Origin of the sequence: Pseudomonas sp. PDM18, assembly GCF_014852585.1 — a bacterium.
GTDB lineage: Bacteria > Pseudomonadota > Gammaproteobacteria > Pseudomonadales > Pseudomonadaceae > Pseudomonas.
In genome coordinates, this window is record NZ_JACVBX010000013.1 from 1 (window position 1) to 229,326 (window position 229,326).

A 229,326-nucleotide genomic window follows, 5' to 3' on the forward strand; every position below is an offset into this window, starting at 1 on the left:
ACGCAGGCCGCGCTCGGTAACTTGTCTGACCGCTTCGATTTTGAATTCTTCGGGGTAACGCTGGTTGCTCATGGCACCTCCTGATGGGCCTCATTATGAGGCTTGGAGGTGTCTACGAAACTAGGGGTGATTCACCCTCAGCATCCAAATATCGCCGATACAAAGCTAAGTCTTTCGCCAAACCTACGCAGGTTTTGACCTTACAATTGTTTTGAAATTTATATATCAGGAAAAGACAGGCTTCCTGCCAAATTGCGCCGTCGGCTGTTCTGACCAACGGGAAGCTGACCGCCGGCGTGGCTGAGTCGGTGGGTGAGACGCGATAGGTGGCTAGGGGAGTGCTGACGACTGTCCCCTCCATACCGCACAAGGGCTGGGTCTCTGTCAGGCGGAAGCTTTTAACGAGAACGGATTGCGCGCGAGGGAGAGGCATGACCAGGATCCCTACCAAGGAGGCTCCTGTCCATATCTAGACGACTTTAGAAGGGTGTCAAATCAGTGAATACTTTGGGGTACGTCCGGGTCCTCGACGAAGGCCAGGATGCTGGTGCCGTGCTTCATCGGGCCCGGCTCGCGGGTGATCTTGCCGCCGCGCGAGCGGATGTCTTCGCAGGCCCTGTAGACGTCGGCCACTTCCAGGGCGATGTGGCCGTAGCCGGTGCCCAGTTCGTACTTATCCACACCCCAGTTGTAGGTCAGCTCGATGACGCTGTTGTCGTCTTCGTTGCCGTAGCCGACGAATGCCAGAGTGAACTGGCCGTCCGGATAATCCTTGCGGCGCAGCAGGGTCATGCCCAGGACTTCGGTGTAGAAGGCGATGGATTTGTCCATGTCGCCGACGCGCAGCATGGTGTGCAGCAGTCTCATCGGTTCTTTCCTCATCAGGCGCCCGGATAGCGGGCTTATAAACACAAACCCCGGCTCGTGGCCGGGGTTTGCTTGTCACGGGAGACGCAAGCTTATCAGAACAGCTTGCGGCCCTTGTTCGCGGCGATACGCATGCGCAGCGCGTTGAGCTTGATGAAGCCAGCGGCATCGGCCTGGTTGTATGCGCCGCCGTCTTCCTCGAAGGTCGCGATGTTGGCATCGAACAGCGAGTCGTCGGATTTGCGGCCGGTGACGATGACATTGCCCTTGTACAGTTTCAGGCGCACGACGCCATTCACGTGTTCCTGGGAGGCATCGATCATCTGCTGGAGCATCTCGCGCTCCGGGCTCCACCAGTAACCGGTGTAGATCAGCTTGGCGTAGCGCGGCATCAGCTCGTCCTTCAGGTGAGCGACTTCGCGGTCCAGGGTGATCGACTCGATGGCACGGTGCGCCTTGAGCATGATGGTGCCGCCGGGAGTTTCGTAGCAGCCACGGGACTTCATGCCGACGTAGCGGTTCTCGACGATGTCCAGACGGCCGATGCCGTTGGCGCCGCCGATACGGTTCAGCTCGGTCAGTACCTGGGCCGGAGTCATCTCCTTGCCGTCGATGGCGACGATGTCGCCCTTGCGGTAGGTCAGCTCGATGTAGGTGGCGGTGTCAGGGGCCTTCTCCGGGGAGACGGTCCACTTCCACATGTCCTCTTCGTGCTCGGTCCAGGTGTCTTCCAGCACGCCGCCTTCATAGGAAATGTGCAGCAGGTTGGCGTCCATGGAGTACGGCGACTTCTTTTTGCCGTGGCGCTCGATCGGGATGTTATGGGCTTCGGCGTAGTCCATCAGTTTCTCGCGGGACAGCAGGTCCCACTCACGCCAGGGAGCGATCACCTTCACGCCCGGCTTGAGCGCGTAGGCACCCAGCTCGAAACGCACCTGGTCGTTGCCCTTGCCGGTGGCGCCATGGGAGATGGCGTCAGCGCCGGTGGCGTTGGCGATCTCGATCAGGCGCTTGGCGATCAGCGGACGGGCGATGGAAGTACCCAGCAGGTACTCGCCTTCGTAGACGGTGTTGGCACGGAACATCGGGAAGACGAAGTCGCGGACGAACTCTTCTCGCAGGTCCTCGATGAAGACCTCTTTCACACCCATCTGCTTGGCCTTGGCGCGGGCCGGTTCGACCTCTTCGCCCTGACCCAGGTCGGCGGTGAAGGTCACCACTTCGCAGTTATAGGTATCCTGCAGCCACTTCAGAATTACCGAGGTGTCCAGGCCACCGGAATACGCCAGGACTACCTTCTTCACGTCCGCCATGCCACTCAACTCCACGGGGGTTGTCACGAAAGGGGCCGATTCTACTGTCCGCTCGGAATAATTTACAGAGGGGCGACAGCTTTTGACGACAAAGCGACAAATACTATCGTCGGTGCGACCCGACGCCGCGGGTCAGCCCTTGGGTGTTCCGGGCGAGCTGGCGGGGGGATTGGCTGCGTTGGCGGCAGGCGCTGACGGCGCACCCTGAGCCGGCGCGCTGGCGGTGCTGGAAGCCGGTGCGGCAGGGGCTAGCGGGGCTTCGGCGGGTGCCTGCTCGACGACCGCCTCGCGGGACAGGTTCACCGTCACCCGACGGTTCTTCGCGCGGTTGGCGGCGGAATTGTTCTTCACCAACGGATAGCGCTCGCCATAGAAACGCATGGTGATCTGCGATTCCGCCACGCCATTGGCCTTCAGGTACTCCATCACCGCGATCGCACGGCGGCGTGAGGCCTCGCGGTTGGCCAGGCGGTTGCCGCTGTTGTCGGAGTGGCCGTCCAGTTCGATGCGATTCACTGTCGGGTCGGCCTTCATGTACTGCAGGATGATGTCCAGCTTGGCGCGACCCAGCGGATCGACCTCGGTGCCGCCGTCCGGGAAGCCGACCTGGCTCTGGCGCACCTGGTCGAAGTTGACCGGGAGCATCTTCGTCGAACAGTCCTGGAACTTCACGTATCCGTCGGCGAAACGCGTTGGCATCAGCCTTACCAGCAGGTTTTCGCCCGTGCGCGTGCGGTGGCGAACCTCCGGAGTGCGCCCCTCCAGCAGGCCGCCGAGCAGGCGCCCGGCCTGCTGCTGGGTACTGTTGAAAGGCACATCGCCCGACCCCACCTGCACCGCCCCCAGGTTCAGGTCGCCCTGCCCAGGGCGCCACGGTGGCGCGGCCGCCAGCAGGGTCGCCGAGCCGCTGCCCAGCCAGCCCGTCTGCGGCTTGAGGCGGAAAGTCGGCAGTTCGCCGGCTCGCCAGACGAACTCGCCCAGGCCAAAACCGGCCACGCTCTGCGACAGCCGGCACTCGAACTGGTCGCCCTCCACCGTCCATTGCGCACTTTCCATGCGCGTCTGGAAGGTCAGCCCCCAGGCCGGAAGGCTGGCGCAGAGAGCAAGCAGGAGAAGAGAGGGCTGGCGCACGATGGCTTCCACACAGGTAAAGAGGCGTCTCAGATTCTATCGGTCGGCCTCGGCAAAACTTGATAGCGAGTGCCGGCGACGGCCTTTTCCGGTAGCATTTCACCCTCTTCCCGCTGCAACCGCCTCCCTGGAATCCGCATGTCCGACCGCCTGACACTTCTGCGCCCCGACGACTGGCACATCCACCTGCGCGACGGCGCCGCTCTCGCGCAAACCGTCGGCGACGCCGCCCGCACCTTCGGCCGCGCCATCATCATGCCGAACCTGGTCCCGCCGGTACGCAACGCCGCCGAAGCCGATGCCTATCGCCAGCGCATCCTCGCCGCCCGTCCGGCCGGCAGCCGCTTCGAACCGCTGATGGTGCTCTACCTCACCGACCGCACCAGCGCCGAGGAAGTCCGCGCGGCCAAGGCCTCCGGCTTCGTGCACGCCGCCAAGCTGTACCCGGCCGGCGCCACCACCAACTCCGATTCCGGCGTGACCAGCGTCGACAACATCTTCCACGTGCTCGAAGCCATGGCCGAGGTCGGCCTGCCGCTGCTGGTGCATGGCGAGGTGACCCGCGCCGAGGTCGACGTGTTCGACCGCGAGAAGCGCTTCATCGACGAGCACCTGACGCGCGTGGTCGAGCGCTTCCCGACCCTCAAGGTGGTCTTCGAGCACATCACCACCGGAGATGCCGCCGCCTTCGTCAAGGCCGCCCCGGCCAACGTCGGCGCTACCATCACCGCGCATCACCTGCTCTACAACCGTAACCACATGTTGGTTGGCGGCATTCGCCCGCACTTCTATTGCCTGCCCATCTTGAAGCGCAACACCCACCAGGAAGCCCTGCTGGATGCCGCCACCAGCGGCAGCCCGAAGTTCTTCCTGGGCACCGACTCGGCGCCCCACGCGCGCCACGCCAAGGAAGCCGCCTGTGGTTGCGCCGGCTGCTACACCGCCTACGCCGCCATCGAGCTCTACGCCGAAGCCTTCGAGCAGCGCAATGCACTGGACAAGCTGGAAGGCTTCGCCAGCTTCCACGGCCCGGATTTCTACGGCCTGCCGCGCAATAGCGACCGCATCACCCTGGTCCGCGAAGAATGGGAAGCCCCGGCGGCCCTGCCATTCGGCGACTTCGACGTGGTCCCGCTGCGCGCCGGTGAAAAACTGCGCTGGCGCCTGCTGGAGACCGAGGCATGAGTGACGAGAACGAAATCTTCGAAGAAGAACTCGACGGTTCCTTCCCGCCCGGCCCGCGCCACCCGATGGCGCGCCGCTTCCGTGGCTACCTGCCGGTCGTGGTGGACGTCGAAACCGGCGGCTTCAACGCCGGCACCGACGCCCTGCTGGAGATCGCCGCCGTCACCATCGGCATGGACGAGAGCGGCTACCTGTTCCCCGAGCACACCTACTTCTTCCGTGTGGAACCCTTCGAGGGCGCCAACATCGAGCAGGCTGCGCTGGAGTTCACCGGCATCAAGCTGGACCACCCGCTGCGCATGGCCGTGCCGGAAGAGCAGGCGCTGACCGAAATCTTCCGTGGCATCCGCAAGTCGCTGAAGTCCAACGGCTGCAAGCGGGCGATCCTGGTCGGCCACAACAGCAGCTTCGACCTGGGCTTCCTCAACGCCGCGGTCAACCGCAGCGGCGTGAAGCGCAACCCGTTCCACCCGTTCTCCAGCTTCGACACCGCGACGCTGGCCGGCCTCGCCTACGGCCAGACCGTCCTGGCCAAAGCCTGCCAGACTGCCGGCATCGAGTTCGACAACCGCGAGGCCCACTCCGCGCGCTACGACACCGAGAAGACTGCCGAGCTGTTCTGCGGCATCGTCAACCGCTGGAAGGAATTCGGCGGCTGGATGGAAGACGATCACTGATCGTGCCTTCCTGAATAAAAAAGCCCCGCGATTGCGGGGCTTTTTTCGTTAACCAGCAGCCTTACAGCTTGCCGGCGTTCTCGGCCAGGTAGGCGGCGACGCCCTCAGGCGAGGCGGTCATGCCCTTGTCGCCCTTCTTCCAGTTGGCCGGGCAGACTTCGCCGTGCTCCTCGGTGAACTGCAGGGCATCGACCAGACGCAGCAGCTCGTCCATGTTACGGCCCAGCGGCAGGTCGTTGACGATCTGCGAACGCACCACGCCGTTCAGGTCGATCAGGAAGGCGCCACGGAAAGCCACGCCGCCTTCGGACTCGACGTCGTAGGCCTTGGCGATCTCATGGGTGATGTCCGCGGCAAGGGTGTACTTGACCGGGCCGATGCCGCCCTTGTCTACCGGAGTGTTGCGCCAGGCGTTGTGGGTGAAGTGGGAGTCGATGGAAACGCCGATCACTTCGACGTTGCGCGCCTGGAAGTCAGGGATGCGGTGGTCCAGGGCGATCAGTTCGGACGGGCAGACGAAGGTGAAGTCCAGCGGGTAGAAGAACACCAGGCCGTACTTGCCCTTGATCGCTTCGGACAGCACGAAACTGTCGACGATCTCGCCGGTGCCCAGCACGGCAGCCACGTTGAAATCGGGAGCTTTCTTTCCTACGAGTACGCTCATTCCTTGTCTCCAGAAATGGTGAGGCGCTTGAGAGCGAAAAACCTGTTGTCCGGGCAAAACCGCCGGGCTTGAGGGGTTGCCGCTCCAGTGGGGCAGCCATCATACACCTGGCACGCAGCGCCTTCATCCGTGCGGTATTGGCGGCCGATTCACTGTCTTGTGACCATTTATCGGAGGCCGCAAAAAGGGCTTCCGGCAAACTTTGACAATCATTCTCATTATTATTAGTATCGCTTCCAACAACCCCACAGCGACTGTAGTGCAACCATGTACGTCTGCCTCTGCAACGGTGTTACCGATACCCAGATCCGCGATGCGATCTACGACGGCGCCTGCAACTACCGCGAAGTGCGCGAATGCACCGGCGTCGGCACCCAGTGCGGCAAGTGTGCCTGCCTGGCCAAACAGGTGGTTCGCGAGACCCTCGGCGAGCTGCAAAGCGCCCAGGCAATGAACTACAACCTGGCCTACGCGGCGGGTTGAGCAAAAGACCGCTGATCGATTCAGCCAAAAATTTCAAAGAAACCGGGCCCTGGCCCGGTTTTTTTATGCCCGCGATTCAGTGCCTTAGCGCCAAGTTGCGGAATGAAAACATTCGCATTCATATTCCTTTTTATAGCTAATTCAAGGACTTATGTTTGACAGATGGTTATAAGGGCGCGAGAATTTCAATCTCTCCCACTCCACACGGCAGGACCCCGGCATGAAAGGCGACAAGAAAGTCATCCAGCATCTGAACAAGATCCTCGGCAACGAGCTGATCGCCATCAACCAGTACTTCCTGCACTCGCGCATGTGGAACGACTGGGGCCTGAAGCGCCTCGGCGCGCACGAGTACCACGAGTCCATCGATGAGATGAAGCACGCCGACAAGCTCATCGAACGCATCCTGTTCCTCGAAGGCCTGCCCAACCTGCAGGACTTGGGCAAGCTGCTGATCGGCGAGAACACCCAGGAAATGCTGCAGTGCGACCTGAACCTCGAGCTCAAGGCCTGCAAGGACCTGCGCGACGCCATCGTGCATTGCGAAAGCGTGCATGACTACGTCAGCCGCGACCTGCTCAAGGACATCCTCGAGTCCGAGGAAGAGCACATCGACTACCTGGAAACCCAGCTGGGCCTGATCCAGAAAGTCGGTCTGGAAAACTACCTGCAGTCGCACATGCACGAAGACGACTGATAGAAAAAAGGCACCGGCGCTGTTGTGGACGCCGGTGCCCTTCCCTTCTAGACGTTCGCCTTCGGCGGACGGCGCACCAGTGACGCCTTCAGCACCAGCCCGGCGCACAGCCCCACCACCACCAGCAACGACAGGCGCAAGCCCACGTGCTCGGCGAGGAAGCCGATCAGCGGCGGGCCCAGCAGCAAGCCGCCGTAGCCGAAGGAAGCCACTGCCGCCACACCGCGCGAAGGCTCGACACCCGGCCGGTTGCCCGCCGCGCCGATCAGGATCGGCACCACCACCGACAGTCCCGCACCCACCAGGGCGAAACCGCCAATCGCACCGGCAACCCAGGGGCTGAACAGCGCCAGCAGCATGCCCGCGATGGCCAGCAGCGCCAGGTTGCGCACCAGCGCCTCGTCGGCGAAACGCACGCGCAGACGATCACCGAACAGCCGGCCCAGCACCATGGTCGCGGAGAATGCCGCGAAGCCCAGTGCTGCCAGGCGTTCGGACGCACCCAGCACCTGGTGCAGCAGCAAGGCGCCCCAGTCGGCGACCGCCCCTTCGGAAACAAACGCGCAAAGCGTCAGCAGGCCCAGGCCGATCAGCGCCGGTGGCGGCAGGCGCCAGCCACGTTGGGCTGGCGCCTCCTCCTCCAGGGGCTGCGGACGGCCCTCGAACAGGTTCCGGGCGAACAATGGCAGGATCGCCACGGCGATCAGCGCCAGCAGGCTGAAGTGCCAGATCGGCGCCAGATCGGCGAAGGCCGCCGCGCCGACAGCTCCCACCAAACCGCCCAGGCTATACATGCCATGCAGGCTGGAAATGCACGGGCGACCGAGCCGCCGTTCAACTTCCACCGCCTGGGTGTTCATCGCCACGTCCATGGTCGCGAAGGTCAGGCCGACGGCGAGGAAGCCCGCCGCCAGCACCCAGACGTCCTGCGCCAGCCCCAGCAGCGGGAAGGTCGCCATCAGCGCCAGCCCCGAAATCACGGTGATCGCACGGCTGCCGTAGCGGCGCACCAGCGCGCCGGCGAAGGCGAACGCCAGCAGCGCGCCGAAGCCTGCGCCCAGCAACGCCTGGCCCAGCTGCTGCTCGTCCACCCCGGTCATGCTCTTGAGGGCCGGCACGCGCCCCATCACGCTGCCATGGACCATCCCGCCCATGGCGAAGCAGTATCCGCACGCCCAGCGCGCGGCGTTGGCCCGCGTCTGTTCAGTCATCATTTATTTCTTCCCAAAAACAAAGCCCCGCCAAGGCGGGGCTTTGTGCGACAGCACGAAAGACTCAGGCGTTGGCCTTGCTCACGGCGTCCTTGATCAGCGGTTGCAGCTCACCCTTCTCGAACATCTCGGCCAGGATGTCGCTGCCGCCGACCAGCTCGCCACCGACCCACAGTTGCGGGAAGGTCGGCCAGTTGGCGTACTTGGGCAGGTTGGCGCGGATTTCCGGGTTCTGCAGGATGTCGACATAGGCGAATTTTTCGCCGCAAGCCATCAGCACCTGCGCGGCGCGGGACGAGAAACCGCACTGGGGAGCGTTCGGCGAACCCTTCATGTACAGCAGGACAGGGTTGCTGGAGATCTGCTCTTTGATGGTATCGATGATATCCATGAACTTCCTCGGCTTAACTATCAGATACTGACCCGGCAGTTCCCACGGTGGGTTTTGGCCGGCACGGTACTGCGCATTGTACTGCAAAGCCGAGCGCCACGCTCGGCTTTGCAGGTGACGTGCGTCAGCTCGTCAGGCCGCTTCGACCTCCACCGGCACGCCGTTGAGCGCGGTGTTGCCGGAGAGCGCATCGAGGTGGCGCTCGTCGGTCAGGTCGTTGGCGCTGGCTCCGCCCTGCTCGCGGGCGATGGCCAGCTGCACGCCCGGCCGCCCGTGGCCCCAGCCGTGGGGCAGGCTGACTACACCGGCCATGACTTCGTCGCTGGAAGCCACCTCGATCTCGATACTGCCGACCCGCGAGCGCACCCGCACCTTTTGCCCGTCCACCAGCCCGCGCGTGGCGAGGTCCTGCGGGTGCATCAGCAACTGGTGGCGCGGCTTGCCCTTCACCAGACGGTGATAGTTGTGCATCCACGAGTTGTTGCTGCGCACGTGGCGGCGGCCGATCAGCAGCAGTTGGTCGATGGCCAGCGGCTGGGTATCGGCAAAACGGCGCAAGTCGCTCAGGAATATGTCCGGCGCGGCTTCGATGCTGCGGCTGGCGGTCTTCAGGCGTGGCGCCAGGTTGGGCTGCAGCGGCCCCAGGTCCAGCCCGTGGGGATGTTCGCGCAGTCGCGCCAGGTTGAGCTTGTGCTCGCTGGCGTCGCCGTAGGGACCGAAACGCAGGCCCATCTCGATCATCTGCTCCGGCGCCATGGTCGGCTTCAGCTCAGCCCCCTGGCGCGCGGCGTAGGCCTTGGCCAGGCCGACGAAGATTTCCCAGTCGTGCAGCATGCCTTCGGGCTTGGGCAGGATCGCCTCGTTGAAGCGGGTGACGTTGCGCACCGCGAAGACGTTGAAGGTGGTGTCGTAGTGATCGTGCTCCAGCGGCGCAGTGGGCGGCAGGATCAGATCGGCGTAGCGGGTGGTCTCATTGATGTACAGATCGACGCTGAGCATGAACTCCAGGCCATCCAGCGCCTGCTCCAGGCGGCGGCCATTGGGCGTGGACAGCACCGGGTTGCCGGCCACCGTCACCAGCGCGCGCACCTGCCCTTGCCCGTCGGTAAGCATTTCCTCGGCCAGCGCCGCCACCGGCAGCTCGCCGCCGTATTCCGGCAGGCCGGACACGCGGCTCTGCCAGCGATTGAACGCGCCGCCCGCGGTAGTCGCCACCAGATCTACTGCCGGCGTGGTGCACAGGGTACCGCCGACGCGGTCGAGATTGCCGGTGACCAGGTTGATCAACTGCACCAGCCACTGGCACAGGCTGCCGAAAACTTGCGTCGAAACGCCCATGCGCCCATAGCAGACCGCCTTGTCGGCGGCGGCGAAATCCCGCGCCAGCTGGCGGATATCGTCGGCCGGCACGCCGCAGCGTGCGGCCATGGCTTCAACCTTGAACGGCGCCAGCGCTTCGCGCACCGCGTCCAGGCCGTTCACTGGCAGGGAGGTTTCGCGAGTCAGCCCTTCGCCGAGCAGCGTATCGAGGATGCCCAGCAGTAGCGCCGCATCTTCGCCGGGACGAACGAACAGGTGCTGGTCCGCGATCGCCGCCGTCTCGGTGCGACGCGGGTCGACCACCACCAGCTTGCCGCCGCGCGCCTTCACGGCCTTCAGGCGTTTTTCAACGTCCGGCACGGTCATGATGCTGCCGTTGGAGGCCAGCGGGTTGCCGCCCAGGATCAGCATGAAGTCGGTGTGGTCGATGTCGGGAATTGGAATCAGCAGGCCATGCCCGAACATCTGCTGGCTCACCAGATGATGCGGCAGTTGGTCCACCGAGGTCGCCGAATAACGGTTGCGCGTCTTCAACTGGCCGAGGAAGTAGTTGCTGTGGGTCATCAATCCGTAGTTGTGCACGCTGGGGTTGCCCTGGTACACCGCTACCGCGTTGCTGCCATGGCGTTCGCGAATTTCCGCCAGGCGCGTGGCGACCAGCTCGAAGGCCTCGTCCCAGCCAATCGGCTGCCATTCGTTGCCGACGCGGCGCACCGGTTGGCGCAGGCGATCCGGATCATTCTGAATGTCCTGCAGCGCCACCGCCTTGGGGCAGATGTGGCCACGGCTGAAACTGTCCTGGGCGTCGCCCTTGATCGATAGGATGCGCTCATCCTCCGTCTCGATGGTCAGGCCGCAGATGGCCTCGCACAGGTGGCACGCACGGTGGTGGAGGGTCTTGCTCATGGCTCGCCTCGTTATTGTTGTCACCAGCGCCCCATGGGGCCGGTCGCGGGGTCGAAAGCACTATGAATCCAGTCCTGGCGAAGCACCACCAGCTTCCGTCGGGTGAATCGCAAGGCATCAGGAACGACCATGTTGAAGCCCCACCTGACGGGCCCTCCGGGCGAAACTTGCGTATATCCGTCATTTCCTTATAGGATCGCGCCTCCCCCCATTTTCCGCTCCATGCGGTCCCGCCGCAGGTTCAGCCCGTTTTTTCTCACGAAAGCCGGTCGGTGCCTCGGCCTGATTCTGAGAATAAGTAGTAGGTACGAACCATGAGCGCACGTCACTTCCTCTCGATGCTGGATTACACGACCGATGAACTGCTCGGTCTGATCCGCCGCGCCACCGAGCTGAAGGACCTGCGAGACCGAGGCGTGCTCTACGAACCACTGAAGAACCGCGTGCTGGGCATGATCTTCGAGAAGGCCTCGACGCGAACGCGGATTTCCTTCGAAGCTGGCATGATCCAGCTCGGCGGCCAGGCCATCTTCCTCTCCCCGCGCGACACCCAGCTGGGCCGTGGCGAACCGATCGCCGATGCTGCACGGGTGATGTCGCGAATGGTCGACGCGGTGATGATCCGCACCTTCGCCCACAGCAACCTGGTCGAATTCGCCCAGAATTCCCGCGTGCCGGTGATCAATGGCCTGTCGGACGACCTGCATCCCTGCCAGTTGCTGGCCGACATGCAAACCTTCCATGAGCACCGCGGCAGCATCGCCGGCAAGACCGTCGCCTGGATCGGCGACGGCAACAACATGTGCAACAGCTACATCGAGGCGGCGATCCGCTTCGACTTCCAGCTGAACGTGGCCTGCCCGGAAGGCTACGAACCAAGCGCCGCGCTGATGGCGCAGGCCGGCGAGCGCGTGAAAGTCTTCCGCGACCCGCGCGAAGCGGTGGCCGGCGCGCACCTGGTAAGCACCGACGTCTGGGCCTCCATGGGGCAGGAAGACGAAGCGGCCGCGCGCCTGCGCCTGTTCCAGCCATATCAGGTAACAGGTGCGCTGCTCGACGGCGCGGCGGCGGATGTACTATTCATGCACTGCCTGCCGGCCCACCGCGGCGAAGAGATCAGCGAAGACCTGCTGGACGACGCGCGCTCCGTGGCCTGGGACCAGGCGGAAAACCGTCTCCACGCCCAGAAGGCGTTGCTCGAACTATTGGTCGAGCACGCCCACTACGCCTGAGAACCTGCCCATAATCTGCCTGCGCTGTCCCGGGCGGCGTTGGAATCAGGTAAAAAATGCTCATTTAGCAGGCGTAAACTGCGCTTTTTTACCTGATTCCGCCTAGCTCGGACTGCGCTCGGCGAGATTCTGAACAGGTTCTACGTTCAATGACCCAAACGCTGCTGCTCAAACTCGAAGATCTTTCCTGTGGCTATGAACAGCAGCGTGTGGTGCAAGACGTCAGCCTTCACCTGAACGCCGGCGACATTGGCTGCCTGCTCGGCCCCTCGGGCTGCGGCAAGACCACCACCCTGCGCGCCATCGCCGGTTTCGAGCCGGTGCAGGGCGGTCGCATCGAACTGGCCGGCGAAGTGATTTCCCGCCCCGGTTTCACCCTGTCGCCGGAGAGGCGCCGGATCGGCATGGTGTTTCAGGACTACGCGCTGTTCCCGCACCTGTCCGTGGCGGACAATGTCGCCTTCGGCATCCGCAAGCATCCCGAGCGCGAGCGCATCATCGGCGAGTTGCTGGAACTGGTGAAGCTCGACGGCCTCGACCAGCGCTTCCCGCACGAACTTTCCGGCGGCCAGCAGCAACGCGTGGCCCTGGCCCGCGCGCTCGCGCCGCAGCCGCAGCTGCTGCTGCTCGACGAACCCTTCTCCAACCTCGATGTGGAACTGCGCCGCCAGCTCAGCCACGAGGTGCGCGACATCCTCAAGGCGCGCGGCACCAGCGCCATCCTGGTCACCCATGACCAGGAAGAAGCCTTCGCCGTCAGCGATCACGTCGGCGTATTCCGCCACGGCGTGCTGGAGCAATGGGACACCCCGTTCAACCTCTACCACGAACCGCAGACGCCCTTCGTCGCCAGCTTCGTCGGCCAGGGCTACTTCATTCGCGGACAGATGCGCGGGACCGACGCGGTGCAGACCGAGTTGGGTCTGCTGCGCGGCAACCGTGCCTACAGCCTGCCGGACGGCAGCGCGGTGGATGTGCTGCTGCGCCCGGATGACCTGGTTCCGGCCACCGATGGCGCGCTGAAGGCGCGGATCGTCGGCAAGTCGTTCCTCGGCGCGGCGACGCTCTATCGCCTGCAACTGCCCACCGGCACCCAGCTGGAATCACTCTTCCCGAGCCACTCCGACCATCAACCCGGCGACGAAGTCAGCATCGGCGTGGCCGCCGAGCACCTGGTGCTGTTCCCGGCCCAGGGCAGCGTGGCGCTCTAGGCAAGCGCTTTCTCCAATTCCGGCAGCAGCTCGAACAGGTCGCCCCGCAACCCGTAGTCGGCGATATCGAAGATCGGCGCATCCGGGTCGAGGTTGATCGCGGCGATGACCTTGGCGTCCTTCATTCCCGCCACGTGTTGCACCGCACCGGAAATCCCCACCGCCAGGTAAAGCTCCGGCGCGACGATGCGCCCGGACTGGCCGATCTGCAGCTCTGCCGGTGCAAAGCCCGCATCCACCGCCGCCAGCGAAGCACCCACAGCGCCGTGCAGGCGATCCGCCAGGGGATAGAGCGCGGCGAAACCTTCCTCGGTCTGCAGGCCACGACCGCCGGCGACAATCACCTTCGCCGACTCCAGCGCGGGACGTTCGAAGTCCGGACGCTCTTCGCCCTGCCAGGACGAAAGCGCGAGATCGCCGGCCCCGTTAAGTCTTTCCAGTTGGGCGTTGCCGCCTTCAGCGGCAACCGGGTCGAAGGCCGTTGGCCGAATGCCCAGCACCTTCACCGGCGCCTCGCAGCGCACCGTGGCGATGGCGTTGCCTGCGTAGATCGGGCGCTGGAAGGTCTGCTCGTCGATCACTGCGATCACATCGGACACCGCGTCCACGTCCAACAGCGCCGCGATACGCGGCAGGCAATCGCGCCCTGTCGCGGTGGCCGGCGCAAGAATGTGGCTATAGCCGGGAGCCAGTTGCACGGCCAGCGCGGAGAGGTTTTCCGCCAGCAGGTGGTCGTAGGCCGGATCTTCCACCAGCACGACGCGCGCGACGCACTCGATGCCGCATGCCTGCTCCGTCAGGTGGGCCAGACAGCTGCCGGCCAGCAACAGATGCACGTCACCGCCGATCTGCTGGGCGGCCGCCAGCGCATTCAGGGTCGCCGGGGCGAGAACGGCGGAGCCGGTGTGGGTGTGGTAGTCAGCGATGACCAGGGTTGCCATAGGAGTACCTGCGAAGCTGCGAACCGCGCCGGACGGGCGCGGTTTTCAGTGAAGGCCAGACTACCCCGAGGAGGCGAAATCCCCCCGGTCACAGATCAACCAACCAGCAGATGACCGCTGGCCACCAACCGTGCGTACCCAGCGATGCTCACGCGGTCGTCCTCCAGGCGGCACCACAGCTCGCCGCCGCGCTCGGAGCACTGGAAGGCGCGCATCTGCAGCTTGTTCAGGCGGCCCGACCAGTAGGGAATCAGGCTGCAGTGGGCGGCACCGGTCACCGGGTCTTCGTTGAGGCCGATGGCTGGAGCGAAGAAGCGCGAGACGAAATCGTAGTCATCGCTGCGCGCGGTGACGATCACGCCCAGGTAAGGCAGGCGCGCCAGGGCGGCGAAGTCCGGCTTGCAGTCACGCACGGCCTGCTCGGACTCCAGCAGCGCCATCAGGTGCGAGGCGTTGCTCAGGGCATCCACCACGTCCACACCCAGCGCGGTCGCCAGTTCCACGGTGGCACCGGTTTCGCTCGGCGGCTGCGCCGGGAAGTTCAGCGCCAACCGGCCGTCCTCGCGGGTCACCCGCAGCGGGCCGGACAGCGAGTTGAGTTCCAGCACCTCGCTCGGGTCATCGAACACGTTCAACAGCACGTGGGCGCTGGCCAGGGTGGCATGGCCGCACAGCGGCACCTCGGCGGTCGGGGTAAACCAGCGGATGCGCCAGCCCTCGGGCTCCTTCACCAGGAAGGCGGTTTCCGAGAGGTTGTGCTCGGCGGCAATCTTCTGCATCAGCTCGTCGCTCAGCCAGGCGTCGAGGCGGTAGACCATGGCCGGGTTGCCGGCGAAGGGACGGTCGGTGAAGGCGTCCACCTGATGGAAGTCGAGCAGCATGACAATCTCCTTGTGAGTGACGGCCGAGCATGACAGAAGCCGACGGGCGGCGAACCGTACAGCAGGGAGCACACAGTCCCTGGGGTTGAGCGATCAGGGACGGCCGATGGGTGCGAACTTCGCCGAGGTCAGGCCGGCCAGCGTCTCGGCGCTCAATTCCACTTCCAGACCGCGCCGGCCAGCGCTGACATGGATGGTCGGGAAGCCCTGGGCGGATTCGTCGATGAAGGTGCGCAGGCGCTTCTTCTGCCCTAGCGGGCTGATGCCGCCAACCAGGTAGCCCGTAGCGCGCTGCGCAGCGTTGGGGTCGGCCATGTCGGCCTTCTTCACGCCCGCCGCGTGGGCCAGCGCCTTGAGGTCCAGGCTGCCCACCACCGGCACCACCGCCACCAGCAGTTCGCCCTTCTCGCTTGCCGCCAGCAACGTCTTGAACACCCGCGCCGGCTCGAGGTTGAGCTTCTCCGCGGCCTCCAGGCCATAGGACGGCGCCTTGGGGTCGTGCTCGTAGCTCAGCACGTGGTGTTCGGCGCGGTTCTTCTTCAGCAGGTCGATGGCGGGGGTCATGATCAGCGGGCTTCTCGCAGGCAGCTTTCCAGCGCATAACAGTAAGCCAAGGTGTGGCGCACTGCACGGTGTTCGCTTCACCGACGCGGATGAATCCCGTATGTTCACCGCCAATCCCCACCCGGCCCTGCCGCCGGGGTTGCCGAACGGAATCCGCACAAGGCCGCTGCCATGACCGACCTTACGAACAAGAAATACGTCGTCGCCCTCGACCAGGGCACGACCAGCTCGCGCGCCATCATCTTCGACCACGACGCCAACGTGGTCAGCACGGCCCAGCGCGAGTTCGCGCAGATCTACCCGCAACCGGGCTGGGTCGAACACGACCCGATGGAAATCTGGGCGACCCAGAGCTCGACCCTGGTGGAAGCCCTGGCCCAGGCCAACATCAGCGTCGCCGAAGTGGCCGCCATCGGCATCACCAACCAGCGCGAAACCACCCTGGTGTGGGACAAGGCCACCGGCCGGCCGATCCACAACGCCATCGTCTGGCAGTGCCGGCGCAGCGCGGCAATCTGCGAGCAGCTCAAGCGCGACGGCCTGGAACAGCACATCCGCGACACCACCGGACTGGTCATCGACCCCTACTTCTCCGGCACCAAACTCAAGTGGATCCTCGACAACGTCGAAGGCGCCCGCGAACGCGCGCAACGCGGTGAGTTGCTGTTCGGCACGGTCGACAGCTGGCTGATCTGGAAGCTCACCGAAGGCGAGGTGCACGTCACCGACTACACCAACGCCTCGCGCACCCTGATGTTCGATATCCACAAGCGCGACTGGGACGAACGCCTGCTCACCGCGCTGGGCGTACCGCGCGCGATGCTGCCGCAGGTGCGCCCGTCTTCCGAGGTGTATGGCCACGCCAAGGTCGGCGGCCTGGGTGTGCACCGCACGCCGATTGCCGGGATCGCCGGCGACCAGCAGGCCGCACTATTCGGGCAGATGTGCGTGGAGCCGGGCCAGGCGAAGAACACTTACGGCACCGGCTGCTTCCTGCTGATGAATACCGGCGCCAACGCGGTGAAATCCACCCACGGCCTGCTCACCACCATCGCCTGCGGACCGCGCGGCGAAGTGGCCTATGCGTTGGAAGGCGCGGTGTTCAACGGCGGCTCCACCGTGCAGTGGCTGCGCGACGAACTGAAGGTGATCAACGACGCCCACGATTCCGAGTACTTCGCCACCAAGGTGAAGGACAGCAATGGCGTCTACCTGGTCCCCGCCTTCACCGGCCTCGGCGCGCCCTACTGGGACCCGTATGCCCGCGGCGCGCTGTTCGGCCTGACCCGCGGAGTGAAGGCCGACCACCTGATCCGCGCCACGCTGGAGTCCATCGCCTACCAGACCCGCGACGTGCTCGACGCCATGCAGCAGGACGCCGGCGAGCCGCTGCGCGCCCTGCGCGTGGACGGCGGCGCGGTGGCCAACAACTTCCTCATGCAGTTCCAGGCCGACATCCTCGGCACCCCGGTGGAGCGCCCGCAGATGCGCGAGACCACCGCCCTCGGCGCCGCCGTGCTGGCGGGCCTGGCCTGCGGTTTCTGGGGCAGCCTGGCCGAGTTGAAGAACAAGGCAGTGATCGAGCGGGTGTTCCAGCCGGCCTGTGACGAGGCGGAGCGTACGCGGTTGTATGCCGGATGGAAGAAAGCCGTGGAGCGCACGCGCGGCTGGGCGGCCGAAGACTGAACGCATTACCGGTAACGTAGGATGGTGTGGAGCGAAGCGATACCCATTGATGTTCATGCGAGCAATGGCGATGGGTATCGCAAGCTCCACCCATCCTACAGAGCTAAATTGCAGGTTGGAGGGTGTGCTCCCATGCCTGAATGGATTGTGCTGGTTTCTTTGAGTGGGTCCCCCGACCGGGAGTGGTATTTGAGAAAGGCTGGGAGAGGGTTGAGCCTTTCTCCCAGACTTGAAGAAGCGAAACGGCACTCAACCCTGGACGGCGCTCAACAGACACTTGAAGTAGTGAATGGATTCCCGAATACGCAGGGGCGCATTGAGCAGCATCCTTCTACGCAATAGCATCCCTGGCCTCACGCCCCTTCCACGCGAGCGAACCGAATGAATCTGCCACCCCGACAGCAAAGCATCCTCGATCTGGTCCGCGAACGCGGCTACCTGAGCATCGAGGAACTCGCCCAGCAGTTCGCCGTGACCCCGCAGACCATCCGCCGCGACATCAACCAGCTCGCCGAGCAGAACCTGCTGCGCCGCTACCACGGCGGCGCGGCCTGGGACTCGAGCATCGAGAACACCGCCTACAACACCCGCGCCGACCAGATGCGCGACGAGAAGCAGCGCATCGCCGAGGCCATCGCCGCGCACATCCCGGACAACGCCTCGCTGTTCATCAACATCGGCACCACCACTGAGGCCATCGCCCGCGCCCTGCTCGGCCACAAGAACCTCAAGGTCATTACCAACAACCTGCACGTCGCCAGCATCCTCGCCGGCAAGGACGACTTCGAAGTGCTGATCGCCGGCGGCACCGTGCGCGGCGACGGCGGTGTGGTCGGGCAGGCCGCGGTGGACTTCATCGAGCAGTTCCGCGTCGACTTCGCCGTGGTCGGCATCAGCGGCATCGACGAGGACGGCAGCCTGCTGGACTTCGACTACCAGGAAGTGCGCGTCTCCCGCGCCATCATCGACAACGCCCGGCAGGTGTTCCTCGCCGCCGACTCCAGCAAGTTCGGGCGCAACGCCGTGGTGCGCCTGGGGCCGATCTCCCTGGTCAGCCGGGTGTTCACCGACAGCCCGCCCCCCGCCACCGTGGCGCGCCTGATGCAGCAGCACAAGGTCCAGCTCGAACTGGTCTGAGTCGCGCCCGACTCCTTCACTTTCGAACATTCAGACGAATGCCTGCGCGAATTCGCGCTCAATGCTGGTCATATTTCATTCATTGAACTAGGATATTTTCGAAAACGAACATCAAAAGATTCACTTTCAATCCCCAAGGCGGCCCCCATGAACCCAACCAGCAAGCGCCACGCGCCCCTGGCCGAAGTCTATGACCTGGCCGTCGTCGGTGGCGGCATCAATGGCGCGGGGATTGCGGCGGACGCTGCCGGGCGCGGGCTGTCGGTGTTCCTTTGCGAACAGCACGACCTCGCCGCCCACACCTCCTCCGCCAGCAGCAAGCTGGTCCACGGCGGCCTGCGCTACCTGGAACACTACGAATTCCGCCTGGTCCGCGAAGCCCTCGCCGAGCGCGAAGTGCTGCTGGCCAAGGCGCCGCACATCGTCCACCCGCTGCGCTTCGTGCTGCCGCACCGCCCCCACCTGCGCCCGGCCTGGATGATCCGCGCCGGCCTGTTCCTCTACGATCACCTGGGCAAGCGCGAGAAGCTGCCGGCTTCCCGTGGTGTGCGCTTCGGCCTCGACAGCCCGCTGAAGGCCGAGATCATCCGCGGCTTCGAATACTCCGACTGCTCGGTGGACGACGCCCGCCTGGTGGTGCTCAACGCCATGGCCGCCCGTGAGAACGGCGCCCATGTGCACCCGCGCACCCGCTGCGTCAGCGCCCGGCGCAGCAAGGGGCTGTGGCACCTGCATCTGGAGCGCGCCGACGGCAGCCTGTACTCGGTGCGCGCCCGCGCGCTGGTCAACGCCGCTGGCCCCTGGGTCGACCGTTTCCTGCGCGAGGAACTACGGCAGAAACCGCCCTACGGCATCCGTCTGATCCAGGGCAGCCACCTGATCGTGCCGCGTCTGTACGAAGGCGAGCACGCGTACATCCTGCAGAACGAGGACCGGCGCATCGTCTTCGCCATCCCCTACCTACGCCAGTTCACCCTGATCGGCACCACCGACCGCGAATACCAGGGCGACCCGGCGAAGATCAGCATCAGCGAAGAAGAGACCGACTACCTGCTCAACGTGGTCAATGCGCACTTCAAGCACCAGTTGGGCCGCCAGGACATCCTGCGCAGCTTCTCCGGCGTGCGCCCGCTGTGCGACGACGAGTCCGACGATCCATCGGCCGTGACCCGCGACTACACCCTGGCACTGGACAACACTCCCGGCGAAGCGCCGCTGCTGTCAGTGTTCGGCGGCAAGCTGACGACCTATCGCAAGCTCGCCGAAGCTGCGCTGGAACAATTGGCGCCGCACTTCGCCGGCGTGATGAAAGCCAGTTGGACCGCCAGCGCCCCACTGCCCGGCGGCGAAGCCATGACCACGGTGGAAGAACTGGCCGTCCAGCTCATGGACCGCCTGCGCCAACTCGACCCGGCCCTCGCCCGGCGCTGGGCCAGCACCTACGGCAGCCGCATCTGGAAACTGCTGGACGGCGCGCACAACCTCAGCGAACTGGGAGAACACCTGGGTGCCGGGCTCTATGCGCGGGAAGTGGAGTACCTGGTTCACGAGGAATGGGCGCGCGATGCCGACGACATCCTCTGGCGCCGCACCAAGCTCGGCCTGTTCCTCAATGCCCGCCAGCGTGAGCGCCTGGAGCAGTTCCTCAGCCGCGAAAGCCCGCTGGAGCCGAGTACGCAGGTGGCCTGAAATGCGGCGCCTCAGAGCGACGCATTCAGCTCGCTGATCAGTTCTTCGCGCTGGCGCAGTGATTCCAGCGCGCTTTCGCCCAATCGCCCCGCCACCTCGCTCAACAACCCCTGCGCCAGCAGCATGAAGGCGCACATGCTGTTGCTGTAGAACAGGCTGTGGTTGGGCACATAGAAGCTGTGCCGCGCCACCTTCGCCAGCGGCGAGCTGGACGAATCGGTCAGCGCCACGACCTCGATGCCATGTCGGGCGGCGACTTCCGCGGTAGCGAGCACGCTGGGTGTATAGGGGAAGCAACTGGCGACCACCAGCACATCGCCGGCATCCAGTTGCGCCAACGCATCGGCCACGCCCTGGCGGCTGGCATCCAGCGCTGCCACGTCCTGGCGCAGCATGCCCAGGCCGTAGGACATGAACAGCGCCAGCGAGGTGAACTGCCGCATGCCATGGATACGTACACGGGGAACAGTGGCCAGCAACTCCGCGACGCGGGCGAAGACTTCTGGCTCGACCTGCTCGATCAGGCTGGCGATGTTGGTGCTTTCCTGCCGGCCCAGGCGGGTCAGGCGCGACAGCGTGGTGTCGGCTGGAGTGAGCAACAGGCGCGAGGCCTGGTCGCTGTAGAAATTCTTGCCTTCGGTCAGCTCGCGGCGAAATACATCCTGGAACTTGCTGAAGCCGCCATACCCCAGACGCTGGGCCAGGCGCGACAACGTCGAGGCATTCACCCCGAGCTGCTCCGACAATTCGCTGATCGAAGACACCGCGGTGCGCTGCGGCGCCTCGATCAGCGCAGCCAGTACCCGCCGCGAACTGCCGCCCAGAGAAATACCCGATTCGCCACGCTCGATAGCCTCCAGCAGTTGCTTGAGGGCTCCCAGGTTATCGGGCAATGCGGCGGGCGCTTGGGTCATCGTGCAGGTCCGTTGGCGGAATGAGGGCGGATACTGCCGGCGGCTTCCACGTGCTGGACGTCGGGCTGGCAGTAGACGCGCCATTCTACCGAGTTCGCCCCGATGCGAAACACGGCGGTGGCCAGGGTGTTCTCCTCGTCCGGATCATCCTCCGCGCGCCGGTAGATCGGCAGCTCGGGGCCGGCGACATCCCGCAGGATCGCCAGCGCGCGGGACTCATCCAGCAGACCCGCGCCATCCCCCAGCAGGCCATCGACACGGTGCTGGCGGCTGCCGGAACTGCCAGTGATGCGCTGCCCGGCGGCGGCCAGCCCGGCATCCAGCAGATGATTGGCGTGCCCGCCGAGACGCCGCACCTTGCGCACAACGACGTCGGACGAGCACGCTTCGACGCTCAGCAGATGACCCGAGCCGACCTGTCCGAGGGTATAGTGGAAGGCACCGGCACGGCCCGCGCGGGAGAGCACGTCGACCGCCTCATCCAGGCTGGCACAATCCAGCACCGCACGGGCCAGTACCTGACGCGGCAGGCCGGTCGGGATGTTGGCAGGGCGGATGTTGTTCACCGTACTGACCAGCCCGGCGGCATTCACTGCGAAGGTGTGGCCGGGAATGGAGCCGGGGTAGACGAAGCTGGTGAAAGCCATGCCTTGCTCCGGCGCCGCCTGCAGCAGGCCGCAGGCACCCTCGAGGGAGGGCAGACCATCCTCGTTGTGGGCGATCAGCCAGCCCTCGGCGGCCGGCCCGAACACCGTGGTGCAGCCATCCACGCTCTGCGGGCTGACGAAGTCGCCGCGGCAATTCCACAGGAAGACTTCCTCGACCGGCAGTTCCAGTCCATCGGCCAGGCCGCGGATTTCCTCCCAGATACGCGGGAACCCGGCCTCGACCTGCGTCTGCATGGTTTTCGCCACGTCCGAGCCGGCCCGGGCCGCGAGGCTCTGCCACAGCGGCAGCGGGCGCAGGCGCTGGTGCACCGCGTCGCGGCCGAAACGGCCCAGGCCCAAGCCGATGTCGTAAGGGCTGCCGCCCAATTTCAGGGGTTGCAGGATCATTGATGCACCTCAGGCGACATGTTGCAGGAACTCGCGCAGGCGCGGGCTGGTGGGGTTGCCGATCAGGCTCGCGGGGTCGCCGTCCTCGGTGATGCGGCCCTTGTCGATGAAGATCAGCCGCGAGGCGACCTTGCGGGCGAAGTCGATCTCGTGGGTGACGATGACCATGGTCATGCCCTCCTCCGCCAGGTCCTTCATCACCTGCAGCACTTCATGGCGCAGCTCGGGGTCGAGCGCCGAGGTGGGCTCGTCGAACAGCATCAGCTTGGGCTTCACCGCCAGCGCGCGGGCGATGGCCACGCGCTGCTGCTGGCCGCCGGACAACTCCGAAGGATAATGCCCAGCGCGCTCGGAAAGCCCCACCTTCGCCAGCAACTGACGCGCCTGCGCCTCGGCGTCTGCCTTCTTCGCCCCGCGCACGCGGATCGGCCCGAAGGCGACGTTCTCCAGCGCAGTCATCTGCGGGAACAGGTGGAACTGCTGGAACACCATCCCCGCCTCCTGGCGGATCAGGCGCTCGTCCACCTTCGGGTCGTTGACCTCCATGCCATCGACGAACAGCTGGCCGTCGGTGATCACTTCGAGCTTGTTGATGCAGCGCAGCAGCGTCGATTTGCCGGAGCCGGAAGGGCCGATGATGACCACCACTTCGCCGTTGCCGATCTTCAGGTTGATGTCGTGGAGCACCTGGGTCTCGCCAAAATGCTTGGAGACCTGCTTGAACTCGATCATAGGATCTTCAGCCTCGATTCCATGCGCCGCAGCACGTAGCTCAGTACCAGCGTGATGATCAGGTAGATCACCGCCACCGCCGACCAGATTTCCATCGCGCGGAAGTTGCCGGCGATCACTTCCTGACCCTGGCGGGTCAGTTCGGCGACGCCGATGACGATGAACAGCGAGGTGTCCTTGATGCTCACGATCCACTGGTTGCCCAGCGCCGGGATCATTCGCCGAAAGGCCAACGGAGCGATCACGTAGCGCAGCGTGTCGCGCCCGGAAAGCCCCAGCGCCAGCCCCGCCTCACGGAAGCCCTTGTTCACCGAGAGCAGCGCACCGCGGGTGATCTCGGCGATGTAGGCGCCGGAGTTGATCATGATGGTGACCACCGCCGCGCTGAACGGATCGATGCGCACCGGGATCATCAGCGGCAGGGCGAAGTAGATGAACATCACCTGGACCATGATCGGCGTGCCACGGATCAGCTCGACGAACACCAGCGCCGCGCGGCTGCCGAAGAAGCCGCCGTAGGCGCGGCCGACACCGGCCACCAGGCCGATCACCGCGCCGCCGATCAGGCCGAGAATGGATATCCACAGGGTCAGCCGGGCGCCCTCGAGCAGCACCGGCAACGCGTCCCAGATGGCGGACCATTGGAAATGCATGGATGCCTACCTCGTCTTATTTCGGATCAGTGCCGAACCACTTGCGGTAGATCTGCGCGTAGGTGCCGTCCTCACGCAGCTTCTTCAGCGCCGCGTTCACCGGCTCGCGCAGCTCGCTGCCCTTGGGGAAGCCGATGCCGTACTGCTGCGCCATCATCTGCTCGCCCACGGCCTTCACCTGCCCGTCCCCGGCGGTCTTGATGTAGTAGAGGACGTTGGGGGTGTCGTGCATCGCGGCATCGACGCGGCCGGTGCGCAGCTCCAGGTAGGCGTTGTCGACATTGGGGAACTGGCGCAGGTCGCCAGCCTTCAGATTGGCCTTGGCGTAGTCCGCCGCCGAGGTGCCGCTCTTCACCGCAAGGCTCTTGCCGGCAATGTCCGCGGAGCTCTTGATGCTGTCGTTGTCGGCCTTGACCATCAGCAGGAAGCCACTGTCGTAGTAGCCGTCGGAGAAGTCGATGACCTGCTTGCGGTCTTCCTTGATGGTGATGCCGGCCAGGGCGGCGTCGACATTGCGGGTTTGCAGCGCGGGGATGATGCCGTTGAAATCCATCGGCTTGAGCTGGTAGCTCACGCCCATCTCCTTGGCGATGGCAGCCCAGAGGTCGATGTCGAAGCCGACGTACTTGTCGCCCTGCTTGAACTCGAAGGGAACGAAGGCGGTATCGGTGGCGATCAGCAGCTCCTTGTCGGCAGCCATCGACTGACTGGCGGCGAACAGGGAGAGAGCGGCGAACGAGGCTTGCAGCAGCTTTTTCATGCAGGACTTCCTCTTGCGGGACGGCGGGATGCGCCACCCTGGGGGCGGCGCGCATTAGCGGCAGTTCGATGCAACGGGCCGGGGCCCGGACTTTATTGTTTTAAGCGGCTAACCCACATTCTGGGCTGCATGCACTTGCGTGCTTTTGTGCAAAATAAACATGCAAATAAAATCATTGCAAGCATTTTTCGCCGATCTGCAAATCCAACGAAATGACTTCGACCGCCCATTCCACGCGGCCGAAGGCTGAAACAACGGGAAAACCCGAGCCAATCCCGCCATTCCAGGTGCACAAGAAAAATTTGCCAAGCGCAAAAATGCATTTAATATTTGCGCAAACCCCTGGAGGTCACCATGAGCCACGTCCTGCACCGCAGTCTCATCCAGTCCTACCCTATGGCCGTTCGCGGCGACGGGGCCTACCTGATCGACAGCGAGGGACGCCGCTACCTCGATGCCAGCGGCGGTGCCGCGGTGTCCTGCCTGGGGCACAGCGACGCCGAGGTGATCGACGCGGTGCGCCGGCAGGTCGGCACCCTGGCCTATGCCCATACCTCCTTCTTCACCAGCGAGCCAATGGAAGAGCTGGCCGACTTCCTGATCGCCCGCGCACCGGCCGGGATGCGCTCGGTTTACTTCGTCTCCGGCGGTTCGGAAGCGGTAGAGGCGGCGCTCAAGCTGGCCCGCCAGTACTTCGTGGAGATCGGCCAGCCGCAGCGCACGCACTTGATCGCACGGCGCCAGAGTTACCACGGCAACACCCTCGGCGCCCTGGCCACCGGCGGCAACGCCTGGCGGCGCCAGCAGTTCCAGCCGCTGCTGATCGATGTCAGCCACGTCAGCCCCTGCTACGCCTATCGCGACCAGGCCGCAGGCGAAACGCCGGAAGCCTACGGCAAACGCCTGGCGCGGGAACTGGAAACTGAAATCCTCAACCTCGGCCCGGACAACGTCATGGCCTTCGTCGCCGAGCCTGTGGTAGGCGCCACGCTGGGCGCGGTGACCGCCGTGCCGGGCTACTTCAGGCGCGTGCGGGAAATCTGCGACCGCTATGGCGTGCTGCTGATCCTCGATGAAGTGATGTGCGGCATGGGCCGTACCGGCAGCCTGTTCGCCGCCGAACAGGAAGGCATCAGCGCCGACCTGATCACCATCGCCAAGGGACTGGGCGCCGGTTACCAGCCCATTGGCGCCACCCTGGTCAGCCAGCGTATCCATGACGCCATCGCCAACGGCTCGGGCTTCTTCCAGCACGGTCACACCTATATCGGCCATGCCACCGCCTGCGCCGCTGCCCTGGCCGTACAGAAGACCATCGAACAGCGCAACCTGTTGCCACGTGTGCGCGAGCTGGGCGAACAGTTGCAGCACCGCCTGCGCAGCGCCCTTGGCGAGCATCCCAACGTCGGTGACATTCGCGGACGCGGGCTGTTCCAGGGAGTGGAGCTGGTGGCCGACCGCGCCAGCAAGGCGCCCTTCCCCGCCGAAGCGAAACTGCACGCACGGATCAAGAAGGCCGCCATGCAGGAAGGCCTGATGTGCTACCCCATGGGCGGCACGCTGGATGGCCGCCGCGGTGACCATATCCTGCTGGCCCCGCCCTTTATCCTCGAAGAAGCGCAGCTGGATGAACTGACTGAAAAGCTGCAGCGCGCCATCGTCAACGCCATCAGCAGCCTCTGAAGGACCTCGTATGAAAATCGATTCACGCCTGACCCCGCTGTCCGATGCCAACATGGACGACGACCAGCGCCGCGTATTGCAGGAGATCCTCAGCGGCCCGCGCGGCAATCTGGACGGCCCGTTCCTGGCCTGGGTACACAGCCCCAGGTTGGCGGACAATGCGCAGAAGCTCGGCGCGTTCTGCCGCTACGGCACGCGCCTGGAACTGAGGCTGAGTGAACTGGCGATCCTGGTCACCGCCGCGTGGTGGCAATCCCAGGCGGAATGGCAAATCCACGAACCCATCGCGCGCCAGGCCGGCCTCAGCGACGAGGTGATCGAGGCCTTGCGGCAGAATCGGACGCCGGACTTCCAGCGTGAAGACGAACGCCTGATCCATCGCCTGGGCCGCTCGCTGTATGAAACCCGACGCATCGAACAGGCGCTGTACGAAGAAGCCACGGCCTGCTTCGGTGAAGCCGGGCTAGTGGAGCTAGTGGGGATATTCGGCTACTACGCGTTGGTCGCCATGACGCTCAATGCATTCTCGGTGCGGCGCGAAACCGAGGCGCCACTGCCGTTCAAAGAGCCTTGAAACCTGCCCAGGCTTCCACCGGGGGCCGGGAAACCAACCATTGCGCCAGATGCTCTCCCCACACCTGATACCCCAGCGCCGAAGGGTGATACCCATCGATGGCGAGGAACTGCGGCTGCATCTCCAGGCTCACCCCGCAATAGCCCGCGCCCTGCACCAGCGCCAAGGCACTGAGCTGGCGATCCAGCAGCATCGCCCGCCAACCCAGCAGCTGCCGCAATAACCAGGGCAACGCCGTGAAGTGCTGCAACGGTGGCACCGCCGTGCACACCACCCGCGCGCCACGGCCGCGGAAGTGCTCGATCAACTGCCCGAGGGAGGTCAACCAACGCTGGCTGGAGCTGAAGTGCGTGGTGTCGTTGACGCCGAAGACCAGCGCCACGAGGTCATAATCCTGTTCGGCGACTAGCGGCAGCAGACGTTCGCAGGCTTCGCCGGCAGTGATGCCGTTCTCCCCCACTGCACGCCAGGCGACGGGGCGCTGGAGACGATCTGAAAGTGCCAAAGCCAGCCGGCCGGCCAAGGCGAAATCCAGGCAGGAAGCGCCGACACCGGCGACGGTGGACTCCCCCAGCAACATCAGGCGAAAGGGTTCCCCAGCAAGCCCCACCCCTGCGACGCCTTCGCGAACGCCGGCGGCTGGGGCCAGGCGCAGGGCCGTGCGCCGGGTGCGCGCAGCCAAGGGCAGGGCCAGCGGCAGCAACGGTAACACCGCTGCCCACCACATCAGCCCCGCCCAGCGGCTCACAGCTCGACTTTGACCGATTGGGCCGAACGGGTGGCCTTGGCGCGAGCGGCGTCGATCGACTCATCGCGCGCCAACGCCACGCCCATGCGGCGCTGGCCGTCCACTTCCGGTTTGCCGAACAGGCGTAGCGCGGTGTCCGGCTCGCTCAGTGCAGCGCCGAGGTTGCCGAAGGAAACCTGCTGCGACTTGCCTTCCACCAGGATCACCGCCGAGGCGGAGTCGCCCAACTGGCGAATCACCGGGATCGGCAGGCCGAGGATGGCGCGCGCGTGCAGAGCAAACTCGGAGAGGTCCTGGGAGATCAAGGTGACCAAGCCGGTGTCGTGCGGGCGCGGCGAGACTTCGCTGAACCACACTTCATCGCCCTTCACGAACAGTTCCACACCGAACAGGCCGCGGCCGCCCAGCGCTTCGGTGACCGCTCTGGCCACGCGCTCGGACTCGGCCAGCGCCTTCGGGCTCATCGCCTGGGGTTGCCACGACTCGTGGTAATCGCCCTTCACCTGGCGGTGGCCGATGGGTGCGCAGAAGGTAGTGCCGCCAATATGACGCACAGTCAGCAGGGTAATCTCGTAGTCAAAGTCGATGAAGCCTTCAACGATGACGCGGCCCTTGCCGGCGCGACCGCCTTCCTGGGCGTAATCCCAGGCGGTCTTCAGGTCGGCGTCGGACTTGAGCACGCTCTGGCCCTTGCCCGAGGAGCTCATGATCGGCTTCACCACGCACGGATAGCCCACGGCGACGACACCTGCGGCGTAGTCCTCGTAGGTGTCGGCAAAATGATAAGGCGAAGTCGGCAGGCCCAGCTCTTCGGCGGCCAGGCGCCGGATGCCTTCGCGGTTCATGGTCAGCTGCGCGGCACGGGCGGTGGGGATCACGGTGTAGCCTTCGTTCTCCAGCTCGACCAGGGTCGCGGTGGCAATGGCTTCGATCTCCGGCACGATGTAATGCGGCTTCTCCTGCTCGATCACTGCGCGCAGGGCGACACCGTCGAGCATGCTGATCACGTGGCTGCGGTGCGCGACCTGCATGGCCGGCGCGTTCTCGTAGCGGTCGACGGCGATGACTTCGCAGCCCAGGCGCTGCAGCTCGATCGCCACTTCCTTGCCCAGCTCGCCGGAGCCACAGAGCAGTACGCGGGTCGCGCTCGGCGACAGGGGAGTTCCAATACGGGGCATTGCGGGAAACCTCGGGAAGGGAAAGTTCGAAACGGGTTAGCTCTCAGGCGGGAAGGCTCTAGACCAGCACGCCCTGCTCACGGGCGCGCTGATCGCAACGCTTCAGCACCTCACGGCGCTCGGCGTTGTCCATCAAGCCCCAGCGGGTGATTTCGGCGGCGCTGCGCTGGCAGCCCAGACAGATGTCGGCGTCGTCCAGCGCGCAGACGTGCACGCAGGGCGAGGCGACCGGACGTTCTTCAGTCATCTTCCTGCTCGGCCAGGTCGCGGGCGTAGCGCTGGGCGTTGTGAACGTAATGGGCGGCGCTGGCTTCGAGCATTTTCTTCTGCGGCTCGGTCAGCTCGCGTACCACCTTGCCGGGGGAGCCCATGACCAGGGAGCCGTCGGGAATTTCCTTGCCCTCGGGAATCAGCGCGTTGGCGCCAATGATGCAGTACTTGCCGATCTTCGCGCCGTTGAGGATCACCGCGTTAATGCCGATGAGGCTGTAGTCGCCCACCGTGCAGCCGTGCAGCATGGCGTTGTGGCCGATGGTCACGCCCTTGCCCAGGGTCAGCGGGAAGCCCATGTCGGTGTGCATGACAGTGCCGTCCTGCACGTTGCTGTGCTCGCCGATGTGGATCAGCTCGTTGTCGCCGCGCAGCACGGCGTTGAACCACACGTTGGCGCCGGCATCCAGGCGCACCTTGCCAACCACCGTGGCGTTGGGGGCGATCCAGCTTTCCGGATGGGTTTCGACTCGGGACGAGCCCAGGCGGTACTTCATGGGTTTCTCCTCAGGAGCGGGCCGCTCTTGATTATCGGGTCTCAGCTCAGCTTGATGAACGTCGACGGCGGCTGGTGCAGGTCGATGCGAGCGTCGTACAGCAGGTTCAGCAACTCGACCAGCATGATCGCGGACAGGCCCCAGATCTTGTAGCCCTCGAACAGGTAGCTCGGGACGTACCAGCTGCGGCCGAAATAGTCGATGCGGTGGGTGGTTTCCCGCGGGTCGCCACGGAAGAATTCCAGCGGCACCTTGAACACGGCGTCGATCTCGCCGTCGTTGGGGCGATACTCCACGAAATCGGGGACGAAGCCGACGAATGGCTTGACCAGGATACCGTGCCGCGACACCAGGGTGCTTAACGGCCCGACGACCTCCACCAGCCCCGGTGGCAGGGCGATCTCCTCCTGCGCCTCGCGCAGGGCGGTGTGGATCAGGTCAACGTCCTCCGGATCGCGCCGTCCACCAGGGAAGGCGACTTCGCCGCTATGGGTCGAAAGCCCGGTCGCGCGCAGGGTGAGCACGAGCTCTTCCTGGGGAGTGATGGGGAGCAGGACCGCCGCTTCCGGGAAGCTGTGGTCCGTTTCAAGGTCGCTTGGCGTGTGCGTCTGTATGCGTTGGCGCAGCTGGTCCAGCATGCCGAACATCCTGCGGGGGCCGATTCTTCTAATTGAAGGATCATGGCACGAAAGACGCCCCTGCCCAACCCCCGCCCCTTGCTGGGCGCACCACGCAGCGCGCAAGATTGCTGCAATCTATAACAAGGAAACGGCATGAAATTCTGCAGCCAGTGCGGCGCCGGCGTGAACCTGCGCATCCCCAGCGGCGACAACCGCCCGCGCTTCGTCTGCGACCAGTGCCAGACCGTGCATTACCAGAACCCGCGCATCGTCGCCGGCTGCCTGCCAGTCTGGGAGGGGAAAATCCTCCTCTGCCGCCGCGCCATCCAGCCGCGCCAGGGCTTCTGGACACTGCCGGCGGGCTTCATGGAGAACGGCGAGACCCTGGAACAGGCTGCCGCCCGCGAGACCCTCGAAGAAGCCAACGCCCGCGTCCACGGCCTGCAGCTTTATACGGTCTTTGATCTACCGCATATCAGCCAGGTTTATATCTTCTTCCGCGCGGAACTGGCCGACCTGGACTTCTCCGCCGGCGAGGAAAGCCTGGAAGTGCAACTCTTCGAAGAATCCGACATTCCGTGGGACGAGCTGGCTTTCCCCACCGTGGGCCGTACCTTAGAATATTTCCTGTCGGATCGGATCGTTCAGAACTTCCCGATACGCAATGAAGGGATTCTCCCAATGTTTGCACAGAAAAAGAACTAATAAGCTCATTTACCGCCTCTAAGGCTTTAGGAACTACCGGGGAACACCACTCGATGCGCTGGTTGATTGCCGTACTTTGTCTGACCTTCGCAGCGTTCTCGCATGCCAACGCGATGCCCACGCTCGACGGTCGTATCGACAAGATTCTCGTGCTCAAGTCCGAGCGCAAACTGAACCTCATCAGCAACGGCAAGGTTCTCAAGAGCTATCGCGTGTCTCTGGGCAAGCGCCCGCAGGGCCCGAAGCTGGCCGAGGGCGACAACCGCACGCCGGAAGGCTTCTACTGGGTCGACTGGCGCAAGACCAGCGACAAGTACAACCTCTCCATGCATATCTCCTACCCCAACGCCCGCGACGTAGCCAAGGCGCGTGAAAAGAGCCTGTCGCCCGGCGGCATGATCATGATCCATGGCACGCCGATGGATGACGACTACCCGGAGTGGTACTTCTCGACTCTGGACTGGACCAATGGCTGCATCGCCATGACCAACGCCGATATGCGCGAGGTCTGGAGCCTGGTAAAGGACGGCACGCTGATCGAGATCCGCCCGTAAGCGGCAGCGGAAAGAAAAAAGGTGCCCGAGGGCGCCTTTTTAGAACACCATGTCCGACAGCCGCCAGACCTCGAAGGCCGGCGTCTCGTACGGGTGGGCCTGTTTGAGGGCCTTCACCGAGTCGTGGATCAACTCGTCGGCCACCACCATCTCCACCTTCCACTCGGCGACCTGCTCGACGCTGCCGGCCTGCCCGATGAAGGGGTTGCTGCCCTGCAGAGGGCGGAACTGTCCCTGTCCGAGCGCCTGCCAGCAACAGCTGTCATAGGCACCGATGCGTCCTGCACCGGCGGCGAACACCGCCTTCTTGACGGGTTCCAGATGGCTTTCCGGAACGTAGAAACACAGTTTGTACATCGGAGGCTCCGATCGAAACAGGGACACAGCCGTGACAAAGGACGCCACGGGTGACAAATCCTGCCACAAATAGTGGCACTTTGCCTCTTATGACTTGCAGGTCATCGTGGAAGTTCGACCGTCCGGTTCCGGGCTTGTTCGTTTGCGAACGACTTTGTACAAAAACTGTGACGGACTTCGATCTCACCGACCAGTGAAGCGCCGCCAGCGCTCTTTCAGACCTGGCGCCGTCGAGGAGTGGGAACCGTCGCAGAACGGTAACGTCGCCGACAGTCCGCAACTGCACAGCAGCAGATAGCGCTCTCGCCCGACCGTCAGTTCCAGCGAGTCGGTACAACTCGCGGCGGCATCCGGCGCGCTGGCGCAGTGCCCGCAGCGGCACAGGCGCAGGACCTGTCCCGGCGTGACGGCGCGAACTTCAGGAAGCCTCTCGTCGTCAGTCAACGCGCCCCTCCTCGGTGGCCGGACAAAGAAAAAGGGGAAAGCCGAAGCTTTCCCCTTTCTCGTGTTGCATCAGACCGGACTCAGCCGACCCAGACGCGGGCGTTGCGGAACATGCGCATCCAGCCGCCGTCCTCTTCCCACTCGTCCGGACGCCAGGAATTCTGCACCGCGCGGAACACACGCTCCGGGTGCGGCATCATGATGGTGACGCGGCCGTCGCGACTGGTTAGGCCGGTGATGCCACGCGGCGAGCCGTTCGGGTTGGCCGGGTAGCTCTCGGTGACCTTGCCCAGGTTGTCGACGAAACGCAGGGCCACGGTGCCGGACAGATCGGACTCCAGCAGCGCCTCCTCGCTCTCGAACTCCGCATGGCCTTCGCCGTGGGCGATGGCGATCGGCATGCGCGAACCGGCCATGCCCTGCAGGAAGATCGACTGCGATTCCTGTACCTGGACCATCGCCACGCGCGCTTCGAACTGCTCGGAACGGTTGCGTACGAAGTGCGGCCAGAACTCGGTGCCGGGGATCAGTTCGTGCAGGTTGGACATCATCTGGCAACCGTTGCACACGCCGAGGGCGAAGCTGTCCTTGCGCTCGAAGAAGGCCTGGAAGCCATCGCGGGCACGGGCGTTGAACAGGATCGACTTGGCCCAGCCTTCGCCGGCGCCCAGTACGTCACCGTAGGAGAAGCCGCCGCAGGCCACCAGGCCCTTGAACTGCTCCAGGCTGACGCGACCGGAGAGGATGTCGCTCATGTGCACGTCGACGGCGGCGAAGCCGGCGCGGTCGAAGGCCGCGGCCATTTCCACCTGACCGTTGACACCCTGCTCGCGCAGGATGGCGATCTGCGGGCGCACGCCTTTCTTGATATAGGGTGCGGCGATGTTGTCGTTGACGTCGAAGCTCAGTTTCACCGACAGGCCGGGATTGTCTTCTTCCAGCAGGCCGTCGAATTCCTGGTCGGCGCAGTCGGCGTTGTCACGCATGCGCTGGATGCGGTAGCTGGTCTCGCTCCAGATGCGCTGCAGGTTGCGGCGCTGGGCGTTGAAGACGCGCTCGCCATTGAAGGACAGCTCGATGTCGGCGCCACTGGCCGGCTGACCGATGACCGCGACACAGTCTTCAAGGCCGGCGGCACTGAACTGGGCCAGCACTTCCGGGGTGGCAGCAGAGCGCACCTGAATAACGGCGCCCAGTTCTTCGTTGAACAGGGCGGCGGTCAGCTCGTCACGGCTGTCGGCCAGTGCGTCGAGGTTCAGGTCCAGACCGCAATGACCGGCGAAGGCCATTTCGACTACGGTGGCCATCAGGCCGCCGTCGGAACGGTCGTGGTAGGCCAGCAGGTGGCCGTCGGCGTTCAGGCCCTGGATCACGGCGAAGAAGGCTTTCAGGTCTTCGGCGTCGTCGACGTCCGGAGCGGCGCGGCCGATCTGGCCGTTGACCTGGGCGAGGATCGAGCCGCCCATGCGGTTCTTGCCACGACTGAGGTCGATGACGATCAGGTCGCTCTCGCCCTTGTCCAGGCGCAGCTGCGGGGTCAGGGTCTTGCGCACGTCGTTGACCGGGGCGAAGCCGGAAATGATCAGCGACATCGGCGAAGTGACGCTCTTCTCGGCGTCTCCATCCTGCCAGCGGGTCTTCATGGACATGGAGTCCTTGCCCACCGGAATGGTGATGCCCAGCGCCGGGCACAGCTCCATGCCGACCGCCTTGACGGTGTCGTACAGGCGCGCGTCCTCGCCCGGGTGGCCGGCAGCGGCCATCCAGTTGGCGGAGAGCTTGATCTCGGAAATCTTGTCGATGCTCGCGGCGGCCAGGTTGGTGATGGTCTCGCCGATCGCCATGCGGCCGGAGGCCGGGGCGTCGATCACGGCCAGCGGAGTACGCTCGCCCATGGCCATCGCTTCACCGGTGTAGACGTCGAAGCTGGTGGCGGTGACGGCGCAGTCGGCCACCGGGACCTGCCACGGGCCGACCAACTGATCGCGGGCAACCAGGCCGGTGATGGTGCGGTCGCCGATGGTGATCAGGAAGTTCTTGCTAGCCACGGCCGGGTGACGCAATACGCGCTCGGTAGACTCGACGAGGTCCAGGCCGGCGGCGGCGAAGTCATCGCCCAGCTCGGCTTCGCGGGTGACCGAACGGTGCATGCGCGGCGGCTTGCCGAGCAGCACTTCAAGCGGCATGTCCACCGGCTTGTTGCCGAAGTGGCTGTCGGCGACGGTCAGCTGCAGCTCTTCGGTAGCTTCGCCGACCACCGCGAACGGGCAGCGCTCGCGCTCGCAGATGGCCTTGAAAGTCTCGAAGTCGGCGGCGTCCACCGACATCACGTAGCGTTCCTGCGACTCGTTGCACCAGATTTCCAGCGGGCTCATGCCCGGCTCGTCATTGGGTACGTTGCGCAGTTCGAAGCGGCCGCCACGGCCGCCATCGTTGATCAGTTCCGGCAGGGCGTTGGAGATGCCGCCCGCGCCCACGTCGTGGATGAACTTGATCGGGTTGTTCTCGCCCATCTGCCAGCAGCGGTCGATGACCTCCTGGCAGCGGCGTTCCATTTCCGGGTTTTCGCGCTGCACCGAAGCGAAGTCCAGGTCAGCGGCGGAAGCGCCGGTGGCCATGGAGGAAGCGGCGCCGCCGCCCAGGCCGATCAGCATGGCCGGGCCGCCGAGCACGATGAGCTTGGCGCCGACCGAGATCTCGCCCTTCTGCACGTGGTCTTCGCGGATGTTGCCCAGGCCGCCGGCGATCATGATCGGCTTGTGGTAACCGCGGACTTCCTCACCACGCGGGGTGGCGATGGCCTGCTCGAAGGTACGGAAGTAGCCGGCCAGGTTCGGGCGGCCGAATTCGTTGTTGAACGCGGCGCCGCCCAGCGGGCCTTCGATCATGATGTCCAGCGGGGTGACGATGCGCTCGGGCTTGCCGTAGGGCACTTCCCAGGGCTGCTCGAAACCGGGGATGTTGAGGTTGGAAACGGTGAAGCCGACCAGACCGGCCTTCGGCTTGGCGCCACGCCCGGTCGCGCCTTCGTCGCGGATCTCGCCGCCGGAGCCGGTGGAGGCGCCGGGGAAGGGAGCGATGGCGGTCGGGTGGTTGTGGGTCTCCACCTTCATCAGGATATGCACCGGTTCTTCACTGGCGCCGTACTGGCGGGTCTCGGCGTTCGGGTAGAAGCGGCCGGCGACGTAGCCCTTCATCACCGCGGCGTTGTCCTTGTAGGCGGACAGCACGCCTTCGCGGTGCATTTCATAGGTGTTCTTGATCATGCCGAACAGGCTCTTGTCCTGAGCCTGGCCGTCGATATCCCAACTGGCGTTGAAGATCTTGTGGCGGCAGTGTTCAGAGTTGGCCTGGGCGAACATCATCAGCTCGACGTCGTGTGGGTTGCGACCCATCTCGACGAAGCTCTTTACCAGGTAGTCGATCTCGTCTTCGGCCAGGGCCAGGCCCAGCTCGAGGTTGGCCTTCTCCAACGCGGCGCGACCGCCAGCGAGGATGTCGACCACGGTCAGCGGCTTGGGCTGGGCGTGGCTGAACAGGGCCGAAGCTTCTTCGAGCTCATTCAGTACAAGCTGGGTCATGCGGTCGTGCAGGCGGGCGGCGACGGCTTGCGCGTCGGCCTCGCTCAGGTCGCCGGTGACGTAGTAGGCGATGCCGCGCTCGAGGCGCTCGATCTTCGCCAGGCCGCAGTTGCGGGCGATGTCAGAGGCCTTGCTCGACCAGGGCGAGATGGTGCCGAAGCGCGGGAGAACCAGGAACAGACGGCCGGCGGGCTCCTGCACGGGAACGCTCGGACCGTATTTCAGCAGGCGCGCCAGGACTTGTTCTTCCTCGGCGTTGAGGGCTCCGGTGACCTCGGCGAAGTGCGCAAACTCGGCATACAGCCCGGTGACGGCGGGCACATGCTGGGTCAGCAGGTCGAGCAGTTTGCCGTGGCGGAAAGCGGAAAGGGCGGGAGCACCGCGCAGGATCAGCATTGTCGGAACAGCCTCTGGAGACGGGGAAGTGTGTGGGGCCGGCCGGGCCGGCCCACAGAGGCCGTGCATTCTACCGTAAAGCGTTGCTCGGCGGCAGCTTTCAAGTACCTTCCTTGCCGTTGCTCCGGCGGAAATCGCCATTCATCTTCGAAGGCCTTCGAGCGGCCTAGGAAAAATCCCAGCCCTGCGGCCTTCAGCACGGAAAATGCCGACGAACGGCTCCCCAGCTAGCAGAGAAGCTTCGAGCTGTCGAGATATGGCGCACAACGGCCTTTGCGTATACTGCCCTGATGCTTGCCCTGACTGTGTCCCGTGTGCGCTGCACCGCCTGGATCTTGGCGACCTGTATCTTTCTGCTGCTTTCCGGCTGTAGCGAGGCGAAAGCCCCGACGGCCCTCGAGCGCGTGCAGAAGGACGGCGTGCTGCGCGTGATCACCCGCAACAGTCCGGCCACCTACTTCCAGGACCGCAACGGCGATACCGGATTCGAGTACGAACTGGCCAAGCGCTTCGCCGATAGCCTGGGCGTGCAGTTGCAGATCGAAACCGCCGATAACATCGACGACCTCTACGACCGTATCGGCCGCGATGGCGGCCCGAACCTGGCGGCCGCCGGCCTGACCCCGGGCGGTGAACGCGATTCCCAGGTGCGCTACTCGCACTCCTACCTCGACGTCACCCCGCAGGTCGTCTATCGCAACGGCGCGCAGCGCCCCACCCGCCCCGAAGACCTGGTGGGCAAACGTATCGTCGTATTAAAGGGCAGCAGCCACGCCTCGCAACTGGCCGAACTGAAGAAGCAGTACCCCAAGCTGGAGTACCGCGAGTCCGACGCCGACGAGATGGTCGACCTGCTGCGCATGGTGGACGTGGGCGAGATCGACCTGACGCTGGTGGATTCCAACGAACTGGCAATGAACCAGGTGTACTTCCCCAACGTGCGCGTCGCCTTCGACCTCGGCGATGCCAAGGGCCTGGCCTGGGCACTGCCGGCCGGCGATGACAACAGCCTGATCGAGAAGGTCAACGCCTTCCTCGACAAGGCCAAGCAGGATGGCCTGCTGCAACGTCTGAAGGATCGCTACTACGGTCATGTGGACGTACTGGGCTACGTCGGTGCCTACACCTTCGCCCAGCACCTGCAGCAGCGCCTGCCCAAGTACGAGCCGCACTTCCGCCAGAGCGGCACCAAGCTCGAGGCCGACTGGCGGCTGCTGGCCGCCATCGGTTACCAGGAATCCATGTGGCAGCCCGACGCGACCTCCAAGACCGGCGTGCGCGGCCTGATGATGCTGACCAACCGCACCGCCCAGGCCATGGGCGTGGCCAACCGCCTGGACCCGAAACAGAGCATCCAGGGTGGCAGCAAGTATTACGTGCAGATCAAGGACGAATTGCCCGACAGCATCAAGGACCCGGACCGCATGTGGTTCGCCCTGGCCGCCTACAACATCGGCGGCGCCCACCTGGACGACGCGCGCAAGATGGCCGAGCAGGAAGGCCTGAACCCGAACAAGTGGCTCGACGTGAAGAAGATGCTGCCGCGCCTGGCGCAGAAGCAGTACTACCGCAAGACGCGCTACGGCTATGCGCGCGGCGGCGAGACCGTGCACTTCGTGCAGAACGTGCGCCGTTACTACGACATCCTCACCTGGGTAACCCAGCCGCAGATGGAAGGCGGCCAGCTCGCCGAAAGCGGCCTGCACCTGCCGGGCGTGAACAAGACCAAGCCCGATGATGAGGATGGGCGGGATCAGAAGCTCTGAGGCAGTCGTTCAGAGCATCTCCTGCGTAGCCTTTCCCAGACACGCACCCTCCATTACGAATCCCCACCGGCCGCGTAGCCGCGTCTGCGCAAAGCACGTGCCTCACTGCGACGTGGGTTTGTTGGTGATGGATTTCGCGGACAAGGTCCGCTCCTATGACAACCGAATCCCAGGCGCTGGGCTGGTTCGCGAGCAAGCTCGCTCCTACGAAGAGCCTCTACCCCATCCGCCCCTGGCTTTGGCTTTTAAAGACTTCCAGGAAAATATCCGCGCACGCCGAATGCCCCGTTCAGGAGGCCTCGTTGAAGCGGAGTTTCAGGGGTTGAGCGACATGGATGTCGCGAGAGCCGCGATGGGCCAGGGATGGCCCTTCGCGGCGGGCCCCTGAAACTTCGCTTCGACGAGGGAATTTTTCGCCTAGGCGAAAAACCGGATGTCCGGGGCAAGACTTTTGCCTACTTTGGGGCGTTTGCCAAAGTAGGTCGCCCGAGGGGGCGAAACCACAGAGTCCGAGCGCACGCCGAAGCGACGCAGCACACCCAACAAGAGGCCCAGTATCACAAAGGGAAAATGATCAGCCCTTGCTACGCCGCGCCTTGAAGAACGCCGACAACATCGCGCTGCACTCATCCCCCAGCACCCCGCCCTCCACCAGCACCCGGTGATTGAGAAAGTCCTGCTCGAAGAAGTTACCCCGACTGACCACCACTCCGGACTTCGGCTCGGCAGCACCAAACACCACGCGCTGGATGCGCGAATGCACCAGCAGGCCAGCGCACATGCTGCAAGGTTCGAGAGTCACATAGAGCGTACTGCCAGGCAGCCGATAATTCTGCGTAGCCGCAGAAGCCTCGCGGATCGCGACCATCTCGGCATGGGCACTGGGATCATGGGAAGTGATCGGCCGGTTGAAGCCACGCCCGATGACCAGCCCATCCAACACCAGCACTGCGCCCACCGGCACTTCGCCCAGGGCCGCACCCTGTTCGGCCAGCGCCATGGCCTCGCGCATGAAGGGGATGTCCTGGCTGCGGTCGATGACCGGCACCAGCCCCTTCACCGTCGGGTGTCCCTTGCTATTGGTCAGCCGCACCATGCCTCGCCCACCGCGATGGTTCCCATCAGGCCCGTCTCCATGTGATCGATCACGTGGCAGTGGAACATCCACAGGCCGGGGTTATCCGCCACCAGCGCCACGCGTGCCGTCTCATTCTTGCCCAGCAGGTAGGTGTCGGTGAAGTACGGGATGATGTCCCGACGATCCGAATCGAGCACCTTGAAGGCCATGCCGTGCAGGTGGATCGGGTGCTGATACTGGGTCATGTTGCGCAGCACGAAGATGTAGCTATTACCTTCCTTGAGCTTGGCCAGCGGCGGCGCGTTGTGCTTGTGCTCCTCACCGCCCTGCCAGGCCACGCCGTTGATCTGCCACAGCGAAGGCGTCGACTGGCCCTTGGAGTAGTCGGACATGGCGCCCACCCACTCGAACTTGAAGTTGATGGTCTCGGCATTCTTCAGGTCCGGCTCGGCAACCGGGTTGCGCGGCAGCGGGGCCGGCCACTTGGCAGTCGGTGCGTTGGGATTGGCGACGCCACGGATGGTCGCCAGGCGCACCGGACCGTTGCGCAGCGACAGCTCGACGCCTTCGGCCGGCCCACAGATGCCCAGCTCCAGGCGCATACCCGGACCGATCCAGTACTGGTCGTTCGGGCCCTTGCCGAAATCGCGCGGCTCCACCGGATGACCGTCGATGGCGTAGATCTTGGCCTCGGCATCCGGCAGATTTAGACGGTAGGTCACGGTGTTGTCGACGTTGAGGATGCGCACCCGGACGATCTCGCCGGCGGGCAGTTCGATCACCGGCGTACGCGCGCCGTTGATGGTCGACAGGCGCCCACGAGTGCCTTCACGTGCAGCCTCGCGGGGAACGCTGAAGGCGGTGAAATTGCCTTCCTCGTCGACGTGCCAGGTCTTCAGGTTGAGGATCTTCTCGCTGGTGAACTCGGTCGGCTCGCGCTCGTCGATGATCAGCGGCCCGACCAGGCCGCGGCCCAACTGCTCGCTGCTCATCAGGTGCGGGTGATACCAGTAGCTGCCGGCGTCCGGCGTCTTGAACTGGTAGACGAAGCTCTCGCCCGGCTGTACCGGCGGCTGCGAGATGTAGGGCACGCCGTCCATCTCGATGGGCAGGCGGATACCGTGCCAGTGGATGGTAGTTGGCTCGTCCAGCTTGTTGGTGAAGCGCACCCGCAGCCAGTCGCCCTGACGCGCGCGGATCTCCACGCCGGGAGCCTGGCCGCCATAGCCCAGGCCGGGGGTCTTGTGGCCGGGCACCAACTCCAGGTCAAGCGGGGCGGCGATCAGTTCGTAATCGTGCTCGGCGGCGACTTCCGGGCGCGCCAGCCAAATGCGCGCGCCACCGGCGCCCAGGCCGAGCACGGCCAGGCCGGCGATGCCGCCGAGTACTTGTCTACGGGTAAACGACATGGGTCCAGACTCCTAGAACAAGGGACTTGCGACCCCATCGGCTATCACGGAGGTTGGCGCGTTTCGCGCCTGGCGCCAGGCTCTTGCGGCCGGCTGCACGGTCCTGCCGGCTGAAACGCAAGCAGGAAGCAACTCTGCATGAAGAGGCAAACGCCTCTCATGCGCCAGGTCAAGGACGGGTATTCCCGCCCTCGCCTGTTGCAGAAGGCGGCGAGATTGCCGTCTTCTGCGTTAAGGAAACGTTAAACGTCTCCGATCATTCCCACTCGATGGTGGCCGGCGGCTTGCTCGATACGTCGTAGGTGACGCGGGAGATGCCTTCGATCTCGTTGATGATGCGGTTCGAGACCTTCTCCAGCAGCTCGTAAGGCAGGTGCGCCCAGCGAGCGGTCATGAAGTCGATGGTTTCCACCGCGCGCAGGGCCACGACCCAGGCGTAGCGACGGCCATCACCGACCACGCCGACGGATTTCACCGGCTGGAACACCACGAAGGCCTGGCTGGTCTTGTGGTACCAGTCGAAGTTGCGCAGCTCTTCGATGAAGATGTGGTCCGCGCGACGCAGCAGGTCGGCGTACTCCTTCTTCACCTCGCCGAGGATCCGCACACCCAGGCCCGGGCCCGGGAACGGGTGGCGGTAGACCATGTCGTACGGCAGGCCCAGTTCCAGGCCGATCTTGCGGACTTCGTCCTTGAACAACTCGCGCAGCGGCTCGACCAATTCGAACTGCATGTCTTCAGGCAGGCCGCCGACGTTGTGGTGCGACTTGATCACGTGGGCCTTGCCGGTCTTGGCGCCGGCCGACTCGATCACGTCCGGGTAGATGGTGCCCTGGGCGAGGAACTTCACGTCCTTCAGCTTGGTGGCTTCCTCGTCGAAGACCTCGATGAAGCTGCCGCCGATGATCTTGCGCTTCTGCTCCGGGTCGCTGACACCGGCCAGGCGGCTAAGGAACTTCTCCTCGGCGTTGGCGCGGATGACCTTGACGCCCATGTTCTCAGCGAACATGGCCATCACCTGGTCACCTTCGTGCAGGCGCAGCAGGCCGTTGTCGACGAATACGCAGGTCAGCTGGTCGCCGATGGCCTTGTGCAGCAGGGCCGCGACCACCGAGGAGTCGACGCCGCCGGACAGGCCGAGCAGCACCTTGGAGTTGCCGACCTGGGCGCGAACGGTGGCGATGGCGTCGTTGACGATGTTCGACGGAGTCCACAGGGCTTCGCAGCCGCAGATGTCCAGCACGAAGCGGGAGAGGATGCGACCGCCCTGCTTGGTGTGGGTCACTTCCGGGTGGAACTGCACGCCGTAGTAGCCGCGGGCATCGTCGGCCATGGCGGCGATCGGGCAGCTCGGGGTGCTGGCGAGGATGTGGAAGCCGGCCGGGATTTCGGTGACCTTGTCGCCGTGGCTCATCCACACATCGAGGCCGAACACGCCATCTTCGCTGACGCAATCTTCGATGCCGTCCAGCAGGCGGGCCTTGCCGACCACGTCGACGCGGGCGTAGCCGAACTCGCGCAGGTCAGAGCCCAGGACCTTGCCGCCCATCTGCTCGGCCATGGTCTGCATGCCGTAGCAGATGCCGAACAGCGGCACCTTCAGGTCGAACACGGCCTGCGGCGCGCGCGGGCTGTTGGCTTCGTGCACCGACTCCGGGCCACCGGCCAGGATGATGCCGCGCGGGGCGAAGGCACGAACGTCATCGTCGCTCATGTCGAACGGATGGATTTCGCAGTACACGCCGATCTCGCGGACGCGGCGGGCGATCAGCTGGGTGTACTGGGAGCCGAAGTCGAGGATCAGGATCCGGTGAGCGTGAATGTCTTGGGCCATGGCCATCTCTCGTAGCGAAATTCTTAAACGACACGGGGCTGTATCAACCAGCCCCGTGTCCGACTCATTTACCTTGAAGCCCTCAACCTACGCGGTAGTTCGGGGCTTCCTTGGTGATCTGCACATCGTGGACGTGGGACTCGGCCATGCCGGCGCCGGTGATGCGCACGAACTGCGGCTTGGTGCGCATGTCCTGGATATCGGCGCTGCCGGTGTAGCCCATGGCGGCACGCAGGCCACCCATCAGCTGGTGGACGATGGCGGTCAGTTGGCCTTTATAGGGCACGCGGCCTTCGATGCCTTCGGGCACCAGCTTCTCGGCGCCAGCGGAGGCGTCCTGGAAGTAGCGGTCGGAGGAGCCGGTGGAGCCGGCCATGGCGCCCAGCGAGCCCATGCCACGGTAGGACTTGTAGGAGCGCCCCTGGAACAGCTCGATCTCGCCCGGAGCCTCTTCGGTACCGGCGAACATCGAACCCATCATCACGCAGTAGGCGCCAGCCACCATGGCCTTGGCCAGGTCGCCGGAGAAGCGGATGCCGCCGTCGGCGATCAGCGGAACGCCGGTGCCTTCAAGGGCTGCGGCGACGTTGGCGATGGCGGAGATTTGCGGCACGCCGACGCCAGCGACGATACGGGTGGTGCAGATGGAGCCCGGGCCGATACCGACTTTCACGGCGTCGGCGCCGGCGTCAGCCAGTGCCTTGGCGGCTTCGCCGGTGGCGATGTTGCCGCCGATGACCTGTACCTGCGGGAAGGTTTCCTTCACCCAGCGCACGCGGTCGATCACGCCTTTGGAGTGGCCGTGCGCGGTGTCGACGACAACGACGTCAACGCCGGCGGCGACCAGGGCGGAAACACGCTCGCCGGTGTCGGCGCCGGTGCCGACGGCCGCGCCGACGCGCAGGCGGCCTTCGTCATCCTTGGAAGCCAGCGGGTAGGTCTTGGCCTTCTCGATGTCACGGAAGGTCACCAGGCCGGTCAGGCGGAACTTCTCGTCGACCACCAGCATCTTCTCGATGCGGTTCTCGTAGAGAGCGGCCTTGATCTCTTCCAGGGCAGTGCCTTCGCGGGCGGTGACCAGCTTTTCCTTCGGGGTCATGATCGCGGACACGCTGTCGCCGACGTTCGGCTTCACGCGCAGGTCGCGACCGGTGACGATACCGACCAGCTCACCCTCTTCTACCACCGGGAAGCCGGAGAAGCCGTATTCGCGGGCGATCTGCAGCAGCTCGATGATCTTGGTCGACGGGGTCACGGTGACCGGGTCGCGAACGATGGCGGTCTCGTGCTTCTTGACCTTGCGGACCTCGGCAGCCTGCTGCTCAATGCTCATGTTCTTGTGGATGATGCCGATGCCGCCTTCCTGCGCCATGGCGATGGCGAGGCGGGCTTCGGTCACGGTATCCATCGCGGCGGACACCAGCGGGATGTTCAGTTCGATGCCACGGGTCAGGCGGGTCTTCAGGCTCACGTCCTTGGGTAGAACTTCCGAATAACCCGGAATCAGGAGGACGTCGTCGAAAGTGAGGGCTTCTTGGCTGATGCGCAGCATGGCGGGGGCTCCCGATCGGGAAAAATGGAAGCGCGGCATTATATCTCAGCTAGGGGGCGCGGCTCAACGCAACCTGACGATCTGAATAAGGCCTTTCTGCGCCTTGCGCGCTGGCCCCTGTTCACGGGGCCGCTTATCATCCTTCGCCATGCAGAAAGATCCCTTCCAACGGCTGGGCCTCGACCGCGAGGTTCTGACCGTCAGCCAACTCAACCAGCGCGCCCGCCACCTGCTGGAGGACGTGTTCCCGCAGGTTTGGGTCGAGGGCGAAATCTCCAACCTCGCCCGCCCGGCGTCCGGCCATATGTATTTCACCCTGAAGGACAGCAACGCCCAGGTGCGCTGCGCGCTGTTCCGGCAGAACGCCCTGCGCGTGCGCCAGGCCCTGCGCGACGGCCTCGCGGTGCGGGTGCGCGGCAAGGTTTCGCTGTTCGAGGGGCGTGGCGACTACCAGCTGATCGCCGATACCGTCGAACCAGCCGGTGATGGCGCACTGCGCCTGGCCTTTGAGGCACTGAAGGAAAAGCTTGCCGCCGAAGGCCTGTTCGCCGCCGAGCGCAAGCAGGAACTGCCTGCCCACCCAAGACGCATCGGTATCATCAGCTCGCCCACCGGCGCGGTGATCCGCGACATCATCAGCGTGTTCCGCCGCCGCGCGCCGCAAGTCGAGCTGACCTTGATCCCCACCGCCGTGCAAGGCCGCGAGGCCATCGGGCAGATAGTCCGCGCACTCAAGCTAGCTGACGCGCAGGGCTTCGACGCGCTGATCCTGGCCCGTGGCGGCGGTTCACTGGAAGACCTCTGGTGCTTCAACGAGGAACCGGTGGCCCGCGCCATCGCCGCCTGCGTGACGCCCATCGTCAGCGCCGTGGGCCATGAGACCGACGTCTCCATCAGCGATTTCGTCGCCGACGTGCGCGCGCCCACGCCCTCGGCCGCCGCCGAGCTGCTGGCGCCCCACAGCGGCGATCTGCAGCAGCGCCTGGACAGCCTGCGTCGCCGGCTGATCCTGCGCATCCAGGACCGACTGACCCGCGAGCGCCTGCGCCTGGAAGGCACCGCCCGGCGCCTGCGCCACCCCGGTGAGCGCCTGCGCCAGCAATCCCAGCGCCTGGATGACCTGGACATGCGCCTGCGCCGCGCCTTCGAGCGCCAGCTGCAAATCCGCCACGAGCGGGTCGCACGGCTGGACACCCGTCTCGCCGCGCAACACCCCGGCCGTAACCTGGCCCTGCTGCGCCAGCGCCTGGACAACCTCAGCGCCCGCCTGCCGCGCGCGACTAACGCGATCCTGCGCGAACAGCGCCAGCGCCTCGACAGCCTGATGCAGACGCTGCACATCGTCAGCCCGCTGGCGACGCTCGGCCGTGGCTACAGCATCCTGCTCGATGACAAGGGCCAGGCCATCCGCAGCGCCGCGCAAACGAAAAACGGCCAGCGCCTCAAGGCCAAGCTGGGCGACGGTGAGTTGGAGGTGCGGGTGGAGGACAACCACCAGGCGCCCGTCACCCTTTCCCTCCTGGACTGACTGCCGATGACCGACCTGCTCGCGCCGATCCTGCCGCAACCCGATCCGGACTGGGCCGAAGCCTTCCGCGTGCCCATCGTCGAATGCGACCAGCCACTGCAGGCGCTGAGTATCGCCACCGGCTTCGGGGTGTGGCCGGCGTATCACCGGCTCGGAGTGCCGAACGCGCAGTCTGAATGCTATGCGCGCACGGAAGTCTTCGAGCGCCTGCTGCATGCCGCGAGCCTGCTGCCTGACGGCATCCGCCTGGTGATCCTCGATGCCTGGCGACCCTTCACGGTGCAGCAGCACCTGTACGACACGCTCTACGACATCCTCCGCCAGCACGAGCCGGACGCCGATCCGCGCGAGCTGACCCGGCGCACCCGCGAGTTCGTCGCGCCGCCCAGCACCCGCGCCGAGTCGCCCAGCCCGCACCTGACCGGCGGCGCCATCGACCTGACCCTGTGCGACAGCGAAGGCCGCTGGCTGGACATGGGCAGCCTGTTCGACGAGGCGACACCGCGCTCCTACACCCGCCATTACGAAGAGATCGCCAAGCCCGACGGGCCCCAGCGGCGCGTGCGCGACAATCGCCGGATGCTGTTCAACGCCATGCTGGCGGCGGGCTTCAGCAACCTTTCCAGCGAGTGGTGGCACTACGACTACGGCGACCAGCTGTGGGCCGCGCACCTGGGCAAGCCCCACGCCATCTATGGTCCGGCGCAGGTGCTGTCGCTGGAGCAGCTGTGGCGCCAGCAGCTGGAAGGGCTGCGCCACTAGGGCCACGCCGGCAATCCCCTGCGGGAGCGGGCCATGCTCGCGATCGCGCACATGGCGCGCTCCTACAAAAACAAGCCTCGCGGTAGAGACTGGTTCGCGAGCAAGCTCGCTCCTACCAAGAGCAAGAGCAGCCCGCCAAGACGTTCGCTTTCGACGAAATCGCCGCGCCCGCCGGAGCGGCCCGTGTAGACTGCCCGCTTCATCCGCCGACACGTCCACGGATAGCGCCATGTTTCGAATTTTCTGCCTGCTCATCGCCTCCCTCTTCACCCTGACCGCCCACGCCGAAGGTTTCATCAGCCGCACGCTGAACAAGCCGGTGCCCGGTGGCGTTGCCGTGGTGCAACTGGGCCAGGACGCCGCCGTGCCCACTGCCACCTACCAGGGCAAACCGGTGCTGGTAGTGCGCGAGGAAGGCCGCGACTGGATCGCCATCGTCGGCATCCCGCTGACCACCAAGGCCGGCAGCCAGCAGATCGTCGTGAAGCAGGCAGGCGCCAGCCGCAATCTCGGCTTCAGCGTGGGCAACAAGCACTATAAAGAGCAGCGCATCACCTTGAAGAACACCCGCCAGGTCAACCCGCTGCCCGAAGACCTCAAGCGCATCAACCGCGAGCTGGCCGAGCAGACCGCCGCCTACCGCAGCTTCAGCCCCGGTACGCCGAGCAACCTGGTGCTGGACAAACCGGTCAACGGCCCGCTCTCCAGCCCCTTCGGCCTGCGCCGTTTCTTCAACGGAGAAGAGCGCAACCCGCACTCCGGGCTGGACTTCGCCGTGCCCGCCGGCACCCCGATCAAGTCACCGGCCGCCGGCAAGGTGATCCTGATCGGCAACTACTTCTTCAACGGCAACACCGTGTTCGTCGACCACGGCCAGGGCTTCATCAGCATGTTCTGCCATATGTCGAAGATCGACGTGAAAGTCGGCGATGCGGTCCCGCGCGGCGGCGTGGTCGGCCGGGTTGGCGCCACCGGCCGCGCCACCGGGCCGCACATGCACTGGAACGTCAGCCTGAACGACGCCCGCGTCGACCCGGCGATCTTCATCGGCGCGTTCAAGCCCTGATGCGGCTTCGCTTAGATGGACGCAGCGCCCTCTTCGCGCTGCTCTGGTTCGCCGTACTGGTCTGGCTGGCCACAGCCGGGGCGCACCTCGGCTGGCTGCGCGGCTTCGGCGGCGACGTGCTGGCGGTCATCTGGCTGTACTGCCTGCTGCGCGCCGCGCTGGATGCGCCCGCGCACTGGCTGGCCACTGCGGCGCTGGGCTGCGGACTACTGATCGAGTTCGGCCAGTACCTCGCCGCGACCTTCCACTGGCAGATCGGCAACCGCGCCTTGCGCATCGTGCTCGGCGCCACGCCGGACTGGCTGGATGTGCTGGCCTACTGCATCGGCTTCGTGCTGATCGTCGCGGCGCGGCAGACGCGCCTGGCCCTCAGGCCAACGGGTAGCTGAAGAACAGCGCCATCTCCCCGGGCAGCACCTGCGCCGGATCGTAGAGATCGGTTGACAGCCCGCTGAGGGCGAAGCCGCGGGAGCGGTAGAAGCCCACCGCCGGCAGGTTGAGGTTCTGAGTTTCCAGCCACAGGTGGCGCGTCTCGGTGCTGCGCGCCCAGTCAAGGCAGCCTTCCAGCAATTGCCGGCCGACGCCTTGGCCGCGCGCGTCGGCGAGGACGAACAGGTCGTCCAGCACCGCGCGGCGATTCCAGATTTCGTAGCGGGCAATGGCAAAGCCCAGCCGCTCGCCTTCCGCGTCGACGACCACGGCGGTCCAGTCGGCCGCCGTGACGTCGTCCTTCAGGTCGGCGAAGGGATAGCGCTTGGTCTGCGTCTCGGCCAGACACTCCTCGCGCAGGATGAAACCATCGGCGGCGCTCTCGATCCGCAGGATCGAGTCGCTCGAGTAGCTGCCGTCGAAACCCAGCAGCCACTCGCCGTCTTGCGCCCACACCAGCGGGCGCAGGAGCCGGTCGCTCATCAGTTCATCTGCATGCCGTGCATGTCGTGGCCCATGTCGGTGCCCTTCGGAGCTTCCTTCTGCACCGCGACCTCGACCTTCACATCGCCGGCCTTCTGGAAATGCAGGGTCAGCGGGAAGCGCTCGCCGTCGGCCAGCGGCTTCTTCAGGCCGAACAGCATCAGGTGGTACTGGCCGGGCGCGAAGACGATCTTGCCGCCGGCGGGGATATCCACGCCCTCGACCTTCACCATCTTCATCATGCCGTCCTTCTCCACGTGCTGGTGCACTTCGGCGCTGGCAGCACGGTCGGTGTCGGCACCGAGCAGGCGATCCGCCTCCTTGCCGTGGTTCTGCACGATGAAGTAGGCGGCGCCGTTCACCGAGTTGGCCGGCAGCAGCAGCGACCACGGGTGGTCGATGTGCAGGTTGCCGGCCTCGTATTCATGGGCCATGGCGGCGCCGGAGAAGCCCAGCAGGACAGCGAAAGCAAGCAGGGTTTTACGCATGTTCGAGACTCCAGTTGGCTTGTGATCAGGTCCGCCGCAGCGGCGGGAATCCATCGGGCCGCGGGCGCAATGATCGCGCCGCAGCATAGCCTGCCTCGCGGCAGGCGTCAGGGTGGAAGCACGTTCCACCCGCAACTCTCAACTCAAGGCCGGGCTGCGCGGCTTGATCCGCGACAGCACCGCCCAGTCCAGCGCCCAAACCAGCAACAGCGACGCCCCCACCAGCGGGAAGGCGACGCCGAGGATGACCATGATCGCCACCCCGCCCTTCCAAACCGGTAACGCATGGGGCATCGGCGGCACACCAAGGCGACCCTGCGGGCGGCGCTTCCACCAGATCCACAGGCCGCTGACCGCGCTGAGCAGGATCATCAGGCAGACAGCGAGCATGAGCAGCTGGTTGAACAGACCGAACATCTTGCCTTCGTGCAGCATCACGCCGGATTCGACACCCTTGGCCACCAGCCCGTAGTCCTTCCAGCGCACGTCGGCGAGTACCTTGCCGGTGTACTGGTCGATGTGCAGGGTGGCGTCGTTGCGCGAGTCGTCAGCGAACACCGAGACGGTGAACACGCCCTGTTCGCCCTTGGGCAGGGCGATGGCGTAGCCCGGCGTCACACCAGCCTGGTCGGCGGTATCGACCACCTGCTGCAGACTGATCTGCGGCATCGCCATACCGCCGGAGCCGTGAGCCATGTGCTCGGCGTGGGCGCCGCCGGACATCGGCATCAGGGTGTTTTCCATGGCCCAGGGGATGGTCTGGCGATGCGCATCATTGAGCGTGCGCGCCTCCAGGTCCGACTTGGGCACCTCGTTCCACATGGGTGCCGGGAAGCGGTTCCACACGTCGGCGAAGGTCTTGCCCCAGAAGCCGGTCCAGGTCATCCCGGTGAGCAGCATGAACAGCATCAGCAGCGAACCCCAGAAGCCGACCACCACGTGCACCTCGCGCCACAGCGCGCGGCCGCGACGCGACAGGTCCGGCCACAGCAGCACCCGCAGCGAACGCTGGCGCGGCCACCACAGGTACAGGCCGGACACCACCAGCACGATGCCCCAGCCGGCAGCCAGCTCGATCAACCGGTCACCGACGGTGCCGATCATCAGCTCGCCGTGCAGCGCGCGGGCCATCGCCTGCAGGTTGGACTTGCCGTCCTGCACGCCGAGCAGCTTGCCGCTATAGGGATCGACGAAGGCGTTCACCTCGCGTCCATCCAGCTGCGCGACGAACTGCGCGCTGCGGTCGGCGGCCGGCGCCGGCAGGTACTGGCTGACCTGCAACTGCGGGTTCTGGTGATGCAGGTGCATCAGTTGCTCGTCGGCGGACAGCCGCACCTCACCCGGCTTCACCTGCAGCAGGTCGCTGTACATCAGCGGGTCGAGCTGCGGCTTGAACAGGTAGATGATCCCGGTGATCGACAGCAGGATCATGAACGGCGCGACGAACAGCCCGGCATAGAAGTGCCAGCGCCAGGCCAGGTTGTAGAAATCGAATGTCTTCTTCTGCATTCGTTGATCTCCTCACGCAAGGAGGCCCCCGACTGGCGGGGGCCGGTCGGGCTTCAGAACGAGAAGTCCACTTTGGTCCAGAACGTACGTCCCGGTTCGTGGATCGATTCGGGATCGTTGGCCGGGTAACCGAAGCCGGCGTTGCCCGCCAGGTTCAGGTGCTCGGCGTAGTCCTTGTCGAACAGGTTGTCGACGCCGGTGCTGACCTTGAGGTTCTTGCTCAGCTTGTACGCGCCGTTGAGCGAGAACACCGCGAAGCCGGGGCTTTCGTCGAAGTCGTAACCGACCACGTTGCCCTGGTTCTCGGCAATCCGGCCCTGGTGCGCCACCACGCGCCAGAGTCCGCCGGCGCTCCAGTCGCCTTCCTCGTAGGTCAGGCCGAAACGCGCTTCCAGCGGCGGCATCTGCGGCAGCGCAGTGTCGTCGGTGGTGTTCTTGCCCCAGGCGTAGGCCAGGGTACCGTCAGCGGTCCAGTTGCTGGTCAGCGCGTAGGCTGCGCCCAGTTCGCCACCCATGATGCGGGCATCGACGTTCCGCGCCTGGGAGGTACGGCCCATCATGCCGCCGGGCATGTAGTCGAACAGGATGTAGTCGCGGATCACACCGACGTAGCCCGAGGCCCAGGCCTTGAACTTCTCGTCCTCGTACTGCGCGCCAAAGTCCAGCTGGGTGGTCTTCTCCGGCTTGATGCTGTCGAAGGCGTTGACCGAGCCGGTCGGGCCCTTGTCCGGGGAGAACAGCTCCCAGTAGTCAGGGAAGCGCTGCACATGGCCCAGACCGACGTAAAGGGTGGTCGGCGTGTCGGCCAGGTCGTGCTCGTAGCGGGCGAAGCCGCTGGGCAGGGTATCGGCGCGGGTGTCGTCGGCGGTGGGATTGGGCATCGCCATCATCCCAGAGCCGGTGCTCTGCCGGTAATCCTTGACCGAGGCGCGGTCCAGGCGTGCGCCGGTGATCACCCGGTCGCGGTCGGCGGCGTACCAGGTCAGCTCGCCGAAGGCGCCGTAGTTGTGGAACACGGCGTCCTTGTCCCACGGCTGCTCGTCATAGGTGTTGATGCCCATGCCACTGCGTTCGCGGTGTTCGTTGGTCTGTGCATCGACGCCGGTGATCAGCTTGAAATCGTCCCAGCGCCAGGTGGCGGCCAGGCGCCCGCCGAGGGTGCGGCGGTCGACGTTGGAGGCCATGGGGCCGGCCATCATGCCGGTGCCCGAGGGCGTGCGCAGGCTGTAGTTGTCCATCACGTGATCGGCGTAGTTGTAGTAGACCTGCGCCTCCAGCTTGTCGAGCACGCCACCGATGTTGGACTTCTCGAAGCGCAGGCCAAGGCTTTCGCGCTTGAACTGCGAGCCGTCCATGCCACGCCCGGCGTAGCGCGCCTCGCCATCGCCCTTGCCGGCGGTGAGTTCGACCAGGGTGTCGGCGTCCGGCGTCCAGCCCACGGCCACGTCGCCGTTCCACTTGTTCCAGCGCGAGGGCACGGTGTTGCCGCTGCCGTCTTCGTAGTCATCGGACTGCGACTTGTTGCCGGTGAAACGCAGGTAGCCCTCGGGGCCACCGGCGGCGGCGTCCAGCACGCGGTCGAAGCGGCCGTTGGAGCCGGCGGTGAGGCTACCGTTGACGCGCATGCCCAGCTCGCCGAAGCGCTCCGGCTCACGGTCGAAACGGATGGTCCCGGCCGAGGCACCGGGGCCCCAGATCACGGTCTCCGGGCCCTTGACCACGGTGAGCTTGTCGTAGGTTTCCGGGGAGATATAGGAGGTGGGCGCGTCCATCCGTGCCGGGCAGGCACCGAGCATGGTGCTGCCGTTGGTGAGGATGTTCAGGCGCGAGCCGAACATGCCGCGCAGCACCGGGTCGCCGTTGGTGCCGCCGTTACGGATGGCGGAGAAGCCAGGGATGGTCTTGAGGTAATCGGCGCCGTCGCTGGCGGGGATCGGCTGGCGTGGCTGCTTGGGGTCGGTGACCACGGTCAGCGGCGAACTCTGCGCCACGGCGGTGATGACGCTGGGGGCCAGTTCGGTAACCGACGCATTGGTGGCGTGCGCCGAGTGATCTTCTTCCTCGGCCAGCACAGGGACGGCAGTGAAACCGCCAAGGGCGGTCAGCGCGCACAGGGCGCGCAGGCCGACGGCAGTTTGCCGACGGCGCAGGGGCATGCGGGTCATTCCATGAATTCCATGATCGGTGATGACGCCCGCTCCACGCGTACTCGCACGGCGCGCAAGCGAATGCAGGCATCCGCGCCGGGGTCGGGGAATCGGGATTGCGGGTCAGCCGATCAGGAACGGGGGTGCGCGGGAGCGGGCGCCGGGGAAGACCGGCGAGGCGGGAATGCGGGACGAGACGAACTGGGCGGCGGGCGCGCCGATGGCGGGCAGGCCGTGGTCGATCACGACCGGCGGCGGCGTCAGCGGCGGGCTGTGGATCAGCAGGCTGCAGTAGCCGCACTTCTCCATGAAGGCGTCGGCGGTGAGCGGCTGCTCGCCGTGGGAAACCGGGGCGGCATGATGGTCCGCAGCACGCTGGCTGTCGGAGCAGTGCATGTCCTCCATGCCGGACATGTCGTGGGACATGGCCTTCCCATGCTCCATCGGCATAGCACTCATGGACACGGCGTGATCCATGGGCATGGCGTGATCCATCGGCATCGACTGGGAGACCAGCGGGCCGACATAGATCATCAGCATGGCGAACAACGCCAGCCAGGTGCCTACGCCTTGTCGTGTACGACGGGTCACGAAATGTCCTTGCGGATGGAGAGTTCCCACCTGGGGCGGGTGCGCAATGATCGCACGGAGTGATAAAGCTTCGCTGCGGCACGAAGACGCAGAATCAGTTAAGCACAGCGATAAGCTTCAGGATAAATTGCTGAAAATGCCAATTCTCGACAATTAATTATCGATAAAAAGACCTTAAAGACTATTCCTACCAAATTTTTCCAAATGCTTGCCATTGGTCTCCCAGGCCTTTAGCTTGGCACTCATGAAAACCGCACACACCCTCATTCTGCTTCGCCAACACGCCTGCCTGCGCCTGGTCAGCCCGCGACTGCGTGGCTGAGCCCCCCCTCCCCGGTTCCGCCTCATTCAGATTTTTATGCGCAGGCCCCGCAGGCCGCAGAGAACAAGGATTCCGCTCATGAGCATGTTGAAAGACCCGTCGAAGAAATACCGCGCCTTCACCCAGATCACCCTGCCCGACCGCACCTGGCCGGACAAGATCATCGACAAGGCGCCGATCTGGCTGTCCACCGACCTGCGCGACGGCAACCAGTCCCTGATCGAGCCGATGGACGCCGAGAAGAAGATGCGCTTCTTCAAGTGCCTGGTTCAGGTCGGCCTGAAGGAAATCGAAGTGGGCTTCCCGTCCGCCTCGCAGACCGACTTCGACTTCGTTCGTGAGCTGATCGAGAACGACCACATTCCCGATGACGTCACCATCCAGGTACTGACCCAGGCCCGCGACGACCTCATCGAGCGCACCTTCGAGTCCCTCAAGGGCGCGAAGAAAGCCATCGTCCACTACTACAACGCCTGCGCACCGAGCTTCCGCAAGATCGTCTTCAACCAGGACAAGGCTGGCGTGAAAGCCATCGCCGTGGCCGCCGGCCAGACCATCAAGCGCCTGGCCGAAGCCGCGCCGGAAACCCAGTGGGGCTTCGAGTACTCACCGGAAGTGTTCAGCTCCACCGAGACCGATTTCGCCGTCGAGGTGTGCAATGCGGTGATCGACGTGTTCCAGCCGACCCCGGCCAACCGCCTGATCCTCAACCTGCCCGCCACCGTCGAGTGCGCCACCCCGAACAACTACGCCGACCAGATCGAGTGGTTCGGCCGCCAGATCAACAAGCGCGACAGCGTATTGCTCAGCCTGCACACCCACAACGACCGTGGTACTGGCGTGGCTGCTTCGGAACTGGCCCTGATGGCCGGCGCCGACCGCGTCGAAGGCTGCCTGTTCGGCAACGGCGAGCGCACCGGCAACCTCTGCCTGGTGACCATGGCGCTGAACATGTACACCCAGGGCATCGACCCCGAGCTGGACTTCTCCGACATCGACGCCGTGCGCAAGGTGGTGGAAGAGTGCAACCAGATTCCGGTGCACCCGCGTCACCCCTACGTCGGCGACCTGGTCCACACCGCCTTCTCCGGCTCCCACCAGGACGCCATCCGCAAGGGCTTCGCCCAGCAGAAGGACGATGCCGTGTGGGAAGTGCCGTACCTGCCGATCGACCCGGCGGACATCGGCCGCAGCTACGAAGCGGTGATCCGTGTGAACAGCCAGTCCGGCAAGGGCGGCATCACCTTCCTGCTCGAACAGGAATACGGCATCAGCCTGCCGCGTCGCATGCAGATCGAGTTCAGCCAGGTGGTGCAGAACGAGACCGACCGTCTCGGCCTGGAAATGACCGCCGAGCAGATCTACACCCTGCTGCAGACCGAGTACTTGCAGGCCGTTTCCCCGTTCGGCCTGAAGAACTACCGCCTGCAGGAAGAGAACGGCGTCTGCGCCATCGACATCGACGTGACCCACAAGGGCGAGCAGCATCGCTGGCACGGCAAGGGCAAGGGTACCCTGGAAGCCCTGGTCGCCTCGCTGCCGGTGGACGTCGAGATCATGGACTACAACGAGCATGCCATCGGCGCCGGCACCAATGCCCGCGCAGCCGCCTATATCGAACTGCGTGTCGAGGGTGGTCGTTCGCTGCACGGCATCGGCATTGATGAAAACATCACCACCGCGAGCTTCCGTGCGCTGTTCAGCGCCCTGAACCGCGCCGTGACGCTGGGCCACGCGAAAGCCGCGTGAGCCTCAGTTAACCTGTAAGTCCCTTTGCCCCGGACGCCTCGTGCGTCCGGGGCTGTTTTCGATGGAGTGAAAACATGACGACCGCACCGCAGGACAATCCTTTCCAGCCCCCCGCCGCCGCACTCCAGGACGACCTCGGCGTTGCCACTGGCGAGCCACTCTACCGCCTGGCCGCCGCCGGCATCGCCACCTTCTTCGGCACGCCCGTGGCCGGCAGCTGGGTGATCGCGCAGAACCTCAAGCGCCTGAACCGCCCGCAGGAAGTGCAGAAAGCCTGGCTGGTCGGCATCGGCATCACCGTGCTGATCTTCGTCCTATCCTGGTTCCTGCCGGACAACTTTCCCGCCGCACCGATCAACATCGCCGCCGTATTCGCCATGCACCAGTACGCCAAGCAGAATACCGGCGAAGCGCTTGATCGCCACGCCGCGGCCGGTGGTGGCTACCTGTCCAACTGGCGCGCCTTCGGCATCAGCCTGCTGTTCCTGATCGTCATCATGGCCGTAGTCTTTGGCGCCGCCTTCGCGCTGGCCCTGACCGGCAACGCCTGACCCCTTGCGTCCTCCCGTCTAAAGATTCCCCCTAGTTTCCTAGGGGGCAGTCTCCGCAATGCTGGTACTCGCCCCGATTACCCCTGCCTCGTCCCTTCCCTAGTCTTGCGTGCACTGCCGTGAAAGCGGCAGGCAAACAAAAAACCGTGTCACGCAATCAGACACTTTCGGCTGCCCCTGCCTTGCGTCCAGTGGCGCCTGGTTACCTACAACAACAACGAGCTCGACGTGCTTGGCCATCTGCCTTCACCCGCTTCAGGAGCCAGTAACCGTGAACCCGCAATCCCACTCGAAATCCGTCTTCACTCCGCGCTATTCCTGGTATGTCGTCGTGCTGTGCATGGTGGCGTACATCTTCTCCTTCGTTGACCGGCAGATCCTCTCGCTGATGATCGAGCCGATCAAAGCCGACCTGCAGATCACCGATACCCAGTTCAGCCTGCTCAGCGGACTGGCCTTCTCGCTGTTCTACGCCTTCATGGGCTTGCCCATCGCCTACCTCGCCGACCGCTCCTCACGGGTGAAGATCATCGCCATCGGCGTGGCCTTCTGGAGCATCGCCACCGCCGCGTGCGGCCTGTCGAAGAACTTCCTGCAGATGTTCCTCGCGCGCATGAGCGTCGGCGTCGGCGAGGCCGCGCTGACACCGGCGACCTACTCGATGCTCGCCGACCTATTCCCCAAGGAGAAACTCGGCCGCGCGCTGGGGCTCTACTCCATGGGCGCGTTTCTCGGCGGCGGCCTGGCCTTCCTGGTCGGCGGCTACGTGATCGAGGCCCTGCGCGACGTGCCGGCCATCGACCTGGGCTGGCTGGGCCAGGTGCGCTCCTGGCAGATCGCCTTCTTCATCGTCGGCCTGCCCGGCGTGCTGGTGGCGCTGCTGATCGCGCTGACCATCCGTGACCCGGCGCGCAAGGAAACGAACCCGCAGCACAAGGCAACCATCGGCGACGGCCTGCGCTTCCTGCGGCGCCACCGCGCGACCTTCACCTGCCACTACCTGGGTTTCTCCTTCTTCGCCATGTGCCAGTACGCGCTGATGGGCTGGGCGCCGGCCATGTACATCCGCCAGTACGGCCTGACGCCACTGGAGGTGGGCTACATCCTCGGCGGCATCCTGCTGGTGCTCAACACCGCCGGGGTGTTTTGCGCCGGCTGGCTGGTGGACGTGCTGCAGAAGCGCGGGCGCAGCGACGCCGCGATGATCAGCGGCATGCTCGGCGCCGCCTGCACCATTCCTTTCGTCATCGGCTCGGTCACTGCCAGCAGCCTGCAGGTGTCGGTAATGCTGATGGGGCCGGCAATGTTCTTCTGCGCGTTCTGCATCTCCACCTCGGCGGCCGCCATGCAGGTGCTCACGCCCAACCGCCTGCGCGCGCAGGTGTCGGCACTGTTCCTGCTGGTCTCCAACCTGATTGGCCTGGGCGTCGGCACCACCCTGGTGGCACTGCTCACCGACCAATACTTCAAGGACCCGAAGGCCGTCGGCTCGTCCATCGGCATCATCGTCACCCTCGCCGGGCTGCTCTGCCTGTGGCTGCTGGGCAACGGGCGCAAGCACTTCCGCCGCAGCCTGGGCCAGGAGCAGACGGTCCAGTCCGAAGCCGCACCGCTGGATAACGCCGCCGCCGCGAACTGATCGCGCCCGCCTCGACAAGACGTACGCCCGTTCGCCGGCGTGGCGCCCTGCACCCCGGCGAACGGCACCCAGGAGATGACGATGTTCCGTATTCGCTTTGCCGGTGCGCTGCTGTCCAGCGCGCTGATGCCCCTCTGCGCCCAGGCTGACCTGATCGACGACAGCCGCCTGGACGCCACCCTGCGCAACTTCTACATGCTGCGCGACTACCGCCAGGACAACGCCCCCCAATCCCAGGCCGGCAGCTGGTCCCAGGCCGTGCTGGCGCGTTTCAGCTCCGGCTTCACCGAAGGCACCATCGGCGTCGGCGTAGACTTCACCGGTTTCTACGCCCTGAAGCTCGACGGCGGCGCCGGCACCAGCAACGACAGCAACCTGCCCTACGACCGCACGAGCGGTGAGCCGGTGGATAACTTCAGCCGTGGCGGCGCCACGCTCAAGCTGCGCTATTCGAAGACCACGCTGAAGGTCGGTCTGCTGGAGCCGCGCCTGCCGGTGATTTTCCAGGATGATGTGCGCGTGCTGCCGCAGACCTTCCAAGGCGTGATGCTGGAGTCGAAGGAGTCGGATCGCTTCAAGTTCACTGCCGCGCAACTCTGGAATACCAGCACCCGTGCCTCAAGCGACCGCGAGTCGTTCTACCTGGCTACCCGTCCCGCCAGCCAGGACAGCAACAAGCTGAACCTGGGCGGCGTCGATGCCCAGTGGACGCCCGGGCTGTCCACCAGCTACTACTTCGCCCAGCTCGAGGACATCTATGACCAGCACTACGTCGGCGCCAACTTCAAGCAGCCGGTGGGCGAGAAGACTGCGCTGCTCGGCACCCTGAGCTACTTCCACAACGAGGAATCCGGGCAGGCTCTGGCCGGGCGCATCGACAACCGCGCCTATGGCGCGAGACTCGGCGTGAAGCACGGCGGCCACATGCTGTCGGCCACCTACCAGCGCATGCTCGGCGAAGACATGTTCCCCATGCTGCTGGGCAACACGCCGCAACCGTACCTGGTCAACTGGGTCACCAATGGCGGCTTCTTCTGGGCGCAGGAACGCTCCTACCAGCTGCGCTACGATTACGACTTCGCCAGCCTCGGCGTGCCGGGCCTGACCCTGATGACGCGCTACACCAAGGGCACCGACATCTCGCGGCAGGGCAAGAGCGATGGCCACGAGTACGAGCGCGATACCGATGTCGGCTATACGATCCAGAGCGGGCCGCTGAAGACCCTGTCGTTCCTCATGCGCACCTCCACAGTTCGCAGCAGCTACGCCAGCGATTACGACGAGGTGCGCTTCATCACCAGTTACCCGCTGGCTTTCTGAAGCCATGAAAAAGGCCCCTCGCGGGGCCTTCTTCGTCCAGGGGAGGCTTACTCGTCGTCGCCACTGGCAGCGACCGCTCCAAGACAGCAGAGTCGGTGCTGCTGGTCGCCGGCCTGGAGCAGCCAGGTCTCGTCTTCGGCCTGGTAGCTGGCCTCCATCACCTGGTTGTAGCTGAAGCGCCACTCGCGGCGGTCTCGGCCGTCGATGGACTCGATCTGCAGCACCACGTCTTCGCTGGCGAAGGGCTGGTCTGCGTGGGCAGCGGCGTCGGCCTGGTCCAGCAATGCCTCGTTGAGCTCGAACTGCCAGGCGTGCAGACCGTCGATCAACAGCATGTCGGCGGTTTCCAGCTGGTCCAGCAGGTAGGGAGTCGTGGTCATGACGGGCACTCGGCAATTGGGCTGGCCGCCATGATAGACCAGCTGGCGTACCGCTGCCGGCCAATCCGCCCCGCGGCGAACGGCTGCGCGTCTACACTGAGGGTTCCCGCACACCCGCTGAGGAGTCAAAGCAGATGCGTACACGCGAACTCGGACAATCGGGCCTGAAGATTCCTGCGCTGGTCTTCGGCGGTAACGTGTTCGGCTGGTCCTCCGACGAGGCGACCTCGTTTCGCTTGCTGGACGCGCTGCTCGACGCCGGGCTGAACTGCATCGACACCGCTGACGTTTACTCGCGTTGGGTGCCGGGCCACGAGGGCGGCGAGTCGGAAACCCTGATCGGCAAGTGGCTGAAGAAGACCGGCAAGCGCAACCAGGTAATCATCGCGACCAAGGTCGGCATGGACATGGGCAACGGCCACAAGGGACTGTCGGCGGTGTACATCGAGCAGGCACTGGAGCGCTCGCTCAAGCGTCTGCAGACCGACTACATCGACCTCTACCAGTCCCACTGCGACGATCCGCACACCTCGCTGGAGGAAACCATGGGCGCCTTCGCCGAGGCCGTGGAGCGCGGCAAGGTGCGGGTGATCGGCGCCTCCAACTTCGACGCCAAGCGCCTGCGTGAAGCTCATGAGCTCTGCACGCGCTTGAAGCTGCCGCAGTACCAGAGCCTGCAGCCCAACTACAACCTCTACGACCGCGCCAACTACGAGACTCAGCTGGAGCCCACGGTGCAGCAGCTGGGCCTGGGCGTGATCAATTTCTACTCCCTGGCCGCCGGCTTCCTTACCGGCAAGTACCGCCGCGAGGATGACCTGGGCAAGAGCAGCGTGCGCGGCTACAAGGTGAAGAACTTCATGAACGAGCGCGGCTTCGCGATCCTCGATGCGCTGGAGGAAGTGGCCGGCGACCTGAACGCCACGCCGACCCAGGTCGCACTCGCCTGGCTGATGGCCCGCCCGAGCATCACAGCGCCGATTGCCAGTGCGTCGAAGCTGGAGCAGTTGCCCGACCTGATTGCGGCGGTGGAGCTGAGGCTCAGTGACGAGGCGATCCAGCGGTTGAATACCGCCAGCGCGTATTGAACCTGTAGGAGCGGGTCAACTCGCGAACATCCCCGCTGCGGGACGGTTCGCGAGCAAGCTCGCTCCTACGAAAAGCACATCGACTTCAGCGGTGGATGCTGAACTCGTCCGCATCGAGATTCGCCGGGAAGCGCTCGCGGTACGCCGCCAGCTCCGCTGCGCTCAGGGCAATCTGGAAGACCCCGTCAGCGCTGCCGGCGGCCAGCAGGTTGTCACCCTGGAAGTCCAGCACCTGGCTGTCGCCGGAGTAGGCGTGCCCCTTGCCGTCTTCACCGACGCGATTGACCGCAGCGACATAGCAGAGGTTTTCGATGGCCCGCGCTGGCAGAAGGCGGTTCCAGTGCTGGCGGCGCGCGGCCGGCCAGTTGGCGGTGTAGAGCAGCAGGTCAGTGTCCTGGGCGTCGCGGCTCCACACCGGGAAGCGCAGGTCATAGCAGACCAGCGGGCGAATCCGCCATCCCTTCCACTCCAGCAACACCTGTTGCTCGCCCGGCGTGTAGTGCTTGTGCTCACCGGCCATGCGGAACAGGTGGCGCTTGTCGTAATGCTGAATCTCGCCGTCCGGGCGCGCCCAGAGCAAACGGTTGCGGTGGCTGCCATCGGCGGCGCGGATGATCACGCTGCCGCAGACCACGGCATCGAGACGGGCCGCCTGCTCGCGAAGCCAGGCGTAGGTCACGCCCTCCTCCGCCTCGGCCAGCGTCTCGGAATCCATGGAAAAGCCGGTGGTGAACATCTCCGGGAGGATCACCACGTCTGCGCCACGGGCGCTTTCCAGCAGCGCCTCGAAACGCTCTCGGTTGGCCTTCGCGTCGTGCCAGACCAGGGTGGTCTGCACGAGGGCGAGTTTCAGGTCCGCCAATTGGCTTGGGTCGCGGCTCAGATCGCGCATAGTCGTTCCGCTGCCTGGCGCAGCGTCTCCTCTTTCTTGGCGAAGCAGAAGCGCACCAGACGCGTGTCCGCCGGAGCCTGCTGGTAGAACACCGAGACCGGAATGGCGGCCACGCCGTGTTCGGTGGTCAGCCATTCGGACATGGCGACATCATCGAGGTCGGGGCGAATCGCCGAGTAATCGACCACCTGGAAGTAGGTTCCGGCGGCACGCTGGAAGGTGAAACGCGAGCCTTCCAGCAAATTGCAGAACAGGTCGCGCTTGGCCTGGTAGAAGCCCGGCAGCTCGCGCAGGTGCTCGGGGTGCGCGGCCATGAAGTCGGCCAGCGCGTACTGCAGCGGCGTCACGCCGCAGAAATTCACGTACTGGTGGATCTTGCGCATCTCCGCCGACAGCGCCGGCGGCGCCACCACGTAGCCGGTCTTCCAGCCGGTGACGTGGTAGGTCTTGCCGAAGGAGCTGATGACGAAGGCGCGCGGATACAGCTCGTCATGGGCCAGCACGCTGGCGTGCTGTACGCCGTCGTAGATCAGGTGCTCGTAGACCTCGTCGCTGATCACGTAGATCTCGCGGTCGCGGATCAGCTCGGCCAGGCGATCCAGGTCGGCACGGTCGATCAGCGCACCGCTGGGGTTGTGCGGACTGTTGAGGAAGATCAGGCGCGTGCGCGGGGTGATGGCATCGGCCAGGCGCTGCCAGTCGATGCGGAAGTCCGGCTGAGTCAGCGCAACATGCACGCAACGGCCGCCGGCCAGCTCGACCGACGGCTCGTAGCTGTCGTAGCAGGGGTCGAGGACGATGGCTTCGTCGCCGGCGCGAATCAGCGCCTGTACCGCACAGAAGATCCCTTCTGTCGCACCGGGGACGATGGTCACCTCGGTGTCGGCGCTGACGTGGCGGCCATAGAGGCTCGCAACCTTGATCGCTACCTGCTCGCGCAGTGCTGGCAAGCCGGTCATCGGACTGTACTGGTTGTGCCCGGCCAGGACGTGGCGGGCGACTGCTTCGAGCAGCGGTGCGGGGCCGGGGAAATCCGGGAAACCCTGGGAGAGATTCAGCGCCCCGCTTTCTGCGGCGAGCTGGGACATGCGGGTGAAGATGGTGGTGCCGACATTCGGCAGTTTGCTGATGAGCATGGCGTGACTACAGGCTGCAGGCGATGAGAGGGAAGTCCCTACTCTATCGCCTGCGGCTCGTGGTCTAAAGCCTGACCGACGTTATTTACGTTTGTCCTTCTTCTTCTTCTCCGCCTTCTTGTGGTGCGACATCAGGCGACGCTTCTTGTTGACCTGGCGATCGGTGAGCTGGGTCTTCTTGCCCTCGAACGGGTTGTCACCGCCCTTGTACTCGATGCGGATCGGCGTACCGACCAGCTTCAGCACGCGGCGGAAGGTCTTCTCCAGGTAGCGGGTATAGGCCTTGGGCACCGCATCCACCTGGTTGCCGTGGATCACGATCAGCGGCGGGTTGGCGCCCCCCAAGTGCGCGTAGCGCAGCTTGATGCGGCGGCCGTTGACCATCGGCGGCTGGTGAACCTGGATGGCGTCCTCGAGGATCTGCGTGAGCTTGCTGGTGGGCCAGCGGGTCACGGCGGAACGGAAGGAGTCCTGCACCGACTTGTACAGGTGGCCAACGCCGGTGCCGTGCAGCGCCGAGATGAAGTGGATGTCGGCGAAGTCGGCGAACATCAGCCGGCGCTCGAGCTCGGTTTTCACGTAGTCGCGCTCGGCCGATTCCATGCCGTCCCACTTGTTCAGCGCGATGACCAGCGCACGGCCGGTCTCCAGCACGAAGCCGAGCAGGTTGAGGTCGTGTTCAACCACGCCTTCGCGGGCGTCCATGACGAAGATGACCACGTTGGCGTCCTGGATCGCCTGCAGGGTCTTCACCACGGAGAACTTTTCCACCGCCTCGAAGATCTTGCCGCGGCGGCGCACGCCGGCGGTGTCGATGAGGGTGTACTTCTCTTCGTTGCGCTCGAAGGGGATGTAGATGCTGTCGCGGGTGGTGCCGGCCTGGTCGTAGACGATCACCCGCTCTTCACCGAGCATGCGGTTCACCAGCGTGGACTTGCCGACGTTGGGGCGACCGATGATGGCGATCTTGATGCCATCCTTCTCGCTCGGGCCGGGAATGCGCTTGGCTTCCTCGCCTTCGGCGACTTCTTCCATCTCGCCGGGCAGGTCGTTGTCTTCCGGCGCTTCCGGCTCGGGAGCGAACATCTCGCCCAGGGCTTCCTGGAGCATCTGGGTGATGCCACGGCCGTGGGCGGCGGCGATCGGGATCGCATGCCCCAGGGCCAGCGGGCTGAACTCGGCGCGGGCGATGTCCGGATCGACGGTGTCGACCTTGTTGGCCACCAGGTAGGTGCGCTTGTTCTTCTTGCGCAGGTGCTCGCCGATCATCTCGTCGGCGGCGGTGAGGCCGGCGCGGGAGTCGACCATGAACAGGACGGCATCGGCCTCTTCGATGGCCTGCAGCGACTGCTCGGCCATCTTGGCGTCGATACCCTCTTCGTCACCGGAAATACCACCGGTATCGATGACGATGAATTTCTTGCCCTGCCACTTGGCCTCGCCGTATTGGCGGTCTCGGGTCAGACCTGCGTACTCGGCGACGATGGCGTCACGGGTGCGGGTCAGGCGGTTGAACAGGGTGGACTTGCCGACGTTGGGGCGGCCCACCAGGGCTATTACGGGAACCATGCGGCTCTCCAGGAATTTGAATTTCAGAAAACACGACGGCCGCTGCCGTTTTTCACGGCAGCGGCCGGCAGTAACACTCAGCTTAGCGAATCGTGTAGGCGGCCAGCTTACCGCTGTTGCCGAACACGTACATCCAGCTGCCGACTACCAGCGGGCGAACCCGCACGCCGTCACCGTCGACCTTCTCGCGGCCCACGAAACGACCATCCACCTGGCTCAGCAGATGCACGTAACCTTCCAGGTCACCGACGACCACGTTGCTCGACAGCACGGCCGGAGCGGACAGCTGGCGGCGAGCCAGGGCGTCGTTGCTCCAAAGCGAGGACGAACCACGGGAGTCGAGGCTTTCCACGGTGCCGCTGGACTGGCTGATGAACACGCTGCCGGTACCTTCGGCTACGCCGACGTAGCTGGAAGCTTCACGCTGCCAGAGCACGCGGCCGGTGCCTACGTCCAGCGCCGCGGCGCGGCCCTGGTAGCTGGCGACATAGAGAACGTTGTCGACCAGCAGCAGGCCGCCGTCGATATCGACGACGCGGTCCAGCTCGGAACGGCCCTGAGGAATCGCAACGCGCGCTTCCCAGACCGGCAGGCCACGCTCCACGTCCACCGCGACGACCTTGCCGCTGGCCAGACCCGCCAGGGCCAGACGGCCCGCGATCAGCGGAGCGCCAGTGCCACGCAGGGTCAGCACCGGTACGGTGCCTTCGTAGATCCAGCGCTGGTTGCCGGTGGAAGCGTCGAAGCCGATCAGCTTGTCGTCCTGGGTCTGCACCACCACCACGTCACCGTTGGTGGCCGGGGCAGCCAGCACTTCGCTGGTGACCTTGGCGCGCCACTTCTGCTCGCCCGAACCGGAATCCAGCGCGATCACGTCGCCACGCAGGGTGCCCAGCAGGACCATGCCGCTGCCCACGCCGACGGCGCCGGAGATCGGCAGATCGAGGTCTTTCTTCCACAGCACTTCGCCAGTTTCGCGCTGCATGGCCATGACGCGGCCTTCGGCAGACGCGGCGAAGATGGTCTGGCCATCCACGGCGGGCTCGAGCAGGTTGTACAGGTCGCCCTGGCCATCACCGACCGAACGGCTCCACTGTTTCTCCAGGCGGACCTCTTCCTTGAAATCGGTCAGCTCGGCCGGCGGCAGTTCTTTCTTGCTATTGCTGCTGCAACCCACAGCCATCAGGGTCAGTGCCAGCAGTGCAACGTGTTTCCAACGCAACATCTCAGGCGTCTCCCTTGGCCAGGTCGTCGAGTTTCATCTGCAGGGCGCCGACGGCGGCGTCTTCCGGCAGAGCAGCCTTGGCCTTTTCGTAGGCGACACGGGCGTCATCATTGCGCTTGAGCTGCAGCAGCAGGTCGCCGCGCAGTTCTTCGCGAGTGGCGACGTAGGCCTTGTCGACGTTGCCGTCGAGCAGCTTCAGACCGTCTTCGGCCTTGCCCTGGGCCGCCAGGACACGCGCCAGGCGCTGGCGAGCCAGCTCGCCGAGGGTGGCGTCAACCGGCTTGTCGACCACTGCCTTCAGCTCGAGGACGGCGTCATCCAGCTTGCCGCTGTCCACCGCAACCTTGGCGACGAACAGGCGGCCGTACTGGGCGTACGGAGTGCCGGCGAAGTCGGTATTCAGCTTGCCAGCGAGCTCGGCGACCTTGGCGGTGTCGGGCTTGCCGGCCGGGTTCAGTGCGGTTTCCAACAGGGCCTGGTAAATGATCGAGGCGCCCTGGGACTGGTTGTTCTGGTACTTTTTCCAGGCCTGCCAGCCAAACACCACGATCAGCGCCAGAGCAGCGCCGGTCAGCAGGGGCATGCCGTTACGCTGCCACCAGTCCTTGATGTCAGCGATCTGTTCTTCTTCGGTACGGTTACTCACCCCAATACTCCTATCCGCTCGATTCAGGCCCGCTTGAGGCAGGCAGCCAGGTGCTCGGGCAGAGCATCCCAGGCGATATTCTGTTGTTCGCCCTCGCCACGCAGGGGCTTGAAACCTACCACGCGGTTGGCCAGTTCGTCGTCACCCAGAATCATTGCGAACTGTGCACCGCTCTTGTCGGCCTTCTTGAACTGGCTCTTGAAGCTGCCGGCGCCGGCGTTGACCAGCAGGCGCAGGCCCGGAATGGCCTCGCGCAGCTGTTCGGCCAGGGTCAGCGCGGCCAACTCCGCCGGCTCGCCGAAGGCGCAGACGTAGAGGTCGGCCGGGCGATTCAGCTCGGCAGGCACCACGCCCAGGGTTTCCAGCAGCAGCACCAGGCGTTCCACGCCCATGGCAAAGCCCACGCCCGGCGTCGGCTTGCCGCCGAACTGGCTGACCAGGCCATCGTAGCGGCCGCCGCCGCACACGGTGCCCTGGGCGCCGAGTTTGTCGGTGACCCACTCGAAAGCAGTGCGGCAGTAGTAGTCCAGGCCGCGTACCAGCTTCTGGTTGATCTCATAGCGCAGGCCGACCGCATCCAGACGGGCCTTCAGCCCCTCGAAGTGGGCGATCGACTCTTCGTCCAGGTAGTCGTGCAGGCTCGGCGCGCCGACCAGTAGCGCCTGGGTGCTCTCGACCTTGCTGTCGAGGATGCGCAGCGGGTTGGTGGTCATGCGGCGCTGGCTATCTTCGTCCAGCTGCTCGAAGCGCTCCTGCAGGTAGGCCACCAGGTCGTCGCGATAGCGCGCGCGGGCCTCACTGGAGCCCAGGGTATTCAGCTGCAGGGTCACGGCATCGGCCATGCCCAGCTTCTGCCACAGGCGCCAAGTGAGGATGATCAGCTCGGCGTCGATGTCCGGACCGGGCAGGTTGAAGACTTCCACGCCGATCTGGTGGAACTGACGATAACGGCCTTTCTGCGGCTTCTCGTAGCGGAACATCGGACCGGTGTACCACAGCTTCTGCACCTGGCCACCGCCCGACAGGCCATGCTCCAGCACGGCTCGCACGCAGCCCGCGGTGCCTTCCGGACGCATGGTCAGGGATTCGCCGTTGCGGTCGAGGAAGGTGTACATCTCCTTGTCGACCACGTCGGTGCCTTCACCGATACCACGAGCGAAGAGCTCGGTGAACTCGAGGATCGGCAGGCGGATCTCGCTGTAGCCGTAGCGGTCAAGCAGGCCGGCGAAGGTGCGCTCCAGATAGCGCCAGGCCGGGGTCTGGTCCGGCAGGATGTCGTTCATGCCACGGATGGCTTGCAGGGACTTGCTCACTTAGGATCCTTGTTGCGGTCAGCCGCGCACGATGAGTGCGGCGTCGGCCTCGGCCTTCTCGGCCGCTTTTTCGCGGATCAGCCGTTCCAGCTCATCCACCAGGTTATCGTTCTGCAGCTTCTGCGCCGGCTTGCCGTCGATGTAGATCAGGTTGCTCGGCGTGCCGCCGGTGAGACCGATGTGAGCCTCCTTGGCTTCGCCCGGACCGTTGACCACGCAGCCGATCACGGCGACATCCAGCGGTACCAGCAGGTCCTCGAGGCGGCCTTCCAGCTCGTTCATGGTCTTCACCACATCGAAGTTCTGCCGCGAGCAGCTCGGGCAGGCGATGAAGTTGATGCCACGGGAGCGCAGGCGCAGCGACTTGAGGATGTCGAAGCCGACCTTGATCTCTTCCACCGGGTCGGCGGCCAGCGAGATGCGGATGGTGTCGCCGATGCCCTCGGCAAGCAGCATGCCCAGGCCGACGGCCGACTTCACGGTGCCCGAACGCAGGCCACCGGCTTCGGTGATGCCCAAATGCAGGGGTTGTTCGATCTGCTTGGCCAGCAGGCGGTAGGCGGCGACGGCCATGAACACGTCGGAGGCCTTCACGCTGACCTTGAAGTTCTGGAAGTCCAGACGGTCGAGGTGATCGACATGGCGCATGGCCGACTCCAGCAGCGCCTCGGGGGTCGGCTCGCCGTACTTCTTCTGCAGGTCCTTCTCCAGCGAACCGGCGTTGACGCCGATGCGGATCGGGATATTGCGCTCGCGGGCGGCATCCACCACGGCCTTCACGCGGTCTTCGCGTCCGATGTTGCCCGGGTTGATGCGCAGGCAATCGACGCCCAGTTCAGCCACGCGCAGGGCGATCTTGTAGTCGAAGTGGATGTCGGCAACCAGCGGCACCTTGACCTGCTGCTTGATCTTGCCGAACGCCTCGGCGGCGTCCATGTCGGGCACGGAGACGCGGACAATGTCGGCGCCTGCGTCTTCCAGACGACGGATTTGCGCCACGGTGGCGGCCACATCCAGAGTATCGGTGTTGGTCATGCTCTGCACGGCGATGGGAGCATCCCCACCCACCGGCACGTTACCGACCCAGATCTTGCGGGACAGGCGACGTTTGATCGGAGACTCGCAATGCATCTTACTGTCCACCCAACTTCAGGCGAGCGGTGCCACCGCGCGCCGGCGTGACTTCGACCGGCTGGCCGTTGTAGCTGACCTGGGCACCTTGGGCGAAGCCCAGGCGCAACTGGACGGGCGCCTTGGCGGCGACCTCCAGCGAATCACCCTTGCGCTTGAGGCCCTCGACGAGGACCTTGCCGTCGGCATCGGTGAGCTGGGTCCAGCAATCGGCGCTGAATTGAACCTTGACCACGCCCTGGCCCGCGGAAGCCACCACCGGAGCAGCAGGCGCCTCGATCGGAGCCACAGGGGCGGCCGGAGCGACAGGCTGCTGTGCAGCCGGTTGCTGGGCAGGGACTACCGGAACCTGGGCCGGAGCGGTTTCGGCGGCGGCCGGGGCGCCCGGTACTGCCGGGTTGGCAGAGACCGGCGGGGTGCCTTCGGCCGGAGCCTCGGCGTTGCCGTTGTCGCCGGCAGGCTCGCCGGGAACCGCCGGAGTATTGGCCTGGTCCTCGGCGACAGCCTGGTCTTCCGGCTCGTCGAGGGTGTGGATTTCGGTGGTGCCGTCGGCGCTTTCGACCTCGACGTGCTCCATGTTAAGGCTGCCGGTCTCAGCCGGACGCGCAGAACGTTCCTGCCACCAGAAGTAGCCGAAGCCGATGAGCACGGCCAGCAGCGCCAGGCTGAACAGGCGCAGCAGGTTGCGCGACAGGCGTACCGGCTCGACCACGCGGCCGAGGGCCTGGACGTTGCTGCCGGTGGCGTCGGTGCCGGTGTACTGGTCGAAGGCGGTAACCATCTGGGCCTGGTCCATGCCCAGCAGCTTGGCGTAGGCGCGGATATAGCCACGGGCGAAGGTGTGGCCCGGCAACTGCTCGAACGAGCCCTGCTCCAGCGAACGCAGGGCGTTCTCGGTCAGGTTCAGCTGGCCGGCGACCTGAGCGGTGCTCCAGCCCTTGTTCTCACGTGCCTGGCGCAGGGTTTCGCCAGGGTTGGCGCGGGTCGTGCCGATGACATCGGACTGCGACGTATTCATCATTTATCCGCCTGGTATGCCTGGTATTCGGGAGAAGCGGGATACAGGCGCTTGAGTTGCAGCCCGTAGCTGGCAGCGGTATCCCGGTCGTCGTAGATCTTGGCCAGTCGAATCCCCAGCAGCAGGCTGCGCGCGGTCTGCGGGCCCCGCTTGAGGTATTCCTCGTAATAGGCGCGAGCCGGCACGTACTCGCGATCCTGGTAATTCAGGTCAGCCAGTTCGAGCAGCGCCCCCGTCGAATTGCGGTTCAGGCGAATGGCCTTCTCGAAGTATTCCTTGGCCTGAGCGCGGTTGTTGAGCTTCATGCTCACCAGACCGAGGTTCTCGAAGATGCGCGAACGTTCGGAATAGAGGCCGTCTTCCGTGGCCTTCATGTAGGTGTCGTAGGCTTCCTGGTAGCGTTTCTGCTCGAACAGGAAACCTGCGTAGTTGTTGAGGATGCGCGCATCGCCCGAGCGCGAGGACAATGCCTTGCGGAACTCGCTCTCGGCGAGCTTGGGCTCTTTCTCGACCTGATAAACCACGGCCAGGGCAGCATGGGCATCGGCGCTGGATGAGTCGAGATCCAGGGCCTGGCGCAGCGGCACCTTGGCCTGCTCGGTGTTGCCCATCTGCAGGTAACCGATGCCGAGCTGGATATAGGCGTCGCGCGCCTCGTCCCGGCCCTTCTCGGTTTTCAGAGGATCCTGTTTACCAGTCGTCACGCAACCCGTCAGCACGGTTGCCAACAGTAAGCACAGCGCGGCGCGCAGGGTCATCGGAATCCTCCCTAGTTCAGTTTCGGTTGCCAGTGGGCGCGGCCTGGTCGGCATCGGCGGCCAGCTGACGTACGGCAATATAGCGTTCGCTGCGGCGGGTGCGGTCCATCACCTGGCCTACCAGCTGACCACAGGCGGCATCGATATCGTCGCCGCGAGTGGTACGAACGGTCACGTTGAAGCCGCTCTTGTGCAGCATGTCCTGGAAACGGCGAATGGCATTGTTGCTCGGACGCTCGTAACCGGAATGCGGGAACGGATTAAACGGAATCAGGTTGATCTTGCAAGGGAAATCCTTGAGCAGTGCGATCAGCTGCTCAGCATGCTCGGGCTGGTCGTTGACGCCAGCCAGCAGGGTGTACTCGATCGTCAGCACGCGCTCCTTGCCCAGGCGCGTGATGTAGCGGTAGCAGGAGTCGAGCAGCATCTCCAGCGGGTACTTCTTGTTGATCGGTACCAGCTTGTTGCGCAGTTCGTCGTTGGGTGCGTGCAGCGACAGGGCCAGGGACACGTCGGTCACCTCGGCGAGCTTGTCGATCATCGGCACCACGCCGGAGGTGGACAGGGTCACCTTTCGCTTGGAAATGCCGTAGCCGAGGTCTTCCATCATGATGCTCATGGCGCTCACGACGTTGTCGAAGTTCAGCAGCGGCTCGCCCATGCCCATCATCACCACATTGGTGACGGCACGGTCGATCTTGCCCGGGATGGTCCCGAACGACTGGTTGGCGATCCACACCTGGCCGATGATCTCGGCGGAAGTCAGGTCGCTGTTGAAGCCTTGCTTGCCGGTGGAGCAGAAGCTGCAGTCCAGCGCGCAACCGGCCTGGGATGACACACACAGGGTGCCGCGGCCGCCTTGCGGGATGTACACGGTCTCGACGCAACTGCCCGAGGCCACGCGCACCACCCACTTGCGGGTACCGTCAGCGGAAATGTCCTGGCTGACGATCTCCGGGGGACGAATTTCGGCAACGGCCTCGAGCTTTTCGCGCAAGGCCTTGCCGACGTTCGTCATGGCGCTGAATTCCAGGGCGCCAAAGTGGTGAATCCATTGCATCACCTGGCCGGCGCGGAAGCGCTTTTCACCGATGGACTCGAAGAATTCCTCGAGCTGGGGCTTGGTCATGCCCAGCAGGTTGGCCTTTACAGCGGTATCAGTCATGGATTCACCCTCGCTCATTCGCCTGGATTAGCGAATGCGCTCGCACACCTCGGTGCTGGAGAAGAAGTAAGCGATTTCGCGGGCAGCCGAAGCTTCCGAGTCGGAACCGTGTACGGCGTTCTCGTCGATGGAAACGGCGAAGTCGGCGCGGATGGTGCCGGCGTCGGCTTTCTTCGGATCGGTGGCGCCCATCAGTTCACGGTTGCGCAGGATGGCGTCTTCGCCTTCCAGAACCTGAACAACGACCGGGCCGGAGGTCATGAAGGAAACCAGGTCCTTGAAGAAAGGACGCTCTTTGTGCTCGGCGTAGAAACCGCCAGCTTCGCGCTCGGACAGCTGAACCATCTTGGAAGCGACAACGCGCAGGCCGGCTTTCTCGAAGCGGGTCAGGATTTCGCCGATGACGTTCTTGGAAACGGCGTCGGGCTTGATGATGGAGAAGGTACGTTGCAGGGCCATGGAAATAACTCCGAAAAGCAAGGTTGGTAATGCCAAGAAGCCCCTGGCGTGGCCAGGAGCTCCTGCGATTCTAGGGTTTGCCGCGCGCTGCGCCCGTGGGGCGGCAGCCGCGAAACCGGCCCGACTGCGACAGGGCCGGCGGCCGGAAAATCCCCCTGGGGAAATTTTCGACAGCTCACCTAAAGATAAAACCCGCGAATTATACGCGGGTTCATGACAAATGGGTACGCGGCTCTAGTGAGCCGCACCCTCAGTCGGCTTCTTCGATCCAGGCGGCCTGGATGGCCTCCAGGACCTTTTCCCCGCCGCGGGAAGGATCATCGCTGAACTCCGGCAATGCCAGCACCCAGCGGTGCAGATCGACGAAGTTTACGTAGCGCGGATCGACGTCCGGCTTGGACTCGGCCAGTTGGATGGCGATTTCGAGCACATCAACCCATTTCAGACTCATATGGACGCTCCGCCTCAGTGACCTTCGGACACCTGGTTGATGGTGTATTTCGGGATCTCCACCACCAGATCGGTCTCGCCGACCACTGCCTGGCAGGACAGGCGCGAATCCGGCTCCAGGCCCCAGGCCTTGTCCAGCATGTCGTCTTCCAGCTCGTCAGAGGCTTCCATGGAGTTGAAGCCCTCGCGCACGACCACGTGGCAGGTGGTGCAGGCACAGGACATCTCGCAGGCGTGCTCGATCTCGATGCCGTTGCGCAGCGCCGCCTTCATGATGGTTTCGCCCGGCTGGGCTTCGATCACCGCGCCTTCCGGGCAGTGTTCGGCGTGGGGCAGAAAGACAATCTGCGGCATCTTCGCTTATTCCTCGATTTCGTTGAGCCGGCGACCGGCCAGTGCGGCTTTGACGGTGGCGTCCATACGGCGCGCGGCAAAGGCGTCGGTCAGCTGGGACAGACGCTTGATCTGTAGTTCGATGGCAGTGGCATCGCTGCCGGTAGCCAGCTCACGCAGCGAGTCCATGCCGGCATCGATGACCAGACGCTCGTCAGCATCGAGCAGACGCTCGCCATCGGCGTCCAGCGCGGACTGCACGGCTTCGAGCAGACGCTGGGCCTCGACCTGCTGTTCGCGCAGGGTGCGGGCGGCCATGTCATCACCGGCGTACTGGAAGGAATCCTGCAGCATGCGGGCGATCTCGCCGTCGGTCAGGCCGTAGGACGGCTTGACCTGGATGCTCGCCTCGGCGCCGGACGACAGCTCGCGGGCGGACACGCCCAGCAGACCATCGGCGTCGACCTGGAAGCTGACGCGGATCTTCGCCGCGCCCGCCACCATCGGCGGAATGCCGCGCAGCTCGAAACGCGCCAAGGACCGGCAGTCCTTGACCAGCTCACGCTCGCCTTGCAGCACGTGAATCATCATGGCTGTCTGGCCATCCTTGTAGGTGGTGAATTCCTGGGCGCGAGCCACCGGGATGGTGGTGTTACGCGGAATCACCTTCTCCATCAGCCCGCCCATGGTTTCCAGGCCGAGCGACAGGGGAATCACATCCAGCAGCAGCAGCTCTTCGCCGCGCTTGTTGCCAGCCAGGGCATCGGCCTGGATGGCAGCACCAATGGCAACCACCTGGTCCGGGTCGATATCAGTCAGCGGTTCACGACCGAACAGCTCCCCCACCAGTTCACGAACGCGCGGCACTCGGGTGGAGCCACCGACCATGACCACGGCACTGACCTCTTCCAGCTCGATGCCGGAATCACGCACGGCACGGCGGCAGGATTTGAGGCTGCGCTGGATCATCGGATCGATCAGAGAATCCATCTGGGCGCGAGTCAGCTCACCGGTCCAGCTGTCGTAGGCGACGGCAACGCTGGCGCTATCAGTCAGGGCTTCCTTCGCGGCACAGGCGGTCTGCAGCAGACGGCGCTGGGCGCCCGGATCGAGGTCAGCCGAGATACCGGCCTGCTCAATGATCCAGCCAGCAATAGCATGGTCGAAATCGTCGCCGCCCAGGGCGGTGTCGCCACCGGTGGCCAGGACCTCGAAGACGCCACGGGTCAGACGCAGGATGGAGATATCGAAGGTGCCGCCGCCCAAGTCATAAATGGCGACCAGGCCTTCGGCGCTCTTGTCCAGACCGTATGCCACAGCGGCAGCGGTCGGCTCATTGAGCAGGCGCAGTACGTGCAGGCCAGCCAGGCGTGCGGCGTCCTTGGTGGCCTGACGCTGGGCATCGTCGAAATAGGCGGGAACTGTGATCACCGCGCCCACCAGCTCGCCACCCAGGGTGGATTCGGCGCGCTGACGCAGGACGCGGAGGATTTCTGCCGAGACCTCCACCGGACTCTTGGCGCCCTGGACGGTCTCGATGAAGGGCATGTGCGATTCGCCCTGGGTGAAGCGGTACGGCAATTGGCCGCCCAACTGCTTCACGTCCTCCAGGCCACGGCCCATGAAGCGCTTGACCGAGATGATTGAGTTCAGCGGGTCTTGCGAGGCGGTGGCGCGAACGCTCTCACCCACCTCGATGCGATCGGCGAGGTAACGCACCGCCGAAGGCAGGATCACTTCGCCGCGGACGTCCGGCAACGGAGCCGCGACGCCGCTGCGCACGGCAGCGACCAGGGAATTCGTAGTGCCCAGGTCGATCCCCACGGCCAGGCGACGCTGGTGCGGCTGGGGGGTCTGTCCGGGCTCGGCGATCTGCAGTAGGGCCATGCGGTTTCTAATCAGGCTATCGGGCGCGGCGCGAGCCGCGCGGATTAATCGTCGAGTCGCTCTTCCAGCTGTCGCACTTCCTGCGCCAGCTTGTCGAGGAACTGCATGCGACGCACCAGGCGTTCGGCCAGGTCGCGGCGGGCGGCATCATCCCAACAATCAGCGAAATCATCTTCCAGCCGTTGCTGGGCAGACTTCAGCTGACGCTTGAACTGCGCCACGCCGTCGAGATCGGCGCTGTCCTGCAGGTCTTCCAGATCCTCGCGCAACTGCATCTGCTGCAGGAGGAACTCCGGGTCCTGCACCGTGGCTTCCAGCGGCAGCGAATCGCCGCGCAGGGCCAGCAGGTACAGGGCACGACGCGGAACGCTCTTCAGCGTCTGGTAGGCATCGTTGAGCTCAGCGGCCTTGGCCTGCGCCAGTCGCTGCTCGCGCTCGGAAGCATCGGCGAAACGGTCCGGATGAACGGTTCGCACCAGCTCCCGGTAGCGATTGCCGAGGGTTTCCAGATCGATCCGGAAACCCGGCTGCAGGTCGAACAGCGCGAAGTGACAGGGACTACCCACACCCAGCCTCAGACGTTGAAGCTTTCGCCGCAGCCACACTCACCGCGCACGTTCGGGTTGTTGAACTTGAAGCCCTCGTTGAGGCCTTCCTTGGTGAAGTCCAACTCGGTGCCGTCGAGGTAGACCAGGCTTTTCGGGTCGATGATGACCTTCACGCCGTGGCTCTCGAAGACCTGATCCTCGGCTGCCAGTTCGTCGACGAACTCCAGCACGTAGGCCAGCCCGGAACACCCGGTGGTACGCACGCCAAGACGAATGCCCTCGCCCTTGCCCCGCCCGTCGAGGGAGCGGCGAACGTGGTTGGCGGCGGCTTCGGTCATGCTGATGGCCATGGGAACTCCTTACTCAACGAATCGCTTCAGAGCAGACCTTTCTTCTGCTTGTAGTCGCGCACGGCCGCCTTGATGGCGTCCTCCGCGAGTACCGAGCAGTGGATCTTAACCGGCGGCAGGGCCAGTTCTTCGGCGATGGTGGTGTTCTTGATCGACTCGGCTTCGTCCAGGGTCTTGCCCTTCATCCACTCGGTGGCGAGGGAGCTGGAGGCGATGGCCGAACCGCAGCCGTAGGTCTTGAACTTGGCGTCTTCGATGACGCCCTGCTCGTTGACCTTGATCTGCAGGCGCATTACGTCGCCGCAGGCCGGCGCGCCGACCATGCCGGTGCCGACGTCCGGGTCTTCGGCGTTGAGCTTGCCGACGTTGCGCGGATTTTCGTAGTGGTCGATGACCTTTTCACTGTAAGCCATGGCTAATCCTCACTTCTATGGGGCGGGTCAGTGGGCCTGCCATTCGACCTTGGACAGGTCGACACCCTCTTTGAACATATCCCACAGCGGCGAGAGTTCACGCAGCTTGGAAACGGCTTCCACCACCTTCTTGGCGGCGTAATCGACCTCTTCTTCAGTGGTGAAGCGGCCGAAGCTGAAACGGATGGAGCTGTGCGCCAGCTCGTCGTTGCGACCCAGGGCGCGGAGCACGTAGGACGGCTCCAGCGAGGCCGAGGTGCAGGCGGAACCGGACGAGACGGCCAGGTCCTTGAGCGACATCATCAGCGACTCGCCTTCGACGTAGTTGAAGCTGACGTTGAGGATGTTCGGCGCGTAGGAAGTCGGGCTGCCGTTGAGGTACAGCTCTTCCAGGTCCTGCACCTGATCGAAGAAGCGCTTGCGCAGGCCTTCGATACGGGCCATTTCCTGGTGCATTTCTTCCTTGGCGATGCGGAAGGCCTCGCCCATGCCGACGATCTGGTGGGTCGCCAAGGTGCCCGAACGCATGCCGCGCTCATGGCCGCCACCGTGCATCTGGGCTTCCAGGCGCACGCGCGGCTTGCGGCGCACGTACAGCGCGCCCATGCCTTTGGGGCCGTAGACCTTGTGGGCGGAGAAGGACATCAGGTCGACCTTGAGCTTCTCCAGGTCGATGTCCACCTTGCCGGCCGACTGTGCAGCGTCGACGTGCAGCAGGATGCCGCGCGAGCGGGTCAGCTCGCCGATGGCGGCGATGTCGTTGATGCTGCCGACTTCGTTGTTCACGTGCATTACCGAGACCAGGATGGTGTCGTCACGCAGAGCGGCCTCGACCATCGCCGGGGTGATGATGCCCTCGGGGGTCGGTTCCAAGTAGGTCACTTCGAAGCCTTCGCGCTCCAGCTGGCGGCAGGTATCCAGGACCGCCTTGTGCTCGATCTTCGAGGTGACGATGTGCTTGCCCTTGGTCGCGTAGAAGTGCGCGACGCCCTTGACGGCAAGGTTGTCGGACTCGGTGGCACCGGACGTCCAGACGATCTCACGGGGGTCGGCATTAACCAGTTCGGCGACCTGGCGACGGGCGTTCTCAGCCGCTTCCTCGGCCTTCCAGCCGAAGAGGTGGGAGCGCGAAGCCGGGTTGCCGAAGTTGCCGTCAACCAGCAGGCAGTCGGCCATTTTCTGAGCGACACGCGGATCCACCGGGGTGGTGGCGGAGTAGTCGAGGTAAATCGGCAATCTCATCAGGTAACTCCTACAGGCGGGCGTTCGCTCAATCGATGGCGGACGCTTCAATCTTGTCGAGGCGCAGCGGCTTGGTGCCCGAGCAGCGACGCTCGTCCTGGCGCTGAGCGACCTCTTGAACTTCGCGGCGCTCGACCAGGTCGGCCAGGCTGATGCCGCTGAGGAACTCGTGAATCTGCTGACTGAGGTCGCACCACAGGTGGTGGGTCAGGCAGGTATCGCCGGAGTGGCAGTCGCCCTGACCCTGGCAACGGGTGGCGTCGACCGACTCGTTGACCGCATCGATCACCTGGGCGACGTGGATGCCGGTCATGTCGCGGGACAGCTGGTAGCCGCCGCCCGGACCACGCACGCTGACCACCAGGTTGCCACGGCGCAACTTGGCGAACAGCTGTTCCAGGTAGGACAGGGAGATACCCTGGCGCTCGGAGATATCGGCGAGAGAAACCGGGCCACGCTGGGCGTGCAACGCCAGATCAAGCATGGCGGTGACGGCATAGCGGCCTTTGGTGGTCAATCGCATGGGAAAATCCGGAAGAATCGCTGGTATGGCGGGAGTATGCTCTTTTCCGACTATTTAAGTCAACTATAAGACCTATTACTTTAGTCGGATTTAGCCAGCGAACGGCGACATATTGTAGCAGCAATGCAAGGGCCGGCGCATCACTGCGCCGACTTGCTGCTCTCCTCGTCCTTGACTCCGGCGAAGTCCTCTTCCCGCAGAACCGGAAGATCTTTCGCACAGTAGTCGCTACCCAGAGCTGTCAGAGCCTTGCACATGCCTTCCAGCCGGCCGTCAACCGCCTGCAGGTGGTCGAGCAGCTGGCCGATGGCGCGGGCCACCGGGTCGGGCATGTCCTGGCTGACGCCGTAGGCATCGAAGCCGAGCTTTTCTGCCATGGCCTGGCGCTTGGCGGCCTGATCCGCGTCATCCTTGACGATGATGCGGCCGGGAATACCCACAACGGTAGCGCCCGGCGGCACCTCTTTGGTCACCACGGCATTGGAACCGACCTTGGCGCCGGCACCGACGGTGAACGGACCAAGCACCTTGGCGCCCGCCCCCACCACCACGCCATCGGCCAGGGTCGGGTGGCGCTTGCCCTTGTTCCAGCTGGTGCCACCCAGGGTCACGCCCTGGTAGATGGTCACATCGTCGCCGATCTCGGCGGTTTCGCCGATGACGATGCCCAAGCCGTGATCGATGAAGAAGCGACGACCAATCTTCGCGCCCGGATGAATCTCGATACCGGTCATCCAGCGACCGAAGTTGGACACCATGCGCGCCAGCCACTTCCAGCCGGACGTCCACAGACCATGAGCCAGGCGATGCAGCCAGACGGCGTGCAGTCCCGGGTAGCAGGTGAGCACCTCGAAAGCGTTGCGCGCCGCCGGGTCACGATGGAATACGCTCTGGATATCTTCGCGTACACGCTCAAACATCTTCATCACTCCGCTTGGAAAGCTCCCCACGGGCAGCCTTCCGTGTCTCGGTGAGAATACCCCGCAGGATATTCATCTCCAGCTTGCTGACACCGGCACGGCCATATAGGCGGCGCAGGCGCGACATCAGGTGGCGCGGCTTCTGCGGATCGAGGAACTGGATATCCACCAGGGTCGACTCCAGATGCGCATAGAAACGCTCCAGCTCATCGGAAGTCACCGGGACGCTGTTGAGCATCGCAGTGGACTCGACCTTCTCCTGCTTGGTCGGCTGCCCCTGAACGGCCAGCCAGGCCATGCGCACCTCGTAGACCAGCACCTGCACCGCCGTCGCCAGGTTCAGCGAGCTGAACTCGGGATTGGCCGGGATGTGCACGTGGAACTGACATCGCTGCAGCTCCTCATTGGTCAGGCCGGCGTATTCGCGGCCGAACACCAGTGCGACCTCACCACCTTGCTGGACGTGCTCCAGGCTAGTGGTGGCGCACTCGCGCGGATCGAGCAGCGGCCAGGGGATGCGACGATCCCGCGCGCTGGTGCCAAGCACCAGGCTGCAGCCCGCCAGGGCATCTTCCAAGGTGGGAACGACCACGGCCGCATCGAGGATGTCATCGGCGCCGGAGGCGCGGGCACGGGCCTCGCCACTGGGGAAATCCATCGGATCGACCAGGACCAGGCGCGACAGCCCCATGTTCTTCATCGCACGGGCCGTACCGCCGATATTGCCGGGATGGCTGGTATTGACCAGCACCACGCGAATTTTGTCGAGCAACGCGCGACTCCACACAAAAGCGAAAAAGGGAGGGAATCCTACCGCAGCAGTGGGGCTTGCGCCACGCAGGCGACAGGTCGCTCTATTAACTCCATGGCTTTCTGCTAGAATATTCGGCTTTCTTTAACGACCCAGGTGACCTCTCCATGCAGCCTATGCTGAATATCGCCCTGCGCGCCGCTCGCAGCGCCGGTGAACTGATCTTCCGCTCCATCGAACGCCTGGATACCCTGTCGGTCAACGAGAAAGAAGCCAACGACTACGTCACCGAAGTCGATCGCGCGGCCGAGCTCTCCATCGTCACAGCCCTGCGCAAGGCCTACCCGAACCACGGGATCATGGGCGAAGAAGGCGGCATGCTCGAAGGCAGCGGCGAAGGTGCCGACTACCTGTGGATCATCGACCCGCTGGATGGCACCACCAACTTCATCCACGGCGTTCCGCACTACGCCGTCAGCATCGCCTGCAAATACCGCGGTCGCCTCGAGCACGCCGTGGTCCTCGACCCGATCCGCCAGGAAGAATTCACCGCCAGCCGCGGCCGTGGCGCCGCACTGAACGGCCGCCGCCTGCGCGTCAGCAACCGCAAGAGCCTGGAAGGCGCCCTGCTCGGCACCGGCTTCCCGTTCCGCGACAGCCAGATGGACAACCTGGACGCCTATCTGGGCATGTTCCGCAGCCTGGTCGGCCAGACCGCCGGCATCCGCCGCGCCGGCGCCGCCAGCCTGGACCTGGCCTACGTCGCCGCCGGTCGCTACGACGCCTTCTGGGAATTCGGCCTGTCCGAGTGGGACATGGCCGCTGGCGCCCTGCTGATCCAGGAAGCGGGCGGCCTGGTGAGCGATTTCACCGGCGGTCACGAGTTCCTCGAGAAGGGCCAGATCGTCGCCGGCAACACCAAGTGCTTCAAGGCGCTGCTGACCAGCATCCAGCCGCACCTGCCGCCGTCGCTCAAGCGCTGAGCCTGAGCCACGACGCAAAAAGCCCGGCAATGCCGGGCTTTTTTGTGCCTGCAAGAACGCGTCGCCTGTAGGAGCGAGCTTGCTCGCGAAGCTCTTTATCCTGAAACCACGCACCCAGGCGGTTCGCGAGCAAGCTCGCTCCTACAACAAAAGACCAAAGAAAAAGGCGCCCATTGGGCGCCTTCTTCGTTCCACGCCTGGCGACTGCTTATTGCTGACCCAGGATCAGTCGGCCGCTCTTGTCGACCGGAATCTGCGAGCCCGGATCGCGATCCATGCGGACCTGACCGGCCTTGCCATCGAGCAGGTACTTCACGTCGTAGCCGACAACCTTCTCGCTGGTGTCGTCGACGGTGTTGCAGCGGGTTTCGGTGGTGGTGTAGGTGTCACGCTCCTGCATGCCTTCCTGCACCTTGTTGCCCGCGTAGCCGCCGCCGATGGCGCCCGCCACGGTGGCGATCTTCTTGCCGTTGCCGCCGCCGATCTGGTTGCCCAGCAGGCCGCCAGCGATGGCACCGATCGCCGTACCGGCGATCTGGTGGGTGTCCTTGACCGGACGCTGGTGGGTCACTGCCACGTCCTTGCAGACCTGGCGCGGATTCTTGATGGTTTCCTTGACCGGTTGAACGGCGAGCACCTCGGCGTATTGCGGCGCACGGTCCACCAGACTGTAGGTAGCCACGGCGCCACCGGCAGTCACGCCTACAGCGCCCAGCACGGTACCGATTAGCAACGACTTGTTCATAGGGTTCTCCTGGTCTTTCTTCTCATTCGGGCCTAGCCCTTTACCTTGCCTTGGAGCGATCTAATTGTAAGAAAGTTCCGGCCACCTGATGGCACATCACCTACAAATAAAAACTCCCGCCGAAGCGGGAGTTTTCTCTGGAAGGCTGGAAACGCTCTATTACGGGCGCTCGTCGACTTCCTTGCTCGGCGGAGGAATCAGGTCCTCACTGGACAGGTTCAGCCAGATCAGCACCACGTTGGCGATATAGATTGACGAGTAGGTACCCGCCATCACGCCGACGAACAGGGCGATAGAGAAGCCGAACAGGTTGTCGCCACCGAAGAACAACAGAGCAGCGATGGCCAGCAGGGTCGACACCGAGGTGGCGATGGTCCGCAGCAGGGTCTGACTGGTCGAGATGTTGATGTTCTCGATCAGGCTTGCCTTGCGCAGCACGCGGAAGTTCTCGCGCACCCGGTCGAAGATCACGATGGTGTCGTTCAGCGAGTAGCCCACCACCGCCAGCACCGCGGCGAGTACGGTCAGGTCGAAGGTGATCTGGAAGAACGACAGCACGCCCATCACGATGATGGCATCGTGGATCAGCGAGAGGATCGCACCCAGGGCGAATTTCCACTGGAAGCGGAAGCCCACGTACAGCAGGATGCCGCCAAGCGCCAGGAGCATGCCGAGGCCACCCTGGTCGCGCAGCTCCTCACCCACCTGCGGGCCGACGTACTCGACGCCGTTCACCTTGGCCGGATTGGAAGCATCGGCCTTCTGCAGCGCAGTGGCGACCTTCTTGCCCAGTTCCGGGTCTTCGCTGGGCATACGCACCAGCACGTCCCTGGTATCACCGAAGCTCTGCACCACGGCTTCGCTGTAACCGGCGGCGACCAGTTGCTCGCGCACCTTGGAGAGATCGGCAGGCTGCTCGTAGGTCAGCTTGATCGACGTACCGCCGGTGAAGTCCAGGCCGAAGTTGATACCTTTGAAGACCCAGCTGCCAAGGGCGATCAGGGTCAGGATCAGGGTCGCGGCGAACGCAACGTTGCGCACGCCCATGAAGTTGATAGTACCGATCTTGATATTCATCTCTGGCCCCTTAGATCCACAGCTTCTTAACGTCGCGGCCGCCGTAGATCAGGTTCACCATTGCGCGGGTGACCAGAATGGCAGTGAACATCGAGGTGAGAATACCCAGGGACATGGTCACGGCGAAGCCCTTCACCGGGCCGGTGCCCATGGCGTAGAGGATGCCGCCGACCAGCAGCGAGGTTAGGTTGGCGTCGATGATCGCAGTGAAGGCACGGTTGAAGCCTTCATGGATCGCCCGCTGCGTCGACATACCCGCCGCCAGTTCTTCCCTTATTCGAGAGAAGATCAGCACGTTGGCATCCACCGCCATCCCCATGGTCAGCACGATACCCGCGATACCCGGCAGGGTCAGGGTCGCGCCGAGGATCGACATCAGCGCCACCAGCATGACCATGTTGAAGGCCAGGGCGACGGTAGCGATCACGCCGAAGAAGCGGTAGATGACAATGATGAACAGGGAAACGAAGACCATGCCCCACAGGGAGGCGTCGATGCCCTTGGCGATGTTGTCAGCACCCAGGCTCGGGCCGATGGTGCGTTCTTCAGCGAAGTACATCGGCGCAGCCAGGCCACCGGCACGCAGCAGCAGGGCCAGTTCCGAGGACTCGCCCGGAGCGTCCAGGCCGGTGATGCGGAACTGGTTGCCCAGCGGCGACTGGATGGTCGCCAGGCTGATGATCTGCTTCTCTTCCTTGAACGCCGGAACAGCGACTTCCTGCTCGACGCCGTCGACGACCTGCTTCGTGTAGCGGGTGATCGGCTTCTGCTCGATGAACACCACGGCCATGCTGCGGCCGACGTTGTTGCGGGTCGCGCGGTTCATCAGCTCACCGCCGTGGCCATCCAGACGGATGTTCACCTGCGGACGGCCGTTTTCGTCGAAGCTGGCGCTGGCGTCGGTGACCTGGTCACCGGTGATGATCACGCCACGCTCCAAGGTCGCCGGCGGACGACGCGGCTCGCGGAAATCGAAGGTCTCGGTGGAGGACTTGATCGCATCCGGCTCGGCGGCCAGGCGGAACTCCAGGTTGGCGGTCTTGCCGAGGATACGCTTGGCTTCGGCGGTGTCCTGCACGCCCGGCAGTTCGACGACGATGCGGTTGGCGCCCTGGCGCTGTACCAGCGGCTCGGACACGCCCAGCTCGTTCACGCGGTTGCGGACGGTGGTCAGGTTCTGCTTGATCGAGTACTCGCGGATTTCGGCCAGCTTGGTGGCGGTCATGGCCAGGCGCAGGACCTGCATGCCATTACGCTCGCTCTGAGCGGTTTCGAAATCGCGGAAATCCTTGGCGATGATCGACTTGGCCTTGTCCAGGTCGGCTTCTTCAGTGAAGCCCAGCTGGATGCCGCCGTCCTGCACAGGCAGGCTGCGGTAGCGCACGCGCTCTTTACGCAGGGCGCTCTTGACCTCGTTCTCGTACACCTTCATACGAGCGTCGACTGCCTTTTCCATGTCCACTTCCAGCAGGAAGTGCACACCACCGGACAGGTCGAGACCCAGTTTCATCGGGTGGGCGGCGATGTTGCGCAGCCAGTTCGGCGTGGTCTGGGCCAGGTTCAGGGCGACCACGTAGTCGTCACCCAGCGCGCGGCGGACGATGTCCTTGGCCGGCAATTGATCTTCCTGCTTGACCAGACGGATCAGGCCGCTGTTCTTGCCCAGCGAGCCGGCCTTGACGGCGATACCCGCATCGGCGAGCGCTTTGCTGGCCTTGTCGATATCGGCCTGGGTGACCTGCAACGCGGTGCTCGCGCCACTGATCTGGACGGCCGGATCGTCCGGATAGAGGTTGGGTGCGGAATAGATGAAACCGACGGCCAGGACCGCCAGGATCAGCAGATACTTCCACAGGGGATACTTGTTGAGCATGACACCGCCCGTTATGACGCGGGGCGCATCTTGCGCCCCGTCGGTTGGGTTTCTAGGTGGAGGATCAGATCGCCTTCAGGGTGCCTTTCGGCAGGGTCGCGGCGATCGCGGCCTTCTGGAACTTCAGCTCGACGTTGTCGGAAACCTCGACGACGACGAAGTCCTCGGCGACCTTGGTCACCTTGCCGGCGATACCGGCGGAAGTGACGACTTCATCGCCCTTCTGCAGGCCGGACAGCAGGTTCTTGTGCTCTTTCGAGCGCTTGGCCTGGGGACGCCAGATCATCAGGTAGAAGATGACCAGGAAACCGACCAGGAAAATCCACTCGAAGCCAGTGCCGGCCGGGCCTGCAGCAGCGGCGGGAGCTGCGGCGTCAGCGTAGGCAGCGGGAATCAGAAAACTCATTGGAAACTCCTGTCTCAAAGCTTTTTCGATGAATAAGGTCAGTCCGCCAGCGGCGGCACGGGAAGGCCGCGCTTGGCGTAGAAGGCGTCGACAAAGTTCGCCAATGTACCCTGTTGGATTGCCTCGCGCAAACCAGCCATAAGCCGCTGATAATGCCGCAAGTTGTGGATGGTATTGAGCATGCTGCCGAGCATTTCGCCGCACTTGTCCAGGTGGTAGAGGTAGGCGCGGGAGAAGTGCTTGCAGGTGTAGCAATCGCAGGTCGGGTCCAGCGGAGACTCATCGTGCTTGTGCACCGCGTTGCGGATCTTGATCACCCCGGTGTCAACGAAAAGGTGGCCATTGCGCGCATTGCGGGTGGGCATGACGCAGTCGAACATGTCGACGCCCCGGCGCACACCTTCCACGAGGTCTTCGGGTTTGCCCACACCCATCAGGTAACGAGGTTTGTCAGCGGGCATGTGCCGGGGCAGGAAGTCCAGCACGCGGATCATCTCTTCCTTGGGCTCGCCCACCGACAGGCCGCCAATGGCCAGGCCGTCGAAGCCGATTTCCTGCAGGCCTTCGAGCGAGCGCATGCGCAGCTCTTCGTGCATGCCACCCTGGACGATGCCGAACAGCGCCGACGGGCTATCGCCGTGGGCGGTCTTCGAGCGCTTGGCCCAACGCAGCGACAGCTCCATGGAGCGCTTGGCGACGTCGAACTCGGCCGGGTAAGGGGTGCACTCGTCGAAGATCATCACGATGTCCGAGCCCAGCGCACGCTGCACGGCCATGGACTCTTCCGGCCCCATGAAGACTTTGGCGCCGTCCACCGGCGAGGCGAAGTACACGCCCTCCTCCTTGATCTTGCGCAGCGCGCCCAGGCTGAACACCTGGAAGCCGCCCGAGTCGGTGAGGATCGGCCCCTGCCACTGCATGAAATCATGCAGGTCGCCGTGCTTCTGGATCACTTCGGTGCCCGGACGCAGCCACAGGTGGAAGGTGTTGCCGAGGATGATCTGTGCGCCAATGCCCTCGATGTCGTGCGGGAGCATGCCCTTCACAGTGCCGTAGGTGCCCACCGGCATGAACGCCGGGGTTTCCACCACGCCACGGGGGAAGGTCAGGCGGCCGCGACGGGCCTTGCCCTCGGTGGCCAGCAGTTCGAATTTCATGAAGCTCATGGATCAGTCCTCGGGGCCGCGCGGTGCCGGGTTGCGGGTAATGAACATGGCATCGCCGTAGCTGAAGAAGCGATAGCCCTGCTCTACTGCCGCCGCGTAGGCAGCCATGGTCTCGTGATAGCCGGCGAAGGCAGAGACCAGCATCAGCAGGGTGGATTCCGGCAGGTGGAAGTTGGTGACCAGGGCGTCGACCACATGGAACGGTCGCCCTGGGAAGATGAAGATATCGGTGTCGCCACTGAACGGCTTGAGTACGCCGTCACGGGCGGCGCTTTCCAGCGACCGCACGCTGGTGGTGCCAACAGCGACCACCCGACCACCGCGCGCCTTGCAGGCTGCCACGGCGTCGACCACGTCCTGGCTGACTTCCAGCCATTCGTTGTGCATGTGGTGGTCTTCGATGCGCTCCACGCGTACCGGCTGGAAGGTGCCGGCGCCGACATGCAGGGTGACAAACGCGGTGTCCACGCCCTTGGCCCGGATCGACTCCAGCAGGGCCTCGTCGAAGTGCAGACCGGCAGTCGGTGCCGCCACTGCCCCCGCGCGCTCGGCGTAGACGGTCTGGTAGCGCTCGCGGTCGGCGTCCTCATCAGGACGGTCTATATAAGGCGGCAGCGGCATGTGGCCGACGCGCTCCAGGAGCGGCAGCACATCCTCGCTGAAGCCCAACTCGAACAGCGCGTCGTGGCGCTGCAGCATCTCGGCTTCGCCACCGCCATCTATGAGGATCTTCGATCCCGGCTTGGGCGATTTGCTGGAGCGCACGTGGGCCAGCACGCGATGGCTGTCCAGCACCCGCTCCACGAGGATTTCCAGTTTGCCGCCGGAGGCCTTCTGGCCGAACAGGCGGGCAGGGATCACCCTGGTGTTATTGAACACCATCAGGTCACCCGGCTTGAGGAAGCCGAGAATGTCAGCAAAGTGCCGGTGGCTGAGCTCGCCGCTCGGACCGTCCAGCACCAGCAGACGGCTGGAGCGGCGTTCAGGAAGCGGATGGCGGGCGATCAGCGCCTCGGGCAGGTCGAAATGAAAGTCAGCGACGCGCATGGGAAGAGCTATCTCGAAGGGGCGCACATCTTACTGGAATTGCCCATTTCTGACCATGCGAGCCGATTGACCGGCGCAGAGCGTCTCCCTATACTGCCGCGCCATTGCCTCGGTGGCGGAATGGTAGACGCGGCGGATTCAAAATCCGTTTCTGGCGACAGAGTGAGAGTTCGAGTCTCTCCCGGGGCACCACCACATGGTTCTGGCAGTTCTGATGAACTGCCGGAACCCACAAAAAACCGGCTTTCTGGCCGGTTTTTTGTTGTCTGCGATTTGCCCGCCGATCCGCTCAGGAGCAGATGCCAGTCGTGGTCTTGCTGACATAGGCGCGCCCGGTGGCGCTGACGTTCACCAGACGCTCGGTGCTACCAGCAGATGGCGCGTACCGGCAGACCGTAAGGCTCGCCTGGGTATTGCCGACGCCGGTCGGCTGAAAGTCGATCTTGGTGACATTCGAGATGACCTTGAAACCTCTGGGCGCGGCGGGATGCTTCTGGATTACAATCGCGCCGGAAATCACGATCCAGCCCTGTTCCCATCCCCCCGAGCCACAACTCGCGCCATCGCTTGAAACGCACAGGCTGGTCACCGCGTTGCGCTTGATCGCCTCACTGCGCCCCATGGCCACGCCCGCTACCAGATCGTTGGCGCTGGCGCTGAGCTTGCTTCTCAACGTGGCCTCGTTGAGCGATGGTACGGCGATTCCCATCAGGATTGCCGCGACCACCAGGGTTACCACCAGTTCGAGCAAGGTGAAGCCGCCAGTCCGACACCGAGTGAATGCGCCCATTTTCCTGACCTCCTAGCGCTCGATATCCCAGAACACCCAGGATTTGGGCCGGGTGCCCGACGCTGGCGGAACCGCTTCGCAGCCTTGAAGCGAAGAATCGGTGGCACAGGTACCGCCACCGATGATGAACGGCTTCTGGGTGCCATCGTCGAGCTGCACGACGCCCGCCACCGGTGAAGGCGGCAACCCGCCACCGGCAATCACCTGGAAACGATCACTAGGAGCCGAGGCGTTCCGGTAATTGATGTTGTAGTTGCGCGCGGTGCCGAGACCGACACAACTGGTGCTGGTCGCCACCTGCGGCGCATGCGTACTAAAGATGATGGTGTCGAACAGCAGGAGCGCCGAGGTTACCACCTGTTCGCTCGATGCCAGGCCCAGGTACCAGCCCTTGGGATGGGCGGCAAGGTCGGCATCGCTGGGATTCGCAGTGCTGGTGATGGCCAGCAGGGAAGCATTGCAGATCACATTCGCGCTGCAAGTGGTGTTCTCGCCGGTCAACCAAGTCGAATCGGAGGGACTGTCACGCAGGGCATAGAAGCGATTAGCCACGCTGGCAGCGGAGGTATAGCTGAGCAAGGGTTTTTCGCGGTCGCCGGAACCCAGCAGGATAATGTACTGCCCATTGCTCACGGCAACCTCGGGCCCATAGAGGAACTTGCGGTTAGCCGTGCAACTGGAAGTTGAGTTGCAACCCAGCGAGGCAATCTTGGTGATGGTCCAGTTGGCCGGCAAAGTCGTTCCGATGGGCGAAACGGCATCCGCCCCGGAAATTCGGTAGACATTGCCCCCGAGGTCGGCGGCATAGCCATAGACGGCCTGACCGTTGCTGTTGGCGACCATGGTTATGTCACCAACCACACCTCTATCGGTGGTAAAGGTTTTCAGCGCGGTCCCGGTGTCGGCATCGATCATGTAGATCCGATTGCCTTTCGAGGATGAGGTGCAGGTATTCGGGTCCCCGTCCTCACAAGCGTCATAGCCTCCCCCCATCGCCAGGATGGTCGAGGCGCCGCTGCCATAGCCAGCCGCCTTGAACGCCACGGGAGTGGCCCAGGTCTGCCCTATATTGCTGTAGCCGGTGGAGCAGCCGGTATCGTTGGTCACGTTCGGGCAGCCAATCTTCCATTTCAGAGACGGGCTGCCCAGCGTGGATACGTCGAAGGAGTACAGCGCCCGACCGCCGCGGCGCATGGCCGCATAGATCCAGGTACTGGATCCTTGACGGACCGTGGTGACCGAACCGTCCATGCCATAGGCCTTGGGCTGCGGCGTGGGGGTTCCGGTGGTATGCCCGGGGAAGGCAATAGTCACGCTGTTGTCGCGCAGTCGTTTGATATTGGGATAGAACTCCGGCGGCATGAACGACCAGATCTCACTGCCTGCCGGCACCGAGCCAATCGCGGTAGTGCGGTTGCCGTTGACTGCTCGCAGCAGGCCGTCGTTACCACCGTAGTACACCACCACTTGCGGCGAGGAGGCGGTGCCATAATTGACCGCCGCGGGACGGGAGTGCACCACATCACCATGCACCGACGGACGCACCTCGGTCAGATTGGCATTGGTATTCTCGTCCTGGGTGTCGTCGCCCCGAGCCCAGTTGATCAGCGCATCGCGCTCCGTGGTGTTCGCGGTACCGAGAAGACCGATGGCCGCCCCGTTGCTCGTGTCGAAGTTAGTCAGGGCGGTGCAACTACTGGCGCTGCAAGTCTTGACCGTTCGCGTGCCACCCTGCCGCAGCCGATAGGCCTGTGCGCCCTTCTCCACGATATTGCCGTCCGGGTAGTTGGAAGCATCTGCGCCGGTGACAGTAAGGCATCCGCCTTGCGGTCTGAATGCCCAGTAGCTATCGGCCGTGCTTGGCGTCCAGAAACTGCGCGCGCATTCGGTAACGAAGCCGGTACTGGTATTGATGGCGCTTTGGCCGTCGGCATCCACTGTTTTCAATGCCCCGCTGACCATACCCAGCTTGTACTGCTTGAGGTTGCCAGGCCAACGGGGGAAGGAGTCCATATCAGGACGGAACATGCCGACGAATACCTGGTTCAGGTAAGTGCTCTGGGTATTGACGCTCACAGGCAGGGTGACCGAGGCGAACACGCTGTTGGTGGCCTGGATCTCGGAAAAGATGGCGTTCAGCGCATCAGCAACACCGCTGCCGTTCGAGCTCACATCGAAATATTTGCCACTACTGACGTTGGCCATGCTCTTGAGCAGAGCGGTCCATCCGATGCCCTGCGGGTTGTTGGTGACCTTGTCGACATCGACCGTATAGGTCGTGACATTCAACGCGCTCTTCTTCATGAAGCGTGACCATTCATCGGCCACGTTGTCCTGAGCAGCAGCAGGAGACACTGGAATCTGGCTCTTGTCACCGCCGGCGGTATTCAACAAACCTTCGGACAGGGTGATGACCGATTGCGGGTCCTGGGGAGCGCCGTTGCTGATGTAGATAATGAAGTTCTTCGCGCACCCGGCCACGACCGGGCTGGTGTAGCGGGAACCGTTGAAGGCAGACAGGGCATTGTTGGGTAATGCATAAATGGCCTTGGACGCTGCGGTCCCGGCAACGTTGCCAGTGTAGTCCGCCTTCTCCTTGTTGTTACCCGAATAGGGTGTTCCGCCAGAGTAGTACGCCCAAGCTTCCGCCATCACCAGACTCGCATTACCCGCGTTACCGGCATCTTTGGTGGACCCGCTGGTACTGATGCTATTGACCAGCGCCTGGTACTTGGTCTTGCTGGAGGCATCCATCAGGCGGATCGCGGCACGCACGTATCCACCTCCGACATTGGAGTTGGGGCTGCCGGTCTCACTGAACATCATCAGGCCAACCCGGAACTTGTTTTCCGGCAATGCTCCGATCAGCGAGTACAGCGCCGCTTGCTCGCTGGGGAACTGTTTATTCCAGTTCGCCGTGTTGTCCATGATGATCAGGACGTTGGGCGCGTCCGCCGCATTGGGCGGTGTGCCAACGAACAGGTCGATATCTTCGGCCTGGGCGGCGATGGAGGCGAGGCAAACAACGCAGCAGACGAGCACGCGCTGGAGAATCGGGAGACTGCCCTGAGTTTTCATCTTCATGCTCCGCACACGGTCCGCTTCTGCGTATCGGTGAGCTGCACGCGTACCCCCGACCGCACCTTCACCGCCGTTCCCATCACCGCGTCGGTCACTGTCGCATTCAGCTCCCACACGGTGTTCCAGTCCTGGCTGCACATGCCCTGGGTCCGCTGGCCACACAGCGAGGACCCGGCTGTCTGTTTCGCACTCAGGCAAACCGGCGTGGCCATCGACACCTGGTAGTCGGTAGTGCCGTCATTGTTGATGTCGACGTTAAGCTGCTCCGCCGTTGGCGCAGAGGTGAATGCCGAGCCCAGCACCCTCTCGATACCAATGTTGGCCGAGGCGATCGCCTCGTTGCGGAACTGCATGTTGCCCACGGCCTTCAGGTTGGTGCCGCTCAGGTTGTAGGCGCTGCCAACCATCAGCATCAGCATCAGCAACATCACCAGAGTGATCACCAGCGTCGCGCCCTGCTGGCTTCCCTTTCTGCGGTAAGTCTTCATGGCGTCTGCCTCCGCCGGGATACGTTCACCAGCGTGGCGCTGGAAGTGAACAGGTGCCGTTTATAGCCATCGGTGTACGGGCCGAGGGTGGCCGAGCCGAGGGTGTAGGTCTTGTCGGAGCTGTAGCCCTGTGTCGGTGTGCGACTACGCGCCACTACATAGAGGCGAGCCTCAACCACGCTGACCAGTTGAGCCGCCGTGCAGGATGTGGACCCGCAATGGACGAAATTGCCGTCCGGCGAGCCATCGCCGCGGTTGGTTGGCGAGGTCTTGGTAGCGTTGTCAGCCCAGGCCACAGCCTGCAGGTAGTTCACCGCGGCGCCGGAGTCGCTGACGTTGTCTAGCCCCAGCTCGACGCGGAAGGACTCAATGCCTTCGATCATCGGCACTGCCGCTTGCAGGGCATTGGTGGGGGTGGCGCCGCCCGAGGAATCGAACTGCGCGCGCATGAGGGTGGGGATTCCATCGCCGGCCGTCACGGCATAGGTGCGTACGTAATAGACGTTAGTGACGAACTTTCGGCGCTCGGCCAGGGTTGAACAATCGCGCTGGCGCAAGGTGAAACCGGAGGTGCCTAGGATAAAGGGATTGGGATTCGAAGCATCGGCGTCGCTGTCGCAGAACGACGCCTGGAAATACACCTTGCCGGCCGCGAGCGCATCGCAAGTGCCAACACCCGGCGAGCAGGTCTCGGCATGACGGATCACCACCACATCCGAGTTCGCGGCCAGATCAGTGACTATTCCCGAACAGCCACTGGGCACTGCCGAATACGTCTGCACCACAATGCCGACAGCGTTGAGCTTGTCCGTCTGGCTCCAGCTGGAGAAGTCCGAGCACACCGGAGCCAGCGCGGTGGGGACATCGCCAGGCACACCGGTAACCGTCAAGTCGTCGAACTGCGGGATGTAGCCGTTCCAGAACCCGGCATGGGCAAAGTCTTCCTGCATAAGTCCGATGGCGAAACGACCGTTCTCGATCAGCGCGTTAGTCTTGGCCATATCATCGTTGGTGCGGCTCAGGTTCAGGTAGAGCCCCATCACCCCTGCCATGATCAGCAGGCTGACGGTGGCCACCACCATCAGCTCGACCAGCGTAAAACCGCGCTGCCTGGCCGCGTGCCTCATAGCGTCGCTACCCGCACGATAGTGGTCACGACGCGCCGGCACAGGTCATTGATGCAGCCGGAACTGCCGTTGTAGCTGCCACTGCCGCAGGCCACACTGGTGGGCGGCGACGATATCGGACCAACCCCCTGCCAGGCCACGGTGATCATGTACTGGTTGCTGCCCAGCGACTGGATACACCCCCGCCCGCCGAGCATCGCACCAGCCTTGACGTTGCCGCCGCCGATTTCCGCCGCACCCTGCAGGCTATTGCACCAGTCGGCGAGGTCCACCTGCTGGCGGGTCGAGCTGCCGGTGGGGCAGGTCATCCCGGAGCCTACCGGGGACGTTGTGACGTAGCCGGATGCATTGTTGGGGTTAGCCGTCATCCGGCTGGAGATGTCGTTGATCAGCAGCAAGGCCTGGGCGCGCTGGTAGGACTCCATATCCGACAGCTGCATGCGCATCTGCAGTCGTGCCAAGCCCAGCAGGCCCAGCGAGATGATCAGGATGCTGACCATCAGCTCAATGAGGGTGAATCCCCTCTGACGGAACTTCAGCATGGGATTCACCACTTGGCCGACGGCGTCCTGCTGCCGTCGCTGCTGAGGGTCAGGTCGCCGTCGCGGGCCTGGGTGCCGCTCGGGGTGAAGGTAACGGTGAAGGTAGGGGGCGTGCCGCTGCCTAAGGTAATGGCGTAGCTGTAGTTGCCCGAAACGTCGCTGGGCAGCGAATAACCACCGCTTTCCAGCTGCGCTTTGCTGGCGTAGGAGCGGTTGGCCAGCAGGTACTGCTGCTGACGGTTGGCGATGTCCATCATTTGCGCCTGGGCCGCCGATCGCTTGCCCCGGATGATGTACTGCTGATAGCTGGGGTAAGCGATCGTAGCCAGAATCGCCACTATCGCCACCACCACCATCAATTCGATCAGGGTAAAACCACGGGAACTAACTGGCATTATCGAGACTCACTCTGCCGGCCCTTTTTCATGACTCTATTAGTTAAATGGCGAATCGCCACTCCGCCGACCATCTATTTCAATACCAGTCGTCGCCGAAGTTTAGCCCTATATAGAAATAGCTAATTAAAACGCGAACCACCCGTCTCACAAGCAAAGCCGCAGGCTACGTATCACGAGGCTTAAGAGCGAAATGCACCATAAGCAGCAAGGGCTATATTCCGGGCACTTACCCGCTCAATCCAAATACTAGAAAAGTTTCTATAGCGACACCCAGAACAACCGTACCAACTATTGAATTCGCATCAATAAATCGTGAAAAAAACATGAAAACAAAGCGGCATTATCATATTGCAAGATAACTACAGGCAGACTGATAACCTTTAACTATCAAAATAAATTAAGTAACCAAAGAATATTTTTCTGAATCTTCAGGAACATCCTAATTCAGCTATTTATCAGCTCACTATCGAGACAGCTTGATCGTGCGGATCGAGCCGGGGGCCGCCATTCACTCGCAGCAGGGTGCGCGATTTTGCATGGCGGCCCCGGCGGGCATCCGGCGCGCGGCCCGTGGGCAGGGTCAGCTCCCGGAGCGTAGATCCCGCAATGCCTCGACAAATGCCGCCAGCGGCATCGGTCGATCGAAGAGGTACCCTTGCAGCACCTCCACGCCGCGCGAGGCGAGATAGGCTTGCTGCTGCTCGGTTTCCACCCCCTCGGCGATGATCATCAGGTCCAGCTTGCCGCACAGTTCGACGATGCTGTCCAGAATATGGGAGGACAGTGCGTCCACACCGATCATCGCCACGAAGCTCTTGTCGATCTTCAGCGCATCCACCTTGAAGCGATGCAGGTAAGCCAGGCTGGAGTTGCCAGTGCCGAAGTCGTCGATGGCCAGCTTGACGCCCAGGCCATGAAGATTGTCGAACAGCTCGTCGGTCACCTCGCTGGAAACGATCAGTTCGCGCTCGGTCAGCTCCAGGGTCAGCTCCGGGCGATGGGGCAGGAAGCGCGCCTGGAAGTCACGACAATCCGCGAACAATCCCGGCTCCGTGCAGTGCCGGGCACTGATGTTGAAGCCCAGGTGGAAGCCCTCGCCCAACAGATGCGCGTGCGGCGCCAGTCCATCGGCCACCTGATGAAACAGTTCGCGGGTCATCGCCACGATTAGCCCTGAGCGTTCGGCCATCGGGATGAACAAGTCGGGACCGACCATACCCTCACGCGGATGGGCCCAGCGCATCAGCACTTCAGCACCGACCCAGCGGCCGTCCCGGGCGTCGACCAGCGGTTGCAGGTACGGTACGAATTCCCCGGCGAGCAAGGCACGCTCAAGCTCCAGGCTTGGCGTCGCCGAACGCCCCCACAGCCAGTAGCAGGCCACGCCCGATGCCCCACCCAGCATCAACAACAGCGCCACCAGCGGCCACGCATCTTCGTGGATATGCCGCCATTGCGCCCCTTCGGGGAAGCCACCGATGACCTTGTAGGGGAATCGCTCGGAGGAAAGCTCGACATGCCCCAACGGCAGGGGGGCGGGCTGGCTGTCGAACACCCTGCCCTCCTCGTCCATCCACTGCCCGCCGACCTGCAGTTGCAAATCGCTGCGTTGATCGACCAGTTGCAGCGTGTTGCTCAGGTAACGCCCATCCACGGTCGCCAGCGCGGCGTGACGCCCCTCGACCCGCCGCAGGATCAACAGCGCGTAGTTTGGCGTGACTTCATTACCGGCCATCATCCGCAGCCGCCCGGAGACATACAGGCTCGGATCCAGGGGCGCTTCGAAATCGCCGAAGAGCGACGTGCAATAGATATGGTCATCTCGTGTCAGGTTGACCGACCGGACGAACGGCACCACCGCCACCTGTTCGCGCAGGACGAGCGTCGCATCGTCGCAGCCCTCATCCACATGCAGCAGGGCCACCTTGGCGGCCCCTGCCGCATTGCCCAGCATCACGTCGAACAGCCGAACGGCCTCGTTCGAAGCAGTACGTGCCTCGACGCTCAGGGTGCGCAAGGCCTGCCAATAGATGATGGCGCTGCCCAGCAGCAACGGCAGCAGGGCCATGGAAAGGGAGAAAACCAGGCGGGGCAGCAGCCGGCGCCGGGTGTAGCTGCGAAGCGGCATCCTTGTTCCTTGCTCGACGGCGCCGCGACCTGCGACGCATTGCCACTCCCCCATGGGTAGCGACGTGGTTTGAGCTTAGAACAGCCTCCGCCACCGGGCGCCGCGTGATGGAATCCGTATAATCCCGGCCCCATCCATCCTGATCACCACAGAAGACGCTCATGTCCAAGCCGCAGCAGCTCCAGCCCGTGGGAGACTTCCCGCCCGCCACGCTCCTCCGTCGCTTTGCCGCGATGTTCTACGACTTCCTGCTCTGCGTGGCCCTGTTGATGGTGGTGACGCTGGTCTACCAGCAAGGCTTCCTGCGCCTGATCTATGGCAGCGAAAAGCTCCGGATGCTGGCCGACCAGGGTGCGCTGACCGGCGACCCACTGCTGTCCAGCCTGCTGTTCATCAGCATTTTCGCCTTCTTCGCGAAGTTCTGGACTCACAGCGGTCAGACACTGGGTATGCAGGTCTGGGGCGTTCGCGTACAGAACGCCAACGGCACGCGCATCACTCTGATGCAGGCGCTGCTGCGCTTTGTCATCGCCATCGCGTCCTGGGGCTGCGCCGGCCTGGGCTTCCTCTGGATGCTCTGGGACAAGGACAAGCGCACCTGGCAGGACCGCTACTCGGAAAGCGTGGTGATCCAGATCCCCAAGGCGGTGCGCAAGGCAACGCAGGGACGGGGCTGACGTGAGGGCAATAAAAAAGCCGGCGATTGCCGGCTTTTTTGTGGGCGCAGGTTCTATCCCGCGAGCGGACTCAGCCTGCCCGTTTCAACAGGAGCGTGCCGAGGAAGGCACAGATCGCAGCCGGCACCAGCACCGCCAGCAGCGGCGGGAAGTTGAATACCTGGCTCGACGGGCCGAGCAGATCCTGGGCGATACGGAAGGTGAAGCCCACCAGCACGCCGGTGAACACGCGCTGGCCGAGGGTCACGCTACGCAGCGGGCCGAAGATGAACGAAATCGCCATCAGCACCAGGGCGGCGGTCACCAGCGGCTGCAGGATCTTGGTCCAGAACGCCAGCCAATAGCGGTTGGAGCTCAGGCCCTGGTCCTGCAGGTAATGGATGTAATTCCAAAGGCCGGTGATCGACAGCGCCTCCGGCTCCATCACGACGGTGTTGAGCAGTTGCGGACTGAGCTGGATATTCCAGATCTCGCTGGGCTTGCTCACGACTTCACTGCGCTTCTCAGCCGCGTGCAGCACGGAGGTGGTCACATCCTGCAGTTGCCACTGGTCGTTCTCGAACACCGCCTGACGCGCGAAGCTCGCGCTCTGCAGGCGACGGTTGTCGTCGAAGTTGTAGCGGGTCACACCGAGCAACACGCCATCCGGGCGCACCACGTTGATGTGGATGAACTCATGCCCCTGGCGGTGCCACAGTCCCGACTTGGAGCTTTGCGAGCCATTGCTGCTCTGGGCCAGGGCGCGACCACTCTGGGCAGCAGTTTCGGTGTAGGGAATCACATACTCGCCCACCAGGATGCCGGCGAACATCAGCACCAGCATCGGTTTCATCACCGCCCAGACGATGCGCTGCAGCGACACGCCAGCGGCGCGCATGATGGTCAGTTCGCTGTTGCTGGCCAGGGTACCCAAGCCCACCAGGCAGCCAATCAGCGCGGCCATCGGCAGCATGTCGTAGCCGCGGCTCGGCGCCGTGAGCAGCACGAACTTGAGCGCTTCGGTCAGGGTGTAGCTCTCGTCGATCTGCCCCAACTGGTCGACGAAGGCGAACAGCTCAGCCAGACCGAGGATCACCCCTAGTACCGCAAGAATGGAAACGAAGACGGTGGTACCGATATAGCGATCCAGCTTACGCATGCTTCATCACTCCGCCCGACTTCGCTCGCTTGGCGGCCAGCTTCAGACGCAGCGGCTCCCAGTACAGCAACAACAGGCCGATGCTCAGGAATATCCCATGGATCCACCACAGGCCCAGTGCCATGGGGATCTTGCCCTTGTCGAGCATGCCGCGTCCGGCGATCAGCAGCGCCAGATAGGCCATGTACAGCAGCACGGCTGGCAGCAGCTTGAGGAAGCGACCCTGGCGCGGGTTGACGCGTGACAGCGGCACCGCCAGCACGGTCACCACGAAGACCAGCAGCGGGATGGACAGGCGCCACTGCAGCTCGGACTGCATGCGCGGATCGTCGCTGCCCAGCAGGTCGGAGGTGGGAATGGCGTCGCGGTCGTCGATCTCGCTGCTCACTTCCGGCTTAGGAAGAAGCGCCGCGTAGGTGTCGTACTTGATCTCGCGGTAATCGGCCTGCCCCGGCGTGCCATCGTAGCGATAGCCGTCCTTGAGGATCAGGTAGCGACTGCCGTCAGCATGGATTTCCTGCACGCCGGTGGTACCGACCAGCACCGAAGTGCCGCCGTCCTTGCCATTGCGCGGGCGGTTCTTGTCGGAGATGAACACCCCGCCCAGCTCGGTGCGTTCGTTGGCCAGGGTTTCGGTATAGGTCACCCGCGTGCCATCGCGCATCGATTGGAAGCGCCCTGGCGCCAGGGTGTCGAATTCGGTCATCGCATCCTGCTTGTTCAGCAGCAACTGCATCTGGGTGATGCCCTGGGGCGCCAGCCACAGGCTCAGCCAGGCCACCAGCAGGGCGATGAACAGCGCCGGCGCCAGGGTGATGGCCAACAGGCGCTGCTGGCTCATGCCGGTGGCGGTGAGCACGGTCATCTCGCTGTCCAGGTACAGGCGGCCATAGGCCAGCAGGATGCCGAGGAACAGGCCCAGCGGCAGGATCAGCTGCAGGAAGCCCGGCAGGCGCACGCCCATGATCATGAACAGCGAACCCGGATCGAGCAGGCCTTGGGCCGCCTGCGCCAGGTACTTGATGAAACGGCCGCTCATGATGATGACCAGCAGCACGGCGCTCACCGCGCTCATGGTGATCAACACTTCACGGGACAGGTAACGGAAGACAATCAAACCGGACACTCCAGGGTTGTCACGCTCAGGCGGCTACGCTCAAACTAGCCGCCGTGAAGCATTGCCGGGTACGCGCGGACGCGACCCAGCGCAAATAGCCGGCATTATCCTGCGATTCGCCAGGCCTGTCACTGCGCAGTCCACCTTCATTCGCAGACCTTTCTGCTCTTTGTCCCGGGGACACTCAGCCATGGAATTCCTTGTAAAAAGCGTACGTCCGGAAACTCTCAAGACCGCCACCCTGGTCATCGCCGTAGGCGAAGGCCGCAAGCTTGGCGCCACCGCCAAGGCCGTCGACGAAGCCACCGGCGGTGCCATCGCCAACCTGCTCAAGCGCGGCGATCTGGCAGGCAAGGTGGGCCAGACACTACTGCTGCAAGATTTACCCAACATTAAGGCCGAGCGCGTCCTGCTGGTCGGCGCCGGCAAAGAGCGCGAACTCTCCGACCGCGCCTACCGCAAACTGGTTTCCGCCGTCCTGAACAATCTGAAAAACCTGGGTGGCGCCGACGCCGTCCTGGCCCTGGGCGACCTGGCAGTGAAAGGCCGCAACGCCCACGGCAAGGCCCGCCTGCAGGTGGAAACCCTGGCCGACGGCACCTACGTCTTCGACCGTTTCAAGAGCCAGAAGGCCGAAGCGCCAAAACTGAAAAAGATCACCCTGCTCGCCGACAAGGCCGACGCCGCTGCTGTCGAGCACGGTGCCAAGGAAGCCCAGGCCATCGCCAACGGCATGGCGCTGACCCGCGACCTGGGCAACCTGCCGCCGAACCTCTGCCACCCGACCTTCCTCGGCGAGCAGGCCAAGGCGCTGGGCAAGGAATACAAGAGCCTGAAGGTCGAAGTCCTCGACGAGAAGAAACTGCGCGAGCTGGGCATGGGCTCCTTCCTCGCCGTCGCCCAGGGCAGCGACCAGCCACCGCGCTTGATCGTGCTGCAATACAACGGCGCGAAGAAAAAGGACGAGGCTCCGCATGTACTGGTCGGCAAGGGCATCACCTTCGACACCGGCGGCATCAGCCTGAAGCCCGGCCTGGGCATGGACGAGATGAAGTTCGACATGTGCGGCGCCGCTTCCGTGTTCGGCACCTTCCGCGCCGTGCTGGAACTGCAACTGCCGATCAACCTGGTGGGCGTGATGGCCTGTGCCGAGAACATGCCCAGCGGCGGCGCCACCCGTCCGGGCGACATCGTCACCACCATGAGCGGCCAGACCGTCGAAATCCTCAACACCGACGCCGAAGGCCGCCTGGTACTGTGCGACGCGCTGACCTACGTCGAGCGCTTCAAACCGCAGTCCGTGGTGGACATCGCCACCCTGACCGGTGCTTGCATCGTCGCCCTGGGCTCCAACACCTCGGGCCTGATGGGCAACAACGACGCGCTGATCAAGCAACTGCTCAAGGCCGGTGAAGTCGCCGACGATCGCGCCTGGCAGCTGCCGCTGTTCGACGAGTACCAGGAACAGCTCGACAGCCCCTTCGCCGACATCGCCAACATCGGCGGGCCGAAGGCCGGCACTATCACCGCCGGCTGCTTCCTGTCGCGCTTTGCGAAGAAGTTCCACTGGGCGCACCTGGACATCGCCGGCACCGCCTGGATCAGCGGCGGCAAGGACAAGGGCGCCACGGGCCGTCCGGTTCCGCTGCTGACCCAGTACCTGCTGGACCGCGCCAAGTAATGGCACAGTGCAACCTGCCGATGGGATCGAACGCATGACGCGTGTGGATTTCTACGTCATTCCCAGCGCCGATCCCGACGCACGCCTGATCATCGCCTGCCGCCTGGCTGAAAAAGCCTGGCGGCAAGGCATGCGTATCTTCGTGCTGTGCAGCGACGAGGCCCAGCGCGATGCGCTGGACGCCCGGCTATGGAACTTCCGGGACGAAACCTTCATCCCACACAACGCGGTGGAAGAAGATGCAGACTCGCCGATCGTGCTCGCCCTCGGTGAGCCGCCGGAAAGCCACCGGGACCTGCTGATCAACCTGACCCTGGCCATTCCCGACTTCGTCGACCGCTTCAACCGGGTCGCCGAGCTGGTGATCGAGGAACCGGCGATTCGTCAGGCCGCGCGGGAGAATTTCCGTCGCTACCGCGAGCAGGGCTATCCTTTGCAGGACCACCGCCTGCCGCGCCCTTGAGAGCGTCTCAGCCAGACACCATGGACAACCACAAGCCTCCGCACGACCCCGACCACCTGCTGGAAGACCTGAAGAAGATCCAGGACCTGCTGGACGAGTCAGGCGCCGAGCCGCCGCTGCTCACCGAATCCTTCGAGCCGGACAACATCCCGCTGCTCTCCGACGTCGTCACGCCCGCGCCCCAGGCAGCGGAGCCCGTTGCGGCCCAGCCCGCCGCGCCGCAAGCCTCGGCGGCAGCCAGCGAATTGCACCGCCTGGACCTGGAACTGCGCGCCGCGGCCCAGTTGATCCTGCAGGACGTCCTCGACGACTTCGCCCCGCAGATCGAAGCCGAACTGCAGCGCCGCCTCGAAGCACGGATGCAGCGCCTGCTGGCCCAGCGCAAGCCCTGACGCCCCGCACCACTCCGCTTTTTTGTAGGAGCGAGCTTGCTCGCGAACGCTCTTCTGCAGGCTCGCAGTGGTGGCGGTTCGCGAGCAAGCTCGCTCCTGCAGACTGCCCTTGGCCACACGGAAAACCGCCCCGGTGGCCTGAACTCCCCGCCACCCGTTATACTCAGCGGTTTTCCGTCTAGCCTTATCAGGGTCCCACCGCGCTCATGGACAAGACCTACCAGCCCCACGCCATCGAATCCCACTGGTACCCCCTCTGGGAGAGAGAGAACTACTTCGCCCCGCAAGGTTCCGGCGAGCCGTACACCATCATGATCCCGCCGCCGAACGTCACCGGCAGCCTGCACATGGGCCACGGCTTCAACAACGCCATCATGGACGCGCTGATCCGCTACCGCCGCATGCAGGGCCGCAACACCCTGTGGCAGCCGGGCACCGACCACGCCGGCATCGCCACCCAGATGGTGGTGGAGCGCCAGCTGGCCGCCCAGGGCATCGCCCGTCATGATCTGGGCCGCGAGAAGTTCCTGGAGAAGGTCTGGGAGTGGAAGGACCAGTCCGGCGGCACCATCACCCGCCAGATTCGCCGCCTGGGCTCCTCCGTGGACTGGTCGCGCGAGCGCTTCACCATGGACGAAGGCCTGTCCAACGCCGTGAAGGAAGCCTTCGTGCGCCTGCACGAGGACGGCCTGATCTACCGCGGCAAGCGCCTGGTCAACTGGGATACCAAGTTCCACACCGCCATTTCCGACCTCGAAGTAGAGAACCACGACGAGAAGGGCCACCTCTGGCACCTGCGCTACCCGCTGGCCGACGGCAACAAGACCGCCGACGGCAAGGACCACCTGATCGTCGCCACCACCCGCCCGGAAACCATGCTGGGTGACAGCGCCGTCGCCGTCCACCCGGAAGACGAGCGCTACGCCGCGCTGATCGGCACCTTCATCGACCTGCCGCTGGTAGGCCGCCGTATCCCGATCATCGCCGACGACTATGTCGACCGCGAGTTCGGCACCGGCTGCGTGAAGATCACCCCGGCCCACGACTTCAACGACTATGAAGTCGGCAAGCGCCACGACCTGCCGCTGATCAACATCTTCGACAAGGACGCCGCCGTCCTCGCCGTCGCACAGGTGTTCAAGCTCGACGGCAGCGTCAACGCCGAGCTGGACGCCAGCCTGCCAGCCGCTTACGCCGGTCTCGACCGCTTTGTCGCGCGCAAGCAGATCGTTGCCGACTTCGAAGCCGCCGGCCTGCTGGAGAAGATCGACGATCACGCGCTGAAAGTGCCCAAGGGCGACCGCTCCGGCACCGTCATCGAGCCGTGGCTGACCGACCAGTGGTACGTCTCCACCAAGCCGCTGGCCGAACCGGCCATCGCCGCCGTGGAAGACGGCCGCATCCAGTTCGTGCCCAAGCAGTACGAGAACATGTACTTCAGCTGGATGCGCGACATCCAGGACTGGTGCATCAGCCGTCAGCTGTGGTGGGGCCATCGCATCCCGGCCTGGTACGACGATGCCGGCAACGTCTACGTCGGCCGCAACGAGGCCGAAGTCCGCGCCAAGCACAACCTGGGCGACGCCAACCTGCGCCAGGACGAAGACGTCCTCGACACCTGGTTCAGCTCGGGCTTGTGGACCTTCTCCACCCTCGGCTGGCCGGAACAGACCGAATACCTGAAGACCTTCCACCCCACCGACGTGCTGGTGACCGGCTTCGACATCATCTTCTTCTGGGTTGCGCGCATGATCATGCTGACCATGCACCTGATCAAGAATGGCGATGGCACCGCGCAGATCCCGTTCAAGACCGTCTACGTCCATGGTCTGGTGCGCGACGGCCAGGGCCAGAAGATGTCCAAGTCCAAGGGCAACGTGCTCGACCCGCTGGACATCGTCGATGGCATCACCCTCGACGAGCTGCTGGAGAAACGCACCAGCGGCATGATGCAGCCCAAGCTCGCCGAGAAGATCGCCAAGCAGACGAAAGCCGAGTTCCCCGAAGGCATCGCCAGCTACGGCACCGACGCCCTGCGCTTCACCTTCTGCTCGCTAGCTTCCACCGGTCGCGACATCAAGTTCGACATGGGCCGCGTCGAGGGCTACCGCAACTTCTGCAACAAGCTGTGGAACGCCGCCAACTTCGTCATCGAGAACACCGATGGCAAGGACACCGGCGTCAATGGCGAGCCGGTCGAGCTGTCCTCGGTGGACCGCTGGATCATCTCCGCCCTGCAGCGCACCGAGATCGAAGTCGCGCGTCAGCTCGACGCCTTCCGCTTCGACCTGGCCACCCAGGCCCTCTACGAGTTCATCTGGGACGAGTACTGCGCCTGGTATCTGGAACTGGTCAAGCCGGTACTGTGGGACGAGAACGCGCCGATCGAACGCCAGCGCGGCACCCGTCGCACCCTGGCGCGCGTGCTGGAAACCGCACTACGCCTGGCGCACCCGTTCATGCCGTTCATCACCGAGGAAATCTGGCAGCGCATCAAGGGCGCCGCTGCGAAGTCCGGTGACACCCTGATGCTGCAACCCTGGCCGGTCGCCGACGAGGCGAAGATCGACGCCGCCGCCGAAGGCGACATCGAGTGGGTCAAGGCGCTGATGCTGGGCATCCGCCAGATCCGCGGCGAGATGAACATCTCCATGGCCAAGCGCATCGACCTGGTGCTGAACAACGCCTCCCCCGAGGACCACCGCCGCCTGGCCGACAACGAGCCGCTGCTGATGAAGCTGGCCAAGCTCGAGACCATTCGCGTACTGGACGAAGGCGAAGAGCCGCCGATGTCCGCCACCGCGCTGGTCGGCGACCTGCAGGTGCTGGTGCCGATGGCCGGCCTGATCGACAAGGCCGCCGAGATGGCGCGTCTGGACAAGGAAATCCAGCGCCTGGAAGGTGAAGTCAAACGGGTGGGCGGTAAGCTGTCCAACGAAGGCTTCGTCGCCAAGGCCCCGCCGGAAGTGATCGAGAAGGAACGCGCCAAGCTCGCTGAAGCCGAGCAGGCCGTGACCAACCTGATCCAGCAGCGCGAGAAGATCGCCAGCCTGTAAGGCCTGGAACGGTATAAACAACGGCGCCCACGGGCGCCGTTGTCATTTCTGCAGGTCGGGCTTCAGTACACCGCCCCCACCGGGTACACGTAGGCATTCACGTCATGGAACGGCGTGCGCTCGAAGAACCACTGCAGCCGTGCCTGGGCGTCCTTGGCGAAGGCCTTGTCGTCCTTGAGTTTCTTCTCGAACTCGGCCTTCAGCTCCGGGTCTTCGGCGAGCATCTTGCGCGCCATCGGCTCCATCACGTATTCCTCCGGCTCCTCGGCCACCACCAGGGTCGAGTTGAAGAAGCCCCAGGACCAGAACGAGTCCGGACTTTCCGCCGTCAGCAAGTTGACCGCCAGCACGCCCAGCGGCTGGTCGGTGTCGATCACCACCGAGCCTGCCGGGTAGGTCTGCAGGCGCTGGAAGGGTTTGCCGACGCCACTGACCAGCAGATGCCCCTCATAACCGGGAATCTCGTTGGTGGCCGCGCGGTCAGGCTCGAAGCCACCGGCCAACTTGATGTTATCCATGCGGTACAGGGTCACCTCGATGGGCGTCGCCTTGTCCAGGGTCTTCATCTGGATGCCGTGGGACTTCAGGCGCGCGATCACCTCGCTCCACTGCACCGGCACCACGTATTGCTTCGGCCGCTTCACCACCAGGTCCGGCACCGAGTTGTCGGTGACCGGCACGTTCAGCTGCTTGGGCTTGTTGCTCCAGACGATGGTCTTCTTGCCGGTGATGGGCGACACCTCATAGCGGTAATCACCGACAGTGAACGGCGTGTGCTGCGGGTCGCCCGGCTTCCAGGTAAGGATCACCTCCTTCTGCGCCGCCAGCCGTTCGCGGTCCTTGCCAATGGCCTGTTTCAGCGAATCGGCGTTGTCGCCGATCACCTGGAACATCGCCTTGAGCATCACGTAGTTGCCCAGCACCTGGGTTTCATACGGATGCAGCGCGTGCTGCTCGATGAGGATCGACGGCACGTTGCGGATGTCGCCGTACTGGTTGGAGAAACGCGCCAGGTCGGTGCGGTATGGATAGTAGCCCTGGGTCGGGTCCTGGTTGTCGTTGAAGCTGATGCACTCGTGGACCACATGCCCGTCGCCCTCCAGCTCCTTGTACACCGGGCCGCGCATTACTTTGTCCATCCACTCGCTGGAAGCCGGCGACCAGCCGTTGCCGTTGTGGCAGTAGGAGCTGTCGTAGGGATACATGGCGCCGTCGGTGGAATGGGTGTCGGCGAAGAAGCTCAGGTCGTACTGGTTGAACACCGAGGCAACGTTGCGGATCTCCGCGCTGTCGAGCTTGGTGAAGTCGCGGTTGAGGTTGTAGTTCAGGCCGTTCACGCGCCAGCCGGTGACCTCCGGGCCGTTCTGGTTGATCCGCCCGTAGGGGCTGCGGCGCAGGTCGCCGTCGATGTTCACGGTGGGGATGAAGAGGATGTTCACCTTGTCCAGCAGCGCGGCCAGCGGCTTGTCGCCGGTGGTCATGTCGCGCAGCAGCATGAACATAGCGTCCTTGCCGTTGGCCTCGCCGGGGTGGATTTCTGCCTCGACGAAGATCGTCGGTTTGCCGGACTTGTTCAGCCCCGCCGCCGACTTGTCCGCCTCGCGGCTGGCTGTCACCAGCAGCATAGGCTCGCCGGTGGCGCTGTTCTCCGGCAGGTCGCTGAGGATGATGGCGCCGCCGGAGGCATCGGCCAGCTTCTGCAGCCAGGCGCGGGTCTGGTGGTAATCGGAGGTCTGCTTGAAGCCGGTGGATTCGGCCAGGGTGATCAGCGGGTTGTCGGCCTTGGCGATGTACTTCGTGCTGGTGAGCTTCTGCTCGAACATCGCCGGGAGGATGCGGGTTTTCGCGGCGGCGCTGTAGCCGCTGTCATCGACGTACCCCGGCGCCGAAGGCAGGGCGGCATACAGGGGCAGGCTGGAGGTGGCGAAGAAGCCGGCGAGCAGCGCTCGGGACGAGAGGTGGTACATGGGAGGTTCTCCTTTTGCAGCAATATCGTCCTGCGGACGCGTCTGCGCCCGTGCATCAACCATAGACAACCACGGGGAAATACCAGCGCGGTTCGTCGTCGCGCCCGCTCTGGCATGCGTCTCCCTCGAGGCACCGTTCATTCCCCGGAGGAATGACCTTGCGAAGAATGCTCGCTTGGATCACCACGCAGCTTCGCCGAAGATCAGCGCACAGCTGCACCCTGCTCCCCTGCCAAGGAACCCCACGCCCATGTCCGATACTCCGGCCCGCAACGGCGGCCAGCTCCTCGTCGATGCCCTGCTGCGCCACGCGGTGGATACCGTCTACTGCATCCCCGGCGAAAGCTACCTGCCGGTGCTCGATGCGCTGCACGACGCGGCCGCCATCCAGACCATCGTCACCCGCCACGAAGGCGCCGCCTCGAACATGGCCGATGCCTACGGCAAGCTCACCGGCCGCCCCGGCATCTGCTTCGTCACCCGCGGGCCGGGCGCGACCCACGCAGCCAACGGCGTGCACACGGCGATGCAGGACTCGACGCCGATGATCCTCTTCATCGGCCAGGTGGAAAGCGCATTCAAGGGCCGCGAAGCCTTCCAGGAGGTGGACTATCGGCAGATGTTCGGCGGCCTGGCCAAGTGGGCCACCGAGGTCGACGACATCCGTCGCCTGCCCGAGATCGTCGCCCGCGCCTTCCGCGTCGCCCAGTCCGGGCGACCCGGCCCGGTGGTGATCGGGCTGCCGGAGGAAGTGCTGTTCGGCTCTGCACAGGTCGCCGACGTAGCGCCGACGCCGATCACCCGAGCAGCGCCAAGCGCCGGTTCGCTGGCCGAACTGCGCGAGCGCCTTAGCCAGGCCCGGCGCCCGCTGCTGATCGTCGGCGGCACCGGCTGGACGCCGCAGGCCTGCGCGCAGGTTCGCGCCTTCGCCCGCGCCAACCGCCTGCCGCTGGTGGCCTCGTTCCGCCGCCAGGACCTGATCGACAACCGCGACGAGCAGTACGCCGGCCAGCTCGGCTTCGGCGCCTCGCCTAGGCTCACCGCACGCGTGCAGGAAGCCGACCTGCTGCTGGTGCTCGGCTCGCGCCTGAGTGAAACGCCCAGCGCCGGCTACAGCCTGATCCAGAGCCCACGCCCGCTGCAGGGCATGATCCACGTCTACCCTGACGCCAGCGAGCTGGGCCGCGTCTACCAGGCGGACCAGAGCATCCAGGCCGGCATGCCGGAGATCGCCGCCGCCCTCGCCGGCCTCGCTCCGCTCGCCGAGACGCCCTGGGCCGAATGGACCGCCGCCGCCCGCGCCGATTACCTCAGCTACATCACCCCACCGCAGAACGCAGAACCGCCACAGGGCGTAGACCTCACCCAGGTCGTCCAGTACCTGAACGAAACGCTGCCGGATGACGCGGTCGTCAGCAACGGCGCCGGCAACTACGCCGTCTGGGTGCACCGCTTCTACCGCTACCGCGCGCCGCGCAGCCAGCTGGCCCCCACCAATGGCGCCATGGGCTACGGCTTCCCTGCCGCCATCGCCGCCAAGCTGCGCGAACCGCAGCGCAGCGTGGTGTGCTTCGCCGGCGACGGCTGCTTCATGATGTACCCGCAGGAGCTGGCCACCGCCGTGCAGTACGGCGCGGCGCTGACCGTCATCGTGGTCAACAACGGCATGCTCGGCACCATCCGCATGCACCAGGAGCGTGAGTACCCCGGCCGCATCAGCGCAACCGAGCTGCGCAACCCCGACTTCGTCGCCCTCGCCCGCGCCTTCGGTGCCCATGGCGAGCTGGTGGAGAGAACCGAGGATTTCGCCGCCGCCTTCGAGCGTGCCCAGGCCAGCGGCAAGCCGGCGCTGATCGAACTGCGCACCGATCCACAGCAGATCACCCCGGTCGCACGGCTGCCCTGAGGACTTCAAGCATCCCCCGCAGCAGCGCAGGCTTCGCTAAGCTGCACCGGGTCAAGGCATTGCGCCCGCTCCTGCGGGCACAATGGCGCCGGGAAATCGCTAGGGAAGCGCATGAGTCTGCAACTGATCTGGGTCCTCGCCCTGCTCGCCACCGCCGTCGGGCTGTTCGTCATCAACCGTCCGCGCATGGACGTGGTCGCCCTGCTGGTGATGGTCGCCCTGCCGCTGTCGGGCATCCTCAGCGTGCAGGAATCGCTGGCCGGCTTCGCCGATCCCAACGTCATCCTGATCGCCGCGCTGTTCGTCATCGGCGAAGGCCTGGTTCGCACCGGCGTGGCTTACCGCATCGGCGAATGGCTGACCCGCCGCGCCGGCGCCAGCGAGACGCGCCTGCTGGTGCTGCTGATGCTCGCCGTGGCCGGGCTTGGCTCGGTGATGAGTTCCACCGGCGTGGTCGCCATCTTCATTCCGGTGGTCCTGAGCATCGCCGCGCGCCTGCACGTATCACCGCGCCGGCTAATGATGCCGCTGAGCTTCGCCGGGCTGATCAGCGGCATGCTCACCCTGGTCGCCACCGCGCCCAACGTGGTGATCCACAGCGAGCTGGTGCGCGAAGGCTCGAAGGGCTTCGGCTTCTTCAGCTTCACGCCGTTCGGCCTGGTGGTGCTGGTGCTCGGCGTCGCCTACATGCTGGTGGCGCGCCGCTGGCTGGGCGATGACGACAGCGATGCCGGGCAGAACGTCAAGCGTCGCACCCTGGGCGACCTGATCCGCGACTACCAGCTCGCCGGCCGCGAGCGCCGCCTGCGCATCCGCCACGATTCACGGCTGGTGGGCATGAGCCTGAGCGAAGTGGAGCTGCGCGCCCGCGCCGGCACCAACGTGGTGGCCATCGAGCGCACCGCGCATTTCCGCATGAAGATCCTCAGCCCCAACGCCAACATCCAGCTCCAGGCCGGTGACGTGCTGCTGGTGGATATCTTCGGCGAGCGCACCGACCTGCTGGGCCTCTACCACGAGTACGGCCTGGAGCCGCTAAGCCTGCAGGGCGACTACTTCAGCGAGCGTTCCCATGAGGTCGGCATGGCCGAGGTGACCCTGCCCCCGGAGTCCGCCCTGCTGGGCAAGAGCGTGCTCGACCTGGAGTTCCGCAGCCAGTTCGGCCTCAACGTGGTCGGCCTGCGCCGCAACCGCGAAGCCGTGGTGGAAGGGCTGCTGGAAGCCAAGCTGAAAGTCGGCGACACGCTGCTGGTGGTCGGACCGTGGAAGGACATCCGTCAGTTGCAGACCCGTGGTCGCGACTTCCTCGTGCTCGGCCTGCCGATGGAAGTGGACGAGGCTGCCCCCGCCGCCAGCCAGGCGCCCCATGCGCTGTTCAGCCTGGCGGTGATGGTGATCCTGATGGTCAGCGGCCTGGTCCCCAACGTCATGGCTGCGCTGATCGCCTGCCTGCTGATGGGCGCGTTCCGCTGCATCGACATGGACAGTGCCTACCGCTCCATCCACTGGCAGAGCCTGCTGCTGATCGTCGGCATGCTGCCCTTTGCCCTGGCGCTGCAGAAGACCGGCGGCATCACCCTGGCGGTCAATGGCCTGGTCGGCGCCCTTGGCGGCGCCGGGCCCTACGCCATCCTCGCCAGCCTGTTCGTGCTGACCGCGGTGATCGGCCTGTTCATCTCCAACACCGCCACCGCCGTGCTCATGGCGCCGGTGGCCATCGCCACGGCCAAGGCCCTGGGCGCCTCTCCGGAAGCCTTCGCGATGATCGTCGCGCTGGCCGCGTCGGCCGCCTTCATGACGCCGATTTCCTCGCCGGTGAACACCCTGGTGCTGGGACCGGGACGCTATCGCTTCGCCGATTTCGTCAAGGTTGGCGTACCCTTCACGATTCTGGTGATGATCGTCAGCGTTGTGCTGGTACCCTGGCTGCTGCCGCTGTAGCCGCCCATTACAAGATCGCCAAGGAATCGTCTCGATGGAAGTGAGCAAGACCAAAAGCAGTTTCTACCGCCGCCTGTATGTCGCCTGGCTGATCGACAGCGGCACTGCCACCAGCGTCCCGGCGCTGATGGACGCCACCGGCATGCCCCGGCGCACCGCCCAGGACACCCTGGCCGCGCTGGCCGACCTGGACATCGACTGCGCCTTCGAGCAGCACGACGGCGAGCGCAACAACGCCGGCCACTACCGCATCCGCGACTGGGGCGCCATCGATCCGCGCTGGATCGCCGCGCACCTGCCGAAGATCAAGGACATCCTGCAGTACCCCTGAGCCCGCCCGTATGCTTGCCGTCCCACCCGCCCTCTGGCGCTTGCGCCGACTGTTCCTGCTGGTCGCCTTTGCCGTGGTGCTGGTGCTGCTGTACCGCGCCAGCGGGCTGCACGAGGAGTTCAGCCTCGACTACCTGCGCAACGAGCTGACCGACCACCGCCTGCGCGGCCTGCTGCTGTTCGTCGGGCTGTTCGCCCTGGGCAACCTGCTGCACATCCCCGGCCTGCTGTTCCTCGCCGCCGCCGTGCTGGCCATGGGCAAGCTATGGGGTGGGCTGATCACCTACTGCGCGGCGGTATTCTCCTGCGGCTTCACCTTCCTGATCGTGCGCGCCGTCGGCGGCAATGGCCTGCGCCTGCTGAACAACAAGCTCACCCGCGCGGTGTTCAGCCACCTCGACCAGCGCCCGGCGAGCAGCGTGTTCCTGCTCCGCCACGCCTTCATCACCTCGCCGACGCTGAACTACAGCCTCGCGCTCTCGGGCATCGGTTTCTGGCCCTACATGCTCGGCACCCTGCTCGGCCTGCCGATTCCGCTGCTGCTCTGCTGCCTGCTGTTCGACCGCCTGGGCAACGTGCTGCTCGGCTGAAGCGCGCAACTGTGGGAAAATCGCCCACCGCCTCCCAGCCCCGCGCTCCCTCATGTCGAAAGCACCCAGATCGCCCAAACGCCCCGCCGCCCCGGCAAAGCCCGCCCAGCTCCTGCGCGACCCCGCCGCCAAGCGGCCGAACCTGCTGCACCCGCGCAACCGCCACCAGGGGCACTACGACTTCCCGGCGCTGATCGAGGGCTGCCCGGAGCTGGGCCGCTTCGTCATCACCAACCCCTACGGCAAGCCGAGCATCGATTTCGCCAGCCCCGAGGCCGTGCGCGTGTTCAACCGCGCCCTGCTGAAAGCGCAGTACGGCATCGGCCAGTGGGACATTCCCTCCGGCTTCCTCTGCCCGCCGATCCCCGGCCGCGCAGACTACGTGCACTACCTGGCCGACCTGCTCGCCGAGGAAAACGCCGGCAGCGTGCCGCGCGGGCCGGACGTGCGCGTGCTGGACATCGGCGTCGGCGCCAACTGCATCTACCCGTTGATCGGCCACCGCGACTACGGCTGGCGCTTCCTCGGGTCGGACATCGAACCCGCCGCCCTGGCCTCCGCCCACGCCATCGTCGACTGCAATCCGGGCCTGAGCGAGGCCATCGAACTGCGCCAGCAGCACGATCCGAAACACATTTTCCGCGGCCTGCTGGGCGCCGATGAGCGCTTCGACGCGACGCTGTGCAACCCGCCCTTCCACGCCTCGCCGGAAGAGGCCAGCAGCGGCAGCCGGCGCAAATGGAAGAACCTCGGCAAGCTCGACCCGTCGCGCCAGCTGCCCAAACTGAACTTCGGCGGGCAGAGCAACGAGCTGTGGTGCGAAGGTGGCGAGATCGCCTTCCTGCGCAAGCTGGCGGCGGAAAGCGCCGAGGTCGGCCAGCAGGTCCGCTGGTTCAGCTCGCTGGTGTCCAAAGCCGGCAACCTGGACGACTTCCGCCGCGCACTGAAGAAGGCCGGCGCCCTCTCCATCCGCACCGTAGACATGGCTCAGGGACAGAAGCAGAGCCGCTTCGTCGCCTGGACCTTCCTCGAACCGGAACACCGCCGCTACTGATTCACACCGCCATCCCGCGGACAACGGTTCGGCGGCGAGTACCGGCGCGCGTTCCCGACCCAGCAGCAGGAACACCAGCCCGGCGACCATGAAGGTCACGCCCGCCAGAAGCTCCAGCACCCGGCTGAACACCGCGACGTAATCGCTGCGCAGTTGCTCTGGCGCCAGCTGCGGCAACTGCTCGACCACGGCCGCCAGGTTGCCGATGGCCAGCTGGTTGGCGCTCATCAAACGCTCCGCCGTGGCCAGACCCAGTGGCTCCAGTTGCGCCGCGATCAGGGTCGCCAGCAAGGCGCCGACCACGGCGATGGCCACCGCATCGGCGGACACCCGCACGGTGTTGAAGATACCCGTCGCCATGCCAGCACGTTCGCGCTCGACCACGCTCACCGCCAGACCGTCCATCAGCCCCCAGGGCAGGCCGATACCGATGCCGATCACCAGCAGCGGTGCATCCGGCGCAATACCCACCTCCAGGTTGCGCGCCAGCCAGAGCAAGCCTCCTGCGACGATCAGCAGGCCGATCGCCGAGAGACTGCCGGCGCTGAAGTGTTTCGCCAGCAGCGCCGCCAGGAAGGGCACCACCAGCAGCGGCGCCGACAGCGCCAGCATGGTCCAGCCGGCCTGCAGCGCGCCCTTCCCCTCGATGCCGATGAAGCGCCCCGGCAGCAGCACGATCAGCACCACGTAGGCGAACGCGGGCGAGGCACCCAGCAGTTGCACACCGACGAAACGCCACTGGCTGAACAGCGACAAGTCCAGCAACGGCCGCTCCACACGACGCTCGACGGCAACGAACACGACCAGCAATACGCCGCTCAGCACCAGCGTGGCGATTACCGGGAAGCTAGCCCAGCCCTGCTCCGGCGCCAGCAGCAGGCCATAGGTAAACAGGCTGAGTGCGGCGGTGAAGCTCAGCGCGCCGGACCAGTCCAGGCCGCGCGCCTGCGGGTCGCGCGTCTCGCGGCAGTAGCGCACGACCACCGGCACCGAGGCCAGCGCGCAGACCGCCGGCACCAGGAACACCCAACGCCAGCCCGGCCCGTCGGTGAGCCAACCGGCGAGCAGTGGACCGAACGCCAGGCCGACGCCAAAGGTGGTGCCCAGCAGGCTGAACACCCGCGTGCGGATCGGCCCGTCGAACTCCTGCGCCAGCGCCGCCATGGCGGCGGCGAAGGCCGCCGAGCCACCCGCGCCCTGCACCAGGCGCAGCACGTCGATGGCCGCCACCGAGCCGGCTAGCGGGATCGCCAGGGTGGTCACGCAGAACAGCGCCAGGCCGACCAGCCAGATGCGCTTGCGCCCGTACACGTCCGCCAGGCTGCCGGCCGCCATCATCGCCGCGCCGTAGGCCAGCACGTAGCCGTTGACGATCCAGTTCAGCGCCACCGCCGAGCCGCCCAGCTCATGGGCAATGGCCGGCAGCACCACGGCCGGGCCAGTGAAGCACAGGGGAATCAGCACCGCCGTCAGGCTGGCGGCGAGCAACAGCAGCCAGCGCGAGGCCTCGGATCGGTTTTCGGGGAGGTCGTGGGAAGGGCTCATGGCAGGTCCGTAATCAATCAAGGAAGACCCGTGCCACGCTAATCAACCCGACATTGAGGAAAAACAGGCTAGGATTCCGAACATAACGGACATCAGCGTCCGCAATCGATTACCCATCACGCGGCACAATAGCTGCCCGCCCGCACGGATACCTGTCCATGGACAGCCTCAACGGTCTGCGTGTCTTCCTCCAGGTGGCCGACACCCTGAGCTTCGCCCAGGCCGCGCGCCTGCTCGGCCTCTCCGCCTCGGCGGTGGGCAAGAGCATCGCGCGCCTCGAAGAGCGCCTGGGCGTGCGCCTGTTCCATCGCAGCACCCGCAGCCTGAGCCTCTCCAACGAAGGCCAGCTGTTCCTCGAACGTTGCCGGCGCATCCTCGATGAGCTGGAAGCAGCGGAGCAGGAACTGGCGCTGTCCACCCAGCAGGCTCGCGGCCGACTGAAGATCAGCATGCCGCTGGTGGCTGGGCTGCTGCCGCAGGTGCTGCCGGAATTCCTCCGCTGCTACCCGCGCATCCAGCTGGACATCGACTTCACCGACCGGCTGGTGGACGTCATCGAAGAAGGCTTCGATCTCGTGGTGCGCGGTGGCGAGCTGCGCGACTCGCGGCTCAAGGCGCGCAAGCTGGGCGATTTCAGCCTGCTGCTGGTCGCCTCGCCCGGCTACCTGCGCCAGTACGGCACGCCGCGGCGTCCGGCGGACCTCACCCAGCACCTGTGCCTGCACTACCGCTACCCGAGCAGCGGGCTGGTGCAGCGCTGGCCGCTGCAACTCGCCCCCGGCGAAGCAGAACCACGCCTGGACGGCGGGCTGATCTGCAACACCGCCGACATGCTGATCAATGTCGCCAGCCAGGGCATGGGCATCGCCTGCCTGCCCGACTTTGCGGTGCGCAGCGCGCTGAACGAAGGCCGGCTGGTACAGGTGCTGAGCGAACACACCACGCACCTGGGCAGCTTCCACGCGCTGTGGCCGGCGGGCCGGCGCATGTCGCTGAAACTGCGGGTATTCCTCGACTTCCTCGGCGACCGGCTATTCGTCACCCGCTGAAGGTTGAACCGATCAGCGAATGAACTGCTTGCTGATCTCGCGGAAGACTTCCGTCCCCGCACGCGCCATCCACTCGAAGGCGACCATCTCCCGCGAGACGATCACCGCGCCCGCCTGACGCATCCGTTCCAGCGCCAGCGCCTTGTCCTGCGGGCGACGGGAGCCAACGGCCTCTGCCACGACAAACACCTCGCGGTCCTCGGCCAGCAGGCCCAGCACCGTCTGCAGTACGCAAACGTGGGCCTCGGTGCCGCACACCACGAACTGCCGGCGATCACCGCCAGGCAACTGCGACAAGCCGGGATCAGCGACGGCGGAGAAGGCGATTTTCTCCAGTACTTCGCCATCTCGAAGCTCATCGCGCAGCTCCGGCACGGTCGGCCCAAGCCCCTTCGGGTACTGCTCGGTGGCCAGCACCGGCACACCCAGACGCCGCGCGATGGCCAGCAGCCAGCCGCTGTGTTCCAGCACCGATTCAGTGTCGTGAATCGCCGGGAACAGGCGTTCCTGAATGTCGATGATCAGCAGGGTCGATGCGCGCGCCTGAAGTAGCATGGCCAGTCCTCCATAAAAGGCCCTTTGTCGATCAGGCGCGCGTGGGTGTCAACTCAGCGCATTTGTCGCACTGTCTCGGAGCGGGAGGCTTCCGCTTTCTTCATGGATTCGGTCATTACGGACATGGACGCGTTTCTTTTGTTGGTAAGTTCCTGCAGTCTCGACATATCCATTTGCTGCTGACTGCTCTTCTGATCGACATTGGCCTTGCCCTGATCGACCAGCTTCCCGACCGAGGCCCCGACCTCCCGCAGTACCACGGCCGCTGGCCGATTGACGGCCTGGCTCTGGGTGAGCATCTGCTGGACCTGTTGCAACGCCTGCTGTGTCGCCTGATCGTTCGGGTGCTGCGCGGCCAATTGGCCTATCCGCTCCTGCGCCTGCTTCAGTCCATCAGTCCCCGTTGTCCCCGACAATTGCTGAAGTATCTGCTGCGCCTGGCTCAGCGCACCCAGTGTCTGGTTGCGGGCGGCAATCTCGCTGTTTGCTTGCTGAATCGCGGCCACCTGGCTCTTCAGCTGGGCGGCCAGCTGCCGATCCCGCTGATCCTGCACCTGCTTCTGCATATCCTCGAGACTCAGATCCGAAACGCTCTGAAGCGAAGCCTGAGTTCCATTGCCCGCGGCTCCAACGCTGCCGGCATTGCTGCTCGCCGGCGGCGATATGGCAGGGTCGCTCTGTGCAGGCTTGGCAGCAGCGGCCCGCGCCTGCAATGCGGCGGCAGCCTCCGTGCCTTGTTGCACCTGCTGCTGGGCACTGTCCGATGTGGCTTTCCGCTGGCCATTGCGTTCAGAACTGAGCTGCTCGGACAACTTCACCAACTGCTGCGACAACGAGGCATCACTGCCGTCGCCCTTGCCCATCGACGCCAACAATGTCTGCAACTGAGCAGCGGTCTGCTGATTGTCGGAGGACATCGCCTCGGTCATCCGTTGCTGCGCCTGTGCCCGTATCCCGCTGGCCGCGTCGACGAGCTGTTGTTTTGCCTTTTGCGTCGCCTCCTCCTTCTGCGCTTGAAGCGCTTGACGCTTCGTCACCGGCTCACTCCTCTCATCAGCGGCGGCCCCGGCCCGCGCCTTCAAAGCAGCTTCCAGCTTCTGCTGCGCCTGCTCCCGCGCGCCCGCATCGCTCGGCTCCAGCGGGCGACTCTGGGTCAGATCCGGCGTGCCGGTCTGTCTCTTCTGTGCCTGTTCGATAAGCGTATTCAACTGCGCGGTATCCCGATTGCCTTTGGCAGTTCTCGCCGCTTGGTCAATCAAGTCGGTCACGCGTTGCTCAGCCACCGCGAGCTCAGCCGAACTATCGCCGCCGAGTACGCCAGCCATTTCCTGCTGTTTCTGCGCGATGAAGGCAGCATTCTCCGCATCGATCTGCTGCTTGGTTTTCAGGAAATCCTCCAACAGTTGCGGCGAGGCATCCTCAAGCAACCCAGAAAGGTGCAACGGCTGCACCATCGCCGCGTTCGCCCTAACGCTATCAATCTGACCGGGCACGCTCTGGGCCGGCGGCTTGAGCATCGCTGCAGTACCGGCAGTCGTACCACCGGGCGCCGGAAGGCTGGTGGCAGCCTGGGGGTGAGCCGAAGCGTCCGCTGCCGGACTGTCTTTCGGGTCCTGGTTCATCTTCAGGTTGAGTTGGCGCTCGTCGCCGTTGTCGTGATCGTCAGCGCCGGCCTTCACCAGCGTCCCGCTGATCTGTGTGCCCTGGCCGGACTCGATGGTCGCCTGCTGGTCCACCACGGTACCGCCGGAGATTCGCGTGCTGCCCCCCGACTGGATCACCGTGCCGCTGGATGCTGCGCGATCGGTGGTCGATTCGCCGGCGCCCAGGCTGCCCTTTTTCTTGGCACCGGCCGCGTTGGTTTCCATGCCGCCGGACAGTTCCAGGCGCTTGCCATCGCCGCTCTCGGTGCCGGTGGTGGCACCCAGGCGAACGTTGCCGCCCGCAGCGATATCGGTATCCCCGGCGGTGCTCAGGCGAGTGCCCTCGAAATTGCTGTCGCCGCCGCTGCGGACCCTGATGCCGCCCGCTCCGGCGCTGAGGCTGCCGCCACGCGCGACATCGCTCTCATCGTGGGACTCATCATGGGTGAACCCGCCATTGACCGAGGAGCTACCGGCGCGCTCCGTGCTGCCGCCCGCCTCGACGCTGGTGGAACTGGACTGGCTCCGGGAAGTGTCGTGGGCGGCCTTGAACTCCACCTTGCCGCCGGCATCGATGCTCGCGCCGTTGCCGGCTGCCAGTTGAGTACCCTCCAGGGTGGTGTCGCCCTGGGTGCGGATGTTGATGTTGCCGCCTGCGGCGATGCCACCAACCTGCGCCGTGCTGCTGCTTGAGCCGGACTGCGACTGGCTGCGGCCGGCGGTCATCTCGCCGCCGGCCTTGCCCACCACATCCACCTTGAGCTCGGCATTGGTGCTCTGCGAATGGCTCTCGCTGCTGCTGGTGTTGCGGGCAGACTGGTAATCGAGGCTACCCGCCTGCAGATTGACATCGCCGCCGGCCTGCATCTGCGTCCCGATCAGTTGGGTGACGCCGCTGGAGCTGGAATTGATGTTGCCGCCCGCCTTGTAGCGCGTCGTCACCGTCTGGGTATCGCGCTGCTCGGCGCTTTCGCTACCACCTTCATAGCTGGCGCGCAGGCCGATACCCGCGCTGGCACCCGCGCCCGCCTGAGTCTCACCCTTGTGATTGGCCCCGGCGGCGGCCTCCGCGCCGGCACTCGCGCCAACGCCGGCCCGTGCCTCATGGTGGCTACCATCGCTGCTGCTGTACTGGCTATCGCTCACAGCCAGATCACGGATTTCCCGTGCGGACTGATTGATATCGCCGCCGGCCTCCAGTTGGGTGCCCTGGTCGGTGATGGTGTCCGTGGCGGTGCGGGTGAGATTGCCGCCGGCCTTGAAGCTGGAGGTCACCTGAGTCACCGAACCACTGGTTTGGCTGCTTTCCTCGCTCTGGTAACGCAGCCCGGCGCTCCCGCTGGCCTCGCCGCCGACGCTGGCCTCGGCCTTGGCGCCGGCACCGGTGGTACCCACCTTGCCGTGCACGCCAGCAGACGCCTGGGCGCTGGCATCACCGCCAAAGTAGACGCCCGCCGTTTGCGAGGAATGGTCGCTGGAGTGTTCGTCGATGTCCTGCGCGGCACGGTTGTCGATGTTCTTCGCGGCGATGTTCATGTCGCCACCGGACTCCACATGCGCCCCGACGAAGGTGGCATTCCCCTGGCTGTTGAGGCTCAGGTCACCGCCGGACCTGAGCGTCGAACCGCTGTTGCGCAGCGCGTAGTCCGAGCTGCTGTCGTGCTCGGAGCGTATACCGATGGTCGCGGTGCCCTCGGCGCTGGTCGAGGCTCCGGCCTGGGCACCGGTCTTGGCACCAGCGGGTACACCGGCCTGACCCTCGGCGCTCGCCTGGGCTTCAGCCTGTGCGCTGCCATCGCTGAAGACCCCGGTGGATTGGCGGGAGGTGCTGCTGTTGCTCCAGGTTTCATTGCGGCCGGCCAGCACTTCGGTATTGCCGGCCGCCAGTGTCATGTCCTTGCCCGATTCAACCGTCGAGCCTTGCACCTTCAGCGTCCCATCGGTACTGGCGCGCAAGTCGCCGCCGGCCTGCAAGGTCGAGCCTACGCTGGTGCGTGAGCCGGAGTTGCTGGTGGTGGTGGTGTGCTCGGAGAACTTCAGATCGCCACTGCCGGAGGCTTGCGCATCCGCCGACGCCTGGGCGCCCGCCGAAGCCTTGCGTCCCTCGACGCCGGCGTGCGCGCCGGTGCCCGAACCGGACGAGGCACTGCCCGAAGCGCCAACCTTGAGGAAGGTAGTCGTCTCGGTGGTCTTGCTGTGGCGCTCCTCATCCATCCCATCGAGCACGTTGATGCCCTGGGTGGCATCGATGTCGGCATCACCCGCCACCTTCATCGATGACCCCTGCAGGGTCATGCTGCCCTTGGAGTCCACGCTGGCGTTGCCACCGACGGTGATACCGGACCCGGCGTTGGTCCCCTTGAAGTCGTCGGTGGTAATGGTCTCGTGGCCCGCTATCCCGCCACCTACGCCCAGCCCTGACTCATGGCTGGTGGTCTGGGTGGATTGGCTGTCCTGGCGGGCCTCGACGCTGAAGTCGCCGCCAGTGCTCACGACCAGATCGCCTCCCGCACCGACCTTCGAGCCGGCAATGGTGGTATCCCCGCCACTCGTGATCGCCAGGTTGCCGCCGCTGTTCAACGTGGAACCGATGTGCTGATCGCGGGTGGTGGTCTGCGATCCCCAGGCGTTGCCGCCGCTGTGCTCCGGTGCGACATAGCCAGTGGTGCTGGCCGTGTGGTCGACAAGGGTCTCGAAGGTGACATTCTCTCCGGCAGTCAGCGAGGCGTTGCCTTGCGCCGCTACATTGCCGCCGGTGACGGCGATGTCCTTGGCCGCGTTCATCGCCAGGTTGCCAGTCGATTCGATACTCGCCGTGTTGCCGATATTCGTCGAAGCGGTATGGCTGTCGCCGCTCTGCTCGGCCAGGGTCTGGTTGCGAATGCTGCCCTGGCTGGACGTCAGGCTGACGTCGCCGCCGCGCAAAGTGCCACTGGTGTTGTTGATATCGCCGCTGGTATTCACCGTCAGGCGGTTGCTGCCCGCAATGGTGCCGCCGGTGTTGTTCAGACCGGAGCCGCCGATGTTGACGTCATTGGCGGCAATCACGGCCCCCGTGGCAACCGCGGCGATGGTGTTCGCCGCGAGGTAGACGCGCGGCGCCAGCACCTTCTGGCCACCCACCTGGACTTCCTCCATCCAGACGATGTCCTGGGTCAGCGCGGATGCCTGCTCGGCCGTCAGCGCCTTGCCGAATTCCAGCCCCAGTGCTCCGCTCTGGGCGTAGGCCTGGTCCATCATCTGTTTCATCTGTTCGGCTTCGTTGGCGTAGCCGTGGATGACGTTGCTGCCGACTTGCCGGATCAGTTGCTGGCGGATCAGGTAGGCCTCGTAATCGGCATCGCCCAGGCGCCTCTGCAGGGCATCCGTGTCGTAGCCGTAAAGCCGCGCCAGGTAATCCGAGCCCAGGTACGCAGAGCCCACGGCGAACAGTGGGTTGGTCTCGATCAGGTAGCCGGCGTCCGATGCGCGGCTAATCACGAAGTAACCGTTGGGGTTGCTCGGCAACCGCAGGTCAAGCGAGGCGAAGGACAAGGGGCCGCCAGCGACGATCCCCAGCCTCGCAGCGGCTTCGATGGCTTCCAGCGAGCCGATTCCCTTGGCCTCTTCGCTGCCCTCCCCTGTACTCCCTCGGGTCTTGACGGAGCCGGAGATCAGGCCGCTCTGGGCAACCTTGCTGGTGTCGCTGGCATAGGGAGAACCGGCGTTGTTCAAGGTGCCCGAGGTGAAGTGGAAACTGCTCGCAAAGATCCCGGCACCGAAACTACCCACGGTACTGGCGGACCCTTTGCGCACAGCCCCGGCGATCGAGGCCTGCTGGGCCCAGCTTTCCAGCTCCGAAGGGAAGCTGCCGCCGGACATCTCCTCGCTGCGAGTCCAGCCCCAACCGGGGTTCCAATCCCACAGGTCATTGTCATCGTCATCCGGGTCACCGTCCCAGCTATCACGACTGGGATCGGTCCTGGCCCAGGTGACGAAGTGGTCATCCGCCGAAGACTTTTCATCGTCAACCCGAATCCAGCGCCGGGTGTAGTCGAATGAATAGAGGGTCATGTCCTCGTTGGTGAACGTGCCCGTGCCGCCAATCGAGACGTTGCTTGCCGAAAGCACGGCGATCTTGTTGAGACCGGAACTACCGTAGTTGATGCTCAGCTGCGATCCAGCACCCGTGGCAATGATCCCCGCCTTGGGCAACGCCCGCAGCGCGTCCTCGCTGATTCCCACCAAATGCTCGCGCCGAGTGAAATCTTCTTCGTAGACCCAGGCATTTATCCCCTTGTCGAGAGCGCCCTCGTTGGCAATCTTCCAGGAGTCGCGGTTACGAACGTTCTCTACGCCCCCCAGCGCCTTGCTGATGGATTGTCCGTCGGCCAGCGTGGTTTCGTTTATGAAGCTACGGACAACGCTGATGGAGATGTCGCCCTGTGCCACCAGCGAGCTGTTGTTGACGAAGTCGTAACTGCTGCTGGTAACGCCGCCACTGCTGTCGACTGTGCCGCCGACACGGTTGTAGATCCCCCCTTCGCTGGCGTTCAACCACAACCATTGCCCGGCATACAGCGCACCGTCGTTGTCGATCGCACCGCTGGAGGCTCTCAGAGCAAGCTCACCCAGGGACGACAGCCCACCAGTTTTGTGGTTGTTGATACGACGGGCGTTCAGATTGAGGTTGGCGTTGGCGTGAATGGCGCCGTAGTTGTCCAGCCCATCGCCAAGAGTGAACTGGCTGTCGCCGGTGGAGCCTCCGGCGACAATCGCGGCGTTGTAGTTGGTCGCAGCGCCGTTGGTCAGCGAGTTCAATTGCGCGGTGATCGTGCCCGCTGCGCTGACCTTGCCCTGGTTGTTCAACTCATTGCCAGACAGGCTCAGTGCCTGGCCCGCCAGCAATATCCCGGACAGGCCATTGTTCAGCACAGCGAACTGTGCGCCGATGTCGCCGATGCGCAGGTTGCCGGCAGCCTGGATACGCCCGCTGTTGCTGAGAGTGGCGGTTTCGGAGGTATCCAGGCTGAGATTGCGCTCCCCCAGCAGCTTGCCGGTATTGTCGATCCCGCCCGTGCCGTCCAATGCCAGGTCACCCGCGCTGTGCACCTGCCCGCTGTTGCTCAGCAACCCAGTGCTGATCAGCGTCGTGGCACCCGCGCCTTCGACGTTGCCGCGGTTATCCACCGCCTTGCCCTTGAGCAGCAGGCTGCCCGAGGCGTGCTGCGCCCACAGCGTGCCGCTGTTCTGTAGCACGTCGCTGGTGGTGATGTTCAGGCTGCCGGCCGATTGCAGTTGGCCCTGGTTATCGAAGCTGCCCAGGCTGAAGTTGTCCTGGCTGCCCGCCACGGTGGACGCCAGTAGCTTGCCGGTTCCCGTATTGAGCAGGCTGTTCGCGGTGACTTGCGTACCCGTCCCCGCCTGGATCGAGCCGCGGTTATCCAAGGTCGATCCCACAAGCACGAGACGACCGCCGCTCAGCATCTGGCCGTCGTTGAGCAAAGCGACCCGGCGGTTCAGCTCGCCAACGGACAGGCCGGCGCGTCCTTGCAACAGGCCAAGGTTGCCCAAGCCGAAGTCGCCCAATGCCGAGGTCACACTCAGTGCGCCATCGGCGATGATCTGGGCGCCGGCAGCATTGCTCAGCGCACCGCCTACATCCAGGCGCAGGTTGCCAGCGCTTTGCAGCTTGCCGCTGTTGACGAAGCTGTCGGTCCCTGACGCACGCGCGGTGGCGCTCAGGTCGCCGCCGGCATCCAGCACTCCACTGTTGTCGACTCGCTGTGCGCTCACTTCCAGCACACCATTGCTACCACCGTGCGCGCCATCGAGCGCAAGCAGTTTGCCGCTGTTGCCGAGCACCCCATCGGCGTCGATACGCAACGCCCCGGCCGACTGTACCGAGCCCTGGTTGACCAGCGCGCCGTTTACGCGAATCCGCGTGTCTTTGCCAGCCACTGTCGAGCCGAGCACCTTGCCCTGGTTGCTCAGGCTCCGCGCACTGATCTCACTGCCCTGGCTCGCTTGCAGCGTACCCAGGTTGCTCAGCGTGCCAGCCTGGACCGTCAGGGTATCGCCCAACAGTTGGCCGCCTGCCCGGTTGTCCAGATTCAACTCGCGCGCCGCGGTGCCCAGCCGCAGCGCGCCTGCCGCCTGCACGGTGCCGCTGTTGCTCAAGCCGGCACCTTGCAGGTCGAGATCGCCACCGCTGAGCATCTGCCCGGCGTTCTCCACCTGCCCGGCCGCATCCAGGCTCAGGCCCTTCTGCGCCTTCACTTGCCCTGCGCTACTCAGGCTGCCGGTCTCCGAGACCAGTTGAGCGCGGCTGCCGGCGTTCAGGGACGCCGCCCCCAGGTTCACGTCGCCCCGGCCGTGCAGATCGAGGCTACCGCCGGCATACAGGTTCGCACCCTTGGCGCCTATTTGAAGACTGCCCAAACGCAGGGTCGACGCATCACCGGCGCCCCAGGCGGAGCCGTCCACCGCAGCATTGCCGCTGATGCTCAGGCGCAAATTGCGGCCGGCAAAGCGGCTCTGCCCGGTGGAGCTGTCCAGCAGGCTGCCGGCGCTGACACCGAGGTCGCGATCGGCCGTCAATTTGCCAGCGGTCAGGCTGACACCACCGCCGCCCGCATCGAGTGCGATATCGCCCTTCGCGCTGAGCTCGGCGTTGCCGCCATTGAGTTGCACGGCGTTGCCATCCGCCTGGCTGCCGGCATATTTCACCGCCAGGTTCTGCTCCGCGCTGACCCGCCCGTTGAGCTCGATCCGTCCTGAAGCACTGAGGGTGAAGTCGCTGGCGCTTGCGGCCTCGCCGCGCATGCGGACTCCGACGCCGTCTTCGGTCGCGAGCAGCCGGATGCGGTTGGCGTACATGCCACCCAGCGCCGTGGAATCGATGGCGTAGGCCGGCTTGTTGCCGTCCGCCGCCTGGGCAGTGACCGAGCGATCGGCGTAGTTGAAGCGGTTGCTACCCGCGACGACGCTGACGTCCTTGCCGTTCACCTGGCCATCGATAAGAACATTGCGCGCCACCAGGTCGAGCACGTCCTGGCGCTGACCATCGAGGCCCTTGCCAGTGATGAGGATGTCGCCACGGTTGACCTGGAAGCCGCTCACCGAGCCGTCCGCGCCGAGCACGGGCTGGCCGGTAGTAAGGGTGGCGCGGTCGCTGTTGATGAAACCGCAGCCGGCGCAGGTGATGCCATAGGGGTTGGCGACTATCACGTCGGCCTTGCCGCCGAGCACTTCGGTATAGCCTTGCAGACTGGAACGGTTGTTCGCCACCACCTCGTTGAGGATGACCCGCGCCTGATCGTTCAGGTTGAGGTTTGGCATCACCTGACCTGCCAGTTGCGATTGCAGAGCGCCAGCGCCGGTCTTTGCGGAGTTGTTGTTGAGTACCTGGCCGCTGGGGTCGACGTTGTACTGGATGTAGCGGTTGTGCGAGACGCCGGCAGCATTGCCGGCGGCGATGTCGATGACCTGCACGCCGTTGCCTGCACGATAGACCTGGGTGTTGCCGTCGGCGCTCTGCGCGCCACCGGCCAATGCCGACTGCGCATAAAGCGCGGCAGACAGGCTGCCCAGGACAAACACTCCGATCCTGCTTCCCGTTCCTGCGCTTCCCGCGCCGGCAGCGCCGCGCTTGCCGTGGGAACAGGCGTGCTCCGAGGCGACGACGAAGGCATTGCGGCTCAAGCTCCAGATCACTCGAAAGACATGGTTCATGATGGCTGTTCCCTCAGAAGGTCAGGCTGGCGCTGAAGTAGGTGGAATCGCTGGGACGATCGAGGAAGTCCGGCTTCTCGAGGGGCCAGGCGTGGAAGACATCGAGGTTGAACACCCCCAGGGTGGTGCTGACGCCAAGGGCAGCGCCGGTCAACTCGCCTTGTGGCAGGCCGGGTTCGCGGTTCCACACCTTGCCGTGATCGAGCGCCACGTAGGGGCGGATCTGCCCGGCCAACCCCTGGCGCACGGCGAAGGTACGGTGCAGGTTGAGCTGGTTGCGCAGGAACCAGCCGTTGTCGCCCGACAAGCTCTGGTCATCGAAACCACGCACGCTGTAGAGGCTACCGACGAGCATCTGCTCGGAGCCGTAGAGCACGTCCTGCGCCTTCTGCCCGGCGAATTGCGAGGTGAAACTCCACGACTGCCCCAGCATCAGGAACGGCCGGTACCAGTTGGCCCCGTATTTGAACGCGGTGAACTGCGCACGGGGCGCGTAGTCCGGCAGCCCGGACGGGTCGTCCAGCGCGTCGAACAGCTTCAGGCCGCGAGAAATGCCGCCATTCACCGTGAACGAGCCGCCGAGCAACTGGGTGGTGAAGGACGAATCCAGATCCAGCACGGTCAGCTTGCGGCTGCTGACGTCCAGGTAGATGTCCTCCAGGTAGTTCTTGAAGTCCTTGCGGGTCAGCGTCGCGGAGAGATTCCACAAGGACTGCTGTCCACGCCAGGCCAGGTAGTCCGTGCGCAGCGAGTAGAAGCTGGAGTCACCGCTGGTGCGCAGCCGGGTGCCGCCTGCCGTGCGGATGTGGCTGGCGTAATGGGTGTCGGAGGCGTTGAAACTGACCGTGGTATAGCCGAACGGCACCACGTAGCTCAGGTTGCTCAGGTACGAAGCGCGGCTGCCAGCGTCATAGGGCACGGCACGGCGATGGGTGAGACTGAGGAAATCGTTGAAGCCCAACGGGTTGTCCAGTGCCAGGTTGGCGCCTGCCTGGTTCTGCCCGGTGGAGTCCTGCCCGTAGTTGTCGTAGGTCAGGTTGAGCCGTGCCGGTCGCACCGGATGATTGCTGAACAGCACCACGCTATCGCCCGGCGAACTGCCTGGGGCGATGTCCATCACCGCGTCGTTGGAGGACAAACGGTTGATCTGGTCCAGCGCCTGTTCCAGATCGCGCAGGTTCAGCGGCTCGCCGATCACGCCCGGAGCGACGTTGGGAATCGAGATCGAGCCGGCGCCGCCGTCCTCAACCCGGATTGCCTCGACCCGGCCCTCCTCCACATTCACCGTCAGCGTACCAGTGGAAAGGTCCTGCGCGGGCAGATAGGCCCGTGCCGCCACGTAGCCCTTGGCGATATACGCGGCGGTGACGGCTGACAGTACGTGCTCGATCTCACGCACGCCCAGACACTTGCCCTCGTAGGGTTTTACCAGCAGATCGATACTCGCGGAGCGGATCAGCGTTGCACCGCGGACCTGGATATCCCGAACCTCCCGGCAGGGCCCTGCGGGCAGCTCGCGTGGCTTATCGGGCGGCACCTGAAGGTGCGTGGGCGGCTCGGCGGAAGTGCGGTCCTGCTGCTGTTGCTGCTGTAGGCGCTCGATCGAGTCGCGCTGCAGGCGATCGGCCTGGCGCACGGCGTTCTCGACCACCGCCCCCGGCCCAGCGGCATTGCCAGCGCCGGCCCACAAAGCAGCGCACAGCAAAAGGGAACAGCGGCCGATCGTGCGCAGTGCGCTACCGATCATGGATGCACATCCTGGCAGGGACATCGTCGAACCTCTCCTCGGGGTTGGGATCGCCCACCGCAAGGCGCCGAGCAGACAGATGCCCGGTACGACGGAAGGCTGGGGGACGAGGAGAAGGCTGCCGTGGCAGCGGCGCTCAGGAGATCGAACGGGCGACAGCCACAGCGGCTGTCGGAAGCGGGCACGACGACTCGAACGTGCCCTGGGTCTCTCCATGATCCTTCGAACTGCGTCCTTGGGGTGGGATCAGCTTAGGGGGAGAGCCCCAGTCGGCACATACGGCAAGTGTCGTATTTTTGAGACACTTCTGATGCGGGAGCACCGGCCTTTCCGATGCTGGTGAATACCGGAATAATCCCGTCCGACAGAACAACAACGAGCCTGACAGGAGTGGACCATGGGCAAGAGCATCAGCATCGCCGCGCGTGACGGCAGCGGCAGCTTCAGCGGTTATCTCGCGGTACCGGCCAGCGGACACGGCCCCGGCGTGGTGATCGGCCAGGAGATCTTCGGCGTCAACGCCAACATGCGCAGCATCGCCGACAGCTATGCCGAGGAAGGCTACGTCGCCCTGGTGCCCGACCTGTTTTGGCGCCTGCAGCCGAACCTGGAGCTGGGCTACAGCGAGGCCGAATTCGGCCAGGCCATCGGCCTGTTCCAGCGCTTCGACGTGGACAAGGGCGTGGACGACATCGCCGCCGCCATGGACGCCCTGCGCGCCCTACCGGAGGTCGAGGATCGCGGCATCGGCTACGTCGGTTTCTGCCTGGGCGGCAAGCTCGCCTACCTCACCGCCGCGCGCACCGATGCCGCCTGCTCAGTGGGCTACTACGGAATGGGTATCGAACAGATGCTCGACGAGGCGCAGAACATCAAGGGCCGCCTCGTGCTGCACTTCGCCGAGCAGGACGTGTACTGCGACGCCAACGCCCGCGCCGCCATCGGCGAAGTCCTCGGCAAATTGCCAAAGACGGAAATCTACAGTTACCCCGGTGTCGACCACGCCTTCGCCCGCCCTAATGGCATGCACTTCGACAAGCCCGCCGCACTGATGGCCCACGAGCGCAGCATCGGCGCGCTCAAGCGCGAGATCGGCCCGGACTTCGACCTGTCGCAGCTGTGGGAAGACCACATCCACCACGAGTTCGCCGCCCGCGACGTGCCTGCCACCATGGCGACCATGGTCGCCCAGCCCTACGTCAACCACATCCCGACCATGACCGGCGGCGTCGGCCAGGACGACCTGGCGCGCTTCTACCGCAACCACTTCGTGCACGGCAATCCGCCGGACATGAAGCTGGTGCCGATCTCCCGCACCGTCGGCGCGCTGCAGGTGGTCGACGAATTCGTCATGTGCTTCACCCACACCAGCGAGATCGACTGGATGCTCCCCGGCGTAGCACCAACCGGCAAGTACGTGGAGATCCCCATGCTCGGCGTGATCCGCTTCCGTGGCGACAAGCTGTGCCACGAACACATCTACTGGGACCAGGCCAGCGTACTGGTGCAGATCGGCCTGCTCGACCCCGCCGGGCTGCCAGTGGCCGGCGTGGAGACGGCGAAGAAGCTTCTCGACGAGAGCCTGGAATCGAACACCCTGATGACCAAGTGGAAGGACAGCGAAGGCCGCTGATCCTCCTCGAAGAACCCAAGGAGCACCCGATGTACCCCATAGGGAAATGGACCTGCGCCGCGCTGCTGGCCCTTGCCGGCAGCGCCGGCGCGGCGGAACGCACCGCGCAGCCCTGCGACGCAGCTACCTTGCAGACACTGGCCGGGCTCCTCGGCCAGCAGGGCTGGCAGGCACCGGAGTCCGGAGCGGCGACGCCCGTGGTAGCCGCGGCCTGCAAGGCCTGGCCGGACGATCCGAAGCTGCAGGTGGTAGCCGTCGCCTACAGCACGGCAGGCGACAAGGCCGAGCCTGGCGAGCGCAACCTGAACCTGCTGGTCGGCCAGCTCGACACACAAAGCGGCAAGCTGGTGACGCGCAACGACGACAGCATCGGCGAAGACGCCATGGTGGAAATCGACAGCTCCAGCCTGTGGCTGGACACCGCGCGCTATCGCCTGGCACCGGAGGTGCGCGGCTTCGGCCTGGTCATTGGCAGCGTGGCGCGCGGCGCGAGTTGCCCGGACGCCTGGTCCTATGACGACTTCAGCCTCTACGCGCCGCAGGGTGACCAGCTCAAGGAAGTGTTCCGCACTTACCTGCGGCAGTGGACGACGCTGGAAGGCGTGGTCTGCGGCGGCGGTGGCAAGCTGGTCATCGAGCGTTCGCAGCTCACCCTGGCCATGGGCAAGGACAGTCACCACGGCTATACCGACCTGATCGTGACTTCGAAAGTGCAGCGCGAGCACGAAGGCGACGCCGTCGGTGCACCGAAGACCGTGCGCAAGACCGTCAGCTACGACGGCACGCGCTATCCGTTCGAAGAATTCTCGACCTTCTGGCAGAGCCAGCCACCGGCAGCGCAGTAACGAAAAAGGCCCCTCACGGGGCCTTTTTAATTGCCGGCACAAGGGTCAGTGCCCGGTGCTGTCCCCGCGGCGGCTGGTCTCGAAGAGGAACCAGGTACGCTGCTCGGTTTCGTCGATCCAGTTCTCGATCAGGCTGGCCGTGGCGATGTCGTGGTACTCGTCGCACAGGTCATGGACCTCGCGCATGTAGGAGGTCAGCGCTTTGTTGTCCTCCTGCAACTCGGCCAGCATGTCCAGCGGCTGGACGAACTCGGCATCGTTGTCGAGGATGCGCTTGAGTCGGGCGATGTGGCCGATGGAGCGGATGGTATTGCCGCCGATCTTGCGGTTGCGCTCGGCAATCGCGTCGGTCATCGCGAAGATTTCGGTGGCGTGGTCGTCCAGCAGCAGGTGGTAGTCGCGGAAGTGCGGACCGCTCACGTGCCAGTGGAAGTTCTTGGTCTTCAGGTACAGCGCGAAGACATCCGCCAGCAGGCGGTTCAGCGCTGCCGACAGATCGCGGGTGGCGTTCTTGCTCAGGTCCGACGGCGTGGCCAGCGCAGGGGCGCGGCGCGGCGCGGCCTTGGCAGCAACCGGTTTGGCAGCGGCTGGCTTGGCAGCAGAGGCCTTGGTGGCGGGCTTGGCCGCGGCAGTCTTGGCGGCGGGTTTGCTGGCAGCAGGCTTGGCGGCCGGCTTGGCAGCAGCGGGTTTTGCGGCAGGTTTGCTGGCCGCTTTCGCAGCCGGCTTCGCGGCGGGTTTGGCCGCTGCGGGTTTCTTCGGAGCCGATGCGGATTGCTTCATCACAAATCACCTCTACGAAAGATCACGATACCTGTGGATGCCGACCCAGGCGGGAACGGCTGACTTACGCGGTCTTGAGCCTATCTCGCCTGACGTCGATTGCAAGTTGACCGCAGTACCAAGCTCGCGTTCCGACTGATATGGATCAATCGTGGAGGGGCTTGCGGAAGTACACGACACGCTCGGTTTCGACGAAACCCAAGGCGCGATGCAGGGCATGGCTGATGGTGTTGTCCAGTGCCGCATCGGAGGCGAAATCCACGCAGCCGCGGGCACAACCCCAGGCCTGTACTGCACACACCAGAGCCCGCGCCACGCCTTGCCGGCGGGCGTCTTCGCGCACATAGATGCCTTCGAGAAACAACACCGGCGATCCGTCAGTGCCATTCACGTAATCGCGGCGCACGGAGGCCTCCGCCAGCCCAAGCGCCCTGCCCTGTTCATCACGGGCCAGCCACGCGCCGAAGCGTGATGGCTGCGCGAGAATGTCGCGTGCTTCCTCAAAGAAAGATTCCGAATGATCCCCAGGCCAGAGTTGCAGCCGCAGTTCGACCCAATCGGCAAGATCGTACGCTTCGCAGCGGCGCACCGACGTTTCCATCAGGCCTTCTCCGGGTTGAAACGGAACTGGTTATCCAACTGGCTGTAGCCCATGCCGACACCCTTGTGCACCTTGAGTTGCACCGGAATGCGTTCCTTCAGCGCTTCGACATGGCTGATCACGCCGATGGTCTTGCCCGTGGCGTTGAGGCTGTCGAGGGCGTCCAGCGCCACCTCCAGCGTCTCGCCGTCAAGGGTGCCAAAACCTTCGTCGAGGAACAGCGAATCGATGCTGGTCTTGTGGCTCACCAGATCCGACAGCGCCAGCGCCAAAGCCAGGCTGACCAGGAAGCTCTCGCCACCCGACAGCGTCTTGCAGTCCCGCGCGGTGTCACCCTGCCAGGTATCCACCACCTCCAGTTCCAGCTCGCCATCGCTGCGTCGCGCCAGCTGGTAGCGCCCGTGCAGGCGCTGCAGCTGGCGGTTGGCGAGATGCACCAGGTGATCGAGGGTCAGGCCCTGGGCGAAACGCCGGTAGCGCGCGCCGTCGGAGGCGCCGATCAGGCTGTTGAGGCGCTGCCAGAGATCGTGCTCTTCCTCCTGCCGGGCTATTTCCGCGAACAGGCTCTGCTGGCTGGCGCGGCGGCTGTCGTCGCCCTGCAGCTGGGCGCGGATCTCGCCCTGGCGCTGGCCGAGTTCGCGCAGCTGCGTGGCGAGCGCCTGCAACTGCTGGTCGAGTGCTTCCAGCGTTTGATCGCCGTGGGGTTCAGCCTGCAGGCGCTCGACGTCCCGAGTCGCGGCAGTTCGCAAAGTGACAGCTTCGGTGATGGCTGTTTCCAGACGCTGGCGCAGCTGGCTGAGCGCACTGCGTTGGCCATCGTCCAGCAGCGCGGCGAGGTAGGTCGACTCATCGGCAAACGGACTCGCCGCCAGTGCCTGCTTCCAACTCGCCAGGCGCTCCGCCAGGCGCGCCTGCTCCTGTTCCAGCCGCTCCGCCAGGGACTGCTCGCGGCCCTGCAAGGCATCGGCATGACGCTGGGCGGCAGCCAGTTGTTCCTCGGCCTGCCCCAGCGCCTGCTGCGGCGCTGCATGAGTAGCCAGCGGCTGGCGCGCTTCGAAGCCAGCGGCCTGCCAACGCTGCAGCCATTGGGCGGCGAGCTGTTGCGCCGCGCGGGCAGCCTGTTCGGCATTGCGCTCGGCCGTGACCAGCTCCTGGCTGCGCTGCTGATCCTGCTGCCATTGCTGCCACTCTGCCGTGCGCTCGGCCAGCCATTGCTCACCGTCTCGCGGAACCTCGTAGCCCAGCCCACCCAGCGAGGTTGCCAGCGCCTGGTCCTGCTGTTGCAGATCAGCACGCTGGGTCGCGAGTTGATGCGCACGCTCGTCCTGGCGCTGGCGTTCGTGAGTCTGCTGCTGGTCGAACAGCGCCAGTTGCTGCGCTGCCTCGGCATGATCGCGTTCGGCGCGCTGGCGTTGCTGTTGCGCCTGCTGGAGTTGGACGCGGTGGTCTTCCAGCGTTTTCAGTTGCTGCTGCAAGGCGGTCAGCGACGCCTCATGCCGCTCCCGCTCGGCACTGAGGTCCTGGTCATCCGGCAGCGCGAGCCCCTGCGCCTCACACTGTTGCTGCCAAGCCTGCTGGTGCTGCGCCAATGCGGCCTGGGCCTCGTCCAGCTGGCGCTGCCCCTGCTGCAGTTGCGCATCCAGTTCGGCCAGCTCGCCACGCAGGGCGATGCCCTGGCTTTCCAGCTCGGCCAATTGCTGGCGCGCCTGCTCCAGCGCCCGCTGAGTAGAGGACACATCCAGCGCCTGGTAGGCCGCCACCGCCGGGTGCTTCGGCGAGCCGCACAACGGGCAGGCCTCGCCGGGCTGCAACTGCGCGCGCAGATGCTCCAGCTGGTGGATGCGCTGCTCCTGCTGCAGGAGTTTTTCCTTGTCGGCGACCTGTTGTTTGGTCGCCTGATAACGCTCGCGCAGGGCGACGATGGCCGTGTCGCGTTCAGCCTTTTTCAGACGCAGCGCATCCAGCTCGGGCTGCCAGCGCGCAACTTGCCCGGCGGCCTGGGCGCGGGTCTGGGCCAGTTGTTCGAGACGGTCCAGTCCACGGCTTTGCAGCTGCGCCTGCTGCAAACGCTCACGCAGGTCTGTCTCGGTAGCGCCACCAAGCAAGGTATCGAGCTGCTGCTGATGCTGCGTCTCCTGCGTCCCGGCCGCGTCGAACTGCTGTCGCATGAAGGCGACGTTGCCTTGCAGCATCTGGCGCTGCGTGGTCGCTGCCTGCAATGCTTGATCGGCGACATGGGCCTGTTGCTGCAAGCCGGCAATGGCCTGGGCCAGACGCGAGCGCTGGGCGAATTGTGCGCGCCAGCCGCCGAGCAGTTCTCCCAGCCTGGCGCGCTGAGGATGCTGCGCCAGACGCGCCTGCAGTTCCTGGTGTTGTTCGCTGACAGCCTTGTGCTCGCTCTCGCGCGCAGCCAGCATCAGCTGCGCGTACTGGCTGGCCGCCCACAGAGCCTGGGCGACAGCTTCGCGGTTCTCTGCCTGCTGCGTGCGGTTTTCTTCCAGCGCCGCGCGGCCCTGCTCGACGCTCTCGTGGGTGCTACGCCAAGCCTCGTGCAAAGGTTGCAGTCGCGCGGCGGGCTCACTGTCCGCCAAACGCTGCAGATCGGGTTGTGCCTGCTCCAGCGCCAGGCGCGCACTGGCCTCTTTCGCGCCGGCCTGCTCGACCTGCTGCTGCGCGCGGGTCAGGTCCTCGCGCCAGCGGCGTTGTGACTGGAGTGCTGCGTGTTGTGCCTGTATGGCGGATTCCTGCACGGCGGCGTCGCGACCCTGCTGCTCCAGGTCGCCGCGTTGTTCGGCGCTGAGAAGTTCGAAGCCTTCGGCGCGGGCACGCAACTGGTCCAGCGCGCCGCGAACTTCACGGGTGCGCTCGAACACCCGCTGGGAAATCAGCCCATAGATTTCCGTGCCGGTGAGTTCTTCCAGCAGCTCCGCGCGCTGGTTGGCGTTGGCTTCGAGGAAGGCAGCGAAACCACCCTGCGCCAGCAGCATGGATTTGGTGAAGCGTTCGAAGTCGAGGCCCGTGAGCGTCTCGGTCTGCTTCAGCTTGTCGTTGATCTTGTCGGTGAGGATCTGTCCCTCGCCCGTGGCGCGGTCGATGCGCACCAGTTCCACCTTCGGCGCCTGCAACGCACCTTCGGCCTTGTCGCGGGCGCGGCGCTGGCTCCAGAAGGCGCGGTAAGGCTGGCCCTTCACCTCGAATTCGACTTCGGCGAGACAGTCGGCTGTGTGCCGGGTCATCAACTCGTTGCCACTCTGCGACAGCACACTCATACGCGGCGTGCGGTGGTAGAGCGCGAGGCAGATGGCATCGAGCAGCGTGGTCTTGCCTGCCCCGGTCGGCCCGGTGATGGCGAATAGGCCATTGCCGGCGAAGGGTTCGGCGGTGAAGTCGATCTTCCATTCGCCCTTGAGCGAGTTGAGGTTCTTCAGACGCAGGCTGAGGATTTTCACGGGCGCTCCTCCTGCAGATCGGCGACGACCTGCCGATAGAGCCCGGTCAGGCGCTCGCGCAGCGGCGTCTCCAGGTCTTCAGCGTCCAGGCGCTGGCGGAATACGTCTTCGGGGCTGAGCTCATCGAGGGTTTCCTTGGCTTCGCTGAACAACGCCGCCTGCGCGGTGCCGCGCTCGCGGCGGGTGCGCAGGACGATCACCGGCAGCTCTTCGCAGAGCTTCTCGACGCGCAATTGGATGTCGGTCAGGTAATCGTCGGTGTGCACCATGACTTCCAGCCAGACCGGCTGCTCCGCGCTGCCTTCGTGGGCGACGCGGGCCAGTTCGGCGGGCAGCTCGGCGAGGCTGCCGCACACCGACTTCAGCGGCTGGAAGCGCGGCACCGGTAGCGCGGTGACGCTACGCAGGCCGCTGTCATCCAGGTCCACCAGCAGCACTTCCTTGCCCTGGGTCGCCTCGTCGAAGCTCAGCGCAATCGGCGAGCCGCAGTAGCGAATGTGCTCCAGGCCGCCGACCCTCTGCGGCCGGTGGATATGGCCGAGGGCGATGTAGTCCGCCGCCGGGAAAGCGCTGGTGGGGAAGGCTTCGAGGGTGCCGACGTAGATTTCCCGCACCGACTCGGTGGCGCTGGCGCCGACAGTGGTGAGGTGACCGGTGGCGATGATCGGCAGGTGTCGGCCGAGCTTTTCCCGCTCGGCCTCGGCACGCTCGAACAGCTCGCGATAATGCGCCTGGATCGCCTGCTGCAACGCCAGCTGCTTGTCCTGCGCGCTCTGCCCGGCCTGGCTGGTGAGCACGTCGCGCGGGCGGATGAAGGGGATCGCGCAGAGGATCGCGCCGGGCTGGCCGTCACGTTGCGGCAGCACCAGCAACTGGCGGTCGAGGTCGGTGCCGACGGCAGCGATCACCTGGGTATCCAGGCAGGCCAGCAGGTCGCGGGACTCCTCCAGCATCGCCACAGAGTCATGGTTGCCGCCCAACACCACCAGCCGCGCGCCGGTGTCGCGCAGCTCGACGATGAAGCGGTTGTACTGCTCGCGGGCATAGCTGGGCGGCGCGCCGGTATCGAACACGTCACCGGCGATGATCACCGCGTCCACCGCCTGCGCGCGCACCTGTTCGACCAGCCAGGCGCAGAACGCCAGGTGCTCGGCCTCGCGGCTCTTGCCCATGAAATGCTGGCCCAGGTGCCAGTCGGAGGTGTGGAGAATGCGCATGCCGTGAAGTCCGCAGCCGTGTTTCGAAAGTTTCGGATGATAGCGGCTTCCGCCATCGCGAGGGCGGATTCGCCAGCCGCCTCCGCGCAGGCTGACTATCTTTTCAGGACAGCACGTCGCCACAAGGACTCTCCATGCAACGCCTTCTGAATATGCTCAAGGACCTCGCCATCCTGGTACGCGCCAACCTCTGGCTGGTGCCGGTGCTGGCCGCGCTGGTCGCCGCGGTCTTCTACTTCGTCGCGCCGCCGCCGCCGATGAGCGCCACTCTGGCCACCGGCGCCCCGGGTGGCGGCTACGTGGTGTTCGGCCAGCGGCTGAAGGAGGAGCTGGCCAAGCAGGGCTTCGACCTGCAGCTGGTGCGCACGGCAGGCTCGCGGGACAACCTCGGCAAACTGCTGGACGGCATGAGCGGCGTGGACCTGGCGCTGGTGCAGAGCGGCCAGGAGCAACAGCTGGAAGCCGAGCAACGCGCGCACCTGAAGACACTGGGCGCAGTGTTTCAGGAGCCGCTGTGGCTGTTCCAGCGCCGCGAGGCGAAGATCGACCGCCTGGCCGACCTGCTCGCCCTGCGCGTCGCCATTGGTGGCTCCGGCAGCGGCACCGAGGCGGTGACCGAGGCCATCCTCACGGCCAACGAGATTCCCACCGATCCCCTGCCCGCCGGCTGGCAAGCGCACGGCGGCAACGCAGTGGCCAACCAGTTGCTGGCCGGCGAACTGGACGCCGCCTTTTTCGTCGGCCCGGCGGAGAATCCGCTGATCCAGCGCCTGGCCGCGAGTCCGGACCTGAAGCTCACCGGCTTTCGCCGCGCCCATGCCTATGAAGCGCGGATTCCCTTCCTCAAGCGCGTGGAAGTCAGCGAAGGCCTGCTGAACCTGGCGCAGAACGTGCCGGACGAGGACCTTGCGACCCTCTCGCCGGTCGCCACCCTGGTGGTCAACGGCGACTTCCACCCGGCGCTCACTCCGCTGATCCTCGAAGCCGCACGCGCGGTGATGAAAAGCGGCACCCTGCTCGACGCGGCCGGCGCCTTCCCCAGCGCCGAGCCGCGCACCCTGGCCCTGCAGGAAGATGCCGAGCGCTACTACAAGAGCGGCCCGCCACTGCTGCAGCGCTTCCTGCCGTTCCGTATCGCCTCGCTGGCAGACCGCTACATCATCCTGCTGATCCCCTTCATCGCCATCCTCATCCCGCTGCTCAAATCCATCGGACCGCTGTACCGCTGGCGCATCCGCGCGCGCATCTACCGCTGGTACCGCTATCTGCGCGAGATCGACCGGCGCCTGGACGAACGCACCGGCAGCGCTGAGCTGAGCACCGAGATCGAACGCCTGGAGCAGCTGGAGGCCGAGCTGGCCAAGGTCGAGGTACCGCTGTCCTACTACAACGAGCTGTACGAACTGCACCTGCACCTGAACTACGTGATTCGCCGCCTGCGCCAGCTGCGCCGCAACCGCCGCGAGCGCGACGAGGGGCTGGCGCCGGCGGCGGACTGATCGGCGTCGCGCATCCCGGCGCCGGGTCGGGTAAACTCTGGCGTTTTCCAATCCGCCCGCCCCGCCGCCGCTTCGATGCGTGCGGCGCCGCCGGCACTGAACTTCCGGGTCCGCCATGCCGATTCGTCACGCCATCGTCCACCTGATCGACAAGAAGCCCGACGGCAACCCCGCGACGCTGCACGCGCGCGACGCCGAGCTGGGCGACTCCCAGGCCATCGAGAACCTGATGGCCGACCTCAACGAGAGCTACAACGCCAAGCCGAACAAGGCCTGGGGCCTGTTCCAGGGCGAGTCCGGCGCCTACCCGTTCAGCGGCTGGCTGAGCGAGTACCTGGACAACGGCAAGGATTTCGTCGCCTTCTCCAAGCAGGCGGTGGAACACCTGAAGACACTGATGGAAGAATCCAACCTCTCCACCGGCGGCCACGTGCTGTTCTGCCATTACCAGCAGGGCATGACCGACTACCTGTCCATCGCCCTGCTGCACCACAGCGAAGGCGTGGCGGTGACCGACGCGCTGGAAGTGACCCCGTCGCGCCACCTGGACCTTGGCCAGCTGCACATGGCGGCGCGGATCAACATCTCCGAGTGGCAGAACAACAAGACGTCCAAGCAATACATCTCGTTCATCAAGGGCAAGGGCGGCAAGAAGGTCTCCGACTACTTCCGCGACTTCATTGGCTGCACCGAAGGCGTCGACGGCCCGAGCGAGACCCGCACCCTGCTCAAGGCCTTCAGCGACTTCGTGGAGAGCGAAGACCTGCCCGAAGAGCAGGCCCGCGAGAAGACCGACGTGCTGGTGGACTACGCCACCAGCCAGGCCAAGATCGGCGAGCCGATGGCCCTGGATGCGCTCTCCGAGCTGATGGACGATCAGGCGCCGCGGGCCTTCTACGACTACATCCGCAACAAGGACTACGGCCTGTCGCCGGAGATCCCAGCGGACAAGCGCACCCTCAACCAGTTCCGCCGCTTCACCGGCCGCGCCGAGGGGCTGTCGATCAGCTTCGAGGCGCACCTGCTGGGCAGCAAGGTGGAGTACGACGAGGCCCGCGACATGCTGATCATCCGCGGCCTGCCGACCCAACTGCAGGACCAGCTCAAGCGCCGCAAGGACTGAGGTCCGTGCGCTCACAGAAAAGCCCATCCCGCGATGGGCTTTTTTGTGCCTGACGAGTGTCGCCGGGCGGTTCGCGAGCAAGCCAACTTCCGACAAAACACCCCAGAGCAAGCGGCTCCGCGCTGCTAGAGTCAAATCAGGCGCCTCTCGCTCGCGGTGGCCGCCATGCCCGCCTTGCACGCCCCTACTGTCGCAGCGTCCCCGCTCTCCGGGCATCCCCGGATGCACTGCTCGTGCTGGGCGCTGCTGTTGCTCCTCTGCACTCGCCTGCTTTTCGCCGAGCCGACGCCCCTCACGCCAAACGTCGCACGCTTCGTGCTGGCCAACGCGGAATTCAGCGTAATGCACGAGATGGGACACATGCTGATCGCCGAGTACGACCTGCCAGTGCTCGGGCGTGAAGAGGATGCGGCGGACCAGCTCGGCTTCATCCTGCTGTTCCACCTTTACGCGAAATTGCCGCGTGACGAGGTGGACGCGCGCCTGCTGGACATCGCCGACTACTGGCGGCTCGAGTGGCAGACGCCCAAGCCGCCGCCGGACCAGGTGCTGGCCTGGGACAGCCACCCGCTGGACGAGCAGCGCTACTACAACATCGCCTGCCTGCTCTACGGCAGCGACATGGCGCGGCTGGACTGGCTACCGCCGCTCACTGGCCTGCCCTACGAACGGGCGGTCTACTGCGACCAGGAATTCCGCCAGGCGAACAAGGCGTTCGAATGGATCAGGCACACCCGACGTACGTCATCGATCCAGCACCACGCGGCCTGGCACCTGACCTGGGACACGCCTTCGATTAACCCGGATGAAGCCGGGCCGCTGATCGCCCTGCTACGCGACGGTGATCACCTGCAGCTGATGATCAACGAGGTCTTCCGTCTGTTCCACCCGCCGCGCCCACTGAACCTGCGGCTGGTCAGTTGCGGCGCACCGGACGCCTGGTACAACAGCAACAGCGGGGAAATGGCGCTCTGCTACGAGCGCCTGGAGCACTTCCGCGAAATGGCCGAGAACCTGCCGCGCCTGCGTACACCGGTGACGCGGCAATGCCCCGGCCCGGCCGGACTCAGGCCGGGCGGATGCTGAAGCCGATACGCGGGAAGTGCACGTGGACGGTGCCGGCGCGCGGGTCTTCGCGGCGCAGGATCAGACTCTCCAACCCGGCATGCAGCAGCTCGCCCTCCACCGGGTCGCAGCCATAGTCGGTGGCGGCAATCACCACGCGCTGGCCGGCCTTGAAGCCGTTGGGATCAATGAAGGCTTCTTCCGGCAGTGCCGCCGGTTGGCTGTCACGGGCCACGGCGATGGCTTCCTCGGCGCTCATCTCGCTGGCGGCGCCGTGGCCGAAGCCCGATACGCGGCCGAGCCAGGCGGCGACCGACGGGTAATCGTCCACCAGCGGCGCGGTGACCGGCGTGCCCTTGAGGAACCACAGACAGTGGGCCAGGGCGAAATCGGCGATGGAAGGCTCGCCGAACAGGAAGTCGCCTTCCTCGCGGGACAGCTGTTCGTCGACACGCGCCATGAAAGCCGGCCACTGGTGCTTGGCCTGCTCGGCCGGCAACCGGCTGGCGGTGCCGCCGCTGAACAGCTGGCTGCGGTCAGCGACGAAGGCCTGGAGAAACTGCGGCGGCAGCTTGCCGAAGCGCATGGCGATGGATTCGGGCTGGAACACCAGGCTGACGGCATGCTGGAAGATCACCGAGTCGGCCCATAGGGCGAAGCTGGCCGAGGTGAATTCGTGGCCTTCGGGGAACAGCGTCGGCACGGCCTTTTCCTGCTCCAGGCGGCGGGCGATCAGCGCGGTGTCGCAGTAAATGTCAGCACCGACCTGCAGCACCGGCGTCTTGCGGTAGCCACCGGTGAGGGCCATGAGGTCCGGCTTGGGCATCAGCGGCGGGATGGTCACCGAGCGCCAGGACAGCTGTTTGAAGCCCAGCATCAGACGCGCCTTTTCGGCGAAGGGCGAAGTCGGGTAGTGGTGCAGGATCAGCTCGGACATGGGTGGCTCCAGCGGCCGGAAGGTGGTCCGGCAGCTTAACCCGTACGTAGGACGAGTCCTACCTCATCCCTCGGATGGGACGACATCCACGGCGCTGATGGTGAAGGGGTTGGCCAGCACCAGGCGCTCCTTGGCTTGCTTGGTCAGAGCCTTGATCGCGCGCTCGCGGCGCAACGCATCGCCCTTGCCGGGGCAGGCCTCGACATAGACCAATGCCTGGGCCGGGCTGGAATGGAAGAAGCGCGCACCCTTGCCGGTGCGGTGGGTCTCGAAACGCCGTTGCGCGTCATCGCTGATGCCGCAGTAGAGCGCGCCGTTCTCGGCGCGCACCAGGTAAACGAACCAGGGCTTTGGCTCGGCGGCGGTCACGACGCCCAGACTCGCGCCTGCATGCGATCGCAGTACGCAACCAGACGCTCGTAGCTGCGCGCCATGTCGTTGAGCGGGGTTTCCAGGGTGCTGAGGATCAGGTTGGCCAGCACGCCGTAGGTCGCCGCGTCGGCGCTGCACGGCTGGGCGCCGCCGAAGTACGGCAGGTCGCCGAGCATGCCGTCCAGGGCTTCGAGGTCGTCGCGGGCGAAGCCCAGCAATTCCTCGCGGCTGTGGCGCAGCAGGCCGCGGCCCTTCAGGTCGCCGCGGATCTTGCGCTGCAGCATGGCGCCCACCACGGGCCGCAGGGGGGCGGGGATGCTGCGCAGCATCACGTCCTTCACCTGGCGGAAGCCCTGCTCGTCGAGCCAGCGGAAGTAAACCAGCAGCGGCACCAGGTGCTCGTCGCACAGGCGGGTGATCGACACCGCCCAGCCACGTCCGCGGGCGTCGAGGCCGGCGTCGAGGTCGAACTCGTAGTACTGCTGCAGGGTACGCATGATGATCGCCGTGTCGGCGATGGGTTTGCCATCCAGCGTAATGAACGGCAGCTTGCCTTTGGGCCCCTTGCGCGGGTCCATCACGGGCTTGACCTGATACTCCAGGCCGGCGAGGCGCAGGAAGGTCTCCAGCTTCAGGCAGAAAGGGCTGACGTTGGGTACGTTGAAGGCGGGCGGGAACTGGAAAAGTGTGATCATGGCGGCGTCCGGCTCTCAGTCGCCTGTCATTTAAGCCTATCCGGCCGCCGCGGGCGAGCCCGAAAGCCCGCTATCAGGCCTTCCCTACGCGTTGTGCGCGGTATGCCGCGAGGCCTTTGGCCGCCTGGGCGCGGATCGCGCCCTGCACCGGCGGCGCCCAACCTAGCAGGGCGCCCTTGGCGCCGAGGGCCTGGCGCGACCACTTCCAGAGGTCAAAGCTGTCCACGTGCTGACATATCAGTCCATCGCGGAAGTGGAAATGTGCCTGAATATGATTGATCACTTTCCGACCAGTCTGGGTGAAGGTGTAGGACGCCACCCAGCGCGCCGAACCACACGTTTCGTCGGCTTCGACCCCCTCGTAGGTCAGCGAGAAATCCTGGGCGCGAGCGGTGAGCATGCGCCACATATCGCCGGCCTCGGCGCCGTGCAGGTCGGTGAAGACCGGGTCACTGAACTGCACGTCAGCGCTGTAGCAGGCGGCCATGGCCTCGCCGTCGCGGCGCTGGAAGGCCTGGTAGAAACGTTCGATCAGTTGGGCGTTGGGATGGGCCATGGCGGGGCTCGTGTCAGGAGAGATGACGCAGTATCGGGGATGGATCGACTGGACACGATTGGCAATATCGACAACATTATGATCAATAGCGCCAGCTGTATCGTCGGAACAGTAGACTTGAATCGCCAGACCAGAAGCGAGACGCCATGTTCAGGATAGCCCTGTTCGTCTGCCCGCAAACCTTGTGTTCCAGCCTTGGCCTGGCCATGGACAGTTTCCACCTCGCCAACCGCCTGGCCGGCGAGCGACGCTTTGAAGTACTGCGGGTCAGCGCTGACGGTGCGCCGGTCGCCTTGCCCTTCGGCCGTGTGGAAGTGGAAGGCGCCTTGGACCTTGCAGCGCACTGCGATCTCTTGTTGATCCCCGCCACCGGCGCGGATATCGACGCCACCTTTGCCGCCAATCAACCGCTGCTAGCCTGGCTGCGCCGCGCTCCCGCCAGCGTGCAGTTGGGCAGCCTGTGCAGCAGCGCCTTCCTGCTGGCTGAAGCCGGCGTGCTGGACGAGCGCCGCGCCACCACGCACTGGGCACTGGAAGCGGCGTTCCGCGAGCGTTACCCGCAGGTGCGGCTGGACATCGACGCCCTGTGCACCGACGACAGGGGGCGCCTCTGCTCAGGCGGCGCCCAGGCCGGGCTGGACCTGTGCCTGTACCTGATCGAGCGCCATGCCGGCGCGGCACTGGCGCGTCGCGCGGCGGCGACCCTGGTGTTCGAGCACGGGCGCGGCCGTCAGCGGCGCTTCACTCCACTGCTACCCGACCCGCTGCCCGCGGGGTCGCCCCTCGAGCCGCTGCTGGCCTGGCTGGAAGACAACTACGCGCAGCCCTTCGACCTGGCCAGCCTGGCGCAGCGCGTGCACTGTTCCACGCGCACGCTGTTGCGGCGCTTCCGTGAGCAGGTCGGAATGTCGCCGAACGATTACGTGCAACGCCTGCGCATTGCTTCGGCACAGGAGGCACTGGGTGATCCGGGGCGCTCGCTGGAGCGCATCGCCAGCGATGTCGGCTATGCCGACCGAGCGAGCTTCGCGCGCTTGTTCAAACAAGTGTGCGGGGAGACGCCGGGAGCTTTCCGGCAGCGGCTGATGGGGCGGCAGGCCTGACGTCAAGCCGATGGTGGGATTGTCGTGGAAGCGGACCTGCTCGCGAACCCGCCGGACGTGGAAGCCGCCGGACAACACCGTTCGCGAGCAAGCTCGCTCCTACGCGGATCTGTGGATCGACGGAAGAATCAGTGGAACCACTCCATCGCCGTACGCCACACGCAAACGCCGACAAAGTAAGCCGAAGCCACGAACCACAGGCCCAGCAGCCAGGGCTGGTCCACCGGATGCTGGAGGATCAGCAGCGCGCTGCTGAGCATCCAGACGAAGGTCACGGCGATGTTCAGCGGCATGAACTGGCGTACGCGGAAGGGGTGCAGGAACTTCATGCGGGTCAGGGTCAGCGCGGCCAGCACCAGCACGGTAACAAAGCTCACCCAGGGGTTCGGGTCGAGCACGAAGAAGTACACCGCCACCACGTTCCAGGCGGCCGGGAAGCCGACGAAGTAGTTGTCCTTGCTCTTCATGTTGACGTTGCAGAAGCAGAACAGCGAGGACACCAGGATCACCCCCACCGCCAGCAGCTCGGTATGCACCGGCAGCGGCACGTAGCGGTAGATGAAGATCGCAGGGATGAAGACGTAGGTGAGGTAGTCGATCACCAGGTCCAGGGTCGAGCCATCGAAGTGAGGCAGCACCGCCTTGACGTCGAACTTGCGCGCCAGGGTGCCGTCCAGACCATCCACCAACAAGGCCGCGCCCAGCCACAGCAGGCAGGCCTGAGGCTTGTTGTCGACCAGCGCGAGGAGCGCAAGCAGCGCGAGGATGACACCGCTGGAGGTCACCGCGTGGGCGCCCCAGGCCTTGGCTTTGCTGAGGTTCAATGGCGATAGGATCAGGTTCACGTCGGCTCTCTTCCTTTGGACGGCGGATGCAGGGGAGCTACCTGAAACGGTAGCCCATCCCTGACAAACCACTGCACATGGGAACACCGATGGGGCGGCCGAGTTCAGCCGGTTTTCCCGATGCGCACCTTGTTGCGGTGGAACCGGCAGCATACGCCGTTGCGGCGCTGGCTTGCCATCGGGGGAGACGAGCGTTGCAAGGTTGGCCTGGCGGGATGAGGAAAGGGGGAAAATCGCCGTAGGAGCGAGCTTGCTCGCGAACCGCCCGGCACCTGAGTGACCGGGGAATCCGTTCGCGAGCAAGCTCGCTCCTACGAAGAGCCCTCTGTCAGTGCAGGATCTGGCTGAGGAACAGCTTGGTGCGGTCCGACTGCGGGTTGTCGAAGAACTGGTCTGGCGGTGCCTGCTCGACGATCTCGCCCTTGTCCATGAAGATCACCCGGTTCGCCACGGTGCGCGCAAAGCCCATCTCGTGGGTCACGCAGAGCATGGTCATGCCGCTCTGCGCCAGGCCGATCATGGTGTCGAGCACTTCCTTGACCATTTCCGGGTCGAGCGCCGAGGTGGGTTCGTCGAATAGCATGATCTTCGGCTTCATGCACAGCGCACGGGCAATCGCTACGCGCTGCTGCTGGCCGCCGGAGAGCTGGCCGGGGAACTTGTTGGCCTGCTCCGGGATGCGCACGCGCTCCAGGTAATGCATGGCGACTTCCTCGGCCTGGCGCTTGGGCATCTTGCGCACCCACATGGGCGCCAGGATGCAGTTCTGCAGCACGGTCAGGTGCGGGAACAGGTTGAAGTGCTGGAACACCATGCCGACTTCGCTGCGGATCGCCTCGATCTGCTTGAGGTCATTGGTCAGCTCGGTGCCGTCGACCACGATGCTGCCCTGCTGGTGTTCCTCCAGGCGGTTGATGCAGCGGATGGTGGTGGACTTGCCCGAGCCGGACGGCCCGCAGAGCACGATGCGCTCGCCCTGCCTGACCTCCAGGTTGATGTCCTTGAGCACGTGGAACTGGCCGTACCACTTGTTCACACCCTTCATGGTGATCATCACGTGATCGCCGATGGCCGGCTGTGCGGTCTTGTTGGTGGCTTCAGACATGATGAATCGCTCCTAACGCTTGTGGCCCGTGTCCAGCTTGTGCTCCAGGTGCATGGAGTAGCGGGACATGCCGAAACAGAAAATCCAGTAGACGACCGCGGCGAATACATAGCCTTCGGTGGCCATGCCCAGCCAGGCCGGGTCCGCGGTGGCGCGTTTGATGCTGTTGAGGAAGTCGAACAGGCCGATGATGATCACCAGGCTGGTGTCCTTGAACAGCGCGATGAAGGTGTTGACGATGCCGGGGATCACCAGCTTGAGCGCCTGCGGCAGGATCACCAGGCCCATGGTCCGCCAGTAGCCCAGCCCCATGGCGGCCGCGGCTTCGTACTGCCCCTTCGGGATGGCCTGCATGCCGCCGCGCACCACCTCGGCGATGTAGGCGGCCTCGAACAGCACCACCATCACCATCGCCCGCAGCAGCTTGTCCAGGTTCATCCCTTCGGGGAGGAACAGCGGCAGCATCACCGAGGACATGAACAGCACGGTGATCAGCGGCACCCCGCGCCAGAACTCGATGGTGGTGACGCAGATGACCTTGATCGCCGGCATCTTCGAACGCCGCCCGAGCGCCAGCAGAATGCCCAGCGGCATCGCCCCGCAAATGCCGACCGCGGCGATCACCACGGTGAGCATCAGCCCGCCCCAGGAACTGGTCGGCACGGTTTCCAGACCCAGGAAGCCACCATGCAGCAGCCAGTAGGCCACGATCGGCAGCGCCACCAGGAAGCCCAGGCCGTACTTCGCCTTGTGCAGGAAGCGCTTGAGGAACAGCGGCGCCGCGCCGAACACCACGAACAGCACAGTGAGGTCCACGCGCCAGCGCAGTTCCTCAGGGTAAAAGCCGTACATGAACTGGCCGAAGCGCGAGCCGATGAACACCCAGCAGGCGCCCTCGCGGGAGCAATCGGCGCGGGTTGTGCCGGTCCAGTCGGCCTTGATGATCGCCCACTCCAGCAGTGGTGGCAGGATCAGGTAGACCAGGTACAGGCCGACCAGGGTCAGCAGGGTGTTCAGCCAGCTGGAGAACAGGTTGGCACGCAGCCAACCGAGGACGCCTACGCTCATCGCCGGTGGCGGCAGGTCGGGCTTGAAGGTATGAGTTGCCATCTTCTGCTTACCTCTCGACCAGCGCGATGCGCTTGTTGTACCAGTTCATCAGCAGCGAAATGCTGATGCTGATGGCCAGGTAGACGCTCATGGTGATCGCCATGGTCTCGATGGCCTGGCCGGTCTGGTTGAGCACCGTGCCGGCGAACAGCGAGACCATGTCCGGGTAGCCGATGGCGGCGGCCAGCGAGGAGTTTTTCGCCAGGTTCAGGTACTGGCTGGTCAGCGGAGGAATGATCACCCGCAGCGCCTGCGGGATGATCACCAGGCGCAGCGTCTGCCCCGGGCGCAGGCCCAGGGAGCCGGCCGCCTCGGTCTGGCCGTGGCTGACCGCCTGGATGCCGGCGCGCACCGTCTCGCCGATGAAGGCGGCGGTGTAGACCGACAGCGCGAGCACGATGGACACCAGCTCCGGGATCACCACCCAGCCGCCACGGAAGTTGAAGCCCTGCAGCACTGGCACGTCCCAGTGGAAAGGCGCGCCGGCTACCAGCGACACCAGACCCGGCAGCACGATCAACAGGGCCAGGCCGCTGAGGAACACCGGGAAGGCCTTGCCCGTGGCATGGCGGCGGGCCTTGGCCCACTTCCAGATCACCGCCCAGCCGACCAGCGCCAGGATCACCGCGACGATGAACGGGCCGAGGCCGTCGGCGGCGATCGGCGCGGGCATCTGCAGGCCGCGGTTGTTGACGAAGAACAGGTCGCCGAAGCTGATGCTCTGCCGCGGGTTCGGCAGCGGGCCGAGCACGGCGAAGTACCAGAAGAATATCTGCAGCAGCGGCGGGATGTTGCGGAAGGTCTCGATATACAGGGTCGCCAGCTTGCGGATCAGCCAGTTGGGCGACAGCCGCGCCACACCGAGGATGAAGCCGAGGATGGTGGCGAAGACGATACCGATCACCGTGACCAGCAGCGTGTTCAGCAGCCCGACCATGAACACCCGTCCGTAGGTGTCGCTTTCGCTGTAGTCGATCAGGTGCTGGGAGATGCCGAAGCCGGCGCTGTGGTCGAGGAAGCCGAAACCAGACTGGATGCCGCGGTGGGCGAGGTTGGTCTGGGTGTTGTCGAAGAGGAACCAGCCGACCGCCACAACGATGATGACGGCGATGACCTGGAATGCCCAGCCGCGCACGACGGGATCGTTGAGCGATACCCCCCGCGGACGCTGGGCCTTGACGGAATTCTGCATGTAAGCCCTCTCGGAAGGCCGCCGGGCGACCAAGGGGCTACGCCCGAGATCGCCCGGAAGGCTTCACGTCGTTCGAAACAGTCCGGCGCCCAGACTCCGGGCGCCGGAGCGGGTCAGGTCAGCGCACCGGCGGTGCGTACTGCAGACCACCCTTGTTCCACTGGGCGTTGAGGCCACGCTTGATCTTCAGGTCGCTACCGTCGCCGACGTTGCGATCGAAGATCTCGCCGTAGTTACCCACTTGCTTGACGATCTGTACCGCCCAGTCCTTGGGCAGCTTGAGATCCTTGCCGTAGTCACCCTCGGCGCCGAGCAGACGCGCGACGTCCGGGTTCTTGGTGCTCTTGGCCTGTTCCTCGACGTTCTTCGAGTTGATGCCCAGTTCCTCGGCGTTGAGCATCGCGAAGAGCGTCCAGCGGGCGATGTCGAACCACTCCTCGTCACCCTGGCGCACGGCCGGGCCGAGGGGCTCCTTGGAGATCACTTCGGGCAGCACCACATAGTCGTCCGGCGCCGCCAGCTTGATGCGCTGGGCGTAGAGCTGCGACTGGTCGGAGGTCAGCACGTCGCAACGGCCGGACTCCAGCGACTTGGCGCTCTCGTCGGAGGTGTCGTAGGTGATGGGGGTGTACTTGAGGTTGTTGGAGCGGAAGTAGTCGGACAGGTTGAGCTCGGTGGTAGTGCCGGCCTGGATGCACACGGTGGCGCCGTCGAGTTCCTTGGCGCTGGAGACGCCGAGCTTCTTGTTCACCAGGAAGCCCTGGCCGTCGTAGTAGGTCACGCCGACGAAGTTCAGGCCCATCGCGCTATCGCGGGAGCTGGTCCAGGTGGTGTTGCGCGAGAGGATGTCGATCTCGCCGGACTGCAGCGCAGTGAAGCGCTCCTTGGCGGTCAAGGGGCTGTACTTGACCTTGGTCGAGTCGCCGAACACGGCCGCCGCCACGGCGCGGCAGACGTCCACGTCGATGCCCTTGTACTGGCCCTTGGCATCGGCATACGAGAAGCCGGGAAGACCGTCACTGATACCGCACTGCACGTAGCCTTTCTTCTTCACAGCATCCAGGGTGGCGCCGGCATGCGCGAGGCCGCTGATGCCGAACACAGCGGCGGTGGTCAGCACTGCCAGGGTGGATTTCACCATCTTCATCGATCTTCTCCGTTGCTTTTTTAGTGTTTTGGAGTCCCGGTTCCACCGCCGTACCCTCGTGAGGCACCAGCAAGACAACAAACGGGATGGAGACCTGAAGGTGAGTCTAGACGGCCTATGAAAAATCCTACGGACGCCGCGAACACACCTTCGAGCGCACAGGTCTTGCGCGCTGGAACGGGTCATCAAGGGATCATTGCGTGAAGGCGAAGGCTCGCCGCGCCGACTGTTGACCGCAGTCGGCACGGCGGGCCCTGAAGCAGCCCAAGGCTTTCGCGGCGCCACTTCCGGTACAGCTTTCCGGATGGGGTCGGTAGAGTGTTACCGGAAGTGGGGCCGCACAGCCTGCCAGTAGCGATAGCAAGGGCCGTACCAGCCTAGGAACGTTCGTGTAATTTCGTGCAGTCAAGTCCCACAAGTTATGGCCATGCGACATCTTCTTGCATCGCCCCTCCTCCCTTTTTCCCACGCAGCGCCCCTTCCTAGAGCGCCTGCCCCATCCTGGAGCCTCCATGACCCAGCCACTGATCCTCGAACCCAGCCAGAGCGTCGACTCCTGCGTCATTTGGTTGCACGGCCTGGGCGCCGACCGTTACGACTTCGAGCCGGTAGCACAGATGCTGCAGCGCAGTTTCACCTCGACGCGCTTCATCCTGCCCCAGGCGCCGACCCGCCCGGTCACCGTGTTCAACGGCATGCCCGCACCCAGCTGGTACGACATCCTCGCCATGGCCCCGGCCCGCGCCATCGACGACGCGCAACTGGAAGCCTCGGCCGACGGCGTGATCGCCCTGATCCAGGGGCAGATCGACCAGGGCATCGCGGCCAAACGCATCATCCTCGCCGGCTTCTCCCAGGGCGGCGCTGTGGTGCTGCACACCGGCTACCTGCGCTGGGACGGCGAGCTGGGCGGGGTCATGGCCCTCTCCACCTATGGCCCGACATTCAGCGAAGGCATAAGCCTGCCGGCTACAAAAAGACAACTGTCCGCCCTTTGCCTGCATGGCACTTTCGATGACGTGGTGACGCCGGCCATGGGCCGCGCCGCGTACGACTTCCTGCAGGCCAACCAGGTGCCCGCCCAGTGGCGCACCTACCCGATGAGCCACGAAGTGAGCAACGAGGAACTTGGCGATATCGGCGCCTGGCTGCGGGAGCGCCTGTGATCCCCTGAACCCTGCGGAGAACAAGAAGAAGCATGAACGCCCCGATCAGCAGCCTGCGTGACGTCGAAGCCCTGGAACAGGTCCCGCTGCAAGACCGCGACCTGCCGCCCAACACCTATGAACTGCTGCGCCGTTCGGCGCAGCAGTTCGGCCCGTCCACTGCCCTGAGCTTCCTGCTGCAAGGCTCGGCGGCGGAGGAGCCGGTCAAGGTCAGCCACGAGCAGTTGTTCGCCCGCGTCACCCAGGCGGCGAACGCCTTCCACCGCCTGGGCGTGCGGCCGGGCACTGCGGTGTCGTTCCTGCTTCCCAACCTGCCGCAGACCCACTACGTGATCTGGGGCGGCGAAGCGGCGGGGATCGTCAACGCGATCAACCCGCTGCTTGATCCCGAGCACATCGCCGAACTGGTGCGTGCTGCCGACTCCCGCGTACTGGTGACGTTGGCGCCCTTCCCCGGTACCGATCTCTGGAGCAAGGTCGCCGGCCTGCGCGAGCACCTGCCGGAACTGAACGCCATCGTCACCGTCGACATCGCCAACCTGCTGCCCGATCCACAGCGTTCGGCGATCAAGACCGCGCGCGACGCGCTGCCCGAAGGCGTGCTGGACTTCGACGAACTGCTCGCCCAGTGCCCGGCGGACCACCTGGAAAGCGGCCGGGTGATCGGCCCGGACGAAGTCGCCTCCTACTTCCACACCGGTGGCACCACCGGCACCCCCAAGCTCGCCCCGCACAGCCATTTCAACGAAGTGGCGATGGCCGAGATAATGGGCCTGAACTCCGACTACGACGGCAACGACGTGCTGCTCTGCGGCCTGCCGCTGTTCCACGTCAACGGCGTGATGGTCACCGGCCTTGCGCCCTTCATGCGCGGCGGCGAGGTGCTGCTGGCCGGCCCCCAGGGCTATCGCAACCCGACACTGATCCAGGACTTCTGGAAGCTGGTGGAGCGCTACAAGGTCACCAGCTTCAGCGGCGTGCCGACCATCTACGCCGCGCTGCTGCAAGTGCCCAGCGAGGGCCGCGACCTCTCCAGCCTGCGCTTCGCCCTATGCGGCGCGGCACCGATGCCGGTGGAGCTGATCCGCCAGTTCGAGGCGAAGACCGGCCTGAAAGTCATCGAAGGCTACGGCATGACCGAAGGCACCTGCGGCACCAGCTGCAACCCCCGCGGCGGCGAGCGTCGCCCCGGCTCCATCGGCCTGCGCCTGCCCTACTGCGAGTTGAAATCGGTGATCCTCGACGGCGATGGCCAGTACCTGCGCGACGCCGCCGTGGACGAGATCGGCACCATCTGCCTGCGCGGCCCCACCGTTTTCAAGGGCTACCTGCAGGCCAGCAAGAACAAGGACATCTGGGTCGACGGTGACTGGTTCAACACCGGCGACCTGGGCCGCATCGACGCCGACGGCTACATCTGGCTCACCGGCCGTAGCAAGGACCTGATCATCCGGGGCGGCCACAACATCGACCCGCAGATGATCGAGGAAGCCCTGCACCGCCATCCCGCCGTGGCCATGGCCGCTGCCGTGGGCAAGCCGTGCCTGAAGGCCGGCGAGCTGCCGGTGGTGTATATCCAGCTCAAGCCAGGCATGCAGGCGAGCGAAGCGGAACTGCTGGAACACGCCGCCCGGCACGTGCCCGAACGCGCGGCGGTGCCCAAGGACGTCTGGCTGCTGGATGCCATCCCGGTCACCGCGGTGGGCAAGACCTTCAAGCCAGCGCTGCGCCTGGATGCCATTCGTCGCGTGTTCGAGGACGAGACACGGCACCTGTCCCCGGCACCTCGCATCGAGGTGATCGCCGATGACCGTTTTGGTCAGAAAGCGCGTCTTTTCGTTGGCGGCCTCGACCTAGACTCTCGCGCCGCACTGGCTGACCGTCTGGGCGGTTACGCCGTGCACGTGGAGCTAGTGGAACACTGATGAAACACCCGGCCGACCGCCGGTCGGCCGGGTCTGACCTCGAATTGCCAGTAGTCAAATCTGACTAATACTGATGGCTCAATGTGCGAAGAGGACTACAGGGAGAGTCAGTCGTGCACATCACAAGCCGCCATCCAACATCCGTTTCGCCATGAAAGCCGCGCAGTGGAAAGAGGACATCCGCCAACTCCAGCACCTGCGCCTGTTCCAGAACGTGGCCGCGGCCAATCTGGAGCAGTTGCTCAAGGATTTCCGCGCCTGTGAACTGGAGCGCGGGGAAATCCTGCTGTCGCCATTCAACCGCAACCACTTCCTTTATATGGTTCTTACCGGGCACCTGACGGTGTACCTGGGGTCGCTCGACAACCAGCCGGTCAGCACCCTGCATCCGGGTGACTGCGCCGGCGAGATCAGCTTCATCGACAGCGACCACCCCTCCGCCTACGTCGTCGCCAGCGAACCGACCACCGTGCTACGCCTGCACCGCGAAGCGCTGATCGGCCTGTTCGAGCACTCCCCGCAGGTCATGCAGAACCTCCTCTCGGTGCTTTGCGAGCGGGTGCGGGAGGGAAATCGGATCATTCTCGACACCGAGCAGAACGCCAACATCGACACCCTCACCGGCCTGTTCAACCGGCGCTGGCTGGAACACATCTACGACCGCGAGAGCACGCGCTGTGCCTTCAACGAACAGCCCATGTGCATGCTCATGCTCGATGTCGACCACTTCAAGAACTATAACGACGAACACGGCCACCTGGCCGGCGACTACGCGTTGTGTCTGGTTGCCCATACGCTGCGCAGCCAGTTACGCCCCAAAGACAGCATGGCGCGCTACGGCGGCGAGGAGTTCGTCATCCTGCTGCCGGAAATCGCCATCGATGAAGCCCGGCGTATCGGTAACCGCCTCCGCCAGAGCCTCGAGCAGGTCACCTCCTTCTATTCGCCGGTGGGCGTGCTACCCGGCGTCACCGTGTCCCTGGGGCTGGCCGAGATGGATATCCAGGAAAACCTGCCAAGCCTGATCCTGCGCGCCGATGGCGCCCTCTACCAGGCCAAGCAGAAGGGCCGCAACTGCCTCTGCGGCTGAGCTCCGCTTCCCTTCGCCAGCCCTTCTGCTAGATTGCGCCCCAGCAAGAAAACCAATAACAAAGCTGGGAAGCTGACATGCGCAAACTGCTGATCATCCTGCTCGTCCTGCTGGCCGTTGGCCTGGGAATCTTCTTCAACCTGCCGGGCTACATGGACCGCAAGATGAACACCGTGGCCAGCCCGCCGCCCTACCCCGCCTCGCCCGAGGCCCAGGCGCTGCACCAGACCCTGTTCGTCGCCGACCTGCACGACGACGCTCTGCTCTGGGACCGCAACCTGCTGGATCGCCACGACCACGGCCACACCGACCTGCCGCGCCTGCTCGAAGGCCACGTCGGCCTGCAGGTGTTTTCCACCGTCACCAAGACCCCGCGCGGCCTGAACTACGAAAGCAACAGCGCGGACAGCGACAACATAACCCCGCTGGTCATCGCCCAGCGCTGGCCCGCGCGCACCTGGAACAGCCTGCTCGAACGCGCGCTCTACCAGGGCGAACTGCTGGACAAGGCCGCCGCCGACAGCCAGGGCAAGCTCACCCTGGTGCGCAGCCGCGAAGACCTAACCCGCTACCTCGCGGCCTGGCAGAAAGACCCGAAGCAGCTCGCCGCCGTGCTCGCCACCGAAGGCCTGCACCCGCTCGAAGGCAAGCTCGAGAACATCGACCGCATGTACGACGCGGGCTTCCGCATCATGGGGCTGACCCATTTCTTCGACAACGAAGTCGGCGGCTCCGCCCATGGCCTGAAGAAAGGCGGGCTGACCAAATTCGGCCGCGAGGTCATCCCGCGCCTGGAAGACAAGAAGATGCTGATCGACCTGGCCCACGCCTCGCGCCCATTGATCGACGATGTACTGGTGATCGCCAGGCGCCCGGTGATCGTTTCCCACACCGGCGTCGCCGGCACCTGCCCCGGCCCGCGCAACCTGACTGACGCCCACCTGCGCGGCATCGCCAACACGGGTGGGGTGATCGGCATCGGTTACTGGGACGGCGCAGTCTGCGAAACCTCGGTGGAGGCCATCGTCAAGGCCATGCGCTACGCCGCCGACAAGGTGGGCGTCGAGCACGTGGCGCTGGGTTCGGACTTCGACGGCGCAGTCAATGTGCCCTTCGACACCACCGGCCTAGCCCAACTGACCCAGGGCCTGGCGAAAGCCGGCTTTAGTGACCAGGACATCGCCGCCATCATGGGTGGAAACGTCCGCCGGCTGCTGCTGGAGAACCTTCCGTAGCCCAAGTCAATAGGCAGAATGCCCGTGGCACTTCGCCCTGCGGGCATCTTGCATTACACTGGCGGCCGTTCATTCCTTAACCAGTACGAGATCAACGTGCTCAAAGCACTCAAGAAAATCTTCAGCAAGGGTGATGGCGAGCAGCCCGTCACCACGCCGGCAGCCCCCGCACCCGCTGCCTCCCAGCCCGCCCCGAGCGGCGAAAAGCGTCCGCGCAAACCGCGCAATCCGCGCCCCGAGGGCGACAACGGCGAGAAGCCGGCCCGCGGTCCGAAGAACGACAAACCCCGCGCCGAGCGTTCCGACAAAGGCGAACGCGGCGAAAAGCGCGAGCACGCGCCGAAGCACGAGCATGCCAAGGCCGAGGGTGCAGACAAGCCCCGCGAGCCGAAACCGCGCCGGGAACGCAAGCCGCGTCCGCCGGTGGTGGACAACTGGAAGCTGGAAGACTTCGTAGTCGAGCCGGCTGAAGGCAAAACGCGCTTCCACGACTTCAACCTCGATCCGCGCCTGATGCACGCCATCCATGACCTGGGCTTCCCGTACTGCACGCCAATCCAGGCGCAGGTACTGGGCTTCACCCTGCGTGGCCAGGACGCCATCGGCCGCGCCCAGACCGGCACCGGCAAGACCGCGGCGTTCCTCATCTCGATCATCACCCAGCTGCTGCAGACCCCGCCGCCGAAAGAGCGCTACATGGGAGAGCCGCGTGCGCTGATCATCGCGCCGACCCGCGAGCTGGTGGTGCAGATCGCCAACGACGCCCTGGGACTGGCCAAGTACACCGGCCTGAACGTCATGAGCTTCGTCGGCGGCATGGACTTCGATAAGCAGCTCAAGACCCTGGAATCGCGCTTCTGCGACATCCTGGTCGCCACCCCCGGCCGTCTGCTGGACTTCAACCAGCGCGGCGAGGTGCACCTGGACATGGTCGAGGTGATGGTGCTGGACGAAGCCGACCGCATGCTCGACATGGGCTTCATTCCGCAGGTCCGCCAGATCATCCGCCAGACCCCGTACAAGGGCGAGCGCCAGACCCTGCTGTTCTCCGCCACCTTCACCGACGACGTAATGAACCTGGCCAAGCAGTGGACCGTCGAGCCGGCCATCGTCGAGATCGAGCCGGAAAACGTCGCCAGCGATACCGTCGAGCAGCACGTTTATGCCGTTGCCGGCAGCGACAAGTACAAGCTGCTGTACAACCTGATCGCGCAGAACGACTGGACCCGCGTGATGGTCTTCGCCAACCGCAAGGACGAAGTGCGCCGCATCGAAGAACGCCTGACCAAGGACGGCATCAGCGCCGCCCAGATGTCCGGCGACGTGCCACAGCACAAGCGCATCAAGGTCCTGGAAGGCTTCCGTGAAGGCAAGATCCGTGTCCTGGTCGCCACCGACGTCGCCGGCCGCGGCATCCACGTCGATGGCATCAGCCACGTGATCAACTTCACCCTGCCCGAAGACCCGGACGACTACGTGCACCGCATCGGCCGTACCGGCCGCGCCGGCAGCACCGGTACCTCCATCAGCTTCGCTGGCGAGGACGATGCCTTCGCCCTGCCGCCGATCGAGGAACTGCTGGGCCGCAAGATCAATTGCGAGATGCCGCCCACCGAGTTGCTCAAGCCGGTACCGCGCAAGCACTGATCGCTTGTTGCACCAGAAGAAGGCGAAGCCACATGGCTTCGCCTTTTTTGTTTCCACCGGCGTTACCGCGGGTGACGAATTCCCCTTGCTAGAGCCTGCCATTCCTCCTGCCGGACCCGCTGGGACGACCGTACGGCATCCCCCCGCAAACAATGGCCACGCGCCATTACCCGCGCAATAGGCCTGTCCCCGGCCGTTTCTGCTCAATTTTATTTACAGACGTAAAAAAATTCGCACGCTTCTTGCAAAGCACGCGAGAACAATTCCAAGAACTCGTCGGAATCCTCCCATGCCCTTGCGCGCCAAACTTGCTCTGAGTTTCCTCTCGGTCGGCCTGATCCCCGTGCTGGTGATGGCCATCGTGGTCTATCTCCAGGCCAGCCGTGCCCTCGAAGACCAAAGCCTGAACGCCCTGGAGGCGGTCGCCAGCATCAAGCAGCGGCAACTGATGGACGCCTGGAAGGCCCGTAACGACCAGCTCAGCAGCCTCGCCACCAACCTGGGCAGTAACTACGCGGGGCTGGACAGCGAATCCCTGGTGACTACCGCCAACTACGACCGCCCGGTGTTCGAGAACTTCATCAAGACCTTCGGCTACCGCGAACTGCGCCTGGTGGCCGGCGACGGCACGGTGGTGTTCAGCCTCGGCCGTGGCGTGGATTACCAGCAGAACGTCGATGCGCCGAAATGGCGCGACACCGCCTTCGGCAAGTTCATTCGCGGGGCACTCAACAGCGGCAAGGCCAGCATCAGCGACCTGGAACAGGCGCCCAACGACCAGCAGCCGGTGCAATGGCTGGCCGCGCCGATCAAGGACAACGGCAAGCTGCAACTGCTGCTGGTGCTGGAACTGCCGCTCGCCTCGATCAACGAAGTGATGCAGAACCGCCAGGGCCTGGGCGACGCCGGCGAGACCTACCTGGTCGGCGGCGACGGCAGCCTGCGCTCGGATTCGGTGCGCTTCGCCGATCACCACGTGCGCCGCGACAAGGAAAGCCCCACCGCGATTCCCGGCCAGGCCATCGAGAAAGCCTTGGCTGGCGAGCAGGGGCGTCTCACCGAACCCGGCCTGAGCAACGAGACGGCGCTGAAGTCCTTCGTCCCGCTGAACCTCGACGGCCTGCACTGGGCGCTGGTGGCGGAAATGGACCAGGCCCAGGCCTTCGCCCCGGTGCGCAAGCTGATGTGGCAGATCCTCGTGCTCGGCGTGCTGACCCTGCTCGGCGTCGCCGCCGGCACCTGGCTGGTCAGCCGCAGCGTGATGCGCCCTCTGGGCGGCGAGCCTGCCAGCATGGCCGCGCTGGCCCAGCGCCTGGCCAATGGCGAACTGCGCCTGAGCGACGATGCCAGCGCCAGCAGCGGCCTGATGCAAGCCCTGCGCGAGATGACCACGGCCTGGCGCCAAGTGGTGGAACGCCTGCGTCAGGCCAGTGAGGCCGTGGGCGATGCCAGCGGTGACATCCTCGACGCCGCCGGGCGCACCAGCAACCACCTCGATCAACAGCAGGAAGCGCTGGAGATGGTGGTCAGTGCTGTCGACCAAATGGCCGCGACCGTGCAGGAAATCGCCGGCAGCGCCAGCCGCAGCGCTGACGGAAGCGCCGCCGCGCGACAGGCCTTCGTCGCCATGCAAGGCACCCTGCAGCACATGATCGGTCGCCAGGACCAGTTGCTGGTCGGCCTGCGCCAGGCAGACGGAGTGGTGCAGACGCTGGCCGGCGAGAGCCAGCAGATCGGCTCGGTGCTGGACGTGATCCGCTCCATCGCCGAACAGACCAACCTGCTCGCCCTCAACGCAGCCATCGAAGCCGCCCGCGCCGGTGAAGCGGGCCGCGGCTTCGCCGTGGTCGCCGACGAAGTGCGCAGTCTCGCCCAGCGCACCCGCAGCGCCACCGACGAAATCGTCGCCATCGTCGGCAGCCTGGGCGACTCTTCTGTCCAGGCGCAGTCGAGTATGAGCGGCGCCAGCGAACAGGCGCACACCCTGGAGCACGACACCCAGGCCGTGCTGGAAGCCCTCGGCGCGCTGGACGATTCGCTGCAGGGGGTGCACGCCATGGCCTTCCAGATCGCCGCCGCAGCCGAACAGCAGGCCGCCACGACCCAGGAAGTGAACCAGCATATGCACCGACTGAGCGACATGACCGTGGAAAACCGCAAGACCGCCGCGCACACCCGCGATTGCGGCGAGCACTTGCGCCGCGTGGCCGGCAGCCAGGAAGAACTGGTGGCGCAGTTCAAGCTGTGATCCGCGAGCGCTTTTCGTAGGACCGAGGGGGACGCCTAGTCCTTGCTCGCGAATCCGCATAACACCGGGATCGCCGGCAGAATGCGTTCGCGAGCAAGCTCGCTCCTACAAGGGCCCTCCTCCCGACCACACGCTCTTGCCGATCAAGACAATCGAGTCCAGAATGGAAAAATAAATCCACACCTGGAGTCTCGCCATGTCCGCCGCCACGCCTTTCACCCTCAACCAGGCTGACGCCGAACGTCTGCTCGAACAGGTCGACGTGCTTCAGGCGATGCGCGACATGTTCGTCGAGCTGGCCGCCGGCAGCGCCGTACAGCCCGCGCAGCAACTGGTGGAATTCCCCAATGGGGGCGGCGACTTCATCAACTACCTGGGCGTGCTGGCCTCGCAGAAGGTCTACGGCGTGAAGACCTCGCCGTACATCGTGCGCCAGCCCAAGTCGCTGGTCACCGCGTGGAGCCTGCTGATGTCCATGGACAGCGGTCAGCCGCTGCTGCTGTGCGACGCCGGCAGCCTGACCACGGCGCGCACTGCCGCTACCACCGCCCTCGCCGTGCAGGAACTGGCCCACCAGAACGCCAAGCGCCTGGCTATCGTCGGCAGCGGTCCAGTCGCCCGTACGCACCTGCGCTACGCAGCTGGCCTGCGTGACTGGCAAAGCATCCGTATCTACTCTCCGAACCTGAGCGCTGGCGTGCTGGCCCAGTTCGGCGCCATTGATTCCCGCGCCGAACCCGCCACCAGCGTAGAAGCCGCCGTGGCCGACGCCGACGTAGTGCTGCTGTGCACCTCGTCCGGTACCCCGGTGCTCGATCCCGCGATCCTGACCAAACCGGCGCTGATCACTTCCATCAGCACCAACGTCGCCCGCGCCCACGAAGTGCCACCACGGTCGCTGGCGCAGATGGACGTGTACTGCGACTACCGCGCCACCACCCCGGCGTCCGCCGGCGAGATGCGCCTGGCCCGCGACGAGCACGGCTGGAACGGCGCCATCCTCGGCGACCTGCCGGAACTGGTCAGCGGCCAGGTTGCCAAACCGGACTACCAGCGCCATGCCTTCTTCCGCTCCATCGGCCTGGGCCTGGAAGACGTCGCCCTGGCCAATGCGCTCTACCATCTGCAACGCAAGAACGCCTGAGCCGGAGACGAACATGATCGAAGTCGACTACCTCATCATCGGCGGCGGCATCGCCGGCGCCTCCACCGGCTACTTTCTCTCCCGCCACGGCAAGGTCGTCGTGCTGGAGCGCGAGTCCCACGCCGGCTACCACTCCACCGGCCGGTCGGCAGCGCTGTACACCGTGGCCTACGGCACGCCACAGGTGCGCGCCCTGACCGCCGCCAGCCGCGACTTCTTCGACAACCCTCCCGAGGGCTTCGTCGAACACCCGATCCTCACCCCGCGCGGGGAGATGACGGTGGACTTCGAAGGCAACCCGGAAGAACTCCAGCGCCAGTACGAAAGCGCCCTCGCCAGCGTGCCGGAAATGCGCCTGCTCGATGCCGATGAAGCCTGTGCCATCGTCCCGGTGCTGCGCCGCGAGAAAGTCCACGGCGCGATGCTCGACCCCAGCGCTGCCGACATCGACACCGACGGCCTGCTGCAGGGCTACCTGCGCGGCATCCGGCGCAACGGCGGCAGCGTACAACTGGATAGCGAAGCCCTGGAAATCAGCCGCATCGACGACGCGTGGGAGGTACGCTGCGCGCAGCAGACCTACCGTGCGCCGGTACTGGTCAACGCCGCTGGCGGCTGGTCCGACAAGATCGCCGAACTGGCCGGCGCCGCGCCCCTGGGCCTCACGCCCAAGCGCCGCGCCGCCTTCCTCTTCAGCCCGCCGGAGGGCGTGGACAGCCACGCCTGGCCGGTGCTGGTAAGCCTGGACGAGTCCTTCTACTTCAAGCCCGATGCCGGCATGCTGCTAGGCTCGCCGGCCAATGCCGACCCGGTGGAGCCCCACGACGTGCAGCCCGAAGAGCTGGACATCGCCCTGGGCATCTACCAGATCGAGGAGCACACCACCCTCAACATCCGCCGCCCGAGCCACACCTGGGCCGGCCTGCGTTCGTTCTTCGCCGATGGCGACTTGGTCTCCGGCTATGACCCGGCCACGCCCGGCCTGTACTGGGTCGCAGGGCAAGGTGGCTACGGCATCCAGACCTCCGCAGCGATGGGCGAGGCCAGCGCCGCGCTGATCCGCCGCGAGGCCCTGCCCGAGCACCTGACCCGCCACGGTCTCACCGCCGAAATGCTGTCCCCGGCGCGCCTGCTGGCCGAGTGAGTCGCCATTCGTGACAGCCCGCGGGCGCTTGCGGCACACTCGCCAGCGCCCGCGCCATCGCCCGCCTAATCGCCTCGAGAGCCTTGCCCATGACCGCCGCTGATCCGCTGGACAACTACAAGGCCATCGCCGACGCCATCGCCGCGCTGTTCTTCCCCCATGCCGAAGTGGTCATCCATGACCTGCGCAATCAGCGCGTGGCGTATCTGGCGAACAACATCTCCAAGCGCGAGATCGGCGACGACTCGGCGCTGGAGGACATGCTCGAAGGCAGTCATGACGAGCGCAACATCGGCCCCTACGAGAAGCTCAACTGGGACGGCCAGAAGATCCGCTCCATCAGCACCGTGCTGCGCGATGCCAGGGGCGAGCCGCTCGCAGTGCTGTGCATCAACCTCAACATCACCCTCTTCGAGACCGCCAAGGCGGCGCTCGACCTGTTCCTCTCCTCCAGCAAGGTCATCCCGCAGCCGGACGCGCTGTTCCGCGACGACTGGCAGGAGCGTATCAACACCTTCCTGCATGGCTGGCTGCAGCAGCGCCAGCTGAGCCTCTCCACCCTGAGCCGCGACCACAAGCGCGAACTGGTCCTGGCGCTGCATGCCGAGGGCGCGTTCAAGGGCAAGAGCGCGGCGAATTACGTCGCCAACGTGCTGAACATGGGGCGCGCGACGGTGTACAAGCACCTGAAGGAGTTGAGGGAGGAGGTCTGAGGCTTTCCTTCCTCGCTTGCCGCCACCTATAGGAGCGAGCCTGCTCGCGAACCGCACTCTGCCGCACTCACGGGGGGATGCTCGCAATCCCCTTGCGACCTGGGCGCGCGGATCGATGGGTATCGCTGCGTTCCACGCCATCCTACGGCGAGGTTTTCCTGTTGCCGCCGTGCAGATGGGTAGATTCGCGGACAAGGTCCACTCTTATGGGCAGTGCCGAGTTGGGTGGGTTCGCGAGCAAGCTCGCTCCTACGAAGAGCCGATACACCGGCAATGGGCAAGTTCGCGACCACGAACTTGGCATCCCCCTCTGTCCTAGGAAAAGCAGAAGGCCGCCCGAAGGCGGCCTTTGTATCGATCGGCGGAAGATCAATCGCCGTAGATATCGCTCTTGAAGTACTTGCCCTCGATGGCCTTGTACTTGCCATTGGCGCGCAGCGCGTCGATGGCGGCATTGAGCTGGCCGACCAGTTCGGTGTTGCCCTTGCGTACCGCGATACCGGCACCCTCGCCGAAGTATTTCGGATCCTTGAACTCCGGCCCGATAAAGGCGAAGCCCTTGCCACGCGGGGTGTCCAGGAAGCCGATCTGCAGCGGGATGGAGTCGGCGAAGGTGCCGTCCAGGCGGCCCGCCAGCAGGTCCAGGTAGATCTCGTCCTGGCTGGTGTAGCGCACCACGTTGGCGCCGGCCTTGCCCAGTACCTCGGTGGCGAAGCGGTCAGCCGTGGAGCCGCGCTGCACGCCGATGTTCTTGCCCTTGAGCTGGCTGAACTGCTCGTCCAGCTGCGAGCCTTCCTTCATCACCAGGCGGCCCGGGGTGAAGTAGTACTTGTGGGTGAAGTCCACCGAGTGCTTGCGCTCTTCGGTGATGGTGATGGAGGACAGCGCGGCGTCGATCTTGCGCACCTTCAGCGAGGGGATCAGGCCGTCATACTCCTGCTCGACCCACTGGCACTTGCGCTTCATCTCTTCGCACAGCGCATTGCCGATGTCGTAGTCGAAGCCGGCGATGCCGCCCTCCGGGGTCTTGAACGCGAAGGGCGGGTAGGCCGCCTCGATGCCGATGCGCAGCGGCTTGTCGTCGGCGTGGGAGAAGGTGGCGAAAGCGGCCAGCATCAGGCCGCCCAGCAGGGCTTTGCGATTCATCAATGAACTCCGTTGTGTGGTCGCCGGGGCGAGCGCCGGCCGGTACGTCTTGGCAGTGAGTACGGCATTTTGGGGTTCGTCCAGGGGCGCAACACAGGAGGTTGCAGCGGCATTGCCTTGCCCTCACCCAGGCGAACGACTTCTTGTTCTGGCTTGTTCTGCTCCGTCCACGCGCGGGCGCGCGTAAACTTAAAATCCAATCTGGACTAAAAAGTACACAACGTCAATCGCCCTGCGACCGCACGGCACACTCCCCTTTGCGCGCCCTGCGCTACTCCTTCGGAGGAATGTCTCGCACCGGGCTGGCGCCTTAGTCTGGAAGCGTTCCGAAGCGATCCGAGGAGGATTCGAAACGATTCTTTCGCATGATTTACCGTAGCTTCCACGGTTATACCTTTGGCAGATGCCCGAAGCCCCCGCGATACGCTCATGTCGCAGGGGCTTTTCTTTTGCCTGGCGAAAGATGCGAAAGCGGCAGATGACGCAGGGCATCATCTGCCGCTTCCGGGAGCAAGGCAGGCAAGGCAAAGGGCGGGCGCGAGGCCCGCCGAGGGAGGTCGGCTTCAGCCGCCGCTGAGATTCATGAAGCGCAGCACCTGCACGTCGCCAACGGTGAATTCGTGGCGTGCCGGCTTGCGCTGCAGGGCGCCGCGCAGGGCTTCGAGGATCGGTTCGTCGTGCAGCGGATGGCGGCGCAGCAGGCCGCGCAGGTCCAGGGAGTTCTCGTGGCCCAGGCACAGCAGCAGGCGGCCTTCGGCGGTCAGGCGCAGGCGGTTGCAGGTGGCGCAGAAGTTGTGCGAATGCGGCGAGATGAAACCGATGCGCGTACCCGGATGCTGCGCCAGCCGCACGTAGCGTGCCGGGCCACCGCTGTGTTCGGTGCTGTCCAGCAGCTCGTGGTGCTCGGCGATCAGCGCGCGGACTTCGTCGCTGGAGCAGAAGCTCTCCTCGCGCTCGCGGCCGACCTGACCCAGCGGCATCTCCTCGATGAAGCTGATGTCCAGCCCGTGGGCGATGGCGTAATCCACCAGCGCCGGCACTTCGTCGGCATTGCGGCCCTTCATCACCACGCAGTTCAGCTTGATGTGCTCGAACCCGGCTTGCTGGGCGGCGTCTATTCCACGCAGCACTTGCTCCAGGCGCCCGGTGCGGGTGATGGCGGCGAAGCGTTGCGCATCCAGGGTGTCGAGGCTGATGTTCAGCCGGGTCAGGCCGGCGGCGTGCAGGTCACCGGCCAGCTTGCTGAGCTGCGAGCCGTTGCTGGTCATGCACAGCTCGCGCAGGCCGGGCAGCGCCGCGAGGCGTTCGCAGAGGTGGACGATGCCGGGGCGCACCAGCGGTTCACCGCCGGTGAGACGCAGCTTCTTCACGCCGCGCTCGACGAAGAGGCGCGCTACCCGTTCGATCTCTTCCAGGGTGAGCACCTGCTGACGCGGCAGGAAGCGCATGTTCTCCGACATGCAGTAGACGCAGCGGAAGTCGCAGCGGTCGGTTACGGACAGGCGCAGGTAGTCGATCTTGCGACCCTGGCCGTCGATCCATTCGGACATGGTGTTTCACTCCGGCCGGCCTTCACTATCCACGGTGAAAGCCGAAATTCATGGCCGTTTCCGAAGCCCCTCTCTCCTCTGGGGGAGGAATTGGGAGAGAGGGGCCCGGAACCGGTTCACTGCACCAGCGGCGACTCTGCTCCGTCGAAGACGAAGCCGTCGATCCGGGCCTCGCCGGCCAGCACGCTGATGTACTGGCTGACCGCGCGCTGCAGCACCTGGGCGCGCAGGTAGGCGGCGATGCGCGGGCGCGCCTGCGCGAAGTCCAGCGGCTCACCGCCATCGCGCTCGATCAGCTCTACCACATGCAGGCCGTAGCGACTTTCCAGCGGATGGCCGAGCAGGCCGGGTTGCTGTTGCAGCAGGCGTTTCTCGAACTCGGGGACGGTCTGCCCCGGTTCGATCCAGCCCAGTTCACCGCCGTCGTCCTTGGACGGGCAGTCGGAGAAGCGCATCGCCTTCTCGGCGAAACGTTCGGGATGTTCACGTAGTTCGGCCAGCAGCTCCTCGGCCTGTTCGCGGGCCTTGGCGCGGCCTTCCAGATCGTCCGGCGCGCAGCCCAGCAGGACATGGCGCAGGCGCATGCGCCAGGGTGCGGTCAGGCGGGTGGGATTGGCTTCGTACCATTGGCGGCAACTGGCTTCGTCGGCTTCGGGCACGCCGACTTCACGGTCGATCAGGGTGCGGATGCGCGCTTCTTCCAGGGCCTCGCCCTCTTCCGCTTCAGCCTCAAGGCCCAGCGCATCGGCGCGCTGCACCAGCAGCTGGCGTACCACCAGCGCGCGGCAGGCGGAGTAAAGCGCCTCGGCGTGGCTGGACGCGGGATGGTATTGCAGCTCGCGGGCCAGTTCGTCCTCGGCGATGGCGACGCCGTTGACTTCGATTTTCGGCAGGTCGACGTGTTCGACCTTGGCTTCGTAGTGGGAACAACTCATTTCGCTTACCTCCGGTAACCCTCTCCCCTGCCCTCTGACTGGGCGTCCCCCCCATGAAGGGAGAGGGGGAAGAGCTTCAGGTGGGGCGGACGACGCACCAGCGTCATCCGCCGCTGCTTCACGCTGCGCGACGCTTGGTACGGACCACCTGGTAGCGGCGGCCGAAGTACCACACCGGGGCGCTGACGATATGCACCAGGCGGGTGAAGGGGAACAGCACGAACAGGGTCAGGCCGAGGGTCACGTGCAGCTTGTAGACCAGCGATACCGGGGCGATGGCCTCGGCGGCAGCCAGCGGCTGGAAGGTGACGATGGACTGCGCCCAGTTGGCCAGCATGACCATCACCGAACCATCCAGGTGATGGGTGGAGGCGACGATGGTGGAGAGGCCGAGGATCAGCTGGACGTAGAGCACCAGCAGGATCATCAGGTCCGATGCGTTGCCGGTGGCGCGTACACGCTCATTGGTCAGGCGGCGCAGGATCAGGCCGGTCAGGCCGATGAAGCAGAGGATGCCAAAGAAGCCGCCGGAGACCATCGCCAGCAGTTGCTTCTGCTCGGTGCTGATCAGGTGCTCGTAGACCGCGTGCGGAGTCAGCAGGCCGACGAAGTGCCCGGCGAGGATGAACAGCACACCGACGTGGAACAGGTTGCTGTAAACGCGCATGCCCTTCTTGCTCAGCATCTGGCTGGAGCCGGCTTTCCAGGTGTATTGCGAGAGGTCGAAGCGCGCCCAGCTGCCGATCAGGCAGATGGCCAGCGCGACGTAGGGATAGATCCCGAACGCTAGAAGATCGAGGGACATGTTCAGACTCCTTCTCTGGCCGCCCGGTACTGCACTTGCGGCACCGGCTGGGCGACCCACTGCATGGGTTGTTCGGCGGCGGAGGAAATCCGCCGGGCGCTGGTGGACGGGCAACCGACGGCGGGCTCGGTAAAGCTCACCGGGGTTTCCTCCCAGGCCTTGTCGATGGCTTCCAGGCTGTCGTCGCGCACTTCCTGTTCGCGGTCGCGCTTGAGCGCGCCGAGGTCGGGCTGTTCGCCGGACAGCTCCAGCAGGCTGTTGAAGATCGCCGCATAGCTGCTGCCGCGCTCTTCCAGGCGCAGGGCGATCAGCGCCAGGATGTGCGCGACTTCGGCGAGACCCGCGCGGGCCGACTCGGCGTCCTGCAGGGCGAGGAACTCCAGGTACAGCGGCAGGTAGTCCGGCAGCTCGTTGACGTCGATGACCAGGCCCGCCTGGGTGTAGCGGTCCATCAGGTCGACCATCGCCTGGCCACGGTCACGGCTTTCGCCGTGCACGTGTTCGAACAGCAGTAGGGAGACCGAGCGACCGCGCTCGAACAGCCCGTCGTAACGGGCCTGGACGTCGAGGATGTCGCCCTTGCACAGCTCGTTGAGCAGCGCGGCGAGGCCGTCGCGCTGCTTCTCTGGCAGGTCGCAGGTGCGGATCAGGGCATGCAGCGCCAGGCTTTCCTCGCGCAGTTCGACGCGCGGGTAGTCGAGCATCAGCGCGCTGAGCTTGAGCAGTTGGCTATGACTGTCCATATCGATCACTCCTGTATCTGCACGGTCTGGATGACGTTGCGCTTGTCCACGGCCTTGCCGCCGAACAGGTTCACGCCGGAGTTGCTGGAGCAACCGTTGCCAAAGCTGAAGCCGCAACCCGAACGCTCGGCGAAGGCATCCGACAGCGCTTCTTCGCGATGCGCGGTGGGGATGACGAAGCGGTCTTCGTAGTTGGCGATCGCCAGGTAGCGGTACATCTCTTCCACCTGGTTCACGGTCAGGCCGACCTTCTTCAGCACTTCCAGGTCCTGCTTGCCTTCCACGTGCTCGGAACGCTTGTAGGCACGCATGGCCAGCAGGCGCTTGAGGGCCAGCAGCACCGGGGCGGTGTCGCCGGCGGTCAGCAGGTTGGCCAGGTACTGCACGGGGATGCGCAGCGACTCGACGTCCGGGATCACGCCATCGTTGCCGATGTGGCCTTCGGCGGCGGCGTTCTGGATCGGCGACAGCGGCGGCACGTACCAGACCATCGGCAGCGTGCGGTATTCCGGGTGCAGCGGCAGGGCCAGCTTCCAGTCCATGGCCAGCTTGTACACCGGCGACTTCTGCGCGGACTCGATGACGCTGTCCGGTACGCCGTCCTTGCGCGCCTGCTCGATCACCTTCGGGTCGAACGGATCGAGGAAGATCTCCAGCTGCTTCTGGTACAGCTCGCGCTCGTTCTCGCAGGTGGCCACTTCGTGGATGCGGTCGGCGTCATACAGCAGCACGCCGAGGTAGCGGATGCGGCCCACGCAGGTTTCCGAGCAGACGGTCGGCTGGCCGGCTTCGATGCGCGGGTAGCAGAAGATGCACTTCTCGGATTTTCCGCTCTTCCAGTTGAAGTAGATCTTCTTGTACGGGCAGCTGCTGATGCACATGCGCCAGCCGCGGCACTTGTCCTGGTCGATGAGGACGATGCCGTCTTCCTCGCGCTTGTAGATCGCGCCGCTCGGGCACGAGGCCACGCACGCCGGGTTCAGGCAGTGCTCGCACAGGCGCGGCAGGTACATCATGAAGGTGTTTTCGTACTCACCGTAGATGTCCGCCTGGACCTGGTCGAAGTTCTTGTCCTTGCGGCGCTTGGCAAACTCGGTGCCGAGGATTTCTTCCCAGTTGGGGCCCCACTCGATCTTCTGCATGCGCTGGCCGGAGACCAGCGAGCGCGGACGGGCAACCGGCTGGTGCTGGGCCTTGGGCGCGGTGTGCAGGTGCTGGTAGTCGAAGTCGAAGGGCTCGTAGTAGTCATCGATTTCCGGCAGGTCCGGGTTGGCGAAGATGTTCGCCAGCACGCGGAACTTGCCGCCGATGCGCGGGACGATGGAGCCGTCGGCATTGCGCTTCCAGCCGCCCTTCCACTTCTCCTGGTTCTCCCACTCTTTCGGGTAACCGATGCCGGGCTTGGTTTCGACGTTGTTGAACCAGGCGTACTCGACGCCTTCGCGGCTGGTCCAGACGTTCTTGCAGGTGATGGAGCAGGTGTGGCAACCGATGCATTTGTCGAGGTTCAGCACCATGCCGACTTGCGAACGAATTTTCATGGCAGTAATCCTCAAATGTCCTGGGGCAGCGATTGCGGCAGAGCGTCACCGCCCAGTCCGCCCTGCTCCGGCTCGTCGAGCCAGTCGACCTTGTTCATCTTGCGCACCACGACGAACTCGTCGCGGTTGCAGCCGACGGTGCCGTAGTAGTTGAAGCCCCACGCCTGCTGGGCGTAGCCGCCGATCATGTGGGTGGGCTTGAGGACCACGCGGGTCACCGAGTTGTGGTGGCCGCCGCGAGTGCCGGTGGTCTCGCTGCCCGGCAGGTTCACGATGCGCTCCTGGGCGTGGTACATCATCACCATGCCGTCCTTCACGCGCTGGCTGACCACCGCGCGGCAGGTGGCGGCACCGTTGGCGTTGAAGACCTCGACCCAGTCGTTGTCCTCGATGCCTACGCTTTTCGCGTCGTGCTCGCTCATCCAGATGATCGGGCCGCCGCGCGACAGGGTGAGCATCAGCAGGTTGTCGCTGTAGGTGGAGTGGATGCCCCACTTCTGGTGCGGGGTGATCCAGTTCAGGGTGATCTCGGCGTGGCCGTTGGGCTTCTTGTTGAACAGCTTGTCGGTGCTGCGGGTGTTGACCGGCGGCCGGTAGCTGACGAAGCCCTCGCCGAAGGCCTGCATCCAGGGGTGATCCTGGTAGAACTGCTGGCGGCCGGTGAGGGTGCGCCACGGGATCATTTCGTGGACGTTGGTATAGCCGGCGTTGTAGCTCACATGCTCGTCCTCCAGGCCCGACCAGGTGGGGCTGGAGATGATCTTGCGCGGCTGCGCCTGGACGTCGCGGAAGCGGATCTTCTCTTCTTCCTTGGGCAGCGCGAGATGGGTATGGTCGCGGCCGGTGAACTTCGACAGCGCTTCCCAGGCCTTCACGGCGACCTGGCCGTTGGTTTCCGGTGCCAGGGCGAGGATCACCTCGGCGGCGTCGATAGCACTCTCGATGCGCGGGCGGCCTTCGCTGATGCCGGTCTCGGTGACCTTGTGGTTCAGCTCGCCGAGCAGCTTGATTTCCTTGTCGGTGTTCCAGCCGATGCCCTTGCCGCCGTTGCCGAGTTTGTCCAGCAGCGGGCCGAGGGAGGTGAACTTCTTGTAGGTGTTGGGGTAGTCACGCTCGACCACGTGCAGGGTCGGCATGGTGCGGCCGGGAACCGGTTCGCACTCGCCCTTCTTCCAGTCGCTGCCGCCGAACGGCTGCGCGAGTTCGTTGGCGGTGTCGTGCAGCAGCGGCACGGTCACCAGGTCCTTCTCCACGCCCAGGTGGCCGACGGAGACTTCGGAGAACTTCTTGGCAATCGCCTTGTAGATCTCCCAGTCGCTCTTGGCTTCCCAGGCCGGGTCGGTGGCGGCCGACAGCGGGTGGATAAAGGGGTGCATGTCGGAGGTGTTGAGGTCGTCCTTCTCGTACCAGGTCGCGGTCGGCAGGACGATGTCCGAGTACATGCAGGTGGAGGACATGCGGAAGTCGAGGGTGGTGACCAGGTCCAGCTTGCCCTCGGCGCCTTCGTCGACCCAATCCACTTCGCCCGGGCAGGGGCCGCCGGCCTTGCCGAGGTCGTCGTTCATCACGCCGTTCTTCGCGCCCAGCAGGTACTTGAGCATGTACTCGTGACCCTTGCCCGAGGAGCCGAGCAGGTTAGAACGCCAGATGAACATGTTGCGCGGGAAGTTCTGCGGATCGTCCGGCTGCTCGCTGGCCACGCGCAGGTTGCCCGCCTTGAGTTCGCGGACCACGTAGTCCTGCACCGGGATGCCGGCGCGCTCGGCGTCAGCGGCGATGTGCAGCGGGTTGCGGTTGAGCTGCGGGGCGGACGGCAGCCAGCCCATGCGTTCGGCGCGGATGTTGTAGTCCAGCGCGTGCTCGGGGAACTGCTTGGTGTCGGCCAGCGGCGAGAGGACTTCGTGCATCGAAATCTTCTCGTGGCGCCATTGCGAGCTGTGCAGGTAGAAGAAGCTGGTGCCGTTCATCTGCCGCGGCGGACGGCTCCAGTCGGTACCGAAGGCCAGCGGGACCCAGCCGGTCTGCGGGCGGAGTTTTTCCTGGCCGACGTAGTGCGCCCAGCCGCCACCGCTCTGGCCGATGCAGCCGCACATCATCAGCATGTTGATGACCGCGCGGTAGTTCATGTCCATGTGATACCAGTGGTTCATCGCGGCGCCGATGATGACCATGGCCTTGCCATGGGTCTTGTCGGCGCTGTCGGCGAACTCGCGGGCCACCTGGATGGCGCGGGCAGCCGGTACGCCGGTGATGCGGGCCTGCCAGGCCGGGGTGTAGGGCACGTCGGCGTCGGTGTAGGAGGCAGCGACGTTGCCGCCGCCCAGGCCACGGTCGACGCTGTAGTTGGCCATCTGCAGGTCATACACGGTGGCGACGCGCAGGGTCTGGCCGTCGGCGCCGGTGACTTCGCGGAAGGGTACGCGACGCACCAGCACCTCGTCGTTGTCCACGCCCTTGAAGTGCGGGTGTTCCTGGCCGGCGAAGTACGGGAAGCCGACGTCGCAGGCCTTTTCCGGGCCATCGATCAGGGTCAGGGCCAGGCGGGTTTCACGCTTGGCGCCGCCTTCGGTTTCCTCGATGTTCCACTTGCCCGACTCGCCCCAGCGGTAGCCGATGGCGCCGGTGGGCGAAACCAGCTCGCCGGAGATTTCGTCCAGGCCGATGGTCTTCCACTCGGGGTTGTTGTCCTGGCCGAGGTTGTTCGCCAGGTCAGCCGCGCGCAGGTAGCGGGTCGGCTTGAGTACGCCGTCGGTGTGCGGTTCGAGCAGCACCAGCATCGGCATGTCGGTGTACTGGCGGCAGTAATCGACGAAGTAGGCGCTGGGTTTCTCGAGGTGGAATTCCTTGAGGATGACGTGACCAAAGGCCATGCCCAGTGCGGCGTCGGTGCCCTGCTTGGGGTTGAGCCAGAGGTCGGTGAGCTTGGCCACTTCGGAGTAGTCCGGGGTGACGGCCACGGTCTTGGTGCCCTTGTAGCGGACTTCGGTGAAGAAGTGCGCGTCGGGGGTGCGGGTCTGCGGGACGTTGGAGCCCCAGGCGATGATGTAGCTGGAGTTGTACCAATCGGCCGATTCCGGCACGTCGGTCTGCTCGCCCCAGATCTGCGGGGAGGCCGGCGGCAGGTCGCAGTACCAGTCGTAGAAGGACAGGCACACGCCACCGATCAGCGACAGGTAACGGGCGCCAGCGGCGTAGCTGACCATCGACATGGCCGGGATCGGCGAGAAGCCGACTACGCGGTCCGGGCCGTAGGCCTTGGCGGTGTAGACGTTGGCGGCGGCAATGATCTCGGTGACTTCGCTCCAGCTCGAACGGATGAAGCCGCCCAGGCCGCGTTCGCTCTTGTAGCTTTTCGCCTTGGCCTTGTCTTCGACGATGCTGGCCCAGGCGTCCACCGGGTCGTTGTGGGCAGCGCGGGCCTCACGCCAGAGCTTGAGCAGCGGCTTGCGCACCTTGGGGTACTTCAGGCGGTTGGCGCTGTACATGTACCAGGAGTAGCTGGCGCCACGGGGACAGCCGCGTGGCTCGTGGTTGGGCAGGTCCGGGCGGGTACGCGGGTAGTCGGTCTGCTGGGTTTCCCAGGTGATCAGGCCATTCTTCACGTAGATCTTCCAGGAGCACGAGCCAGTGCAGTTCACCCCGTGGGTAGAGCGAACGATCTTGTCGTGCTGCCAGCGCTGCCGGTAACTGTTTTCCCAGGCCCGGCTTTCGTTGGTGACCTCGCCATGACCATCGGCGAATTCACCCTGCTTCTTCTTGAAGAATTGCAGGCGGTCGAGTAGGTAACTCATCTGTATCTCCTCACCCGGTCTGCGCCGGGCGTTCAAACGCTAATCAAGCTCGCGGAACGGTTTGGCGGCGGGCGCAGGCGCGCCCGCCACGGCAATCAGCAGGGGCTTTCGGCGCCCTTGCGCGCGTACCACCACCAGGTGGCGACGATGCAGCTCAGGTAGTACGCGACGAAGACGTAGAGGGCGCCCTCGGCACTGCCGCTCATGTCCAGCGAAGTGCCGAAGGCCTTGGGAATGAAGAAGCCGCCGAAGGCGCCGATGGCAGCGGAGAAACCGATCACCGCAGCCGATTCCATGCTGGCGTTCCTGGTCGCCTGGGCTTCGCTGACGCCACCTTGCTTCAGGCGTGCGGCCCACTCGTTGCGGAAGATCACCGGGATCATCCGGAAGGTGCTGCCGTTGCCGATGCCGGCGAAGAAGAACAGGCCGATGAAGGAACCGAGGAAGCCGAAGAAGCTGCCGGCGTTGCCGGCGCTGGGCAGGAAGCTGATCACCGCGAACACGCCGGCGATCATTGCCGCGTAGTTCCACAGGGTGATGCGCGCGCCGCCGAACTTGTCCGCCAGCCAGCCACCCAGCGGGCGGCTCAGGGCGCCGACCAGCGGGCCGAGGAAGGCGTACTGCAGCGGGTTGATGTCCGGGAACTGGGTCTTGCTGAGCATGGCGAAGCCGGCGGAGAAGCCGATGAACGAGCCGAAGGTGGCCACGTACAGCCAGCACATCAGCCAGTTGTGCTTGCGCTTGAAGATCACCGACTGGTCGCGGAAGGAAGCCTTGGCATCAGCGATGTCGTTCATGCCGAACCAGGCGGCCACCGAGACCACGGCGATGAAGGGCACCCAGATCCAGCCGGCGTTCTGCAGGAACAGGCGACCACCGTCCGACAGCTGCTGCGGCTCGCCACCGAAGGCGCCGAACAGGCCACCGGCCACGGCCAGCGGCACAGCGAACTGCATCACCGAGACGCCCAGGTTACCCAGGCCGGCGTTCAGGCCCAGGGCGGTGCCCTGCTGGTTCTTGGGGTAGAAGAAGCTGATGTTGGACATGCTCGATGCGAAGTTGCCGCCGCCGAAGCCGCACAGCAGCGCGATGGTCGCGAACACCCAGTACGGGGTGCTCGGGTCCTGTACGGCGAAGCCCAGCCAGAGGCAGGGGATCAGCAGCGAGGCGGTAGACAGCGCGGTCCAGCGGCGGCCGCCGACCATCGGCACCATGAAGGAGTAGAACACCCGCAACGTGGCGCCGGAGATCGACGGCAGCGCGGCGAGCAGAAACAGCTGGTCGTTGCTGAAGCTGAAGCCGGCGGCGTTCAGGCGCACGGTGACGGTGCTCCAGATCATCCACACAGCGAAGGCGAGCAGCAGCGCGGGAATCGAGATCCACAGGTTGCGTGCGGCGATGCGCTTGCCGCTGCGCGCCCAGAACTCGGGATCCTCGGGGCGCCAGTCGATCAGCAGCGGACCGCTGGCGGCTTTGAGTTGGGAATTGATCATGCCCATGACGGCACTACCTCAGGATTGACGAGAAGGAATGGGGGTAGCGTCGACGTCGGCCGCCTGGGCCTGGCCATCGAGGCGTTGCTGCTGTTTGATCGCGTAATGCATCCAGACCATGCAGATCACGGTCAGGCCGAACAGCAACATGAAGCAGGAGGAGCGCACGCCGATGTGGTCGGCGGCGTAGCCGAACAGGATCGGCAGGCAGAAGCCGCCGAGCCCGCCGATGACCCCGACCATGCCGCCAACGGTGCCCATGTTCTGCGGGTAGTAGTCGTGGATGATCCGGTACACGCTGGCCTTGCCGAAGCCCTGGGCGATTCCCACGACGAACACCAGAAAGGTGAAGAGCCAGACGTTCAGGCCGATGCCGAGGCTGACGTCGCCCCGGATGCCGTGGATGGTCATGGTGGTCGGCGGGTACGAGAGGAAGAACAGGCAGACCAGGCAGATCCAGAACACGCCCCAGTTCACCGCACGAGCGCCGTAGTTGTCGCTGAACCAGCCGCCCAGGGCGCGGATCAGGCCCGACGGCAGGGTGAACAGCATGGTGATGAAGGAGGCGGTGCGCAGGTCCAGGCCGTACTCGGCGATGTAGTACTTGGGCAGCCACAGGGCCAGGGCGACGAAGCCGCCGAAGACGAAGAAGTAGTACAGGCCGAAGCGCCACACGCGCAGCTCGCCCAGCGGTGCCAGTTGCTTGGCCAGTGTCGGGCGCGGACGGCTCGGGTCGGCGTCGCCGCCCTTGGTATGGGCCGGGTCGGTCCAGGTGCAGAACCAGAACAGCAGCGCGGTCACCAGCATGGCCACCGAGTAGATCTGCGGGACCATGCGCCAGCCGAAGGCGACCACGATCATCGGCGCCACCAGGTTGGTGATCGCCGCACCGGCGTTGCCGGCGCCGAAGATGCCCATAGCGGTGCCCTGGCGTTCCTTCTCGAACCACGAGGAGGTGTAGGCGATGCCCACGGCGAAGGAGCCACCGGCCAGGCCGACGAACAGACCCAGTACCAGGTAGTGCCAGTAGAGGGTGGCGAAGGCCAGGCCGTAGATCGGGATGGCCACCAGCAGCATGTGGATGAAGAACACGATGCGCCCGCCGAAGCGGTCGGTGATCAAGCCCAGCGGCAGGCGAACCAGCGAACCGGTAAGAATCGGCAGCGCCACCATCAGGCCGAACTGCGCCTCGGACAGGCCCAGCTCTTCCTTGATGCGGATACCGATGATCGAAAACATCGTCCAGACCGCGAAGTTCACGGCGAACGCCAGTGTGCTCATGCCGAGCACGGAGTACTGTTTCTGACGGTGGGACAACATGGCTAAGCTCACTTCCAGACGGTCTTTGCCCGCACGTTAGGTAAGGACCAGCCGCCTTCTCTTGATCGCCATCAATGAGCCAAACCGCGATTCATGAGCAGATGCGCGCCGCTACCTCCTTGTGGGTATCACCGAAAAGAATGCTTAACACATTGTTTTAAAAGGCATTTATTATGAACACGGCACGCACTGCCGACCCTACCGGCAACGACCGACTCTTTGTGGGTAGTCCCCCTGCCGGGCGCCCCTCCCTGCGCAAATCCATCGTCGTGCGCTTTGGTTGCTACCTCACCCTGCTGGTATCACTGGCCCTGGCCGGGATGTTCAGCGCCCTGCTGTTCGCCGACTATTCGCATCAGGATGCCGCGGTGATCAACCAGGCTGGCTCGCTGCGGATGCTCACCTACCGCCTGGCGCTGGACCCGTCGCCGATCAACCGCCAGTCCCTGCAATCGACCCTCGCCGCGCGCCTGGACAACGACGAGATCACCCGCCTGCTGCGCCGCTCCGATGCCGACGCGCCGATCCGCCAGCAGCACGACCGGTTGCGCACGGAACTGCAGAACCTCGACCTCTCCGAAGCGCCGGCCCTGGCCACCCTGGACACCTTCGTCGGACACATCGACGACTTCGTCGGCACCCTGCAGCGCAACGCCGAGTACCGCTCGCAGATGCTCAGCACGGTGCAGGGCCTGTGCCTGTTCCTCAGCCTGCTGGTGGTGTTCATCAGCCTCTACGACCTGAGCTACCACGTCGTCGGCCCGCTGCGCGAACTGACCACCACCGCCCGCCGACTGGGCGAAGGCGACCTCGATGCCAGGGTCAGCAGCAGCGGTGAAGACGAGCTGAGCCAGCTTGGCGAGCGCTTCAACCAGATGGCCGCGGAACTGCAGACCAGCTACCGCGAGCTGGAAGCGCGGGTGGAAGACAAGACCCGCGATCTCTCCAACAGTCACCAGCGCCTGGAACTGCTCTACGACAGCGCCCGCCGCCTCGGCCAGGACCCGTACGACGAGCGCTCGCTGCAGCCGCTGCTGAATCAGCTGGAGCGCGTGCTGCAGGCTGGCAAGGTGACCCTGTGCCTGAACAAGGACGGCGTCGAGCGCGCCTACTCCTCGCTCACCACCGACGGCATCACCGGCAGTTTCTGCCTGCAGGGCAACTGCGGCGAATGCCGCGCCCAGGCCGAGAACTGCAACAACCCGATCCGCGGCATCAACCCGCTGCTGATGCAGCCGCTGTCCATCGGCGAGCACCGCTTCGGCGAGCTGTTCATCGAGACCCCCGACGGCCACCTCGAAGACTGGCAACAGCAGTTCGTCGAGGGCTTCTGCGACAACATCGCGCGCACCTTCGCACTGTCCCTGCAACAGGAGCAGGAGAACCGCCTGGCGTTGTTCGCCGAGCGCAGCACCATCGCCCGCGAGCTGCACGATTCGCTGGCGCAGTCGCTGTCCTACCTGAAGATCCAGGTCAGCCGCCTGACTACCCTGCTCAAGCGCGACGTGCCGGCCCAGAAGATCGACGAGACCCTCGACGAACTGCGCGAAGGGCTCAACAGCGCCTATCGCCAATTGCGCGAGCTGCTCACCACCTTCCGCCTGAGCCTTGAGCAATCCAGCCTGGAAGCGGCACTGGTGAAGACCGTGGCGGAGTTCGGCGAGCGCGGCGATCTGTCCATAGAACTGGACAACCGCCTGGCGCATATCCCGCTCAACCCCAATGAAGAAATCCACGTCCTGCAGATCGTCCGCGAAGCGCTGTCCAACGTGGTGCGCCACGCCCAGGCGACGCAGGCGAAGGTCACCCTCTTCGAGGATGCCGAGGACCAGGTGTGCATCACCGTGGACGATGATGGAGTCGGCTTTGACGCAGCGCAGAGCCGCAATGGGCATTATGGGCTTAGCATCATGCAGGAGCGCAGTCAGACCCTGGAAGCCACCTTCACCATCGCCCCGCGCGAGTCGCAGGGCACCCGCGTCAGTGTGCGCTTTGCCCACAAACCCCTGTCGCAATACCCGGAGACCCACCCATGACGGCCACCCCCACCGATGACCGCGCGCGCATCCTGCTCGTCGACGACCACCCGATGATGCGCAAGGGCGTGGTCCAACTGCTGGAGTTCGAGGACGACCTGGAAGTGGTGGGCGAAGCCGGCAGTGGCGAGGAGGCGCTACGCATGGCCGCGGAGCTGGAACCGGACATGATCCTGCTCGACCTCAACATGAAGGGCATGACCGGCCTCGACACCCTGCGCGCCATGCGCGAGAACGGCGAAGACGCGCGCATCGTGGTGTTCACCGTTTCCGATGACCGCAACGACGTGATCAACGTGCTGCGCGCCGGCGCCGACGGCTACCTGCTCAAGGACATGGAACCTGAACGTCTGCTGGAGCACATCCGCCAGGCCGCCACCGGCCAGCTCACCATCAGCCCGCAGCTGACCCAGGTACTGGCCCAGGCTCTGCGCGGCGACGACAGGCCCAAGGGCATCGAGGAACTCACCGACCGCGAGCGGCAGATCCTGCGCCAGCTCTCCCACGGCTATAGCAACAAGATGATCGCGCGCAAACTCGACATCACCGAAGGCACGGTGAAGGTTCATGTGAAGCGTGTGCTGCACAAGCTGGGGATGCGCTCGCGGGTAGAGGCGGCGGTTTGGGCGGTGGAGAACCACCTCGTCTGACCGCCACGGCTCTTCAGCGTACCACCGCGAATCAAAATGCGTCCTCTGTTGTAGCGGGCCATGCCCGCGATCGCGCGCATGGCGCGCTCCTACAGGCTGGCGCCACCACCGCGCGAAATGCGCGCTTCCCCACGAAACCTCTACTTCTCACATGATTGCGGTATCCTGCGGCGCAACCTGTCCCCTCCCAGGAGCCGTCATGCCGTCGTACCGCTCGTTGCTGCCCCTCACCCTGGCCCTGCTCGCCGGCTGCGCCGGGCAGACCAAGCCCGTGGTCACCCTGGAAGACGCCGCCGACTGCAAGCCGCTGAAACTGCACACCGGCCAGGAGCTGGTGCTGATCCTGCCGAGCAACCCAACCACCGGTTTCCGCTGGGAGATGCGCAACGCTGCCAACGGCCTGCTGCGCGCCCTCGGCCCGGAGGTCTACAGCAATCCGGAAGACGCAGGTCTGGTCGGCAGCGCCGGCGAATCCACCTGGCGCTTCCGCGTGACCGCTCCCGGCGAAGACACACTGGAATTGGCCTACCGCCGCCCCTGGGAAGCCGAAGTAGCCCCGGCGAAGACCTTCATCTGCCCGATCAGCGTCAAGTAAAGCGCGCGCTCAGCAGACCCTCAACCGGCGCCAAAAGCCGCCCGCGCTGACGCCTTCGGCCTGTGGGCCGGGCGCCGCGCTGGGGCACAGTGGGCGTTCATTTTCTTCGGGAGGGAACCCCATGCGCTGGGCACTCTTGGCACTCATCGGCGGTGCCGCCTACCTGTTCGCCGTCACCTTCGACTTGCCCACGCTGCGCATGCTGTGCAAGCCGCTACCGGCGCTGGCCATGCTGCTGTGGATTCTCGCCACGCCCGCCGACGGCTATCGCCGCTGGGTCGCCATCGGCCTGGTGCTGTCGATGCTTGGCGACATCCTGCTGGAGTGGCCGATCAACGCCTTCGTGCCCGGCCTCGCCGCCTTCCTGCTGGCACATCTTGCGTACCTGGTCGCCTACCTGGGCGACACCCGCCGTTTCGCCCCGCTCGGGCTGCTGGTTGCAGGCAGCATGGGTGGCGGCCTGTTCTCCCTGCTCTACAGCCGCGGTCTCGGCCCGCTGCTGCTGCCCATCGCGCTATACAGCCTGACCATCAGCGCCATGCTCTGGCGCGCCGTTGCCCGCCTTGGCGTGCCCACGATCACCAAGGCCAGCCAGGCGTTCGCTGCCCTGGGCGCGCTGCTGTTCGTCAGCTCCGATTCGATGATCGGCATCAGCCGCTTCGTCGCTGCTTTCGACGGCTCCTCCTACGCCATCATGCTCACCTACTGGCTCGGCCAGTTCGGTATTGCCGCGTCCGTCACATCCCGTCATATCGCTCTGCCATACTCGGAAAGACAAACCACTTCCCGGGCCTGACATGCTGCGAATCGCTTCACCGCTGCTGCTACTTTGTTCGGCGCTGGCCAGCGCCGAACCCCTGCGCCTGGCCGGCGATGACTGGTGCCCTTACCTCTGCCCGAACGACCCGGACAAGCCCGGCTACCTGCTCGAAGCGCTCGGCCGGGTGCTGCCACAACCACCCCGCTTCGAGCCCCTGCCCTGGCCTCGCGCCCTGCAGATGGCCCGCGAGGGGCTGGTGGATGGCGTGGTCGGCGCCTACAGCGAAGAGTCCGCGGAGCTGCTGATCGGCGAGGAGCCCATCGGCTGGGTGACCATGCGTTTCTACGTGCGCAACGACAATCCCTGGACCTGGAAAGGTCCGGCCTCGCTGAGCAGCCAGTCCATCGGGCTGGCCCAAGGCTATTCCTACGGCAAGGAGCTGGACGACTGGCGCGACGAGCACCTGGCCAACCATGAACAGGTGCAGGTGCTCAGCGGCGAGAAGGTGCTCGAACGCAACCTCCAGAAGCTGCTGCTCGGGCGCATCACAGTGCTGCTTGAGGACAGCCAGATCGTCGAGCACTACCTGCAGCGCCATGGCCTCTCGGAGCGCATTCAAGCGGCCGGCGAGCTCGCCGATAAACGTCCTATGTACGTCGCGCTAAACCCGCGCCTGGAAAGCGTGCAAGAGCGCCTGGCCGACCTCGACGAGGGCCTGCGCGAGCTGCGCCGCAACGACCAGTGGAAACCCCTGATGCAGGGTTACGGCATCGCCGTTGACTAGTCCTGCGAAGGCGTGAGAAAAGTCCGGCAGGGCCCTCTGTCATCGGCTATAGATCAATCAATAAGAGACTGGGAAAAGGGGAGCTCCATGCGTGCAGTAGTTCGCTCCATGTTGTTGCTGGGAGCCTGCCTGACACTCTCGGCCTGTGGCAGTCTGTTGCCCAGCGAACGCGCGGAAGTGCAGTCACCATTCCTGGATTACCAGGATGCACAGAGCCGCTACAACCAGGTCGACCCTGGCAAGACCACCAAGTCGCAGCTCTACGCACTGGGATTCGACCCGCTGTCCCAGGGCAACGCCAAGATGCTTTCGTTCATCGACGTGCGCCTGCTCTTCGTGCAGCCCAACATCCCCATCGACTACTTGCCCGACGGCCTGGTGACCTGCCTGCAGGCCAAGGATCGCTGCGTCGGCTATGCCTTCGACTTCAACAAGACCGACAGCCAGCGCGTGGGCAGTTTCTGGGCCGACATCTTCAACTTCCGCAAGCGCCGCCAGGTGCAGGGCTGGTCGTTCCGCCCGGTGTTCGTGCTGATCGACGACGTGGTGGTGCACAAGACCAGCAACGGCGAGCCGAACATCCGCCGCATGGAAGACAAGAAGAACCCCCTCGGCCCACTGCAGGGCGCCGGCGAATACTTCTCCGACCAGCTCAAGTGACCCTCGTCCGCTAACGGTTGGGCGCACCTCGCGCCTCGGCTACAATGCGCGCCCCGGCAAACCGGGCGCGCCGCGCCTGGTTGCCTGTTCAGCGTAACGAGGCCCCATCCAGCGTGAGCGAATCCGACCGCATCTTCGCCCAGCCGCAAGCCCAGGTTCCCGACTTCACCTTCAACGAGGACGTGGTGCGCGTCTTCCCGGACATGATCAAACGATCCGTGCCGGGCTACCCCACCATCGTCGAGAACATCGGCGTGCTCGGCGCGCGCTTCGCTGCGCCGAACAGCGTGCTCTACGACCTCGGCTGCTCGCTGGGCGCCGTGACCCAGGCGCTGCGCCGCCACGTGAAGACCGAAGGCTGCCGCGTCATCGGCGTCGACAACTCCGCACCGATGATCGAGCGCTGCGGCGAATACCTGCGCGCCCAGGATGCCATGCACCAGGAACTACTGCCGGTCGAGCTGATCGAGGCGGACATCCTCAAGCTGGACCTCAAGCCCTGCTCGCTGATCGCGCTGAACTTCACCCTGCAGTTCATCGCCCCCGAACAACGCCTGGAACTGCTCAGCCGCCTACGCAGCGCCCTGCTGCCCGGTGGCGCGCTGATCCTCTCGGAAAAACTGCGCTTCGCCGACGAGCAGGAGCACGAGTTGCTCACCGACCTGCACATCGACTTCAAGCGCGCCAATGGCTACAGCGAACTGGAAATCGCCCAGAAGCGCACCGCCATCGAGAACGTCATGCGCCCCGATACCTTGGATACCCACCGCGAGCGCCTGCTGGCCGCCGGTTTCTCCAAGGTCGTGCTCTGGTTCCAGTGCCTCAACTTCGCCTCCCTGATTGCCCTGCCATGATCGAACGCTTCGACCTCGACCGCCTGCGCCTTGAACTGGCCGGCACGCCACTGGAATCCTGGGCCGCCTCGTTGCCCGCGCAATTGGCCAGCAAGGTCGACGATGGCCACGGCGATCTCGAACGCTGGCTGGCCGCGGTGGACCGCCTGCCGCCGCTGCAAGCCGACGCCGTCGAGTTGCGCGAGCGCTTCAACCTCGAAGGCGCCTGCGGCGAGGACACCCGCGCACAGCTCAAGCTCGCCCTGCAAGGGCTGATTCCGTGGCGCAAGGGGCCGTTCAACCTGTTCGGTATCCACATCGACACGGAATGGCGCTCGGACTGGAAATGGGAGCGCGTTTCGCCGCACATCGATCTGGTAGGCAAGCGCGTCCTCGACGTTGGCTGCGGCAACGGTTACTACCAGTGGCGCATGCTCGGCGCCGGCGCGCGCAGCGTAGTGGGCGTGGACCCGAACTGGCTGTTCTTCTGCCAGTTCCTCGCGATGAAGCGCTACCTGCCGGACCTGCCGGCCTGGCACCTGCCCTTCGCCCTGGAAGACCTGCCCGAGAAACTGGAAGGCTTCGACACGGTGTTCTCCATGGGCGTGCTCTACCACCGCCGCTCGCCCATCGACCACCTGCTGGCGCTCAAGGACTGCCTGCGCCGTGGCGGCGAACTGGTGCTGGAAACCCTGGTGGTGGAAGGCGACGTGAACACCGTGCTGGTGCCGGAGGACCGCTACGCGCAGATGCGCAACGTGTGGTTCCTGCCCTCGGTGCCTGCGCTTGAGCTGTGGCTGCGCCGCGCGGGCTTCACCGACGTGCGCAGCGTGGACATCAGCCGCACCTCGGTGGAGGAACAGCGCGCCACCGAGTGGATGCGCTACCAGTCGCTGCCGGACTTCCTCGATCCGGACGACCACAGCCGTACCCTAGAAGGCCTGCCGGCGCCGCTGCGCGCTACGCTGGTGGCGCGCAAGCCCTGAGCTGCCCAGGTCGAATTAGAACGTAGGGCGCATAACGCCCGAGGCGTTATCCGCCGTGGCGGCGGATAACCCGTTCCGGGTTATGCGCCCTACGATGTCGAATCAGACCGCGATCAGCGATTCGCCGCCGCCACGATCAGCGCCTTCATCTCGGCAACCGCCTGCTTGAAGCCCACGAACAGCGCATGTGCGACGATGGCGTGGCCGATGTTCAGCTCGTTGATCCCGGCGATGGCCGCGACGGGCTCGGCGTTGTGGTAATGCAGGCCGTGGCCGGCGTTGACGATCAGGCCATGGGACAGACCGAACTCCACGCCATCGCGGATGCGCGCCAGCTCATGGGCAGCTTCGGCCGGATTGTGCGCGTCGGCATAGCGACCGGTGTGCAACTCCACCGCCGGCGCACCAATGCGGGCAGAAGCCTCGATTTGACGTTGATCCGGATCGATGAACAGCGACACCTCGCAGCCAGCGGCCGACAGGCGCTGCACCGCTTCGCGGATGCGTGCTTCCTGGCCGGCGACATCCAGGCCACCTTCGGTGGTCAGTTCCTGGCGAGTCTCCGGCACCAGGCAGACGTGGGCCGGACGGATGATCTCGGCGAACTTCATCATCTCCTCGGTCACGCCCATCTCGAAGTTCATGCGGGTCTGCAGCACTTCGGCGAGCACGCGCACATCGCGGTCCTGGATGTGCCGGCGATCCTCGCGCAGGTGCACGGTGATGCCGTCAGCCCCGGCTTCCTCGGCGTCCAGCGCGGCTTTCACCGGGTCGGGATAACGGGTACCGCGGGCCTGACGCAGGGTGGCGACGTGGTCGATGTTCACGCCCAGCAGGATACGATTGGCTTCAGTCACGGGAGTTGTCCTTGCGATTCATGAAGAGCTCGCGGCTGACCAGCGGTCGGCCGCCAAGATGGGGAGCGAGCGCCTGGCGCATCAGGCGCTTGGCCGCCGCCAGGGCGCCCGGGGCGTTCCAGTCGGCTTCGGCCATGGCCAGCAGGTCGGCACCATGGAACAGCCCCGGCTGCAGGCTGCCGACCGGTTCGAGGCCCGCGTCGGGCAGCAGGCGGTAGAGTCCGTTGGGCGCTACCGCCTGACCGACGATATCGGTGTCCAGGGAAAAACCATAGCCCAGGTCGTCCAGCAACCGCCATTCGAACGAGCGCAGCAGCGGTTCCAGTGGACTGCCGGCGGCCAGCAGCGGCAGGGTCGCACGGTAGTGCTCGAACAGCACGGGATGCGGGTCTTCAACGGGCAGCAGGCGGACCATCAGCTCGTTCAGGTACAGGCCGCTGAACAGCGCTTCGCCACTGAGCAGGTTGGGGATGCCGTTGGGCTCCAGGCGCACGACATTCTTCAGGTCGCTGCGCCCGCGGAATTCGCCCTCCAGGGGCACGAACGGTCGCGCCAGTGCTCCAGCCTTGCCCCGCGCGCCACGCAGAACGGCGCGCAAGCGCCCCTGCGGGGTGAAGAAATCCACCAGCGCGCTGGTTTCCTTGTAGGGACGGCTGTGCAGGACGAAGGCGGCTTGGGCAGTAGAAGCGAGGCTCATGGCGCTGCGCCTGGAGTGGGAAGTCGGGAGGCGGGCGCGCTCAGGCGCCCGAAGGGTGCGCCCCGCGAATGCTCGCGGGGCGCTGAAGGTCAGAGGTCGCCGTAGCCCAGCGAACGCAGTGCGCGCTCGTCGTCGGACCAGCCGCCTTTCACTTTCACCCAGAGGTTGAGCATGACTTTGGAGTCGAACAGCACTTCCATGTCCTTGCGGGCGTTCTGACCGATGCTTTTGATGCGATCGCCCTTGTCGCCGATGATGATCTTCTTCTGGCCGTCGCGTTCCACCAGGATCAGCGCATGGATGTGCAGGATCGGACCGTCCTGCTTGAACTCTTCGATCTCCACGGCGACCTGGTATGGCAGCTCGGCGCCCAGCTGGCGCATGATCTTCTCGCGCACCAGTTCGGCGGCGAGGAAGCGGCTGCTGCGGTCGGTGATCTGATCTTCCGGGAAGAAGTGGTCATTTTCCGGCAGACGCTCGGCCACCAGACCTTCGAGCACGTCGAGGTTCTGCCCGTGCTGGGCGGAAATCGGCACGACTTCGGCGTTGGGCAGTTGCTCGGCCAGCCACTGCAGGTGCGGCAGCAGCTCGCCCTTGTCTTCCATGCGGTCGACCTTGTTCACCGCCAGCAGGACCGGGCAGCTCACGTACTTGACCTTGTCGTAGACCATCTGGTCTTCGTCGGTCCAGCGGTTGCGGTCGACGACGAAGATCACCACGTCGACGTCCTTCAGCGCGGCGCTGGCCGAACGGTTCATGTAGCGGTTCAGCGCCTTGTCGTTGTCCTTGTGCAGGCCGGGGGTGTCGACATACACCGCCTGCACGTCACCCTCGGTCTTGATGCCCAGCAGGGTGTGGCGCGTGGTCTGCGGCTTGCGCGAGGTGATCGCCAGCTTCTGCCCGAGGATGTGGTTGAGCAGAGTCGACTTGCCTACGTTGGGGCGGCCGACGATGGCAACGTAACCGCAACGAACGGTTCCTGCTTCATCGTGCTCGGATGGGTCGTGCTGGTCTTGCTCGTGCTCACTCATGGCCATTCTCCACACCCAGGGCTGCCAGCGCGGCGGCGGCTGCCACCTGCTCGGCGATGCGGCGGCTACCGCCGTGACCGTGGGTCTTATCGTTCAGCAGGGCCACCTCGCACTCTACGAAGAAAGTGCGGCAATGCGGTTCGCCCTGGATATCCACCACGTCGTAACGCGGCAGTTCGCACCCGCGGGACTGCAGGAATTCCTGCAGGCGGGTCTTGGGGTCCTTGTTGGTATCCACCGGGGTCAGCTCGCGCAGTTGCGGGCCAAGCCAGTCCATGATCCGCTCACGGGCGGAATCCATGCCAGTGTCCAGATAGATGGCGCCAATCAGCGCCTCCATGGCGTCAGCCAGGATCGACTCGCGACGATAACCGCCGCTCTTCAGCTCACCCGAGCCCAGTCGCAGGTAATCCCCGATCTCGAAACCGCGGGCCAGCAGGGCCAGAGTCTCGCCTTTCACCAGTCGCGCGCGCAGGCGCGACAGTTGGCCTTCGCGGGCCTGGGGAAAGTGGGTGAACAGGGCTTCGCCGATGACGAAGTTGAGGATGGCGTCACCGAGGAACTCCAGGCGCTCGTTGTTGCGCCCGGCGAAACTGCGATGGGTCAGCGCCAGGACCATCAGGTCCTGGTCGCGGAAGGTGTAGCCAAGCTTGCGCTCGAGTCGATCCAGACTGTTGTTACTCACGGCATTCGTACACGGAATTCTTTGTCAAATTTGACCACCAGGTCGATGTTTTGCACCAGCGGCTCGCGTTTTTCGTATTTCAGGTGGGCGCGGAACTCGTTGTTCTCGAGTTTCACGTCCAGCGCGTCATCCAGCTTGAGGTCGCGGATGTTGTTGAGCATCAGTGCCTTGTCCACATAGGAGTAGAACTCCGGAACGGTACGCACTTCGGCAGCCTTGTCGGTTTCCACCGAGGTGATGGCCTTCTCGATGGCGTAGTAGTCCAGGTAATGCGGAATGATCTTGAACGCGGCACTGGCGAGAAACGCCACGATGGCGAGCACGACCAGCCAACCCAGCAACGACATTCCCTTCTGCGAACGTGCGTACGTCATATCGACCTCATGTCGGTATCTTTCTTATTTGCCCGCCAACCACGACGGGTCCAAGTGAAGCGGGGCTGCCTCGCTCCCCGCGTGCAGCCCCGCCTTTTTCTAGCACCGTTCCAGCCTTGCCGGCCTGCAACGTCTCACAAGTTTAGTGAATCACGCCGACTCGCGAGAAATTCGGCAGATTGCGCATCTTCGGATCCGGCCAGCTCATCCACACCGCAAAGGCCTTGCCGACGATATTGCGGTCCGGAACCATGCCCAGCAGGTCCTTCGGAATCTTCGGATCGTTCCAGTAGCGGCTGTCGTTGGAGTTGTCGCGGTTGTCGCCCATCATGAAGTAATGGCCAGCCGGCACTTTCCACTGCTTGCCCGGCTCGATGCGGAAGCGGGTCATTTCCTTGCGGATCATGTGCTCCACCGCGCCCAGCTTCTCCTGGTACAGGGTCACGCTGCCCAGGGTGCCCGGCTCCTCGCCCACCAGCGACTCGGCCACGGCCTGGTCGTTGATGAAAAGGCGCTTGTCGCTGGTGTAGCGGATGGTGTCGCCCGGCACGCCGATGACACGCTTGATGTAGTTGATGTTCGGGTCACTGGGGTAGCGGAACACCATGACATCGCCACGCTGCGGGTCACCCACCGGGATCACCTTGGTGTCGAGCACCGGCAGGCGGATGCCGTAGGCGAACTTGTTCACCAGGATGAAATCGCCCACTTCCAGGGTCGGCTTCATCGAACCCGACGGGATCTGGAAGGGCTCGACGAGGAACGAACGCAGCACCAGCACGATGAACAGCACCGGGAAGAACGACTTGCCGTACTCGACGAGCACCGGCTCCTTGTTCAGTTTCTCCAGCACTTCCGGGTCAGCTTCGCTGACCGATCCTTCATAGGCGGAAATGGCCGCCCGGCGACGCGGCGCGAACAGCACCAGGTCCACCAGGGCGAGAACGCCACATACCGCAACGGCAATCACCAGCAACAGCGGGAAATTCAGGGTCATAGGGTTCAACTGTCCACTTTGAGCACAGCGAGGAAGGCTTCCTGCGGAATCTCCACGCTACCGACCTGCTTCATCCTTTTCTTACCGGCCTTCTGCTTCTCCAGCAGCTTGCGCTTACGGCTCACGTCACCACCGTAGCACTTGGCCAGCACGTTCTTCCTGAGCGCTTTGACCGTCGAGCGAGCGATGATCTGCCCGCCGATGGCCGCCTGAATCGCGACGTCGAACATCTGCCGCGGAATCAATTCCTTCATCTTCTCCACCAGCTGACGGCCCTTGTACGGGGCGTTGTCGCGGTGGACGATCAGGGCGAGGGCGTCAACCTTCTCGCCGTTGATCAGCACATCGAGACGAACCAGGTTGGCCGGCTCGAAGCGGTCGAAGCTGTAGTCCAGCGAAGCATAGCCACGGCTGGTGGACTTCAGGCGGTCGAAGAAGTCCAGCACCACTTCGTTCATCGGCAGATCGTAGATCACCTGGACCTGGCCGCTGAGGAAGTGCATGTCGCGCTGGACGCCGCGCTTCTCGATGCACAGGGTAATGACGTTGCCCAGGTGCTCCTGAGGCACAAGAATGGTCGCGCGGCAGATCGGCTCGCGCATCTCGTCGATGGACGAGAGGTCGGGCAGCTTGGACGGGTTGTCGACATAGAGGATCTCGCCGTTCTTCTGCACGATCTCGAAGATCACGGTCGGCGCGGTGGTGATCAGATCCAGGTCGTATTCGCGCTCCAGGCGCTCCTGGATGATCTCCATGTGCAGCATGCCGAGGAAGCCGATGCGGAAGCCGAAGCCCAGGGCCTCGGAGCTTTCCGGCTCGTACTGCAGCGCGGCGTCGTTCAGGGTCAGCTTCTGCAGCGCTTCGCGGAAGTCCTCGAAGTCATCGGAGCTGACCGGGAACAGGCCGGCGTAGACCTGCGGCTTGATACGCTTGAAGCCCGGCAGCACGTCCACGTCGGGCGTGCTGTTCAAGGTAAGGGTGTCGCCTACCGGCGCGCCCAGGATGTCCTTGATGCCGGCGATGATGAAGCCTACTTCGCCGGCCTTGAGGTCCGGAGTCTCGGTGTGCTTCGGGGTGAAGACGCCGACGCTGTCCACCTGGTGGACCTTGCCGGTGGACTTCACCAGGATCTTGTCGCCTTTCTTGACGCGGCCGTGCTTCACGCGCACCAGCGAGACTACGCCCAGGTAGTTGTCGAACCAGGAGTCGATGATCAGCGCCTGCAGCGGCGCGTCGATCTCGCCTTCCGGCGCGGGGATGGCAGTGACCAGGCGTTCCAGCACGTCTTCCACGCCCATGCCGCTCTTGGCCGAGCAGGCCACAGCGTCGGTGGCGTCGATGCCGATGATGCTTTCGATCTCGTCCTTTACGCGGTCCGGATCGGCCTGCGGCAGGTCCATCTTGTTGAGGACCGGCATCACTTCCAGGCCCTGTTCGATGGCGGTGTAGCAGTTGGCGACCGACTGCGCTTCCACGCCCTGGCCGGCATCCACCACCAGCAGCGCGCCTTCGCACGCCGCCAGCGAACGGCTGACTTCGTAAGTGAAGTCGACGTGACCGGGGGTATCGATGAAGTTCAGCTGGTAGGTCTTGCCGTCCTTCGCCTTGTAGTGAAGGGTGACGCTGTGCGCCTTGATGGTGATGCCGCGCTCACGCTCCAGGTCCATGGAGTCCAGAACCTGGGCCTCCATCTCGCGGTCGGACAGGCCGCCGCACATCTGGATAAAGCGGTCTGCCAGCGTCGACTTGCCATGGTCGATGTGGGCGATGATGGAGAAATTGCGGATATGACTCAGGTCACTCACGGCGAACACACTCGGAAGGCTGAAGGCGGCGGTCCGCCGAAAAATAGCCGGGGAGTTTACCTGACTACAGCCTGACGCGTCACGCCGCGCCGGACGGTCAGGCATGAAAAAGGGCGACCGGAGTCGCCCTTTTCTGGTGCACCGACCTTATTCGGTCAGCTTGAACGTAATGAAGCTCGCACGCCCCTGACGCAGCACGCGCATGGAAATCGAACGATCCTTCGGCAGCGCCTTGGCGATCTCGCTGAAGGTTTTCGAAGAATCCACCGCGCGGTTGTTCAGGTGGGTGATGACATCGCCCGGACGTAGGCCGATCATGGCCGCCGGGCCGCCCTGCACTTCCTTGATGACCACGCCACCCTTGATATCCAGGGACTTGCGCTGCTCGGCAGTCAGCTCCGCCACAGTCACACCCATGCGGTTGCTGCTGCGCTCGGCACCCTTGCCCTCGACGGCAGCGACGGCATCGTCGTCGTCCGGCAGGCTGCCGATGGTCATGTTCAAGGTCTGACGCTTGTTGTCGCGAATGACTTCCAGAGCGGCCTTATCGCCCGGCTTCATGTTGCCCACCAGGTGCGGCAGGTCGGCGGATTCGTTGATGGTCTGGCCGTTCAGGCTCAGGATCACGTCACCTACCTGCAGGCCGCCCTTGGCTGCCGGGCCGTCTTCCACCAGTTGCGCGACCAGCGCGCCGGCCGGCTTGTCGAGACCGAAGGATTCGGCCAGGTCCTTGTTCACTTCCTGGATCACCACGCCCAGCCAGCCACGGTTGACCTTGCCGCCAGCCTTTAGCTGATCGGCGACGTTCAGCGCCACATCGATCGGGATCGCGAAGGAAAGCCCCATGAAGCCGCCGGAACGAGTGAAAATCTGCGAGTTGATACCGACTACTTCGCCCTGCAGGTTCAGCAGCGGGCCGCCAGAGTTGCCCGGGTTGATCGCCACGTCGGTCTGGATGAACGGCACATAGTTCTCGTTCGGAAGGCTGCGGCCCTTGGCGCTGACGATACCGGCAGTCACCGAGTGGTCGAAGCCGAACGGCGAACCAATGGCCAGCACCCACTCGCCAACTTTCAGCTTGTCGGAATCACCCAGCTTGAGCGTCGGCAGGCCCTTGGCATCGATCTTCAGCACGGCCACGTCGCTACGCGGGTCGGCACCGACCAGCTTGGCTTTGTGCTCGCTGCGGTCGGACAGGCGCACGAGAATCTCATCGGCGTCTGCCACCACGTGGTTATTGGTGAGGATGTAGCCATCATCGGAAATGATGAAACCCGAGCCCAGGGACTGGGCCTCGCGCTGCTGGCCGCGGGGCGCCTGGCCCTGACCACCCTGACCGCGGGGAATGCTGCGTTCGAAGAATTCGCGCAGGCCCGGCGGCAGGCCGTCGAGGTCCGGAATGCCCATCTGCGCGTTGGAGCGGTCGGGAAGCTTCTGGGTGGTACTGATGTTGACCACCGCCGGCGAGGCTTTCTCGACCAGCGGCGTGAAGTCCGGTAGTTCAGCCCGCGCGGTGACCGACAGGCTCAGGGCCAGCAGGGCGACCAGCGCAGCCATGCTGCGTTTCAGGGTTTGCATTGACTACAGCTCCCGTGATGTTGATTGGGAAGATCACTAAACAGGGCCGGGCGGCCCACCGACCAGCGCACGCAGCACAACCGGTTGCATCGCCGGATCATCCGTATGGCGTCGCGCGTAGCGGCGCACCGGCAGCCAGGACAGCAGGAACCCCGCCAGCCCGGCCACGATGATGAGAGGTTCCCCCAGATCGAGGCACGCCGCCAGTAGCGCCAGCGCGAAAAGCCCGATCAGCGGAAGGAGATAGAAAAGGAGAGCGCTTTTCAGCAGAAGGTCTTCATCCACGCCAAGCACGACTTCGTCGCCAGGTATCAGACGCAGTGAAGAAAGGGCGCGCGCTTGGCCCCGCCCCCGGGCAATCCCCAGCCGCTCCAGGAGACCCTGGCCGCAACCGGCATTGACCGAACATCCCGAGCAGGCGGAGCGGCGCAGCGTTTCGATCTGGACAGTTCCAGACTCGACCGCAATCACCCTCCCCCACTCCTGGATCACTGTGGCTGGGCTCCCGTGGGCCGCATGGACAACGCCACGCGCTCGGCAGTGCCACTGGGTATCTCGCCGACCACAGTCACCATGGTGCCGCCGTCGTCACTGGCGAACCGCCTCGACACCACGGTGGTCGGGCCCAGCTGGGTGCGGGCATCATCGACCTTGGCGCCGTGCAGCGGCTCGAGGAATACCGAGAAACGCGCCAGTCCGTCGCCGTAGGCCAGGCACAGGACCTGATCATTGGAGACCGGGCTGCGCTCCTGCAGCGTACTGTTCAGGGTAAAGCCCGGCGGCACCCATTCCGAATGCCAGTTGGTCTTCACCTGGGCAACCTTGGCTTCCTTCACCGGCTTGCAGGCCGCGCTCGCTTGCAACTCGCCGTCATCCGGCGCTGCCATGTCGATGCGGGTGAACTGCAGGCGCTCGATGATCTGGCCCTTGTCATTGAGCAGCAGGGACTTGAGCGGCAGGCCCGTCTCCTTGTCCACGTGCAGTTCGAAGCCATAGCGATGCTGGTCACGCGGGATCACCGCCAGCACCACCGCCGGCCGGTCGGCAATGCGCGACTCGCCAGCGACGCGAACGTCATAGTAGCTAGATAGTTCGGCAGGGTTTAGTTTGCGTGCCGGCCACATCTCACCAGTCGACACCTGCCCCGACATACCTCCACCTACGCACTGGGTCGCACCATTGACGCGCACCACCTCCTGGCGCGGCCCATCGACCTGAACCAGGTGTTCGCGCACCGAGCCGTCGCTCTCCACACGATGCCAGACATCGTGGGTGGAGAAGGCTCCGCTGCGTTCGTAGATGAAGGTACCCTGGAAGTTCTGTTGCTGATCAGCCTCGGAGAGGCGCTTGATCCAGTCCAACGCATCGGCGGCCTGGACTGGCAATGCCAGCAGACCACCGAGGAAGAACAACAGTGCTGTCTTCGCGCGCATGTCGCTCCTTAAGGTCGCAAATCAGCGGCTTTCCAGGCTCGCGGCGCGTGCGTAAGGCAGGGCGCTGTCAGTGCCACTGACGGCGGACTGCTGAGCATGTTGACGCAGATAACCCGGAAGACGCTGCTCGTGCCAGGTGGTCTGCCCGCCCTGGGCATTGGTGATCACCTGCGGCGCCTCGTCCTGAGTGTAGCCTGCCAGTACCGCCGGGCCTTGCACTTGCGGCAGGGCGATCTGCGGAGTGGCACCTTGCTGGGCAAGGCTATTGGCGACACTGTCGTCCTGGTGGTACATGCGCACACCGGCCAGCACAGCCAGAGTCACCGAGGCAGCGACGGCCAGGCGGCCGACGTTGCGCCACGGATTGCGACTGCGCGGCGCCGGTGCGGCTTCATCAGCCAGCGCGGCGGACACGGCAGCGGCAATGTCCAGCTTGGGCATGGCCGGCTCACGGTGCATCACTGCGCGGGCCAGTTGATAACGGGACCAGGTGGCCCGCAATTCGGCGTCCTCGCCGCAGGCTGCAAGCACACGCCGCAGCTCAAGCTCATCCGCTTCGTTATCCATTACCGCGGACAGCGACTCCTGCAGGGCTTCACGACTCATAGCGGTACCTCTCTTGGCTTCTGCCGCTGTATCAGACTTCATCATGCAACAAAGGCTGCAAAGCTTTGTCGATCGCTTCCCGCGCACGGAATATCCGTGAGCGGACGGTCCCCACCGGACACTGCATCACGGTGGCGATATCTTCGTAACTCAGGCCTTCGAACTCGCGCAGGGTCAAAGCCGTGCGCAAATCATCAGGCAACTGCTGGATGGTGCGATGAACGGTTTCCTCGATCTCATCCCGCAGCATGGCTCTTTCCGGCGACTCGATGTCCTTCAGGGCGTGATCGCCGTCGAAGAACTCCGCGTCCTCTGCCGTGACATCGCTGTCCGGCGGCCGCCGACCGCGCGCAACCAGATGGTTCTTCGCGGTGTTGATGGCGATACGGTACAGCCAGGTATAAAAGGCACTGTCACCCCGGAAGTTGCCCAAGGCGCGATACGCCTTGATGAACGCTTCCTGTGCAACGTCCTGGGCTTCCTGGGCGTCATGCACGAATCGCACGATGAGCCCCAGAATCTTGTGCTGGTACTTCAGCACCAGCAGGTCGAAAGCCCGTTTGTCTCCGCGCTGTACCCGTTCAACCAGTTGCTGATCCTGTTCCTGGGTTAGCATGAATGCTCCTCTGAAAACCTGGAGGAGCTTCGAGCACCCTGGTAAATCGTCCTGCCAAGATAGACTCGGGTCTTTTGCAAAAGTTCTCCCCTCCAAGCATGCGCCGCACAGTTTTTTCACATTTGCGGCAATCGGACCCCGACATGCGTCCGAAGCCCGTCAAATTCAACTGCACCGGGCGGAACACCCGCTCCCCTTCCGCGCAATGTCAATCTGCACGCAAAGTTGATTGGGTATTCCGAGTTCGAACCGGAACGTCTGAAAAAGTTCCGGGGATTTGCCGTGATCGTTCAATGACTTCGACTCCACCCCTGGCGCCTGCCGGACCGGCTTGAGCGGGGAAGAAAACCTCCCGCCCTGCGACTGCCGTCCCGCGGCACGCGCCTTCGGTGTCATCGGTTCGCCAGTATTGTGCCGTGGCCCCCTTCTATATACTAGGGCGCCATTTTGTGGAGCCGGGTATGAGTCAGCATTTCCAGCACGATGTCCTAGTGATCGGCAGCGGGGCCGCCGGCCTGACGCTGGCATTGACGCTGCCTTCGCACCTGAAGATCGCCGTGCTGAGCAAGGGCGAACTGTCTCAGGGCTCCACTTTCTGGGCCCAGGGCGGCGTCGCCGCCGTGCTGGATGACACTGATACCGTAGAGTCCCACGTCGAGGACACTCTGATCGCCGGCGCCGGTCTGTGTCGCGAGGACGCAGTCAAATTCACCGTCGAGCATAGCCGCGAGGCCATCCAGTGGCTGATCGAACAGGGCGTGCCTTTCACCCGCGACCATGAAACGGGCCGCGAAGACGGCGGTTTCGAATTCCACCTGACCCGTGAAGGCGGCCACAGCCATCGCCGGATCATCCACGCCGCCGACGCCACCGGCGCCGCGATCTTCAACGCCCTGTTGGACCAGGCCCGGCAAAGGCCGAACATCGAACTGCTGTCGCAACGGGTCGCCGTCGACCTGATCACCGAGCAGAAACTGGGGATGGACGGTCAACGCTGCCTCGGTGCCTACGTGCTGGATCGCTCCACCGGCGAAGTGGACACCTTCAGCGCGCGTTTCACCGTGCTCGCCTCCGGCGGCGCCAGCAAGGTCTACCTCTATACCAGCAACCCCGACGGCAACTCCGGCGATGGCATTGCCATGGCCTGGCGCGCCGGCTGCCGGGTCGGCAACCTGGAGTTCAACCAGTTCCACCCGACCTGCCTGTACCACCCGCAGGCCAAGAGTTTCCTGATCACCGAAGCATTGCGCGGCGAAGGCGCCCTGCTCCGCCTGCCGAATGGCGAGCGCTTCATGCCGCGCTTCCACACCCTGGGCGAACTCGCCCCGCGCGACGTGGTGGCCCGTGCCATCGACCATGAGATGAAGCGCCTGGGCATCGACTACGTCTACCTGGATATCAGCCACAAGCCGGCCGAGTTCATCCGCGAGCACTTCCCCACGGTCTACGAGCGCTGCCTGGATTTCGGTATCGACATCACCCGCGAGCCCATCCCGGTGGTGCCAGCGGCGCACTACACCTGCGGCGGCGTGCTGGTGGATTCCCAAGGCCGTACCGATATACCGAATCTCTATGCCATCGGCGAAACCACCTTCACCGGCCTGCACGGCGCCAACCGCATGGCCAGCAACTCGCTGCTGGAGTGCTTTGTCTACGCCCGCTCCGCCGCCGCCGACATCCTCGCCGAACTGCCCAAGGCCCAGACGTTGGTCGCGCTGCCCTGTTGGGACGCCAGCCAGGTGACCGATTCGGACGAGGACGTGATCATCGCTCACAACTGGGACGAGCTGCGGCGCTTCATGTGGGACTACGTGGGCATCGTGCGCACCAACAAGCGCCTGGCGCGCGCCCAGCACCGGGTACGTCTGCTGCTGGACGAGATCGATGAGTTCTACTCGAACTACAAGGTCAGCCGCGACCTGATCGAGCTGCGCAACCTGGCCCAGGTAGCCGAGCTGATCATCCTCTCCGCCATGCAACGCCACGAGAGCCGCGGCTTGCACTACACGCTGGACTATCCGGACCTGCTGCCCGAGGCCCGTGACACTATCCTGGCGCCGTCCACCTATTGCGGCTGAAGCGCAGACGCACGCGCAGGCGCCGGTGCAACTCCGGCGCCAATGCATCGGCCGGCACGCAGACACTGCGCGCCAGCCAGTCGCCGGGACGGCGGAAACGCAGGACGATCAACGAGGGCAGCGCCAGGCTGTCCGGCAGCAACCGCACCGGTTGAAAGCCCGCCCGCTCGCTCCACAACTGCCAGCCCTCAGCGTTGTGGCGCAGCGCACGCACCGAATCAGGCGCGCGCAATAGAATCCGCCCAGGCACAACCAGAGCAGCGTGCAGCAGGCAGAGGCTCAGGCCGAGCGTTTTCCAGTGAAGGGGAATGTCCGCGAGCAATAGCGCCAGGACGGCGCAGCACTGCGCGGCGAGATAGGCCGTCAGCAAACCGATGGACGGTTGCCAGCGACACTCGAAGGGGTCACTTCGGCTGGACACGGTCCAGGATCATGCGAACGATGATACGCAGGTCGGCATCTTCCGGCTCGCCGCGCTGCATGAACCAGCCGAACATGTCCTGATCCTCGCACTCCAGCAGCTTGCGGAAGCGCGCCTGATCATCGGCCGGCAGGCCCGGATAGACTTCCTGGACAAAGGGCACCAGCAGGACGTCCAGTTCCAGCATGCCGCGGCGGCTGTGCCAGAAAAGGCGTTTGAGTTCGATTTCGTCGTTCATCTGCGGGGCACCTCGATTAACAGCGGGCGAATACGTCTTGATGCTCGCGAAGCCGACGGACGGCGCGAGCCGAGCGGCATTATACGCATGCTCGGCTCACCCGGCACCCGCTGACAAGGCTGGGCCTGAGCTCTATCATGAGGCCCCTAACTTTCTTCCAGCGAATCGTGATGACCGACTCTGCTTTCTACACCGAACTCAATCACGAAGGGATTCTCGCCGTCCGTGGCGCGGACGCCGGCAAATTCCTCCAGGGCCAGCTGACCTGCAACCTCAATTACCTGAACGCCGACTACTCCAGCCTCGGCGCCCGCTGCACGCCCAAGGGCCGCATGACGTCCAGCTTCCGCATCCTCGCCGAAGGCGAAGGCTTCCTGCTGGCCATGGCCAATGACCTGCTGGAGAGCCAACTGGCGGACCTGAAGAAGTACGCGGTGTTTTCCAAGGCCACCCTCGCCGATGACAGCAGCCAGTGGGCGCGCTTCGGCCTGAGCGGTGCGGACGCCGTCCTTGCCGAACTGGGCCTGAGCCTCTCCGGCGAAGCCGACCAGGTAGCGCGGGCCGACGGCCTGATCGCCATCGGCCTCGGCCAGGGCCGCGTCGAACTCTGGGCACCGGCCGAGCGCGCCGCCGCCATCGCCGACCTGTTGCAGGCCCGCCTGCCCCATGCCGAGCTCAACGACTGGCTGCTCGGCCAGGTTCGCGCCGGCGTCGGCCAGGTATTCGGCGCCACCCGCGAGCTGTTCATCCCACAGATGATCAACCTGCAGGCCGTGGGCGGCGTGAGCTTCAAGAAGGGCTGCTACACCGGCCAGGAAATCGTCGCGCGCATGCAGTACCTGGGCCGCCTCAAGCGCCGCCTGCAGCGCCTGAAACTCGATGGCGCCGAACTGCCGGAGCCGGGCCGCGAGCTGTTCTCGCCGGTGCACTCCACCAGCGTCGGCGAAGTGGTACTGGCCGCCCGCGCGGCCGATGGCGTAGAGCTGCTCGCCGTGCTGCAGGACGACGCCGCTGCCGACGGCAACGTGCGCCTGGGCGAGGACCAGCCCCTGCGCCTGCTGGACCTGCCTTACGTTCTGGACAGCGACCGCGAGATCCAGCGCTGAATATCGTGCCGGGCGGGGAGCCCGGCTTTCCCTGAAGGACACTTCATGAGCAAGCTTGCCGAAAAAGTACAACAGGAACTGCTGCGGGCCATCGACAACGATGAGCTGGTGCTGCCGACGCTGCCGGAAGTCGCCCTGCGCGTCCGTGAAGCGGCGGAAAACCCGGACATCAGCATCCAGGATCTGGCCAAGGTGATCGGCAACGACGCTGCGTTGACCGCGCGCATCATCAAGGTGGTGAACAGCCCGCTGCTGCGCACCAACAAGGAAATCACCGACCTGCAGATGGCGATCAGCCGCCTGGGGATCAACTACACCTGCAACCTGGCCACGGGCCTGGCAATGGAGCAGATGTTCCAGGCCACCTCCGATGTGGTCGACCGCAAGATGCGCGAGGTGTGGAACAAGAGCACCGAGATCGCCGGCATCTGCCACGCCCTGTGCCGCCACTACACTCGTCTCGCGCCGGATCAGGCGACCCTGGCCGGCCTGGTGCACCAGATCGGCGTGCTGCCGATCCTCACCTACGCCGAGGAGCACAGCGAACTGCTGGCCGACTCCATCAGCCTCAACCACGTGATCGAGCGCATCCACCCGATCATCGGCGACCGCATCCTCAAGGCCTGGGACTTCCCGGCGCCGATCGCCGCCGTGCCGGGCCAGCACCTGGACTTCAGCCGCGACTCGGCCAAGGTCGACTACGTGGACATCGTCCAGGTCGCCACCCTGCAGAGCTACCTGGGCAGCCAGCACCCCTACACCGAGCTGGACTGGGCGACTATCCCGGCCTTCGCCAAACTGGGCCTGGACCCGAAGGCAGACGTGAAGGAAGACGAAGACCTCTCCGCCGCCATGGAAGCGGCGATGAGCATGCTTCAGTAAGCGACGTCAAAGGCGAGCCGGTAGAGGTCAACCTGTAGGAGCGAGCTTGCTCGCGAAGGGGTTTCGCTGCCGAAAGGTTCGCGAGCAAGCTCGCTCCTACGAAAAAACCTCGCCACCTTCGAAACCCGCCCTCTCGGCGGGTTTCGCGTTTCTGGCTCAGGCGTTTTCCGCCGGGAAGGTCACCCGTACCCGCAGCCCGCCCAGCTCGCCCTGGCCCAGTTCGATACGCGCGCGGTGCGCGCTGCAGATCTCGCCGACGATGGCCAAACCCAGGCCGGTGCCCTGCTGGCGGCGGCGGTAGAAGCGGCGGAATACCTTGTCGCGCTCCTCCGGCGGGATGCCGGGGCCGTCGTCCTCGACCTCCAGCTCCGCTGGCGAGCGCACGCGGATGATCACGTTGCCGTCCGCCGGGGCGTGGGCGATGGCGTTGTCCACCAGGTTGCTGAGCAGCTCGTTGAGCAGGGTCGGATCGCCCTTGACCCAAACCGGCTCGTCCGCCTCCAGCGCCAGCGCAACGCCGCGCGAGTAGGCCAGCGGCGCAAGGGCCAGACCCAGCTCCCGCGCCAGCTGACTGAGATCGACATCCTCTCCCGCGCCTTCGGCGATCGCGCGGGCGCCGCTTTCCACTCGCGCCAGGGACAGCAACTGGTTGGCCAGTCCGGTCACCCGGTCGGTGTTCTGCACCGCGTCGACCAGCGTCGCGCGCCATTTCTGCGGGTCCTGCTCGCGCAGGCCAAGCTCCAGCCGCGCCTTGAGCGCTGCCAGCGGGGTACGCAGCTCATGGGACGCCTCGGCAATGAACTGCGACTGGCGGTCGAACAAGCCGCGCAGGCGCACAGTGAAGTGGTTGAGCGCTGCCACTAGAGGGCGCAGTTCCTTCTGCACACGGACTTCCGGCAACGGTCGCAAGTCGTCCGGCTGACGCTCCTCCACCGCTCCGCGCAGGCGGTCGAGCGGGCGCAGGCCGGCGCTCACCGCGTACCAGACCATCATCAGCGCGGCGATGGCCGACAACGCGAGGTTGAGCAGGGTATCGGCGAGCAGGTTGCGCGCCAGCCGCTCGCGGGCGCCCATGGTTTCGGCAACACGGATTTCCGCCATGCCGTTTACCGTCGGCTGGCTCACCGGCTGCAGCAGGCTGACCACCCGCACACCCTGCCCTTCGTAGGTGGCGTCGTAGAACTTGGCCAAGGCCGGATAATCGTCGGTGCGTGGCGTGGTCGGCAGCGGCGCCGGGAGATTCTCGTAGCCGGAGATCATGTTCCCCTGCGGATCGATCACCTGGTAGAAGATGCGCCCGGCGCTGTCGTACTCGAAGCTGTCCAGCGCCACGTAGGGCACATTGGCGCGCAGGGTGCCGTCGCTGGCGTAGAGGCCGTCGGCGATGTCCCGTGCTGACGCCAGCAAGGTGCGGTCATAGGCGATGTCGGCGGCGTGCCGGGCGCGCCAGTAGGTGGCCGCACTACCGATCAGCAGCAGCACCAGCAGCAGGCCACCGAGGCGCCAGAGCAGGCGCCCGCGCAGACTGCCCGTACCGGGAAGCACCCAGCGCCGTTCAGCCATCCTGGGCCTCGAGCAGATAGCCCAGGCCGCGGAAGGTGACGATGCGCACCGAGCTGCCTTCGAGCTTCTTGCGCAGGCGGTGCACGTAGATCTCGATGGCATCGGCGCTGGCGTCCTGGTCGAGGCCGAACACCTGGGCCGCCAGTTGCTCCTTGCTCATCACCCGCCCCGGCCGGGCAATCAGCGCTTCCAGCACGGCCTGCTCGCGGGAGGTCAGGTTCATCGCCTGCTCGGCCAGGGTGAAGCGCCGCGCGCCAAGGTCGTAGACCAGCTCGCCACAGCGCTGCTGCTGTTCACCGCCCAGCACACTGCGGCGCAGCAGGGCCTTCACCCGCGCTTCCAGCTCGGTGAGTTCGAAGGGTTTGGCCAGGTAATCGTCGGCGCCCAGGTTCAAGCCGTGCACGCGGTCGCGCACTTCGCCTCGGGCGGTGAGCATCAGCACGGGCAGGGTCTTGCCGCGCTCGCGCAGGCGCGCCAGCACCTGGAAGCCGTCCAGTCGCGGCAGGCCGACATCGAGGATCGCCAGCGCGTAGTCCTCGCTGGCCAGGGCCAGGTCGGCGGCCACGCCGTCCTGTAGCAGGTCCACGGTCCAGCCGGCGCCCTTGAGCGCCTGGGCGACGCTTTCACCGAGTTGCGGATGGTCTTCAACCAGGAGGATTCGCACGGATTTCTACCCCTCGGACTACAGGTTCGGGCCGGCAGTTTACCCATCCGCGCGCCCCTGTGAATGGGGGAAATTCGCTGAAATCACTGCGAAAGGAGACTGAAAGCCTGGCGAAAGCTTAGCCCGTTAGCATCGCCAACGAGCCGCCTCCCAACCCCGAATACTTCAGCGCCGACTGCCCAGGCGCAACGGCGGGAGCAGCGGACTCGACGACGGCAAAGACCGTCAACAGAGCGGAAGGCGGCGTGGTGCCCTTTCGCGACAACAACAAGAACGGAGACCACAGATGCCCACCGCCCGGCCTTTGGCTGCACCGGCTTTTTCCAAGCCCAAATCCCGCTGTCTGACCCCCGCCCTGCTGGCTTTCGCCGGGGTCGCCCCGCTGTGCGAAGCTGCCGGCTTCCTCGACGACAGCAGCGCCACGCTCAGCACCCAGAACATCTACTTCAACCGTGATTTCCGCGACGGCGCCGGCCAGTCCAAGCGCGAAGAATGGGCGCAGGGTTTCATCCTCGACTTCCAGTCCGGCTACACCCCCGGCACCATCGGCGTCGGCCTGGATGCCATGGGCATGCTCGGTCTGAAGCTCGACTCCTCCCCGGACCGCACCGGCACCGGCCTGCTGCCGACCCACGATGACGGCCGCGCCGCCGACGAATACAGCAAGCTGGGTCTTACCGCCAAGTTCAAGGCCTCCGAGACGGAGCTGAAGATCGGCAGCCTGATCCCCGACCTGCCCACCCTGCAGCCCAACGACAGCCGCCTGATCCCGCAGACCTTCGAGGGCGGCCTGCTCAACTCCACCGACCTGCCGGGCCTGAACTTCACCGGCGGGCGCCTGGAGAAAGTGAAGGACCGCGACTCCACCGACTACACCGACCTGGCGCTGAACAACAAGAACCGCCGCTTCTCCGGTGGCAGCGCCGAGGGCAAGCACTACGACCTGGCCGGCGGCGACTACCAGTTCACCGACAACCTCACCGGCCGTTACCACTACGCGCAGCTGGACGAGGTCTACCGCCAGCACTTCGTAGGCCTGCTCGCCAGCTACCCGCTGGGCCCCGGAAAATTCAGCGCCGATGTGCGCCTGGCCATCAGCGATGACCAGGGCGAGGCGCGCGGCGGCGAGATCGACAACCGCGCCTTCAACGGCATGCTCGGCTACGCCCTTGGCGCCAACAAGTTCAGCCTCGGCTGGCAGCAGATGAGCGGCGACAGCGCCTTCCCCTACATCGACGGCAGCAACCCCTACCTCGTCAACTTCGTCCAGGTCGGCGACTTCGCCGAGACCGATGAGCGCTCCTGGCAGGTCCGCCACGACTACGACTTCGCCGGCCTCGGCATCCCCGGCCTGACCCTGATGAATCGCTACATCAGCGGTGACAATGCCAAAATCAACGGCATGGACGGTCACGGCAAGGAATGGGAGCGCAACACCGACATCAAGTACGTGATCCAGAGCGGCCCGCTCAAGGACGTCGCGGTGCGCGTGCGTAACGCCACCTACCGTTCCAGCTTCGCGCGGGACGCCGACGAGACGCGTATCTACCTCAGCTACTCCCTGGCGACCTGGTAAACCGACAACAACAAGAGAGGCATCGCACCATGACCACCGTCCTGCGCAACCTGACCCTCGCCGGCGCCACCCTGCTCGCCGCCAGCCAACTGATGGCCGAGCCCAAGCGCCCGGAATGCATCGCCCCGGCATCCCCCGGCGGCGGCTTCGACCTCACCTGCAAGCTGGCGCAGAGCGCCCTGGTGGACGAGAAACTGCTGACCAAGCCGATGCGCGTCACCTACATGCCCGGCGGCGTCGGCGCCGTGGCCTACAACGCGGTGGTCGCCCAGCGTCCGGCCGACGGCAACACCATCACCGCCTTCTCCAGTGGCTCGCTGCTGAACCTGGCCCAGGGCAAGTTCGGCCGCTTCGACGAGAACGCCGTGAAGTGGCTGGCCGCCGTGGGCACAAGCTACGGCGCCATCGCGGTGCCCAGCGACTCGCCGTACAAGAACCTCGGCGACCTGGTGGCCGCGCTCAAGGCCGACCCGGGCAAGGTGGTGATCGGCTCCGGCGGCACCGTCGGCAGCCAGGACTGGATGCAGACCGCGCTGATCGCCAAGGCCGCCGGCATCGACCCGAAGCAGCTGCGCTACGTCGCCCTGGAAGGCGGCGGCGAGATCGCCACGGCGCTGCTGGGCGGGCACATCCAGGTGGGCAGCACGGACATCTCCGACTCCATGCCACACATCCGCGCGGGCAAGATGCGCATCCTCGCGGTGTTCTCCGAGGAGCGCCTGAAGGATGAAGGCATGGCCGACATCCCGACCGCCAAGGAGCAGGGCTTCGACATCGTCTGGCCAGTGGTGCGCGGCTTCTACGTCGGGCCGAAGGTGAGCGAAGAGGACTACCAGTTCTGGAAGGCCTCCTTCGACAAGCTGCTGGCCTCGGAAGACTTCGCCAGGCTGCGCGACCAGCGCGAGCTGTTCCCCTTCGCCATGACCGGCCCGGAACTGGACGCCTATGTGAAGCAGCAGGTCGCCCAGTACAAGCAGCTGGCCCGCGAGTTCGGCCTCATCCAGTAACGCCCCGAGCGGCGCCGCCTTCCACGAAGGCGGCGCCAGGAGACTCCCCATGTCCCGTACCAGCCTCTTCCAGCGGCTGTTCGCCGGCGCCTGGCTGTTCGCCTGCGTCGCCTTCGCCCTGATCGCCTGGCAGCTCCAGGCGCCCTTCTCCTACGAACCGGTCGGCCCGCGCGCCTACCCACTGCTCTGCCTGGGCCTGATGGCTGTGGGCCTGGCCTGGCTGATCGCCCGTCCCACGCCGATCAAGCGCGAGGACGACGAGCCGGCGCTGGAAGGCGCGCTGCTGGGCAAGGTGGTGCTCTGCGTCGTGCTGCTGGCGGTGTATGCCGGCCTGTTCGAGCCGCTGGGCTTCATCCCGGCGAGCGCGATGATCGGCACCTTCATCGCGCTGATCTACGGCGGCCGCCCGGTGGCCAGCGTGGTCACCGCGACGCTGCTCGCCATCGGCCTCTACGTGCTGTTCGACCGCACTTTGGACGTCCCGCTGCCGCTGGGCATCCTCGACCCCCTGCTCTGAGGAACTCGTCATGGAAACTTTGAGCTATCTCGGACAGGGCTTTGGTGTCGCCCTGAGCCCGTACAACCTCATCACCGCGCTGATCGGCACCCTGATCGGCACCGTCGTCGGCCTGCTGCCGGGCCTGGGCCCGATCAACGGCGTAGCCCTGCTGATCCCGGTCGCCTTCGCCCTTGGCCTGCCGCCGGAGTCGGCGCTGATCCTGCTGGCCGCCGTGTACCTGGGCTGCGAATACGGCGGGCGGATTTCCTCGATCCTGCTGAACATCCCCGGCGAAGCCTCCACCGTGATGACCACCCTCGACGGCTACCCCATGGCACGCAACGGCCTGGCTGGCGTGGCCCTGTCGCTGTCGGCCTGGAGCTCGTTCATCGGCGCCTTCATCGCCACCTGCGGCATGGTGCTGTTCGCCCCGCTGCTGGCGAAATGGGCCATCGCCTTCGGCCCCGCGGAATACTTCGTACTGATGGTCTTCGCCATCGTCGCCCTCGGCGGGCTGGCCGGCGACCGGCCGCTGAAGACCCTGCTGGCGGCGTTGCTCGGGCTGTTCCTGTCCAGCGTCGGGATCGACGCCAACAGCGGCGTGTACCGCTTCACCTTCGACAACATCCACGTCTCCGACGGCATCCAGTTCGTCGTGCTGGTGCTGGGCCTGTTCTCGGTGAGCGAGATCCTCCTGCTGCTGGAGAAGACCCACCACGGCCACAAGATGGTCGAGGCCAGCGGGCGCATGCTGTTCAACATGAAGGAAGCCGCCTCGGTGGCCGTGGTCAACGTCCGCTGCGGGCTGCTCGGCTTCATCATGGGCGTGCTGCCCGGCGCCGGTGCGACCCTGGCCAGCGCCGTGGCCTACATGACCGAGAAGAAACTGGCCGGTGACACCGGCAAGTTCGGCAAGGGCGACCTGCGCGGCCTGGCTGCCCCGGAAACCGCCATCGGCGCCTCCGCCTGCGGCGCCCTGGTGCCGATGCTGACCCTCGGCGTCCCCGGCTCGGGCACCACCGCGGTCATGATCGGCGCGCTCAGCCTGTACAACATCACCCCCGGCCCGCTGCTGTTCCAGGAACAACCGAACATCGTCTGGGGCCTGATCGCCTCGCTGTTCATCGCCAACGTCATGCTGATCATCCTCAACGTGCCGATGGTGCGGGTGTTCACCCGCATCCTCTCGGTGCCGAACTGGGCGCTGGTGCCGGGCATCGCGATCATCACCGCCATCGGTGTGTACGCCGTGCACGCCACCACCTTCGACCTGTTCCTGATGGTCGCCATTGGCATCCTCGGCTACATCCTGCGCAAGCTGGACTTCCCGCTGTCGCCGCTGCTGCTGGGCTTCATCCTCGGCGGGCTAATGGAGCAGAACCTGCGCCGCGCACTGTCCATCTCCAACGGCGAACTGGGCATCCTCTGGTCCAGCCCCATCGCCATCGGCACCTGGGCGCTGGTCGCGCTGATGCTCGGCCTGCCGCTGTACCGCGCTTGGCGCAAGCGCGCCCGTCGTTCCCGCGAGGCGGTAGCTGACGCCGCTTAAAGCAACCACGCTCGCCGCGTCGAGACACGCGGCGATTTTCAAGGCCCGCCTTTGTGCGGGCCTCTTTTTTTGTGGGGGATCAAGACTTGTGGGAAACGCGCAGCGAAACCGTCCAGTTTTTGCCGCTGACTGGCTTGGCACAGACGACTTCGACGACCTTGCGCCTGAGCTCGCGCCCGTCCGGTGCGAACAGGCGAATCTCACCCCAGCGGGTGTCCAGCGGCACGGAGCAGCGGGCGACGATTGTCTTGAGATTGGGCTCGGCGACGGTCCAACCAGCGTTGCTGCGGGCGTTCTCGGCGGCCACGAAAGCGCGGGCCGCCTGATCGATCTCGTAAAGGCCGTGAATGGCGTCGTTGGAACGCCACTCATCGAGAGAAGAACCGGCCGCGAGGCAGCTAGCACCGAGCATCAAGCCCGGCAGGTTCGCCAGCCACGCACGCCGGATCATCGGCATTACACCGGCGGCAGCGACCAATCGATAGGCGTCAAGCCGTGCTGTTCGAGGAACTTGTTGGTGCGGCTGAAGTGGCCGTTGCCGAGGAAGCCGCGATAGGCGGAGAGCGGCGACGGGTGCGCGGACTTGAGCACTAGGTGCTTCTGTGCGTCGATCAGTTTCTGTTTGCTTTGCGCGTGGGAGCCCCAGAGCAGGAACACCAGGTTCTCGCAGCGCTGGCTGACCACTTCGATCACCTTGTCGGTGAACGGGCCCCAGCCCGCCTGGGCGTGGGAGCCGGCGCGGGCCTGTTCGACGGTGAGCGAGGTGTTGAGCAGGAGCACGCCCTGCTCGGCCCAGTGCTGCAGGTAGCCATGATTGGGGATCGGCAGGTTGAGGTCGCGTTGCAGCTCTTTATAGATGTTCTGCAGCGACGGCGGCGTCGGCACGCCCGGCTGCACCGAGAAGCACAGGCCATGGGCCTGGCCGGGGCCGTGGTACGGGTCCTGGCCGATGATGACGACCTTGATGCGCTCCAGCGGCGTGGTGTTCAGCGCGTTGAAGATTAGCGGACCGGGCGGGAAGATCACCTTGCCGGCGGCCTTCTCCGCGCGCAGGAACTCGCCCAGCTGCTTCATGTAGGGTTTTTCGAACTCCTCATGGAGGGCTTCTTTCCAGCTGGGTTCCAGCTTGATCCGGTCGTCGTTGGTCATGGTGCGTCTGCCTGGTGAAACGAACCGGCACGCTAAGCAAGCGACCCGGCCAAGTCAAGGCGACTTGTGCCGCACCGCCCAGGAGCCCGGCAGACGCGGCGCGCCGCTGCCCAGGCCGGCAAGAATCCATACCGCGACGGCAACCGTCAGGCCCAGGTGAAACAGTTCGCAGCGCGGTACGCCAGCCAGTTCGCCACGGGTGCCGATCAGCAGGCCGCTACCGATGAACAGCAGCGCGCCAAGCAGCGCCAGCGCATAGCGCCGCGAGCGACCAGGCCAGGCGATGACCAGCAAGGCAATCAGGTTGCTCACCAATGAAAGCTGCGCCAGAAGCACCAGCAGCACGCCGATCACCAGCACCACTACTTGCCGGCCGGGGCCGCCGGACAGACGCCCGAGCGCGATCAACGGCAGGCCTACGGCGCCGGACAGCACGCTCGCCAAATGATGCGCCTCAGTCAATGCACCGACGACGCCATACTCCAGCGCCCCCAGCAGCGCCGCGATGCCCATGGACAGGAACCCCAGCGCGCGCCAGCCCATCTGCTCACGCAGGACGAGCCAGGCGGCGACAGCGCAGGCCAGGGTCAGCAGCAGTTCAGCGATCACGGGCAGCATCGGGCGGGTCCTTCTCCGGGTAGTCGGCAAAGACTAGCGAGCCACGTCATGGCGCGCACGGTAGGGGACGCCAGCACAGGCGACGCCGCGCGCCACTCTCAGGTGCCGGACAGGTGCTCGTCTTCGACCCGGTACTTCACCCGCACGCGATTGCGATAAAGGCATTCGCTCTTCAGCAACGTCCCTTGCTGGCCTTTTTCCCGAATATCACGCCAGATTTCATTTTCCCGGACGACGCCCTCGCCGGCTTTCACGAAACGATGGTTGCGCTGGTAGACGTGATAGCGGAAGGGACGCTCGGCGCTGCACAGCAGCACGCCTTCGAGTTGATGTTCCGCCACCCGCAGGTCGAGCTGGAAGGTCTGCTGCGTCGGGTTGTACAGCACCAGATCGATGAAGTTGTAGAAAATCGCCGCCCCCGAACCGAACGGCAGAACCCGGCCCTCGTCGGGGAAGGGATCGAAGCTGTGATTGGCGCGTTCCACGACCTTCAATGGCGAGTGCAAAGCCATCCAGTGGATCAGGTTGCTCAGCTGGCAGATGCCGCCGCCAATCCCCTGTCTCGCCTCGCCGAAGGACAACTCCATGCCTTCCACGAAACCTCGGCTGGCACTGGGGCGACCCAGCAGGCGGCAGAAGGAAAAGTACTCGCCAGGGCCGATCTGCACACCACTCATGCAGTCGACGGCCAAGCGCAGGTTGATCACCTTGTTGTGCTGCAACGCCAGGTCACTGGAGCCCAGTTTCCGGATCAGCCTGGAGGTATGTTTGATGTAGCGAAACGGCAAGCGTGCTTCGCACTGCCGACTCGCATAGGGGGTTTTCGACAGATACCAGCGGCAGGTGCGGAACACGCGGCGCTGCCAGACTCTCAGGGCGTATAGCCAGGGATGGTAGAGAGAAAGGGGTTTGCGCATTGCCGTTGTGCTCCCTGCAGATCAATGCAAATGCCGATTCTATCCCTGATGCAGCGCCCGGTAGTGACTGGGCGCCATGCCCACCACGCTCTTGAACAACCGCGAGAAGTAGTACGGATCGGCATAGCCCAGTTGCTCGGCAACCTGGCGCACTTCCAGGTTGCCCTGGTCGAGCAGCCGGCAGGCGTGGGTCATCTTCAGCCGGATGAAATCCTGGATCGGCGCCTGGCCGGTCAGCGCGCGGTAGGTCTTGGCGAAGTGGAAGCGTGACAGGCGGAACTGCGCCGCCAGCTCGTCGAGGTTCAGCGCATCGTGCAGATGCTCGCGCATCATCGCCTGCACCGCCTCCACGTCCAGCACCCGCCCGGACTTCAGCCGCGCCCGCGCCGGGCGCAGGGCCAGCGAGGTCAGCAGGCTCTGCAGAAGGTGCGCCGCGTGGATGAAGTGCGGCAGGCTCAGGCCCTGACGGCGCAGCGCCAGGAGCGCATCGAACTCGCCGAGGATGCGCGGCTGCACGCCCACCCGCAGGCGTGGCGACTTGCCCAGCGGACGCAGGAAGTCCTCGGCCAGACGGCCTTCCAGGTGCACCCAGAAGATTGACCAGGGTTGCTGAAGGTCGGCCCCGTAGGCATGGGCGCGGCCCTTGGGCAGCACCAGCAGATCACCACCGGCGACCTCGAATCGTCCATCCGCCGTTTCCAGCCAGCCGAGCCCTGCGCTGCAGTAGATCAGCAGGTGATCGTCCGGGTCTTCCCGCTCCATGCGGTGCCCGACCGCGGCCGGGTAATAGCCCAGGGCCAAGGGATAGCAGGCCTGGCCAAGCGGGTGGCGGTCCAGCGCGCGACGCAGGCGCGGCGGCGTGATGAAGCGCACGCCCTGCTGCGGCAGCGGCCAGGTGGAGATCAGTGGGCGGGACATGGGCGGTAATCCGGCATCGGCAATACCAAGATCGTCCATCCCCAGCACAAGATCGTCAATCCACAGTCGAGGGCGCAACGCGCTATAACCGGAGGACTGTTTACTCGGGAGGCTCTTCAACCAGGAGCTTCTTTGCCGACGAGCGCGCGCCACGAGCGCCAAGCTGTAGCCAACAAGAACAAACAGAGGTAGCTGCATGCATTTCGATCTATCCGAAGAACAACGCCTGCTGGTGGATAGCGCCCGCGCCTTCGCCAGCCGCGAACTGGCGCCCCATGCCGCCGACTGGGACCGCCAGCACCACTTCCCGGTGGAGGTGATCCGCCGTGCCGCCGAGCAGGGCTACCTGGGCCTGTACATCGCCGAGGAAGACGGCGGCCTGGGTCTGTCGCGCCTTTCCGCCTCGCTGATCTTCGAGCAGTTGGCCGCCGGCTGTGTCGCCACCACCGCCTACATGACCATCCACAACATGGCCAGCTGGATGCTCGCCAGCTTCGGCGACGCCGCGCTCAAGGAGCAGTGGCTGCCCGGGCTGATCGGCGGCGAACTGCTGGCTTCCTACTGCCTCACCGAGCCGGACGCCGGCTCCGACGCCGCACGTCTGCGTACCCGCGCCAAGCGCGACGGTGACGACTATGTGCTGGATGGCGCCAAGACTTTCATTTCCGGCGCCGGCTCCACCGACGTGCTGATCGTCATGGCGCGCACCGGCGAGGAAGGCGCCAAGGGCATTTCCTGCTTCCTGGTGCCGGCCAACGCCGAAGGCATCCGCTACGGCCGCAACGAGGACAAGATGGGCTGGAAGGCGCAGCCGACCCGCACCATCACCTTCGAAGGCGTGCGCATCCCCGCCGGCAACCGCATCGGCCCGGAGGGCCAGGGCTTCGTCTACGCCATGAAGGGCCTGGACGGTGGCCGCCTGAACATCGCCAGTTGCTCCCTCGGCGCGGCCCAGGCGGCGCTGGAGCAGTCGCTGCGCTACGTCGAGGAGCGCAAGCAGTTCGGCAAGGCGCTGGCCGAGTTCCAGGCCCTGCAGTTCAAGCTCGCCGACATGCTCACCGACCTCACCGCCAGCCGGCAGATGGTGCGCCTGGCCGCGCACAAGCTGGACCACAAGGACGGCGAGGCGACCCTGTATTGCGCCATGGCCAAGCGTTTCGCCACCGACCGCTGCTTCGCCCTGTGCAACGAGGCGCTGCAGCTGCACGGCGGCTACGGCTACCTCAACGACTACCCGCTGGAGCGCTGGGTGCGCGACAGCCGCGTGCACCAGATCCTCGAGGGCACCAACGAGATCATGCGGGTGATCGTCGCCCGGCGCCTGCTGGAACAGGGCGGAATGCTGGACCGCCTGCTCTGACCCGGCCGCAACGAATCACTGGAAAAACCGCCCGCCCGCACAGGCGCAATCGAACAGATCGGACATGGACTCGCCCTGCCGCGCATGCCTAGAGTCCATGCCCATACGCCCGCCGCCGGCGGCACCGACAAGGAGATGCCCATGAGCAACGCCCTCGAGCCCTACAAGCCCGGAGTCTTCGATCTGACCCACAAGCTGACCGTGGAAAAACACGGCCACACCGCGCTGATCACCATCAACCATCCGCCGGCCAACACCTGGGACCGCGACTCGCTGATCGGCCTGCGCCAGGTGATCGAGCACCTGAACCGCGACGACGACATCTACGCCCTGGTGGTGACCGGCCAGGGTCCGAAATTCTTCTCCGCCGGAGCCGACCTGAATATGTTTGCCGACGGCGACAAGGCCCGCGCCCGCGAGATGGCCCGCCGCTTCGGCGAAGCCTTCGAGACGCTGCGCGACTTCCGTGGCGTGTCCATCGCCGCGATCAACGGCTACGCCATGGGCGGCGGCCTGGAATGCGCCCTGGCCTGTGACATCCGCATCGCCGAGCGCCAGGCGCAGATGGCCCTGCCCGAAGCCACCGTGGGCCTGCTGCCCTGCGCCGGCGGCACCCAGGCGCTGCCGTGGCTGGTCGGCGAAGGCTGGGCCAAGCGCATGATCCTCTGCGGCGAGCGCATCGATGCCGATACCGCGCTACGCATCGGTCTCATCGAGCAGGTCGTCGATACCGGCGAAGCCCGCGGCACCGCCCTGCTGCTGGCGGCCAAGGTCGCGCGGCAGAGCCCGGTGGCGGTGCGCACCATCAAGCCGCTGATCCAGGGCGCCCGCGAGCGCGGCCCGACCACCTGGCTGCCGGAGGAGCGCGAGCGCTTCGTCGACCTGTTCGACGCCGACGACACCCGCGAGGGCGTGAACGCCTTCCTGGAAAAACGCGACCCGCACTGGCGCAACCAATAAGGCCCTGACCATGAATGTGATGTTCGAAGAACGCCCCGGCCTGCACGGCTTCCGCATCGGCGTGGTGACGCTGGACGCGGAGAAGAGCCTGAATGCCCTGAGCCTGCCGATGATCGAGGCGATGAACCATCAACTGCGCGTCTGGCAGGACGACGCGCAGATCGCCTGTGTGGTGCTGCGCGGCAACGGCGGCAAGGCCTTCTGCGCCGGTGGCGACGTGCGCAAGCTGGTCGATGCCTGCCGCGAGAAGCCCGGCGAGGTGCCGGAACTGGCGCGCCGCTTCTTTGCCGACGAGTACCGCCTCGACTACCTCATCCACACCTATTCCAAACCGCTGATCTGCTGGGCCCACGGCTACGTGATGGGTGGCGGCATGGGCCTGATGCAGGGCGCCGGCGTGCGCATCGTCACCCCGAGCAGCCGCCTGGCCATGCCGGAAGTGAACATCGGCCTGTACCCGGATGTCGGCGCCAGCTGGTTCCTCGCCCGCCTGCCCGGCCGCCTCGGCCTGTTCCTCGGGCTGACCGCGACGCAGATGAATGCCCGCGACGCGCTGGACCTGGACCTCGCCGACCGCTTCCTGCTCGACACCCAGCAGGACGACCTGATCGAAGGCCTGGTGCAGCTGAACTGGCGCGAACAGGCCGACGTACAACTGCACAGCCTGCTCCAGGCACTGGAGCACGAAGCCCGCGGCGAGATGCCCGACGCCCAGCTGCTGCCGCGCCGCGCGCGCCTGGATGCGGTGCTCGACAGCGCCAATATCGCCGAAGCCTGGAACGCGCTGACCGCGCTGGTCAACGACGAGGACGCACTGATCGCTCGCGGGGCCAAGACCCTCGCCTCCGGCTGCCCGCTGACCGCTCGTCTGGTCTGGGAACAGATTCGCCGCGCGCGCCATCTGTCGACTGCCGAGGTGTTCCGCATGGAGTACGCGATGAGCCTGAACTGCTGCCGCCACCCGGAATTCCCGGAGGGCGTGCGGGCCCGGCTGATCGACAAGGACAACACCCCGCACTGGCACTGGCCGGATATCGCTGCCATACCTGATGCTGTGGTGAATGCGCACTTCGACGCGACCTGGGAGGGCGAGCATCCGCTGGCGGATCTGTAAGGTGCCCTCCCTGTAGGAGCGAGCTCGCTCGCGAACAGCTTCGCTGCGGGCCCAGTTCGCGAGCGAGCTCGCTCCTACGAAGAGCCAAAGCGCTGGAGTGCCTGTCGTCGTTGAACAGGAGGAAACCAGCATGCAAACCATCGCCTTCATCGGCCTCGGCCACATGGGCGCTCCCATGGCCGCCAACCTGATCAAGGCCGGCTACCTGCTGCGCGTGTTCGACCTGGTGCAGAGCGCCATCGACGGGCTGATCGTCCAGGGCGCCAGTGCCGCGCGCAGCGCTCATGACGCAGTGGACGGCGCCGACGTGGTAGTCACCATGCTGCCGGCGAGCCAGCACGTCGAGGGGCTCTACCTCGGCAACGAAGGCCTGCTCGCGCACATCGCCCCCGGCACCCTGGTGCTGGAGTGTTCCACCATCGCCCCAGCCTCGGCGCGCAAGGTTCACCAGGCCGCCGCCGAACGCAAGATTCCCATGCTCGACGCCCCGGTCTCCGGCGGCACCGGCGGCGCCATCGCCGGCACCCTGACCTTCATGGTCGGCGGTGACGCCGAGGTGCTCGAACGCGCGCGCCCGGTGTTCTCAGCCATGGGCCGCAATATCTTCCACGCTGGCGGCGACGGCGCCGGGCAGGTCGCCAAGGTATGCAACAACCAACTGCTCGCCGTGCTGATGATCGGCACCGCCGAATCCCTCGCCCTGGGCGCTGCCAATGGCCTGGACCCGGTAGTGCTGTCGGAGATCATGCGCCGCAGTTCTGGCGGCAACTGGGCGCTGGAGGTGTACAACCCGTGGCCCGGCGTGATGGAAAACGCTCCCGCCTCGCGCGGCTACACCGGCGGTTTCATGGCCGCGCTGATGACCAAGGACCTGGGTCTGGCGCAGGAGACCGCACAGGTCAGTGGCAACAGCACGCCCATGGGCAGCCTGGCGCTGGCGATGTACCGGTTGCTGGTGAAACAGGGCCATGGTGAGCAGGACTTCTCGGTGGTACAGAAACTCTTCGATAACTGAGCCCATTGTGAAGCCACGCTTATGAGTGCATGGCGTTGGCGTGGCTTTATCCTCAGGAGTCCTGGACCGAAGATGAATCACCTGCCACCCGTGCCCACTGGCGCGGCACTCCCTCCCACGAAAAGGTGATTCCATGAAACTTGCCCTGATCGGCGCCACCGGCCACGTCGGCCATTACTTCCTCGAAGAAGCACTGCGTCGCGGCCACCAGGTGACCGCGCTGGTACGCGACCCGGCGAAACTGCCAGCGCGGGATAACCTCAAGGTGGTCCAGGCCGACGTCTATGATCCGGCCCAGGTCGCCCGTGCCGTGGCAGGCCAGGAGGTCGTGATCAGCGCGTTCAACGCCGGCTGGGGCAACCCGGATATCCGCGAGGCCCACGCCAGCGGCAGCCGCGCCATCCTCGACGGCGTGAAGGCTTCCGGCGTGAAGCGCCTGCTGGTGCTCGGCGGCGCCGGCAGCCTGGAGATCGCCCCCGGCCAACGCCTGGTGGATAGCCCGGAATTCCCCGAACAGTGGAAGCAGGGCGCACTAGGCGCCGCCGATGCACTGGACCAGCTGCGCGCCGAGAAGGAACTGGACTGGGCCTTCCTCAGCCCGGCGATGCTGCTCGACGGCGAGATCCGCACCGGCAGCTTCCGCATTGGCGGCGACCAGGTACTGTTCGACGGCAATGGCGAGAGCCGCATTTCCCTGCCGGACCTGGCGGTGGCGATGGTCGACGAGGCCGAGCAAGCCAACCATCACCAGCAGCGGTTTACCGTGGCTTATTGATCGTCGCAGCCGACCTGCACAAACGAAACGGGCCACCCAAGGGTGGCCCGTTTCACTGGGTACCGCGCGGCAATCAACGCTCGCGCAGCGCCTCCGCCTTGGCCCGCAGGATGGGCTTGAGCAGGTAGCTGAGGATGCTCTTCTTGCCGGTCATGATGTCCACGGTGGCGATCATGCCGGGGATGATCAGCAAGGGCTTGTCGTCGGTGCCCAGGTGGCTTTTGCGGGTGCGCAGCTTGATCAGGTAGAAGCTGTTGCCGTCATCGTCGGTGACGGTGTCGGCGCCGATCTGCTCCAGGTCCGCCTGCAGGCCGCCGTAGATGGTGTAGTCGTAGGCAGTGAACTTGACCATGGCGTGCTGACCGGGACGCAGGAAGGCAATGTCCTGCGGACGGATGCGCGCTTCCACCAGCAGGGTGTCGTCCAGCGGGACGATCTCGATCAGGTCGCTGCCCGGCTGGATCACGCCACCGATGGTGTTCACCAGCAACTGCTTGACGATGCCGCGCACCGGCGAGGTCACCAGGGTGCGGCTGACGCGGTCTTCCAGCGCCTTGCCGGTGGCCGTGGCCTTGCTCAGTTCAGTGCGGGCTTCGTTGAGTTCCTTCAGCGCGTCGCTGCGGAAGCGCGACTGGGTCTCGGCGACCTTGCGCTCGACTTCCTTCACGGCCGCTTCGGCACGCGGGATCGCGAGTGTCGTGGCATCGAGCTGGCCACGGTTCTCCACTTCACCGCGCTTCAGGCGCAGCAGCTCCACCTGGGACATCGCGCCCTGGGCCACCAGCGGCGCGGACATGGCGATTTCCTCGCGCAGCAGGTTCAGGCTGTTGCGGTACTGCGCCTGCTTGGAGATGAACTCGCGCAATTCCTGTTGCTTCTGCACCAGCTGCTGTTGCAGGCCGTCGGTTTCATCCTTGAGCTGCTGCTGGCGGCTGTGGAACAGCGCTTCTTCGCTACTGGCCTGGCCTGGCGCCTTGGCACGCACGTCATCGGGGATGTTCAGCGGGCGGTCTTCTACCTCGGCGGAGAGGCGCTCCACCCGCAGGAACATCGCCAGGCGGTCGGCCTCGGTCTCGCCGACGTTGGACTGGAAGCGCGTTGGGTCCAGGCGCATCAGTTGCTCGCCGGCCTGCACCACCTGCCCTTCGTGGACGAAAATCTGCGAGACGATGCCGCCTTCCAGGTTCTGGATCTTCTGCACCTTGGACGAGGGGATCGCCTTGCCTTCGCCACGGGTGACCTCGTCGATCTGCGCGAAGTGCGCCCACAGCAGCAGGAAGGCCACGAAGCCGATGAGAATCCAGATGGTCAGGCGCACCACGCGCGGCGCGTCTTCGATCAGCGCCTTGCTGACCTCCGGAAGCGGTTGGCCGGAGAGGTTGTCGCCGCCCTTGAAATAGCCACGGACAGAGTGGCGGATATTGCCCAGAGGATTAAGCGACACTGATCTGCCCCTTCTTCAGTGCATCCATGACCACGTCCTTCGGACCGTCGGCGATGATGCGGCCCTTGTCGATGATCACCAGGCGGTCCACCAGGCTGAGCATGGAGGCGCGGTGGGTGACCAGCAGCAGCGTCTTTTCGCCCATGATCGCTTGCAGGCGCTGTTTCAGGCGTTCTTCGCCGGCGTTGTCCATGGCGCTGGTCGGCTCGTCCAGCAGCAGGATCGGCGGGTCGAGCAACAGTGCGCGGGCCAGGGCGACGTTCTGCCGCTGGCCGCCGGAAAGGTTGTGGCCGCGCTCACCGACCTGCAGTTCGTAGCCCTGCGGGTGCAGGCGGACGAATTCGTTCACGCCGGTCAGCTCGGCCACTTCCAGTACGCGCTCGTCATCGATGTAGCGCGCGCCGCTGACCAGGTTGTCGCGCAGGGTGCCGCTGAACAGGCTGATGTCCTGCGGCACGTAGCCGATGTTGTGGCGCAGTTCGCTGATATCCAGCTGGCGCACGTCGGCGCCGTCCACCAGCAGGTTGCCGTTCTCGGGCTGGTGCAGGCCGACGATCAGCTTGGCCAGCGAACTCTTGCCCGAGCCGCTGCGGCCGATGATGCCGATCTTCTCGCCGGCGCGGATCTGCAGATTGATGCCATGCAGCGCCGCCACCTGCTGGTTCGGGTAGGCGAAGTCGAGGCCGCGCATCTCGATGCCGCCGCGCAGTTGCGAGCGGGTCAGCGGACGTTCGTCGGCGTTGCGCTCCTGCGGCAGCTCCATCATCTGGTTGGTGGTGGCCATGGACAGGCGCGCCTGCTGGTAGCGCTGGATCAGCCCGGAGAGCTGGGTCAGCGGGCCAAGGGCGCGGCCGTTGAGCATGTAGCAGGCGATCAGGCCGCCCATGGACAGGTCGCCGGCGATGATCAGGTAGACGCCGCCGATGATCATGACGACCCCGGCCAGCGCCTGGATCAGCACGGTGATGTTCATCGCCAGGGTCGACAGCAGCTTGACCCGCAGCTCCAGGCGGCTGAGGGTGCCGATGGTCTGCTCCCAGAGGTACTGGCGCTCGCTTTCGGCGTTGTTGACCTTCACCGCGTCGAGGCTGGCGAGGGTCTCGATCAGGCTCGACTGGCGCTCGGCGGCCAGCGCCATGGTGCGATTCATGGTCTCCACCAGCGGCTTCTGCAGCAGCCAGCCAAGACCTGCGGCCAGCGGGAAGGCGATCAGCGGGACGAACACCAGCGGCCCGCCGATGATGCCGATCACCAGCAGGATCAGCAGGGTGAACGGCATGTCGATCAGGGTGGTGAGCGTGAGCGAGTTGAGGAAGTCGCGCAGCGTCTGGAATTCGTGGATGTTCTGGGCGAACGAGCCGACCCGTGCCGGGCGGTACTTCATGCTCATGCCGACGATGCGCTCGAACAGCGTCGCCGAGATGATCAGGTCGGTCTTCTTGCCGGCCAGGTCCAGGCACAGGCCGCGCATGGTTTTCAGCAGCAGGTCGAACAGGTAGGCGCCGCTGATGCCGATGGCCAGCACCCAGAGGGTGGCGGCGGCCTGGTTGGGCACTACGCGGTCGTAGACGTTCATCACGAACAGCGGCGCGGCCAGGGCGATCAGGTTGATCAGCAGGCTCGCGGCCACGGCATCGACATAGAGCCAGCGCGAGCGCTTGAGGGTGTCACGGAACCAGCTCTTGGCGCGCGGAATCAGCTCGCCGTGCTGCAGGTCGAACTTGTGCTGCGGCTGGGCGAAGAAGGCCTGGCCGGCGTAGTCCTCGCTAAGGAGTTCGCGGGTGACGCGCACTTCACCGCCGTCGCTCTCGGACAGCAGCAGGCGCGCATCGCCATTGCTCTCCCACCCCAGCAGCACCGCGCAGCGCCCTTCGCGCAGCAACAGCATGGCGGGCATCGCCAGCGCGGGAATCTGCTCCAGCTTGCGCTGCAGCAGGCGCCCCTGCAGGCCGGCGCGAGCCGCCGCACGGGGCAGCAACTCGGCGGAGAGACGCTGGCCGGGCAGCGGCAGGCCGCTGGTGAGCATGGCGCGGCTGGCCGGCTTCTGGTGCAGCTGACAGAGCGTCAGCAGGCTGTCCAGCAGCGGGTCATCCAGCAGACCGCGCGGATCGTGGCTTAGGGGTACTTCGCTGACTTCTTGATCCACGCGGGTGCTCTCTCGGGCAGGTTAGTTGAGGCCGGGCAGCTGGACTTTCGGCTTGATGTCTTCGGACGCCACCGCGGCCATCGGCGCGACCACGCCCTGGCTCTTGAGCAGCTCGCCCAGGGTGGCCTTGATGCGGTACTGGGTGAACAGCTCGGTGTACTTCAGGTCGACCAGGCGGCGCGAAGCGTTGAACAGCTCGTTCTCGCTGTCCAGCAGGTCGAGCAGGGTACGCTCGCCGATGGTGAACTGCTTCTGGTAGGCCTCGCGCACGCGGGTGCTGTAGTCCACGTACTGGCGGGCGATCGGCAGCTGGTCACGGGCGTTGTTCAGGGCGTTCCAGGACAATCCGAGTTCCTCGTTCAACTGGCGCAAGGCGTTGTTGCGGATATCCAGGGCCTGGTTCGCTTCATAGGACTTGGCTTCCAGTTCGGCCTTGTTGCTGCCACCGGCGAACAGGTTGTAGCGCATGCGCAGCATGGCCTGCCATTCGTTGTTGTGGCCTTCTTCGCCATCGAGGTTGTTATCGGCACCCTTGGAAAGTTCTGCATCGAATCTCGGATAGAAGGTCGATTTCGCAGCGTCGTACTGCTTCTCGGCGGCGGCGACGTCGGATTCCGCGGAGCGCAGGATCGGGCTGTTCTCGACCAGTTGGCGACGGGCAGCCTGCAGGTCTTCCGGCAGTTGGCCGACAAGACCGGTGGGCTCACTCAGTTCCACCGGGTCGCTACCCACCACGCTGTAGTAGTTGGTGCGGGCGTCGGCCAGGTTGGTCTTCTCGGTCATCAGGTTGTTCTGCGCCTGGGCCAGGCGGGCTTCGGCCTGGTCCTGGTCGGCGAGACGGCCAACGCCACGGGAGCTGCGCAGGCTGATCTGGTCGTAGACGCGCTGGTGATTCTTCAGGTTGTCCTCGGCCAGGCGAACCATCTCCTGGCGACGCAGCACGTCGGTGTAGACCTGGGCAACGTCCAGCGCGGTGCGCTCGGAGGTACCCAGCAGTGCGTAGGCGCGGGAGTTGACGTTGGCCTGCTGACGGCCGACTTCGCTGGAAGTGGCGAAGCCGTCGAACACCATCTGGCGCAGGGCGAGGTTGGACTCGCCGCGGTTCAGGGTCTTCCAGTGATCGCCTTCGCCACGGGTGGTGGTGTTGTCGGAGCCTTCGCGGCCGTAGCCAGCGGTCAGGTCGACGGACGGCAGGTAGCCCCCCTTGGCGGCGCGCAATTGCTTGTCCGCAGCGAGACGCGAGTTCACTCCGGCCTGGATTTCCGGGTGGTACTCCAGGGCCTTCTGCATGGCCTGGTTGAGGGTGTCGGCCTGCACCGGCAGAGCAACGGGAATGACGAAAGCCAGGGCGAAGGGCACGGCTTGAGCGAATCGCATGCGCATGAGGAAAACATCCTTATCAGTGAGATAGCCGCAGCGATTCGATTGCCGCTAAAGAGCGTCAAAAGACCGGCGAATGGCTGCAAGGAAAGCTTCAAAAGCGTGATGAATTTCACGCTAAATTTTTTTGGGCGGACCACCGATATCAAAGTGACATCGATTTGCCAATTGTTTAGGATGGCAAACGAATGGTCAATACATTGGCATATACGTAATTTCCAACCGCTATAAGCCAATGTATTGACGCCAAACTTTTTGCTCTTAAAGACAAAGGAATGCCCCTGAGCCGACGTCACCTGTGGCCGGTCGGCAACCAGGCAAGCCTCATCAGGAGAAGTGCATGAGCAGCGTCGTCGCCGTCGTAAAAAGCATCATCGGCCAAGTGATTGCGGTTACCCCCGAAGGCGCCCAGCGCGTTCTGGTCGAAGGTGACCGCATCTACCAGGGCGAGCAGTTGCTCACCGGCGCTGCCGGCGCGGTGACGCTCGACGTCGGCAAGGGCAAGCTGGTCGACCTGGGCCGCGACAGCCAGTGGAGCAGCGCCGACCTGCCGCAGGCCGAGACGCACCACGCCGCCGCGCAGCCGGCCAACGCACCGAGCACCGAAGACCTGCAGAAAGCCATCGCCGCCGGCCTCGACCCGACCCAGGCGCTGGCGCCCACCGCTGCGGGCCCGACTGCTGCGCCTTCGGCCGCTGGCAGCAATGGTGGCGTTGGCGGCGGCCACAGTTTCGTGGTGCTGGATGCTACCGCCGGCCGCGTCGATCCCCACATTGGCTACTCCACTTCCGGTCTGGACAACAGCGGCGCAGCCGGTGACGAGCGCCAGAGCGAACTGCCGGCCAACCTCGCGCCCCAGTTCATCGACGGCAACAACGGCGTGCTGGAACTGACCACCGCCGAAGACACCCTGCTCACCGGCGCCTTCTCCGCCCGCGACGCGAATGGCGACCTGATCTCCTATAGCGTCGGCCAGGCGCCGGCCAACGGCCTGCTGGTGCTCAACCCCAACGGCACCTGGCAGTACAACCCCAACGATGACTACAACGGCGCCGACAGCTTCACCGTGATCGTCACCGACAGCCGTGGCGCGTCCAGCACTCTGGTCGTGAACGTTGGCATCACGCCGGTAAACGACGCTCCAGTGGCCACGGGCACCTATACCAGTGCCATCACTGACACCGCCGCCAACGACAGCTTCGCCGACATCAAGGGCCAACTGAGCGCCAGCGACGTCGACGACACCAACCTGACCTGGAGCGGCAGCGCCAAGGGCGCCTACGGCGAGCTGACCGTCAACGCCGATGGCAGCTACACCTACGTGGTCGATGCCAATGCAGTGAACGCGCTGCCACAGGGTCAGAACCCGAGCGAGAACTTCACCGTCACCGTCACCGATCCATCCGGTGCCACCGACACCCGCGTCATCACCATCAACGTCCAGGGCGCCAACGACACCCCGGTCGCCCAGGATGGCCAGGCCAGCGGCAATGAAGACAGCGTAATCGGCGGCCAACTGGTAGCCACCGACCGCGACACCGGCAGCACCCTCACCTTCACCACCAACGGCAATCCGCCGGCGGGCTTCACCCTGAAGCCGGACGGCAGCTGGACCTTCGATGGCAAGGACCCGGCCTACCAGCACCTGGCCGAGGGCGAGACCCAGGTCGTGCAGGTGCCCTACACCGTCACCGATGAGCACGGCGCGACCAGCACCGCTACCCTCACCGTGACCCTGACCGGCACCAATGACGCGCCGGTCGCCCTGCCGGGCGCAGCCACCACCGAAGAAAACAGTGTGCTCAACAGCCAGGTCCCGGCCGCCTCCGACGTGGACGGCAACGTCGCCGGCTACCAGCTGACCACCGGTGTCGGCAACGGCAATGGCAACCTGACCTTCAACCCGGACGGCAGCTACAGCTTCAACCCCGGCAAGGACTTCGACAGCTTGGCCCAGGGCGAGACCCGTGACGTGACCTTCACCTACCAGGCGAAGGACAACAACGGCGCGCTGAGCGATCCGCAGACCATCACCATCACCGTCACCGGCACCAACGATGCGCCGGTCGCCAGCACCACCAGCGCTGCGGTGAACGAAGACGCGAAGATTGGCGGCCAACTCGCCGCCAGCGATGCCGACGATGGCGCCTTGCTCACTTTCACCCTGGACAAGGCTGCTCCGGCCGGCTTCAGCGTCGACGCCAACGGCAAATGGAGCTTCGACGCCGGCGATGCCGCGTACCAGCACCTCAAGGCCGGTGCGACCCAGGTCATCACCCTCGACTTCACCGTCACCGACGAGCACGGCGCGACCAGCGCAAGCTCGCTGACCATCACCGTCACCGGCACCAACGACGCGCCGATCGCCAACGCTGCCAGCGCCAACGTCAGCGAAGACAAGATCAGCTTCGGCAAGCTCACCGCCAGCGACGTGGATGATGGTGCCAAGCTCAGCTTCAGCCTCAACGACAAGGCCCCGGCCGGCTTCACCCTGGCCAAGAACGGCAGTTGGCTGTTCAACGGCCTCGACCCGGCTTACCAGAACCTGGCCGCCGGCGAGACCAAGGTCCTGTCGATCGACTACACCGTCACCGATGACCAGGGCGCCACCAGCACCAACACCCTGACGCTCACCGTCACCGGCACCAACGACACGCCGATCGCCCTACCCTCAGTGATCAATCCAGTGAAGGAAGACGCGCAGATCAGCGGCACGCTGAAAGCCATCGACGTGGACAATGGCGCCCAGCTCACCTTCACCACCGGCAAGCTGCCGGCGGGCCTGACCGTCGGCAGCGACGGCCAGTGGAGCTTCAACGCTGGCGACGCCGCCTATCAGCACCTCAAGGCCGGTGCCACGCAGATCATCAGCGTGCCCTTCACCGTGACCGACGAGCACGGCGCGAAAACCAGCAGCCTGCTGGTGATCACCGTCACCGGCACCAATGACGCGCCGATTGCCATCGCGGCCAGCGCCGGCGTTAGCGAAGACCAGCTCAGCAAGGGCCAGCTCACCGCCACCGACGTCGACGACGGCGCCAAGCTCAGCTTCAGCGTCGACGGCAACGCACCGGCCGGCTTCACCCTCAAGACCGACGGCAGCTGGACCTTCGACGGCAACAACGCCGTCTATCAGAGCCTGGCCCAGGGCGAAACCCAGGACATCCAGGTCAAGTTCATCGTCACCGACCAGTTCGGCGCCACCGACACCAAGACCCTGACCCTCACCGTGACCGGCACCAACGACGCCCCGGTGGCTTCCGCCGCCAGCGACTCGGTCAAGGAAGATGCGTCCATTTCCGGCCAGCTCGGCGCCACCGATGTCGATCACGGTGCGACCCTGAACTTCAGCCTCGACCAGCAGGCCCCCGCCGGTTTCACCCTGAATCCGGACGGCAGCTGGACCTTCGACGCCGCCGACCCGGCCTACGCGCATCTGGCCCAGGATGCGACCCAGGTCATCAACATCGGCTTCACCGTCACCGACGAGCACGGCGCCACCGACAGCAAGGTCCTCACCCTGACCGTCACCGGCACCAATGACGCGCCGGTCGCCAGCGCCACCGTGGGTGCAGTGAAGGAAGATGCGCAGATCAGTGGCCAGTTCGCCGCCACCGACGCCGACGACGGGGCCAAGCTGACCTACGCCCTGGACAAGGCCGCCCCGGCCGGCTTCAGCGTCGACACCGACGGCAAATGGAGCTTCGACGCCAGCGACGCGGCCTATCAGCACCTGAAAGCCGGCGCCACCCAGGTCATCAGCGTGCCGTTCACCGTCACCGATGAACACGGCGCCGCCAGCTCCAGCACCCTGACCATCACCGTCACCGGCACCAACGACGCGCCGGTCGCCGATGCCATCAGCGCCAACGCCAGCGAAGATAAGCTCAGCACCGGCAAGCTCACCGCCAGCGACGTGGATGACGGTGCCAAGCTCAGCTTCAGCCTGAACGACAAGGCACCCGCCGGCTTCGTCCTGGGCAAGGACGGCAGTTGGCTGTTCAACGGCCTCGATCCGGCTTACCAGAACCTGGCCGCCGGCGAGACCAAGGTCCTGTCGATCGACTACACCGTCACCGACGAACACGGCACCATCAGCACCAACACCCTGACGCTCACCGTCACCGGCACCAACGACACGCCGATCGCCCTGCCCTCAGTGATCAATCCGGTGAAGGAAGACGCGCAGATCAGCGGCACGCTGAAAGCCATCGACGTGGACAATGGTGCCCAGCTCACCTTCACCACCGGCAAGCTGCCGGCGGGCCTGACCGTCGGTAGCGACGGCCAGTGGAGCTTCAACGCTGGCGACGCCGCCTATCAACACCTCAAGGCCGGTGCCACGCAGATCATCAGCGTACCCTTCACCGTGACCGACGAGCACGGCGCGAAAACCAGCAGCCTGCTGGTGATCACCGTCACCGGCACCAATGACGCGCCGATTGCCATCGCGGCCAGCGCCGGCGTTAGCGAAGACCAGCTCAGCAAGGGCCAGCTCACCGCCACCGACGTCGACGACGGCGCCGAGCTCAGCTTCAGCGTCGACGGCAACGCACCGGCCGGCTTCACCCTCAAGACCGACGGCAGCTGGACCTTCGACGGCAACAACGCCGCCTATCAGAGCCTGGCCCAGGGCGAAACCCAGGACATCCAGGTCAAGTTCATCGTCACCGACCAGTTCGGCGCCACCGACACCAAGACCCTGACCCTCACCGTGACCGGCACCAACGACGCCCCGGTGGCTTCCGCCGCCAGCGACTCGGTCAAGGAAGATGCGTCCATTTCCGGCCAGCTCGGCGCCACCGATGTCGATCACGGTGCGACCCTGAACTTCAGCCTCGACCAGCAGGCCCCCGCCGGTTTCACCCTGAATCCGGACGGCAGCTGGACCTTCGACGCCGCCGACCCGGCCTACGCGCATCTGGCCCAGGATGCGACCCAGGTCATCAACATCGGCTTCACCGTCACCGACGAGCACGGCGCCACCGACAGCAAGGTCCTCACCCTGACCGTCACCGGCACCAATGACGCGCCGGTCGCCAGCGCCACCAAGGCCACGGTAGCCGAAGACACCACCCTCACCGGCCAGCTCGATGGCAAGGACGCGGACGATGGCGCGCAACTAACCTACAGCACCACCGGCACCTTGCCGGCGGGCTTCTCCGTCGGCACCGACGGCCAGTGGAGCTTCAATGCCGCCCAGCCGGCATACCAGCACCTGGCGGTAGGCGCGACCGAGACCTACACCGTCAACTTCACCGTCACCGACCAATTCGGCGCGCAGAGCTCCAGCACCCTGACCCTGACCGTCGTCGGCACCAACGACGCGCCGGTGGCCTATGCCGCCAGCGCCGCGGTGAACGAAGACCAGACCAGCAGCGGCCAGCTCACCTCTTCCGACGTCGACGACGGCCACGCTGCCTACTACAGCCTCAAGGATGCCGCCCCGGCCGGTTTCACCCTCAACCAGGACGGCTCCTGGAGCTTCGACGGCAACAACGCCGCTTACCAGAAGCTAGGTGAAGGTGAAACCCAGGAGCTGCAGATCAAGTTCATCGTCACCGACGACAAGGGCGCCACCGGCGAGAACGTGCTGACCCTGACCGTCACCGGCAGCAACGATGCCGCTGTCATCGGCGGCGCCAAGGTTGCCAGCGTTTACGAGACTGACAGCGCGGTGAACACCGGCGGCCAGCTGACCATCAGCGACGTCGACAGCCCTGCCAGCTTCCAGCCGCAGACCGACACCCTCGGCCAGTACGGCAAGTTCAGCATCGATGCTAGCGGCAAGTGGACGTTCTACGCCCAGGGTCCGTACAACGAGCTGAAAGTTGGCGAAACCCTCACCGACACCTTTGTCGTCAAGGCTGCCGACGGCACCACCAGCAACGTCACCGTGAACATCGTCGGCACCAACGACGCCCCCTACGCCCAGCCGGCCACCGCCAGCGCGACCGAAGGCGGCGTGGCCCTGCCCAGCCTGGTGGACAACGCCACCGAAGGCTCGGCCCTCACCCTGACCGTGACCACCACCCACGCCGGCGAAGCCGTGAGCTTCAACTGGAACTTCGCCACCAACGACTACGGGCAGTTCAACGACTTCGCCTACGTGCTGATCAACGGCCAGGCGGTGAAACTGTCCGACGTCGCCACCGTGGGCGACGGCGGCACCTCCGGCCAGCAGTTGTTCAGCCATGTGTTCGGCCAGCCGGGCACCTACACCATCGTCATCGGCGTGGCCGACAACGGCGACAAGGGCGTCGACTCCAGCCTGGTGCTGAGCAACCTCTCCAGCCAGATCACCGTCAGCCAGTCGGTGGGCAGCGTCAACCTGAGCAACGGCCAGTGGACCCTGACTACCAACGGCGCCACCCAGCAGACCCTGCAGGAGTTGAACAAGGCTGGCCAGGCCGTCACCGGCCAGTTGCAGGCCAGCGACATCGACCATGATGCCCTACTGACCTTCAGCCTGAAGAACGCCGCGCCCGCCGGCTTCACCCTCAATGGCGACGGCACCTGGAGCTTCGACCCGACCTCGGCGGCCTACGACAGCCTGGCCGCTGGCGAGAAGCAGGTGCTGAGCATCGACTACATCGTCACCGACGAGCACGGCGCCACCGCTTCCAGCACCCTGACGCTGACCGTCACCGGCACCAACGACGCACCGGTGGCCACCGCCGCCCAGGCCACGGTTAACGAAGACCAGACTGCCAGCGGCAACATCGGCGCCACCGACGTCGATCACAACAGCACCCTCAGCTATGCCGCCATGGGCAACCTGCCGGCCGGCGTGACCCTGCGCGACAACGGCAACTGGACCTTCAACGGCAAGGACAGCGCCTACCAGCACCTGGCCGAAGGCGAAACGCAGACCCTGCAGATCACCTATAAGGTCACCGACGACCAGGGCGCCACCAGCTATGGCACCCTGACCCTGACCGTGGTCGGCGCCAACGATGCGGCGATCCTCGGCAAGGCCGACGTCACCCTGCAGGAAACCAACGCCGTGCTCATCACCGGCGGCCAGCTGAGCATCAGCGACATCGACAGCCCGGCCACCTTCCAGGTGCAGAACGACACCACCGGCCAGTACGGCAAGTTCAGCATCGATGCGGCCGGCCACTGGACCTTTGTCGCTAACTCGGCGCTGGACAGCCTCTCTGCCGGGCAGATCGCCCAGGACACCTTCGTGGTGAAGAGCGCCGATGGCACCGAAACCTCGGTCAAAGTCACCATCGTCGGCACCAACGATGCCGCGGTGATCGGCAACGCCGCCGTGACCCTGCAGGAAACCAACGCCCCGCTGACCGCCAACGGCCAGCTGAGCATCAGCGACGTCGACAGCCCGGCCACCTTCCAGGCGCAGACCAACACCGTCGGCACCCTGGGCAGCTTCAGCATCGACAGCACCGGCAACTGGACCTTCCTCGCCAACTCCGCCTATGACCACCTGGCCCAGGGCGCGACCCTGAGCGAAGTGTTCCAGGTGAAGAGCGCCGACGGCACCAGCGGCAGCGTCACCGTGACCCTCTCCGGCACCAACGACGCGCCCATCGCCACCAACAGCTCCGCCAACGTCAACGAAGACGTGAAGAGCCAAGGCCAGCTGAACGCCACCGACGTGGATGACGGCGCCCAGCTGCAGTACGCCGTGGTCGGCAACGCCCCGGCCGGCTTCGTGCTCAGCGCCGATGGCAGCTGGAGCTTCGATGGCAGCAACGCGGCCTACCAGTCGCTGAAGGCCGGCCAGACCCTGGAGATCGAGGTCAAGTACAGCGTCAGCGACGAGCACCAGGCCAGCGATGACGGCGTACTGAAACTTATCGTCACCGGCGCCAACGATGGCCCGACCGCCGTGGCCGACAGCGCCCAGGCCCAGGAAGACACCACGCTGAAGATCAACGTGCTGGGCAACGACACCGACCCGGACGGCGACAGCCTGATCGTCACCAGCGCCAGCGCCGCCAACGGCACCGTGGTGATCAACCAGGACGGCACCCTGAGCTACACGCCCAAGGCCAACTACAGCGGCAACGACACCATCTCCTACAGCATCAGCGACGGCCATGGCGGCACCTCCACTGCCACCGTCGCCGTCAGCATCGCTGCCGTCGCCGACCAGCCCAACCTGTCTCTGGACAGCCACCTGAGCTCCACCGGCCTGACCATGGAAACCTGGACCGGTCTGGCCCTGGGCACTGGCGGCAATGGCGCCAACCCCAACGACCTGCAGAGCAAGATCGACGCCGCCGGCACCCCGGCGACCAGCGAATCGATCAGCACCGCGAAGGACAGCGACGTCCCTGCCGGCACCGCCAGCAAGGTCAGCGGCCTGATATTCCTCGAAGCCGGCCACACCTACACCTTCAGCGGCACCGGTGACGACAGCGTGCGCCTGGTCATCGGCGGCACCAACGTCGCCCAGGCCACCTGGGGCGGTAGTAGCGGCCAATACAGCGGCACCTTCACCCCGACCGAGAGCGGCTACTACACCCTGGCCCTCTACCAGCACAACCAGAGCGGCCCGGGCAACTTCGACCTGAAGATTTCCGACAACGGCAGCACGCCGACCCTGTTGGGCACCAGCAGCGCGCTGGTCTACCACAACGCCGGCGAACTGACCGCCGGTGGCGAAAACCTCACCGCGCACCTGACCAACGGCCAGGGCTACTACACCGCCGCCGTGCTCAACCAAGGCAACGAAGACAGCGCCATCGCCCTGTCGAAGATCCATGCTGCGCTGGTCGACACCGATGGCTCCGAGAGCCTGGCCGTCAGCATCGGCAAGATTCCGCTCGGCGCCACCCTCAGCGACGGCACCCACAGCTTCACCGCCGACGCCAGCAACAACAGCGTCACCCTTACCGGCTGGAACCTGCAGACCCTGACGCTGACGCCGCCGCAGGACTTCAACGGCACCATCAAACTGGAAGTCAGCGCCACCTCGACCGAGAGCAGCAACCAGGATGCGGCCACCCGCACCCTCGACCTGACCGTCACCGTCAACCCTGTGAACGACGCGCCGACCGTCACCGGCGCGCAGAACCTCAGCACCGACGAGGACACCCCAGTCAGCGGGCAGATCCACGCCAGCGATGTCGACGGCGACACCCTGAGCTACGCCGTGAAGAACGGCAGCGGCCCGGCCAACGGCAGCGTCACCTTCGGCACCGACGGCCAGTACACCTACACCCCGGCGGCCAACTACAACGGCAGCGACAGCTTCACCGTGGTAGTCAGCGATGGCCATGGCGGCAGCGTGGAACAGGTCGTCACCGTCGGCATCAAGCCGGTGAATGATGCGCCGACCACCAGCGACCAGGCCAAGACCATCGCCGAAGACACAGCGCTCAGCGGCAAGATCATTGCCAGTGACATCGACGGTGACACGCTTACCTACAGCTTCAAGCTCAATGCACTGCCGCAACACATGCAGTGGCTATCGCTGAACAATTCGACAGGCGAGTACACCTACCAGCCGGCCGCCAATTACCACGGCTCGGACTCCTTCACCATCACCATCAGCGATGGCAAGGGCGGCGTGACCTATTCCACGGTCACCATCACCATCACCCCGGTGAACGACCTGCCGGTGTTCGACACTCCGACCAACACCACCACGGCCGAGGACACCGCGCTGGTCAGCTCGGTACACGCCACCGACGTCGACGGCGACAGTCTCACCTACAGTCTCAAGACCGGCCCCGCGCACGGCACCCTGACGCTGCAGGCCGACGGTCACTACACCTACACCCCGGACGCCAACTACAACGGTCCCGACAGCTTCACCGTGACCGTCAACGACGGCAACGGCGGGGTGGTGGACCAGGCCGTCAGCCTCACCGTCACCCCGGTGAACGACGCGCCGACCACCGCCAACCAGACCAAGTCCGTCGCCGAAGACACCCCGCTGACTGGCAAGATCGTCGCCAGCGACGTCGATGGCGACACACTGAGCTACGCCGTGAAGAGCGGCGTAGCCCACGGCACGCTGGTGCTCAACACCGCGACCGGCGACTACACCTACACGCCGACCGGCAACTACAACGGCACCGACAGCTTCACCGTCACCGTCAGCGATGGTCACGGCGGCTTCGTCGACTCCGTGGTGAACATCACCGTTACCCCGGTCAATGATGCACCGGTGTTCAACGCACCGAGCAACACCAGCACCGCAGAAGACACCCCGCTGATCGGCAAGGTCAGCGCCACCGACGTCGACGGCGACAGCCTGACCTACAGCCTGAAGACAGGGCCGGCCCACGGCTCCATCGTGGTCGACACCGCAGGCAACTACACCTATACCCCGAGCGCCAACTACAACGGCGGTGACAGCTTCGTCGTCACCGTCAACGATGGCCATGGCGGCGTGGTCGACCAGACCGTCACCCTCACCGTCACCCCGGTGAACGACGCGCCGGTATTCACCAGCGGCACCACCCTGAGCACCGCTGAAGACACCGCCAAGATCGGCCAGCTCACCGCCACCGACGTCGAGAACGACAGCGTCACCTTCTCGCTCAAGGCCAATGGCGGTGCCAGTCACGGCACCGTGGTGGTCAACCCCAACGGCAGCTACACCTACACTCCGGCCGCCAATTACAACGGTAGCGACAGCTTCACCGTGATAGCCAACGACGGCAAAGGCGGCCTCACCGAGCAGACCATCAACGTCACTGTCACCCCGGTGAACGATGCTCCCAACGGCACCGACAACACCGTCACCCTCAACGAAGACAGCAGCCGCAGCTTCGCCGCGGGCGACTTCGGCTTCACCGACGTGGACACCGGCGACACCCTCAGCGCAGTGCGCATCGACAGCCTGCCGACCAATGGCTCGCTGAAGTTAAATGGCACTGCCGTGACGGCCGGCCAGGTGATCGACGCCGCCGACCTGAACAAACTGGTCTTCACCCCGGCCGCCAATGGCAACGGCACCAACTACGCCAGCTTCACCTTCTCGGTGAAGGACAGCGCCGGCGCCTTCGACAGCACGCCCAACAAGATCACCCTGAACGTCACCCCGGTGAACGACAACCCGGTGGCCGTGAACGACAACTTCACCGTCTCCGGCCTGCAGGGTAACTACTGGGGCTACCGTGAAGGCACCGACGGCGCCAACCTGACCAGCCTCAGCCAGGTCGCCGCCTTCATCGCCGGCAAGGCTGCCGCCGCCACCTTCACCGCCACCTCGCTGAACTACAACCTCAGCGACGGCGACCTGGGCGGTGACGGCAACCTGCAGAAATTCCTCGGCAACGATGCGGGCTCGCTCAATACCGACCCGGCGAATACCTCCGACGCGATCATCCAGCTGAGCGGCGCAATCAGCCTCAACGCCGGCAATTACCAGCTGCGAGTCAACGCCGACGACGGCTTCAGCATCAAGATCGACGGTGTGGAAGTCTTCAAGTACGACGCCATCCAGAGCCCCACCGGCCGCGAGTCGGCGGTGTTCAACATCGCCCAGAGCGGCAACCACACCATCGAAATCATCTACTGGGATCAAGGTGGCCAGGCACAGCTGCAGGTCGAGATGCGTCCTCAGGGCGGAACCTACACCACCGTGGGCGGCACTGCGCTGACCCACGCGGTGGGCGAACTGGTGACCAACGAAGACACCGCGCTGACCATCGCGCCGAAGACCCTGCTGGGCAACGACAGCGACGTGGACGGCGACAGCCTGTCCATCCTCAGCGTACAGAACCCGGTCAACGGCACGGTCGCGCTGGTCAACGGCAACGTCGTGTTCACCCCGAGCAAGGACGTCAACGGCACCGGCAGCTTCACCTACACCATCAGCGACGGCCACGGCGGCACCAGCACTGCGACCGTCACCGTCGGCATCACTGCCGTCAACGATGCGCCGACCCTGGTGGCCGATACCGCCAGCACCAAGGAAGACACGGCGGTGAAGATCGACGTGCTGGCCAACGACAGCGACGTGGACGGCGACAAGCTGACCGTCAGCACCGCCACCGCCAGCAACGGCACCGTGGTGATCAACGCCGACGGCACCCTGACCTACACGCCGAAAACCAACTACAGCGGCAGCGACACCATCAGCTACACCGTCACTGACGGCCATGGCGGCACCGCCACCAGCACCGTCGCGGTCAGTGTCAGCCCGGTGGCCGATGCACCGCAGCTGCTCAACGGCAGCATCTTCCAGCTCAACCCGGGTGCGGTCACCATCAGCACCACCCAGGAAGTCACCCGCGCCGTGCTGGAGCAGGAAACCGGCCTGTCCAACAACGCCCTCAACGCCATCGACCCGCCCAAGGGCGCGCTGAACGATCCGGGCAACGTCACAGTGATCGACGGCGCGCTGACCAGCTCGGACTACAGCCTCACCGCTGGCAGCAAGATCAACTTCACCTGGGCCTTCACCAACGGCGAGAACACCGTCAGCGAAATCCAGGACGGCTTCAACGACATCGTTGCCCTGGTCGTCACCGACCCCACCGGCGCCCGGCAGGTCATCCAGGTGACCTCCTCGGAACAGCTGGGCGCCAGCGTGAACGGCAACGGCATCCAGAGCTTCACCGCGACCCAGAGTGGCAACTACCACTTCGACTGGCTGGTGCTCAACGGTGGTGACAATGGCAAGGACTCCAGCCTGGCCATCAGCAACACCACCGTGACCTACGGCGGCAAAACCTACGGTTCGGCCGTGGACATCGCCCTGACCACCGGCCTCACCGACACCGATGGCTCCGAGAGCCTGAGCGTGAAGATCAGCGGTGTGCCAACCGATGCCGCCTTCACCGCCGGCACCAAGGGCAGCGATGGCAGTTGGACCTTCACCGAAGCGCAACTGCACGACCTGCAGCTGCTCACCGCGGTGAACTTCAGCGGCACCCTGAACCTGAATGTCACCGCCACCGCCACCGAGTCCAACGGCAGCACTGCCAGCAGCACCGGCACGCTCGCTGTCACTGTCGCCAGCACCACCAGCACCACTGCCACCGGCAACAACGACCTGCTGCACGGCCTGGACGGCAGCGACACCCTCAGCGGCGGCAACGGCCACGACATCATCTACGGCGGTACCGGCAACGACACCCTCAACGGTGGCAGCGGTAACGACTCGCTGTATGGCGGTGCCGGCAATGACACCCTCAACGGTGATGCCGGCAACGACCTGCTGGTGGGCAACGAGGGCAACGACATCCTCAACGGAGGCACGGGTGACGACATCCTGATCGGCGGCAAGGGCAGCGATACCCTCACCGGCGGCTCGGGTGCCGACACCTTCCTGTGGCGCGCAGGGGACACCGGCAGCGCCACCATCACCGACTTCAAGGCCAGCGAAGGTGACCGCATCGATCTCAGCGACCTGCTGCCCGATGCCGCGCACAACGACATCCTCAGCTACCTGAAGGTGGACACCGCGACCTCGACCCTGCAGGTCAGCACCACCGGCCAGGTCGGCAGCGGCGCGGATGTCACCATCAAGCTGACCGGCGTCGACCTCACCGCCTACGGCTCGACCTCCACCGAGATCGTCAACAAGCTGGTGGCGGGTTCCGACCCGGTGGTCAAGACTGAGCATCACTGATCCGCAGTTGCCGCAAGGTTTCCAAATGGTCAGGCTCTGACACAACGACAGCGGGGCTACCCTTCGGGGGAGTTCCGCTGTCGTTCCTTCACATCACATGAATTGGGGACGGGTCGATGCTGTATATCCAGCGCAACGCCGAGGGTAGAATCTCGCGCGTCGAGGACGCCGAGTTCGACGGGATGACCGGCACCCTGCCGGCGGACCACCCGGACATCCAGGCCTGGGCGGCCGAGAGCAGCCTGCTGCAGCTCAAGCAGAGCGACCTGGACATGATCCGGGTACTGGAGGACCTGATCTCGGTGCTGATCACCAAGGGGGTGATCCGCATCACCGACCTGCCGCCGGCGGCGCGCTCCAAGCTGCTCAACCGGACCCAGGCCCGTGAAGCGCTGGGCGGGCTGACCCGGCTGATCAACGACGACGAGGAAACGGGGCTGATCTGAGCCCCGTTTTCTTTTGCTCGATGGCCACGCGGCATCCCCTCCCCTGTAGGAGCGAGCTTGCTCGCGAACAAGCTCCGCTGCGAGGCCAGGTTCGCGAGCAAGCTCGCTCCTACGTGAAAGGCACGCTCCGCACTTTGGATTTAGCTCTCGGGAGACTTCCAGAGAAACGCCCGCCCTCGTAGGAGCAACTGTCTTCACACGGCACCTGTCCTCCAACTGGTGCCGTCTCTCACCATCGCGTTGATCCGCACGATCAGTACGCGCATGCATGCCACTAATGCGACCTTCGGGCACCGCCCCTTGTC

Annotated in this window: 191 protein-coding genes, 1 tRNA gene and 2 pseudogenes; 73 read left to right on the forward strand and 121 right to left on the reverse strand. The window is 65.0% G+C overall.

What is annotated here, in order from left to right:
* Positions 1 to 495: 495 nt before the first annotated feature.
* The 3 genes from gloA to IB274_RS23290 all read right to left on the reverse strand — a co-directional run bounded on the left by gloA (position 496) and on the right by IB274_RS23290 (position 3,311).
* Entirely contained in the window at positions 496 to 867 is a 372-nt protein-coding gene (gene gloA / locus IB274_RS23280; protein ID WP_192435085.1) for a lactoylglutathione lyase, read from the reverse strand.
* A gap of 95 nt (positions 868 to 962) precedes the next feature.
* The gene (locus IB274_RS23285) at positions 963 to 2,180 is read right to left on the reverse strand and encodes an argininosuccinate synthase (protein ID WP_192435087.1); all 1,218 of its coding nucleotides are present in this window, start codon (positions 2,178 to 2,180) and stop codon (positions 963 to 965) included.
* A gap of 132 nt (positions 2,181 to 2,312) precedes the next feature.
* A complete protein-coding gene (locus IB274_RS23290) occupies positions 2,313 to 3,311 on the reverse strand; it encodes a flagellar protein MotY (protein ID WP_318652918.1) in 999 nt (332 codons plus the stop codon).
* Positions 3,312 to 3,449: 138 nt separating this feature from the next.
* Between IB274_RS23290 and pyrC the strand changes: the two genes are divergently transcribed.
* Entirely contained in the window at positions 3,450 to 4,496 is a 1,047-nt protein-coding gene (gene pyrC / locus IB274_RS23295; RefSeq protein ID WP_192289623.1) for a dihydroorotase, read from the forward strand.
* Entirely contained in the window at positions 4,493 to 5,173 is a 681-nt protein-coding gene (gene rnt / locus IB274_RS23300; protein ID WP_037011317.1) for a ribonuclease T, read from the forward strand. Before pyrC ends, rnt begins: the two co-directional genes overlap by 4 nt.
* A 61-nt stretch (positions 5,174 to 5,234) precedes the next feature.
* Here rnt and IB274_RS23305 read toward each other — a convergent pair whose 3' ends face one another.
* Positions 5,235 to 5,837, reverse strand: a complete 603-nt coding sequence (locus tag IB274_RS23305) for a peroxiredoxin (protein ID WP_192435089.1) — start codon at positions 5,835 to 5,837, stop codon at positions 5,235 to 5,237.
* 267 nt (positions 5,838 to 6,104) lie between these two features.
* Between IB274_RS23305 and IB274_RS23310 the strand changes: the two genes are divergently transcribed.
* Together IB274_RS23310 and bfrB are read left to right on the forward strand one after the other, a co-directional pair.
* Positions 6,105 to 6,320, forward strand: coding sequence for a bacterioferritin-associated ferredoxin (locus IB274_RS23310; protein WP_192435091.1), 216 nt, complete (start codon positions 6,105 to 6,107; stop codon positions 6,318 to 6,320).
* Positions 6,321 to 6,540: 220 nt separating this feature from the next.
* The gene (gene bfrB, locus IB274_RS23315) at positions 6,541 to 7,017 is read left to right on the forward strand and encodes a bacterioferritin BfrB (RefSeq protein WP_017521012.1); all 477 of its coding nucleotides are present in this window, start codon (positions 6,541 to 6,543) and stop codon (positions 7,015 to 7,017) included.
* A 47-nt stretch (positions 7,018 to 7,064) separates the two neighbouring features.
* Here bfrB and IB274_RS23320 read toward each other — a convergent pair whose 3' ends face one another.
* From IB274_RS23320 to IB274_RS23330, 3 genes are all read right to left on the reverse strand, one after another.
* Entirely contained in the window at positions 7,065 to 8,228 is a 1,164-nt protein-coding gene (locus tag IB274_RS23320; RefSeq protein WP_192435404.1) for an MFS transporter, read from the reverse strand.
* Between the two features lie 64 nt (positions 8,229 to 8,292).
* The gene (gene grxD / locus IB274_RS23325; protein ID WP_017521010.1) at positions 8,293 to 8,619 is read right to left on the reverse strand and encodes a Grx4 family monothiol glutaredoxin; all 327 of its coding nucleotides are present in this window, start codon (positions 8,617 to 8,619) and stop codon (positions 8,293 to 8,295) included.
* A gap of 132 nt (positions 8,620 to 8,751) precedes the next feature.
* Positions 8,752 to 10,845 (reverse strand): molybdopterin oxidoreductase family protein, encoded by a 2,094-nt coding sequence (locus IB274_RS23330; RefSeq protein WP_192435093.1) that lies wholly within the window; start codon positions 10,843 to 10,845, stop codon positions 8,752 to 8,754.
* Positions 10,846 to 11,159: 314 nt separating this feature from the next.
* Here IB274_RS23330 and argF point away from each other — a divergent pair, with 314 nt between their 5' ends.
* Positions 11,160 to 12,077 (forward strand): ornithine carbamoyltransferase, encoded by a 918-nt coding sequence (argF, locus tag IB274_RS23335; protein ID WP_192435095.1) that lies wholly within the window; start codon positions 11,160 to 11,162, stop codon positions 12,075 to 12,077.
* 149 nt (positions 12,078 to 12,226) lie between these two features.
* Positions 12,227 to 13,288: an ABC transporter ATP-binding protein gene (locus tag IB274_RS23340; protein ID WP_192435097.1), complete on the forward strand. Its 1,062-nt coding sequence runs from the start codon at positions 12,227 to 12,229 to the stop codon at positions 13,286 to 13,288.
* On the opposite strand, the gene IB274_RS23345 is transcribed toward IB274_RS23340, so the two are convergent.
* From IB274_RS23345 to ybaK, 3 genes are all read right to left on the reverse strand, one after another.
* Positions 13,285 to 14,229 (reverse strand): electron transfer flavoprotein subunit alpha/FixB family protein, encoded by a 945-nt coding sequence (locus IB274_RS23345; protein ID WP_192435099.1) that lies wholly within the window; start codon positions 14,227 to 14,229, stop codon positions 13,285 to 13,287. The two genes, IB274_RS23340 and IB274_RS23345, sit on opposite strands and share 4 nt — an antisense overlap.
* A 95-nt stretch (positions 14,230 to 14,324) precedes the next feature.
* Positions 14,325 to 15,110: a PhzF family phenazine biosynthesis protein gene (locus IB274_RS23350; RefSeq protein ID WP_192435101.1), complete on the reverse strand. Its 786-nt coding sequence runs from the start codon at positions 15,108 to 15,110 to the stop codon at positions 14,325 to 14,327.
* 93 nt (positions 15,111 to 15,203) lie between these two features.
* The gene (gene ybaK, locus IB274_RS23355; RefSeq protein ID WP_192435110.1) at positions 15,204 to 15,674 is read right to left on the reverse strand and encodes a Cys-tRNA(Pro) deacylase; all 471 of its coding nucleotides are present in this window, start codon (positions 15,672 to 15,674) and stop codon (positions 15,204 to 15,206) included.
* Positions 15,675 to 15,845: 171 nt separating this feature from the next.
* On the opposite strand from ybaK, the gene glpK reads away from it, so the two are divergent.
* From glpK to glpD, 3 genes are all read left to right on the forward strand, one after another.
* Complete coding sequence (gene glpK, locus IB274_RS23360; RefSeq protein WP_192435112.1) at positions 15,846 to 17,360, forward strand: glycerol kinase GlpK; 1,515 nt, start codon at positions 15,846 to 15,848, stop codon at positions 17,358 to 17,360.
* Positions 17,361 to 17,741: 381 nt separating this feature from the next.
* Complete coding sequence (locus IB274_RS23365) at positions 17,742 to 18,497, forward strand: DeoR/GlpR family transcriptional regulator (protein WP_192435114.1); 756 nt, start codon at positions 17,742 to 17,744, stop codon at positions 18,495 to 18,497.
* Between the two features lie 147 nt (positions 18,498 to 18,644).
* Positions 18,645 to 20,186 (forward strand): glycerol-3-phosphate dehydrogenase, encoded by a 1,542-nt coding sequence (gene glpD, locus IB274_RS23370; RefSeq protein ID WP_192435116.1) that lies wholly within the window; start codon positions 18,645 to 18,647, stop codon positions 20,184 to 20,186.
* An 11-nt stretch (positions 20,187 to 20,197) separates the two neighbouring features.
* On the opposite strand, the gene IB274_RS23375 is transcribed toward glpD, so the two are convergent.
* The 5 genes from IB274_RS23375 to glnH are packed head-to-tail and all read right to left on the reverse strand — an operon-like array spanning position 20,198 to position 24,300.
* A complete protein-coding gene (locus IB274_RS23375) occupies positions 20,198 to 21,100 on the reverse strand; it encodes a MurR/RpiR family transcriptional regulator (protein WP_192435118.1) in 903 nt (300 codons plus the stop codon).
* On the reverse strand, positions 21,097 to 22,155 hold the full coding sequence (locus IB274_RS23380) for a C45 family autoproteolytic acyltransferase/hydolase (protein ID WP_192435120.1): 1,059 nt from the start codon (positions 22,153 to 22,155) through the stop codon (positions 21,097 to 21,099). Before IB274_RS23380 ends, IB274_RS23375 begins: the two co-directional genes overlap by 4 nt.
* A 9-nt stretch (positions 22,156 to 22,164) precedes the next feature.
* A complete protein-coding gene (glnQ, locus tag IB274_RS23385; protein WP_192435122.1) occupies positions 22,165 to 22,887 on the reverse strand; it encodes a glutamine ABC transporter ATP-binding protein GlnQ in 723 nt (240 codons plus the stop codon).
* The gene (gene glnP / locus IB274_RS23390; protein ID WP_192435124.1) at positions 22,884 to 23,540 is read right to left on the reverse strand and encodes a glutamine ABC transporter permease GlnP; all 657 of its coding nucleotides are present in this window, start codon (positions 23,538 to 23,540) and stop codon (positions 22,884 to 22,886) included. Before glnP ends, glnQ begins: the two co-directional genes overlap by 4 nt.
* Positions 23,541 to 23,556: 16 nt before the next feature.
* Entirely contained in the window at positions 23,557 to 24,300 is a 744-nt protein-coding gene (gene glnH / locus IB274_RS23395) for a glutamine ABC transporter substrate-binding protein GlnH (protein ID WP_192435126.1), read from the reverse strand.
* A gap of 354 nt (positions 24,301 to 24,654) precedes the next feature.
* Here glnH and IB274_RS23400 point away from each other — a divergent pair, with 354 nt between their 5' ends.
* Positions 24,655 to 25,983, forward strand: a complete 1,329-nt coding sequence (locus IB274_RS23400) for an aspartate aminotransferase family protein (protein WP_192435128.1) — start codon at positions 24,655 to 24,657, stop codon at positions 25,981 to 25,983.
* A 10-nt stretch (positions 25,984 to 25,993) separates the two neighbouring features.
* Positions 25,994 to 26,557 carry a carboxymuconolactone decarboxylase family protein gene (locus IB274_RS23405; RefSeq protein ID WP_192435130.1) on the forward strand — a complete coding sequence of 188 codons (564 nt, stop codon included), beginning with the start codon at positions 25,994 to 25,996 and terminating at the stop codon, positions 26,555 to 26,557.
* On the opposite strand, the gene IB274_RS23410 is transcribed toward IB274_RS23405, so the two are convergent.
* The 5 genes from IB274_RS23410 to IB274_RS23430 are packed head-to-tail and all read right to left on the reverse strand — an operon-like array spanning position 26,544 to position 29,888.
* On the reverse strand, positions 26,544 to 27,305 hold the full coding sequence (locus tag IB274_RS23410; protein WP_192435132.1) for an SGNH/GDSL hydrolase family protein: 762 nt from the start codon (positions 27,303 to 27,305) through the stop codon (positions 26,544 to 26,546). The two genes, IB274_RS23405 and IB274_RS23410, sit on opposite strands and share 14 nt — an antisense overlap.
* Positions 27,302 to 28,483, reverse strand: coding sequence for a formate-dependent phosphoribosylglycinamide formyltransferase (gene purT / locus IB274_RS23415; protein WP_192435134.1), 1,182 nt, complete (start codon positions 28,481 to 28,483; stop codon positions 27,302 to 27,304). Before purT ends, IB274_RS23410 begins: the two co-directional genes overlap by 4 nt.
* Positions 28,484 to 28,541: 58 nt before the next feature.
* On the reverse strand, positions 28,542 to 28,730 hold the full coding sequence (locus IB274_RS23420; RefSeq protein WP_081515920.1) for a DUF1289 domain-containing protein: 189 nt from the start codon (positions 28,728 to 28,730) through the stop codon (positions 28,542 to 28,544).
* Entirely contained in the window at positions 28,723 to 29,250 is a 528-nt protein-coding gene (locus IB274_RS23425) for a gamma carbonic anhydrase family protein (RefSeq protein WP_192435136.1), read from the reverse strand. The genes IB274_RS23420 and IB274_RS23425 overlap by 8 nt, the downstream gene beginning before the upstream one ends.
* Before the next feature lie 41 nt (positions 29,251 to 29,291).
* Positions 29,292 to 29,888, reverse strand: a complete 597-nt coding sequence (locus IB274_RS23430; RefSeq protein WP_401088184.1) for a CoA pyrophosphatase — start codon at positions 29,886 to 29,888, stop codon at positions 29,292 to 29,294.
* Positions 29,889 to 30,023: 135 nt separating this feature from the next.
* Between IB274_RS23430 and IB274_RS23435 the strand changes: the two genes are divergently transcribed.
* Both IB274_RS23435 and IB274_RS23440 read left to right on the forward strand, forming a co-directional pair.
* Positions 30,024 to 30,575, forward strand: coding sequence for an NUDIX hydrolase (locus IB274_RS23435; RefSeq protein WP_192435140.1), 552 nt, complete (start codon positions 30,024 to 30,026; stop codon positions 30,573 to 30,575).
* A gap of 53 nt (positions 30,576 to 30,628) precedes the next feature.
* The gene (locus IB274_RS23440; protein WP_081515923.1) at positions 30,629 to 31,129 is read left to right on the forward strand and encodes a L,D-transpeptidase family protein; all 501 of its coding nucleotides are present in this window, start codon (positions 30,629 to 30,631) and stop codon (positions 31,127 to 31,129) included.
* 39 nt (positions 31,130 to 31,168) lie between these two features.
* Here IB274_RS23440 and IB274_RS23445 read toward each other — a convergent pair whose 3' ends face one another.
* From IB274_RS23445 to purL, 3 genes are all read right to left on the reverse strand, one after another.
* Entirely contained in the window at positions 31,169 to 31,486 is a 318-nt protein-coding gene (locus tag IB274_RS23445; RefSeq protein ID WP_017522254.1) for a YqfO family protein, read from the reverse strand.
* A gap of 183 nt (positions 31,487 to 31,669) precedes the next feature.
* Complete coding sequence (locus IB274_RS23450; protein WP_192435142.1) at positions 31,670 to 31,930, reverse strand: CDGSH iron-sulfur domain-containing protein; 261 nt, start codon at positions 31,928 to 31,930, stop codon at positions 31,670 to 31,672.
* A gap of 80 nt (positions 31,931 to 32,010) precedes the next feature.
* Positions 32,011 to 35,907, reverse strand: a complete 3,897-nt coding sequence (gene purL / locus IB274_RS23455) for a phosphoribosylformylglycinamidine synthase (protein ID WP_192435145.1) — start codon at positions 35,905 to 35,907, stop codon at positions 32,011 to 32,013.
* A 290-nt stretch (positions 35,908 to 36,197) separates the two neighbouring features.
* On the opposite strand from purL, the gene mltF reads away from it, so the two are divergent.
* Positions 36,198 to 37,673 (forward strand): membrane-bound lytic murein transglycosylase MltF, encoded by a 1,476-nt coding sequence (mltF, locus tag IB274_RS23460; RefSeq protein ID WP_192435147.1) that lies wholly within the window; start codon positions 36,198 to 36,200, stop codon positions 37,671 to 37,673.
* A gap of 574 nt (positions 37,674 to 38,247) precedes the next feature.
* Here the strand turns inward: mltF and tadA are convergent.
* From tadA to guaB, 4 genes are all read right to left on the reverse strand, one after another.
* Positions 38,248 to 38,769, reverse strand: coding sequence for a tRNA adenosine(34) deaminase TadA (tadA, locus tag IB274_RS23465; protein ID WP_225614990.1), 522 nt, complete (start codon positions 38,767 to 38,769; stop codon positions 38,248 to 38,250).
* Positions 38,757 to 40,160, reverse strand: coding sequence for a multicopper oxidase family protein (locus IB274_RS23470; RefSeq protein WP_192435149.1), 1,404 nt, complete (start codon positions 40,158 to 40,160; stop codon positions 38,757 to 38,759). The genes tadA and IB274_RS23470 overlap by 13 nt, the downstream gene beginning before the upstream one ends.
* Positions 40,161 to 40,416: 256 nt before the next feature.
* The gene (gene guaA, locus IB274_RS23475; RefSeq protein WP_192435151.1) at positions 40,417 to 41,994 is read right to left on the reverse strand and encodes a glutamine-hydrolyzing GMP synthase; all 1,578 of its coding nucleotides are present in this window, start codon (positions 41,992 to 41,994) and stop codon (positions 40,417 to 40,419) included.
* Positions 41,995 to 42,076: 82 nt separating this feature from the next.
* Positions 42,077 to 43,546 (reverse strand): IMP dehydrogenase, encoded by a 1,470-nt coding sequence (gene guaB, locus IB274_RS23480; RefSeq protein ID WP_081515933.1) that lies wholly within the window; start codon positions 43,544 to 43,546, stop codon positions 42,077 to 42,079.
* A gap of 148 nt (positions 43,547 to 43,694) precedes the next feature.
* On the opposite strand from guaB, the gene xseA reads away from it, so the two are divergent.
* The 4 genes from xseA (at position 43,695) to IB274_RS23500 (ending at position 47,291) form a co-directional block, all read left to right on the forward strand.
* On the forward strand, positions 43,695 to 45,074 hold the full coding sequence (gene xseA / locus IB274_RS23485; protein ID WP_138215422.1) for an exodeoxyribonuclease VII large subunit: 1,380 nt from the start codon (positions 43,695 to 43,697) through the stop codon (positions 45,072 to 45,074).
* Positions 45,075 to 45,080: 6 nt separating this feature from the next.
* Complete coding sequence (locus IB274_RS23490) at positions 45,081 to 45,836, forward strand: M15 family metallopeptidase (RefSeq protein WP_192435153.1); 756 nt, start codon at positions 45,081 to 45,083, stop codon at positions 45,834 to 45,836.
* A gap of 229 nt (positions 45,837 to 46,065) precedes the next feature.
* Positions 46,066 to 46,902 (forward strand): M23 family metallopeptidase, encoded by an 837-nt coding sequence (locus IB274_RS23495; protein WP_192435155.1) that lies wholly within the window; start codon positions 46,066 to 46,068, stop codon positions 46,900 to 46,902.
* Positions 46,902 to 47,291 (forward strand): DUF2809 domain-containing protein, encoded by a 390-nt coding sequence (locus IB274_RS23500; protein ID WP_192435157.1) that lies wholly within the window; start codon positions 46,902 to 46,904, stop codon positions 47,289 to 47,291. The genes IB274_RS23495 and IB274_RS23500 overlap by 1 nt, the downstream gene beginning before the upstream one ends.
* Here IB274_RS23500 and IB274_RS23505 read toward each other — a convergent pair.
* The 5 genes from IB274_RS23505 to IB274_RS23525 form a co-directional block, all read right to left on the reverse strand.
* Positions 47,272 to 47,814 carry a GNAT family N-acetyltransferase gene (locus tag IB274_RS23505; protein ID WP_192435159.1) on the reverse strand — a complete coding sequence of 181 codons (543 nt, stop codon included), beginning with the start codon at positions 47,812 to 47,814 and terminating at the stop codon, positions 47,272 to 47,274. The two genes, IB274_RS23500 and IB274_RS23505, sit on opposite strands and share 20 nt — an antisense overlap.
* Positions 47,814 to 48,302: a copper chaperone PCu(A)C gene (locus IB274_RS23510; RefSeq protein ID WP_192435161.1), complete on the reverse strand. Its 489-nt coding sequence runs from the start codon at positions 48,300 to 48,302 to the stop codon at positions 47,814 to 47,816. The genes IB274_RS23505 and IB274_RS23510 overlap by 1 nt, the downstream gene beginning before the upstream one ends.
* A gap of 138 nt (positions 48,303 to 48,440) precedes the next feature.
* Positions 48,441 to 49,811 (reverse strand): PepSY-associated TM helix domain-containing protein, encoded by a 1,371-nt coding sequence (locus tag IB274_RS23515; protein ID WP_151188082.1) that lies wholly within the window; start codon positions 49,809 to 49,811, stop codon positions 48,441 to 48,443.
* Between the two features lie 53 nt (positions 49,812 to 49,864).
* A complete protein-coding gene (locus tag IB274_RS23520) occupies positions 49,865 to 51,976 on the reverse strand; it encodes a TonB-dependent copper receptor (RefSeq protein ID WP_192435163.1) in 2,112 nt (703 codons plus the stop codon).
* A 105-nt stretch (positions 51,977 to 52,081) separates the two neighbouring features.
* Positions 52,082 to 52,549: a DUF2946 domain-containing protein gene (locus IB274_RS23525; protein WP_192435165.1), complete on the reverse strand. Its 468-nt coding sequence runs from the start codon at positions 52,547 to 52,549 to the stop codon at positions 52,082 to 52,084.
* 400 nt (positions 52,550 to 52,949) lie between these two features.
* Here IB274_RS23525 and leuA point away from each other — a divergent pair, with 400 nt between their 5' ends.
* From leuA to IB274_RS23545, 4 genes are all read left to right on the forward strand, one after another.
* Positions 52,950 to 54,620: a 2-isopropylmalate synthase gene (gene leuA / locus IB274_RS23530; RefSeq protein WP_081515945.1), complete on the forward strand. Its 1,671-nt coding sequence runs from the start codon at positions 52,950 to 52,952 to the stop codon at positions 54,618 to 54,620.
* 74 nt (positions 54,621 to 54,694) lie between these two features.
* A complete protein-coding gene (locus IB274_RS23535; RefSeq protein WP_192435167.1) occupies positions 54,695 to 55,171 on the forward strand; it encodes a hypothetical protein in 477 nt (158 codons plus the stop codon).
* Between the two features lie 271 nt (positions 55,172 to 55,442).
* Entirely contained in the window at positions 55,443 to 56,810 is a 1,368-nt protein-coding gene (locus IB274_RS23540) for a spinster family MFS transporter (protein WP_192435169.1), read from the forward strand.
* A gap of 81 nt (positions 56,811 to 56,891) precedes the next feature.
* Positions 56,892 to 58,130 (forward strand): OprD family porin, encoded by a 1,239-nt coding sequence (locus IB274_RS23545; RefSeq protein WP_192435171.1) that lies wholly within the window; start codon positions 56,892 to 56,894, stop codon positions 58,128 to 58,130.
* Positions 58,131 to 58,177: 47 nt separating this feature from the next.
* On the opposite strand, the gene IB274_RS23550 is transcribed toward IB274_RS23545, so the two are convergent.
* Entirely contained in the window at positions 58,178 to 58,510 is a 333-nt protein-coding gene (locus tag IB274_RS23550; protein ID WP_081515953.1) for a DUF5629 family protein, read from the reverse strand.
* Positions 58,511 to 58,644: 134 nt separating this feature from the next.
* Here IB274_RS23550 and IB274_RS23555 point away from each other — a divergent pair, with 134 nt between their 5' ends.
* Positions 58,645 to 59,598: an aldo/keto reductase gene (locus IB274_RS23555; RefSeq protein ID WP_192435173.1), complete on the forward strand. Its 954-nt coding sequence runs from the start codon at positions 58,645 to 58,647 to the stop codon at positions 59,596 to 59,598.
* Between the two features lie 85 nt (positions 59,599 to 59,683).
* Here the strand turns inward: IB274_RS23555 and IB274_RS23560 are convergent, their stop codons facing one another.
* From IB274_RS23560 to trmJ, 21 genes are all read right to left on the reverse strand, one after another.
* Positions 59,684 to 60,490 carry an amidohydrolase gene (locus IB274_RS23560; RefSeq protein ID WP_192435175.1) on the reverse strand — a complete coding sequence of 269 codons (807 nt, stop codon included), beginning with the start codon at positions 60,488 to 60,490 and terminating at the stop codon, positions 59,684 to 59,686.
* The gene (locus IB274_RS23565) at positions 60,478 to 61,626 is read right to left on the reverse strand and encodes a pyridoxal phosphate-dependent aminotransferase (RefSeq protein ID WP_192435177.1); all 1,149 of its coding nucleotides are present in this window, start codon (positions 61,624 to 61,626) and stop codon (positions 60,478 to 60,480) included. The genes IB274_RS23560 and IB274_RS23565 overlap by 13 nt, the downstream gene beginning before the upstream one ends.
* An 81-nt stretch (positions 61,627 to 61,707) precedes the next feature.
* The gene (gene der, locus IB274_RS23570) at positions 61,708 to 63,195 is read right to left on the reverse strand and encodes a ribosome biogenesis GTPase Der (protein WP_081515961.1); all 1,488 of its coding nucleotides are present in this window, start codon (positions 63,193 to 63,195) and stop codon (positions 61,708 to 61,710) included.
* Between the two features lie 82 nt (positions 63,196 to 63,277).
* Positions 63,278 to 64,420 carry an outer membrane protein assembly factor BamB gene (bamB, locus tag IB274_RS23575; RefSeq protein WP_192435179.1) on the reverse strand — a complete coding sequence of 381 codons (1,143 nt, stop codon included), beginning with the start codon at positions 64,418 to 64,420 and terminating at the stop codon, positions 63,278 to 63,280.
* A 1-nt stretch (position 64,421) separates the two neighbouring features.
* Entirely contained in the window at positions 64,422 to 65,066 is a 645-nt protein-coding gene (locus IB274_RS23580) for a YfgM family protein (RefSeq protein ID WP_081515965.1), read from the reverse strand.
* A gap of 23 nt (positions 65,067 to 65,089) precedes the next feature.
* Entirely contained in the window at positions 65,090 to 66,379 is a 1,290-nt protein-coding gene (gene hisS / locus IB274_RS23585) for a histidine--tRNA ligase (RefSeq protein WP_192435181.1), read from the reverse strand.
* Between the two features lie 18 nt (positions 66,380 to 66,397).
* On the reverse strand, positions 66,398 to 67,510 hold the full coding sequence (ispG, locus tag IB274_RS23590; protein WP_017522283.1) for a flavodoxin-dependent (E)-4-hydroxy-3-methylbut-2-enyl-diphosphate synthase: 1,113 nt from the start codon (positions 67,508 to 67,510) through the stop codon (positions 66,398 to 66,400).
* A 1-nt stretch (position 67,511) separates the two neighbouring features.
* Positions 67,512 to 68,531, reverse strand: a complete 1,020-nt coding sequence (locus tag IB274_RS23595) for a helix-turn-helix domain-containing protein (protein WP_192435184.1) — start codon at positions 68,529 to 68,531, stop codon at positions 67,512 to 67,514.
* On the reverse strand, positions 68,528 to 69,286 hold the full coding sequence (pilW, locus tag IB274_RS23600) for a type IV pilus biogenesis/stability protein PilW (protein WP_192435185.1): 759 nt from the start codon (positions 69,284 to 69,286) through the stop codon (positions 68,528 to 68,530). Before pilW ends, IB274_RS23595 begins: the two co-directional genes overlap by 4 nt.
* A 16-nt stretch (positions 69,287 to 69,302) precedes the next feature.
* Entirely contained in the window at positions 69,303 to 70,451 is a 1,149-nt protein-coding gene (gene rlmN / locus IB274_RS23605; protein ID WP_192435186.1) for a 23S rRNA (adenine(2503)-C(2))-methyltransferase RlmN, read from the reverse strand.
* A 27-nt stretch (positions 70,452 to 70,478) separates the two neighbouring features.
* On the reverse strand, positions 70,479 to 70,910 hold the full coding sequence (gene ndk, locus IB274_RS23610) for a nucleoside-diphosphate kinase (protein WP_024762960.1): 432 nt from the start codon (positions 70,908 to 70,910) through the stop codon (positions 70,479 to 70,481).
* A gap of 250 nt (positions 70,911 to 71,160) precedes the next feature.
* Positions 71,161 to 71,361, reverse strand: coding sequence for a Fe-S cluster assembly protein IscX (iscX, locus tag IB274_RS23615; protein WP_017522288.1), 201 nt, complete (start codon positions 71,359 to 71,361; stop codon positions 71,161 to 71,163).
* 14 nt (positions 71,362 to 71,375) lie between these two features.
* On the reverse strand, positions 71,376 to 71,714 hold the full coding sequence (fdx, locus tag IB274_RS23620) for an ISC system 2Fe-2S type ferredoxin (protein ID WP_081515975.1): 339 nt from the start codon (positions 71,712 to 71,714) through the stop codon (positions 71,376 to 71,378).
* A gap of 6 nt (positions 71,715 to 71,720) precedes the next feature.
* Positions 71,721 to 73,580 carry a Fe-S protein assembly chaperone HscA gene (gene hscA, locus IB274_RS23625; RefSeq protein WP_192435187.1) on the reverse strand — a complete coding sequence of 620 codons (1,860 nt, stop codon included), beginning with the start codon at positions 73,578 to 73,580 and terminating at the stop codon, positions 71,721 to 71,723.
* 44 nt (positions 73,581 to 73,624) lie between these two features.
* Positions 73,625 to 74,146: a co-chaperone HscB gene (gene hscB / locus IB274_RS23630; RefSeq protein ID WP_192435188.1), complete on the reverse strand. Its 522-nt coding sequence runs from the start codon at positions 74,144 to 74,146 to the stop codon at positions 73,625 to 73,627.
* 8 nt (positions 74,147 to 74,154) lie between these two features.
* On the reverse strand, positions 74,155 to 74,478 hold the full coding sequence (iscA, locus tag IB274_RS23635) for an iron-sulfur cluster assembly protein IscA (RefSeq protein WP_184591201.1): 324 nt from the start codon (positions 74,476 to 74,478) through the stop codon (positions 74,155 to 74,157).
* Between the two features lie 26 nt (positions 74,479 to 74,504).
* Positions 74,505 to 74,891: a Fe-S cluster assembly scaffold IscU gene (gene iscU, locus IB274_RS23640; RefSeq protein ID WP_192435189.1), complete on the reverse strand. Its 387-nt coding sequence runs from the start codon at positions 74,889 to 74,891 to the stop codon at positions 74,505 to 74,507.
* A gap of 27 nt (positions 74,892 to 74,918) precedes the next feature.
* Positions 74,919 to 76,133 (reverse strand): IscS subfamily cysteine desulfurase, encoded by a 1,215-nt coding sequence (locus IB274_RS23645; protein ID WP_192435190.1) that lies wholly within the window; start codon positions 76,131 to 76,133, stop codon positions 74,919 to 74,921.
* A 28-nt stretch (positions 76,134 to 76,161) separates the two neighbouring features.
* Positions 76,162 to 76,656 (reverse strand): Fe-S cluster assembly transcriptional regulator IscR, encoded by a 495-nt coding sequence (iscR, locus tag IB274_RS23650; RefSeq protein WP_017522294.1) that lies wholly within the window; start codon positions 76,654 to 76,656, stop codon positions 76,162 to 76,164.
* A 140-nt stretch (positions 76,657 to 76,796) separates the two neighbouring features.
* Positions 76,797 to 77,576 (reverse strand): serine O-acetyltransferase, encoded by a 780-nt coding sequence (cysE, locus tag IB274_RS23655; RefSeq protein ID WP_081515983.1) that lies wholly within the window; start codon positions 77,574 to 77,576, stop codon positions 76,797 to 76,799.
* Positions 77,569 to 78,348: a tRNA (cytosine(32)/uridine(32)-2'-O)-methyltransferase TrmJ gene (gene trmJ, locus IB274_RS23660; protein WP_192435191.1), complete on the reverse strand. Its 780-nt coding sequence runs from the start codon at positions 78,346 to 78,348 to the stop codon at positions 77,569 to 77,571. The genes cysE and trmJ overlap by 8 nt, the downstream gene beginning before the upstream one ends.
* 146 nt (positions 78,349 to 78,494) lie before the next feature.
* On the opposite strand from trmJ, the gene suhB reads away from it, so the two are divergent.
* Entirely contained in the window at positions 78,495 to 79,310 is an 816-nt protein-coding gene (gene suhB / locus IB274_RS23665; RefSeq protein WP_192435192.1) for an inositol-phosphate phosphatase, read from the forward strand.
* 208 nt (positions 79,311 to 79,518) lie between these two features.
* Here suhB and IB274_RS23670 read toward each other — a convergent pair whose 3' ends face one another.
* The 6 genes from IB274_RS23670 to queA form a co-directional block, all read right to left on the reverse strand.
* The gene (locus IB274_RS23670) at positions 79,519 to 80,055 is read right to left on the reverse strand and encodes a glycine zipper 2TM domain-containing protein (protein WP_192435193.1); all 537 of its coding nucleotides are present in this window, start codon (positions 80,053 to 80,055) and stop codon (positions 79,519 to 79,521) included.
* Positions 80,056 to 80,214: 159 nt separating this feature from the next.
* Positions 80,215 to 81,132: a protein translocase subunit SecF gene (gene secF / locus IB274_RS23675; RefSeq protein WP_192435194.1), complete on the reverse strand. Its 918-nt coding sequence runs from the start codon at positions 81,130 to 81,132 to the stop codon at positions 80,215 to 80,217.
* A gap of 10 nt (positions 81,133 to 81,142) precedes the next feature.
* Positions 81,143 to 83,005: a protein translocase subunit SecD gene (gene secD / locus IB274_RS23680; protein WP_192435195.1), complete on the reverse strand. Its 1,863-nt coding sequence runs from the start codon at positions 83,003 to 83,005 to the stop codon at positions 81,143 to 81,145.
* A gap of 64 nt (positions 83,006 to 83,069) precedes the next feature.
* Positions 83,070 to 83,411, reverse strand: a complete 342-nt coding sequence (gene yajC / locus IB274_RS23685) for a preprotein translocase subunit YajC (protein ID WP_017522301.1) — start codon at positions 83,409 to 83,411, stop codon at positions 83,070 to 83,072.
* Between the two features lie 38 nt (positions 83,412 to 83,449).
* A complete protein-coding gene (tgt, locus tag IB274_RS23690) occupies positions 83,450 to 84,568 on the reverse strand; it encodes a tRNA guanosine(34) transglycosylase Tgt (RefSeq protein ID WP_192435406.1) in 1,119 nt (372 codons plus the stop codon).
* 12 nt (positions 84,569 to 84,580) lie between these two features.
* Positions 84,581 to 85,624: a tRNA preQ1(34) S-adenosylmethionine ribosyltransferase-isomerase QueA gene (gene queA, locus IB274_RS23695; RefSeq protein ID WP_192435196.1), complete on the reverse strand. Its 1,044-nt coding sequence runs from the start codon at positions 85,622 to 85,624 to the stop codon at positions 84,581 to 84,583.
* Between the two features lie 106 nt (positions 85,625 to 85,730).
* Here queA and IB274_RS23700 point away from each other — a divergent pair.
* A tRNA-Leu gene (locus tag IB274_RS23700) sits at positions 85,731 to 85,816 on the forward strand.
* Between the two features lie 97 nt (positions 85,817 to 85,913).
* On the opposite strand, the gene IB274_RS23705 is transcribed toward IB274_RS23700, so the two are convergent.
* The 7 genes from IB274_RS23705 to IB274_RS23735 all read right to left on the reverse strand — a co-directional run bounded on the left by IB274_RS23705 (position 85,914) and on the right by IB274_RS23735 (position 94,178).
* Entirely contained in the window at positions 85,914 to 86,414 is a 501-nt protein-coding gene (locus IB274_RS23705; RefSeq protein ID WP_192435197.1) for a GspH/FimT family pseudopilin, read from the reverse strand.
* A gap of 12 nt (positions 86,415 to 86,426) precedes the next feature.
* Positions 86,427 to 89,492 carry a pilus assembly protein gene (locus tag IB274_RS23710; protein WP_192435198.1) on the reverse strand — a complete coding sequence of 1,022 codons (3,066 nt, stop codon included), beginning with the start codon at positions 89,490 to 89,492 and terminating at the stop codon, positions 86,427 to 86,429.
* 2 nt (positions 89,493 to 89,494) lie between these two features.
* Positions 89,495 to 89,983 carry a hypothetical protein gene (locus IB274_RS23715; protein WP_192435199.1) on the reverse strand — a complete coding sequence of 163 codons (489 nt, stop codon included), beginning with the start codon at positions 89,981 to 89,983 and terminating at the stop codon, positions 89,495 to 89,497.
* Positions 89,980 to 91,110, reverse strand: a complete 1,131-nt coding sequence (locus tag IB274_RS23720; protein ID WP_192435201.1) for a PilW family protein — start codon at positions 91,108 to 91,110, stop codon at positions 89,980 to 89,982. The genes IB274_RS23715 and IB274_RS23720 overlap by 4 nt, the downstream gene beginning before the upstream one ends.
* The gene (gene pilV, locus IB274_RS23725; protein WP_192435203.1) at positions 91,107 to 91,652 is read right to left on the reverse strand and encodes a type IV pilus modification protein PilV; all 546 of its coding nucleotides are present in this window, start codon (positions 91,650 to 91,652) and stop codon (positions 91,107 to 91,109) included. The genes IB274_RS23720 and pilV overlap by 4 nt, the downstream gene beginning before the upstream one ends.
* A gap of 5 nt (positions 91,653 to 91,657) precedes the next feature.
* Positions 91,658 to 92,047: a type IV pilin protein gene (locus IB274_RS23730; RefSeq protein WP_192435205.1), complete on the reverse strand. Its 390-nt coding sequence runs from the start codon at positions 92,045 to 92,047 to the stop codon at positions 91,658 to 91,660.
* A 583-nt stretch (positions 92,048 to 92,630) separates the two neighbouring features.
* On the reverse strand, positions 92,631 to 94,178 hold the full coding sequence (locus IB274_RS23735) for a cyclic diguanylate phosphodiesterase (protein WP_192435207.1): 1,548 nt from the start codon (positions 94,176 to 94,178) through the stop codon (positions 92,631 to 92,633).
* A gap of 161 nt (positions 94,179 to 94,339) precedes the next feature.
* Here IB274_RS23735 and IB274_RS23740 point away from each other — a divergent pair, with 161 nt between their 5' ends.
* Positions 94,340 to 94,855, forward strand: a complete 516-nt coding sequence (locus IB274_RS23740) for an RDD family protein (RefSeq protein WP_192435209.1) — start codon at positions 94,340 to 94,342, stop codon at positions 94,853 to 94,855.
* A gap of 70 nt (positions 94,856 to 94,925) precedes the next feature.
* On the opposite strand, the gene lptG is transcribed toward IB274_RS23740, so the two are convergent.
* Together lptG and lptF are read right to left on the reverse strand one after the other, a co-directional pair.
* Positions 94,926 to 95,993: an LPS export ABC transporter permease LptG gene (gene lptG, locus IB274_RS23745; RefSeq protein WP_192435211.1), complete on the reverse strand. Its 1,068-nt coding sequence runs from the start codon at positions 95,991 to 95,993 to the stop codon at positions 94,926 to 94,928.
* A complete protein-coding gene (gene lptF / locus IB274_RS23750) occupies positions 95,986 to 97,110 on the reverse strand; it encodes an LPS export ABC transporter permease LptF (RefSeq protein ID WP_192435213.1) in 1,125 nt (374 codons plus the stop codon). Before lptF ends, lptG begins: the two co-directional genes overlap by 8 nt.
* 190 nt (positions 97,111 to 97,300) lie before the next feature.
* Here lptF and IB274_RS23755 point away from each other — a divergent pair, with 190 nt between their 5' ends.
* The 4 genes from IB274_RS23755 (at position 97,301) to IB274_RS23770 (ending at position 102,702) form a co-directional block, all read left to right on the forward strand.
* A complete protein-coding gene (locus IB274_RS23755; protein WP_192435215.1) occupies positions 97,301 to 98,791 on the forward strand; it encodes a leucyl aminopeptidase in 1,491 nt (496 codons plus the stop codon).
* Between the two features lie 34 nt (positions 98,792 to 98,825).
* Positions 98,826 to 99,254 carry a DNA polymerase III subunit chi gene (locus tag IB274_RS23760; protein WP_192435217.1) on the forward strand — a complete coding sequence of 143 codons (429 nt, stop codon included), beginning with the start codon at positions 98,826 to 98,828 and terminating at the stop codon, positions 99,252 to 99,254.
* 20 nt (positions 99,255 to 99,274) lie between these two features.
* Positions 99,275 to 99,646 carry a DNA polymerase III subunit chi gene (locus IB274_RS23765; RefSeq protein WP_192435219.1) on the forward strand — a complete coding sequence of 124 codons (372 nt, stop codon included), beginning with the start codon at positions 99,275 to 99,277 and terminating at the stop codon, positions 99,644 to 99,646.
* A 206-nt stretch (positions 99,647 to 99,852) separates the two neighbouring features.
* A complete protein-coding gene (locus tag IB274_RS23770; protein ID WP_192435228.1) occupies positions 99,853 to 102,702 on the forward strand; it encodes a valine--tRNA ligase in 2,850 nt (949 codons plus the stop codon).
* A gap of 62 nt (positions 102,703 to 102,764) precedes the next feature.
* Here IB274_RS23770 and IB274_RS23775 read toward each other — a convergent pair whose 3' ends face one another.
* Entirely contained in the window at positions 102,765 to 104,669 is a 1,905-nt protein-coding gene (locus tag IB274_RS23775) for a M14 family metallopeptidase (RefSeq protein WP_192435230.1), read from the reverse strand.
* 250 nt (positions 104,670 to 104,919) lie between these two features.
* Between IB274_RS23775 and IB274_RS23780 the strand changes: the two genes are divergently transcribed.
* The 5 genes from IB274_RS23780 to rlmF all read left to right on the forward strand — a co-directional run bounded on the left by IB274_RS23780 (position 104,920) and on the right by rlmF (position 110,490).
* Positions 104,920 to 106,575, forward strand: a complete 1,656-nt coding sequence (locus IB274_RS23780; RefSeq protein WP_192435232.1) for a thiamine pyrophosphate-binding protein — start codon at positions 104,920 to 104,922, stop codon at positions 106,573 to 106,575.
* 111 nt (positions 106,576 to 106,686) lie between these two features.
* Entirely contained in the window at positions 106,687 to 108,516 is a 1,830-nt protein-coding gene (locus tag IB274_RS23785; protein WP_192435234.1) for an SLC13 family permease, read from the forward strand.
* A gap of 34 nt (positions 108,517 to 108,550) precedes the next feature.
* Positions 108,551 to 108,847: a winged helix-turn-helix domain-containing protein gene (locus IB274_RS23790; RefSeq protein WP_192435236.1), complete on the forward strand. Its 297-nt coding sequence runs from the start codon at positions 108,551 to 108,553 to the stop codon at positions 108,845 to 108,847.
* Positions 108,848 to 108,857: 10 nt separating this feature from the next.
* The gene (locus tag IB274_RS23795) at positions 108,858 to 109,436 is read left to right on the forward strand and encodes a VTT domain-containing protein (RefSeq protein ID WP_192435238.1); all 579 of its coding nucleotides are present in this window, start codon (positions 108,858 to 108,860) and stop codon (positions 109,434 to 109,436) included.
* 52 nt (positions 109,437 to 109,488) lie between these two features.
* On the forward strand, positions 109,489 to 110,490 hold the full coding sequence (gene rlmF / locus IB274_RS23800) for a 23S rRNA (adenine(1618)-N(6))-methyltransferase RlmF (protein WP_225614998.1): 1,002 nt from the start codon (positions 109,489 to 109,491) through the stop codon (positions 110,488 to 110,490).
* 45 nt (positions 110,491 to 110,535) lie between these two features.
* On the opposite strand, the pseudogene IB274_RS23805 reads toward rlmF, so the two are convergent.
* Positions 110,536 to 112,035, reverse strand: a pseudogene (locus IB274_RS23805) (MFS transporter); the annotation flags it as partial.
* 158 nt (positions 112,036 to 112,193) lie between these two features.
* Here IB274_RS23805 and IB274_RS23810 point away from each other — a divergent pair.
* Positions 112,194 to 113,084, forward strand: a complete 891-nt coding sequence (locus tag IB274_RS23810) for a LysR family transcriptional regulator (RefSeq protein ID WP_192435240.1) — start codon at positions 112,194 to 112,196, stop codon at positions 113,082 to 113,084.
* Between the two features lie 12 nt (positions 113,085 to 113,096).
* On the opposite strand, the gene IB274_RS23815 is transcribed toward IB274_RS23810, so the two are convergent.
* The 3 genes from IB274_RS23815 to IB274_RS23825 are packed head-to-tail and all read right to left on the reverse strand — an operon-like array spanning position 113,097 to position 124,742.
* Positions 113,097 to 113,639: a hydrolase gene (locus IB274_RS23815; RefSeq protein ID WP_192435242.1), complete on the reverse strand. Its 543-nt coding sequence runs from the start codon at positions 113,637 to 113,639 to the stop codon at positions 113,097 to 113,099.
* 53 nt (positions 113,640 to 113,692) lie between these two features.
* Complete coding sequence (locus tag IB274_RS23820) at positions 113,693 to 122,995, reverse strand: hemagglutinin repeat-containing protein (protein ID WP_192435244.1); 9,303 nt, start codon at positions 122,993 to 122,995, stop codon at positions 113,693 to 113,695.
* 13 nt (positions 122,996 to 123,008) lie between these two features.
* The gene (locus tag IB274_RS23825) at positions 123,009 to 124,742 is read right to left on the reverse strand and encodes a ShlB/FhaC/HecB family hemolysin secretion/activation protein (protein WP_192435246.1); all 1,734 of its coding nucleotides are present in this window, start codon (positions 124,740 to 124,742) and stop codon (positions 123,009 to 123,011) included.
* 397 nt (positions 124,743 to 125,139) lie between these two features.
* On the opposite strand from IB274_RS23825, the gene IB274_RS23830 reads away from it, so the two are divergent.
* Both IB274_RS23830 and IB274_RS23835 read left to right on the forward strand, forming a co-directional pair.
* Positions 125,140 to 126,375 carry a dienelactone hydrolase family protein gene (locus IB274_RS23830; protein ID WP_192435248.1) on the forward strand — a complete coding sequence of 412 codons (1,236 nt, stop codon included), beginning with the start codon at positions 125,140 to 125,142 and terminating at the stop codon, positions 126,373 to 126,375.
* Between the two features lie 29 nt (positions 126,376 to 126,404).
* Positions 126,405 to 127,220 carry a hypothetical protein gene (locus IB274_RS23835; RefSeq protein WP_192435250.1) on the forward strand — a complete coding sequence of 272 codons (816 nt, stop codon included), beginning with the start codon at positions 126,405 to 126,407 and terminating at the stop codon, positions 127,218 to 127,220.
* A 45-nt stretch (positions 127,221 to 127,265) separates the two neighbouring features.
* Here the strand turns inward: IB274_RS23835 and IB274_RS23840 are convergent, their stop codons facing one another.
* The 4 genes from IB274_RS23840 to sbcD form a co-directional block, all read right to left on the reverse strand.
* Positions 127,266 to 128,000, reverse strand: coding sequence for a Dps family protein (locus tag IB274_RS23840; RefSeq protein ID WP_192435252.1), 735 nt, complete (start codon positions 127,998 to 128,000; stop codon positions 127,266 to 127,268).
* Between the two features lie 145 nt (positions 128,001 to 128,145).
* Positions 128,146 to 128,601, reverse strand: a complete 456-nt coding sequence (gene aac(6'), locus IB274_RS23845) for an aminoglycoside 6'-N-acetyltransferase (protein WP_192435254.1) — start codon at positions 128,599 to 128,601, stop codon at positions 128,146 to 128,148.
* The gene (locus tag IB274_RS23850) at positions 128,601 to 132,050 is read right to left on the reverse strand and encodes an AAA family ATPase (protein ID WP_192435256.1); all 3,450 of its coding nucleotides are present in this window, start codon (positions 132,048 to 132,050) and stop codon (positions 128,601 to 128,603) included. The genes aac(6') and IB274_RS23850 overlap by 1 nt, the downstream gene beginning before the upstream one ends.
* The gene (gene sbcD, locus IB274_RS23855; RefSeq protein ID WP_192435258.1) at positions 132,047 to 133,267 is read right to left on the reverse strand and encodes an exonuclease subunit SbcD; all 1,221 of its coding nucleotides are present in this window, start codon (positions 133,265 to 133,267) and stop codon (positions 132,047 to 132,049) included. The genes IB274_RS23850 and sbcD overlap by 4 nt, the downstream gene beginning before the upstream one ends.
* Positions 133,268 to 133,401: 134 nt before the next feature.
* Between sbcD and IB274_RS23860 the strand changes: the two genes are divergently transcribed.
* From IB274_RS23860 to IB274_RS23870, 3 genes are all read left to right on the forward strand, one after another.
* On the forward strand, positions 133,402 to 134,766 hold the full coding sequence (locus tag IB274_RS23860; protein WP_192435260.1) for a TAXI family TRAP transporter solute-binding subunit: 1,365 nt from the start codon (positions 133,402 to 133,404) through the stop codon (positions 134,764 to 134,766).
* Between the two features lie 115 nt (positions 134,767 to 134,881).
* Positions 134,882 to 135,889, forward strand: a complete 1,008-nt coding sequence (yejK, locus tag IB274_RS23865; protein ID WP_081516091.1) for a nucleoid-associated protein YejK — start codon at positions 134,882 to 134,884, stop codon at positions 135,887 to 135,889.
* Between the two features lie 165 nt (positions 135,890 to 136,054).
* Positions 136,055 to 136,975: a DUF4344 domain-containing metallopeptidase gene (locus IB274_RS23870; protein ID WP_225614991.1), complete on the forward strand. Its 921-nt coding sequence runs from the start codon at positions 136,055 to 136,057 to the stop codon at positions 136,973 to 136,975.
* Here the strand turns inward: IB274_RS23870 and IB274_RS23875 are convergent.
* The 4 genes from IB274_RS23875 to IB274_RS23890 all read right to left on the reverse strand — a co-directional run bounded on the left by IB274_RS23875 (position 136,956) and on the right by IB274_RS23890 (position 139,514).
* Entirely contained in the window at positions 136,956 to 137,891 is a 936-nt protein-coding gene (locus IB274_RS23875; protein ID WP_192435262.1) for a glutathione S-transferase family protein, read from the reverse strand. The two genes, IB274_RS23870 and IB274_RS23875, sit on opposite strands and share 20 nt — an antisense overlap.
* Positions 137,892 to 137,954: 63 nt before the next feature.
* Entirely contained in the window at positions 137,955 to 138,260 is a 306-nt protein-coding gene (locus IB274_RS23880) for a GIY-YIG nuclease family protein (protein WP_192435264.1), read from the reverse strand.
* On the reverse strand, positions 138,257 to 138,958 hold the full coding sequence (locus IB274_RS23885) for a glutathione S-transferase C-terminal domain-containing protein (protein WP_192435266.1): 702 nt from the start codon (positions 138,956 to 138,958) through the stop codon (positions 138,257 to 138,259). Before IB274_RS23885 ends, IB274_RS23880 begins: the two co-directional genes overlap by 4 nt.
* A 73-nt stretch (positions 138,959 to 139,031) precedes the next feature.
* Positions 139,032 to 139,514 carry a nuclear transport factor 2 family protein gene (locus IB274_RS23890; RefSeq protein ID WP_192435268.1) on the reverse strand — a complete coding sequence of 161 codons (483 nt, stop codon included), beginning with the start codon at positions 139,512 to 139,514 and terminating at the stop codon, positions 139,032 to 139,034.
* Positions 139,515 to 139,660: 146 nt separating this feature from the next.
* Here IB274_RS23890 and IB274_RS23895 point away from each other — a divergent pair, with 146 nt between their 5' ends.
* Positions 139,661 to 140,617, forward strand: a complete 957-nt coding sequence (locus IB274_RS23895; RefSeq protein WP_192435270.1) for a GlxA family transcriptional regulator — start codon at positions 139,661 to 139,663, stop codon at positions 140,615 to 140,617.
* Positions 140,618 to 140,745: 128 nt separating this feature from the next.
* Here the strand turns inward: IB274_RS23895 and pcsA are convergent, their stop codons facing one another.
* The 5 genes from pcsA to IB274_RS23920 all read right to left on the reverse strand — a co-directional run bounded on the left by pcsA (position 140,746) and on the right by IB274_RS23920 (position 146,016).
* Positions 140,746 to 141,462, reverse strand: coding sequence for a phosphatidylcholine synthase (gene pcsA / locus IB274_RS23900; RefSeq protein WP_192435272.1), 717 nt, complete (start codon positions 141,460 to 141,462; stop codon positions 140,746 to 140,748).
* Between the two features lie 328 nt (positions 141,463 to 141,790).
* A complete protein-coding gene (locus tag IB274_RS23905) occupies positions 141,791 to 142,567 on the reverse strand; it encodes an amino acid ABC transporter ATP-binding protein (protein WP_192435274.1) in 777 nt (258 codons plus the stop codon).
* Between the two features lie 12 nt (positions 142,568 to 142,579).
* A complete protein-coding gene (locus IB274_RS23910; RefSeq protein WP_192435276.1) occupies positions 142,580 to 143,677 on the reverse strand; it encodes an amino acid ABC transporter permease in 1,098 nt (365 codons plus the stop codon).
* 7 nt (positions 143,678 to 143,684) lie between these two features.
* A complete protein-coding gene (locus tag IB274_RS23915) occupies positions 143,685 to 144,869 on the reverse strand; it encodes an amino acid ABC transporter permease (RefSeq protein ID WP_192435278.1) in 1,185 nt (394 codons plus the stop codon).
* 118 nt (positions 144,870 to 144,987) lie between these two features.
* Entirely contained in the window at positions 144,988 to 146,016 is a 1,029-nt protein-coding gene (locus IB274_RS23920) for an amino acid ABC transporter substrate-binding protein (protein ID WP_081516109.1), read from the reverse strand.
* A 512-nt stretch (positions 146,017 to 146,528) separates the two neighbouring features.
* On the opposite strand from IB274_RS23920, the gene IB274_RS23925 reads away from it, so the two are divergent.
* The 9 genes from IB274_RS23925 (at position 146,529) to IB274_RS23965 (ending at position 158,328) form a co-directional block, all read left to right on the forward strand.
* Complete coding sequence (locus IB274_RS23925) at positions 146,529 to 147,182, forward strand: alpha/beta hydrolase (protein ID WP_192435280.1); 654 nt, start codon at positions 146,529 to 146,531, stop codon at positions 147,180 to 147,182.
* A gap of 32 nt (positions 147,183 to 147,214) precedes the next feature.
* Positions 147,215 to 149,107: an acyl-CoA synthetase gene (locus IB274_RS23930; RefSeq protein WP_192435282.1), complete on the forward strand. Its 1,893-nt coding sequence runs from the start codon at positions 147,215 to 147,217 to the stop codon at positions 149,105 to 149,107.
* A gap of 151 nt (positions 149,108 to 149,258) precedes the next feature.
* Positions 149,259 to 150,197 carry a GGDEF domain-containing protein gene (locus IB274_RS23935; protein ID WP_024767150.1) on the forward strand — a complete coding sequence of 313 codons (939 nt, stop codon included), beginning with the start codon at positions 149,259 to 149,261 and terminating at the stop codon, positions 150,195 to 150,197.
* Positions 150,198 to 150,274: 77 nt separating this feature from the next.
* Positions 150,275 to 151,432 carry a dipeptidase gene (locus IB274_RS23940; RefSeq protein WP_192435284.1) on the forward strand — a complete coding sequence of 386 codons (1,158 nt, stop codon included), beginning with the start codon at positions 150,275 to 150,277 and terminating at the stop codon, positions 151,430 to 151,432.
* A gap of 96 nt (positions 151,433 to 151,528) precedes the next feature.
* Entirely contained in the window at positions 151,529 to 153,079 is a 1,551-nt protein-coding gene (gene rhlB, locus IB274_RS23945; protein WP_318652919.1) for an ATP-dependent RNA helicase RhlB, read from the forward strand.
* A gap of 289 nt (positions 153,080 to 153,368) precedes the next feature.
* Entirely contained in the window at positions 153,369 to 155,327 is a 1,959-nt protein-coding gene (locus IB274_RS23950; RefSeq protein ID WP_192435288.1) for a methyl-accepting chemotaxis protein, read from the forward strand.
* 196 nt (positions 155,328 to 155,523) lie between these two features.
* Entirely contained in the window at positions 155,524 to 156,471 is a 948-nt protein-coding gene (locus IB274_RS23955; RefSeq protein ID WP_192435290.1) for an ornithine cyclodeaminase family protein, read from the forward strand.
* A 13-nt stretch (positions 156,472 to 156,484) separates the two neighbouring features.
* Positions 156,485 to 157,615 (forward strand): NAD(P)/FAD-dependent oxidoreductase, encoded by a 1,131-nt coding sequence (locus IB274_RS23960; RefSeq protein WP_192435292.1) that lies wholly within the window; start codon positions 156,485 to 156,487, stop codon positions 157,613 to 157,615.
* Between the two features lie 89 nt (positions 157,616 to 157,704).
* Positions 157,705 to 158,328 carry a transcriptional regulator gene (locus IB274_RS23965; protein WP_192435294.1) on the forward strand — a complete coding sequence of 208 codons (624 nt, stop codon included), beginning with the start codon at positions 157,705 to 157,707 and terminating at the stop codon, positions 158,326 to 158,328.
* Between the two features lie 369 nt (positions 158,329 to 158,697).
* Here the strand turns inward: IB274_RS23965 and IB274_RS23970 are convergent, their stop codons facing one another.
* The 9 genes from IB274_RS23970 to IB274_RS24010 form a co-directional block, all read right to left on the reverse strand.
* Complete coding sequence (locus IB274_RS23970; RefSeq protein WP_192435296.1) at positions 158,698 to 159,474, reverse strand: ABC transporter substrate-binding protein; 777 nt, start codon at positions 159,472 to 159,474, stop codon at positions 158,698 to 158,700.
* Positions 159,475 to 160,037: 563 nt separating this feature from the next.
* Positions 160,038 to 161,024, reverse strand: a complete 987-nt coding sequence (moaA, locus tag IB274_RS23975) for a GTP 3',8-cyclase MoaA (RefSeq protein WP_192435298.1) — start codon at positions 161,022 to 161,024, stop codon at positions 160,038 to 160,040.
* A gap of 116 nt (positions 161,025 to 161,140) precedes the next feature.
* Positions 161,141 to 161,959, reverse strand: a complete 819-nt coding sequence (locus IB274_RS23980) for a peptidylprolyl isomerase (protein ID WP_192435300.1) — start codon at positions 161,957 to 161,959, stop codon at positions 161,141 to 161,143.
* A gap of 118 nt (positions 161,960 to 162,077) precedes the next feature.
* Entirely contained in the window at positions 162,078 to 162,764 is a 687-nt protein-coding gene (narI, locus tag IB274_RS23985) for a respiratory nitrate reductase subunit gamma (RefSeq protein WP_045210685.1), read from the reverse strand.
* Positions 162,765 to 162,766: 2 nt separating this feature from the next.
* A complete protein-coding gene (gene narJ, locus IB274_RS23990; protein WP_192435303.1) occupies positions 162,767 to 163,507 on the reverse strand; it encodes a nitrate reductase molybdenum cofactor assembly chaperone in 741 nt (246 codons plus the stop codon).
* A 5-nt stretch (positions 163,508 to 163,512) separates the two neighbouring features.
* Complete coding sequence (gene narH, locus IB274_RS23995) at positions 163,513 to 165,048, reverse strand: nitrate reductase subunit beta (protein WP_192435305.1); 1,536 nt, start codon at positions 165,046 to 165,048, stop codon at positions 163,513 to 163,515.
* Positions 165,049 to 165,059: 11 nt separating this feature from the next.
* On the reverse strand, positions 165,060 to 168,839 hold the full coding sequence (locus IB274_RS24000; protein WP_192435307.1) for a nitrate reductase subunit alpha: 3,780 nt from the start codon (positions 168,837 to 168,839) through the stop codon (positions 165,060 to 165,062).
* Between the two features lie 95 nt (positions 168,840 to 168,934).
* Positions 168,935 to 170,338, reverse strand: coding sequence for a NarK family nitrate/nitrite MFS transporter (locus tag IB274_RS24005; RefSeq protein WP_192435309.1), 1,404 nt, complete (start codon positions 170,336 to 170,338; stop codon positions 168,935 to 168,937).
* A 12-nt stretch (positions 170,339 to 170,350) separates the two neighbouring features.
* On the reverse strand, positions 170,351 to 171,652 hold the full coding sequence (locus tag IB274_RS24010) for a nitrate/nitrite transporter (protein WP_192435311.1): 1,302 nt from the start codon (positions 171,650 to 171,652) through the stop codon (positions 170,351 to 170,353).
* A 173-nt stretch (positions 171,653 to 171,825) separates the two neighbouring features.
* Between IB274_RS24010 and IB274_RS24015 the strand changes: the two genes are divergently transcribed.
* The 8 genes from IB274_RS24015 (at position 171,826) to cmoB (ending at position 178,956) form a co-directional block, all read left to right on the forward strand.
* Positions 171,826 to 173,688: a histidine kinase gene (locus IB274_RS24015; protein ID WP_192435313.1), complete on the forward strand. Its 1,863-nt coding sequence runs from the start codon at positions 171,826 to 171,828 to the stop codon at positions 173,686 to 173,688.
* Positions 173,685 to 174,338, forward strand: a complete 654-nt coding sequence (gene narL, locus IB274_RS24020; RefSeq protein WP_192435315.1) for a two-component system response regulator NarL — start codon at positions 173,685 to 173,687, stop codon at positions 174,336 to 174,338. Before IB274_RS24015 ends, narL begins: the two co-directional genes overlap by 4 nt.
* Positions 174,339 to 174,537: 199 nt before the next feature.
* Positions 174,538 to 174,933: a protease inhibitor I42 family protein gene (locus IB274_RS24025; RefSeq protein WP_192435317.1), complete on the forward strand. Its 396-nt coding sequence runs from the start codon at positions 174,538 to 174,540 to the stop codon at positions 174,931 to 174,933.
* Positions 174,934 to 175,054: 121 nt separating this feature from the next.
* A complete protein-coding gene (locus IB274_RS24030; protein WP_192435319.1) occupies positions 175,055 to 175,729 on the forward strand; it encodes a lysoplasmalogenase in 675 nt (224 codons plus the stop codon).
* Position 175,730: 1 nt separating this feature from the next.
* The gene (locus IB274_RS24035; RefSeq protein ID WP_192435321.1) at positions 175,731 to 176,477 is read left to right on the forward strand and encodes a substrate-binding periplasmic protein; all 747 of its coding nucleotides are present in this window, start codon (positions 175,731 to 175,733) and stop codon (positions 176,475 to 176,477) included.
* A gap of 87 nt (positions 176,478 to 176,564) precedes the next feature.
* A complete protein-coding gene (locus tag IB274_RS24040; protein ID WP_081517641.1) occupies positions 176,565 to 177,137 on the forward strand; it encodes a hypothetical protein in 573 nt (190 codons plus the stop codon).
* A gap of 113 nt (positions 177,138 to 177,250) precedes the next feature.
* On the forward strand, positions 177,251 to 177,991 hold the full coding sequence (gene cmoA, locus IB274_RS24045; protein ID WP_192435323.1) for a carboxy-S-adenosyl-L-methionine synthase CmoA: 741 nt from the start codon (positions 177,251 to 177,253) through the stop codon (positions 177,989 to 177,991).
* Positions 177,988 to 178,956 (forward strand): tRNA 5-methoxyuridine(34)/uridine 5-oxyacetic acid(34) synthase CmoB, encoded by a 969-nt coding sequence (cmoB, locus tag IB274_RS24050; protein ID WP_192435325.1) that lies wholly within the window; start codon positions 177,988 to 177,990, stop codon positions 178,954 to 178,956. Before cmoA ends, cmoB begins: the two co-directional genes overlap by 4 nt.
* Before the next feature lie 113 nt (positions 178,957 to 179,069).
* Here the strand turns inward: cmoB and pdxJ are convergent, their stop codons facing one another.
* The 12 genes from pdxJ to rpoE all read right to left on the reverse strand — a co-directional run bounded on the left by pdxJ (position 179,070) and on the right by rpoE (position 189,635).
* Complete coding sequence (gene pdxJ, locus IB274_RS24055) at positions 179,070 to 179,813, reverse strand: pyridoxine 5'-phosphate synthase (RefSeq protein WP_192435327.1); 744 nt, start codon at positions 179,811 to 179,813, stop codon at positions 179,070 to 179,072.
* Positions 179,806 to 180,510, reverse strand: a complete 705-nt coding sequence (gene recO / locus IB274_RS24060; RefSeq protein WP_192435329.1) for a DNA repair protein RecO — start codon at positions 180,508 to 180,510, stop codon at positions 179,806 to 179,808. The genes pdxJ and recO overlap by 8 nt, the downstream gene beginning before the upstream one ends.
* Positions 180,511 to 180,599: 89 nt before the next feature.
* Positions 180,600 to 181,541 (reverse strand): GTPase Era, encoded by a 942-nt coding sequence (gene era / locus IB274_RS24065; protein WP_138212455.1) that lies wholly within the window; start codon positions 181,539 to 181,541, stop codon positions 180,600 to 180,602.
* Positions 181,534 to 182,226 (reverse strand): ribonuclease III, encoded by a 693-nt coding sequence (gene rnc / locus IB274_RS24070; protein WP_017517395.1) that lies wholly within the window; start codon positions 182,224 to 182,226, stop codon positions 181,534 to 181,536. The genes era and rnc overlap by 8 nt, the downstream gene beginning before the upstream one ends.
* Positions 182,223 to 182,600: a DUF4845 domain-containing protein gene (locus tag IB274_RS24075; RefSeq protein WP_192435331.1), complete on the reverse strand. Its 378-nt coding sequence runs from the start codon at positions 182,598 to 182,600 to the stop codon at positions 182,223 to 182,225. Before IB274_RS24075 ends, rnc begins: the two co-directional genes overlap by 4 nt.
* 142 nt (positions 182,601 to 182,742) lie before the next feature.
* On the reverse strand, positions 182,743 to 183,597 hold the full coding sequence (gene lepB / locus IB274_RS24080; protein ID WP_045209774.1) for a signal peptidase I: 855 nt from the start codon (positions 183,595 to 183,597) through the stop codon (positions 182,743 to 182,745).
* A gap of 5 nt (positions 183,598 to 183,602) precedes the next feature.
* Positions 183,603 to 185,402 (reverse strand): translation elongation factor 4, encoded by a 1,800-nt coding sequence (lepA, locus tag IB274_RS24085; RefSeq protein ID WP_192435333.1) that lies wholly within the window; start codon positions 185,400 to 185,402, stop codon positions 183,603 to 183,605.
* A gap of 147 nt (positions 185,403 to 185,549) precedes the next feature.
* Complete coding sequence (locus IB274_RS24090) at positions 185,550 to 186,980, reverse strand: DegQ family serine endoprotease (protein ID WP_192435335.1); 1,431 nt, start codon at positions 186,978 to 186,980, stop codon at positions 185,550 to 185,552.
* A 36-nt stretch (positions 186,981 to 187,016) separates the two neighbouring features.
* Positions 187,017 to 187,472 (reverse strand): SoxR reducing system RseC family protein, encoded by a 456-nt coding sequence (locus tag IB274_RS24095; RefSeq protein WP_192435337.1) that lies wholly within the window; start codon positions 187,470 to 187,472, stop codon positions 187,017 to 187,019.
* On the reverse strand, positions 187,469 to 188,413 hold the full coding sequence (locus tag IB274_RS24100) for a MucB/RseB C-terminal domain-containing protein (protein WP_192435339.1): 945 nt from the start codon (positions 188,411 to 188,413) through the stop codon (positions 187,469 to 187,471). The genes IB274_RS24095 and IB274_RS24100 overlap by 4 nt, the downstream gene beginning before the upstream one ends.
* Before the next feature lie 21 nt (positions 188,414 to 188,434).
* Positions 188,435 to 189,019 (reverse strand): sigma-E factor negative regulatory protein, encoded by a 585-nt coding sequence (locus IB274_RS24105; protein ID WP_192435341.1) that lies wholly within the window; start codon positions 189,017 to 189,019, stop codon positions 188,435 to 188,437.
* A gap of 31 nt (positions 189,020 to 189,050) precedes the next feature.
* The gene (gene rpoE / locus IB274_RS24110; protein WP_017516654.1) at positions 189,051 to 189,635 is read right to left on the reverse strand and encodes an RNA polymerase sigma factor RpoE; all 585 of its coding nucleotides are present in this window, start codon (positions 189,633 to 189,635) and stop codon (positions 189,051 to 189,053) included.
* Positions 189,636 to 190,096: 461 nt separating this feature from the next.
* Here rpoE and nadB point away from each other — a divergent pair, with 461 nt between their 5' ends.
* The gene (gene nadB / locus IB274_RS24115) at positions 190,097 to 191,713 is read left to right on the forward strand and encodes an L-aspartate oxidase (protein ID WP_192435343.1); all 1,617 of its coding nucleotides are present in this window, start codon (positions 190,097 to 190,099) and stop codon (positions 191,711 to 191,713) included.
* On the opposite strand, the gene IB274_RS24120 is transcribed toward nadB, so the two are convergent.
* Together IB274_RS24120 and IB274_RS24125 are read right to left on the reverse strand one after the other, a co-directional pair.
* Positions 191,682 to 192,134: a protein YgfX gene (locus IB274_RS24120; RefSeq protein WP_192435345.1), complete on the reverse strand. Its 453-nt coding sequence runs from the start codon at positions 192,132 to 192,134 to the stop codon at positions 191,682 to 191,684. The two genes, nadB and IB274_RS24120, sit on opposite strands and share 32 nt — an antisense overlap.
* Positions 192,118 to 192,372: a succinate dehydrogenase assembly factor 2 gene (locus IB274_RS24125; RefSeq protein WP_192435347.1), complete on the reverse strand. Its 255-nt coding sequence runs from the start codon at positions 192,370 to 192,372 to the stop codon at positions 192,118 to 192,120. Before IB274_RS24125 ends, IB274_RS24120 begins: the two co-directional genes overlap by 17 nt.
* 170 nt (positions 192,373 to 192,542) lie before the next feature.
* Between IB274_RS24125 and IB274_RS24130 the strand changes: the two genes are divergently transcribed.
* Both IB274_RS24130 and IB274_RS24135 read left to right on the forward strand, forming a co-directional pair.
* Entirely contained in the window at positions 192,543 to 193,478 is a 936-nt protein-coding gene (locus IB274_RS24130; protein ID WP_192435349.1) for a YgfZ/GcvT domain-containing protein, read from the forward strand.
* A 45-nt stretch (positions 193,479 to 193,523) separates the two neighbouring features.
* Positions 193,524 to 194,360, forward strand: coding sequence for an HDOD domain-containing protein (locus IB274_RS24135; protein WP_192435351.1), 837 nt, complete (start codon positions 193,524 to 193,526; stop codon positions 194,358 to 194,360).
* Positions 194,361 to 194,516: 156 nt separating this feature from the next.
* Here the strand turns inward: IB274_RS24135 and IB274_RS24140 are convergent, their stop codons facing one another.
* Positions 194,517 to 195,923, reverse strand: a complete 1,407-nt coding sequence (locus IB274_RS24140; RefSeq protein WP_192435353.1) for a sensor histidine kinase — start codon at positions 195,921 to 195,923, stop codon at positions 194,517 to 194,519.
* Positions 195,916 to 196,587, reverse strand: a complete 672-nt coding sequence (locus tag IB274_RS24145) for a response regulator (RefSeq protein WP_024765529.1) — start codon at positions 196,585 to 196,587, stop codon at positions 195,916 to 195,918. The genes IB274_RS24140 and IB274_RS24145 overlap by 8 nt, the downstream gene beginning before the upstream one ends.
* A 286-nt stretch (positions 196,588 to 196,873) precedes the next feature.
* Here IB274_RS24145 and IB274_RS24150 point away from each other — a divergent pair, with 286 nt between their 5' ends.
* From IB274_RS24150 to IB274_RS24165, 4 genes are read left to right on the forward strand one after another with little or no spacing between them, the layout of a single operon-like run.
* The gene (locus IB274_RS24150) at positions 196,874 to 198,163 is read left to right on the forward strand and encodes an OprD family porin (protein WP_192435355.1); all 1,290 of its coding nucleotides are present in this window, start codon (positions 196,874 to 196,876) and stop codon (positions 198,161 to 198,163) included.
* A gap of 29 nt (positions 198,164 to 198,192) precedes the next feature.
* Complete coding sequence (locus IB274_RS24155) at positions 198,193 to 199,170, forward strand: Bug family tripartite tricarboxylate transporter substrate binding protein (RefSeq protein ID WP_081517622.1); 978 nt, start codon at positions 198,193 to 198,195, stop codon at positions 199,168 to 199,170.
* Positions 199,171 to 199,219: 49 nt separating this feature from the next.
* Positions 199,220 to 199,687: a tripartite tricarboxylate transporter TctB family protein gene (locus tag IB274_RS24160; protein ID WP_192435357.1), complete on the forward strand. Its 468-nt coding sequence runs from the start codon at positions 199,220 to 199,222 to the stop codon at positions 199,685 to 199,687.
* 10 nt (positions 199,688 to 199,697) lie between these two features.
* Complete coding sequence (locus IB274_RS24165; protein ID WP_151189618.1) at positions 199,698 to 201,218, forward strand: tripartite tricarboxylate transporter permease; 1,521 nt, start codon at positions 199,698 to 199,700, stop codon at positions 201,216 to 201,218.
* Between the two features lie 79 nt (positions 201,219 to 201,297).
* Here the strand turns inward: IB274_RS24165 and IB274_RS24170 are convergent, their stop codons facing one another.
* The 5 genes from IB274_RS24170 to IB274_RS24190 form a co-directional block, all read right to left on the reverse strand.
* On the reverse strand, positions 201,298 to 201,669 hold the full coding sequence (locus IB274_RS24170) for a hypothetical protein (protein ID WP_192435359.1): 372 nt from the start codon (positions 201,667 to 201,669) through the stop codon (positions 201,298 to 201,300).
* A gap of 5 nt (positions 201,670 to 201,674) precedes the next feature.
* Positions 201,675 to 202,367, reverse strand: coding sequence for a uracil-DNA glycosylase (gene ung, locus IB274_RS24175; RefSeq protein WP_192435361.1), 693 nt, complete (start codon positions 202,365 to 202,367; stop codon positions 201,675 to 201,677).
* 54 nt (positions 202,368 to 202,421) lie between these two features.
* A complete protein-coding gene (locus IB274_RS24180) occupies positions 202,422 to 202,985 on the reverse strand; it encodes a hypothetical protein (RefSeq protein WP_192435363.1) in 564 nt (187 codons plus the stop codon).
* 98 nt (positions 202,986 to 203,083) lie between these two features.
* Positions 203,084 to 203,902, reverse strand: coding sequence for a VanW family protein (locus IB274_RS24185; protein ID WP_192435365.1), 819 nt, complete (start codon positions 203,900 to 203,902; stop codon positions 203,084 to 203,086).
* Positions 203,903 to 203,941: 39 nt separating this feature from the next.
* Positions 203,942 to 204,820 carry an AraC family transcriptional regulator gene (locus IB274_RS24190; RefSeq protein ID WP_192435376.1) on the reverse strand — a complete coding sequence of 293 codons (879 nt, stop codon included), beginning with the start codon at positions 204,818 to 204,820 and terminating at the stop codon, positions 203,942 to 203,944.
* Positions 204,821 to 205,016: 196 nt separating this feature from the next.
* On the opposite strand from IB274_RS24190, the gene IB274_RS24195 reads away from it, so the two are divergent.
* The 5 genes from IB274_RS24195 to IB274_RS24215 all read left to right on the forward strand — a co-directional run bounded on the left by IB274_RS24195 (position 205,017) and on the right by IB274_RS24215 (position 210,044).
* Positions 205,017 to 206,180 carry an isobutyryl-CoA dehydrogenase gene (locus IB274_RS24195; protein ID WP_184587214.1) on the forward strand — a complete coding sequence of 388 codons (1,164 nt, stop codon included), beginning with the start codon at positions 205,017 to 205,019 and terminating at the stop codon, positions 206,178 to 206,180.
* Between the two features lie 141 nt (positions 206,181 to 206,321).
* Complete coding sequence (locus IB274_RS24200) at positions 206,322 to 207,140, forward strand: enoyl-CoA hydratase (RefSeq protein WP_192435385.1); 819 nt, start codon at positions 206,322 to 206,324, stop codon at positions 207,138 to 207,140.
* A 10-nt stretch (positions 207,141 to 207,150) separates the two neighbouring features.
* Entirely contained in the window at positions 207,151 to 208,254 is a 1,104-nt protein-coding gene (locus tag IB274_RS24205; protein ID WP_192435386.1) for an enoyl-CoA hydratase/isomerase family protein, read from the forward strand.
* Between the two features lie 130 nt (positions 208,255 to 208,384).
* On the forward strand, positions 208,385 to 209,269 hold the full coding sequence (mmsB, locus tag IB274_RS24210; protein WP_192435388.1) for a 3-hydroxyisobutyrate dehydrogenase: 885 nt from the start codon (positions 208,385 to 208,387) through the stop codon (positions 209,267 to 209,269).
* A gap of 133 nt (positions 209,270 to 209,402) precedes the next feature.
* Positions 209,403 to 210,044 (forward strand): NAD(P)-dependent oxidoreductase, encoded by a 642-nt coding sequence (locus tag IB274_RS24215; RefSeq protein WP_192435390.1) that lies wholly within the window; start codon positions 209,403 to 209,405, stop codon positions 210,042 to 210,044.
* A 73-nt stretch (positions 210,045 to 210,117) separates the two neighbouring features.
* On the opposite strand, the gene IB274_RS24220 is transcribed toward IB274_RS24215, so the two are convergent.
* From IB274_RS24220 to IB274_RS24230, 3 genes are read right to left on the reverse strand one after another with little or no spacing between them, the layout of a single operon-like run.
* Positions 210,118 to 211,488: an HlyD family type I secretion periplasmic adaptor subunit gene (locus IB274_RS24220; protein ID WP_192435392.1), complete on the reverse strand. Its 1,371-nt coding sequence runs from the start codon at positions 211,486 to 211,488 to the stop codon at positions 210,118 to 210,120.
* Positions 211,478 to 213,634, reverse strand: coding sequence for a type I secretion system permease/ATPase (locus tag IB274_RS24225; protein WP_192435394.1), 2,157 nt, complete (start codon positions 213,632 to 213,634; stop codon positions 211,478 to 211,480). Before IB274_RS24225 ends, IB274_RS24220 begins: the two co-directional genes overlap by 11 nt.
* Before the next feature lie 21 nt (positions 213,635 to 213,655).
* Positions 213,656 to 215,017, reverse strand: coding sequence for a TolC family outer membrane protein (locus tag IB274_RS24230; protein ID WP_192435396.1), 1,362 nt, complete (start codon positions 215,015 to 215,017; stop codon positions 213,656 to 213,658).
* A 337-nt stretch (positions 215,018 to 215,354) separates the two neighbouring features.
* Here IB274_RS24230 and IB274_RS24235 point away from each other — a divergent pair, with 337 nt between their 5' ends.
* A complete protein-coding gene (locus IB274_RS24235; protein ID WP_192435402.1) occupies positions 215,355 to 228,575 on the forward strand; it encodes a retention module-containing protein in 13,221 nt (4,406 codons plus the stop codon).
* A 116-nt stretch (positions 228,576 to 228,691) separates the two neighbouring features.
* Positions 228,692 to 229,021, forward strand: a complete 330-nt coding sequence (locus IB274_RS24240; protein ID WP_081517608.1) for a tryptophan synthase subunit beta — start codon at positions 228,692 to 228,694, stop codon at positions 229,019 to 229,021.
* A 194-nt stretch (positions 229,022 to 229,215) separates the two neighbouring features.
* Here IB274_RS24240 and IB274_RS29740 read toward each other — a convergent pair.
* A pseudogene (locus IB274_RS29740) lies at positions 229,216 to 229,326 on the reverse strand (IS110 family transposase); the annotation flags it as partial.

Coding starts and splice junctions, on each gene's coding strand:
- IB274_RS23895 (WP_192435270.1), top strand. CDS start 139,661: ATGTTCAGGATAGCCCTGTTCGTCTGCCCGCAAACCTTGTGTTCCAGC.
- IB274_RS24165 (WP_151189618.1), top strand. CDS start 199,698: ATGGAAACTTTGAGCTATCTCGGACAGGGCTTTGGTGTCGCCCTGAGC.
- IB274_RS23790 (WP_192435236.1), top strand. CDS start 108,551: ATGGAAGTGAGCAAGACCAAAAGCAGTTTCTACCGCCGCCTGTATGTC.
- IB274_RS23565 (WP_192435177.1), bottom strand. CDS start 61,626: ATGCTCATCAGCAAACTGCCGAATGTCGGCACCACCATCTTCACCCGC.
- pilV (WP_192435203.1), bottom strand. CDS start 91,652: ATGCTGAAGTTCCGTCAGAGGGGATTCACCCTCATTGAGCTGATGGTC.
- IB274_RS23545 (WP_192435171.1), top strand. CDS start 56,892: ATGTTCCGTATTCGCTTTGCCGGTGCGCTGCTGTCCAGCGCGCTGATG.
- IB274_RS23780 (WP_192435232.1), top strand. CDS start 104,920: ATGTCCGATACTCCGGCCCGCAACGGCGGCCAGCTCCTCGTCGATGCC.
- moaA (WP_192435298.1), bottom strand. CDS start 161,024: ATGTCCGAATGGATCGACGGCCAGGGTCGCAAGATCGACTACCTGCGC.
- mmsB (WP_192435388.1), top strand. CDS start 208,385: ATGCAAACCATCGCCTTCATCGGCCTCGGCCACATGGGCGCTCCCATG.
- IB274_RS23340 (WP_192435097.1), top strand. CDS start 12,227: ATGACCCAAACGCTGCTGCTCAAACTCGAAGATCTTTCCTGTGGCTAT.
- tadA (WP_225614990.1), bottom strand. CDS start 38,769: ATGGTGCGGCTGACCAATAGCAAGGGACACCCGACGGTGAAGGGGCTG.
- narJ (WP_192435303.1), bottom strand. CDS start 163,507: ATGGACAGTCATAGCCAACTGCTCAAGCTCAGCGCGCTGATGCTCGAC.
- IB274_RS24195 (WP_184587214.1), top strand. CDS start 205,017: ATGCATTTCGATCTATCCGAAGAACAACGCCTGCTGGTGGATAGCGCC.
- IB274_RS23835 (WP_192435250.1), top strand. CDS start 126,405: ATGTACCCCATAGGGAAATGGACCTGCGCCGCGCTGCTGGCCCTTGCC.
- IB274_RS23980 (WP_192435300.1), bottom strand. CDS start 161,959: ATGAGTTGTTCCCACTACGAAGCCAAGGTCGAACACGTCGACCTGCCG.
- yejK (WP_081516091.1), top strand. CDS start 134,882: ATGCCGATTCGTCACGCCATCGTCCACCTGATCGACAAGAAGCCCGAC.
- iscR (WP_017522294.1), bottom strand. CDS start 76,656: ATGCGATTGACCACCAAAGGCCGCTATGCCGTCACCGCCATGCTTGAT.
- glnQ (WP_192435122.1), bottom strand. CDS start 22,887: ATGATCGAGTTCAAGCAGGTCTCCAAGCATTTTGGCGAGACCCAGGTG.
- recO (WP_192435329.1), bottom strand. CDS start 180,510: ATGAGCCTCGCTTCTACTGCCCAAGCCGCCTTCGTCCTGCACAGCCGT.
- IB274_RS23505 (WP_192435159.1), bottom strand. CDS start 47,814: ATGAGCGACCGGCTCCTGCGCCCGCTGGTGTGGGCGCAAGACGGCGAG.
- IB274_RS23305 (WP_192435089.1), bottom strand. CDS start 5,837: ATGAGCGTACTCGTAGGAAAGAAAGCTCCCGATTTCAACGTGGCTGCC.
- IB274_RS23515 (WP_151188082.1), bottom strand. CDS start 49,811: ATGCAGAAGAAGACATTCGATTTCTACAACCTGGCCTGGCGCTGGCAC.
- pilW (WP_192435185.1), bottom strand. CDS start 69,286: ATGACCCTGCGCGCCGCGCTGTGCTTACTGTTGGCAACCGTGCTGACG.
- suhB (WP_192435192.1), top strand. CDS start 78,495: ATGCAGCCTATGCTGAATATCGCCCTGCGCGCCGCTCGCAGCGCCGGT.
- era (WP_138212455.1), bottom strand. CDS start 181,541: ATGAGTGAGCACGAGCAAGACCAGCACGACCCATCCGAGCACGATGAA.
- IB274_RS23830 (WP_192435248.1), top strand. CDS start 125,140: ATGGGCAAGAGCATCAGCATCGCCGCGCGTGACGGCAGCGGCAGCTTC.
- narH (WP_192435305.1), bottom strand. CDS start 165,048: ATGAAAATTCGTTCGCAAGTCGGCATGGTGCTGAACCTCGACAAATGC.
- IB274_RS23495 (WP_192435155.1), top strand. CDS start 46,066: ATGTTTCGAATTTTCTGCCTGCTCATCGCCTCCCTCTTCACCCTGACC.
- glnH (WP_192435126.1), bottom strand. CDS start 24,300: ATGAAAAAGCTGCTGCAAGCCTCGTTCGCCGCTCTCTCCCTGTTCGCC.
- IB274_RS23740 (WP_192435209.1), top strand. CDS start 94,340: ATGTCCAAGCCGCAGCAGCTCCAGCCCGTGGGAGACTTCCCGCCCGCC.
- IB274_RS23775 (WP_192435230.1), bottom strand. CDS start 104,669: ATGTACCACCTCTCGTCCCGAGCGCTGCTCGCCGGCTTCTTCGCCACC.
- IB274_RS23350 (WP_192435101.1), bottom strand. CDS start 15,110: ATGCTGCTCGACTTCCATCAGGTGGACGCCTTCACCGACCGTCCCTTC.
- IB274_RS23825 (WP_192435246.1), bottom strand. CDS start 124,742: ATGATCGGTAGCGCACTGCGCACGATCGGCCGCTGTTCCCTTTTGCTG.
- secF (WP_192435194.1), bottom strand. CDS start 81,132: ATGAATATCAAGATCGGTACTATCAACTTCATGGGCGTGCGCAACGTT.
- IB274_RS23965 (WP_192435294.1), top strand. CDS start 157,705: ATGACCGCCGCTGATCCGCTGGACAACTACAAGGCCATCGCCGACGCC.
- IB274_RS23950 (WP_192435288.1), top strand. CDS start 153,369: ATGCCCTTGCGCGCCAAACTTGCTCTGAGTTTCCTCTCGGTCGGCCTG.
- lepB (WP_045209774.1), bottom strand. CDS start 183,597: ATGACCCTGAATTTCCCGCTGTTGCTGGTGATTGCCGTTGCGGTATGT.
- IB274_RS23380 (WP_192435120.1), bottom strand. CDS start 22,155: ATGATCCTGCAACCCCTGAAATTGGGCGGCAGCCCTTACGACATCGGC.
- IB274_RS24180 (WP_192435363.1), bottom strand. CDS start 202,985: ATGCTGCCCGTGATCGCTGAACTGCTGCTGACCCTGGCCTGCGCTGTC.
- IB274_RS23795 (WP_192435238.1), top strand. CDS start 108,858: ATGCTTGCCGTCCCACCCGCCCTCTGGCGCTTGCGCCGACTGTTCCTG.
- IB274_RS24235 (WP_192435402.1), top strand. CDS start 215,355: ATGAGCAGCGTCGTCGCCGTCGTAAAAAGCATCATCGGCCAAGTGATT.
- secD (WP_192435195.1), bottom strand. CDS start 83,005: ATGCTCAACAAGTATCCCCTGTGGAAGTATCTGCTGATCCTGGCGGTC.
- IB274_RS23810 (WP_192435240.1), top strand. CDS start 112,194: ATGGACAGCCTCAACGGTCTGCGTGTCTTCCTCCAGGTGGCCGACACC.
- IB274_RS23765 (WP_192435219.1), top strand. CDS start 99,275: ATGGACAACCACAAGCCTCCGCACGACCCCGACCACCTGCTGGAAGAC.
- IB274_RS23915 (WP_192435278.1), bottom strand. CDS start 144,869: ATGCAGAATTCCGTCAAGGCCCAGCGTCCGCGGGGGGTATCGCTCAAC.
- IB274_RS24140 (WP_192435353.1), bottom strand. CDS start 195,923: ATGGCTGAACGGCGCTGGGTGCTTCCCGGTACGGGCAGTCTGCGCGGG.
- IB274_RS23720 (WP_192435201.1), bottom strand. CDS start 91,110: ATGAGGCACGCGGCCAGGCAGCGCGGTTTTACGCTGGTCGAGCTGATG.
- IB274_RS23670 (WP_192435193.1), bottom strand. CDS start 80,055: ATGAACAAGTCGTTGCTAATCGGTACCGTGCTGGGCGCTGTAGGCGTG.
- rlmF (WP_225614998.1), top strand. CDS start 109,489: ATGTCGAAAGCACCCAGATCGCCCAAACGCCCCGCCGCCCCGGCAAAG.
- iscX (WP_017522288.1), bottom strand. CDS start 71,361: ATGAGTCTGAAATGGGTTGATGTGCTCGAAATCGCCATCCAACTGGCC.
- IB274_RS23470 (WP_192435149.1), bottom strand. CDS start 40,160: ATGTCGTTTACCCGTAGACAAGTACTCGGCGGCATCGCCGGCCTGGCC.
- IB274_RS23770 (WP_192435228.1), top strand. CDS start 99,853: ATGGACAAGACCTACCAGCCCCACGCCATCGAATCCCACTGGTACCCC.
- glpK (WP_192435112.1), top strand. CDS start 15,846: ATGACCGACCTTACGAACAAGAAATACGTCGTCGCCCTCGACCAGGGC.
- IB274_RS24025 (WP_192435317.1), top strand. CDS start 174,538: ATGCCGTCGTACCGCTCGTTGCTGCCCCTCACCCTGGCCCTGCTCGCC.
- IB274_RS23510 (WP_192435161.1), bottom strand. CDS start 48,302: ATGCGTAAAACCCTGCTTGCTTTCGCTGTCCTGCTGGGCTTCTCCGGC.
- IB274_RS23710 (WP_192435198.1), bottom strand. CDS start 89,492: ATGAAAACTCAGGGCAGTCTCCCGATTCTCCAGCGCGTGCTCGTCTGC.
- IB274_RS24200 (WP_192435385.1), top strand. CDS start 206,322: ATGAGCAACGCCCTCGAGCCCTACAAGCCCGGAGTCTTCGATCTGACC.
- IB274_RS23935 (WP_024767150.1), top strand. CDS start 149,259: ATGAAAGCCGCGCAGTGGAAAGAGGACATCCGCCAACTCCAGCACCTG.
- hscA (WP_192435187.1), bottom strand. CDS start 73,580: ATGGCCCTACTGCAGATCGCCGAGCCCGGACAGACCCCCCAGCCGCAC.
- IB274_RS24170 (WP_192435359.1), bottom strand. CDS start 201,669: ATGATCCGGCGTGCGTGGCTGGCGAACCTGCCGGGCTTGATGCTCGGT.
- IB274_RS24035 (WP_192435321.1), top strand. CDS start 175,731: ATGCTGCGAATCGCTTCACCGCTGCTGCTACTTTGTTCGGCGCTGGCC.
- IB274_RS23815 (WP_192435242.1), bottom strand. CDS start 113,639: ATGCTACTTCAGGCGCGCGCATCGACCCTGCTGATCATCGACATTCAG.
- guaA (WP_192435151.1), bottom strand. CDS start 41,994: ATGGCCCAAGACATTCACGCTCACCGGATCCTGATCCTCGACTTCGGC.
- argF (WP_192435095.1), top strand. CDS start 11,160: ATGAGCGCACGTCACTTCCTCTCGATGCTGGATTACACGACCGATGAA.
- leuA (WP_081515945.1), top strand. CDS start 52,950: ATGAGCATGTTGAAAGACCCGTCGAAGAAATACCGCGCCTTCACCCAG.
- ybaK (WP_192435110.1), bottom strand. CDS start 15,674: ATGACCCCCGCCATCGACCTGCTGAAGAAGAACCGCGCCGAACACCAC.
- IB274_RS23425 (WP_192435136.1), bottom strand. CDS start 29,250: ATGAAGTACCGCCTGGGCTCGTCCCGAGTCGAAACCCATCCGGAAAGC.
- IB274_RS23970 (WP_192435296.1), bottom strand. CDS start 159,474: ATGAATCGCAAAGCCCTGCTGGGCGGCCTGATGCTGGCCGCTTTCGCC.
- grxD (WP_017521010.1), bottom strand. CDS start 8,619: ATGGATATCATCGATACCATCAAAGAGCAGATCTCCAGCAACCCTGTC.
- bamB (WP_192435179.1), bottom strand. CDS start 64,420: ATGTTGCGTTGGAAACACGTTGCACTGCTGGCACTGACCCTGATGGCT.
- iscU (WP_192435189.1), bottom strand. CDS start 74,891: ATGGCTTACAGTGAAAAGGTCATCGACCACTACGAAAATCCGCGCAAC.
- IB274_RS24155 (WP_081517622.1), top strand. CDS start 198,193: ATGACCACCGTCCTGCGCAACCTGACCCTCGCCGGCGCCACCCTGCTC.
- rnt (WP_037011317.1), top strand. CDS start 4,493: ATGAGTGACGAGAACGAAATCTTCGAAGAAGAACTCGACGGTTCCTTC.
- bfrB (WP_017521012.1), top strand. CDS start 6,541: ATGAAAGGCGACAAGAAAGTCATCCAGCATCTGAACAAGATCCTCGGC.
- iscA (WP_184591201.1), bottom strand. CDS start 74,478: ATGGCCATCAGCATGACCGAAGCCGCCGCCAACCACGTTCGCCGCTCC.
- IB274_RS23375 (WP_192435118.1), bottom strand. CDS start 21,100: ATGACCCAAGCGCCCGCCGCATTGCCCGATAACCTGGGAGCCCTCAAG.
- IB274_RS23870 (WP_225614991.1), top strand. CDS start 136,055: ATGCCCGCCTTGCACGCCCCTACTGTCGCAGCGTCCCCGCTCTCCGGG.
- IB274_RS23760 (WP_192435217.1), top strand. CDS start 98,826: ATGACGCGTGTGGATTTCTACGTCATTCCCAGCGCCGATCCCGACGCA.
- IB274_RS24185 (WP_192435365.1), bottom strand. CDS start 203,902: ATGCGCAAACCCCTTTCTCTCTACCATCCCTGGCTATACGCCCTGAGA.
- IB274_RS23910 (WP_192435276.1), bottom strand. CDS start 143,677: ATGGCAACTCATACCTTCAAGCCCGACCTGCCGCCACCGGCGATGAGC.
- IB274_RS24215 (WP_192435390.1), top strand. CDS start 209,403: ATGAAACTTGCCCTGATCGGCGCCACCGGCCACGTCGGCCATTACTTC.
- IB274_RS24125 (WP_192435347.1), bottom strand. CDS start 192,372: ATGAACGACGAAATCGAACTCAAACGCCTTTTCTGGCACAGCCGCCGC.
- pyrC (WP_192289623.1), top strand. CDS start 3,450: ATGTCCGACCGCCTGACACTTCTGCGCCCCGACGACTGGCACATCCAC.
- purT (WP_192435134.1), bottom strand. CDS start 28,483: ATGCCCCGTATTGGAACTCCCCTGTCGCCGAGCGCGACCCGCGTACTG.
- IB274_RS24005 (WP_192435309.1), bottom strand. CDS start 170,338: ATGGGCATGATCAATTCCCAACTCAAAGCCGCCAGCGGTCCGCTGCTG.
- IB274_RS23920 (WP_081516109.1), bottom strand. CDS start 146,016: ATGAAGATGGTGAAATCCACCCTGGCAGTGCTGACCACCGCCGCTGTG.
- IB274_RS23345 (WP_192435099.1), bottom strand. CDS start 14,229: ATGGCAACCCTGGTCATCGCTGACTACCACACCCACACCGGCTCCGCC.
- IB274_RS23860 (WP_192435260.1), top strand. CDS start 133,402: ATGCAACGCCTTCTGAATATGCTCAAGGACCTCGCCATCCTGGTACGC.
- IB274_RS23405 (WP_192435130.1), top strand. CDS start 25,994: ATGAAAATCGATTCACGCCTGACCCCGCTGTCCGATGCCAACATGGAC.
- IB274_RS24100 (WP_192435339.1), bottom strand. CDS start 188,413: ATGCGCGCGAAGACAGCACTGTTGTTCTTCCTCGGTGGTCTGCTGGCA.
- glpD (WP_192435116.1), top strand. CDS start 18,645: ATGAACCCAACCAGCAAGCGCCACGCGCCCCTGGCCGAAGTCTATGAC.
- IB274_RS24205 (WP_192435386.1), top strand. CDS start 207,151: ATGAATGTGATGTTCGAAGAACGCCCCGGCCTGCACGGCTTCCGCATC.
- IB274_RS23560 (WP_192435175.1), bottom strand. CDS start 60,490: ATGCGCGATCTGAGCCGCGACCCAAGCCAATTGGCGGACCTGAAACTC.
- IB274_RS23730 (WP_192435205.1), bottom strand. CDS start 92,047: ATGCCAGTTAGTTCCCGTGGTTTTACCCTGATCGAATTGATGGTGGTG.
- nadB (WP_192435343.1), top strand. CDS start 190,097: ATGAGTCAGCATTTCCAGCACGATGTCCTAGTGATCGGCAGCGGGGCC.
- IB274_RS23500 (WP_192435157.1), top strand. CDS start 46,902: ATGCGGCTTCGCTTAGATGGACGCAGCGCCCTCTTCGCGCTGCTCTGG.
- IB274_RS24015 (WP_192435313.1), top strand. CDS start 171,826: ATGAACACGGCACGCACTGCCGACCCTACCGGCAACGACCGACTCTTT.
- IB274_RS23820 (WP_192435244.1), bottom strand. CDS start 122,995: ATGAACCATGTCTTTCGAGTGATCTGGAGCTTGAGCCGCAATGCCTTC.
- IB274_RS23955 (WP_192435290.1), top strand. CDS start 155,524: ATGTCCGCCGCCACGCCTTTCACCCTCAACCAGGCTGACGCCGAACGT.
- IB274_RS23645 (WP_192435190.1), bottom strand. CDS start 76,133: ATGAGATTGCCGATTTACCTCGACTACTCCGCCACCACCCCGGTGGAT.
- IB274_RS23365 (WP_192435114.1), top strand. CDS start 17,742: ATGAATCTGCCACCCCGACAGCAAAGCATCCTCGATCTGGTCCGCGAA.
- IB274_RS23330 (WP_192435093.1), bottom strand. CDS start 10,845: ATGAGCAAGACCCTCCACCACCGTGCGTGCCACCTGTGCGAGGCCATC.
- IB274_RS23310 (WP_192435091.1), top strand. CDS start 6,105: ATGTACGTCTGCCTCTGCAACGGTGTTACCGATACCCAGATCCGCGAT.
- ndk (WP_024762960.1), bottom strand. CDS start 70,910: ATGGCCCTGCAACGTACCTTCTCCATCATCAAGCCCGACGCCGTTTCC.
- IB274_RS23440 (WP_081515923.1), top strand. CDS start 30,629: ATGCGCTGGTTGATTGCCGTACTTTGTCTGACCTTCGCAGCGTTCTCG.
- IB274_RS23595 (WP_192435184.1), bottom strand. CDS start 68,531: ATGATGAATACGTCGCAGTCCGATGTCATCGGCACGACCCGCGCCAAC.
- mltF (WP_192435147.1), top strand. CDS start 36,198: ATGCTTGCCCTGACTGTGTCCCGTGTGCGCTGCACCGCCTGGATCTTG.
- IB274_RS23555 (WP_192435173.1), top strand. CDS start 58,645: ATGCGTACACGCGAACTCGGACAATCGGGCCTGAAGATTCCTGCGCTG.
- IB274_RS23755 (WP_192435215.1), top strand. CDS start 97,301: ATGGAATTCCTTGTAAAAAGCGTACGTCCGGAAACTCTCAAGACCGCC.
- IB274_RS23445 (WP_017522254.1), bottom strand. CDS start 31,486: ATGTACAAACTGTGTTTCTACGTTCCGGAAAGCCATCTGGAACCCGTC.
- IB274_RS23535 (WP_192435167.1), top strand. CDS start 54,695: ATGACGACCGCACCGCAGGACAATCCTTTCCAGCCCCCCGCCGCCGCA.
- IB274_RS23550 (WP_081515953.1), bottom strand. CDS start 58,510: ATGACCACGACTCCCTACCTGCTGGACCAGCTGGAAACCGCCGACATG.
- IB274_RS24230 (WP_192435396.1), bottom strand. CDS start 215,017: ATGCGCATGCGATTCGCTCAAGCCGTGCCCTTCGCCCTGGCTTTCGTC.
- ung (WP_192435361.1), bottom strand. CDS start 202,367: ATGACCAACGACGACCGGATCAAGCTGGAACCCAGCTGGAAAGAAGCC.
- IB274_RS24240 (WP_081517608.1), top strand. CDS start 228,692: ATGCTGTATATCCAGCGCAACGCCGAGGGTAGAATCTCGCGCGTCGAG.
- IB274_RS23925 (WP_192435280.1), top strand. CDS start 146,529: ATGACCCAGCCACTGATCCTCGAACCCAGCCAGAGCGTCGACTCCTGC.
- IB274_RS23960 (WP_192435292.1), top strand. CDS start 156,485: ATGATCGAAGTCGACTACCTCATCATCGGCGGCGGCATCGCCGGCGCC.
- IB274_RS23875 (WP_192435262.1), bottom strand. CDS start 137,891: ATGTCCGAGCTGATCCTGCACCACTACCCGACTTCGCCCTTCGCCGAA.
- IB274_RS23905 (WP_192435274.1), bottom strand. CDS start 142,567: ATGTCTGAAGCCACCAACAAGACCGCACAGCCGGCCATCGGCGATCAC.
- guaB (WP_081515933.1), bottom strand. CDS start 43,546: ATGCTGCGCATCAGCCAAGAAGCCCTCACTTTCGACGACGTCCTCCTG.
- IB274_RS23420 (WP_081515920.1), bottom strand. CDS start 28,730: ATGACTGAAGAACGTCCGGTCGCCTCGCCCTGCGTGCACGTCTGCGCG.
- rlmN (WP_192435186.1), bottom strand. CDS start 70,451: ATGACTGATACCGCTGTAAAGGCCAACCTGCTGGGCATGACCAAGCCC.
- yajC (WP_017522301.1), bottom strand. CDS start 83,411: ATGAGTTTTCTGATTCCCGCTGCCTACGCTGACGCCGCAGCTCCCGCC.
- IB274_RS23490 (WP_192435153.1), top strand. CDS start 45,081: ATGACCGACCTGCTCGCGCCGATCCTGCCGCAACCCGATCCGGACTGG.
- der (WP_081515961.1), bottom strand. CDS start 63,195: ATGGTTCCCGTAATAGCCCTGGTGGGCCGCCCCAACGTCGGCAAGTCC.
- queA (WP_192435196.1), bottom strand. CDS start 85,624: ATGCGCGTCGCTGACTTTCATTTCGACCTGCCCGAGGCGCTGATCGCC.
- IB274_RS23435 (WP_192435140.1), top strand. CDS start 30,024: ATGAAATTCTGCAGCCAGTGCGGCGCCGGCGTGAACCTGCGCATCCCC.
- IB274_RS23320 (WP_192435404.1), bottom strand. CDS start 8,228: ATGACTGAACAGACGCGGGCCAACGCCGCGCGCTGGGCGTGCGGATAC.
- IB274_RS24075 (WP_192435331.1), bottom strand. CDS start 182,600: ATGACGTACGCACGTTCGCAGAAGGGAATGTCGTTGCTGGGTTGGCTG.
- IB274_RS23735 (WP_192435207.1), bottom strand. CDS start 94,178: ATGCCGCTTCGCAGCTACACCCGGCGCCGGCTGCTGCCCCGCCTGGTT.
- IB274_RS24030 (WP_192435319.1), top strand. CDS start 175,055: ATGCGCTGGGCACTCTTGGCACTCATCGGCGGTGCCGCCTACCTGTTC.
- IB274_RS24135 (WP_192435351.1), top strand. CDS start 193,524: ATGAGCAAGCTTGCCGAAAAAGTACAACAGGAACTGCTGCGGGCCATC.
- tgt (WP_192435406.1), bottom strand. CDS start 84,568: ATGAAATTCGAACTGCTGGCCACCGAGGGCAAGGCCCGTCGCGGCCGC.
- IB274_RS24010 (WP_192435311.1), bottom strand. CDS start 171,652: ATGTTGTCCCACCGTCAGAAACAGTACTCCGTGCTCGGCATGAGCACA.
- IB274_RS23400 (WP_192435128.1), top strand. CDS start 24,655: ATGAGCCACGTCCTGCACCGCAGTCTCATCCAGTCCTACCCTATGGCC.
- rpoE (WP_017516654.1), bottom strand. CDS start 189,635: ATGCTAACCCAGGAACAGGATCAGCAACTGGTTGAACGGGTACAGCGC.
- IB274_RS24160 (WP_192435357.1), top strand. CDS start 199,220: ATGTCCCGTACCAGCCTCTTCCAGCGGCTGTTCGCCGGCGCCTGGCTG.
- IB274_RS24090 (WP_192435335.1), bottom strand. CDS start 186,980: ATGCAAACCCTGAAACGCAGCATGGCTGCGCTGGTCGCCCTGCTGGCC.
- narL (WP_192435315.1), top strand. CDS start 173,685: ATGACGGCCACCCCCACCGATGACCGCGCGCGCATCCTGCTCGTCGAC.
- purL (WP_192435145.1), bottom strand. CDS start 35,907: ATGCTGATCCTGCGCGGTGCTCCCGCCCTTTCCGCTTTCCGCCACGGC.
- IB274_RS23885 (WP_192435266.1), bottom strand. CDS start 138,958: ATGATCACACTTTTCCAGTTCCCGCCCGCCTTCAACGTACCCAACGTC.
- IB274_RS24150 (WP_192435355.1), top strand. CDS start 196,874: ATGCCCACCGCCCGGCCTTTGGCTGCACCGGCTTTTTCCAAGCCCAAA.
- fdx (WP_081515975.1), bottom strand. CDS start 71,714: ATGCCGCAGATTGTCTTTCTGCCCCACGCCGAACACTGCCCGGAAGGC.
- IB274_RS24130 (WP_192435349.1), top strand. CDS start 192,543: ATGACCGACTCTGCTTTCTACACCGAACTCAATCACGAAGGGATTCTC.
- IB274_RS23285 (WP_192435087.1), bottom strand. CDS start 2,180: ATGGCGGACGTGAAGAAGGTAGTCCTGGCGTATTCCGGTGGCCTGGAC.
- IB274_RS23785 (WP_192435234.1), top strand. CDS start 106,687: ATGAGTCTGCAACTGATCTGGGTCCTCGCCCTGCTCGCCACCGCCGTC.
- sbcD (WP_192435258.1), bottom strand. CDS start 133,267: ATGCGCATTCTCCACACCTCCGACTGGCACCTGGGCCAGCATTTCATG.
- gloA (WP_192435085.1), bottom strand. CDS start 867: ATGAGACTGCTGCACACCATGCTGCGCGTCGGCGACATGGACAAATCC.
- IB274_RS23705 (WP_192435197.1), bottom strand. CDS start 86,414: ATGGGCGCATTCACTCGGTGTCGGACTGGCGGCTTCACCTTGCTCGAA.
- IB274_RS24000 (WP_192435307.1), bottom strand. CDS start 168,839: ATGAGTTACCTACTCGACCGCCTGCAATTCTTCAAGAAGAAGCAGGGT.
- IB274_RS23715 (WP_192435199.1), bottom strand. CDS start 89,983: ATGAAGACTTACCGCAGAAAGGGAAGCCAGCAGGGCGCGACGCTGGTG.
- ispG (WP_017522283.1), bottom strand. CDS start 67,510: ATGCATTGCGAGTCTCCGATCAAACGTCGCCTGTCCCGCAAGATCTGG.
- IB274_RS23930 (WP_192435282.1), top strand. CDS start 147,215: ATGAACGCCCCGATCAGCAGCCTGCGTGACGTCGAAGCCCTGGAACAG.
- IB274_RS23840 (WP_192435252.1), bottom strand. CDS start 128,000: ATGAAGCAATCCGCATCGGCTCCGAAGAAACCCGCAGCGGCCAAACCC.
- narI (WP_045210685.1), bottom strand. CDS start 162,764: ATGTCCCTCGATCTTCTAGCGTTCGGGATCTATCCCTACGTCGCGCTG.
- IB274_RS23940 (WP_192435284.1), top strand. CDS start 150,275: ATGCGCAAACTGCTGATCATCCTGCTCGTCCTGCTGGCCGTTGGCCTG.
- IB274_RS23520 (WP_192435163.1), bottom strand. CDS start 51,976: ATGACCCGCATGCCCCTGCGCCGTCGGCAAACTGCCGTCGGCCTGCGC.
- lptG (WP_192435211.1), bottom strand. CDS start 95,993: ATGCGTAAGCTGGATCGCTATATCGGTACCACCGTCTTCGTTTCCATT.
- IB274_RS24040 (WP_081517641.1), top strand. CDS start 176,565: ATGCGTGCAGTAGTTCGCTCCATGTTGTTGCTGGGAGCCTGCCTGACA.
- cmoB (WP_192435325.1), top strand. CDS start 177,988: ATGATCGAACGCTTCGACCTCGACCGCCTGCGCCTTGAACTGGCCGGC.
- IB274_RS23430 (WP_401088184.1), bottom strand. CDS start 29,888: ATGCTGGACCAGCTGCGCCAACGCATACAGACGCACACGCCAAGCGAC.
- xseA (WP_138215422.1), top strand. CDS start 43,695: ATGCAGAAAGATCCCTTCCAACGGCTGGGCCTCGACCGCGAGGTTCTG.
- glnP (WP_192435124.1), bottom strand. CDS start 23,540: ATGCATTTCCAATGGTCCGCCATCTGGGACGCGTTGCCGGTGCTGCTC.
- IB274_RS23890 (WP_192435268.1), bottom strand. CDS start 139,514: ATGGCCCATCCCAACGCCCAACTGATCGAACGTTTCTACCAGGCCTTC.
- IB274_RS24190 (WP_192435376.1), bottom strand. CDS start 204,820: ATGTCCCGCCCACTGATCTCCACCTGGCCGCTGCCGCAGCAGGGCGTG.
- cysE (WP_081515983.1), bottom strand. CDS start 77,576: ATGTTTGAGCGTGTACGCGAAGATATCCAGAGCGTATTCCATCGTGAC.
- IB274_RS24105 (WP_192435341.1), bottom strand. CDS start 189,019: ATGAGTCGTGAAGCCCTGCAGGAGTCGCTGTCCGCGGTAATGGATAAC.